Here is a 230686-nt window from a genome sequence, read left to right as displayed (position 1 = left end):
TCGTTTTCGACAATTCTGCGTGGGCGGGTACGAATGGTCGCGCGGCTTTCCCACGCATCGATGAACGACGTGTAGTCTTCTGCTCTCATGATGACTTCCTTCTAAGGGGTCAGAGTGTTGCAACCGAGCTGGCCTGCACCAGTGGTGCCTGCATGCTGATGCGCAGCGTGTCCCACAGCCGGACCCTGCTTTTCACGGCTGCGATAGCCGCCTGGTAAACCTCTTTTTCCCGTTGCGCGTCGTCGCCAACCAGGCGCGCCAGCAAGTGCTCTGCAGCAGGACCGTGGTCTTCGGAGTCCACTTCGATATGGCGCTCCAAGTAATAGCGAAAAGTCGGTGCCTGATCGACGGTGATGCCCCAGTCATCAAGAATGCTCTGGAACATCTGCGGGATAACGCTCTCGCGACCATGCAAAAATGCCGCAGCAACGCTGTGTGCGGGGGCGTGCAGGGCTGTTTCGAGCGTGTGTGTCACGAAGGCCGAGGCCGCCTGACCGGCATTGACCTGCTGCAGCGCCGTCGAGTAGTGGACGCCTTGCCGTTGCAGCTCGATGAAGCGCTCGATCTGCGCGGTGCTTGCGCCGATTTCGCGCATGGCGTCCAGATAGAGTTCGAAATGGCTGTAGTGGCCATGCCCCGGTTTGTCGTCGGACTCTTCTCCCAGCACGATCTCATTGATCAGACGGGCAGCGGAGGCGTCCATCGGTGGCAGCCAGGGCAGGCGCGTGCAGGTCAATTCCTGCTGCAGACGCTTGGTCAAAGACATGAAGTCCCACACCGCGAATACATGGGTCTCCATAAAACGCCTCAGCACAGGCAATGTGGTGATTTCTGCAAAGATCGGGTGACGGCTTAGTGCTGCTTTTTGATAAGCGAGTAGCGTTTTCTCACAAGACATGGCGATATCCTTTTGGTCATGTTAGTTGTTTGAAGTGGCGCAGTTTTTCTTTGGTGCGTGGCGGTTGGTGGTTATAAATAAGGCCGAAACTTACCGGCTGGCAGGCGAAAGACGTCCTGCTGTTCAAAGCATTAGTTCACAGTGGGCCCACAGTTCTGTGTGGGTTTTGTCGTCAGTTAAAGACGCTGCTGGGTTGCTGAAGGCCATGATGGCCTAGCGGTGCAGCAACAAGGTGGTTGGCTGCGTAGAAAACTTAAAACAAATTTAATCAGGCATGCAATCAATTTTTAATAATATTTAATTGATGCTTTTTTAAAGTAAAGCGGGTGGCTATAAAACATTCTTTCAATGTTTTATTTAGGCGCAGACAACCCTTCCGACTGAAGAGGGTCAGAATAATTACTAATGAGCGAATGCCTCGCTCAGCGTTGTCGTTAAGCCGTCTAATCAGAGTGATGGGTTTTTATGGGCGATCATTGGAAATGACTTCCAATAGGTGTGTGCCCCGTTCAGCAACTCCTTATCCATTGAGTTCAGATGAACAGAGAACTGCCCCGATGCTGCGCGGACAGCTCCAGCCGTCTCCATGGAATACCCTCCGGTTGGGTTCCCTGGGACCACGACCGAGTTTGCCTCATTCCAGTGTCAGGCCACCCGCGATCAGTAAAATAGATATGAAAGTGCCATGCCAGGTGCCGAGACTGCGAGGAGGAGGGGGCAGAGAAGGGCGGTCGGTCAATCTGCCAGCTATGTTTCAACGCCGGCAGATCAACGCTTCGCTTGTTCAGGCGGGTTTTTTCTTCGATGCGCGGGCAGGCTTTGCGTTGATAGCCTTGTTGCTGTTCAGGTATTCAGTTACCGCCTTGACGCCGCGGTTGAGATGCAGCTTCAAGGCTTCCACACAGGGCTCGACGGCCCTTTGCTCGGCCAGCCGCAGCAGCTCCCAGTGATCATCCTGAGAAAGCTTGCCCAGCCCCATGGCCGAAAGATTGAAGCGCAGAAAACGCTCTTCTTCGTTCAGGCCTTCTTCAACAAGGCGCATCAGGCGCTTGTTGCGTGTCTTGGCGTACAACGACAAGTGGAACAATCGATTGAGCTTGCCGATCTGGCCGAAGTCAGTCTCTACCTCAAGCTGTTCGATACAACGTGCGGCGACGGCCAGGTCCTCTGCATCCAGTAACGGAATGGACAGGCGCAACGCCTCGGACTCCAAGAGGATCCGCAGGGCATAGGCGTCTACAGCGTCTTCGGTGATCAATGGCGCTACCACCGCGCCCTTGTGCGTTTCGACGCGCAATAGAGACTGCGCCTCTAGTTGGCGTAATGCCTCACGCACAGGCATCCGGCTGACACCGAACAGCGTTGCCAGCTCCTGCTGACGCAAGGCCGTGCCGCTCGGCAAGCTGCCATCGATGATGGCGTTTCGCAGTTTTTCTTCAATAACTGATCGGGCAAGGTGCGCCGGAGGCTGCTCATTGCCCAGTACGGAGCCCAGAAAGGCTTCTCTATCTGATTTACGCATCGGCCTACTTCTTCATCAACCTGACTGGACAGGGTCCACTTAATCGCGGGGCTGCTGACAGACTAGCCAAGCCTTGCCTGCACGTCGCGAAAATAGAAACTTCATTGTGTGTTGTTGCATGATCCGGGGCGGCATTCCCAGCCTCCGGTGGTCAATAAATGCACACCTATCTTAACGCTCATCCGGCCTCAGCACCGAACGAGCGCTCAAAAGCACCAGGTTTCGACCTCGTTTTTTTGCGCCAAAGCACCTGGAACAGCCGTTTCAGCGCGCCATGCTGCTGCCCTTCGCGGCATAAGGCCGCAGGTGAGACGCGCCTCAGCGAACCAGGCGGCCGGACACAAAGTGCTGAACATCATTGAAACCGGGTGTGGAGGCATGTCCGGGTGTGACCAGCGAGTCGATGAAGGCCTCATCTTCAGGCGTGATCTTCACCGCCAGCGCTTTTGTGTAGCCGTCCCACTGCTGTTCGGTCCTGGGTCCGACAATCGCCGAAGTCACCGCCTGATTGTTGAGCACCCAGGCAATGGCAAACTCGACGATGCCGACACCTTTGTCCTGCACGTACTCCTGAACCCGCTGCGCGATACGCAACGACTCCACGCGCCATTCGGTTTCCAGCAGCCGCTTGTCCTGACGCCCGGCCCGGCTTTCGCTGTCCGGAGCGATGTCCGGGGCGTACTTGCCACTGAGCACTCCACGCGCCAGCGGGCTGAACGGCACCACACCCAGCCCGTGATAGGCCGCAGCAGTGATCTGCTCGACTTCGGCCTGACGGTTGACGATGTTGTACAACGGCTGGCTGATGACCGGCTTGTCGACACCCAGACGTTGCGCGACGTTGACGATTTCCGCGATACGCCAGCCGCGGAAGTTCGACACGCCCCAGTGGCGAATCTTGCCCTGACGGATCAGGTCGCCAATCGCCGAGACCGTTACTTCCAGCGGAGTGTTCTGATCTTCCTTGTGCAGGTAATAGATATCCACATAGTCGGTATCCAGTCGCCGCAAGCTGTTCTCGATGGCGTTGAAGATATGCTTGCGGTTCAGGCCTGCCCGGTTGGGCAGGCCGTCTGCAGGACCGATGGCGACTTTGGTGGCCAACACCCAGTCGCTGCGCTGCGCCGCAATGGCCCGGCCGACGATTTCTTCCGAGCGACCGCCGTTGTAGACATCCGCAGTGTCGATGAAATTGATGCCCTGATCCCTGGCCTTGTCGATGATACGCAGTGACTCTTCGGCACCGGTCTGCTCGCCGAACATCATCGAGCCGAGGGTCAATGTAGAAACCTTGAGGCCTGACTGGCCGAGGGTTCGATAATCCATGCTCATCATCTCCTTGTCATTCAATCGAGTTCAGGCAACCCCCACGCCTTGAGCGGGAAGTCGGCCAATGAGGCAAGCAGCAGATCTGCGTGCTCGTATTGCTCGACCGGCATGTGCGAGTCCGGCACTGCCACAGCGTACATGCCGGCAGCCTTGGCTGCGGTGACACCGAACGGCGAGTCTTCGAAGACCAGGCAATCTGCCGGGGCAACACCGAGACGGCGTGCGGCGACCAGAAAGATATCCGGCGCCGGTTTGGCCGCGCCCACTTCAGGGTCATCGGCGGTCACGACCGTGTCGAACAGCTCGAACCATGCGCGGTGCAGGGTCGTCTTGGCCTGGAAGTAATGCACCGACGAACTGGTGCCCACCGCAATGGGAATATTGTGGGCAGCCAGATGCCGCACCAGCGCCTCGGCGCCGGGCATTGCCGCAGCGCGTGGGAAACGCTCTTCGAGCATGGGCTCCCGAACCTCGAGAAACTCGTCTATCGACATCGGCAGTTCAAGCGCCTTGATCACGTAATCCGAGAAATCTCGTGCGCCACGGCCAATGGTGTGTTGTTTGACAGACCAGTCGAAGGTTCGGCCATGTCGGCTGGCAATCAGGTGCGTGACTTCCGTGTAGACACCCTCGGTGTCCAGCAACAGACCATCCATATCGAAGATGACGGCCTTGATCGGGCCTCGTTCGTTGTGCTGTTCGCTCATGTGATCCCGTCCGGTTTTCGAATTCGGTTTTCAGCCTAACGTTTCCATGAACACCGTGGCTACCCTGTGTTTCTGATAATCTTTCGCGGTTTTCGGGCTGTGCTACCGGTCCCGGTACGACTTCCCCATCATCAGAACGGATATCTTCAGGTCACTATGAATAAATCAGCAGGTATAGCGATTGGCGTCATTGTCGTAGCGGGCGCATTGGTTACGGGAGGTGCCTGGTACACAGGCAATCAGCTGGAGGGCGCGCTGAACGATTCCATCAGCAAGGCCAATCAGGAGCTTTCCAAATCATTCAACGGCACTGACACCAGCGTCAAACTGGAAATGGTCTCGCTGGAAAAGCACTTCTTCAGCAGCACGGCGCATTATCGTGTCGACATCCAGAACCTGTCCGATAGCACCCAGGGTGGCCAGTTCCTGTTTGTTGACCAGATCGAGCACGGCCCCATACCGCTGTCGCGCCTGAAAACCCTGAACCTGCTGCCGGTCATGGCCCTGAGCAATTTCCAGATGGAAAAAAGCCCTGACGCCGACAAATGGTTTGCGATGAGCAAGGGCGTCCCGCCGCTGAAAGGGCAGGCCAGCATCAGCTATGACCGCGCCACCCGGGGCACGCTGCAAATGGCTCCGCTGGAAATGACCGATGTGGACGGGACGTTCAGCTTCTCGGGGCTGGACCTGAACGTCGAGTCGTCCGCTGATGCCGAGAAATTCAGCCTCGCCGGCAACATGGATAACCTGCAACTCAACGTCGCGTCAGCTGAAGGTCCGGTGAGCATCGAAGTCAAGGGCATGACCTTCGACACTGGCGGCACCAAGGGCAAGTCCGGCTTCTATCTGGGCCACACCAACATGAAAGTCCAGAATGCGGGTTTCCAGTTGGTGGGCAAACCAAAGGTGCAGATCAAGGACTTCACCAACACCAACCTGGCGCAGGAAGACGCCGGTAATCTGGCCGCGCAGGTCAATTACGATGCGGGCATGATTTCCTATGGCGGCAAGGAAGTGGGTGCCGGGCACATGGGCTTCAAGATCGCCAATTTCGATGTGATGGCCACGCAGGCGCTGTATCAGTTGTATCAGGAAAAAATCCTGCCTCAACAACAAGCAGCAGCGCTGGAGAAGCGTCCTTTCCGTCTGGAGCTGAACGCTGCCGATCAAGAACTGATGAACACCCAGATGAAGAAGCTGCTGACTGCCAAGCCGCATATCGAGCTGGAAAAGCTGTCGCTCAAGACCAGCAACGGTGAAAGCCACATGCGCATCGCGGTGGACCTGACCGATCCAGGGGCGCTTGATCAGCCATCTGATGCGCTGCTCTTGAAAACCCTCGGCGAGGTCAACGCTAAAGTCGTCTTGTCCAGGCCGATGATTCGCGACCTTGCGACACAGCAGGCCATACGCGAAGGCCAGACCGACCTCAAGGTCATCGCAGAACAGGCCAAGGCTGCCAGCGACATGGCCAGCGTCATGGCCGAGATGATGCAACTGGCCAAGGTCGACGGCGACAACATCGTCTCCGACCTGCACTATGCCAACGAAATGGTCGACTTCAACGGCCAGAAAATGACCGTTCAACAGTTCATGAGCAACGTCATGGGCAAGGTCGGCGCACTGGGCGGCCAGTAAGCTGCGGCTGTTTGCTCGGGCTGCGCGATGCGTGTCCCCGAGCGCTTTCAAGCTGATGCGGGCATTTCCTGCATCAGCGTGCTAATCACGCCCAGCGCCCGACGAATGAACTTCGACTGGGGCTACTCAGTATATTGACTACGGAGTGCCTTCAATAGCGTTGGTAGCTGAATGGGCCGTGGACTACTGGTCGCATACGTTGAATTCATGTTCTGTTTTTTGGCACGTAGTCAAAGATACTTTGTAAGGTATTGAGCTTGGCAGTATCTTTGTCCGGGATGCTGAAGCCAAGCGCATCTTCTAGAGCCAAAAACGCGTCAGCGACATCCAGCTTTAAATCTTCGTAAAACCTGTCTGTCGGTTTTATGTCTTATTTTGATATGCCAAGTGCGTTGGCCCAAATTTCTGTCACTTTTTCTGTTATCTCGCTCGTGATCGCGCGCTCCTTTCATGCGGGTAAACGTGCTATGAGGGGAAATATTAGGCCGTAGCAGAAGAGCTGTCTGCTGGTAGAAATAACAAGTGTTCTCAAGATCATGGAGCACGATGCTTACAACTGCCGCACTCAGAGGTAATCCGAGAATATTACGGTCCGAACATGTCTGAGCTGCTACGGATTTTCATACCTTACAGGTAAATACCGTAGTACCTACGCTGGTGAATCAGGAGCAATCAGCATCTAGCCTTTTCGCTATAAGGCCTGACGAGAAATCGCTAGACTCGGCATCTTCCGATAATGACCCAAGGACCTGGCATGCCGCTCTCTTCTGACACCCTGCGCCGTACGCTGGTGGCGTGGTTATACGCCGTCGCCGGGGCTCACGTGCTGGGCAGTCTCGTGTTCACCTGGGCAGGCTTTGCCGGTTTGCTCGATGGCTACCTGACAACGCTCGAACAGGCGTTCTGGACCGATGCGGTTCCCGCTGCTGCGCGTACGCAACAGGTCTGGTGGATGGCGTTGTTCGGCGCCACGCTGCAAACCTATTCGGTGTACATGCTGGCGCTTGTGCATTTGGGCAATCGCCTGAAAAGCGCCATGCCTTGGGGTTGGCTGATCGCCGGTCTTCTGCTCTGGGCGCCTCAGGACATATGGATCTCCGTGCGCGGCGGTGTCTGGTCGCACGTATGGCTGGACATGGCGGCGCTGCTGGCATTGCTGCCGCCGCTGATCTGGCTCTATCGCCATGACCGGTGCGCTGCGGCTGCCGATGTGTCGAGAGGGCGTAGTCATGTCTGACTTGCCGCTCATGTACCTGCTGGCGGGCAACGGCAGCAGTGCCGAATGGTGGGACGATGTTCTTCCGCATTTTCAGCGCTATCGGGTTGTACCCCTGGAATTGCCCGGCTTCGGCAGTAACCCGCAGCCGCCGTGCGCTGACATTGCTGGCTACGCCGATGCGTTACTGGCGGCGACGGAGCGGGGCAGCGCAATCATGGCGGTGGGCGTCAACGCCCTGTTGGTCATGCACGCGCTACAGCGCCAGCCGGGGCATTTCTGCAGAAGCGTGCTGTTGGCACCCGTGGGCGCTTTCCTGTGGCAGCGGCGCTTGCCCGCATTGATGTCGCCGCTGCCCATTCGCAAGAGTATTCACTGGCTGCTGGCCAACAAGCCCACGCTGTTTGCGAAGAAGTTTTCCAGACAAACCTGGCCTGCGGCGCATTACCAACGCATGGGAGCTGGCTATGCTCGCTGCCGTGCCTTCGTGCCGTATTGGGACCTGGTGCGCGCCGACACCGCGTTGCCGCTACTGGAGTGGGTCCAGGACCCGATCGAACTGGTTTGGGGCGATCAGGACAAGGTGCTGGGTATCGAGCAGGCCGCCGCATGGTCGGCCATTCTGGCGCGTGCCGACCTGACCATCAGCCTCATACCGGGTTGGGGGCATTACCCGTGGATCGATTCGCCAGCCGAATTCGCCCACTGGCTGGAATCCGCTGAGCGCGGCTTCGTTGCACACACCAAGGGCGGGCGCCTGCGTCTGGCAGCCATCGCCGGCCAGCCAGTGCCAGCGGCGTTGTCACTTGAGCAGGGTAATGACTCGGCGTTGCCTGCGTTTCTGGCCAATCAGCCTGACGCTATCTGGGCAGTGCGCTCGTCCAGCTTCGGCGAGGATCAGGCCGATGCGGCAAATGCCGGTCTGAGCACCACCTTTCTTCGCGAGCCTGCCCATAACGTGCCTGCGCGCATTGCAGAGCTGCACAGCGCCGGGGTCGAAGAGGTTGTGGTGCAGCGCTTCATTACGCCGGTGCTTTCCGGTATCGCGTTTGTGCGTCACCTGTCGATCGAGCTGGAGTGGGTCGAAGGCCATCTGGAGTCGCTGGCCGATGGTCAGGCGAGCCCCGAGCGAGCGATCATCTCGCGCCTCGGCGACGCCTGGAGCAGCGGCAGCTTCAGGCCCATTCATGGATTGACTCAGGAGATGCTCTGGGACTTCCTGCAAGGTGTTCTGCGAGTTTTCCATTACGTGCCAGGCGACGTCGAGTGGGCTTGGGACGGCAGCCAGCTATGGCTGCTGCAGTATCGCCCCATCAGTGATTATGGCTGGCGCAGGCACCTGACCGCCGCCAACATTGCCGAGATCCTGCCGCCTCAGCCCAGCCGCTTTGTGGAATACGCTCAGCGACGAGCTGCAAGCAGCATCCCGGCAATCATGGCGCGCTGGGACCCACGCATATTGCAGGACAACGAGCCGTTCACGGCACTGTTCGGTGCGGCGTCCTACATCAACAACGACTTGTTTCTTGCGCGGCTGGCAGACTGGGGCATTGCGTCCAGCAGCTATGCCGGTGAAGTCGGCGGAGCGACCCCGCACCTGCCTTGGCGGCCACTGCGCGTGCTGCGGTCGCTGCCCTTGTTTCTGCGCATGCAGCGCATTGCACGTGGCCATCTGCTGACCCTGGAGCAGCAACTGCATCGGTTTGACCGGGAGCTGCATACGCTGACCGCCCAAGGCACAGACGGCAAACAACTCGCCGACTGGTTCACCCGTTTCTACGTATTCGTCGTGCAGGGCAACCTGTGCATCGCCACCTCGCTGGCGAGCAGCGGCGGTGATCTGCTGGGACGTCCGCCAACCGCGTACGACGACCTCGAACACTGCCCGCATCGGCTGCCCTGGGAAACCGACCCGGCGACGCCGCGCCCGGCTTCCACGGACCTGCCATTGCAGGCATTTCCGGCCTGGCCAGGTTTCATTCGCGTAGCACACCGCGCAGGTCTGCCGGGCATGCGCGGTTACTACCTGCAAGTGCGCGAGTGGTACCGCGACAACCTGATGCGTCTGTTCTTCCGCCTGCACCACGCCATGCCCATTGCGGATCGAGAGCACTGGTTTGCACCTCATCCAGACATTCGCAGCCGTGATGGCAGCTTCTGGCAGGACGGGCGCGAAGGCGCAGAACAGGCCACCGGTTTCATGATCTACCCAGGGCAGGTGCAGGGTATTCTGGGCGAGGACATTCTGCTGGAAGACACCCTTGATCCAGGACGCCACGCGCACTACCAGAACGCACGCGCCGTGATCGCGCGCATGGGCGGGCGGCTTTCCTACGGGTCTACTTTGCTGCGCGAACTGCGCAAGCCTTCTGCGGTGCTGCCGAACGTCGATATGGCGTGGGTGGGAAGGGAAGTGCGATACGCGGATGGGGAATTGAGATTGGTCGAGGGGCAATGACAACGCCTGGTGGCCACTTATCCACAGCGAACCCGCGACCTCATCGAGAGGTGCGGGTGCGCTATTGACTCACCTCCTGTGAGAGCGGCCCCAAGCGCATTCAGTTGGCTACATCTTCAGGTCAGAGACGCATGCCTTTGAACGGGTTCCAGCCTTGCTCGCCTTTTACTTCCTTGAGGTAGTAGGAGTAATTAGCCGTCAGGGAGTACATCAAGGAAAACACGATGTTCAAGCCTGTGCCCAATGCTTTTGGAACCTCCATTCCGAGGATCCCGAAAAGCACACTCAGCACGATGTTGACCACGATGATGATGCCGATCAGCGCCAGGTTTTTCTTCCACAACCCCAGCACGAAGAAATAAATCGGGCCGAAGAAAAACGCGATGATATTGGCGCAAACAAGCAGCTTCTTCTTGAAGTCAGGCAGCGCGTTTACCGCCGGCTTGAAGCGTGGGTCGTTCGGCGCACCGTAAGTCTCGAAAAAGTTGAAGCGCTCCTGCCACTTGGCGCTGTACTTGCCAGTGCTTTGAGTCTGATCTGCTGTGCTCATGGATCTACTCCTCATGTTCCGTTGGGATGACGTGTTCTTCCGGGAAATCCTGTGTTTCTGGCTTACTCTTTTACATCGTGCGCGGGCGATTGTATGGACTTTAATGACGGCTTACTACGCCGTTACCGTTTGTTTCTTGCCCCTGAGAAAGAACACGGTATAGCGAAAGGCTTACACGCGCTGGAGGAAGTCGGCTATATCCGAGACCACGCAAGGTCAGTAGCATTGGATCCATCAACTGGTGAACAGGAGTTCACCAGGGTCAAGGATGACCGACCATTGCCTGGGAGGCAGCCGACAGGGAGTCGGGATGGTCTTGGAAAAACCCGCTTCGGCGGGTTTTTTGTTGGGCGCGAGAAAGTCTCGAGAGAACCCTGATCATTTGCGGAGCGCTTTTCTCTTGCGCAGGTTTTCACGATGTTTCTCAAGATCCTTGCGGCGACGCATTTCCTGGCGAATCTCTTTGCGCTCGGCTCGAATAATTCTCCATTGCACGCGCAATTCCCGCCCGCGCTGGCTGTTGAGCGACAAAAGGCCCAGCAGCGGGAAAAGCAGCCCCAGTGCGTAAAACATCAGCTCAAAGCGCCGCCAATGCGCAGGCGCAGTCGGCAACACAGCCAAAAAGCAGCCCACCAGAATGGCCGCCAATATCCAAACCCCGCAGGCGTGCCCGCGACTCATCATGATGCCGCCGAAACTCAAGACCAGTGTCACCCCCATCAAGAGCATCACCGACTGGCCCGTTCGCTCCAGATCATTCGGAAAGTACGCATCCACCACAATGCCCGCGGTGATGGCGAGGGAGAATATGCCCATGAAGATCGGTGTCAGAAAGGACATCAGATAACGCGAGCGGAAAGCAGCGACGTGGCTGCGGTACATCGCCATGGGCTCCAGATAAGCCGGCTTGCTGCGAGATTGTTTACCCATTGTTCTTCCTTGGTGGGTTTGTGGTGGGGCGGTTGTCTTCTTGGTAGATGGGGTTGTCGCTTCACTTCGTTTGCGGAGTGATATTACCCGCCTTAGTAAACCTTGTTCCCTGTCTCGCCTTCCTTTCGATCCACATGGGCCAGCGGCGCGTAGCTGCCGGGTTCGTAGAGGTACAGGCTGCTCTGGCCGGGACTTTCTTCGCGCAGCATGCGCAGGCCTTGCCAGAGGAAGTGTTTGTGTTCGGTCTGGCGTTTGATCTCGGACTGTTTTCCTACGCGTCGGCCCAGGCTGTCGTACTGATAACTGCTTGTGCTTTCTACCTGCGTGTCAGCCATCGTCTCGGTTTTGACCAGGCGGTTTTCGCAGTCGTAGGTGAAGGTTTGCCAGCGCACGATGCCGACGGTTTTTTCAATCAGGTTGCCCCAGGCGTCGTACTTGTACTCCTGGTTCGCCCACTGTTTGAGGCGGTTGTCTTTGACGTGATCGAAGCGGCTGGTGTTGAAGTTGAGGCGGTTGGCCGCAGCGTCGTAGCGGAATTCTTCGCCATCGACGACTCGACCGGTGTTGCGCGCCAGCAATTGGCCATTGGCTTCGTATTCGTAACGGGTTTCGCCGCGCAGTTTGTCGAGGGTGCGGCTCAGTTCGCCTGCCGGGTCGTATTCGTAGCGGCGGTGAATCGGGTTGTAGGCGTGTTCGACGTAGCGCTCTGGTTTTATGAGCGGGTTCTGGATCTGTGACAGTTTCTCAGCGGGCAGGGTGGTCGCGTACTGCCACGCCTTGCGCCCCATGCTGTCGTAGCCGAAGCAACTGGTGAGCGTGCCCTGGGTGCGATAGATCTCGCGGTGCAGGTCGTCACGCTCCATGTCGCTGATCAGTTGGCCATCGAGGTTCAATTGGTGCAGGTGACCGCTGCCGTAATACAGGTGGTTCAGGTGCTGACCTGTGGGAAGAGTCAGCGTGGTCAGGTTACTGAGTGGATCGTACTCGTAGGCCAGTGCGCCCTGCGGGGTGGTCTCTTTGACGAGACGGCCTAGCAGGTCGTAGGCAAATTCGAGTTTCTCAGCGCTGACGCCGAGCTTTCTGCCGGTGTCCGTCGGCTTACGCTTGAGTAACAGTGTAGGTAGTGATCGTCATGCCGCTAATTTAAGAGTATGTATGTTGCCATGATGTCAAACTGGGAAGGAGATTGAGACGCTTTCAATCGCTCTCCTTCCAGAAAATAGCGAATAAGAAATTTTTAAAGAACTTTAACTGGTTCAGGTTGGTTGTACGGTTAGCTTCTGGGGTGAAGGTTGTATTAACGGTATGTCAAGAATTCTTATGGCTTTATAAGTCAGTCCAAGACGTTGAGTCCTTTCTCAAAACTTTCAAAGTCATCAAATACTTTCTGCATCTCATCTTCCTCCTGAAGCCAAAGATATATATTGCCATAGTCGTCGGGTCTTAGCGATAATAGGTAACTGTTGCCACCTTCATCAAATGCAAATGGGATTAATCCGGTAAATGATTCGTCATTTTCGACAAGGTCTAGATATGCAGTCTCGACTCCTGGGTTGCCACCCTTAATTGATTCAAACCCATGAATGCTGTAAACATATTCATCGCCGTACAGCTTTTTGTTTTCTATGTATCCTCCGTTATTTTCCAAGTAGAATTTTTTAAACGACTGAGGCAGTTTGCCTCCAGCCAGATTTTCTAGTTCAGGAAAATCCCCGAGATTAATTTTCACTCCAGAATCTTCAAGGCTTAACATGCATACCTCGTATTTTTTTAGATGAGTGGTTTGAGCGTCCAAGGTGTACAGCTTCCCAGTAGCGATTTTATACCGCAACACACCATCGACACGGGGGGTAAATGGCGCAAAGTCATAATTTTGACTTTTATGATTTTTTTGCTAGCTCTGCTCGATTTATTGCTATGGGTGTCCGGTCTAGCCTTTCTACTAAGTCTCTTCAATAAATTCTGGAGAGCCGCCTATGCACTTCAAGATTAAGTTATAAAACTCATCGAAACTTGAAGCAATAAAAAACAGATTCCCGCAGTCGTTGACTTCCACAATATCACAATTGTTTTTCATGTCGGACTCATGTAGGTGTGTGCGATCCCAATAGTAAATACCCTCACGACTTGCTTTGCTTTCTCCAATCATTACGTAAGGATTTCCTCCTCCATCTTCACCTATAATAATGGCGCCACTAAGGAAGTTAAGCTCGGAGGAGAACTCACTATTAAACTCGACTATATCATTGCATTCTTCTAACGGTATTAAACCAAAAAGTCGATCAAAGCTGACCGCGCCGTCATCAACCGCTGTTAGAGGTATTTGGACGTAGTCAGGCGCCGTTAGATAAAAACCATTCATTTTATTTAAGAAGGTTTTGTAATCTGAGGGCAAAACTCTGTTGAGACTTGATTCTATACGATTCAAGTCAGTTTTTTGAAGTCCTTTTTTATAAATAATTGGCATGTTGTATCCGTCTTAGCATGTGGATTTTATGTTTTTCACTCCGCCCGAGTGAGTGAATCTATTATGGATTTTCTTGGGGACTTCTTGCATTTTTATTTTATTTTCGTGGTGATGCCAAGTGTTTTTTGTATAGTCAGCTGGCCCCTTTGGAGCAAGTGCATCAGCTTTTCCAAAGTCGCCCCCCGGATTTTTTCCATGATTCCCTTTAAGATCTGGAACGTCCACCTGCTGACGTTCGAAGGGTGTGAAATCAGGGTGACCGTTAGGATATCTGACACTATTAGCTTCCCAATCGGTGTAAACCCATGTTCGGCCATCAATCTCGGAGTGAACAGATCCGCCCTTTTCCAACCATTTCGATATATCTGGAGAGTGAGAAGGTTTTGCACTCCATCCCCATGGATCAACCCATGCAACAGAGTTGGGCGCATATTGATATAAATTAAACCCACCCAGCAACCCAATCGGGTCCTGCGTAGTAAACCGCCCAATCTCCGGGTCATAATACCGAAACGTATTGTAGTGCAGCCCCGTCTCGACATCAAAATACTGCCCCTGAAACCTCAGGTTCTGTTCAACCTCGTTCACCACCAGCTTTTCAACCGCACCCCACGCCCGGTACTTCGCTTGCCAGACGATCTGCCCTTCAGCTTCGGTCATTTCCAGCGGTGTGCCGATCTGGTCGGTGTGGAAGTAGTAAACCTTGTTCTCGGCTTCGCCTTCCTTCTGATCCACGCGGGCCAGCGGCGCGTAGCTGCCGTGCTCGTAGAGGTACAGGCGCTCTGGCCGGGACTTTCTTCGCGCAGCATGCGCAGGCCTTGCCAGAGGAAGCGTTTGTGTTCGGTCTGGCCTTTGATCTCGGACTGTTTCCCTACGCGTCGGCCCAGGCTGTCGTACTGATAACTGCTGGTGCTTTCCACCTGCGTGTCAGCCATGGTCTCGGTCTTGACCAGGCGGTTTTCGCAGTCAGACTACCGATTAAAACAAGAGGGGCTGGTATATAGTTTACAGCCCCTCTTATCGACCAAAATTTTAAATAGCCTATATGGTTTAGAAAAATTTGGCGCCATCATGGCAAAAACGGAAACCAATGTTGTGGATGCTAAGCAAAGCCCCCAGCCAGTGTCTTTCCCTTTATCCCACCCCATGGATCATCCATAAGATATTTTGCATCAAATTCATCTGTAGAGGGCACAAAAGTAAACTTATAAAAAATTTCATCACCTTCACAAACTTCGTAGTAAAGAGCATATCGACGCTCTTCGACATCTAGAAAAACTTTGGCTTTTTCAGCCGCAGATGCAACCTCTAATTCGTTTCTTTTTGAAACAAAAAATGGTACCACTATGCAGCGTTGAGTTCGCGTGTCTAAATTAAATTCTGTGTCTAAAGTCAAGATTATGTTTGCACCAAATGCGACATCTGGCAGGGGGTCAAATATTACATAATCTTTATGTAATACAGCGCCTTGATCAATATTTAATTTCCCCCATTGGCTCAAGGCTTCGTCATACGGACGTGACCTCATCTGAATTTGACTATGAGATATGAGTAAATCTACTACTTGATTAGAATTTGCCATTAGAAAACCTCTACTTTAATCTTGGTCCCATTTGGAAGTTCGGAAAGCACATTACCAATACTAGATCCTGCTCCTCGATTGTCGCTAGGATTTATGTGTCTAACACTTGCACCGCTTCCTCCTTCTTTAAATATGGCCATAGGCCATTCATCGCGATCTTTTGACTTCATTGTTTTAACGTCTTTGAGGCTTGTCTTTCTATTTAATTTTGCTGCGTCTCTCTGGATGGTCACAATGTACGGTTGCCCGCCATTGATTGCGTCTTGTATGTGACCAAAGGTTTCGGGATATTCGGAACGTTTTAATTTTAAAATGTAGTCGTGATCAACCGCATCTGCCTTAATCAAGGTGCATCCGGCTAGACCCGTTGCGTCAATCCAGCGAATTGGATTTATATTGTACTGGTATAGGTTATAGCCCCCAGCCAACCCAACCGAATCCTGCGTGATGCCGTTACCATTGAACACCTCGGCGAGCTTGTTGTTGCTGTCGGTATTACAGTTTGATGTGGTGTAAGCGATAGCACATTACTACCTCAAGAGAAAGTGGCAGCTGACGGAGACACAGTTGGCAGTCATGCCGCAGCATACCTTATTAAAGAGCAATATGTGGGGTAGGTAGCAAATGCATCCTTACGACGCATAAATTATTTCTTACGCTTGCGATATCCGTGCCTTTCGAACTAATAACTAGCCATGCATAAAAATGCTGGCTAGATTATTTTGTTTTAGAGTTGTTTGTGGTTTTTCTAGATTTTAAAGATTTTAAATGCATCATTTTCATAGTAAAACTTAAACGCATCGAAGTAGTTCTCGACGCTTGGTTGAGATAATTGTTCATCAACATTTGATATTATATCTTCGATGATAGGCGTTTCTAGGGTCTCCTTCCAACCTTCACTTAATGCTTGCGGAGGTAAGTAGTCTGTGGAGTCGGGCGGGAAATCGCGACTATCTAGTGAAAATGCCCCTTTGGTATCCAATGTCCATGGGGTGTCAGGAAGATAAAACCATGAGTCTGGCATCTCTGATATGTTTAAGATAACTTCTCTAATGCTATAAGTTTTCATCTTCACCTCAACATGCTGAGCTTTGCAGCTTTTTAAATCCACCCTGCTGGTTAGGGTGGAGGCTGTTCTGTACGGGGCCTGGAGCCTTATGTTGCGCTCTAGGCATCAACTCAATATCTTTAGGGCTTTGAGCATTATGATGCCACGAATGGTTTGGAGGGCTTCTATCACTGAAACCTCCTCTAGGACCAGGTTGAATGTGCTCTACTACTTCTGGAGGAAGAGCTGATTTTAGTTCGGGATTTTTTAATGTTCTATTATATAACTCCTCGTTAGCGTACTTGAAGTGGGTGCTGCGCCCAGATCCGTGAATTTCTGTAGGCATTTCTACGCTACTCCATACGCTGTATTGACTACTTGAAAGAGGGCGGCCGCTTGCATCTAGCCCAGTCCATCCAAGCGGGTCAATCCATCCGTTGGTATTAGGGGCATACTGATAAAGATTAAACCCACCCAACAACCCAATCGGATCCTGCGTAGTAAACCGCCCAATCTCCGGGTCATAATACCGAAACGTGTTGTAGTGCAGCCCCGTTTCGGCATCAAAATACTGCCCCTGAAACCTCAGGTTCTGCTCAACCTCGTTCACCACCAGCTTTTCAACAGCACCCCACGCCCGGTACTTGGCCTGCCAGACGATTTGCCCTTCGGCGTCGGTCATTTCCAGTGGTGTGCCGATCTGGTCGGTGTGGAAGTAGTAAACCTTGTTCTCGGCTTCGCCTTCCTTCTGATCCACGCGGGCCAGCGGCGCGTAGCTGCCGTGCTCGTAGAGGTACAGGCTGCTCTGGCCGGGGCTTTCTTCGCGCAGCATGCGCAGGCCTTGCCAGAGGAAGTGTTTGTGTTCGGTCTGGCCTTTGATCTCGGACTGTTTCCCTACGCGTCGACCCAGGCTGTCGTACTGATAACTGCTGGTGCTTTCCACCTGCGTGTCAGCCATCGTCTCGGTTTTGACCAGGCGGTTTTCGCAGTCGTAGGTGAAGGTTTGCCAGCGCACGATGCCGACGGTTTTTTCAATCAGGTTGCCCCAGGCGTCGTACTTGTACTCCTGGTTCGCCCACTGTTTGAGGCGGTTGTCTTTGACGTGGTCGAAGCGGCTGGTGTTGAAGTTGAGGCGGTTGGCCGCAGCGTCGTAGCGGAACTCTTCGCCATCGACGACTCGACCGGTGTTGCGCGCCAGCAATTGGCCATTGGCTTCGTATTCGTAACGGGTTTCGCCGCGCAGTTTGTCGAGGGTGCGGCTCAGTTCGCCTGCCGGGTCGTATTCGTAGCGGCGGTGAATCGGGTTGTAGGCATGTTCGACGTAGCGCTCAGGCTTTATGAGCGGGTTCTGGATCTGTGACAGTTTCTCAGCGGGCAGGGTTGTGGCGTACTGCCAAGCCTTGCGCCCCATGCTGTCGTAGCCGAAGCAACTGGTGAGCGTGCCCTGGGTGCGATAGATCTCGCGGTGCAGGTCGTCACGCTCCATGTCGCTGATCAGTTGGCCATCAAGGTTCAACTGGTGCAGGTGACCGCTGCCGTAATACAGGTGGTTCAGGTGCTGGCCGGTGGGAAGCGTCAGCGTGGTCAGGTTACTGAGTGGATCGTACTCGTAGGCCAGTGCGCCCTGCGGGGTGGTCTCTTTGACGAGACGGCCTAGCAGGTCGTAGGCAAATTCGAGTTTCTCAGCGCTGACGCCGAGCTTTCTGCCGGTGTCCGTCGGCTTGCGCTCGATTGACAGCAGTCGGTCGCCGTCGTCGTATGCGTAGTCCTGACGCGCATCGTCGTTGAGTTTGGCCAGCAGGCGCCCAATCGGGTCGCGCTCCAGATGGGTACTGCGCCGTGGCTGTTCGCCTTTCTCGCCGTAGCCGATTTCCTCGACCTGTGTCAGGTGCCCGCCAAGGTTGTAGCTGAAACGGCGGGTGAGGTTGTCGATGCGCTTTTCTTCGATCAGGCGGTCTGCGTTGTCGTAGGCAAAGCGGTAGGTCGCATCGTTTTCGTTGGTCAGTGCGACAAGGCGGATGGCCTTGTCGTATTCGTAGGTGATGGTCTGGCCTTTGGCATCCTGTCGCCATTTGGGCAGGCCACGGCCGTTGCGCAGCAGTTGGGTGGTCTGGCCCTTGCCATCGGTGTGCGTCAGGACCTGGCCCAGTTCGTTGTAGGTAAAAGTCTCGCTGGTGCCATCCGGGTGGTTGATACGCAGCACTTCGCCGTCGGGTTTGCGTTCCAGCGTGGTGGTGTTGTTCAGGGCATCGGTGACGGCCACCAGGTGGTGGCGCTCGTCATAGCGGTAATAAGTGCTTTTGCCCGAACAGTCCTGAAAGCGCTGCACTTGCGCCAGACCATTCCACCACAGGTATATGTAGATTATAAACCGCATTAACTAGAAAGAGGCTAACAAATGTTAATAGCCTCCTCTGTCAGCTCGATTTTTAAAGAGCTTTAAACTATAAATGGGTATCAGGCTTCATGTTTTGATTTTTTATATCCGAACAGGGACTTTTATAAAATTATATTTGTCTGATGTCTGCTCAAAGTAAAGCTCTATTACATTTCCTGAGCGAGCAAACTTCATGCTGTAGTAGCCAGGGCGAAATTTAAGGTTTCTCCTTCTATTACATCAGACCCATCTGGTTCAAGGTCGCCTCCAGACGTGTCCTCTCCCGCCCCAACAAAAACGTTGCCTGATGGGAAGTGTAGATTTAGTGTGCCTGTTTCACCTTCAATAGCTTCCAACACTTTAATAGTATAGTCACCATCATCTCCTAAACCAAGAAAAGCGATGTTGCCCTTGTTTACTTCAAGGATCTCATCCTCCACGATGCTCCACCAGTCAAGAGAATCTGGAACTCTATGCTTAATCGCATCAATGTCAAATACTAAAATAGTTGCGGTATTAGTTAAAATAGAAAATTCTTTTAACATATATACCTAACTTGAATATGCATCTCTCGGCTCAATAATTATACATGGCTCCAATTTTTTCTATCGCTTTTTCTTGAGGAAAAGATTGGAAGGCGCAGTAAAAATAAAGTTTACTGCTTTTCCTGGCTTCTGATGAAGGTAGTGATAAGCTAGGAATTTAGAGCCCCCCTTTAAGGGGGGCAAATAGTAGGTGATGATGGTGTATAAGTTATAAGCCTAAAAGTTGGGATCGTTGTTAGTTGTTGTAGAGGTCATGCAGGTTGGCATCACCATTCAGTTTTGTCGTCATATTTCCTTCGTAGATAAGGGATAATTCCCCCTTACGTCCAGAATCTTCAATCGCGCGCACTCCATCTAATACGCAGAAGAAGCCGAAAACAGCTTCCTCTACTGATTTTTTTATTATTTCTTCAATATATTTTTTTTCAGCTGTACCTTGTTGATTGTAAAATTCGGAAATTTCTACCAGTTTTTTATCTGGTTTCCTTCCCGGAGGCGAAGATATGACATCTATAGTGTCAGATATAGCAGCATCACTAACAACAAGTCTAATAACGTCAACAAATTCTTGAGGAGTCATTTTATCAGTCCTACTTCAGGAAGGCTTCTGGGAACATCTCTTTATTCAGATCAATGAGTTTTCTAATCGCTGATGGAGGTGTGTTGGTATAGTTCCTAAGGTCCTGAACGTCTTTTGCCAACAAACTTCTTGGCGTGCCGGTAAACTCTCCTTTAATAGTTGGGATTAGTTTATGCTCTGCTCTAGGCAAAGCTATCGACGGAGCCGTTTTTGGATTGTAATCTGGAATCACTTGACTTGCTGGGTGCTTTTGTGCGGCGTGATGGATATCTAGACCATCACCTACCGAGGACTTTTTCTGTAACTTATCGAATGGGCCTACTTCGTATTTTTTTGTTGGCTGGCAACTGAGTCCCCACGAATCAATCCACCCGGTAGTGTTAGGCGCATACTGATAAAGATTCTCCCCACCCAACAACCCAATCGGGTCCTGCGTAGTAAACCGCCCAATCTCCGGGTCATAATACCGAAACGTGTTGTAGTGCAGCCCCGTCTCGACATCAAAATACTGCCCCTGAAACCTCAGGTTCTGCTCAATCTCGTTCACGACCAGCTTTTCAACAGCACCCCACGCCCGATACTTGGCCTGCCAGACGATTTGCCCTTCGGCATCTGTCATTTCCAGCGGCGTACCAATCTGGTCGGTGTGGTAGTAGTAAACCTTGTTCTCGGCTTCGCCTTCCTTCTGATCCACGCGGGCCAGCGGCGCGTAGCTGCCAGGTTCGTAGAGGTACAGGCTGTTCTGGCCGGGGCTTTCTTCGCGCAGCATGCGCAGGCCTTGCCAGAGGAAGTGTTTGTGTTCGGTCTGGCCTTTGATCTCGGACTGTTTCCCTACGCGTCGGCCCAGGCTGTCGTACTGATAACTGCTGGTGCTTTCCACCTGCGTGTCAGCCATGGTCTCGGTCTTGACCAAGCGGTTTTCGCAGTCGTAGGTGAAGGTTTGCCAGCGCACGATGCCGACGGTTTTTTCAATCAGGTTGCCCCAGGCGTCGTACTTGTACTCCTGGTTCGCCCACTGTTTGAGGCGGTTGTCTTTGACGTGATCGAAGCGGCTGGTGTTGAAGTTGAGGCGGTTGGCCGCAGCGTCGTAGCGGAATTCTTCGCCATCGACGACTCGACCGGTGTTGCGCGCCAGCAACTGGCCATTGGCTTCGTATTCGTAACGGGTTTCGCCGCGCAGTTTGTCGAGGGTGCGGCTCAGTTCGCCTGCCGGGTCGTATTCGTAGCGGCGGTGAATCGGGTTGTAGGCATGTTCGACGTAGCGCTCAGGCTTTATGAGCGGGTTCTGGATCTGTGACAGTTTCTCAGCGGGCAGGGTTGTGGCGTACTGCCAAGCCTTGCGCCCCATGCTGTCGTAGCCGAAGCAACTGGTGAGCGTGCCCTGGGTGCGATAGATCTCGCGGTGCAGGTCGTCACGCTCCATGTCGCTGATCAGTTGGCCATCAAGGTTCAACTGGTGCAGGTGACCGCTGCCGTAATACAGGTGGTTCAGGTGCTGGCCGGTGGGAAGCGTCAGCGTGGTCAGGTTACTGAGTGGATCGTACTCGTAGGCCAGTGCGCCCTGCGGGGTGGTCTCTTTGACGAGACGGCCTAGCAGGTCGTAGGCAAATTCCAGTTTCTCAGCGCTGACGCCGAGCTTTCTGCCGGTGTCCGTCGGCTTGCGCTCGATTGACAGCAGTCGGTCGCCGTCATCGTATGCGTAGTCCTGACGCGCATCGTCGTTGAGTTTGGCCAGCAGGCGCCCAATCGGATCGCGCTCCAGATGGGTGCTACGGCGTGGCTGTTCGCCTTTCTCGCCGTAGCCGATTTCCTCGACCTGTGTCAGGTGCCCGCCAAGGTTGTAGCTGAAACGGCGGGTGAGGTTGTCGATACGCTTTTCTTCGATCAGGCGGTCGGAGTTGTCGTAGGCAAAGGTGTAGGTGGCGTTGTTTTCGTTGGTCAGTGCTGTGAGACGGATGGCCTTGTCGTACTGATAGGCAACGGCTTCGCCTTTGGCGTCTTCGCGTCGGGTGGGCAGGCCACGCGCGTTGCGGGACAGCCGGGTGATCTGGCCTTTGCCATCGGTATGCGAAAGTACCTGACCGAGGGCGTTGTAGGTGAAGGACTCTACGCTGCCGTCTGGATGGGCGATGCGTAGCACTTCACCGTCGGGTTTTCGCTCTAGCGTTGTGGTGTTGTTCAGGGCATCCGAAACGGCGATCAGGTGGCCGCGGTCATCATAGCGATAGTAAGTATCTTTACCTGAGCAGTCCTGGAAGCGCACGACTTGAGCGAGGCTATTCCACCACATGTATTTGGACTTGTAGGTCGCATCAATAATGGTGTGCGGTAGGCCATCTTCGCTGTTGAGGTACTCGGTTTTTTGCCCCAGTGCGTCAATCTCGATCAGAAGATTGCCTCTGGAGTCGTAGCGGTTCTCCCACGTGCTGCCATCTGGGAAAGTCGTCTTGGTCACCAGCGTGGTCGCCAGATGATGTTTGTAGGTGATCTTGCGCCCTAGCGGGTCGGTCTCTTCAACCAGCCGCGAGAGGTGGTCGTATTTGAAGGTCAGCGTATTGTCATCGGGCAGTACGAGCCCTGTTATATTGCCGCTTTCGTCTATATCGATGGTGTAGTGTTCGCCACCGTAATCACGGCCGGAAGTGACGCGACGGTCTTCGTTGTAATGAACTTCCAGTTCACGGCCCAGCACATCGACGGCCCACGAGGTGCGCTGTTTAAAGTCATACCGGTAATGGAAATGCTCGCCATCGCTGGTCCAGTGCTCGACCACGCGAGGTTCGTCATCAATCGTTTCCCAACGGTAGTAGCAGTTCAGACCCAGTGCATTACTGTGGCGGGTCATCAGGCCGTCGGTGTAGGAGAAGCTGCGAATGGAATCGCCATTGCGGTTGTAGACGTCGCTGAGTTGGCCGTTGTCGTCATAGTGATAACGAGCGAGCGTTTCAACGGCTTCCCTATCGACAATCCGCTTAACCGAGGTCAACCGCCCTAGCGGGTGTTCGTACTGCAAATGCACATGAACATCACCGGGGGCGCTGATGTCGGTCAGAGTACCTTCCTTGGTACGGCTGAAATGCAGGTAATGACCCAATGCGTTTTCGATGCGTTGCAGCGGGACAGGTTTGTTGTCGTTCGGCACTTCCCCAAAGTAGAAGAAAATGTTGTCCCGAGTCTGCAGCAGGTAGTGGCCGCCTTGCGTGCGTACCAGGTGCATCTGCTCGTAAGGGTTGTAAATGCTTTGCCCGGGCTCGACATTGACGAAGGGCACACTACGGCCCTGATTGTCGATGAGGTAAACGAAACTGCCGTTTCTGCGCAGGCTCTGCTCCCACGGCAATACCCAGCCCTTGCCCAAGACGCCGTCAACGTTCAGGTCACTGGCGTAAAAGCGCGACCACTCGATGGGCATAAGTCCCGGCAGGGCAAAGTCGGTTTCATCCGATTCAAACAGCAATTTGCGACCGCTGGTGAGGTCAACGGGGTTGCCGCTGTAGCCACCTATAACTCCGCTTATTACAGGTCCAGCTACATAGTGGCCGAATAGATACGACCCCGCCACTGTGGCGGCAAACCCTAGAGCGCAAGGTGCAACTGCCTTGAGGCCACCGGCAAGCCCCTTTGCCAGCATAGGCAAGCCCGCACGCCCCATAGAGGCGACGATGATTGCGATATCAACGCCGACGCGAAGCGCTTCAGGGACTTCCTCGTTGACTTTCAAATAGCGCTTTGTGCCACCGCCAATAAAAACGTTGTCGGACCCGGTGCCAATTTTTGCACCACATGTGACCTTGTCGCCCTTGCGCGCAGCGGGATGACCATTGATGAAAACGTTGGCAGAGCCGTCTGCAATGAGAATAGGCGCAGGATGATTTTCGCACTTGGCGGTGCTTTGAGTGGCAAGAGCAGCATTACGGCCATTGATAAAGACGTTGGGCGAACATCCGGTCTGCATGATATCGCCTGCCGGCGTTGTTCGCGCTGTGCCCAAGCTTTCACCTATCGCCGGGGCGGCCCCCGCGCCGACTGACAACACAACGCCCAGAAGAATGGCACCGAGTCCTGCGGTGCAGACAAGCAGGGCCGCGCCAGCCACGGCCATCGCGATACCGATGACAGCGCCAGCCAGAAGCCCACCTAGTGCGCCAGTGTGCTCAATTCCATCGTGCAAACGTGCGGCTTCGAACATGGTTTATTCCTGTTCGGTGCGGGTAAGCTCAACGTCATTCAGACGTGGCTGAAAACTGGCCAGCAATTGCAACCAGTCTTCGTCCTGCGTGGCGCTGAAGTCAGTCTGACTGGTTGCCGAAAACACCAGTATACGTCCAGGGGTGATTTCAAAAGCCGCTTGGCGCTGGTAAACCGGTCTGCCTTCGTGCATGTAGTAGGCGTCTACCTGTATGCCAGACATTTGCTGCCCTGTAGACAGCAAGGCTGGTGTCTTGCCAACCAGGGTATAGCCGCGAAGCTGATTCGCGATGAGCTTTACCTGTCGGCTTATGTAAGTGCTCAGGTCTTCTGCGGGAAGCATGTCATCACGAGAAATCGTGATATTCAGAGGCGCAGGGACGCTGTTACCGAAAGCGAACATATTCACGGTCCGATCCTTGAACCCGTCCGGTAATGCGATTGATCCTTCGTGAAGCTGATAATCCATTGTGAATATCCTGAGAGGCGGAAAAGAGAAATCAGTGAGCGATAATTGCTTCAAGCACCGCATCGAAATCGATCAACCAATCTGCTAGCTCAGCCGTGTCGGGATCGATCATCGTGGAGATACAAAGCCATTGCTTGTCCCCGTTCTCGGCGGTAGTGATCGCGTTGATGGCACGGCCATGACGAAGGTCACGCCCGGCACTCAGTACGTAGTCCAGCACCACAGCAGCATTGCCCGCCAGCAGGCAATCTCGCTGGCGCAATATGTCGATATCAGGGTGAGCCTGACGCAGATTTGTCACATAGAGGTCTGCATAGCGATTCAACGCTAGATCATCCCGGACAGGCCGACGCTTTATGGAGAGCGTGACAGGATGCCCGTCTTTTTCGAGAGTAATACTGACTTCCTGAAAGTTTACCCGTTGCGGCATAACCAGTTTTAGCCCGGCAATCGTTATCTCGTTGCAGGTCAATTCAAGCGGCAAAACCGGCACGGGTTCAGGCTCGGGAATGATCGGCGGAGCATTTGCTACGCGCAACGCCTCCTCGCGCGCCAAAGCCTCGTCAGCCAGGCGCTTCGCCGAAATACGGTCGTAAAGACTGGGCCTGTTCATGTCAGGACTTCTCTATGTTGATATCGACACGGTCGCCTTCAACAAAGGTGTTTGTGCCGAGAATTTTTATCTCGTCGCCTTTGATCTCAATGCTTTTTGGCTTAAGGGTGATGCTGCTGGACCCTACCGTCAGTGTGATTTCAGTCATGGCGGAGATATTAACCAATTGCTTGTCGACGGTAATCTTCAGCGAGCCTTGCTCAATTTTGATTAACGTATCGCCTTGGATGATTTCCGTATTGGTACCGCCGACAGTCACCTTGCGGTTATTTCCGACCTGATGTGTTTCATCCAGCTCAACCTCGGTGTCCATGTTGCGTTCGGCATGCACGATCACTTGTTCGGCACCGGCCTTGTCTTCAAAGCGGAAGAAGTTGGCTGTGCCGCCATCGCCCTTGGCCGAACGTGTCAGGAAGCCACTCTGGGTCTTGTTGGCCGGCAGTGACCACGGCGGTGTGTTCTGGCTGTTGTACAGGCTGCCCATGACGAGCGGGCGGTCAGGGTTGCCATCAAGAAACACAACCACCACTTCGTCGCCGACGCGTGGGATCTGAATACTGCCAAAGCCGCCGCTGGCGCCGGACTGAGCGACACGGACCCAGCAGGAGCTCTTGTCGTCAAACTTGCCATAGCGGTCCCAGTGGAACTGTACTTTTACGCGGCCCATCTCGTCGGTGTAGATCTCTTCGCCTGGCGGGCCGACGACGATTGCGGTTTGGGGGCCGCCTATCAAAGCTCGTGGTGTGGTCAGCGGAGGCTTGAACGGAATTTTGCGGCGAATGCAAATAAACTGGTTCTGGTAAAACGCTTCTCCTGAGCCGGAGTAGTTGTTTCGGCCTGAATGTTTTACGCTTAACAATAGAAACTGCCGGTCTTCAACAGACCCATTGTCGTGATCATAGTGTTGAGTAAGTTCGAAATAATAGCCCGGCTGCATCGCACGACAGTTACTCCTACCTTGAAAGGTTTTGCCCAGAACTTCCATGGCTTCAAGCCGATTGCGAGCAATCTGTTGCCCATGCTGTGGATCTGAATAACCGTAAAGTCCCTCATATTCAAAAACTTCGTACTCTCCAATATCCCCCTGCTTGGCTAAGGTCTCAAGCTGTACCTGGTTGGAAAACCTAGGCTGTTTGTAGTCGAATGATTTTAACGATAGCCGTGTCGAGTGAAGGGCTCGCTGGGATGACCATTCAGTGATAGAGTCAGATTCTTCAGTTACCGATGCTGTATGATAACGTATTGACGGCTGCCCCGGCAGTGGCTCGAAATTCAGGCTATCGTCAAAGACAACTAATTTGTGCCCATCCTTACGATGCTCAAAATTGAAGAAGAGTCCTTCCTGTTGAAGAAGTCTGAGTACAAAATTAAGGTCCGACTCTTGGTATTGCGTACAATAGCTAATTGGCTTCAATGATCGACTTAGGCGAAACTCATAGTCGGCTAAAGAAAGGTAATAGGCAAATACTTCTCTGATTATATCTTCGACAGATTTGTCTTGAAAGATACGTGAGTCTCGTCGACGACTGAGTATCCACAACCAAGGTACTACGGTCGCTGCATAATTAGCGATCCCGCCATTGGCGCCAGCATGGTTGAAATGCGAGCAGTGTCCACTGATCACCTTCGTACCACCATCAGCCAAAGTTATTTCCATCGAGACTTTTTTGCCAATTAACTTTTTAAGCTCGATTTTCGCATCGCTGGATAGCAATTGAAGCTCATACTCGAACAGGATTGAAAGCCCTTCTTCGCCACTGAAGCTTTCAAGAACAAGCTCCTGCTCAGGAGGCAGAGGGGAGTCGAATGTGATGAGTCTATTATTCTGAGCTGTAAATTGCCCAATGAGATCCGAAATCACTAGCTGCCTCCTGCAAAATTGGCATTAAATCCAAGATGGAACCTGCTTGAAAGTCATTTGTCAAGTCACGTCATCCGATCAATGATGGCCTTATGCTCATTTGATTTTATTTTCCTCTCGGTGCACCCTCAGTGTCTGATGCTACCCCGGCGGGAGCTAACAGCCATAGATACAGGGAGTAAGCCATGAGCTTGAGTGATACCCAGCTCGATCAGCTAGGTCACGAGGTAGATCAAAATCAGCGTGAGATGGTTGTGTTAGGCATAGAGCACGCCAACATGCTGGTAATGGAGCGTAATGCTTCCTATGGCCTCGGCACGCAGCAACCACAGGTTTGCCCACGAACTCAGCCTAGTATGTTGGATGGCCTACGAGGGGGCACTCAGTCTATATACAATGCAACATTACATCCTTTAGTCAATACGACTTGGGCAGTGCCTTCCGCTCTGGGAGCGTATGATGCTTACAATATAACTCGCTTGCTAAGTGATATCGGCGGGTTTGGGACCAAGGTGCGCATTTCGGTAAAGAATGGAAAGGAATATGTCGTAATTACCGGTTATCCAGGCCTTAGAAGACGACTGAATGGAACACGCTACGGGATACGGAATGCTCAGCTTGTCGAGATGGGCATAGGTAGGTACGGCTTACAAAAAGGTGTAATCAAGGGGTTTAAAATATCTTGCTATGTAGCCGTTATTATTGAGGTACTAGAGTGGGTATTCAACGATGAGCGCGTATGGTCTGATTTGTTCGCCGGAGTCGGTGTCGAACTTATAAAGGCGGGTATAGCGACTGCGATAGGATATGCCGCTGGAGTGGCGGCCGGAGCCTTCTTCGTAACAGCAGCACTGCCCGTGGTAACGGTAGCCATAGTTGTATTGGTCGTTGGGATTGGCTTAAATGAATTGGATAACCGGTATAATATAAAAAGTAGTGTGAAGTCGGGGATGCGCTACGCAGTGGATAACGTAGCTGAGCTCCACGAGAAGCTCTCAAGAATAAGCGCGAAAGATTTGCAGGTTTATACAGAAGAGTTGGCGACGAGCATTATACAGAAATTGATGGATACGGCAGTCGACGAGACTAAATCGTGGATTCTAAAAAAAATTCAGCCTGGCGAGTTACCTCTTCCAAATTGGCCCAATGCTCCTGAATTGCCTAATTTTTCAAATTTCAAACTTCCAAGGTTTTAGAATTTTTATGAGTAATGATTTAAATGTGGAGGTGCGTTCTGTGTCACCTATTTTGTTCAGAGTGGGGGCGGCGATATTCGTTTTTTTTATGTCGTTGGTCGGTGTTTTTTCAATTTACTGGATTTGGGAACATGTGCTGCCTTTGTATGGGCGCCTATACAGAAATGCACCTGTCGTAGAAACTCCTTACCTTGCCTTTGCCCTGCTAATGGTTCCGCCGACCGTGTTGCTCATCACTGTCGGAGGCGCTATAGCAATATGGACAGGAAAGAAATTTGACCCTCCCAGCAACTCTTTCTTGCATCGATTTCAAAGCTTGATGCTCTACCTTTCTGTCAAGATAATAATCTATGTTGTGCCCGCTATAATTATACTAACCACGATCATGCTACTTGCTAAAGACTACACGCCTTGTCCTAAACTACTTATTTCTGGCTCGGCATGGCAATTGTTTTGGGTGAACGATGAGCGGGTTTGCTTCAAGCCTACGCGTTATATCAATGATCATTGGCCTTGCAAAATGGTTGGCGATCAAGAGTACTGTGTACAGGTGGATGGGCGGTAAAGTTTGAATTGTGGCGCGCTTTTAACTGGTGGTTAAATTATTTGGACTGGTTTACCTTCGGTGTTTGGTAAGCCCTGGTACCAAGCTTGGCTCGTTGGGATAATTGAAAGCTGGGTGAGTAATGAACGTCGATGCTTTAAAGTCAGCAGCAGAAAAGCTTCGGAAGCTAATTGAGTTTTACAGGGGTATTGATGCAGCGGCATCAATATTGCTGTCTGAGCTTGGCGGTCTGCTTGATCTCGCGGAACGCGGCCAAATTACAAAGCTTGTTGAGCCACGAGATATTCCAGGTTACAAGCTTTTCACTGAGACACGCTTACAGTCATATAAGGATCTAGAGGCTGCGTACACGGATTTCTATATAGAACTCATAGAGGGGCGAGAAACTGAAGCTTACAAGATGTTGGCGGCTAAGATGGCTAAGGACTGAAAGGCTTATCGGAAATATATTTTTTGTGTGCCAAGTTTTCGATCGGTTCAGATTGATTGGTATGGGGCGTTTATGAAGTTCGAAACTTCTATGGGGTTTATAGATCACGCTATCGCCCTAATCAAAGAGCGTACAGCCCGCTATCCTGCGTTTACAGTCTATGCGGCAGTTCTAAATCAGCTTCTCTATATAAAATCCGTTTTTGAGGGTGTTGAAAAGGACAAGTCCAGACTTCATAAGCTTTCCATCGGTGCCCTTGCAGCCAAGGAATTCGAAGGGACAGATGACGAGCTGGCGCGAGCTTTGATGGATGTTTATTACATCGCGAATCAGTCAGCAAATGGGCTGAAAATTCAGCTTCCTGAAGGTCTGTGGCGTCCTTGAACAATCGGGTCAGGATGCCTTTCATAAGCACTGATGACGTTGCGCGAGTCGCTCGCAAGGCGGCTACTGATTCAGGCTACGGAGCGCTTAGTATGGGGTCGACTGGCGGAGAGACTCCATTGCTTTGCCCTCTGAAAAAGGATTGGTCCATGTCAATACGGCACGCTGAAGACGATTTCAAGAGGTGGTATGAGATTTAACGACAGTTTCGTAAGTCGCGAGCTTAAGTTCTCTTTAGGTATCGAGGAACCCTCTGGCCATTTGTACATATCTTTCCCGGTGAGCAACAGAATGGTCGATTACGAGGAGTATTACGAAATCGACCAAGCCAGCTTTGATCTTTTCCATAGAGACCTCGATGCAGCGGAGGCATTTGTCATGGATTGCCGTAGAAGAGAGCGGGATGATCTTTTGATTGTGCAGCCAGGAACAAACCGTGGAACGGCTATTTAGTCGTTATCAAGCGGTATAGAATCGCCGAAAGGCAGCGACTTTTATCACGACTCTGCACTTTGAGAAATTACTCTGGAAGGACCCATGATTGACTTGAGAAGCTCCAACGATACTCTCCATCGATACGTTGAGCGCTACCGTCACTTGCTGCCGCCGCCCTCTGCGCGGTTGCCGATAGAAAGGTCCGACTGGATAGCCTCAAGGGCATGCGCCTTGACCGAAGGACAAGCGCTGGACCGTGCCAAAGGATGCTTGCTTGGACTGGCCATCGGTGATGCCGTGGGCACAACACTGGAATTTTTGCCTCGTGATCGTAGCCATGTCCATGACATGGTGGGTGGCGGCCCTTTCAATCTTAAAGCTGGTGAGTGGACAGATGATACGAGCCTGGCTCTGTGCTTGGCGGAAAGCTGCCTTACACGACCCACGTAGCGATGGTTGCCAACGAGTTGATCTTTGCCCATCGCGAAGAGTCCGTGGGTGCGTTTGAAGTCGCGCTGCCTGCTGCGTTGCTGCACGATGTGCTCGAAGACACGCCGGTAACTCAGGATGAGCTGGCCGAGGCATTCGGTGCCGAGGTGGCTTCAACGGTGGCGTGCCCGAGCAAGAACCTGATCGTGCCGTTTTCCGAAGCGCTTTACTTCGCAGGGATAGCCAGCCACTCCAAAGAAGCAGCGTCGGTCAAGTTGTGCGATCGCATCACCAATCTCCAGTCAGCGCCGTCTACCTGGGCGAAGACAAAACGAGCGTCGTATCTGGTTGAATCCGCACAGATCCTGGCAGCCTTGGGGCATGCGAACGGGTATCTGCGGCAGCGGCTCAGCGACACGATGGCACGTTACGAGGCGCTGTATGTAGAGGGGGTTGAAGGCTGAGTGATGAGTTCGCATCATTGCCGGATCGTGGACGGGGAACTCTGGATAGAGAATCGGCGTGTCTGTATGCCTTATCCAGTGGATACGTTTCTGCTGTCGGGCGGCAACGTATTAGTCCGACTTGAGCCTTCGGCGGGAACGATCTTCAACCGGAATATCTTCGCTGTGTCGAAGACTGGCGAGGTGCTCTGGCAAATCGATGAAAGCTCACACGGCACACAGGCTGACAAGCCGTTCATGAGTCTTTACCGCGATGAAAATGATCAGGTTGTCGTGGGCTGCTGGAATGGTGTGACCTACGCAGTGGATGTCGAGAATGGCGAAATCCGGGTTATCCACTTCGATAGATAGCGGCGTTGCCGGGTCGTCAGGTGGCGATCATCGAATATCAGGCACCTGACGATTTTCCCCAAGACGCGATCCACTTGAACAGCCTGCTCAGCCACCAGCGATTACGAGCCGCTCGAATCTCGTCGATTTGCATGAACGTGTAGGGGGTGGGCATGGTTTTTTGTTGAATGCGAAGCGTGCGCAGGCCTCTGATTATGTGACGTGCATGGAATAGCAACCCTATGGAAAAAGCCGTTAGCCCAAACATTGCAACCGCTCCAGCAGTAAGAGCCCCGGCTACTTTGATAAAAATACTGGCTGCCAACGTGGTTACGCCAGCCAGTAAAAGAGGGCTGTAGGCAGTGGATTTCTTTAGCTTTTTTTGCGGACGTGGCTGGACCTTGATTCCATCATATTCAAATGGATGAAATGATGGCTTTCCATTGACCAAAATCAGATACGTCAACGACGTCAGCACCGCTGGAACCAGCCCCGCCATGAGTGCAGCAGCACTTGCTTTGCCCCAGAATCTTGCGGCAACCAGATAGGCTGAGAGGGAAGCAACAAAACAGAAGAAGATCACTACTGCAACTAAGACTGAAATCGTATATAGAGTAAATCTTTCACACGCATAGACAAGATACAAAGTCCACATTAGTACGCACAGAAAAATGGTGATGTATACAGGTCCGTAATACCTAATGCTTGAAAGCCCCAAAGCCATTATGGAAACTAAAAAAACAAATAGAAACCAGGTAAATTTTTTCAGTTTGGTGGAGTCAATCATTACGGCCTCTCAATGTCGAGGAGTTCCCCGATCTTCTTGTCAATTCCGAATTCAGCCAGCGCCCACTGCACCGCTAGACCCGCGCGGGAGCTAACGCCTACGTCAACTCCTGACTTTGCTCGCTGAGGCGACCCGCTTGAACAGCCTGCCCAGCAGTCATGCCTCCGACCCCGGATTACTCAATTGGTCGTAGGCATTACGGAACAGGCTGCGATTGTCGCGCGGGTTTACATCGGGGTGCGACGCGTTTTCGTGGCGGTGAAGCCCGCGGTTGGCCAGCTCTGCATTTTTGGCGTCGCCTTTGTAATCGCCCGCCACTGGCAGGTCGTAACTGACGCCGTTACTCAGGTCAATCTTGTACTGGCTGGTGGTGACGTGATGGTCGATGGCGATCTGTCCCGTGGCGTCCATCACGCCTTTTTTGACTTCGGCGCCGTCGCCGAGAATGGTGTACGGCTGACCTGTCCACGCTGCATAGCCCGCCGCACTACTAAGCCCTGCATAGGCCGTAAGCTTCTGTTTGATCGCGTCGGTTGGCCACGCCGGGTTGTCCCGGTTGAGTTGCGCAGGGCCGTTGAAGGTCTTTTTCACGCCTTTTACATCAATGGTTCCGGGGGCATGAATTTCGATATTGCCGCCCTTGATGCGGATATACGCCGCGCCGCTGGTCAGCAGGATTTCTTCCTGTGCGGCGATCTCGATGGTGCGGGCCGTCGAGGTGATGCGCACGCTTTCCTTTGCGGTCAGCTCGATGCTGTCGTTCTGAGCCTGTATTTCAATCTTGCCCTTTGCTGCAAATAGCTTGGCGCCTGCCGACTGGGCGAACAGGCTGATGCTTTGCGCAACGCTCACCAACAGTGACTTGCCGCTGGCCAGGTTGGTGTCCTCGCCGGTCGAGAGGGTCAACTGTTTGCCGCTGTGAATGTGGGTATTTTGTGGCGTGACGGTCACGATGTCGGCGGGCGAGGAGGCGACCAGTAAGGGCTTTTTATAGCCCGAAGTCTGGCCCCGACCGCCGCTCATGATCGCCGCCTTGGTGTCACCGCCATTACGCTGTTGTGGGCCACTACTGACCTGGCTTTCGCCGCCACTGCCGTAATTGGCCTGTGTGTCGGCGTTGAGCTGCTCGAGGCTTGTGATACCGCCCGGCATCGGCAGCGCGTTGTGCTGCTCGGCAATATCCGACATCGCCTTGACCCGTGCCTGAGCGTTGCTCAGATGCTGCTGAGCTTCCTGCGTGTCGATCTGCCCGCCCAGCGCTTTGTTGCGCGGCCATGTGCTCAAGTACAGCCCCTGCTGAGCACGCAAGGCGCCGTAGGCGTCAGTGCGCAGTTCAAACCCGGCACCGCGCAGCGCACCTCGCGAATTGCCCTGCTGATCGATCAGGTAACCAAGGTTTAGCTGGCTGTGCCCATGACTGCTGTGGATCTGGGTCCTGACCTGGCCGGTGGAATCATCCATCACCCACTGGTTATAACCGCTCCCCTGAATCTCCTGACTTTTATAGCCACTCATCAAACCACTGGAATGCCACGCAGGCTTATGCCCGCCGTAGACCTGCCCCATGATCAGCGGACGGTCGATATCGTTATCAAGAAAGGTAACGACGACTTCTTCGCCTGCGCGCGGCACGTTGACGCTGCCCCAGTCCTGGCCGCTGCTCGACTGCATCATGCGCAACCAGCACGAGCCCAGCTCGCCGTCTTTCATCAGCCGATCCCAATGAAAGCGCACGCAAACCCGGTTCAGGTTGTCAGTGAAAACTTCATGCCCTGTGGGCGTCACGACAACGGCCGTCTGCGGGCCGGGATGGGCCGGTTTCTGGTGGGTGAACGCGCTGCGATAGGGGATATCCAGACGCTGTGTTTCAAAGCGATTCAGGTAGAAGCCTTCATCGCCAACCGGCAGCGATGAACGAGCCTGCACGGCGTCCAGCTGTGTTTTCAGACTGCCAGGCGGGCTTGGTCGCGTCTTGCCGATCGGCAGGTTGCTCTGCACAAAAAACTCTACGGCGACGATCAGAAACTGACGGTCCTTGAGCGTCTTGAGCTCGTAAAGCGGGTGTTGGGTCAGTTCAAACCCATGACCCGGCTGCATCTGCCGTACACCGCCCTGGCCCTGAATACGACGAGCTGCCGACTCATCCTGTTCGATCTGCACGCGGGCGAGCCATTCGCCCCGGCTGAGGTTCTGCCATGCGTACTGGCCACGGTATTGATAACGTTCAAGGTCTGGCGGCGCCGATGCGGCAGGCAATGCCATTGAGTGGGTAACCTGCGGCTGCGCATGACTGCGGTATTCGCTGCTGCTCCATTGCACCAGGCCATTGAGCAGGCGTGCACCGGGGCTCCACTGGGTGATGCTGTCGGTCAGGTCGGCGGCTTGCTGAGTGTGGAAACGCAGCTTCTCGGGAGTCAGGGTGGGCAGCGACATGATGTTGTCGGTGAACACGATGCAATGACTGTCGTCCTTGTGTTCCACGTACCAGAAAAGGCCTTCCTGCTCGCACCAGCGCTGTACGAAGTTGGCGTCAGTCTCGTTGAACTGTGTCACGTAGGACAGCAGCGGGTAATCGCGCTGCAGGTCGAAGCGGTAGTTGGCCTGGGCCTGGCTGTAGCGTTGAAACACCTGAGCAAGGATGTCCGGCAAGCTCATCTCCTGCCAGATCCGGCAATCAATGCGGTATTCCAGCAGGCTGAACCACGGCGCGAACACCAGTTGCCAGTCCTCAAGCCCGCCATCGCTGCCGAGATAACGCAAACTCTCGACCCAGCCATGCCGAGGGCTCAGGCTGCCGTCGTCGAGGCGGATGCTCAGTTGCACCGCCTGACCGATCAGTTTCTCCGGATCAAAGCTGTTGGTCTGATTGATCACATCGACCGTGTAGCGGGCCACGTGGCTCAGACGCTCCACGGCATGTGCACGCAGCGCAAACAGTTCCTGACCTTGTGGCGTCTTCAATTCCAGCAGGCGACCGGCCTGACTGAGCGGCCCGCTGAAAGCGTTCATGGCGGCGTCGAGTATCGAGTTCATAGGTGCATTCCTTTCTTACAATTCCTTGGGTGGTCAGCCGATCAGCCAGCCCTGAGTCTGATCCGCGCAACCACGGTCCAGTATCCATGCGGCACTGCCCGGTTCTGCGCTGGCAGCCAGCCACGCAAGCCCGATCTGCGTCCATTGTTCAGTAGCAGTCCCGACCCGGGCGCCCAGCGTGTTCAGGCGGATCTGGCGTTCCAGATCGAGATCAGGCAAAGAGGCCCGAGCGTAATGATGAAGCTGCTGCAAACGCTGCCCATCGAACGCGCCATCGCCGATCAACACCTTGATTCGGTTTGCGTCCAGGCCGGTTTGAGTGCCCAGCACGGCGATCAGGCTTTCCAGCACCGTCGTGTCGGTGCGGGTCTGTGAGTAGCGGCTGGCGTGGCGTTCAGTGATAGGCGCATACAGTTTAAGAGCGCTTTCGCGCAGCGGTTCAGGCGGGCTGGACTCGCGTTGCAGCAGGACCGCGCTGACCGCTTCCCCTGCCATTTCGTCGAGAGCACCGACTTTCATCTGCTCCTTGCAGGCCCAGGTGTCCAGGCTCAGGCACAACAGATAGGGCGCGCCATAGCTTTGCCCCAAGGCCTCGGGCAACCACTGCGCCACTGACTGCATGGTGACGTCAAACGCGTAATAAGGCAGTTGATCGCGAGGCCACAGCCGGCACACGGCGGCCAGCCAGTCCAGTTCACTGAGCGCCGTCGGTGTAAACAACATGACCTGAGTGTTCGACCAGTCAACCTGTGAACAAAACGCCTCATCCCACTGAGCAAACATCGCCTTGAGAATCTCGACAGCCCGCCCAGCCGCATTGACAGCGGGCGAGCGGACCTGCGGCGTATCCAGTCGGCGCAGGGGCCGTCGCAAACTGCGCGAGTCCACCAGGCGCGGGTCATGATCAAAATCCGCACGGCGCAGCGCAAGCTCATCAGCCGAGAGCGGTGTATCAAATACACCACAGGGCAACCACACCCAGGCATTCACCACCGCCACAGAGCCGGACGTGAAATTACCCTTCGGCAACTGCGCCTCAATGACGCGCTGCCGCTCAAGATCGGCCAGTCGCTTTTCAGACAGCCGATCGTAAATATTCCTGCGAGGAGGGAGCATTTCTTTTCCTTAAGAGAGAGAGCGAGGTTTTGAAGGTCGCGCTGTCGTGTATCAAGCAGGCATGACGCGCCTGATTGAACTGCATTCGGTTTATCCGGTGATGCGCAGCACGCCGCTTAACGGGCCTGATACTTTTGCATCAGACTTTTAAGGACTGGAAGCACTGTGAGTGCCAGCGCAATACACAGGCTTATTATGCTGGTAAGCTCCATTGTATCCAGTAACGAGCGCGAGTCATCTGGTACTCCAGACCCACTAACAGCACCGGCTCGCGCTGCAATATTGACAAACCCCAGCCCCACGCCAACAAGGAAAAAAGCGCCCGCTGTTTTGAACAGCCTACGAGCAGTGAACACCTTTGAGAACCCATCCCGCTTAACTGCCCTGGACAGTTTTGGATAAATGATGATCAGCAAGATTATTGCGATAATGCATGTTGTCATGGTGATGCTCCTGTACACGATAAAAAGAAATGCAGTCCCTCGCAGTGTTTTGCCAGCTAATCGGTCTGGCTATTTTTTGGTCAAAGGCATGCCTGTAGCAGGGTCAAGTTCTTTCGCCTGACTGAGCGTTCGGATCATGTCTTCCGAGGGCTTTTCAGCAGGGGGCGTGGACTCACGTTTTTTCAGCCATTCGAACGTGCCATCCCAATCCGGAAGTTTGGCCGGGGGGAGGGGGACGATTTGGTCGACGTCTGGGACTTTTGGTCCGAGGTATTGATTGTCTGTAAGGAATTTGCGTACTTTCTCCAGACGCTCCACACGTTCCTCATCTCGTTGCAAGGCCATGTAGTAAAGCTCTTCGGATGGTGGCGGGCCTTTAAACGCGCGTTCCAAGTTGCGTGCTGCATCGTAGTCACCGTTTCGAATTGCGGTGTGAAAGCCGGTAACCGCATCCGCATAACGGCCAACAACTTTTGAATAGCTTGCGTAATGAACGCCTGCTGGCCCATTACCTTGCTCCATCGCGCATTTGTACATTGATTGCATTACATCGGCTGTGTCAGGGATTTTGGAAAGTAGCCGGGCGACATAATATTGTGCATCGGGATTGCCTTGGTCGGCAGCTTTGCGAAAGTAGGCGTTGGCGCTACTCGTATCTCGCTTCACGCCATAGCCTATTTCCAGATAATGGCCCATATCATAATAGCCGCCCGGAATACCTCGTGCTATCAGATCCTTTACGATATCAATCACTTCCTTACTGCGACTGGCACTTTCAACAACGCCTTGAGCGATCAAGCCGTGCAGATTGGTTGCCGCTCTATAGTTACCTGCTGCATAAGCCAGACGGTAGTATCTGCCTATTTGCAGATAGTCTTTGGTGCCTTTTTTCGATTCCAGAAATAGGGCATAGCGATACAGCACCTGAGCATCCTCGCTTATCGCGGGCAAGTGGTCTGCTTCGTGAGTGCAGACAAACGAAAGCCTCTCCATGGCCTTGGCCATGTCTTCATCAGTAACGCTGTCATGGCCTTCCTTTTCGCAAGCGCAGAGGCTTGTGATAAGAATTGCCAGAAAAACCAGCCTCTTTAACATTTCCACTCCCTTGTGTGCCTATTTGCGGGGCAAGACTCCCGGAATTGGAGTCCTTTCCTTTGCGTATGCACCGGGTATGACCCCGCGCATGCCTTCTTCACTTCGATACAGGTAGCGGAATACCTGTTTTAGGATCGAGATTTTTTTCTGTCGCCATCCGTTGAATCAGCTCCTCGGACGGAGGTGCAGGTGGTGCGGAAGAGTCGCGATCACGCTTCCATTTGAACGTGCCGTCCCACTCCGGTAATGGTGCTGGTGGAAGTGGGACAATGTCATCCAGGTCAGGGATTTTAGCGCCTAAGTGTTCGTGATGAACTAAGAAGTCGCTGATTTTATCGTATCTTGCGGCTCGTACTTCATCTCTTTCTAGCGCTAAATAGTAAAGTCTGTCAGTAGGTATTCTATCTTCAAAACCGCGTGCCAGACGATGAGCACTAATGTTGTCGCCACCTTTAACTGAGAACTGGTAACCAGCTACGGCATCTTTGTAGTCGTGTATTGCTGAAGCATAGTTGGAATATTTTCTTGCCGCCTGCGAATGGCCTTGCTCCATTGCACATTTATACATTGACTGCATTATGTCCGCAGTGTTAGGGATCTCGCCTATCAACTGGGCTATATAATATTGCGCGTCCGGATTGCCTAAGTCAGCTGCTCTCCGAAGATAGGCGCGAGAGCCAGGTATGTCTTTCTTCACTCCGTAGCCTATCTCCAAATAGTGCCCCATATCATAGTAAGCCCCAGGCACGTTTTTAGATATGTAGTATTTTGCTAAATTGATGACTTCTTTTTGGGCTCCTACGGAGTTGACAAGACTGGTTGAAAGTAAATTTTGTAAGTTTGTAGCGGCCTTGTAATGGTCGTGTGCGGCGGCTATACGATAAAATATTACAGCTTGGTTGTACGCCTCCTTATTCTCTTGGTTCTCAAGAAAAAGCCCGTACTTATAAAGAATATCAGCGTCTTCATTTAGTTTTTGTAGAACGTCAGCTTCGTATGCGCACTGGAATTTTAACCGCTCATACGCGAAATCTATCTGTGACTGACTAGGCATCTCATCGTCCTTTTTAGAGCAGGCTGTTAATAGTAACAATATACATAAATTGATTATTGCTTTTTTCATTGTCAGTCCCAGTTTTTTCTGGATTTGGTTTCCTGTAAAAACTCAACTAATGAGGCGACTGGGCCTTGTAGTTTCACTGCGTCGTTTTTTTGCTTGTTTAATATTCTGTTCGTTTTGTTTGTTTCTATGATGGCTTGCCATTGCTGATAGATACTGGCTATGCCAGGCTCCGTTTTTGTCTCGCCGGTGTGTATGTCAAACAAATGTTCGCGCAGCGGCTTAGTCACTGTCGGATCTTCAACGCAAATGTTCAGCTCGGTATCAACCTGCATGCTTCTTGTATTAATATTAGCCGATCCAATAGTTGTAAATACGTCATCAATAATCATCAGTTTGCTGTGTATATAGACATCCATCCAGTCGTCTGGAGGAGAGTCAGGTGCTACTAACGTGCATATGTGCATCTTGAGCCCTCGGATTTCTGAAGGCGTTATAGGCTCTGCGTCTTTTCCAGGCATTTCCTGCTCCAGCCTTTCGACCTTTGCGCGAGCTTCTGCCAGCTTGGTTTTCAACGGTTCGTAAATGCGGGCGGCTCGCTCTGTATGATCAATCCCGTGGATCTGATTGAAAGCCGCAGCTTTCTGTGTGGCCAATAGCTCTTCCTGCTTAGCGGCATATAATTCATCCATCAGTTCGTCATGCCGCTCGGCCTGCGCGACTCCCGGCAGCAGCTCCGGGCGGCCCAAGTGCTTGAGCATGCGGAATGTGTTGACTGACCCGTCGCCCATTCCCTCTTCAGAAGAGTTCGTCACGACGAAGAGATAGATAGGCCCATGTTTTTTGAGGTCGCGACCACCGTCCAGAAGGTTTTGCACAACGCTTTTGATCTTTTCCGCTAGCGGTGGCCAGCGGAAATACTGATTTTCGATGTAGATGAACTGAGACGTATTGTTCACCGCTTTTAGGTAAAGCTTTTCAATATCCCTCACGTTGCTTTGGCTGTGGGTTCTGAGTATCTGCGCCATAAGTGGCGTGCCATATTCCCGGCGACCCTTTAGCTTATCTGCAATATGCTTGCGAGCTGTGAGCAGATCGACCTTGGTTTCTTTTTCCCAGGCTTCACAGAAATTCTGATTCAGATATTCAAGAATGGGGCCGGTGACACGGCTCGAAATATCCTGTCGAGGCGTCGTTCCGTTGCGGCCTTTTTGCGCGGTCTGGCGCTCATAGGCGTGGTCGTCCTTGTCCCAGTACGCATCCAGCGTGTTGTGCCCCATCACGAAGCCGACCGCAAGGTCAGGCTGTTCGTAATCCACCAGCACCATTTTCTGGTGGTGAGTCGGTGCGAGAAACATAGCCCCTGTACTCATCACTTTATTTTTTGTACTGCGATCTTGATCAAGCGCTTGCATCGCTAATCGCCATGCAGTTTCCACTCGGTCAGTGACAGAGAAGTCGCGTGTGACGAACTGTAATCTCGTGTCTTTGATGGATTCTTCGTCGCCCCATCCCATCACGCGAAAAAAGCGTTGACCTAATTCGATAACGCCGGTTTCAGCGCCTGTGTAGGCGAGGCGAACCTGGCGATACCACAACTTGTCGATCTCGATTTGGTCCTTGTCGCGATCCTGTGCGCCTTTAGCGCGAAACTCTTCAAGCTTTCTGGTAGTGCTATCAAAGCCTAACCCCTTTGAAATAGAGGTGGCGTGGAAAAAATCATCAAGGCCGGGAATCCAATTGCTGACGTTGTCGCCGGGCGTCGTGTTTTCCATAGCTTGGGCCATGTGAGTCGAATCAGACCAGCAGAGGACTTTGACTTGAACCCCTTCTTGGGCTTTAAGTGCCAGAAGCTCACCGATACACAATGAGCAGGTATCGCCACGCTTGAAATACATCGAGGGCTGAAACCCCCAGCAAGCGATTTCAACGCTGTGCTTGGCAGCCATGATCGCGTCGTACACGGCGCCGAATGCGCGCTCTCCGTTGACCAAAGGCTCAAAAGTAGCTTCGGCCGGGCAATACTCGGTGCCCTGCACAAACCAGGGAAGGTTGATGTTGCACGACATGTTCTTGCTGGTAGCGACCGGAGTGGTGATTGAAGGTGTGGTCATGGTCAAGCTCCCTGTGCGTGGATGCTGAGCGTTGTGTTCATCTCTGTTCCTTAGAGGTCCACGGTGTCCTGCTGCGTTGCCATCAGCCGCGCACCACAGGAGATAAAATCACCTTCCCGGGCAACCGGGCGGCCATCCACCAGCAGGGTTTCATCTCCGCTGACGATGGTCCCGATACCATGCGGGCAGGACACTCGGTCACCGACCCGTGCCACGGCCAAACCGTTTATGAACATGCTGGGCGATCCCTCAAGGACCTGACCTGCATCTGAGGTAGGATCGTTGACAACGATGATTGGACGCATACTGGCTTCCTTGTGAGTAATGGCTCCATGCCTGTCCAAATGAGAGGTGGGGTTTAAAAACGGCAGACTTCAAGTGAGTGAGGCGAACGCCAAGCAGCTACAAAAACCTATCAAGCCTTGAGCGTCCTCTGGTTTTAATCATTAGTATCGCCATCGTTATTGCCTGTAAAAAAAGATAGGCTGATAACCATAAAAACGTTTCGGTCTGGTCCGAATCAAGGAAGGCACCGACGAATGCATAGCCTGCCGCGGTTAATGATAAGCACGTCGACATGGCGTAAGAAAACCGTGAAACACGGTCAAGAGGATTGTCACGCCTAATCAACGAGGCAATGGTTTTAATCGGCGCGTAGACAGTAAAAAATCCCAGCGCTAAAAAGAACAGCAATACTGCTGTAATGGCCACAGGCTCAAACATTTAAATCTCCCTGAAATAGAATCCATGTGCTCGTATTACCAGCGCAACCCCTCAAACGGATTCCAACTCTGCTTGCCTTTCACTTCATTGAGGTAGTAGGCATAGTTTGTCAGCTGCCCGTAAAGCGCGTTAAACACAAATCCGAGTGCAGAGCTGGCCTCCCTGGCGTATCGAAACCCATACTTTTCCATCACGATGTCTGATGCGATAGACACCACTATCATAATCGCGATGAAGGACAGGTTCTTCTTCCACAAACCCATGATGAATAAATAAATAGGCCCAAAAAAGAACGCGAAGAAGTTGAAATTTATTTTCACTTTTTTCAGAAAAGGCAGTTGCTTAAGCGCGGGCTTGAACCCCGGAGCATTCGGTCCGCCGTGCGCTTCAAAAAAGGCGAAGCGTTCTTTCCATTTATCGCTGTATTGGTTTGATGCTTTTTCTGGTTCTGATGTGTTCATTCTCTTATCCGTGATGTGTGCGAATATTGCTCGTGCCCGAGGCGGAGCGTTTGGTGCGATCAAAAAGACAGGGCGGCCTGCGTGCGGCGATCTGCCAATTATCCAGATCAATAACGGCTATGTTAGTCATGCACGCAGACTCACCCTGTGGCGCCTTTCCGAAAGGTCTGTACGCACGTTCATACAGACCGATCCTACGAACTGCCCTTACTGCTTCGGCTCTTTCGTACCCAGCACATCGCGAATGCTGTCCACGACGTTGCTGTCTTTAATAACGTCGTTGAGCCAGCCTTCCAGCGGCATGTTGCCCCACTTGATGGCGCGCTCGATCAGGTATGGGACGGGGCTTTGCGGCTCGGTGTTTTTGAAGAACTGCGCGATGCCGGCGAGCATGGTGAAGGCTTCGTCGCGGGTGGTCGGTGTGGTGCGCAGTGGTGCGGAGGCGCTTTCCTGGGTGGTGTGGGTCATCGCGGCACCTGCGGATTGGTCGACGGCGATTTCGGGGGCGGCCTGCGTCGCGGCAGCGGGGGCCGGGCTCAGTTCTATGCCACGGTCCTTGAGCAGCTTTTCAGTCAGTTGCCCGGCGCGTTGCAGGATGTCGCTGAGGGTGACAAGGCTCGGCGCGTCGCGGCCGAACAGGGTGTCGGCGGTGGCCTGGAGCTGCTGGCAGGCGTACAGGCTGGCGGCGATTTCGCTGGCCTTGAGGCGCAGGTGGTCCGAGTCGGTCAGCACGACCGAGCGCTGGAAGATTTCGGCGTTGATCTTGCCTTCTTCAACAGCGGCGTGCATGGCCTTGGGGTTTTGCAGGGCGAGGTTTTCGACGTGGCGTGACTCGTCGTAGCGCAGCAGGCCAAAGTTCTGCCCCTGCGTGATCGGCAACCCGCCCACGACTTCGGTGAGTGTGGTTTTCAGCCAGGCCAGACGGGCGGCGCGTTCTTCCACGCCGTCTTCCAGAGACGGGTATAGGTCGTCCCAGAAATTTTGCAGGATCCGTTCGGCCACGGTCAGGCCGAAGGTGATGCCGACAAAGTGGTATTTGTGCGCCAGGGCTTCACTGAGCCAGGCGACGAGCATCAGGTCCTTGCTTTGTTCGGCGAGGCCCTGCGCGGCCAACGTGATGGTCTGATCCCAGTCAGAGGACTTGAGATCGGTTTGCCAGTCACCTTGGGTAAGGTAGTCGGGGTCTGCTCGACGAGCTTCCTTGACCTGATCGAACAGGGTGGAAAAGCTCAGGTCCTCGCCACTTCCCCCGTTGATGGGTGCCGTCAGATCGGCAAGCGAAAGGTCGTTGAGAAATTCAGACATAGTCAACTCTGATCAGAGGAGAAAAAAACACCGCGTCTGGACAGACACGGTGTTGAAGACGGGCCGCTTGCGCGACCCGATGTGTCACAGACTTATGCGAAGACTTTGTTCGCAGTGCGGTCCCAGCCGCCGGTTACGTTACCGCCACCCTGGCCATCGGAACGGCTCTGTTGGGTGTAGGTGGTCTTGATGCGAGCGAAGTTGAAGCTGATTTCTTCGATCGGCAGATCGCTGACGGCGTTGTCTTCGCCTTTCTGATTGCCACCTGCAACAGCCTTGACGGAAGACACGACCACTTCTTCCAGGTTGATGGTCAGGTAGGTCAGCTTGTCGCCGCCTGCACGGTTTACGTTCAGCTGGATCTTGGCGATGTGAGTGCCTTTGCAGCACGCTTCGAACAGCTTGGCAGAAGCCTTGTCCACAGATTTGCGGATGCTGAAGTCGCTCAGTGCAACGCGCTCGGACGAAGCACCGCCCGAGGAGCTGGCGGTAGCCGAGGTGGCTTGGGTAGCGCCGAACTCGTAACCCAGTACCTCGATCCAGTCCTTGTGCTTGTCGTCCAGAACTTCGCCCGGGATGCCGTCGATTTGGATATATGCGTCAAATGCCATTTTCTGCTTCTCCTTTCTCATTTAAAACCGTGACGTCCACGGACAGAACACGGTCCTTTTGATTAACCTTTCTGAAACAATCAAGAAAGGTTCTCTTGCCACGGCCCCGGTTTCGTATGGACAACCCGGGCTTCGGTTTACTTGCCGGCACGCACTCAGTTGAGTGCGCGTACTTCGATCTCTACGCGCCGGTTTGGCTCCAGGCACTGAATCAACTGAGCCCTGGGCTGCTGCATGTCGCATTTGACCAGAGGCTTCTCGCTGCCTTCACCCACCGCGTCCACCAGCTCGGCGGGTACACCTTTGCCGACCAGGTAAGTCTTGATGGTCTGCGCCCGCTGTTTGGACACCTGCATGTTGCTCTGCGGGTCACCCAACTGGTCCGCGTGACCTGCGATCACGATCTTGCCGATGTTCGGCGTGCTCAGCAGCTTGCCGGCAATCGCGCTCAACTGGTTTTGACCTTCGGTTTTCAGGCTCTGGAAATCCGCACGACCGAAGGCGAACAGCGTGTCCGACTCCAGCGTAATCGTCTCGATGGCCTTCAACGACTGCGTCAGCAGGCTATTGATGTAATTACGCGAACTGGATGTCAGAAATGCGTTGTCGAGAATCCGTGGCACATCCAGTTCGTGAATCTGATCGCTGTAGAAGTTGATCTGGCGGCTGGCGTACTCGTAATCCTGATTCGAGCCTGGCTCGGCATTCGTGTTGATGGTCTTGCCGGTCTGACGTGCGATGGCCGGGTACCAGTAATCAGGCATCTTCGCTTTCAGGAAAGCCGGGTCGGCCTTCTCGCGCTGTGCTCGCGACAGCATCACGTACGTGTCCAGCGTTGCCTTGCCGAAGGCCGCGATGGACTGCGCACGGTTGTCGGGCGGCAGGGCCTTGGGCTCGACACTGTCTACGCCAGTGACCGGCATCAGGTCCTTGGCATTGCGCTGGTAGACCTTGATGGTGGTCAGCAGGTACAGCGAGCGCGTCAGGTTGTCTGCGGTCGGCTTGAGCATCACCGTTTCCAGGCGATTGAAGTAGCGCGTGCGCAACAGCGGCTCGATGTCATAGCCCCTGTAGAGTCCCAGACGCATGCGCAATGGCACACCTTCATCGTGATGACGGCCGTAATAGAGCGCTGTCCAGAAGCGCATGCGATCCAGTGTCTGCCATTCGGTGTATTGCCCGGTGGCCTTGCTGTCATCCGCTACGGCTTGGGCCAGTTCATTGGAAATCGACTGAATGTTGTCCTTGTTGTTCCAGTACGACCAACCCCACAGGCTGCAGATCAACAGGGCAACCAGGCTGGCGCCGCCAATCCAGGCGGCCTTGCGACGCCGCTCGCGGTGGTTGGTGGTGTACAGCGCCACCAGGTGCTGGTCGGGGATGATCACTTTACGGAACAGGCTGTTGATGAACAGCGGGTGCGGTTGCGCATTGCCGTCCACCACATCCTGCTCGCTTTCCAGCTGGAATCGCTCAGTGACCTGGCGAGTGTGCCCACCCATTTCCGGCTGATCGGCGTCCAGTGCGCTGGTGAAGTAGAAACCGCGCAGCATCTCGGCGCTCTGATATGGGTTGGCGCGCAGCAGGGCATCAACGAACAGCCGCAAGCGCGGTTTCAGCGCTTCCAGCTCCAGCGGGAAGCGATACACCGCCGTGTCCTGGCGGGTGATCTGTATGTCCTGCAGTACCAACTGCTGATTCGCCACCTCTTTCCAGTAGCTGATCAGCTCGTCCATCGCCACGCCGAAGCGCTGGCCCCAGTCGGCCTGCTCGTAGCCTTTGTGCGGGAAGGTCTTGCCCATTACCTCGCCACGCGCCATGTCGTCCAGCTGACGGTAGAACGGCACAAAGCCCGGTACCAGATCGCACTTGGTGAACACCAGATACACCGGCAGGCGTACTTCCAGCAGGGCGTGAGTTTCCTGGATTCGTTCGCGCAGACGCTTGGCAATGCGCTCCTGATCCTCGACCGAAGCTTGCAGGATGTCGTGGATGCTGACCGTCACGATCAGGCCATTGAGCGGTCTGCGCTGGCGATGCTGACGCAGCAACTGCAAAAACGCCCGCCATTTGCCGGCTTCTTCCTGATCGTTCATGTAACGGCCAGCGGTGTCCAGCAGCACGGCTTCGGAGCTGAAAAACCAGTCGCAATTGCGCGTGCCGCCCAGCCCGGCGACACGTGCGCCTTCACGTTCGGCGTAAGGGAAGTTGAGACCCGACTGATACAGCATGGTGCTCTTGCCTGCTGCGGGCTGGCCGACGACCAGATACCAGGGCAGGGCATAGAGCGCGTCCTTGGCATTGGAGCCGTTCGGTTTGTTGCTCTGCAGGCGCTCGATGCTTTGCAGCAGACGCTCACGCAGCATGCTGACCTCTTCGCGATCTGCCGGGCTTGCGTTGAGCACGGCCTGATCGGCGTCGTCGCGCAACAGCCCCTCAAGGTTCTGATGCTGAGACACACCGCGATACAGCAGCAGAACATAAGCGGCTGACAGCAACAGGAACAGGCCGATACCGGTCAGCAGGCTATTCATCGAGCTGAAGCCAAGGGCTCGACCGATGCTCCAGACGATAAATATCGCCAGGAAAAAGCAGACCCCTAGTATGTAGGGCTGGTAGCGCAGGAAGTAATACTTGATTTTGTTCATACGGACTTCAAATCCAGCACATCGACAAAACGGTCGATAACGTCATAAAGAGGGCGGTTTATGTCTGGAAACACATGGCCTCGGTGGTGTTCGTCGAACGCGTCGAAAGGGGCCAGCACGTCATAGTTCTCCGAATGCTCACCCACGCCCGTCACCACGCGGTACACGCCTGTGGTATTGCGGGACGGAAAACAGAACAGCCTGGGGCGCATGAAGTCGTCCGCCAGAATGCTGATCTGTGGCACAGCGTTGTTTGCGTTGAGGCGCGACAACCAGTTGACCCAAAGATCTGCAGTCGGGTTCTTCAAGCCCCGTTCGGCAGGTAGCGGCAGGGAAATCCCGACCGGCGCCTTGTGTGACGGTCGGCTCAACGCTTGCAGCCTGGTGAGCACGGCATTGCTGATGAACTCGGGGTAAGAACTCTCCAGCGACTTGGCGATGTCACGCAGCGTGAAGTTCACCAGAAACTTTTCATGCACACGCCGGAACAGCTCGAAGTCCTGCCCTTGCAACGGGCGCAAGGCCCTTATGCGCTCGAACAGCACCGCAGTGCCTTCCGCCTGCGCCGCCATGTGCAACAACGGCTTGATCTGCCCGGCGAACAGTTCGCTCAGGGTGAACGGGTTCACAAACACGCCGGCATCGCTGGCCTTCACCGTTTGAAAGATGAAGAACGGATAACGTCGCGCACTGGAGTCCCGTGAGCTGATCAAACCGCCCACCAGCCAATTGCCGTTGCGTGCCCGGTAGCTGAAGAAACACACTGGCAACCGGTCGAAAAGCGTGCGCCAGTCTTCGCGGTGCTGCATGTCGGCCAGCGCGCCCTGCAGCCAGGCGTCGAACTCGCAGGCTTCTTCGCTGGCGCCATGCAGGCTGACGAAGTCTGCGCTCGCGGGCACTTTTCCGAAGCAGCCAATCATCTGCTGCCCTCCAGATCCGCCATGCTCATCCTCACTTGGTCCGTCCATCAGTTGCATTCAAGGCACTCAGCGCCTTGACGTTCGCCAGGTCGGTCAGTTTTACGCCGCCATAGTTGCGAACCACGAGGCTGACCGGACCTTTGGCGGTGTTCCAGCTGAAACGCTGCTGGATGCCGTCGAGGTCGGCAACATGCGCACTGTCGTTCATGCGCAGCAGGCCCCAACGCCCTGTGTAGTCGAACACGGTAATGCGTTCGCCCGACAGCGTCACTACGTCCAGGCGTGCGCCCGGTGCGGTGGTAGTGCCTGGCCAGGAGAAGCGGCTCCAGCTGGTTTTGCCGTTGCGGTAATGTTGTTCCTGGCCATCCAGCGTGAAGATGATGTCAGTGAAGTAGGCCGACGGCTCGAGCATGATCTCGAAGCCATTGTCGCGGTCCGACAGGCTGGCGATGACTTCGCCCAGCGAGCTGGCCTTGTCGATATTGCTGACCAGTTTCGGATTGACCAGCGGTGCCTTGCTGCCGCTGCTCATGCCCAGACCTTCTCCATCGGACAGGTTGCCGATTTCGTTGCGTTTGAAATTCGGCAGCAAGCCTGATTCCGGATCGACGAAGCGTTGCAGATCTTTCACCGATGCCTCGTTGCGGCTGTCGGGAGCGATCGGGTAACGATGCGCCATGACCTGGTCCCAAGGCTTGGCAACCTGTTTGGCCCAGGCTTTAGCGATTTGCTCGCCAGCCGGGTCACGCAGGGTTTCCCAGGCGAACTGGATCGGCAGGCTGAACAGGCTTTGCAGCGACGTGGAAAGCCCGCCCTGGCTGGTATCGACCGTGGTTTCAACGTAGTTGCGCACGTTGGTGACTTCGCTCGGCTGGCCTTCCAGGGTTTCACTGATCAACTGCTTGCTGCTTTTACCGACATCCTGCGAACGCTGGATATTGCTCATCCGGACCTTGAGCTTGCGCAACGCAGCAAGGTAGCGGTCCATGATTGTGCTGTCGGCGCCTTCGGCGTTCTGCGCTGCGAAGACCCGCGAAACAGGCTCGAAACGCTTGGCCAGGCTGCCGTCATCGACCGCGGGCAGTGGCGAGGTCAGCACACTGGCTGCAGCTTCCTTGTTGTCGAAGATACCGCCGACCTTGCCCCAGAAACCGTCATCGCGCTTGACCCCGGTCTGCTGTGCTTCACGCGGTGCAGGTACGTCCCACTGGGTGTTTTCGTTGACCGCCGACAGCAGAAGTTTTACTGGTGAGTTACGCACATCGCTGAGCAACGACAACTGTTGCGTGGCATTGGCCATATCGCTGAAGCGACGCACACCGATGCTGTCGATCATGGTGTACCAGACCTGCGTGTAGTCACGTTTGTAACGGGTCATGAACTCGCGGACGAAATTGGCTTTCTGTACGACGCTGTCACCGCCCTCGCCATCAAGTACCCAGTCCGTCTCGTTACGCAGATTGCCCGACACCAGTTTGATCAACTCGGGTTTGACGAACTCATCCCAGCCTTGGCGGGTGAAAATCGCAGGTACCGCTTCCGAGCCATACAGCAACTGGCGGCCGGGCATCGGCACCAGGTCATTCAGGCCGATGGCCGGGAACTGACGGCTCGATTCAAGTTGCAGGCGCAGGTATTCACGGTCCACCAGCGAGCTGGAAATCATGAAGAACTTAAGGCTCTTGCGAGTTTCATCGATCAACTGTTCATTGCGTGGCATGGCCGGCGCGTCGCCATTCTTGAGCAGTTGCACGTAAACCGGCGAGTTGTCCTCGATCACGTTGTCGCTGATCGGGTTGGCATCGCTGGAAATACCTGTCCAGGCCACCGGCAGCGCCACACCGACAAACTCGGTTTCCGGATGCGCGGTGGGCTGAGTCAGTATCAGATAAAGCTTGAGGGCGTTGTATGACTCGATGATGGACGCGACCTGCCGTTCATCGAGTCGGCCGAGCATTTCTTCCGACAACGACAAACCGCCTGTCGTCGCCGACAGCTCGGCCGCATCGTTGGCGGTCGCCGGATTGCGCAGAGCGGCAATCGCCTCGCTGCGTGTCTGGCTGGCTGTGCCACGGGCGGCGCCAGTCAGGCGATTGGCAACATCGCCTGTGCTGCGCGGGATACTGCCCAGGCTGGTCGGACGGCCTGCTGCGAGGTTGCGAGTGCCGCGGTCCAGCAGTTTCTGGCCCTGAGCGCGTGCCTTGCCTGTTTTGGTGCCAGAGCCAGCGGTTGCAGCGCCGAAGCCATACTGCGGGTCCATGGTTTTTGCGAACTCGTTGAATTCGCGCATCTGCAATTGCAGCTTCAGTGTGATTGGCTCCAGCGCCTGGGTACGCAACTGCTGCAAGTAAGCGGTCTGTGTGGCGAGATAGATATCACTACCGCGATACAGGCCACCACTGAGTTGCAGCGGTACGCCCTTGGTGCGGTATTTCTCGATGATCGCCAACTGATTGCGCAGCAATTCCAGCCCTTGGCCGGAAGCGAGGCGTTGCGCGCGGTCCGGGGATTGTTCCAGCTCGGTCAGTTGCTGGCTGATAGAAGCCAGCCACTGCCGGTTGTTCTGGAACGACAGGGTTTGCCAGCCGATGAAGGCCAGCCCGGCGAGCAGCGCCACCCCAATGGCAATCGGGCCGATTGATCTGTCCCGGCCGTGGCGTGACTGGTACAGCGTCAGGTCGCGGTCAGGGAAGATGACGCGGCGGAAGGTGTCGGTGATGAAATAGCTGCGATCACCGGTTTTGCGGTTTTGCTCCTGCTCCAGCGCAGCGGCTTCGGAGGCCGGCAGCAAGGCGAAAGACTCTGCAAGGTCATCTTCATAGACCGGCGTCAGCTGTTTTTCGGTTTGCAGAGCGCTGGTGAAGTACAGGCCGCGCAACAACAGCGGGTTACCGTTGACGTTACTGCGCGCAAAGTGCTGCAGAAACTCTTCGAGAACGGTCGACAGTTCAGCAAAGTAGCTGGGGAAGTTCAGCAGCGCACTGTTGGCGTTGGCACCCAGCGCGGTTATCTGCGAGTCGACGTGACGACTGACATGCGCCTGCAGATTTGCCAACTTGGTTTTGAGCACCGAGCGCAGGCTTTGGGTGTTGATCTCGTTCAGACCGAAGGTCATGCCCAGCGGCTGTTGGCGCTCGTGCAGGTCCAGACCTTCAAATGCCTGATTGAAGCCCGGCAACTGGTCGGTCTTGGTCAACATCAAGTAGATAGGCGGGTTGGCATCCAGGCAATCGGTGTATTCCTCGATGCGCGATACCAAGCGCGCGCCCATCTCGTTACGCTCTGCGGCAGAGGCAGCTAACAGTTCCGGCAGGCTGACCACCAGCACCAGGCCGTTGACAGCCGCTTTACTGCGTTGCTTCTTGAGCATGCGCAGGAACGCAGCGAACTCGCTGGCCGACTGGTCGTCGCGAAGGTAACGGCCAGCGGTATCGATCATCACCGCTTCAGGGCTGAAGTACCAATCGCAGTGCTGGGTGCCGCTTTCCGTGTCGTTGGCGCTGCTGGCAATACTGGCCGACAGGCCCGAGCGCGTCAGCAACGAGGTCTTGCCCGCCGCCGACATGCCGATGACCAGATACCACGGCAGGTCGTAGAGCGCCGATGAGCCGCCGCCACCCGCCGAACGATCGGTACGCAACATGGCGATGGCATGCTTGAGACGGTCGCGAAGCACTTGCTGATCGCGGAACTCGCCGGTCGATTTCAGCGAACGGTCAACTTCGATCTGGACCAGATTCTCGAGGTTGTGTTCGGTACGGATCCGCCGGTATTGACGCAGCACGATCAGCAGCAGATAGAAGGCGCTGATGATCGCCATCGCTTCGAGCATGTAGCCTTGCAGCCAGCTGATTCTGGGGGCGAAAAACCAGCACACGGCGAGGCTCGCCAGCCACAGTATCGGGACCAGAAACCAGAAACTTTTTAACAGACGCAATAATGTCTTCATGTCTTCCTGACTCGGTTACCTGAGCGGGGCTCAAGCATTGAACAGTTGGCTGATTTGTTCGGCCAACGCGGCCACGTCTTTGCCCAGCAACCAGTCGAGTGTCAGATAGACAGCCAGGCACACGAGCGCAATGAGCACCAGATAGAGCCAGACCGGCACTTCATGACGAAGCATCTGTGAAACCTGATCAGGCAACGCCCAGTCCGGCGACAGTGCCTTGGGCGTCTTGCGATGCCGCGCAATGTCCTGACCCAGGGTGTTGGCCAGATAGCGCAGCTGGTCTTTCTGGCCGAGGCCGAACTTGCCTTCGAAACCCAGCGCCAGACACAGGTGGTACACCTCGAGCACATCGAGGTTTTTCTTCACGTCGGCGCGCAGCAGCTCAATCTTCTCGAAGAAGCCCTCACCCGCGAGGTGAACCCCGAAATAACGGAACTGCAACGGCTCCATTTCGAAGTGGCGACGCATGTCGTTATCGCCTGAGCGCAGCACGCTTTCATCAAGGAATGCGCACAGTGCGTACTGGGCGTCCTTGACCTGTTCGACGCTGTAATTGGCGCTGCGCGCCTGGCGCTCGAGGTTAGCGAAAAAGGTATCGACGCTGGCTTCGAACGCAGTGACCGAGGTCGACTGGCGACCGCGACGCACGATCAGCGCCATGGTGATGAAGTCCCGTACCAGGTCTTTGAGCGTAGGCTTTTCGGTTGCGGCCGTAGCGGCACCTTGCATCACGGCATCATTCATTTAAGCACCGCCAACAGTTCAAGCTTGAGATTGGTAAACGCGCTGGGCGCGTAGAAGGAAATGGCCTGGGCTTCCATCATTCGCTCATACACCCGGCCATGCGGCTCGATGGAGAAATAATGGTTGTCCAGGCGCACCGGAATGGCGTTCGGCAGACGTGTCGAGTGGTTCAGTGTGACACCAGGCATGGCGCTGTTGACGACCACTTCGATGTCTTCCGGCGAGCCCACCTTGAACGCGCGCGGCACCAGTTCCAGTAGGCTGGAGCCAGGCATGTCGGCGTGTACCGAGATATAGAAGTCGGCTTCGGTGAGGCGCGGGTCCAGCAACTGGCCTTGCCAGTACGACGGTCTGACCTGGCTCAGGTTGATGACGATGCACTGGTTCGGGATCACGTTCTCGAGCAACAGACGAACCAGTTCGTCAAGCTTTACCAGCGAGGCGGCCGGGTCCTGATGATCGTAATCCGGAATGTCGGTGAGCTGGGTGTCCAGCGAGAAGGTCAGCAAACCGCCTGCCAGTTCGGCAAGAAACAGGTACAGACGCTCTGGATGCAGGCGTGGATGGGCCAGTAGGTGTGCCAGTTGCGGATAAGCCCGGTTGACGGTGTTCAGCAGCCAGAACAGCGTCACGTCGCTGGAACCAAACTCGGCGATCTGGTCCGCACGTTCGCGACGGCGACCGGAAAGCGCTTTGCTCTTGGCTTGCAACACGCTGATCAGGCGCCTGCCGAGGCCGATCAGTGTCTCGTGAGTGCCCACGTGCAGGGTCGGATGCACAAAGTGAGCATCAAGGTTGAAGCCACCGATGTTGTTGCGCGCCAGTCGGGCAATCGGGCAGTAGCTGTAACCGTCCAGACTGTCGCCATCGACCAGCATCACGACGTTCAGCCGCAGGCTGGTGATCTCGTTTTCCAGATCGCCTTCGTTGAGGTCCGGCAGCGTGTCGAACTGTTTGCGGAAACGCCGGGCACTCTTCTGTTCCTGACCGTCTTCGACGTAGTTCAGGCCAAACGGTTCAGGCAGTTTAAGCGCTGCGTAAACCTTGATTTCGCCACCTTTGATGAGGTTCTTCAGGTCGCGTGCAGCAGGCAGCGGATCGTGCTGTGGGGCGTCGTAAAGGCTGCCGTCCGGGAACACCAGCTTCAGGCGCTTCAGCTGCAGCGAGCCGGTCGCCAGTGCCTCTACATCGACCTCAAGGGTTTGCACACCCCAGTGGAAGGGGGTGTTGCGCAGGGTCGACTCAGCAAGCTGATGCTGATGAAACTCATCCTGGTATTGGAAATGTTGTGGCAAAAGGAACATGCCTTCCGACCACATCACGCGGCTTTGTTTGCTCATTTGGCGCCTTCCAACAAAGAATTGAATTGTGAGTCCGCCGCTTTTTTAGCGGAGCTGCTGGCAGAGTCCTGAACTTGCTGAACTGCCGCGTCCTGCGCACGATCGGTCAAGGTCTTTTCTGCAGGTTTTACCGGCAATGCATTGGATTTGTTGAACTGCTCTTCGGTCTTGAGTCTGTTCAGCACATCCACACCGCGGGCGGCGAGGATGTAGTTGTTGTCCACCAGCACGCGAACACCGTCGGACGAGAACCAGATACCGTCCTTGCGCAACGTATTGGCGTCGAACGCCACTTTCCAGCGGCTGTTCTCGTCAGTCCGAAAGAACGCCGCGATGCCCACGTACGAAGCGTTGGGGTTCAGCGGCCATTGATCGGTCTGGCCCATGCCCGGCAGCAGAATCAGCTCCTTGCTTTCGACCAGCGTGTTGCCCAACGCCTTTTGTGGATTATCCCAGAGGCTGTCGGCGTCGATGGACTCGAAGCGCTCCAGCGAGGACAGTTGATAAACGCGCACCACTACCGAGAGCGGCTTGCCGTACTCATCGGGGTTGAGCTGGTTGCCACCGTCGGTCGTCAGGATCACTTTCTCGTTGTCACCGAACATCATGTCGCCAGCCCAGGTGTCATCCATGCGCTTGGCGACACGGTCTGTCACGCCACAGGCGGACAGCGCCATCATCACTGCCAGAACAGCCAGGCACCTTGCCAAGGCTGGCTTCGAGGAACTTTTGCCTTGAAGTCTTTTATTCATCACGTGCTACCTATGGGTGATCGATCAGGTCAGGGTGTAGGCGAAATCGCCGTCGCTGCCCAGGTCGATGCTCAGACTTTGAATCGGTTTGTCCTGCGCCATCCGCTCGAGCACCCGCTGGGCGAGTTCCGGCATGAGGGTCTTGGACAGAATGTTGTCGATGTTACGTGCGCCGCTGTCCACTTCAGTGCAGCGCGAAGCGATGGCTTTGATCAGCGCCTGGTCGTAACTCAGCACCGCCTGATGATTGCGCTCGAAACGCTTGCGAATGCGCTCCAGCTTCAGTCCGACGATGCGCTCCAGGATGGCGTCCTGCACCGGGTAGTACGGCACGATAGTCAGACGACCCAGGAACGCAGGCTTGAACACTTGGTTCAGCTCGTCGCGCAGGCCTTCCACGATGTCATCGGGAGTCGGCTTCTGCTCGGTGTTCAGGCACCACTGCATGATGCGGTCGGTGCCTGTGTTGGACGTGAGGATAATCACGGTATTGCGGAAATTGATCTCGCGACCTTCGCCGTCGTCCAGAACACCCTTGTCGAATACCTGGAAAAACAGCTCGAGCACGTCCGGGTGGGCTTTCTCCACCTCGTCGAGCAACACCACGCTGTAGGGCTTGCGGCGCACGGCTTCGGTCAGCACGCCGCCTTCGCCGTAACCGACGTAGCCAGGCGGGGAGCCCTTGAGGCTGGAGACCGTGTGCGCTTCCTGGTATTCGGACATGTTGATGGTGATGACGTTACGCTCGCCGCCATACAGCGTGTCAGCCAGCGCCAGCGCGGTTTCGGTCTTGCCGACGCCGCTTGGACCCAGCAGCAGAAATACACCGATAGGCTTGTTCGGGTCTTCCATGCGCGCTCGGGAGATCTTGATGCGCTTGCCGATTTCTTCAAGCGCGTGATCCTGACCCAGTACGCGTTCACCCAGCAGCGCAGGCAGACTTTGCACGGTGTCGATCTCGTCGCGCAGCATCTTTCCCAGCGGGATGCCGGTCCAGCCGGAGATCACTTCGCCAATCGTGCCGCCGTCCACCAATGCATGGACCAGCGGCTGCTCGCCCTGAACGCTGGCCAGTTCGGCGCGAACTGCGGCAATTTGCTCGGCATCAGGCTCGCCGCGTTCCGGAACGCTGAGTGCGCCGAGTTTCTCGACCAGTTCCAGCTCGCGCTTCCACTGTTGTTCCAGCGACTCGCGGGTGGCCTGTTCGGCTTTTAGCTCTTCGTGCAGGGCGGTCAGGCGGCGTGCGTGATCACTGCCCTTGGCGGTTTCCTGCTCTAGCACAGCGATTTCTGCGTTGAGGTTATCGATGTGACGCTTGCAGTCTTCCAGTGCGCCTGGCTGCGCCGATTGACCCAGCGCGACGCGGGCGCAAGCGGTGTCGAGCACGCTGACCGCTTTGTCCGGCAGCTGGCGACCCGTGATGTAGCGGTTGGATAGTCGCACGGCCTGCACCAGCGCTTCGTCCATCACGGTGACCTTGTGGTGTTCCTGCATCTTCGCCAGCAGCCCGCGAAGCATATGGATGGCCTTGTCTTCGTCAGGCTCTTCGACTTTCACGACCTGGAAGCGACGCGCCAGCGCGGCATCTTTTTCGAAATACTTTTTATACTCCGCCCAAGTGGTAGCGGCGATAGTGCGCAGCTCACCACGAGCCAGCGCAGGTTTGAGCAGGTTGGCGGCATCGTTCTGCCCGGCCTGGCCGCCCGAACCGATCAACGTGTGAGCTTCGTCGATGAACAGAATGATCGGGTGCAGGCTGCGCTTGGTTTCTTCGATGACTGACTTGAGGCGGTTCTCGAACTCGCCCTTGACCCCGGCACCGGCTTGCAGCAAGCCCAGGTCCAACGTGTGAATGGCGACGTCTTTGAGCACCGATGGAACGTCACCCTGGACGATACGCAGCGCCAGACCTTCCACGACCGCTGTTTTACCCACGCCGGCTTCACCGGTCAGGATCGGGTTGTTCTGACGGCGGCGGGTCAGGATATCGACCATCTGCCGTACTTCGAATTCGCGTCCCAATACCGGGTCGATACGACCGTCGCGAGCGCTCTGGGTGAGGTTGACGGTGTACTGGTCCAGCGCCGGAGTCTTGCCGTTGCCCTTGGTGGTGGCGCCTGTGCTTGCGTCAGCGTTCGCCAGCGGCTTGCTCAGTTTGGTCTCGGGGCTGCCCTCGACCAGCGCGCTCAGGTTGAGACGCAGGTCGTCGGCGTTGATTTTTTCCAGTTCCGGGGCCGAACCGATGACCACGCGACGCAGTGCATCGTCGTCCAGCAGGGCCTGAATCAGGTGCCCGGTGCGAATCTGCGACTGACCGAACTCGATCGACGCCAGCACCCAGGCCTGTTCGATCATGCGGGTGATGTGCGGCGAGAGGGCCGGTGTACGTGTGTTGCCCTTCTTGAAGGTCCCCAGCGCCGTTACCAGCTGCGCTTGCAGGCGATCAGGCACCACATCGTAGTGACGCAGGATCACTGGCAGATCGTTCTCGTTGCTGTCGAGCAATTGCAAAAGCAAATGCTCGACCTCTACGTCGTAATGGTTCTCCGACAGGCACAGCGCTGCAGCGCTCTCAGTGGCGGTACGGCTCGTTTCGTTCAGCTTGGCGAACAGGGACTTCAGGTTCACAGGGAGACCCCATCAAAAGGAATGTGAAAAAGGGCGCAACGTGAAGGCTCCACGTCGACACCGGGGCGTTTGAGCCAGCCAAGCCAGCCCAGAGATACGTTGCCTTGGCGGCCCAGTCGGGCCACGGGTACAGCTTCGGGTTTGAGCTTCGGCGCAATCTGGAAGTCCAGTTCGGCACCGATATAAAAACGCACCAGTTCAACCAGCTTCTGGTAATCCACAGCGCCCGGCTGGAAACGCTGGTAATCGACCAGCTCCAGCGGACCCATTTCGATACGCACGCACGACTGGTAATCCCAGACGCGATTGCCGGCCACGGCGCTTTGCCCGAGCACGGCATTTTTGCGACCCAGTTGCGTGCACTGGCTGCTGTCGAGCTTCAGCCAGCGTCCGGCAAACTGCTGGACCTTGAACGGCAGCGAGAAATAAAAACTCAGCATGACCTCCAGGTTCAGGGCATTACGGGGCTTCTGGGCAAACATTCCCGAGAAATAACTAAACAGTTCGCGACGCAGTGGCGACTCGTCCTTGTCGAATTTGCGTTTCAGCGCCTCAGGACCGAAGCCCACAAGGTTGAGCAAATAACGATCAAAGTTCGATGTGCCGCTGCGCTCGTACTCGATGTAAAACTTGTACTTCTGCCAGGCTTCGTAAAACAGCGTGGTCATGCGGTGCGAAAAAACATCCAGAAACGCATGCGCAGCGTCATCCCGATACTGGATGTGCCGATCGATAAGCAGCTCGGTGTAAGGGCGCGGCAATACGCCAGACGGCCCGACCAGCCCCATGAACGTGACTTGCACCTCGGACAGCGGCAAACCTGCGGCCGATACCTTGCCCTCGCGTTCGAACTGCAGATCACTGACTTCACTGGCCGGGAAGTTGAGTGACAGCTGCGAACGAAAACGCAGGGGGTCTTCATGCGGCCTGGTTTCCAGGTCCATGCGCCCGTTTCTGCTGTAGTGCAGGCGAAGCAAACGCACCAACTGAAAAAATTCGAATCGGTGCGGCTCAGCCCTTGCCTGGTCAATCAGACCAGGGGTTGATCGCCTGTTCGCGGGGGCCATTGGACCACTCTCTTTTCGCGCTGCAAGGTGCGAAGGGTTAATTGGGTAAAGCTGTTCATCGAGCAGTACTGGCCGAAGAAGTGGTCAAGCACCATGCCGAACAGAAATACGCCGCTGCCGGTGTACTGGCTTTCATCGAATTTCAGCGTGATGCCGACGCCGCGAACAAAGTTCGGGCGTGGATGGCCGATACGCGCCACCACCGGTTCGCTGGTCACCGAAACAATGCCGTTGATCTGCTTGCGGATCGCCGACACGTTGCGGTAGTTGTAAAGCGACAGCAGCTCGAGCAGCACTTCGCGCCCCTTCGAAACCAGCGACATGTGGTTGAGCGACAGGTGGGAAATCAAACGCCAGATGACCCCGTTGCCCAGCGGTACTCGGACCGTCGCGGTGGGCTTGCGCAGGCAGCGAATGTCTTTGATCACCGAGTTGGACGGAATATTGAAATCTCCGCGCTCGCCGCCAAATGGCAGCATCAGCGGCAGGTCGCGGTTGCTGCACGTCAGGCGGATACTCAGCGTGTCGTTATTGGAGTCAAGCAGCTCCAGATCACGGTCCACAACCCGGATGAACATGTTCGAGCCATCGCTTTGCCGGCTTTGCGTAGGGCGCCGCCGGGCTATCCAAAAACTTTGCCCAGGGCCTTGATCACCGCGAGGCTCAAAGAACGGATGGCAGGTGCCGACCTGGTCGTTGCCGTTGATTTTCTTCACGCGGCGCACGCGGTCGATCGATACCACTTCGGCGGAGCTTTGCAGGCGCACGTCCGGCGTTACGGCGTATTCATGCTGCACGTGGGTCAGCTTGATCGGCTCGGCCTGTTGGCGGAACAGGTTGATTATCGGGGTGCAGTTGAGCTTGAAATTGTTACGGCCGATGTTCTGGGTCAGGCGTGCCAAGCGATCTGTCAGGTCGTAATCGGAAAAGTAGAAATTGATTTCGACTTTGGCGATCTCTTTGCCCGCCAGGATGCGCGCAAAGCCCGACAGGTCGAAGAACATGAACTTGTCCGGGAACGTGAAGTACTCGTGCAGCAGTCGATAACCCAGAAACGAGCGCTCCGAGTAATCTACCAGGCCTTCATCCAGGCCATAGCCCACGGACTTCAACGCACCAGCTGGCAGTACCACCTCGCGAATCCGTCCTTCGTCTTCGAACGACAATGTGGCCTTGGCCAGGTTGTTGAACAGCAGCTCGTACAACTGATGCATGAGCGTGCTTTCGCCATCGAGGAAAAAGCGCAGGCGGTCCAGTTCCATCTTGCCAAACAGGACATCGGAAGTAGCGGCCAGACCGATGCGCAGGCGTGCAATCAGGTCTGCACTGTGGCCGTTGAACGCCGAGCGCTCCATTTCAATGAAAGAAGCGCTTTGCACTGCAACCGGCCACATCTCGACCGGGTAGCACGTACGAAACTTGCACACGATGCCGTCCACCGCATTGGCGTGCAGCTCTGTGTGGCGGGCCACTCGATAGGACTCGGTGACCTTTTCCTGCTTGCCCATGTTGAACTCGACGATGGACATCGAGGGGGTAGGGCGCAGGTAATGCGGGTACAGCACCTCCAGAAACGACTCGACGATTTCCGGAAACTCGTCATCGAGTTTCTTGTGTACGCGCGCAGAAAGGAACGAGAACGCCTCGATCAGGCGCTCGGTGTGCGGGTCCTCGCAATTGTCGCCTTCGATCAGAAGCCGCGACGCGATCTTCGGATATTGAGCGGCGAATTCCTGGCCCAGAAAGCGCAGGTGCGAGAGTTCTTTCTCGTAGTAGGGCAGCAGATCGTCGAGCATCAGTTGAGGTTCTGCACTTTGTATTCCTGAGTGTTGACCTGCAGCACAGCGTCAAAAGAAACCTGACGCGAAATGTCCTGCAGGCGCAGTACTGCGTCCACACGAAAAGTCAGCATGCGTTGGCCGGTCTGTTGTGCAAGCAACTGGACTTTCACGCTACGAAAGCGTCGGTCGCCCACGGTGATCGCCTTTTCCAGCTGACGCTGGATCAGCAGACGATCCTGTGGGTCGAGCACGCTCCGACTGGTGAAGTCGGGCATACCGTAATCGAGAATGGTACCGCTCAGATTGGCGAAGCCTTCCAGCTCGCCAGCGACCAGAGACTGGCGAGTGTTCACCAGAATCTCCAGGTCCCGAACGATGCTGGCCTTGTAATCGGCCAGCGAGCAAAGACGTTGCGATGATGCTTCCATGGACTGATGCGGACGATCGTCGAGCAATCGATCCAGCAATGAAGGCAACAGCTTGTGTTGGCTACTCATGTTGCCTCCCTGGCCACGTAATGGATGTTGTTAGCCGCGAGTTGATTGCGGCAATTCGGCGACCAGACGCAACGAAGCTGTCAGTTCATCCAGTTGGTAATGCGGACGCAGGTAAGTCACAGCCTTGTAGACGCCCGGTTTGCCAGGCACTTCGAAGACTTCGGCCCGCGCTTCGCGCAACGGGAACTTGGCCTTGGCTTCCTGGCTGGCGGTATCGTCCAGCAACACATAGCTCGACAGCCACTTGTTGAGGAACAGCTCGACGTCCTTACGGGACGCAAAACTACCGATCTTGTCGCGCATGATCGCTTTCATGTAGTGAGCGATACGCGAGGTCGCGAAGATGTACTGCAGCTGCGCCGAAAGACGGGCGTTGGCGTTGGCGATATCGGTGTTGTACTGCTTCTGCTTCTGGGTCGACTGAGTGCCGAAGAACGCGGCGTAGTCAGTGCCTTTGCAATGCACCAGAGGGATGAACCCCAGGTCCGACAGCTCTTTCTCGCGACGGTCGGTGATAGCAATTTCAGTCGGGCATTTGAGCGCGATTTCGCCGTCATCGGTCTTGAAGGTGTGAGTCGGCAGGCCTTCGACCAGACCACCGCCTTCCACGCCACGGATCGCCACGCACCAGCCGTAGCGGGAGAATGCGTCGGTCACGCGAGTGCCCAGTGCGTAGGCAGCGTTCATCCACAGGTATTTGTTGTGGTCACGGCCATCGACGCTTTCGACAAAGTTGAATTCTTCGACTGGCGTGGTATCCGGGCCATACGGCAGGCGACCGAGCACGTGCGGCAGGGTCAGGCCGACGTAACGGGAGTCTTCGGAGGCGCGGAACGACTTCCACTTGGCGTATTCAACGGTGTCGAAGATTTTCGCCAGGTCGCGAGGACCGGCCATGTCGGTGAACGAGTCCCAGCCGAACAGCTCTGCCGAGGCTGCCGAAATGAACGGCGCGTGGGCAGCGGCCGCAACGTGGGAGATTTCTTCCAGCAGATACATGTCTTCCGGGCTGCGGTTGAACTCGTAGTCACCCAGCAACATGCCGAACGGCGCACCACCGAAGGTGCCGTACTCTTCTTCGTAGATCTTCTTGAACAGCGCGCTCTGGTCGAATTCGGAGGAAGCCTTGAGGTCACGGACCAGGTCTTTTTTCGATGCGTTGAGCAGATGAATCTTCAGCGTGGTGCTGGTCTCGGTCTGGTCAACCTGGTATTTCAGGCCGCGCCAGGAGGCTTCGAGCTGTTGGAACTCACGAGCATGCATAATCTCGTTCATCTGCTCGGAAAGCATCGAATCGATTTCAGCGATGCGTGCATCGAGCACGGCGATCAGGTCCTTGCTCGGCGTCATCTCGCCTTCCAGCACCTGGGCCACGAGTTCGCCGATCAGGTCGCGGGTACGGGAACGCTCGGTTTCGGAGCGTGCAACGCGGCTTTCGGAAATGATGCTGTCGAGCAAGGAAGATTGCGGGGCGAAGTTTTCAACTTCAACCAGAGCGCCGTCCTGCTGAGTCGCGGTTTGCTTATCGGTCATCGTCAGGCTCCTCCTTACTCTTTGCTATCGGTGGCTGGAACGGCTGCTTCGCGACCGAATTCCTTGCCCAGGGTTTTGAGCTTTTCAGTGTTCTGCAACACATCCATCAGCAGCTCTTCAAGCTTGTCGTTGCCACCCATCTTGTTGCGCAGGTCGGCCAGCTTGTTGCGTACTTCCAGCAGCTTGCGCAGCGGCTCGACCTGACGCACGACGTTCTGCGGCTCGAAGTCTTCAAGCGCATTGAAGTTCAACTCGACGCCGAGCTGAGTACCGTCTTTGGCCAGCGTATTGTCGACGCGATAGGCCAGGCGCGGCTTGATGCCCTTGAGAACGCCGTTGAAGTTGTCTCGATCAATGAAGATGAACTTGCGATCCTTCAGCTTGGGCAGCGGCTCCAGCGGGTTGCCGGAGAAATCCCCCAAAACGCCTACGACGAATGGCAGCTCTTTCTTTTCCTGAGCATCGCCGATATCGACGTCGTAGGTAATGTGGACCCGAGGCGCGCGAACGCGGTCAAGCTTGTGCTGGGTACTTTCCTTCTTCGCCATCGTCATCTCCTGTGCGAGCAACTCGCTGCAAGTCGTTTGCGTACCGGGCCTGCTGCAGGCCAGGCGCGATTAGAGTCCTTCAATCGTCAGCAAAAGGCGCTGACGGATTTCATCGTTCATTTCCAGAATATTTTCGTGCCCGACCAACTCTTCGAAGCTTGTATTACCTGCGATCTGCGTGCTGTTGCGGATGACCGATTCATCCGGCAGCTCGGAGCGCACAGGTGAACTGATCACACAAAACGGCAGATCGCCGAAGTCTTTCAAACGCTCGAAACTGACCGGAAAGCGCAGCCCTTCGAACAGGCGGCTCATGCCCGGCGACTTGCTCAGGCAATAGAACAGCACCAGATAATGCACAACGTAGCGATACAGCTCTGCGCTGCTGCGATTCGGGTCCTTGATCACTTTGCGAAACTGCGCCAGCTCGAACGAGTTGAAGCCCACCACCCAGCGAACCGGGCTGGTGATGCGAATGGTCTGCCCGCTTTGTGACAGCACCATGTCGTATTCAAGCGGGAACAGCTCAGGCGTCGTGCTGATCAGGTTCAGTGGCACTTCCAGTTCGTTGACCAGCTTGAACGGCTCTGCCGATGCAATGCGGTCATAGAGCTCCTTGAGCTCTTTGAAGTGGTGCTGTGTCTCGCGACCACTGCTACGTTGTGCGCCCTGCAGGTATTCACCGAAGAATGTCTGCGGGCGTATCAGCAACGCCAGGGTCGACAGATAGTCGGACGCCTGCACCTTGAGCGCGTCGGAAATAGCGCGCGTCTGTTTGCGCAGCTTGATCAATGCTTCTATATCGAACGTCTGAGTCATCGGTACATCGTCCTTGAACCCTTCACGACCGCTTCCCGGATCAGACCGGGGACGGGGAGGGGCTGCGAGTTTCTCGACTGCACACCTGCTCACGAAGTGGTTTTGAAATGAATCACTGCAAAACGCACGGACATAATGAGGAAGGATCTTGTACTGGCATATAGGAATCGTATAGCCAGCAATGTGGTCTATGGCAGTACTTTTGGTAGGAAAGTTCCTACAGACGGTAGATATTTTCTCGGTTTTGTTACACTAAGCAATGATGTCCATATGCTATCACGGTATTAGATTGCGCCCTGCATATAAGCTCAGGCTTTGATTTCAAAGGGTTTAGGCCGTGTGCTCGTATGCTTTTCCGGCGTCAAATTAAGCTTAAAAAGATGAACCGATTAAGCGACGAAGGATTAGTTTTCGGGGTTTAACGCTGACACGGTGAAAATCGAAATGAATTGTCGCGAAGAAAAATGATGGCACCTCGAGTCTTTTTTCGTCCCGAGCGTGACTCAGTGCACAGCCGTGAGAAGCGCGGTTGATCGGTTGCGCGACGTTGTTACATCTTCGCGTGGATCGCGGTATAACGCCGTCAGCGCAATCCCCTTCTGCAGTGATGCAAGGTAGATGCGCCTGTACGCATGCGCCAGTGGCGCTTTGTCTCATGGACCTGTGCTCGCCAAGGATAGCCAGCAGCGACGCACCTCTTGAGCCTGCCTCATGAAAATCTACAAGCTTATTGCTGTACTCATTTTGCTGCCCCTGGGCCTGAATCTGGTGGGCGTCTGGCAGTTACAGCGCAGTCTCGACAACACTCAGCGGCTGACCGAGATCCAGGCTGACCTGTTGCATGCTCGTCCCTCTCTCGAAAAACTTGCCAGATCGCCCAGCGCGCTTACCCGGACTATCGAGATAGACGGAGAAAATCTCAGTATCTCGATGGCGCTGTCTCGTCTCGAAGAGGCACAAGAGGGGCTCGGCACTGTGCTGGTGCTGGGCAACGTAACCACCTGGCTGGCCCGGGCTGTCATTGTCCTTGGCCTGCTGGCTGCTCTGGTCGGCGCTGTCGGGCTGGCAGGGCTTAAATGGGCCGGCTCGCGCGCACTCCATTCCCGCGAGCGATTGCTGCATACCTTCAGCCGGGTCAGTCGTGTTATGCCTTTTGTATTGGTGGGGCACATCGTTGCGATGGGCGCGGCAGTCTCTGCCATCCTCAGCTTTGAAGCCCTTGGGATGTGGCACTTGGGGCGTATGTCGGCGGGCGAGCTCAAATTGATCATCGTGGTAATGATGGTGGTCGCTGCGTGCCTGTATTCGATCTGGCACATGGGTAAGCAGCTGCGCGTCATGCTGCGCATGTTCGAACCTGTCGCGATGCAGGTTCTGGGGCGGCAAGTCACGGCCGACGAAGCGCCGGTACTTTGGACGTATGTTCGCGAACTGGCTGAGCGGCTCGGCGCGTTGTCGCCGGATCACATCGTGCTGGGCATGGCTGAAGGCTTTTACGTCACATCGAGCGACGTCTCTCTTCTTCCGTCCGAAGTGGTGCTCAAGGGGCGAACCCTGCATGTGCCAATCATGTACCTGGGGCTGCTCGATGCCGCCGAGACCAGTGCGGTGATTGGTCATGAGCTGGCACACTTTGCTGGCGAGGACACCGAGTACAGCCTGCGCTTTCTGCCGATTTACGACGGCATCGGTCGCAGCCTGGGCGTGATTGCAGAAACCATGCTGGTCAGCGATTTACTGCCGCGCACGCTTTTGCGGCCGGCATTCACGCTGGGCCTCTACTTGATGGAAAGCTTCGATCACGCCGTCAACCACTGGAGCCGCGTCCGCGAGCTGGCTGCCGATGCTGCGGGTGCGAGCCTGGCCGGTACTGCGCCAGCGGCCTCGGCGCTGGTGCGTATCTCGGCCATTGATCCGCTGTTGCAGGAGCGCATCTACGCGCACATTGCGCGTGCCACCAACCCCAGGCGCGGTGAAGTATTCACCAAGGATCTGCCAGACAGCGTGTTGCACGGGCTGGCCGACAAAGCATTCACGCTGCCTGACGAAGAAATGGCCGTACAGCTCCCGCATCCCTCGGACACGCACCCTTCAAACGGCGAGCGTATCGCCGCACTGCAGGTTGCTGCCGACGAGGCGATCCGCAACGGCACCCGGCCTGTCGTGGCAGCCCAGGCCCGCGCCGCAATGGACCATTACTTCACCAATCCTCAGGCACTGCGCACTCGTCTTACCGAGGACTTCATCAAGCATCATGTGGCAAATGATGCTGAGGTGGTGACCGAACTGCGTGCCCGAGCGAGCACTGTCACCGGTGACGTTGCTTTGCATGAAGGCGCGCTTCTGCGGGGTGCGCTTCTCAGCGTATTCCTTGGTTCTCTGCTGGTGCTGGGCATTTTTTTGATGGTCAAATCGCTGTCATTGCCAGAGACGATTACAGACAAACGAAATCATATGCTGATTGCCGGGGGCATCTTGACGCTGTTCATGCTCATTCTGCTGCCAGCCTTGCTGCGTCTGTGCCTGCGAGCCGACAAGACCGCCCTGGTGCTTACTCCTGATCACTTTGTGTTCGCGAACCTTAAGTCCCCCGTCCCGGTCCACCACATCGCTGATTTCGGTCTGCATGTCGCCTATGGGACCATTCTGACCCTTTATCTGGAAGACGATGCGCCCTTGCCCGAGCGCGCGTCACGTTCGTTCTCTATGCCGAATGCGAAAGTCCACGCGAAAAAGCGTCAGATCATTCTGATGCTGGCGCAGTTCTGCTGTGACGGCAAAAAGCTCAAGCCCGACGAGCTGGGCCAACTGCTCGCGGATTACGTCAACGCGGGTACTGCGCGACATTTGCTGCAGCAGCGCTTCAAGCAGGGCAAGCGATAAGCTGTGAGCGGGGTGACATAAAGCGCGGGGGCTTTTCTGCAGGCAATAAAAAACCCGCCGAAGCGGGTTTTTCCAAGACCATCCCGACTCCCTGTCGGCTGCCTCCGAGGCGATGGTCGATCATCCTTGATCGTGGTGAACTCCTGTTCACCACTTGATGGATCCAATATTACGAGGCTTGGGAAGGGTCGGAAATAGCCAACTTCCTCCAGCGCGTGTAAGCCTTTCGCTATACCTCGTCGGGTCGGCCTCAAGAGAGGGGACGAGAGGCAGGGCATTTGACGTCAGGAAAAATCTTTGCACATGCCGATCGTTCGCAGGCAAAAATCGCAGGCAATAAAAAACCCGCCGAAGCGGGTTTGTACCAAGACCATTCCAACTCCCTGTCGGCTGCCTTCCCGGCGATGGTCGATCGTCCCTGATCCTGGCGAACTCCTTGTTCACCAGTTGTTGGATCCAATCTTACGGTTCTGACAGCAGGTGTAAAATAGCCATTCGCTTCATTGCGTGTAAGCCTTTGGCTATACATGTGTACGTTTTTGCAGATTATCAGGTGCCCGGCCATCCACCGGAAATTAGCAAATACCGGCAAAACTACTGTGGCAGAGCGTCGCAGGCTTGTTTTTCAGGGTGAGAAAGTCGCAGTCACTTCACAATAGCGCTGCTGGGCTTTTTTACTGTCCTCGTCGCGATTTCTGACGGCGCGCTTGGTCCACTCGCGGCACTCTTCCCTGAAGTTGACCTCTGCCGCCTTGCGACACTCACGTCGTTCGAATGAACGAATGGCGAAGTTTTCGCAAACGCTGTCAGCATCTATCGTGTTGCCGTACACCCGCCACTGCGCGCGGTAGCGGTTTCTGCCGTCCGCTTCGCGAATGGAGGCCGTCGCTACGTTGTAAGGCCTGGACGAGCGCGTGGAATTGCGTGAAGCATCTGCCTTGAAATCGGCCATATAGCCTGCAGACACCATGCCTTTTGCCGGTTCTGCCTGAGCGGGGCGAGGAAGCTGGCCGAATCGACAGTTCGCCACCGCCTCATCGATGACGTTGCCGTTTTTCATGCAGTCATCCAGAGGTTGCACAGGGGCGGGGGGCGCCAAAGTGGCCGCGATTGGCACAAGCTCTGCGGTTTTTCGAATGTGCGAGGGCGCAGTATTGGCGGCCAAGGGCTGCGTCTCGGCCTCGGCTGTCTCGGTTTCAGGTATGGACTGCACCACAGGCGTTACTGCCAGCGCTTTTGGACTTCGCGTATGTGAGGCGACCAGGCCGGCGACGCAAGCGGCAGCTATAAAACACGCCAACCACAGGCCATAGGGGCGTGAACGGCGAGGCGTATCGACGCGCATGCGACGTGGATGGGAGCCCAGCACCACATCGACCTGACCGGGCACGAGGCGCTGAATGTGGATGATCCCATCGTCTTCGGGTTGTTGTAGGGAATCCATTCCTGCTCCTGATCAAGCGATGTTCGGTCGTGATATTACAATGATATCGGCCGGTGGGTAGAGTTTCTGCAACGTTTTGGCGCTATGTGCATCGAGCGCTGGCGCGCTAAGGTTGTGACCGTTTTGTTGACTGATGAAAGGACCACGAATGCGCCAGCGTCTTGAACAGGTTTTTGGGTACACCCAGTTCCGACCGGGGCAGGAGGCAGCCATTAGTGCAGTGCTGGCGGGGCGTTCGGCGGCGGCCATCTTTCCGACCGGCTCAGGCAAGTCGCTATGTTACCAATTGCCCGCGCTGATGTTGCCGCATTTGACGCTTGTGGTGTCGCCTTTGCTGGCGCTTATTCAGGATCAACTGGCCTTTTTGCATCGTCACGGCATTTCGGCAGCAAGTATCGATTCGGCGCAGAGTCGTGATGATGTCGCTGACGTGATGGCAAGGGCGCGTTCCGGGGAGCTGAAAATCCTGATGATTTCGGTCGAGCGCCTCAAGAATGAGCGCTTCCGGAATTTTATCGCTCAAGTGCCGATTTCCTTGCTGGTGGTCGACGAGGCGCATTGTATATCGGAATGGGGGCATAACTTCCGGCCCGACTACTTGAAACTGCCGGACTATCAGCGCGAATTCAATATCCCTCAGACCTTGTTGCTTACCGCGACTGCCACGCCGCAAGTCATTATCGATATGCAGGACAAATTCGCCATTGCCCCGGACGACGTGGTCACCACCGGCTTCTACCGCGCCAACCTGCATTTGTGGGTCAAGCCAGTCAGCGGGCGTGACAAAAGACGACGTCTGGTCGAATGGCTCAACGAGCGACAGGGGCAACCCACCATTGTTTACGTGACCCTGCAAAAGACCGCTGAGCACATCGCTGCACATCTTGAGCAGAACGGGCTACCCGCCAGCGCCTACCATGCCGGATTGCCCAACGATCAGCGCGAGTCGATCCAGAAACGCTTCATGGACGGCAGCCTCAACTGCATCGTGGCCACCATCGCGTTCGGGATGGGCATCGACAAAAGTGACATTCGCAATGTGGTGCATTTCGATCTGCCCAAATCCATCGAAAACTACAGCCAGGAAATCGGCCGGGCAGGGCGCGATGGTGCCGCGTCCGATTGTCTGGTGCTGGCTAATCGCGACAGCCTCAACGTGCTGGAAAACTTCGTGTATGGCGACACGCCAGAGCGTGAGGGTATTGCGCGTGTGCTGGAGGATCTACTCAATGCGCGCCAGGACGGCCAATGGGAATTTCTGCTCGGGCCGCTGGCAGATCTCAGCAACATTCGTCAGTTGCCGCTGAAGACACTGCTGGTACAACTTGAGCTGCGCGGGATCATCGCACCGCGATACGCGTACTTTGCGGAATACCGTTTCAAGTTCCTGCTACAACCCAATGACCTGATGGCGCGCTTCGAAGGGGAGCGGCAACAGTTCGTGCAGGCGCTGATCGACACATCCAGCAGGGCGCGGACCTGGGCCACGGTGAACTTTGACGCGATGTATCAGCAATACGGCGCCGAGCGCGCGCGTGTGGTCAAGGCATTGGACTACTTTCAGGAAAAGGGCTGGATCGAGCTTGAAAGCAAACAGATGACCGAGGTGTACAGCCTGCTGCGCAGCGATTTCGATCCGCAGGCGCTGAGCACCGAGCTTCACGACTATTTCGTCCATCACGAAGCCACCGAAGTGGCGCGCATTCACGCAATGCTTGATGTGTTCTCGAGCGATCAGTGCCTGACCCATCGACTGGCCCGCTATTTCGGCGACCACAAGGCACCTGAGCGCTGTGGGCATTGTTCGGTCTGCCACGGTGAAGTTGCCCACCTGCCCGAGCCGCCGGCATTGGAGCCGTTGCCGAACCGTGATTTTCAGCAACTGTGCGGAGATTTTATCCACAAGCACCAGGATTACACTGGCCACCCGCCGAGTACTGAATGCCTGACGCGTTTCCTCTGCGGTATCAGTGTGCCGCTGTTCACTAAGCTGAAAGCCCGCGCGACCGCAGGTTTTGCCGTGCTGGAAGATTACCCTTATGCGCAGGTAAGGGCGTGGGTGCAGACGACGGCTGAAAGCTGAGACCAGCCAGAACGACAACCGGCCGCTCGAGAGCGGCCGGTTGTTGATGCACCAACGTTCAGGCGATCAGGTCAGTCGCGATAGCGACCACGATGACCGTGGTGTTTGGGGCGATGACCATTACCACGGTATTCACGACGGTCGTCGCTGCGGCTTTTGTTGCCCATGTAGTTGCCCGCCATGGCACCGCCACCGCCACCTACCGCTGAACCGACCAGGCTGCCGGTACTGCCGCCGACGCTGCGGCCCAGAACGTTACCGCCTGCTGCGCCCAGACCACCGCCGATAGCGGCTTCTGTACGATTGCGACGGTCTGCGCCGACTGCGCCACCGGCTGCACCGCCAACGCCAGCGCCAATCGCTGAACCGGTGTTGCCGCCGAGCTGTTGACCGACGGCTGAACCGAGTACCCCACCCAATGCTCCGCCTACGCCTGACTCGAGATTGCCTGCAGAGGCTGCACCGCCGATCAGGGTAAGAGACAACAACAGTATCGAGGAATACTTCATGTGTGGAATCTCATAGGGATGACGGCGCGATATTGGTGTCAAGTGAAGAATGTAGCAATTCAAATCCGACGAGTAACACGTTTGCCACAAATAAGCCTAAGTTACTGTTTTAGTTAAGGAACTAAAATCAGAAAACGCAGTCTCAGGTTACTTGCAAAAGGCCCGTTTCAATTGAAACGGGCCTTTTTTGTGGGCGGATTCAAACGACCCTGTGCGTTAGATAATCCGTGCCGACTCTGCTGAACGCTCAAGTCGTATCGCGACAAACTTCGATGTCGGCGTGCTGCTGCCTTCACCGACGCTTTCCAGCGGCACCAATGGGTTGACCTCTGGGTAGTAAGCCGCAGCCTGACCGGCTGGAATGTCAAACGGCAACAGGGTGAAGCCTTTCACGCGGCGCTCGCGGTTGTCGCCCCAGATTGAGATCAGGTCGGCTTTCTGGCCTGGCTGGAAGCCCAGGCGAATAATGTCCGCCTCGTTGACGAACAGCACATCACGCTGACCTTTTACACCGCGATAACGGTCATCAAGGCCGTAGATCGTAGTGTTGTACTGATCGTGGGAACGCATCGACTGCATGATCAGGTCCGGAACCTCGCCGGTCGAACTGATGCCTTCATGGATCAGCTTCAACGGCAGGGCGTTGGGCTTGAAGTTGGCGCGGGTCGACGCAGTGTTCCAGCGGCGCGCACCGGCGGCGTTACCCAGGTAGAAGCCGCCCGGATGCTTGAGGCGCTCGTTGAAGTCCTTGAAACCCGGAATGGTGTCGGCAATCAGATCACGAATACGGTTGTAGTCCTGCACCAGCCACAGCCAGTCCACCGGCTTTTTGCCGAGTGTGGCGTGGGCGATGCCGGCAATGATCGCTGGCTCCGAACGCATCTGCTTCGACAGTGGCTGCAACTGACCGTTGGACGCATGCACCATGCTGAACGAGTCTTCCACTGTGACCGCTTGTGGGCCTTCGCCCTGCATGTCGATATCGGTTCGACCGAAGCATGGCAGGATCAGCGCGTCCTTGCCGTGGAACAGGTGGCTGCGGTTGAGCTTCGTGCTGATTTGCACCGTCAGGTCGCATTTGCTGAGTGCTTCGGCGGTGCGATGGCTGTCCGGGGTTGCCTGTGCGAAGTTGCCGCCCAGCGCGATGAACACCTTGGAGCGCCCTTCGGCCATGGCGTGAATCGCTTCGACGACGTTATGGCCGTTGTCGCGCGGTACCTGGAACTGGAAGCGTTTTTCCAGTGCATCAAGGAAGAACGCCGGTGGACGTTCGTTGATGCCCATAGTGCGGTCGCCCTGCACGTTGCTGTGGCCACGAACCGGGCACAGACCGGCACCCGGACGGCCAATGTTGCCGCGCAGCAGCATCAGGTTGGAAATTTCCTGGATGGTCGCGACCGAGTGGCGATGCTGGGTGATACCCATCGCCCAGCACATGATGACGTTCTTGCCTTTGGCGTACATGCGCGCCGACTGTTCGATGTCAGTCAGAGGCAGGCCGGACTGCTCGACGATCTCGTCCCATGACGTGTCATCAATAGCTGCCAGATAGTCCAGCACACCTTCGGTGTGTTCGTTGAGGAAGGCGTGGTCAAACACCGATGCCTCGTTTGCCAGCTGCGCTTCGCGCTCCCAGCTCAGCAGGAACTTGGCCATGCCGCGCAGCAATGCCATGTCGCCACCCAGTGCAGGACGGAAGTAAGCGGTGTTGGTTGGACGGTCACCGTTGGTGAGCATCTCGACCGGGTGCTGCGGATGCTGGAAACGCTCCAGACCGCGCTCCTTGAGGGGGTTGACACATACCACCTGAGCGCCGCGCTGTACTGCTTCACGCAGCGGTTCAAGCATGCGCGGGTGGTTGGTGCCAGGGTTCTGGCCGAGGACGAAAATGGCGTCGGCGTGTTCGAAGTCTTCGAACGTCACAGTGCCTTTGCCCACACCCACGCTTTGCGACAACGCAACGCCACTGGCTTCGTGGCACATGTTCGAGCAGTCAGGGAAGTTGTTGGTACCGAAGGCGCGCACGAACAGCTGGTACAGGTACGCGGCTTCGTTGCTGGCCCGGCCCGACGTGTAGAACTCGGCCATGTTCGGGCTGGGCAGGTTATTCAGGTGTTTGGCGATCAGCGAGAAGGCGTTGTCCCAGCTGACAGGCTTGTAACGGTCGGTTTCTGCGTCGTAAACCATCGGCTCGGTCAAACGGCCCTGATACTCAAGCCAGTAGTCGCTTTGCTCCATCAGGGAGCTGACGCTGTGACGGGCGAAGAAGGCCGGATCGACGCGGCGTTTGGTGGCCTCCCAGTTGACGGCCTTTGCGCCGTTCTCGCAGAACTTGACCATGCCGCTTTCCGGCGAATCGCCCCACGCGCAGCCCGGGCAGTCGAAACCGCCGTTCTGGTTGGTCTTGAGCATCATGCGCAGGTTCTTCAGCGCGTTGTCACTGCCCAGCCAGTGTTGCGTCACGCTGATCAGTGCGCCCCAACCGCCTGCCGCACCTTTGTATGGCTTGTAGCGGGGGATAGGAGTCTTGTCGGCTTGGTGATGAGTGCTCACGGTTGAATCTCCATCGCAGGGCTATAGACCCGCGGCGCACTGTGCTGCGGCAGGTGAATTAAATTGAGGTTGTGACGGCGAGCCCATTGCAGGGCAAGGCCGGTGGGCGACGACAGGCTGACCAGTGTCTGGATGCCGGCGCGCAATACTTTCTGAATCAGTTCCAGGCTGCAGCGGCTGGTCACGATGGCCACGCCGCCTTGCACAGGGATGTCCTGGCGGATGAGTGCGCCGATCAGCTTGTCCAGCGCATTGTGTCGGCCGATGTCTTCACGGCCCAGCAGCAACTGGCCGGCGCCGTCCATGAACACTGCCGCATGCACGGCACCGCAATGCCGGCCAAGGGGCTGGAACTCGCCGATACGCTGGCGCAGGCCTTCCAGCCATTCAATCGGCGGCAGAGGCGCACCGGGCAAGACGTTCAGTTCAGGCAGTGCCTGCTCGACCGCTTCGACGCCGCACAGCCCGCAACCGCTGGTGCCAGCCAGTTGCCTGCGCTGCTGCTTGAGTTCCCAGAAGGCGCGGCTGGATATCTCGACATCGGCCTGCATCGCCGAGCCGCATCCGCTGAGTTTGAAGTCGTAGATTTCATCACGCGCGGCAATGATCCCGCTGCCCAGGCTGAAACCGACGATGAAGTCTTCGAGGTCGGTCGGGCTGACCAGCATGACGGCCTGGCTGATGCCGTTGTAGGCGATGGCCAATGCCACTTCTTCGGCGAGCGCATTGCGTGCAGCGTCCCGCCCCTCGAGGTTCGAGTAGCTGTAGGTCTGACTTGCTTCAGGGGCTGGCGCAGCAACGGGCGCCGAGCTGGCCTTGCGCGTGACGTGCATGGGCTTAAGTACCGGCAGATTGACATCTGCAAGACTAGGCGTCTTATTGGCTATCGTCTAATCGCTAATGCCGATATGCCGATAGATGACGTCGATCAGCACGTCAGCGAGGGATTTCTGCTACCAGTGCAAAACAGGCTTCTGCCAGCGCCGAGCGCGGCGCACTGCGGCGCATGATCAGGCCCAGCCGGGCCAATGTCCGTGCGTCGGCAATCGGGTGCAGACGCAGGTGCTCGGTGAGCGTTTCCAGACCGCCATCCAGCGGCATGATTGCGCAGCAGAAGCCGCCATGTACCGCCTGAAGCAACTGATGAACGGCATCGGTCTGGATCAGCGGGTGAGGTTGCAGGTTGCGGCTGTGGAAGTTGTGGTCGATCGATTGCCGAAAATGCATGCCGCTGGTCAGCATGCCCAGTGGCAGCTCGACAAGGTCCGCCCAGCTCAGCGGATCTTCACCGAATGAAAAATGCCGACGGTCATACAGCAGGCCCATGTGCGTGTCGTCCAGGGTCAGCGAGTCGAAACGTTCACTGTCCAGTCGCTCCAGATAGGAGACGCCCAGATCGATACGATTGCTTGCCAGTTGTTCCAGCACCTGTTCGGAGCTGAGTGAAGACAATTCAAAACGCAGGTTGGGGTGCAGCTGATGCAATCGGTGCAACAAAGGCAGCGGATCGAAACTCGATAATGGCACCACGCCCAGGCGCAGCGTACCGACAAGATGCCCTCGACAGGCAGCGGCTTCGGCCTGCAAGCCATCGTAAGCGGCCAGCACCGTGCGCGCCCATGCCAGCACCCGTTCGCCAGGCGCTGTGAAACCTTCAAAACGCTGGCCCCGGTTGACCAGTGGCAAGCCAAGCTCTTCTTCCAGATTGCGCAGGCGCATCGACAAGGTCGGCTGGGTGATATTGCAGCGCGCAGCCGCTTGGCCGAAGTGCCTTGTTTCGTCGAGGGCGATCAGAAATTTAAGTTGCTTGATGTCCATGTTCCCTCCGGTGGGCAGTCCAGGCCGTCGATTCTACTCGCTCAGGCTGAGGGTTGGTCGAGCAACCTGGTTCGCAAGCCTGCAGCCCGCGAGTTGCGAGGGCTGAAGCTGTCGGCGTTATAACCCTTTGATCAGCTCCCGATAATCTTCCACGGCGGCAAATTCCTCAGTGTCTTTCGGCCCTTTATGGCTATTGGGCTGGCTGACGGCCAGCAACTGCGCAACGCCGAATTGGCGGGCGCTGCGCAGGACCGGCAGGGTGTCGTCGATGAACAGGCTGCGTGCCGGATCAAAGTCGGTCTCAGCCTGCAGGGCATCCCAGAATTGCTGGTTTTCTTTGGGAAAGCCGTAATCATGAGAGCTGATCATGCGTTCGAAATAGGGCGCCAGTTCGATGCGCTCCATCTTCAATGACAACGAATCACGATGTGCGTTGGTGATCATGATCACCCGCTTGCCGGCTTGCTTGATGGCCGCCAGAAAAGTCTCGGCATCCGGGCGAAGCGCAATCATGTGCGCAATTTCCCGTTTCAGGTCACGAACCGACAGCTTCAGTTCAGTACTCCAGAAATCCAGACAGTACCAGTTGAGCGTGCCGGCGTTATTCTCGAACAGCGGCTTCAGCTCGAGCCACGCCATGGCGAAACTGATACCGTGAAGTTCGGCGTAACGTTGTGGCAAATGCTGCATCCAGAAGTGTTCGTCGTAATGCAGGTCGAGCAACGTACCGTCCATATCCAGCAGGACGGTATCGATTTCGCTCCAGGGCATGGAAAGCATTCTGGCCTCGTCAGGGGTTGATATCGGTTAAGCATATCCGACACAGACATCGGGAAAAGCTCGGTATAGTACCTCGTTCATGTAAAGGAGCCTGTCATGCGTCAGAAACCTACCGTACTCGCCCGCGCAATCGTCGCCAGCAGTCGTCTGTTCCGCGTTGAAGAGCTGCAATTGCGCTTTGCCAATGGCGTCGAGCGGACTTACGAGCGTCTGGCCAGCAGGGGCACAGGCCCTGGCGCGGTGATGATCGTGGCAATGCTCGATGCCGACCACGCCGTATTGATCGAAGAGTATTGCGGCGGCACGGATGAATACGAGCTGTCCTTGCCCAAGGGTTTGATCGAGCCTGGCGAAGATGTGCTGGCGGCTGCCAACCGCGAGCTCAAGGAAGAAGCCGGGTTTGGTGCCCGACAACTGGAGCTGCTCACCGAACTGTCGTTGTCGCCTGGTTACATGAGCCAGAAGATTCAGGTGGTGCTGGCTACCGAGCTTTATGAAGAGCGGCTGGAGGGCGACGAGCCTGAGCCGATCCGGGTTGACCGGATCAACCTGCGGGAGCTGTCGAGCCTGGCGCAGAACGCGCAGTTCAGCGAAGGTCGTGCACTGGCCGCGTTGTACCTCACCCGTGACCTGTTGACCCAGCGTGGACTGTTCCAGCCATGACCGATTCGTTGCAAAAGCTGCCCCATCCATTGCTTGCTCCCGTAATAGAACTGGCTCGACTGGCGGGCGAGGTGATCCTGCCGTTCTGGCGTGCCAACGTCACCGTGACCACCAAAGCGGATGACTCACCGGTGACGGCCGCCGATATGGCCGCGCATCAGGTGCTGGTCGAGGGCTTGCAGGCGCTTGATCCGAGCATTCATGTGCTCTCCGAAGAGGACGCCGATATCCCACTCGGCGAACGGGAGAACTGGGAGCGCTGGTGGCTGGTCGATCCGCTGGACGGCACCAAGGAATTCATCTCCGGCAGTGAAGAGTTCACCGTCAATATCGCACTGATCGAGCGTGGCCAGGTGGTATTCGGTGTGGTCTCGATGCCCACCAACAACCGCTGTTATTTCGGTGGCGCCGGGCTCGGTGCATGGCGCAGCGATGACATCGATCACTGCGAGCCGATTGCCGTGCGCAACCAGCCTGGTGACGGACAGACCTTTACTGTGGTCGCCAGCCGCCGCCATTCCAGCCCTGAGCAGGAGCACTTGCTGGCCGGTCTGGCCAGCGGGCTTGGACCTTTGCAACTGACCAATATCGGCAGCTCGTTGAAATTCTGCCTGCTGGCCGAAGGCGCTGCCGATTGCTACCCCAGGCTGGCCCCGACTTCGCAATGGGACACCGCTGCGGCGCAAGGCGTGCTTGAGGGTGCCGGAGGCGCCGTGCTGCAGCTGGACGGCAAGCCGTTCAGCTACCCGCCCCGCGAATCGCTGCTCAACCCGTTCTTCCTGGCGCTACCCGCCAACGCCACATGGCGCGACAAGCTGCTGGTGCTGGCGCAGTCCTGAAGCCGGCGCGCTCTTGTGTGAGCGAGCCGAGCGACGCTTGGCTATCGTGCCAATGCGGAGCGTGGGGACGACTTTGATAAGCTCCCGCACACATCACCTGTGCAACACAAACTGTCCCACAAAACGCACCGCCTGTTCTTCGCTGTCCTGCTCTGTAATGCAGGTGTGCAGCGTCAGGCGAGCGCGGCCTCGGCGTTGGTAGGTGGCGATGAATCTGTCCCACTGCGCAGCGTCTGGCGCGTCGCAACGGGCGATGGCGTCGTTGCGTACCGGCAATGGGTAGCTGATTTGCCCATCCTGAATCACGATGTGCCCGTCGCCGATTCCCGCCTCGCGCAACCGCAGGTGCAGCCAGCCCCAGCCAGCCAGCACTGCACCGCAATACAGGCTGCCGCCGAACAGCGTGCTCTTGTGATTGACGTTGGGGGCCAGCGGCAGGTGCAGGCGTAGCGTGTGATGCTGCCAGTCAATCACCTGCATGCCCATTTCGCGGGTCAGCGGAATGTCGTGGTGCAGGACCTTTTCCAGCTCGCGGGCTGCACTTTCTTCAGGCTCAATCTGCGTCATCGGCGCCTCCGCTGTTATCGCCAAAATTCAGGCCGTGTTTGCGCAGTTTGTCGTGCAGGGTCTTGCGTGGCACACCCAGCGCTTCCGCCAGGCTGCGCACCGAGCTGTGTGGGCGGGCCAGTTCTGCGGCAATCAGGGCCCGCTCGAAGCTCTCTACCTGATCACTCAGGCCACCGCTCGGCGGGGGCGCCTGATCGGCATCACCGCCTTCCAGCTCCAGTTCCAGCCCAAGCGCGAAGCGTTCGGCGGCGTTCTGCAGCTCGCGGACATTACCCGGCCAGTTGTGGCGCAGCAGCAATGCTCTCTGCCCCGGCTTGAGCTCCTGCTTGGGAATGCCGTGGCGCATGCTGGCCGCGTCGGCGTAATGCTCGAACAGCAGCAGTGCGTCTTCGCCACGTTCGCGCAGCGGTGGTATCCGCAACGAGGCCACGTTCAGCCGATAATACAAGTCGGCCCGGAAACGGCCCTGATCGGCCGCCTGGCGCAGGTCTTCCTTGGTGGCGGCGATGATGCGGATGTCCAGCGGGATCTGTTGATTGCTGCCCATCCGTTCCACCACGCGCTCTTGCAACAGACGCAGCAGCTTGACCTGCACATCCAGGCTCATGCTTTCGATTTCATCGAGGAACAGCGTACCGCCGTTGGCAAACTCGAACTTGCCGATGCGTCGCTTTTGCGCGCCGGTAAATGCGCCGGATTCATGACCGAACAGCTCGCTTTCGACCACCGATTCAGCCAGCGCCCCAGCATTGATCGCCACGAACGGGCCGCTGCGGCGATTGGAAAGGTCGTGCAGGGCGCGGGCGACCACCTCTTTGCCGGCGCCTGTTTCGCCAAGAATCAACACGTCGGCACGCGTCCCGGCCAGTGCGCCTATCTGCTCGCGCAAGCGCAGAATCGGCGGTGACTGGCCAATCAGGCGCGTGCTCAATTGCTGACGGTCGCTCAGGGCCAGGCGCAGGCTGCGGTTGTCCAGCACTAGCCGACGCAGCGCCAGAGCGCGGCGCACGCTGTCGAGCATCGCATCACTGGCGAAGGGTTTTTCCAGAAAATCGTAAGCCCCGGCGCGCATGGCTTTGACCGCCAGAGGTACGTCGCCATGACCGGTGATGAGTAACACCGGCAGGTCAGGGTCCTGCTGGTGGAGTTGGTCGAGTAGTTCCAGGCCATCCATGCCCTGCATGCGGATGTCGCTGACCACCACGCCTGGCCAGTCACGCTCGATGCGCTCGGCAAGGCCCGAAGCCTGGGGCAGCGACAGAACATTCAGACCGGCCAGGTCCAGCGTCTGGCGCAGGGCCTGACGCAGGTGCGAGTCGTCGTCGATCAGCACCACCTGGATCTGGCTGTCGATGGCTGTGTCGGAACTCATGCGGAAAGGTCCTCTGGCGGTTGAAGGTTAGCCCCGGAAGCGCCGGCACACAGGCGCAGGGTAAGCACCGCGCCCCCGCTGGGATGGTTGGCGAACAACAGCTCTCCGCCCAGCGCGCGCATCAGCGTATCGCAAATTGCCAGCCCCAGCCCAAGGCCCTGAGTGCGGGTCTTGGTGGTAAAGAATGGCTCGCGCGCGCGCGCCAGCGCTTCCTCGGAAAAGCCGGGGCCGTTATCACGAATGTACAGATTGACGCCCTGAGCGGTTTGCTCGGCACTTATCCACAGCCTGCGCGGCGGGCCTTTTTCGGTAAGTGCGTCCAGCGCGTTGGCCAGCAGGTTGCCCAGCACTTGTCGCAAGCGGGTTTCGCCAGCCTGCACCCAAAGTGTCGCATCGGGCAGGTCGCGGATCAGCTCGACTTCCATAGCACGCCGACGTTTGGCCAGCAATGCGAGTGCATCATCCAGCGCCGGTTGCAGCGCAACACTTTCAGGTGCGTGGCGGTCGCGTCGGGCGAAGGCGCGCAGGTGAGCGATGATCGAGGCCATGCGCCCGGTCAGCTCGCTGATCAGCTTGAGGTTGCCGCGTGCCTCTTCAGTGCGCTGGTGATCAAGCAGCACTTCAGCGTTTTCCGCGTAGCTGCGGATGGCGGCCAAGGGCTGATTCAGTTCGTGACTGATGCTCGCCGACATGGTGCCCAGTGCCGTGAGCTTGCTGGTCTGGACTAGTTCGTCCTGAGCCTGCACCAGTTCCTGCTGCGCCTGTTCGCGCTCCAGCACTTCCTGACGCAGGCGGCTGTTGAGGCCTTCAAGGTCGCTGGTGCGCTCGATCACACGCATTTCCAGTTCGCGTCGCGCCTTGGCCTCGAAAGCGATGCGATCCAGGTAATGACGCCGACGCTGCATCATCAAGCCCAGCAACAGCATCAACACCAGAAGCGCAGCACCGCCAATCGCTACCACTGTGCGCACCTGCCGGTCGAGCAGCGCACGCGGGGCCAGAATATTCACGTTCCAGCCGGTCTCGTCGATGGCCTGGGTCTGGGTCAGCCAGGCGTTTTCATCAATCCTCAAAGGGCGCGGATCGCGGGTCGGGTAGGACTGGATCGACACGATGGCCTTTTTCTCGTCATCGGTCAGGTCGCGGGTTGCCCGAAAGCGCCACTCGGGGTTGGACGTCAGGATCACCACGCCGCTCTGATCGGTCAGCAGCAGTTGCTCAGGCGTCTTGCCCCACAGGGTTTCGGTGTGGTCCAGATCGACCTTGACCACCAGCACGCCGATGACTCGCTCGCCATCGCTTACCGGCCCCGCGAAGAAGTAGCCTCGCTTGGCCGACGTGGTCCCCAGGCCGAAGAAACGACCGGTTCTGCCTGCCAGTGCGTCAATGAAATATGGGCGGAACGAGAAGTTGCGACCAATGAAACTGTCTTTGTGCTCTGAGTTGGAGGCGGCCAGGGTCAGGCCGTTGGCGTCCATCAGGTACATCACGTCGGCGCCGGTCTGACGGGTAATGTCGCTCAGCAGATGGTTGGCTTTTTCCAGCGTGGCGGCATCTTTCGGATCCGCCAGTGCGCCGCGCAAGGCAGGCAGGTTGCCGAGAATCTGAGGCAGGGTTTCGTAGCGGTGCAAGGTGCCGAGCAGGTTGGCGACATAAAGGTCGAGGGTCTGGCGGTTCTGGTTGGCCAGTACATTGCGGTAATAGCGCTCGGCCAGATGCTCCAGCGGCCACAGCAACGGCGCCAGGCAGATCGCCAGAAGGGCAAGGCTGCGCCAGCGAGGGCGGGGCGGCAGAGCAGGGGTCATTGTCATCGATTGTGCGTCGCCGAGTGGTTGACGATGCCTGCGGGCAACATGGCCGCGACAGGCAACAGAAACACCCGGTCGATCCTGACATGGGCATCAGGCGCGTATTATGCCCGCCACCGACTTGTCAGGCACCCCGACAATTGGCCGGGCTGCCTTATGGCACAGGTTCAGGGGAACAGGTCGGCTTCTTTCAGGCTTTTGCCTTGCTGATCCTTGGCCGACAGGCTGGGTTGGCCGTCGAACTGCCAGTCAATGGCCAGGTCCGGGTCGTTCCAGGCAATGCAACGCTCGGCCGAAGGCGTGTAGTAATCGGTGGTCTTGTAGAGGAACTCGGCCTGCTCGCTGAGTACCACGAAGCCATGCGCGAAACCTTCCGGAACCCAAAGCTGGCAGGCGTTTTCGGCAGACAGCTCGACGGCGACCCATTGGCCGAAGTTCGGCGAGCTGCGGCGAATGTCCACTGCAACGTCCAGCACTTTGCCAGCGGTGACTCGCACCAGTTTGCCCTGCGCGTTTTCGATCTGGTAATGCAGGCCGCGCAGCACGCCTTGCTGCGAGCGCGAGTGGTTGTCCTGCACGAAATGCCGGGTCAGGCCGGTGGCTTCCTGAAAAGCCTGGGCGTTGAAGCTTTCATAGAAGAAGCCTCGTTCATCACCGAATACTCTGGGTTCCAGAATCACGACTTCCGGCAATTTTGTTGCGACTACGTTCACGTGGCTTCCCCTGCGATGTTCAATAAATGGTGGCGGCTCGACAATCTGCACTGCGGCGCGCCTGTCGAGAAGAGTAAGGCTCAGGCAATCAAGTCTCTGGGTTCAGTGAAACCCAGGCGCTCGCCCTGATAACTGCCGTCCTGAACCCGGCGGCACCAGTCCAGATTGTCCAGATACCACTGCACGGTCTTGCGTAGCCCGGACTCGAAGGTTTCTTCGGGTGTCCAGCCCAGTTCGTTGTCGATCTTGCTGGCATTGATTGCGTAACGCTGATCGTGGCCCGGCCGGTCGGTCACGTAGGTGATCAGGTCGCTGTACTGTTGCACACCGTCCGGATGCTGCGGCGCGAGTTCATCCAGCAGGGTGCAGATGCCACGCACGACGTCGATGTTCTTCTGCTCGTTGTGACCGCCGATGTTGTACGTCTCACCGACCTTACCTTCGGTCACGACCTTGAGCAGCGCCCGCGCGTGATCCTCGACATACAGCCAGTCCCGCACTTGCAGACCATTGCCGTACACCGGCAGCGGTTTGCCCGCCAAGGCATTGAGAATGACCAGCGGGATCAGCTTTTCGGGGAAGTGAAACGGCCCGTAGTTGTTTGAGCAGTTGGTCACCACCACCGGCAGGCCGTACGTGCGATGCCAGGCACGAACCAGATGATCGGACGCGGCCTTGCTCGCCGAATAGGGCGAGCTGGGCGCATAAGGCGTGGTTTCGGTGAACAGATCATCGACACCGTGCAGGTCGCCGTACACCTCGTCGGTGGAGATATGGTGAAAGCGGAACGCCTGACGCTCGGCTTCCGGCAGCTTCAGCCAGTAGGCGCGCGTGGCCTCCAGCAGGCTGTAAGTGCCGACGATGTTGGTCTGTACGAACTCGGCAGGGCCATCGATGGAGCGGTCTACGTGCGACTCGGCCGCCAGGTGCATAATTGCCTGGGGCGCAAACCGCTCCAGCACCGCGCTGACTCTGGACTGATCACAGATATCCGCTTGCACGAACTCATAGCGCGTGTCGGTGGCAATGGGCTGTAACGATTCGAGATTGCCTGCGTAGGTCAATTTGTCGAAGTTAAGCACGTCATGTGCGGTGTTGTTTATCAGATGACGGATCAGTGCAGAGCCGATGAAACCTGCGCCCCCGGTAACCAGAATTCGCATGAACTGACCTTCTTGTGTGTTTTGAAGTAATGCAGCATAGCGTCTCACCGCCTGAGACAGGACCCGGTCATCACACTTGAGTCGGGAATCGTGCAAAACGGCGCTCATCTCTTCGGGGTGCGGAGGCCGTTCGAAGGGGATGTGCGCCGATGCCCTATAGTGGGCTGGCTACCCTTGCACCTACAGCCCTTCAATACTCACAGGTTCTTACAGACATTGAGGTCATGATGCCGCTCGCCACGCTTATCCGCCGTTCCAGCCTGCCTTGCCCTGAGGTCAGTCTTGATCAGGCGCTTCAATTGCTCGAACGTCATTACGCTTTGAGCGGCACCTTGAAGGCGCTGGGCAGCCAGCAGGATCGCAACTTTCTGCTCGAAACAGGCACGCGTCGCTACGTGCTGAAAATTTGTCACGGCGCCTATTCTCCGGCAGAGCTGAACGCTCAGCATGCAGCGCTGGAGCATTTGGCCAGCCACCTTGCAGTCAGCGTACCGGGGGTGATCCGCACCAGTGACGGCCAGTCGTTGTTGTCCATCGAGATCGACGGCAAGGCGGTGCATGCCCGCCTGCTGGAGTTCATCGACGGGCAGTCCCTGGGCCACGTCGGTCATTTGAGCCACGAGGTGGTGACGGCGTTAGGTGAGCTGTGCGCCCACTTAGACCTGTCGCTGGCTGATTTCGAGCATCCCGGCCTGGAGCGCATTCTGCAATGGGACCCGCGCCACGCCCATGCGCTGATCAAGCACCTGCTGCCGGTGATCAAGGATGCCGACGCCCGCGCCTGTGTGGCCGAGGCGGGGGATAAGGCCCATCGCCGTCTTCTGCCATTGATCCCGGCTCTGCCGATACAGGCCGTGCACCTGGACATCACTGAGCACAATGTCGTCTGGCAGCACAATAGCCATCGTCAATGGCAAATGCAGGGGCTGATTGATTTCGGGGATCTGGTCAGGACCTGGCGGGTGGCCGACCTGTCGGTGACCTGCGCCGCCCTGCTACACCATGCCGAGGGCGATCCGTTGTACATCCTGCCGGCAATCCGCGCCTACCATGCGCTTAACCCGCTGAAGGCCGAGGAGTTGCAGGCGCTCTGGCCGTTGATTGTCGCGCGTTCTGCGGTGCTGGTGCTCAGCAGCGAGCAACAGGCCAGTGTCGAGCCAGGCAATGCGTACATTCAGGCCAACCTTGCGGGCGAATGGAATATCTTCGACGTCGCTACTTCGGTGCCGATGGCGCTGATGGAAGCGGCGATTCTGCAGGCAGTGGGCATGGATTTCCCCGCTGTCGATCAGCCAGTTTATCAGCCGCTGCTGCCCGCTCTGCAGGGGCTCAGGCCGACAGTGGTCGACTTGGGCGTGCTCAGTGAACATTTCGTCGCAGGCAACTGGGAGCAGAGCGGTATCGATGAATACCTGCTCTCGCAAGCGGCGGGTGACGATGGCCTGGCCGCCAGTCGTTTCGGCGAATACCGGCTGTCGCGCACCCTGCCTGACTGCGCGAAAGAGCCCGAGACTTTCGCCCTGCATGTCGAACTGCACGTGCCCGCCGACACCGCGCTGCATGCGCCATTCGATGCGACGTTGCGTCTGACCGCCGACGCTGCGTTGTTACTGATCGGGGATGGAATCAATCTGAAACTGTGGGGCGTGCTGCCAGCTGCGGCGCTGCCTGAGCGGGTTGAGGCTGGCGCATTGCTTGGGCGCGGCGCTGGCTCGCTGCTGGTGCAACTGTGTAGCGCCGCAGACCTTAACCCGCCGCTGTTCACCACGCCTTCCCGGGCGGCAGCCTGGCGCAGCTTCTGTCTATCGCCCTCGGCCTTGCTCGGTTTCGACTGCGACGCACCAGCGCTTCAGGACCCGACCGCATTGCTGGCGCGCCGTGACGCCAGCTTCGCCCGGTCGCAAAAACACTACTATCAGGCACCGCCCCAGATCGAGCGTGGCTGGCGCAATCACCTGATCGACATGCAGGGCCGCTCTTATCTGGACATGCTCAATAACGTCGCCGTCCTCGGCCACGGTCACCCGCGTATGGCGCATGAAGCCGCTCGACAGTGGTCGCTGCTCAACACCAACTCGCGTTTTCACTACGCGGCAATCGCCGAGTTTTCCGAGCGCCTGCTCAAGCTGGCCCCTAATGGCATGGATCGCGTATTTCTGGTCAACAGCGGCACCGAGGCCAATGACCTGGCGATCAGGCTGGCCTGGGCCTACAGTGGCGGGCGCGACATCCTCAGTGTGCTGGAGGCGTATCACGGCTGGTCGGTGGCGACCGATGCCATTTCAACGTCGATCGCCGACAACCCGCAGGCGCTCAGTACGCGACCGGACTGGGTGCATCCGATGACTGCACCCAACACCTACCGCGGGCCGTTTCGCGGCGCGGACAGCGCGCCCGAGTACGTGCGCAGCGTCGATCAGGCGCTGACCACGCTGGCTGAGCAGCAACGGCAGGTGGCAGGCTTTATCTGCGAGCCGGTGTATGGCAACGCAGGCGGGATCTCCTTGCCACCAGGTTATCTGCAGCAGGTGTATCAAAAGGTTCGCGCTGCGGGTGGCGTATGCATTGCCGATGAAGTGCAGGTGGGGTATGGCCGCCTGGGTCATTATTTCTGGGGGTTCGAAGAGCAGGGCGTGGTGCCGGACATCATCAGCATGGCCAAAGGCATGGGCAACGGTCACCCGCTGGGGGCAGTCATCACCCGCCGTGAGGTTGCCGAGGCGCTGGAGGCCGAAGGGTATTTCTTTTCGTCGTCCGGCGGCAGCCCGGTCAGTTGCCGGATCGGCATGGCGGTGCTGGACGTCATGGAAGAAGAACAACTCTGGGACAACGCGCGGGAGGTAGGCGACCACTTCAAGGTGCGGTTGCAGGCGCTTGCCGACCAGCACCCGCTGGTAGGCGCAGTGCATGGCATGGGCTTTTATCTGGGCGTGGAACTGGTCCGCGACCGCCAAACTCTGGAGCCCGCTACAGAAGAAACCACACAGCTCTGCGAACGCCTGCGCGAACTGGGCATCTTCATGCAGCCGACTGGCGACTACCTGAACATCCTGAAAATCAAACCCCCGATGTGCACCACCCGCCAGAGCGTGGATTTTTTTGTCGATAACGTGTCGAAAGTGCTGCACGAGCTCGAATAGAGGACGCAGAGCGTCCAGAACGGCATGCCCACGCGGAGCATGGGCACGATAGAGCTGGCCGGACGCTATCGTTCCGCACGCTCCAGCGTGGGAATGCCTTGGGTTAGGCTCCGCGTCACACCCGGCCCACGGAAATGAGCGTAGTTATGAGTGGTAAGCAGATTAATATCGGCAAAATGTAAAAATATATCCAAGATATTCCAATTTTACGCTTTTAATGCCGATTTGTATCCGTTATAAAGGCGTTCATAATCGTCATTGCTCGTCTGCTATGGTGTTAAGTCCTTTGCAACCGCCCCTGGAGATATTTTCATGAGCCGTATCGTTTCTGTCGCTGCTACCCAGATGGCCTGCTCCTGGGATCTGGAAGCCAACATCGAGACCGCTGAAAAGCTGGTGCGCGAAGCTGCCGCCAAGGGCGCCCAGATCATCCTGATTCAAGAGCTGTTCGAGACCCCGTACTTCTGCCAGAAGCCGAACCCGGACTACCTGCAGTTGGCGACTACTCTTGAGTCCAACGTCGCGATCAAGCATTTCCAGAAGATCGCCAAAGAACTGCAAGTCGTGCTGCCGATCAGCTTTTTCGAACTGGCGGGGCGTGCGCGTTTCAACAGCATTGCGATCATCGACGCAGACGGCACCAATCTGGGCATCTACCGCAAGAGCCACATTCCGGACGGCCCTGGGTATCACGAAAAGTACTACTTCAACCCAGGCGACACCGGCTTCAAGGTCTGGCAGACCCGCTACGCGAAAATCGGCGTCGGCATCTGCTGGGACCAGTGGTTCCCGGAGTGCGCGCGCAGCATGGCGTTGCAGGGTGCGGAAATCCTTTTCTATCCGACCGCCATCGGCAGCGAGCCGCATGACAAGACCATCAGCTCCCGCGACCACTGGCAGCGTGTGCAACAGGGCCATGCCGGCGCGAACCTGATGCCGCTGATCGCCAGCAACCGCATCGGCAACGAAGAGCAGGACGGCTACGACATCACCTTCTATGGCTCGTCGTTCATCGCCAACCAGTTCGGCGAGAAAGTCGCCGAGCTCAATGAAGCCGAAGAAGGCGTCTTGGTCCACAGTTTCGATCTGGACGAGCTGGAGCACATTCGCAGCGCCTGGGGCACCTTCCGTGATCGTCGTCCGAACCTGTACGGCGCGGTCAAGACCCTCGACGGTTCGCTGGAGTCCTGATCGCCATGACCACGCTCAATAGCACGCCACGCGCCGATGGTTTCCACATGCCGGCCGAATGGGCGCCGCAAACCCAGGTATGGATGGTCTGGCCCGAGCGCCCGGACAACTGGCGCTTGGGCGGCAAGCCCGCCCAGGCTGCACACGTTGCCGTCGCCAAGGCCATCGCCCGCTTCGAGCCGGTGACGGTCGCGGTGTCTGCAGGGCAGTACGACAATGCCCGTGCGCGTCTGGACATGCCGAACATTCGTGTCGTGGAAATGAGCAGCAACGACGCCTGGGTGCGCGACAGCGGTCCGACTTTCGTCATCAATGACCGCGGCGAAGTGCGTGGCGTGAATTGGGAGTTCAATGCCTGGGGCGGTTTCGACGGCGGGCTTTACGCGCCGTGGAATCTCGACTCGCAACTGGGCAGCAAGGTGCTGGAAATCGAGCGCTGCCCACGTTACGCCACCGAAGGCTTCGTGCTGGAAGGCGGTTCGATTCACGTCGATGGTGAAGGCACGCTGATCACCACCGAAGAATGCCTGCTCAATCGCAACCGCAATCCTCACCTGACTCGTGAACAGATCGAAGCGGTGCTGAGCGATTACTTGGCTGTGGATAAGACCATCTGGCTGCCCTATGGCCTTTTCAACGACGAAACCGATGGGCATGTGGATAACTTCTGCTGCTACATCCGTCCGGGTGAGGTGTTACTGGCCTGGACCGATGATCCCGAAGACCCCAACTACTCACGTTGTCACGCAGCGATGAGTATTTTTGAAAACACTCAGGATGCTCAGGGGCGTTCGTTTATCGTTCATAAAATGCCGATTCCCGGTCCACTGTTCGCTACAGAAGGAGAGTGTGCTGGCGTTGATCAGGTGCATGGTAGTCAGGAGCGCAACCCATCGGTGCGTCTGGCCGGGTCTTACGTGAACTTTCTGATCGTCAACGGCGGCATCATCGCGCCGAGTTTCGATGACCCTATGGATAAGAAGGCTCGTGACATCCTGCAAACGCTGTTTCCAGAGCATGAAATAGTCATGGTGCCGGGCCGGGAATTGCTGCTCGGTGGCGGCAATATTCACTGCCTGACGCAGCAGCAGCCTGCTCCTCGTCACGGGTAATACTTCGTAACTAGTTGTATCTGGCACTAACCAACTGGTCCCGATATTGCTCTACTAAGCCCATCATCTGATGGGCTTTTTTTTGCGTTACTTAGTAACGCTGCTCATCAGATTTATCGGCAGTGGCAGTAAATCCGGCTGGCGAAATACCGTTTTATTAGCTTGACTGTCACATGGCATCAGTAGCTTTAGCCCCTCACGAATCAAGAGGTTTTCGTTATGAACGCAGGTATTAACGCGCAGTACGCACGTGGTTTGTCTGCTTCCCCGAGTAACGAGGCCCGCCAGTTGCTGGCGGATTGGTTAAAGAGAACCAAGCCTGCCAAAGCCAGGCCTGACGTACGCGCAATGCTGTTGCAGCGCTACCCGGCAGGACTGTTGAACGACGCGGAATTTGAAGCACTTTTCCGCGTGCTGACGGATTAGCCAATACGCAGTACGAGCGCTCTGGCCCGGCCATCTGCGCGTTTGACACCTTCAGGCGTCGGGACTAGGATTCGCGCCCCACTGCCTGTGGCTTGACCCCTTCTACGTGCATCAGTAGTCCACTGCGATTCTCGCGCGGCTTTCTATACTGCTTGTTCTGAGGCTGGAAGCCAGGACGCCCACCGGGCGTCGTCACAGCGTGTGTCAATTCGCAGATAAGGAAGACAAAATGCTGACCAAACGTATGGGCGTGCTTGCCTTGGGCATCATCAGCGCCAGTCAGGCCATGGCCGAAGGGCAGGCAGATTCAAAAGGTTTCGTCGAAGACAGCGGGCTGACCGCCCACCTGCGTAACGCTTATATCAACCGCGATTACAGGAACGACCGGGAAGACAAGTCCGAATGGGGCCAGGCTTTCATGGGCAGTTTTGCGTCCGGTTTCACCCAAGGCACAGTCGGGGTGGGCGTCGACGCGTTTGCGCTGTACGGCATCCGCCTGGATGGCGGCAAAGGGCGCAGCGGCAATGGTGGCATCGACTTCTTCAAGCAGGGCGACAGCGGCGCTGCAGCCGATGACCTGTCGCGCGCAGGTGCTGCGGTCAAAGCACGCTTCTCCAATACCGTCATCAAATACGGCGACCAGATGCCGCAATTGCCGGTGCTGAGTTACGACAATTCCCGTCTGCTGCCAGAGAGCTACACCGGCACCCTGATCACCTCCAAAGAGATCGCCGGGCTTGAAGTGGTTGCAGGACGTTTCACTCAGGAAGCGCGCAAGAGCGCCGAAGCTCGTGACAGCGGTGATCTGAAAAGCATCAACGTCTACGGCGCCAGCTACAAATTCACCGATGAATTCAGTGCTGCGTTTTACGCCTCCGACAACGAAGACGTGCTCAAGAAACAGTACGTCAACCTGAACTACGTCTTTGCCCTGCCGCAGGATCAGTCCCTGACCTTCGACTTCAACGGCTACAAGACCAAGCTGGATAAAGACTTCACCACCAGCGACGCGCGTGACAACAAGATCTGGAGCCTGGCCGCGACCTGGGCCGTGGGCATCCACTCCTTCACCCTCGCGCACCAGCGCAGCACCGGTGACATGGGCTACGCCTACGGCGGTTATCGCAACGATGGTGGTTTTGGTGACGGCGGTAACACCATCTACCTCGCCAACTCCTACTGGTCCGACTTCAACGGCAAGGACGAGCGTTCGTGGCAAGCAGCCTATGGCGTCGACCTCTCCGGGCTGGTCCTGTCCGGCCTGAGCTACAAGGCTGCCTACGTGCGCGGTGACAACATTGACGACGGCACAGCGGGCAGCGGCGACGGCACCGAGCGCGAGATATTCAGTCAGTTGACCTACGTGGTACAGAGCGGCCCGGCCAAAGACCTGTCGATCCGCCTGCGCAACTCATTCCTGCGTGTCTCCGACGACGCACAGGCGTACAACAGCGAGGGCAATGAAACGCGTATTTTCGTGGATTACCCGATCAACGTTTTCTGATGTGAGGGCGGCGCCTGACTCAGTCCGCAACCAACTGCACGAACACCGCAAAACCACCGAGGAAGATCCAGAAAAAGCTGAACAGCCAAGGACTGCGCTTGGAGAATAGCAAGGACTTTTTCGGCCCGGTTTCGCTGGACTCCCAATCGCTGAACAGCGGCGAGTCGTCATAGGTCAGCCCGATGACCGGTTCGCTGAGCAGCAGTTGCGCCTGCTTGTGATGCCAGTGCTGGATGATGTCGCAAGCCGCCCTAATGCCTGGCCAGGCGAACAGTGTGCTGAGCAGACCCAGCAAGGCCAGCATGGCCGGCACCACCAGCGTGAACATCGCACCCCAGGCGGGGTTCATGTTTGCCATCGAGGATGCGTAAGCGATCACCAGAAAAGACTGGGCCGACAAATAGGCGTTGGTACGGTTGGACAGATTGGTGGTTTCGTAATGAATTTCGCGCCGATAAAAGTCTAGCCGTTCCTTGGGCGAGCCAAATAATTTGACCTGCTGCTCATCCACCACACTTTGGGGTGTCTGATCCGTAATGATTCTGGGCACTGGGGTTTCCGATGTGTGAAAGATGATGGGTAGACCTGCTTCGGCCTCAAGCAGTTCGACTTAAAACCCCTGCATAATGGACCGTTCATCCTGTGAACACTGCTCAACGGAAAGGGCCATCGTCATGACAATCACCCCCACGCTGCACACAGATCGCCTTCTGCTGACGCCGCTGCAACTGGCGGATGCGTCAGCCGTTCAGCAGCTTTTCCCGTTATGGGACATCGTGCGATACCTGAACAACCGCGTCCCTTGGCCTTACCCGCAAGACGGCGCGCTGCGTTACATCCAGGACGTTGCACTACCAGCCATTGCGCGCGGCACGGAGTGGCACTGGATGATCCGCCTGCAGACCGCGCCCGACCAGATCATCGGCAGCATTACCCTCATGACCCACGCCGGCAACAACCGCGGTTTCTGGTTACACCCGGACTGGCAAGGCAACGGCTACATGAAAGAGGCTTGCTGTGCAGTCAATTGGCATTGGTTCGACACATTGGGCATGCCCCTGATGCAGGTGCCCAAAGCTGCGCCCAACGAAGCCTCACGGCGTATTTCGATCAATGAGGGCATGCGCAAGGTGAGCACGCACGAGGGTGAGTTCGTCGGCGGGCGATTTGACGTGGAGGTCTGGGAGATGACGCGGGATGAGTGGCTGGCGCGGGCGCTGTAGGCAGGCACGTTTGAACACATGGCCCCGCAGTTTCCCGAAGGTCGGAGGTGTATGGACCTGTTGTTTAAAACCCTGGGCCTACGTGATATTTACCCTGTGAATGGAGCGAAACGAATGTCGCTGATCCGCAAGACCGAGCCCGACATCATCCTGACAACGGTTCATCCCGGAGACTTTGACGCCCTGGTCGCAATGCGTATCGAAGCCATGCGCGACAGCCTGGAGCGCATTGGCCGGTTCGATCCGGTGCGCGCCCGAGAGCGTTTTCGGGAAGGCTTTTCAGCGCCAGATACCCGCTATATCGAGGTCGCCGAGAGCAGGGTCGGCTTCGTCGTCGTCAAGGCGCTCGCCGACAGCCTGTTGCTGGATCACCTGTACATCAAGCCCGGTGCGCAAGGGCAGGGCATAGGCTCAGCGGTGCTTCGCCAAGTATTCGCTGAAGCAGACGCAATGGCGTCAGCATTACGAGTAGGCGCGCTGAAAGAAAGCGACTCAAACCGGTTCTACATCCGCCACGGTTTTCAGCTCGTCGGGAGCGGCGAGTTCGACAATTACTACGTCCGCCCGCAACGTCTGCCAAGCCGCTGAGCAGTTGTGATCAACCCGCTGTTCCAGCCTTTTCAGCTGCACGCGCAGCAAGCATGGCTGCTTCCGTTTCTTGAGTGTGCAGCACGCCTTTGTAGGCCAGTTGATTGAAGAACATGCCATCCGACTGTTCTTTCGACGGCGTGGACGTCTTGGGAATAAACAGCGCGCCCAGGTCCAGCGAATCTGCGAAGTTTTCCTTGGTCAGGTTATAGCGGCCCAGATAACTCCCGCTCCAGGGCGAGTCGGCATCGACCATATCAATGGCCGTCTGCCGATAAGTGGCCGCTGCCGCTTTCAGCCCACTTGAAGCGTTCAGCAGTGTGTTCAACTGCTTGGTGTCCGCCTCACTCAACTCACCCGAACTGTTGGTCGCTTTCAGGTTGCCGTTCGCCTCAATCGTAAAGCCAAACTTCTTGCTGGCCAGATCAGGATATACAGACGCCAGCGTCGATTTGAACGCTTCATACGAAGTCTTCAGCGCCTCAGTCGAAGTCCTGTGTTCCGCCGCCTTCTGCGGGAGATCAGGCGCCTGAGAACGGCCAACCCAAGTATCGATCGCCACCATCGGCTCAGTAGCCGGAGCTTCAGTGCTGGGGTGATAAACAACAGCAGGCGTGGTGACAGGCGTATTGGCTGCGGCGTTCTTCAGCGCTTCTTTCTGCGCGTCAGTGAGCGGCTGCGGAGTAAGCGTCACGCCAGAGTTGGGCAGGGTGACGGCTGGATAGGTGTTGTTGCCGGGGGTTAGTGAGATAACCATTTCATCGATCCATGATTGCGGGGTTGTATGGAGGGTATCGACGGAGGTGGGGGTAGCTTTAGTGGCTATCAACTGGACGACGCAATCAAGCGCAGCGTAGAGCGACAATTCCCTGAACTCACTGGCGTCTATTACTTGCAGCGCCTCGCCCAGCTCGCTGCACACACTCATGGACCAACGCCTGTGACCGCCAACGCAGTTGCGACCAAAGCAGCGTTACTGGCAGCGAAGCTCAAGCCAGTAACGCTCTGAAAGGGTCTATTGCTCTGTTTTGTTGCCCAGAGTGCGACCCCGTCCTTTACCAGCAAATAGAGCCATCGCTGGTGCAATCACGAGGTCTTTTGCCGTTGTTTCGTGCTTGTAAAGGAAGCGCCTTGGAGCTGACGGCTCGGTACTTGTCTGCTCCCTGGACGGCTGTAGAAAGCGCAGCGTGTTTTGCTTCTGTTGCAAACGCAGTGCCTTGAAGGGTGATGACTGCGAAAGTTGTCAGTGCTAGCGCTTTCAACGCTGATTTTTTTGTGACGCTGTTCATAGTATTTCCTCTGCAGGGCGGAAGGTAAGCATTCAGTACGACTATGTTGCGTGTGGTGAATGGCGACTCATATGTCGCATGAATAACCCTACGGAGGTTTTGATAGTAAGGCCATTAGATGAAAAGAATTTCACTTAGGCAGCTTATTAATAGGCTGCCACCTTTAGTTTTTGGCAAGTAGTCAGCTGCAAATCACCGGAACAACAGCAGGCGCTTGAAGGATCGATTCCGGGTCAATCTTGGAAAATCAACTCTTTAAGCCCTACCGCTAACAAGTATCCTGCATGCGGACCAGTCAACCAGCTTTCCAGCCAATTCGCGGGGTACAGCCTGGCCTCATCTCAATCAGGACTCGCTTAGCGTTTCCAGGCTTTGCAGGCGAAGTCGAAGGACAAGTCATAGCGGCCGTGGAGCTGTATCAGGCGCGTATTTCACCAAAATCCAAGGTTTTAGAGTCCCCTACGAAAGTCGGATAGGGTGGTGGAACCGAATGTACCCCAAGCGCCACTTACCGCCGTCGACATACTTCATCTTAAGAGGTTCTATATAAATGGGAAATATGTGTGTAACTCGATCCGGTATGGCTAATCAGGTACATTCTCCAGACCGAGCCAGTAGCAGCTCAGGTGGCAACAATGGCATAACACCCGATCAATTAATTAGCGCAAGACATGCACTGAGTGAAGTGGCAGGCCTGCCCAGAGATGTACACAGCTTCATTAGTAGCCACAGTGCACCTGCGGATCTAAGAGATCGCCATAATACCCTCTTTCGAAATACAAGAACGGTACTCGACGCAGTAGATATTCATGATAGGAGCGTGAGGGGAGACATATCAGCCATATCAGACACCACCTCAGATCAACTGATGAGTAGCATTCAAAGCCTGAGATCCAAATGGGATGGATTACGTGCGGAATTACAGCGGGCCATGCCAGCGCGTGCCTCCTCAGGACAATATCGCGTAGCGGTACAACCAGGCGGGGCAAGGCAATTGTCGTCACTTACCCCTAGCCCTTATAGAAATTAATTATAAATCGAAGCCGTGGCCATCGACCGTGCGCATACGATGCCGTCAAGGCCCCGGCCCCTCAAACGTCGACGGAATCATGCGGAGCACAGAAGCTCCAACCTAAACTACTAAAGCGCGTAGCTGCTGCTGAAGGCCATGATCCCTGTCTACGCCGTACCGAACGATCCCCTAAGGTCTCGCGCTTTTGTTCATAAACGTGGGCAGCTGCGATTGATCTCGACGTTGGGGGGCACGTAAGGCAGGCTCGTTTGCTGGCCTTGTTACGTGGCGTGTTACGTATTGCGGACAAACAAAAGGCCTGCATCGCTGCAAGCCTTTGTTTTGTATGGTGCCGGCACCAGGAGTCGAACCCGGGACCAGATGTCACGTAAATCATTGGTTTTTAGGAATAAAGCTGTTTGATTGTAGGAGAAGTTTGTAGGAGGGGAAATGGAAGCCATCTCCTGCGCTGCGTTGCGTCACGGATGTCATCAGAACTGGACCTCCTAGAAAGGGCCGAAGCCTGTGAAAGCATTGGACGCGTTGTTTGCCGGCTGCCAGCGCCAATCCTTACACATGAATAAATCTAGTCATTTTGCTGTGGGGTCCTGCTTGGCTAGGCACCGGGATCTTCATTAATAGGTTGATTGGAAATGTCATCTTTGGTATAAATTTCCTACTCAGTGCTCTATCGGCACCCACACGTTCGGGCACTGTTTCAAAGCTGTGGAGACGCAGCGGACCCTAGAAGCACGACGTAGGGGTCATCGGTGGAGATGCCCAAGGCAGCTGAGACCGAGTCGAGCGCAATGCCATTAGAAACCTGAGACGTCTTATATTGGTGATTGTGAAAGCTCAGCTACAGACGTCAGAGAAACTCTATACGGATGGCGATACCATTCGGTGGATCTGAAGGAAAACTCCCTAACCTGTTCGTCTGAACGGGGTTAGGGGGGATACAACCTTCTCTACCGGATGGCTCACTCAAATCAAAAGCTATACGTCAGAAACGTGTAGCTTTTTTCGTTTCTAGAGTGACAATTTTTGATGCCATCAAAGGCGACTGTAGCCCATGAAAAATAAGGGCTTCAGCCAAATCCGTGAGTCGTCTTTTGAAACGAAACGCTACCGTCACGCACAGGTTTTGAGGGTTTATTCGTTTCAGAATCAACTCCCCTCAAAAGTGCTAGCGAGATCGACCTTTAGCGGGTTTCAGCTTCCGCCAATGAACTGCTGATACCAGTCCCCAATTTCCTGAAACGTTCGGGCGACGCCATTTGGCGACTGGCATTTTTCTAAGATGCGCCAGCGCTTCTTCAAATGAGCCAAGCCGAAGCTCGGCAGATTTTTCGCCAACCCGAAATGAGCCGTCTCGCGGACTGGCTAGTCCCGGGTTGAAACAAGTTCCATCCTCGGCATAAGGGACCTCTACGGCGTCGTATGAAGTCGCTGGTTCAACGATCTCAAAAAGCGCGCCCGCATCTACCCCTAAGGCCTCCGCGAGCACCTGAATCGCGTCGAGAGAAGGGTTAGCCCCTCCGCGCTCAATGCGACTCATGTAGCTGCGTGCGATTGAGGCATGGTCAGCGAAAGCCTCTTGGCTCATTCCAGAAGCAATCCGGAGTTCTCTGACTCTCAATCCAAAACGTTTGCGCAGGGAAGTTTTCATCCCGCAGATTTGGCGGCGATGTAGACTGATAGGCCACGCTCTAATCGGAACTTTTCAAACCTAGCGGGGGCGTTGCCTGTCTTGGTTATGGCTAAGCAGGCGCTCAAAGGATGCAGTCGTGTTGCCGGTTAGGCAGTCAAAAATAGGGAGATGGGTTATGCAGTTCTTGATGAAGCTTGCTGGCATTGTTGGTTTTATCATTGTCGTAGGGAATTCGATAACGAGGTGTTCTGACGATGGGGACGTATCCAGGATTCCCGCCGCTGACGTGCCTGCTCCCGCCGTGAGTGACGCTCCGGTATACGCAGCTGTGTCGCCTGATATGACGGAAGCTTTGCCCGTGACCCCAGAGGAGGAGAACGATTGCTACACAGACGTATCTCCACCACTGAGAGCGTTAATAAACGATATTGGTGCTTGCGATTTGGAAACAGCTTTGCGTCGGCACAACAGTTCAGTGCTCTCGGTTATTCCAGCGAAAGGATTCAAGGAAGGGGTGGCAGGAGTATTTAAGAAGTATCACTTGCATGTGAATCAGAATGCGGATGTCGAATGCTCGGACTTGCCTTTGGTGAAAATCGAGCCAAGGCCCGGGTGCGTGATTCTTATCCATGTCAGTCGCGTGCGAGATTCGGGCAAATACTCCGAATTGGCTGGATGGTCCGCCTTGTGGTTCCGAGGCGTTGGTGATTCTGCATTTAAACCTATCAGCCCTTTCGCAGAGCACCTTTCGACCTCCAATGACTCGATGTTAAAGGTCGGCGGTTTCATGGAAGCATCTGATCGACCCTGACTCCCGCTATAGTCGCTCGTGAGACCCCGTATAACTTCGATAGGGCGCTAACACTGGCGCCCTTGCTCAGCGCGGCTGTGATTTCCGAACGTTGCTTAGGCGTCAGCTTAGGCGGTCTGCCAAGCACTCTCCCTTCTGACCGTGCCCGGGATAGTCCGGCTTGAGTCCGTTCAATCAGTAAGTCCCGTTCCATTTCCGCCACCGCTGCAAGCATTGACAGCAACAGCTTCCCAGCTGGTGAGGTTAAGTCAGTTGAGCCCAACTGATGGACCACTACCTTGATGTTTCTAGTCCCCAGATCTCTGACAGTTTGCAGCACATCTATTGCGTCCCGACCGAGTCGGTCCAGCTTTGCTACAAGCAAGGTCTCTCCGTCACGAATCTTGGAAAGCAAATCCTTGAACGCTGGCCGCTGACTGGACGCTGACTTACCGCTGATGGTGTCTGCAAACCAGTAGTCAATTGCCCAACCGGCACCGGCGAGCTCTAGTCGCTGGTTCTCTGAGTCCTGCGATGACGTTGAGACACGTCCGTAACCAAAAGTGGCCATCTGCCTATTTCTCCTGTAGGAATACGATGTCGAAAATAGGATGGCCTGTCAGAAAAGCCAAGGCTAATTTCCTGACAGGGAAGGGCGCCCCCCGTTAGACGTGCCGGAAAACGGTCGTTTTCTGTCGTTTGCGCGGAAGAGCACTCTAATTATGTAGTTGAATTTCTCGGAGCAGGGATGTGCTAAAACGAATATCAAAAATACAGAACGTAGGCCGTTTTCGAAACTGCACCTCTGGTCGAGTAGAGTTTAACAAAATCGCCATAATGTTTGGTTTGAATACATACGGTAAGTCTACGCTAAGCGATATATTTACCAGTCTGAAAGCTGGGCACTCAGGACCTATAAAGAAGAGGTTATCAATTCCTCTTGATCAGGCTGATCAGGAGGTTGCACTCAGCTTCCAAGAGGAGGGGCAAAGGGAAGTCGCTGTAATATACAAGAATGGTAACTGGCAGGCTCAGCTCCCTGCGTCGTTACGACTACATGTTTTTGATGATGGCTTTTATCATCAAAATCTATTTGCAGCCAGAGCGTTTACCCGACAAACAAAGGAGCAATTCAGTTCTTTTGTCCTCGGCGCGGAGGGCGTGGAGAAGGCTAACTTAATTGCTGAGAAAAATAAAGCAAAGGGGGAGGCGCTTAGAGCCAGAAACAAGCTCACAAAAGATGCGTTCAGTGATGTTGCTGACATACATAAATTCATTGCTCTCAAAGTGCATGAAGGCAAAGACCAGCTCGAGATTAATAGAGATCAACTGCGAGATGAATGGTCTTCCATATCGAAACAGAAAAAACAGATTGAACAAATTCTCGCACGGGAAATTTTAAAGCCATTGCGGAGTGACAATACTCTGAGTGTGAGCTTTGATGAACTGAATGATGTGCTTGTAAGGACTCACGAAGGTGTTCATGAGGAAGCTAAAAAAGCTGTATCTCATCACATCGAGAAATGCTTTAAGGAAGTGCAGGGAGCAGAGGCTTGGATACGCCAAGGGTTAAATCAGGCTCAAGGTGAAGAGTGTTTGTTTTGTGGGCAAGCGCTCGGTGATTCGGCAAATAATTTAATAGATTTTTACAGGCTTAGTTTTGATGCGGGCTTTAGGTCGCATCAAGAGTCTGTGTCGCGCATACTTGATCTTAATGGCGGAAAAATTAATAGCTTTGAGCTTTCCGGAATAAGGCTGCTCATTGAGCAAAATGCTAAGGTTAGATTGTCATATCCGGAATTGGCCGAGCAGCCGTTGTTTCAACAATACTCCGAAGCAGTTCGTCAAGAAGAGGAAAGTTTAAATTCCATTGTAGACGGTTGGGTAGAAGGTTACGCCCGCACTCTCTCATTGGTTAACAGCCTTATCGAACAGAAGAAGGCAGCTCCTCAATTAGCGCTCGAAATGGTGGATTTTGGTGATTGGAAAGAAACTCTTGAATCTCTAGGCTCAGCCGTAGAAAGATACAACTCATCGACGAAGCTTGTTCACGAGGTCATTCGTCAGTTCAGAGATGGACTAAGTCATGAGTCTCTTTCAGAAAAACTGACGAAGCTAAAAGCCTCCGGTGACGATGTTAACCTGAAAATAAAAAGACTGGAAAGAGTCGTGCAGTGTGATGAATGGCTGCGACTTAATAAGGAGGATAGCGATTTAGGGGAGGAGCTTCCCGAAGCTTCTTGAGCAGCTTAGACGCGAACAAAGCGACTTCATTGACTCATTCTTTGATCGAGTGGATAAGTGCTTTGTCGATTTTGGCAGTAAAGACTTTAAGTTAGTGAAAGGTATAGATAACAGAGGGAATACCCCTATCTACTTTCTTAAGGTTTTGTTTAAAAATAACTTGATCGCAGAATCTAATATTGACAGGGTCTTTAGTGAGTCAGACCGTAGAGCGCTTGCCTTATCGGTTTTTTGGGCTTCTTTGATAGGTCAGACCGATGCTGAGCTGGCCGGATCTATTGTAGTATTCGATGACCCTGTAACCTCTTTTGACTCCAATCGAGTTGGGTCAGTCCATCGAGGCATTATCAATCTTGCCACTGAAGTTCGGCAGGTAATAGTTCTGAGTCACTATGAGCAGGGAGTGGCAGACTTATTGGTTAAACATAAGAAAAATAAGCCGCTCAGTTTCTGTATGATTGAAAATATTGGGAGCGAGTCGTCAATATGCATAGCCGATATAGAAGATTTCATTAAAACGGATCATCAAAAGAAGCGAGACGAGATTTTTAGATTCATTGAGGCAATTGCACCTGGGTGCGGCTCAGGAGATTTGAGGGTGTTCTTGGAGTATGAGCTTGATCACCGGTTTGCTAAGCAAATGTCGGAATACAAACTAGGCATTCTTCCTCTCGGGGAGCGTATTGACGGTTTATTTGATCATGGATGTGTTTCATCTGATGTAAAGGATGCGTTACATGCTTGGCGAGAGGATCTAAACCCAGCTCACCACCTTTGGACTGGAAACAATATTGAAGATCAGAGAGAGGCAGCAAGCCGATTTATGACCTTTGTATATCATGGTCTAAACGGGCTGTAGTGTTAACTTCAGTTGGGAGCATACCCTGATTCCAGTATTTTATTGTTCTGACATAGCGAGCTGGCCTGTTCAGGGCTCAGCTCGAATCGATGTCCGGTCGCCTGGCACTGGTAAATATGCTGAAAGGTTTTTTCAGATCTTGGTAGAACTCTAGGTCAGTCAGCTCCCCTCTCTCGAGAGCCAACGCAGCTTGAAGAAAATACTACTGCCGTGACCACTAGATTCAGGTCTGCTGAATAGCGATTTTTTCTTTTATAAATAAAGCATCGCGAACAGCGTCAAGACCGTCCTGAACCACAAATTTTTTGATGGGTGGGAGCGCAAAAAATAACGGGTCTATATATTGTTTTAACTGATCAGCGTCCCGGTCTTTTCTATAGCGGTTTGCTGTTTCCGTTATTCCTCTTACATGGCCGGCGAGCTGAGCCTGAATAGTCGGCGGAGTATCGAGCTCGTCAAGCGCCGTAATGAATCCATGGCGGAAGCTATGGAAGCTAAGTTTTCCATCACGGGGGATTTTAAGCTTCTGTCCAAGAAAGCGCTCGTTGAACCGAGTGCCAGCAGGTTTCCCATAACCCTTGATTGCATTGTGGGCGAGTTCGGGAAATAGGCGGTCATAACCAGAGTCTTCAAGGGCAGCCACATATTTGGGCAAACCTAAATCTACAAGGTGAGGGTGCATGGGGACAGTCCGCTTCGAGTTTCTATTTTTAAGCATTTTGTCAGGCGTTTTTTTCTCAGCAGTAACGATGGTTTTTCCTTCAGAAACTTCCAGTGTTATATCGAAATAGTAAACACCGGAATCACTTATTTTAATATCATCTAAAGTAAGTTGTGCGATTTCATTGAGTCGAGCGCCAGTGTAAATTCCCAGCAGTGGTAGCCAATAATGATGCGGTCTAAAGTGATGGAACCGCCCCTGCTTGTTCCTTTCACCGGTGCCTGTTAAGAACCAACTGGCCGAAAATATTTTAGTAAGATGTTCTATCTCGAACCGTGAGCGTTGGTCTTGGTCCCGTATTACACTAGTCGGTCGTTCTAATATGTTCTTCGCGGGATTGTGGGTAAGAATCATTTCGTCCTTGGCCCAAGTAAACATGCTCGACAGCGACTTCATATAGTCGTTTACGCTTGTTAGCGATAGCCGGACTTCGTCGTTCTGCTCTGCCAATATTAGTAATTGGTTTGCGTCACTTGTGCCGTGGCGAATGCTAGCGGCGTTCCGGTCGGCGGGCATGTTTTTTAGCTTCCGCGTGTATTCCCGAACCAGCTCTCGGCTCAGCGCTCCCAGTAATGGATCTTTCATAAGTTCCACAAAAGTCCGGCAGTGGCCCGCCATCTTGTTCTGTTGCCCCAGCCCCCAGCGCACCTTCTTGGATTCTAGAAACATCGCCATCAATGACGACGTTGTTTGCATTGCCCTTTTTGGTCCGCAGCACTCGGGTGGCAGGCTCGCCGTAATTGCTGACTCTGACGCAGTAAAGCCAAGTGGTCGAGCGATGCCCCCAGTTGATTCTAGAGCCGCCGAAATTGGGCCAGTTATCAGTCTCTGTGCCTGCATCTTCGACATCAATACGTTGCTTGCGGTGAGGCGAATACCGGGGAGGTCAAAAAAAGCTGCTGCTCTACTTCGATTTGGTATACGGAAGACCTCTTCATCGCAGAAACCACTTTCGATAATGCCAAGAATCACCCGGCGAGCAGAAAACGGTCTCAGAAAGCGGTTGAAGGTGTGGACCTCCCCAATCTCCATTGCGTTGTCCAGAACAAAACCGCCGGTGTCAGCTTCTCGTTCGACTCCAAGAAAGTCATGAACAAGAAATCCTGGTTGTGAGTTCGCTGCATATGCGACTGGCAGGTTACTATTTAATATTTCCCTCAGCAGGAAACTAACCTCTAATCCTGATCCCGCGCTTAGCTCACTAATGCTGATCACTCCTTTGCCAGTCAGGAGAGTGCCGATGTCAACAAGCTTATGGTTATCCACTTCCAACTCGCTAAGGCAAGCGTGCCAATCACGCTGGAACCGGCATGCTACAGCCTTCGCCGCGCTCCGATCAGTAGCACGTGTAGAAATATGAATTTCGTTTTGCCCGATTTGCTCCCGGTAGCGAATCGGCACGATGATGCGAAGGACGTAGATGCCGCTTTGTCTGCGGTAAAGGTTGTCACGTTGAGACACGTCGTAGCCCTGTGTAGGACCTACGTGACCCAAAAACAAAAAATCACCGAAATCCGCAAGGAAATCAGTGATTTATGTAGTAATGGTGCCGGCACCAGGAGTCGAACCCGGGACCTACTGATTACAAGTCAGTTGCTCTACCAACTGAGCTATACCGGCGTAATGGGCTGCGAGTATATAGCTTCTGATGCGCTTGTAAACCCTAGCTGTCTGATTCAGTTGAAAAAAATCGACCATTGGTGCTTTGAGTGGGACTTGGGCGCAGCGCGACGCAGGACGTTTCCTTTGGTTTATGGGGATTGGTCTGTTTGGTGCGTGTGAGCGCTGTGGTATTGGGCGCGATTTTGTCGCTCTTTATTGAGGACTTCGGCGCTGACGGGTGGGGGATTTTAACCTGGCTGGGCAGACCGATGCGTGCGGCGCTGATGGCTATCTGGCGCATCAACAGATCATGATCAGGATTGCCCGTTTTCAGGCTGTTGCGCGGGATGGGGGCTTTGCATAGGCTTGTTCTCAACGGCCCGGGCTACTGAGTCAGTAGTGCAGGTCGTTGGCTTTTCAGCCAGCAGATAAAGGATTATCTGATGAGTGATGCGATGGATCGTAACCAGGCTTGGGGTGTTGTTTGCCACACGCGGGTCATTCGCTGAAGGGTTGTTGAAGGATATTTGTATCAGTGTCTGGCCCTTTCGGGCTGTGCGCAAGGTGGGGCTGAGGATGGGGGTCTGAATCGCATGAATGTGCGTCTGGATGCTCGCGAAGGCTCCATCAATGTCAGGGAATGCCCGGGTCCTGTGGATCCGGGTATTTTTCTGTGTGGTGCTTTCGTTTGTGGGGCGCGGGTGTGGCATTTTTGCTGGAGTTTGGGTTTTTGTGGCCGATACAGTTGTATCAAAAATGGCAGTCGGCCATGGACAGCAAGTGCAATGCAGAGAACGCCCACGCATTACGAGCTGCTGAGTGTTGCTCGCGATGCCTCTCCTGAGCAGATCAAGAAGGCTTATCGCAAGCTGGCGCAGAAGCTGCACCCGGACAGGAATTCCGATCCCTATGCCTCGGACATGATGGGCGTCGTCAATGCGTCCCATGATGTGCTATCGCATGCGGGCAAGCGTGCGGCGTATGACGCGCAGCTGGCTGCCGATGAGTACAAGGCTCGTGCTGACGCTGCTCGTCGCAGGCAGGCGCAGGCAGTCAAAGGGCAGACTGTGCATGTTTATGGCTCGGCGGCTGCGCATGGCTCTGTTGCGCCTCAGCGCACGGTTCAGCCTGGGGCGGCTGGCAAGGCTGCTCTTTCTTCTAAATCCCCCTCTAGTGGCAAGCGTCGCCGTCATGTGTTGCGTTGGGCCTTGCTGTTCGTGGTGTTTTGCGCAGGTGGGGCGTGGATGGGGTATGACCCTGATGCGGGCAAGTCATTTGCGCCGCCTGAGCCTGTGCCGGTTGCGCAGACGTGGGTCAAGCCTTTGCCTGCTGTTGCCGTTGAGCCATCTGTGGCCAGCCCGGTAAAGACGGTTGATCCTGTGGCCTCCGAATGTGAGTTACCTCGGCTGGATCCGATGGGCGAGCCTTGGCCGGACAAACCGGGGTATCTGAAGGGTATGCCGTTGCTCAAGGACAACGGCTGGTCGCAGATCACTGTGGATAACTCGGCCGGGGATTCGGCGGTGTATGCCAAGGTCACGGATGCGGTGGGGCGCAGGGCGTTTCGGCATGCGTATGTGCCTGCCGGGGCGGTGTTCAGTTTCGCCAAGATGGACCCTGGGCTGTACCTGCTCAAGTACCGGATGCTGAATACGGGCTGCGCGTTTGCGTCGGGGCGTATTTTGCTGGAGGAAACGCCGATGGGCAGCCAGATCAAGTCCAGTGCCTACAAGCTGACGTTGCGCAAGTTGCAGAACCGCAGTGTGCCGTTTACGCGTTTGAAGGATGATCAGTTTTAAAGGGCATTGCCCGTTCGGTGTCTGATGGACGCGGCTTGGTGCGTCTATTTACCTTACTGTCGGTTCCCGACAGATCGTGGACAAGTCCACTCCTGTTGCCTTCAGCCAGGATTCCGGGCGTTGTGTGCTGATGTCATCCGCTCAGTCTTCGTGAAGAAGTTCGCTCCCACAGCGTTTTGCGCACGTGGTCTGAGATCATCTTTTGCAATGCTTCAGGCGGGTTTTTGCAGGTTTGGTCTCTTTCTTTTGAAGGACATTTCCGAGAGAATCCCCGACCGCTTGCGCCTCTCGATCTGTGCTTCTACTCTCCGTCCGTCGCCGCACATCAGCGATCGGGTTTAGTCGCCCGGATTTGAGTTAAGGCGTATCGCGTCGCTGTCACGTACAGGTTTTCTTCCTGCACTCTATGGCGGCTGTGCGTAAGGGCGCCTTCGGGTGCGCCGGTCTTAGCTCCCGGTCGACTAACCTTCGTACAGCTGCCACCTCAATCGTTTAGTCGCGACCAAGTGGCAGTTTCCATTGAGGAGAGAGCTAAGCATGGTCAAAGTAACCCCCGATCCGCCCAACAGGCCGCTCAGTAATGCGCCTGTCATGGACAAAGCTGTCGTCAAGCGTGCCATGGCATGTTACCTGCCGACTTCCCGGCCAGCCAAAGAACCGCACGACGGCAAATTTGACTTTATAAGCCTGGAAGCGACATTGATTCATGCACTGGACTTTCTCCGATGTGCGTCGGCCACTGCTCACGAACTTGGCGATGAAATGGAAGGCTCGCAGCGGGATCTGGCGTTCGCCTCCGTGCACATGATGGAAATGGCCAAAGTCATGGTCGAGCGTTCGCTGGAGTGCGTGGAAGAGGCCTGACACATCCTGTCAAAATGATCGTGTGCAGGCTGCAACCTGTACACGATTCAGCCCTGCTACAAGCCTGTGCCAGAGCCTTTACCAAATCTTTATGCACAATTGGCCTATAAAGATTTGCGTGCGTGGCCAGATATGTGCAAGAGCATTGAAAGTGCCGCAAAGCACTGTTTTTGCGGGCATTGAGAAGTATGGCGAGAAAAAATCAGGGGCTTGATTAACTGGCGCGCCAAGCTTTAACGCGCTCATCCACATTTTCATCAACAGACTTATCCACAGGTTACTCGCGTGTTTTGCCTTACGATTTTCTTGCCAGAATCAGCAGGTTGCGAGGGGTAAGCTGGCTGTCACAGAAAGCGCCAACGCTGACGCTATAACCCTGTTCTTGCACATACATCGCCCTGTCCAGCACCAACCAGACTTCCAGTGGACGCCGAAACAGGTTTCGCAGCAGCTCCAGGTTGCGCACTTCGGCCAGTCTTTTCCAGCCAGCAGCTTCCAGGCAGGCCCAGTCCTGCTTGCCTGGGGTCGGCACATGCTTGAGCCTGGCCAAATGACCGCAATAATCAGCGTAAGACTCGTCCAGCCATGATGCAGGCAGCGACGGCGTGGGCAGGTACTCATCAACGCCACGCAAGCTGCGCTGTAGCAGGTCGAAGCCCAGGCGACGGGCCATCGATGTATCACGCTGGCGGCGCACGCGAGCGCCTGCCGTGACGGTTTCACTCAAGGGCAGGCCCAGTTCGTCTCGCGACAGTTTCAGCCCTGACGCCTTGCCCTCGCTGGACAGCGGCTGATAGTGCTCCTGCTGGGTGCGGTTGTAACAGCACGGCGCGATTGCGATATGCCGGCAACCGGTCTGGCTGGCCAGCTCCATCAATTGAATGTGCAGGTCACCGCAGGCGTGCAACGCGACTGGCGTGTGATGCGGTTGCAGGCAGCGCCAGGCGTCATCGGCCATCACGTCCTGCAACACATGACGCGCCTCGATGCCTTGTCGGGCGCTGAGGGCAAGGCCCGCCTTGATCAGCGCCGGGTCTTGCTCCAGGCAGGTCAGGCTCTGGCCGTGCCCAGTCAGGCGCCGGCCCAGATGGCCTTTGCCTGCGCACCAGTCCAGCCAATGGGTCGCGCTGTCGCGCATGTCGAGATGGCTGGCGAAGGCTTCGATCTGCTGCCATTTGCGCCCCGGCACATCGACGCTCATGCGCGCATCGACCGACGCCAGCGGGTAAACCGGTAGCTCGGCGACGTGGCTAAGCGCAACAGCTTCGCCAGCCAGTTGCGCGAACGGGAAGGGCGCGTCGAGCCGCTCCGGGTGATTGTGTGCGGCGTCGGCCTGTTCCAGTGTGCGTTGCCGCAGCCACTGCGCCAGCTTGGGGTATTTGCTTTCCCACGGGAGGCGCAGGTGGGTGAACGGCTTGGGTCGCCACAGGGCCTGATGCGCGAACAGGAAGCTGTCCAGCGCACCGAAGTGGCTGCCGAGGTGTTCATCCTGCAAGCTTGGGGTTGCTGGCATATCGATAGTTTCGCGTGACAAGGTGCTGGTTGGGTCAACGCCAGCACCTTTCATATCAGCGTCCCTGGGTTGCGTCTACGCGCAATAGCTTTTCCAGCAGGCGAAAGCCTTGCACCAGCACGAAGGTCATGACGAGGTAGAACATCCCGGCGGCGAAGAAAATCTCCACCGGCATGTAGGTGCGGGCGATGATGGTGCGCGCCATACCGGTCAGTTCCAGCAGCGTAACGGTGCTGGCCAGGGCGCTGGCCTTGAGCATCAGGATCACTTCGTTGCTGTAGGCGGGCAGGCCTATGCGGGTGGCGCGGGGCAGGACGATATAGAACAGCGCCTTCCATTTCGACATGCCCAGCGCTCGCGCGGCTTCGACTTCACCTACCGGCACGGCCTGAATGGCGCCGCGCAGGATTTCCGCGATGTAGGCGGCGGTGTGCAGGGTCATGGTGATCACGGCACACCAGAACGGGTCGCGCAGGTAAGGCCACAGCGGCCCCTGACGTACCACATCGAACTGTGCAAGGCCGTAATAGACCAGAAACAGCTGCACCAGCAGCGGGGTACCGCGGAAGAAAAAGATATAGGCGTAGGGCAGGGCGCGCACCGACCAGAGCCGGGACGCGCGGGCGATGCCCAGCGGGATGGCGAGAACAAGCCCGGCAATGACAGCAATGGCCACGAGCTCCAGGGTCAGGGTCGCGCCCTGCGCCAGCCGTGGCAGCCACTTGATGATGACTTCCCAGTTCATGTCGCACTCCTAAGAAAGCCGCGCCCGGCGCGTTTTTCAAGGAAGTACATACCGATCATGGCCAGTACGGTCAGGCACAGGTACATGACGGCGGCAACCATATAGAACGTGAATGCCTCTCTGGTAAAGCCGACGGCGATCTGTGCGTGACGCATGATTTCCTCAAGGCCGATCACCGAAACCAGCGCGGTGTCCTTCATCAGGATCATGAACAGGTTGCCGAGACCGGGCAGCGCAATGCGCCACATTTGCGGCAGGACCAGTTTGAACAGGATGCGCGAGCGTGACATGCCCAGCGCCAGTCCTGCTTCTCGGTGGCCTTTGGGTATCGCCAGAATCGCGCCGCGAAACACTTCGGTCGCGTAGGCGCCAAAGCATATGCCAAGGGCAATTACCCCGGCAGCGAAAGCGTTCAGGGCCAGGTCCGGTATGCCGAACAATTCGCCCAAGGCGCGCATGCCGTTGACGGTGCCGAAGTAAATCAGCAACACCCAGAGCAGTTCTGGAACGCCGCGTACTAGCGTGGAATAAGTACCGCCCAGCCATCGCAGCGACGCGTAGGGCGAAGTTTTGGCCAGGGCGCCGAGCAGCCCGAGTATCAGGCCCAGGCACAGGGCTGCGAGTGCAAGCTGGACAGTCAGCAGCGCGCCAGCCGCAAGGGCCGGGCCGAATCCGTGGAGATCAATGTTCATGGGCAGGCTTTATCGGGACCGGTCGCCGCGCTTCGGCTTGAAGCGGCGGCGACGCTGTCAGGTGAATCAGAGAATGCTGAAAGGGAAATACTTGTCGTTGATCTTTTTATAGGTGCCGTCAGCGATGATTTCTTTCAGGGCAACATTCAGACGCTCGCGCAACTCATCATTGCCCTTGCGCACGGCGATGCCGATTTTGTCGTTTTCCACAACAGGCTCGCCCTTGAACTCGAAGTTCTGACCGGCCTCGCTTTTCAGCCACTCGTAGCTGGCGTACTTGTCGGCCAGCATGGCGTCCATACGACCAGCCACCAGGTCAAAGAACGCGTTTTCCTGAGTGTCGTAAAGTTTGGCGTCCATGATGCCGAGCGTGTCTTCCAGCCATGTGCTGGCCAGTGTCGAGCGCTGTGCGCCCACTGATTTGCCGGTCAGGCTTTCCTTGGCTTTTTCAATGGACGAAACATCAATGGATGACGTCTTGGGGGCCACGAACTGCAGCTTGTTGGAGTAGTACGGGGTGGTGAAATCAACCATTTTCTCGCGCTCTTTGGTGATCGACAGCGACGAGATCAGGAAGTCGAACTTTTGGGCATTGAGGGCCGGAATGATGCCGTCCCAATCCGACGTCACGACCTCGCACTCGACCTTCATCTTGGCGCACAGGGCGTCACCGATCTCGCGATCAAAGCCGACAACTTGTCCGCTGGCGTCCTTGTTGTTGAAGGGCGGGTAAGCGCCTTCGATGCCCATTTTCATTTTTTCGGCGAGTACACTGCCGCTGAAGGCAAGAGTGGCTGCCGCGATCATCAAGATCTTTTTATACATCTGCATGGGGTGTTGCTCCGTTAGCAGTGACTCGACATGAATTGTTTGCACCGTGCCGACAGCGGGTTTTCGAACACTTGCTGTGGTGTGCCCTGTTCTTCGACCATTCCCTGATGCAAAAACACCACTTCACTTGATACCTGACGCGCAAAATTCATTTCATGGGTCACCAGCAGCATGGTCCGGCCTTCTTCAGCCAGTGCGCGAATGACGTTGAGCACTTCCTGAACCATCTCTGGATCGAGTGCCGAGGTCGGTTCATCGAACAGGATAACCTTTGGCTGCATGGCCAGTGTGCGTGCAATGGCAGCCCGTTGCTGCTGGCCCCCGGAGAGTTGAGCGGGGTAGACGTGACGCTTGTCGGCGATCCCGACCTTGGCCAGCAGCGCTTCTGCCACCTCGATGGCTTCGGCCTTGCTCTGACCGAGGACGCGACGCGGGGCTTCGATGATGTTATCGAGCACGCTCATGTGCGGCCACAGGTTGAAGTTCTGAAACACAAAACCGATCTGGCTGCGCAGGCGGTTGATCTGCCGGTTATCGGCAGCAACCAGTTGGCCATTGCGCGCTGGCTTGAGTTTCAGCTCTTCGCCCGCCACCAGAATCTGGCCCTGATGGGGGTTTTCCAGCAGATTGATGCAGCGCAGCAACGTGGACTTGCCGGAGCCGGAAGAGCCGAGGATCGAAATGACGTCGCCATCGCGTGCCGTCAGCGAGATGCCTTTAAGCACCTCAAGCTGATCGTAGCGCTTGTGCAGGTTGCGTATTTCCAGGGCGGGCGTGGCCTCGGCCATGTGGGGACCTCATTGAAGTGTGCGCTCTTGCTGCGCGCGAACGCCAAGCTAGCACAGCGGTTGAAGCGCAACCATCGGCATGTCATTGCCTTGGTGAAGGCATTCGCCGGGGTATCGCGTCGCAGCAGCAGACTGTCGAAAAGCGGCATGCACGATGCCGGGTTCAGGCGGTCGTGCGCGAAAAAGGCGCGATGTTGCCAGCTTTGGCCGGGGGTTGGAAGCAGCTTTTGCTTAGCGGCAACGCGCAGGCTGCACCATATGCGAGCCGTCGGTAGCGGGTGGCGCACTTTTAGTGCGCATATGTAGACGAATCTGAGGCAATCGGTAACAAATCCTACACACGGCGTATATAAGTCGTCTTCGGTTTCACTTGGCGGTTCACGCCACAGGCCGCATATTCTGTGAGCGACGTCGTTTTCGAAATATTTTGGCGCAATTCTTGCGTCAAATATAAAGAACGGCACCGTAGGTTTCTCTTTACGTAACGCTTCGGTGTGTCTCGCTCGTCTTGCACAGGTGGTTTTATGAGCAATCCCGCTAACTCTTCCGAGCTCGAACAAGGGCTGAAACCTCGACACATCACGATGCTGTCGATCGCTGGCGTGATAGGCGCCGGTTTGTTCGTAGGCTCCGGCCACGCGATTGCAGAAGCCGGGCCTGCCGTGCTGCTGGCGTATGCCGCGGCGGGTACGCTGGTGGTATTGGTGATGCGCATGCTGGCCGAAATGGCCGTGGCCTCGCCGGACACCGGTTCGTTTTCGACCTATGCCGATCGTGCCATCGGGCATTGGGCCGGTTTTACCATCGGCTGGCTGTACTGGTGGTTCTGGGTGCTGGTGATCCCGCTGGAGGCCAACGCTGCTGCAACTATTCTGCATGCATGGTTCCCGAACATCGCTATCTGGATGTTTACGCTGGTCATTACCCTGCTGCTGACCGCAACCAACCTGTTCAGTGTGAAAAACTACGGTGAATTCGAGTTCTGGTTCGCGCTGATCAAGGTCGTGGCGATCATCGCGTTCGTGGTGCTGGGTGTGGCGGCGATCTTCGGCCTGTTGCCAACCAGCAACGTCAGTGGCGTCAGCCATTTGTTCGACACCGGTGGCTTCCTGCCCAACGGTATGGGCGCGGTACTGGCGGCGATGCTGACCACCATGTTCTCGTTCATGGGCACCGAGATCGTGACCATCGCAGCGGCTGAGTCCAAAAACCCGGGCAAGCAGATCACCAAGGCCACCAACTCGGTGATCTGGCGGATCTTCCTGTTCTATCTGGTTTCGATCTTCATCGTTGTTTCGCTGGTGCCGTGGAACGATCCGCGTCTGGCTGAGGTGGGTTCGTACCAGACCGTACTTGATGCAATGGGTATTCCGAACGCCAAGCTGATTGTCGATCTTGTAGTACTGGTGGCAGTAACCAGTTGCCTGAACTCGGCGCTGTATACCGCCTCGCGCATGCTGTTTTCGTTGGGCAAACGCGGCGATGCACCGGCATTGTCAAAGCGTACCAGCAAGGGCGGCACGCCACACTGGGCGGTGATCATGTCGACGGCGGCGGCGTTCCTGACCGTATTCGCCAACTACATCGCACCGGCTGCCGTGTTCGACTTCCTGCTCGCCAGCTCCGGCGCCATCGCGCTGCTGGTGTATCTGGTGATCGCCGTCTCGCAACTGCGGATGCGTCAGAAGCGTATTGCGGCGGGTGAGGCCATCGACTTCAAGATGTGGCTGTTCCCGTGGCTGACCTGGTTGGTGATTGCGTTCATCGTTGCAGTGCTGACGATCATGCTGATCCAGGAAGAACACCGCATCGAAATCATCGCCACCGGTGTGCTTAGCCTGCTGGTGATCGGTGCCGGCCTGCTCGTCTCGCGCCGTCGCAAGGACGGACGTGTGGGCGCCGCTGCGCTAGGCTGATCAGGCGCTTTGCGAGCTGACTGTCGTGCTGACGCCATGCGTCGGCACGATCTCGATCAGCGTGCAGCTTTGGTATCTCTCTTCATCAGCAGGTCCGACGCCAGGGTGTAGTCCTTCTGGAAGGCCGGGCTTTCGATCCATTCGATTGCGGTGTCCTCGTCTTCATCGTGGTACATGGCGCGGTACACAATCAGCAAGCCCATCATGAAGTCCGTGGCCGGGTCTTCTTCCTCTTCGGAGACGACCAGTGCCAGCACCGGATACTGCAGGAAGACCACGCACAGCGCGAGTTGGCTGATGTCTTCGGCGGCTTTCATCGCCAGAAACAGGTCGTCATAGTCGGCCGGGTCGAAACCATTCTCGACGATGTCGCTGAAGTCGAAGGTATTGAGGTCGAGTTCAACGTCATCGAACGGCTGATTGACCAAGGCAGAAGCAAATACCGGGTGGACGAGGCTGGTTGTGCCCTTGCCCGAACGGTTCTGTTTGGCCTTGATCTTTGCGCGCTTGGCGCGTTTTTGCTGTTTGTCTGGCGAGGCCATGAACGTTCCTTTGGCTGGCTGTTAAGTGCAATGGCCGCTATTGAAGCGCAGACCGGCCCGATAACCAAGCTGCTGGCCAAACACAGTGCAGCCGCCAGGCAATAAAAAACCCGCCGAGCGCGGGTTTCTTATGGTTGGCGATTAACGATGCGTCATCGTTTGCCCGGCTCGGCGAACGCTTCAGCCTCGTCCATGCGATTGGCGAACATGTTCACGGCTTCGACCGCATCGCTCGCGCCGTCACGGATCTGGACGATGACCTGTCCGGCCTGGTCGGCCAGTGTCACACCTCGAATGGCACCTTCCTGAGTAGCGTCCATGCTCGCCACGGCGTCGCGCGTTTCGGCGAGGATCTTGCCGATCATTTCAGCGATCTCTGCGGTGGAGCCGCTGGTGCGGCCTGCCAGTTGCCTGACTTCGTCGGCGACTACGGCAAAGCCGCGACCCTGATCGCCGGCACGCGCTGCTTCGATTGCTGCGTTGAGCGCCAGCAGGTTGGTCTGATCGGCAATGCCCCGAATGGTGTTGACGATGGCGGTGATCTGCTCGGAGCGTTCCCCCAACTGGCTCACCAGCTTGGCCGACGCACCGATGTTTTCAGCGATCTGGCGCATTTCCCGGGCGGTTTCCTGAATGACCAGAGTTCCCTGTTCAGCCACTTTCTCGGTTTCTGCCGAGATATGGTAAGCGCGCGAGGCACCGTGGGCGTCGGCTTCCTGCTTTTCGACCCGGTGCGTGATGTCGCTGGCAAACTTGACGATCTTGTAGAGCTTGCCGTCTACATCGAAAACCGGGTTATAAGTTGCTTCAAGCCAGACGACCCGGCCATGTTTTCCGAGGCGCTTGAACTGGTCGCCGATGAACTCGCCGTGGTTCAACTTGCGCCAGAACTCGGAGTACTCGGGGCTGTTGGCCAATGTCGGTTCACAGAACGACCTGTGGTGTTTGCCTTTGATTTCCGCCAGCGCATAACCCATGACGTTAAGGAAGTTGTTGTTGGCAGTGATGACGTTGCCATTGGGCTCGAATTCGCAGATGGCCATGGCCCGGTCTACCGCTGCGAGCTTGCTGTTGGTTTCGTTCTCGAGCATTACGCGCTCTGTCACGTCCAGAGCGTACTTGACCACTTTGAACACATTGCCTTGCGCATCGACAACCGGGTTGTAGCTGGCTTCAAGCCAGACACTGTGGCCGTTCTTGTTGAGGCGTTTGAATGTCCCGGAGATAAACTTGCCGGCCTTCAAAGACGTCCATAGGTCAGTGTATTCGCGGCTGCGGAGCAGTGTCGGGTCGCAGAAGTCACGGTGTGTCTTGGTTATCAGCTCTTCAGCCCGATAGCCCATCGTCGCCAGAAATTTATCGTTGGCACGCAGCACCTTGCCGTCGAGGCCAAGCTCGACCACCGCCATTGATTTTTCCAGCGCATTTGTCAGTCCTTTGAGTCCATCTACCTCGGCCTTCATGGCTGTCAGTTCAGCTTTGTTCTTGTTCCCGAACATAACCTGCCCCTTGGTGTATTTGTGGACTTGCGTGAAAGGGTATCGACACAAAAGGTTGCGACATTAATCAGCCAAGGCGAGTCTTCAGGGGAAATATGGTGAGAAATTTTGGCGTCAAAAAAGACAGATGCGTTCGAGCGGTGAACGCTTCGCTTTACGAGGGATGGAAGGCCTCTGCCGAATGGCCATGCAGGCCTGCAATTGCCAAACGCCAGGCAAAGAAAAGCCCGCGATGGGGGAGCGGGCTTAAGGATTCACACTTGGGAGCAGCTCTACAATGACCTGTCGCCTGTGAAAAGTTTGTGAAGAGTTTTCACTGTTTTCACTTTTTTTCCGGCTGAATGGTGTTGGTCACTTCAGAGGTCGGCACGAAGGTCTTCGACTCTTCGGCGGCAGCTTCCTTGGACGCAGCTTTGTCCTTGGCAGCTTCGGTATTCTCTTTGGCAGCCTCGTTCACCTTGTCCTGAGCAGATTCCATCTTCTCCTGGGATTTTTCCTGATGGGCCTGAGCGTCTTGTGCTTTCTGCTCGGACTTGCTGTCGCAGGCAGCCAGACTCAGAGTGGCGGCGATGATGAGGGCAGAGGCAGTTAACTTGAGCACGTCGTGTTCCTTGTGAAAGCAAATGTATGGCTTCGAGGGCGGACGGGGAAAATTAGTTCAATGGGATGGAAGTGCTCACAGCTCTGGATGGCGCGTCTCGGTGCCGAATTTAGTCTCGATCAGAGGCCTAATGGCTGTTCGGAAAGCATGTGGATTCAAACGATGATGGTGTGAGGGTAGGCGTGCATGGCGCTCTCATGCGTGACCAGAGTAATACCCTCTGCAAGTGCCTGAGCAACCATAATTCGGTCAAATGGATCGCGATGATGGTTTGGCAGGCTGGCAACGGCCAGCCCGTGAGTAGAGGTGATGGGTAGCTCCAGATAACCTGCGTCTATAAGTTCTTTGCGCAGCAGTGCGGGGTTCACGCCTTTGCGCTCTGCACCTTTTATCGTCAGTTCCCATATGCTCGCTGCACTGAAATATAAGGTGTTGGCCTCATCGTCAATAAGTTGGGCGGCCGCCGCGGAGAGCTTGGTATTGCAGGTTGCAGCCCATATTAGAATGTGCGTATCGAGCAGCAGCTTCATTCCTTGCCCTTAAAAAGCTCTGTAATTTCTGCGTCCATGGCATCCGAGGCTTCTGCGTCAAACGTCACGTGGCTTAACATTCCTCTGCGCTTGGGTGCAGAGATGGGCACCAGCTTGGCAACCGGTATGCCTGCTTTGGCGATAATAATGGTTTCGCCACTCGCTGCTGCGTCGACCAGCTGCGAGAAGTGGGTTTTGGCTGCATGGATGTTATGGGTTTGCATGGTATAGCCTCCCGTTACGTAGGGGCTTATCTTGGTCCAGTAGGTGGACTAAGTGAAGAGCGTTACATCCGAAGGTTAGGCAATGCTTTATCGATTGGGGGCAGTCGCGTCAAAGAAGATTGCAGGGCTTAGCCCCAGACAGCAAAAAGCCCGCACGAGGCGGGCTTTTTGTGTGCTTTCAGGTGTGCTTGGCATCACCCGAAAACGGAAAGTGGTGCCCAGAGACGGAATCGAACCGCCGACACGGGGATTTTCAATCCCCTGCTCTACCGACTGAGCTATCTGGGCAACGGGGCGCATTAGACGTGTTTTTCAGGAGGTCGTCAAGCGTGTTTTTTAAAAAATTTGAATTATTACCGACGCTTACGACCTTCACTGGGTGAAACGCTTTATTTTTCGGGGGGTACGTAGCCTTCGGCCTGAGCGTATTCTTCGCCCGAGAGAAACTTGTCCATCTCGGTCTGGAGGAATTTGCGGTCTTCGGCGTTCATCATGTTCAGACGACGTTCGTTGATCAGCAGGGTCTGGTGTTTCTGCCAGTCGGCCCAGGCTTTCTGCGAGACGTGGTTGAAGATATCTTCGCCTTTGGCGCCTGGGTACGGGGCGCGCTCCAGGCCGGGCAATTCTTCTTTGTATTTGCGGCACATTACGGTACGGGTCATGACGACTCTCCTGCGTTCAATACGTCGGCTGCGCGTTTGAGCAGCTTTTTCACCGGGGCAGCAAGGCCCAGGCGTGGCGGGGTGGCGAGGTTATACCAGAGCCAGTCGGCCTCGGCCACGTGATGGGCCGACTCCTGGACATTGATCAGCCAAGGTTCGATGCTCAACTGGAAATGACTGAAGGTGTGGATCAGCTCCGGCAGTGCGTGATGTTCTCCCAGCTCCAGGGCGTGCTGCGTGGCCAGATGTTGCAGGTCGGCGAAGTCATCCAGCTCCGGCAGGCTCCACAGGCCGCCCCACAAGCCGCTGGAAGGGCGGCGATAGAGCAGAATCGCGCCGTCGCCATTGGCGAGCATCGGCATGAGCGTGCGTTTCTGCGGGACGGTCTTGCGCGGTTTGGGGATCGGGTAGCGGGTCTCCAGGCCGAGCATGTGCGCCTCGCAACTGCGCTCCAGCGGGCAGAGCAGGCAACTGGGCTTGCTGCGTGTACACAGCGTTGCGCCGAGGTCCATCATTGCCTGGGTGTAGTTGTTGACGCGGCTGTGCGGTGTAAAGCGTTCGGCGGTGGCCCAGAGCTGTTTGGCCACCTTGGGTTCGCCGGGGTAGCCCTCTTGCGCAGTGAAACGCGCCAGCACGCGTTTCACGTTGCCGTCGAGAATCGGCGCGCGTATACCCATGCTCAGGCTGGCGATGGCGCCTGCGGTGGACAAGCCGATACCCGGAAGCAGGATCAGTTTTTCAACGTCACGGGGGAACTCGCCCTCGTGATCGGCAACCACGATTTTTGCGGTCTTCTGCAGGTTACGGGCGCGGGTGTAATAGCCCAGCCCGGTCCACAGGTGCAGTACTTCGTCCTCGGGGGCTTCGGCCAGCGCCTGCACGGTCGGCAAGGCCTCCATGAAACGGTCGAAGTAGTTCAGGACGGTGCTGACCTGCGTCTGCTGCAGCATGATTTCCGATACCCATACCCGATAGGGCGTGATGCCTTGTTGCCAGGGCAGGTCATGCCGGCCATGGCGGTCGTACCAGTCCAGCACGGCGCTGGAGAATTGTTCGGGTTGCATGGCCGGGTTGGCTCTCGTTGTCGGGGTGTGAAGAGGGTTGCCAATGCAGCGGAGCGCCAGAGGATGGCGCTCCTGCACTGCTGGCTGTGGCTCAGCGTTTGAACAATCCCTTGAGCGCGTCCTTGAATTCCGGGCTGACCTTGTCGCCCAGTTTCTCGTTCAGCTTGTCTTCAAGCTTTTCGCTGATCCGGTCGCCGGCCAGTTTTGCGGCGATCTGGCCGACGCCGTCCTTGTCCAGTCGGCAAGCCTTGGCGCCTAGTTCCAGCGGGCCACGGCACTGCACCGGCCATTCGATGCCGACGAAGCGCGGGTTGATCTCGCAAGCGGGGTCCGGCATGTCGCTCTTGTCGCCTTCGACGATGATGCCGACGCGGTAGTTCATGCCCAGCACGCGCAGGTCCACATCGCCATTGCCGTTGACGGTCATGCCGGGAATCCGGACCTTGAGGTCAGGGTTGCTGGCCACGCCGTTGCGCACCACCAGATTGCCGTTCAGCTGCTGGAAGGGCGTGTCCTTGGCGCGCGGTTCGCCGGTCAGTGGCTTGCGATTCAGGGTCGAAATGCCCTTGCACAGCTGCTGCTCGAGGTTGGCATTGACCAGCACGCCATTGTGGAGGGCAAAGCTGGCGGTGCCGTTCAGGCTGTCGATCAGGGCTTTTTCACTGTTGCCCGTGCCGGTCAGGTTGCTGTCCAGGGTCAGCAGGCCGCGTACCGGCGGCGTCTGGCCCTGGCTTTCCAGTACCCGCTCGACCGGCACTTTGGCAATGTGCGTCTGCACACTGGCGACGGGAATGTCGGGCCGGGCGTCCAGGTTGCCTTTGACCTCGAAGTTGCCGTTGTAAAGATCGCCGCTCAACGTATCAAGCTTGATCACGCCACCGCTGGCCTGGGTCTTGAAAGCGGCGTTATCGATGGGCAGCTTGTTCAGCGTGAGCTTGCCGAAGCTCAGCTCAGCCTCGACGTCCAGCGTGCGCAAGCGCTCCAGTGGCAGCAGCTTTGTGGTGCTCCAGGCGGTCTTGGTCGGTTGCTCCGGCAGTGGCGAGTCGCCAGCTACGGCGGCAGCTTCGCCCGACTGGACTTCGGCTTTGCGGGCGGCCTTGGTGCCTTTGCTTTCTTCGCTTTCGGCGGGGCGATAGCGGTCGGCATTGAAGGTATCGCCCTTGAGCTGGACGCGCAGCGCCTGCTTGGCGAAGTCATCGACGGCGATGCGCCCGGTGAAGCTGCTGTCGTCTACTTTCAGGTTGAGGTTTTCCAGCGCAAGGCTGGTAGGCGTACCAGCGAGCCTGGTGACCATCTCGACCTTGCTCAGTGCGCCGTCGGTCATGGCCGGAAGCGGCTGGCCGATGCTGTCGAGGAAGGTGCGCAGATCAAGCTGGGCAATGGACAGGCCACCACTGATCTGTGGGGTTTTATCCAGATCGCGGGCGCGCAGTTCGCCCAGCGCGCGCAGCTGGTTGGCTGACACTTTCAGGCTGTTCCATTCGGCAATGTTCGCGGCGAGATCTACCAGCAACTGGCCTTGGGCAGAGAAGGTGACGGTTTTGCCTTGCAGCGGCTCGCCTGCAACTTCGCCGGAAAGGCGCATGTCTTCGAATTGATAACGTTTGAGCACGCGATCCATGCGCAGTTGGCCGACCAGTTCGGTCTTGGTGCGCACGACGGGCTGGTTGGTGCTGAGGAACGCGGTGAGTTTGATCGGTATATCAGAGGCTTCACGAATCGGGCCGGTGCTCAGCTGGATACTTTCAGCTGTGAAGGTGCGGCCTTTTCTGGCATCGCTGTAGTCCACGCGTGCGTTGTTGACCGTCAGGCTGTCGATGTCGAGCCTGATTGGCTGGGCAGGGCGATCCGTTTTAGGTGCGTCTGGTGCTGGCGCGGGTGTCGAGTCGTCAGATGCTGCGGTAGCCGCGACAGCGGGCTTGCCGATGTCTTCCCAGTTGCCATGACCGTTTTCATCACGGTGCAGCATCAGGTTCAGGCCTTCGACACGGATATCGCTCATCTGCACCTGGCGGCGAAGCAACGGCAGGACTCGGACCGACAGGCCGAGCATCTGCACATCGGCAAATGGCTGGTCGGGAGCGGTCAGGGTCGCTACATGGGCGTCGTTCAATTCCAGGCCGAGCCAGGGGAACAGGCTCCAGCCGATATCGCCATTGAGCGTCAGCTCGACGTTGGCCTTGTCGCGTGCCAGTTGTCGAATCTCGTCTTTATAGTCGTTGGGATCAAACAGGTGGGTCAGGGCGAAGCCGAGAGCCACGATGATCAGCAACAACCCGAGAATAAACAGCCCCAGGATTTTGCCGAACGCTTTCATGGGCGAGTCCTTGTGTCGATGTTCAAAAATTAGCCCGAGAGTATACCGCTCCGGGGAGCATCCCGGGCCCCGGATGCCGTTATTGCCCTTCAGCGCCCTGCTCGAAAAATGGCGCACCCTTGCTGCACGCACTGGGTGTACGGGAAAACCAAGAGGGCGGTGCCGCGTGATGGATCTGCCGGGTATTTTTCATGTATCGGGCAGATCGGCAAGTTAGTTGCCCCACTAACGTTTGAGCAGGCTATCTGTACCGGTTAATTGAGGGCATCTATGGGGTAATAGACTGCATGGATTAAGGTGCTGATATTGTTGATAAAAAGCATGTAAGAAGATGCTCTTTTGCCATCAGAGAGTGATAGTCTCCGTTTTTGTTGGGTTGGGTGCGTCTTTTTGTCACGTATCTGAATAACCTGCCGATAAAACAGACATGGCCGCTCGGCATGGAGTCTGTGGCGGACCAGCGGACCATCTGCGAGCTTCACACATTGGGGTAATTATAATGAGCACAAGCACAGCCTTGGGCGGCGAAGCCGTTCAGCCTGCGTTCTTGTCCAAAGAGCGCATTATCGCCAAGCCCGGGTTCAACCGTTGGCTTGTTCCACCAGCAGCACTGGCAATCCATCTTTGCATCGGTATGGCCTATGGCTTCTCGGTGTTCTGGTTGCCGCTGTCCAAAGCAGTCGGTGTTAGCGCACCTGTTGCCTGCACCCCGGACATGGGTTTCTTCGCGCAGATGTTTGCGTCGACCTGTGACTGGCAGATCTCCATGCTGGGCTGGATCTACACGCTGTTCTTTATCTTCCTGGGTTGCTCGGCTGCCATTTGGGGTGGCTGGCTTGAGCACGCAGGTCCACGCAAGGCCGGTGTTGTTTCGGCACTGTGCTGGTGTGGTGGTCTGCTGATTTCTGCGTTGGGTATTTACACGCACCAGATCTGGCTGATGTGGCTGGGGTCGGGTGTAATCGGCGGTATTGGTCTGGGGTTGGGTTATATCTCTCCGGTATCGACCCTGATCAAGTGGTTCCCGGACAAGCGTGGCATGGCTACCGGTATGGCGATCATGGGCTTTGGTGGTGGCGCGATGGTGGGCGCTCCTCTGGCCACTGCGCTGATGGGCCACTTTGCATCGGCTGAAAGTGTGGGCGTCTGGCAGAGCTTCGTGGTGATGGCGGCGATCTACTTTGTCTTCATGATCGGTGGCGCTCTGGGCTACCGCGTTCCGCCTACCGGCTGGAAACCAGAAGGCTGGACCGCTCCGGCCGCCAAGGCCAAGAACTCGATGATCACCAACCGTCACGTGCATGTCAGCGTGGCCTGGAAAACTCCGCAGTTCCGTCTGGTGTGGCTGGTGCTGTGCCTGAACGTATCGGCCGGTATCGGCATCCTGGGCATGGCTTCGCCGCTGTTGCAGGAAGTGTTCGCCGGTAAGCTGCTGGGCAACGATCTGACATTCAGCCAGCTCAATGCCGATCAACTGAAAGCCATTGCTGCGATTGCTGCGGGTTTCACTGGTCTGTTGAGTCTGTTCAACATTGGCGGTCGTTTCTTCTGGGCTTCGTGCTCGGACTACATCGGTCGCAAGGCAACTTACTTTGTGTTCTTCGCGCTGGGCTTCCTGCTTTACGCGTCGGTTCCGACCCTGGGTCATATGGGCAGCATCGCGCTGTTCGTTGCGGCTTTCTGTGTGGTGCTGTCGATGTACGGCGGCGGTTTCGCGACTGTTCCGGCGTATCTGGCTGACCTGTTTGGTACGCAGATGGTCGGCGCGATCCACGGGCGTCTGCTGACTGCATGGGCGGCGGCGGGCGTACTGGGTCCGGTATTGGTCAACTACCTGCGTGAGTACCAACTCAGCCACGGTGTTGCGCGTGCCGATGCTTACGACATCACGCTGTACATCCTCTCGGGTCTGCTGGTGATAGGCTTTATCTGCAACCTGCTGATTCGTCCGGTTGCCGACAAGTACTTCATGACCGACGCCGAACTGGCTGTTGAACAAGCCATCGGCCACGACAAGGGCGCCAACGCCAGCACTTCGCTGGAGTGGAAAGCATCCGACAGCAGCAAGCCACTGGTCATCGCGGCCTGGCTGGCCGTCGGTATCCCGTTGGCGTGGGGCGTCTGGATCACCCTGCAAAAGACCGCAGTGCTGTTCCACTAAAAGCCTGCCGGTAACAGAAAAGCGCTTGCACCTCGGTGCCGGCGCTTTTTTTTTTGCGGACGCAGAGCGTCCAGAACGGCATGCCCACGCGGAGCATGGGCACGATAGTGATCTGACTGACGACTCTCGTTCCGCACGTTCCAGCGTGGGAATGCCTTGCGTGACGCTCTGCGTCACCCATCTGCGGCTCAATGTGCTCGAAGCTCTGCCCGTTCCCTTGCAGACGCTGCTACATTAGCAACCCCTGATTTATTGCCTGAAGGAGTTGTTTGCATGCTAGCCCACGTGGAGTCATACGCCGGTGATCCGATCCTTTCGCTGATGGAAACCTTTGGCAAGGATTCGCGTGCGGACAAGGTCAATCTGAGCATCGGTCTGTATTACGACGCCCAGGGTCGTATCCCGCAGTTGGCATGTGTAGCAGCGGCGCAACAGCAACTGGCCCAAGGCGAGCAGGTGGCTTCGGTGTATCTGCCGATGGAAGGCCTGGCCGCTTATCGGCAGGCGGTGCAAACCCTGCTGTTTGGTGCTGATCACCCGCTGGTGCAGGCTGGCCGTGTGGCCACTATCCAGACCGTGGGTGGTTCGGGCGCGTTGAAGGTGGGGGCTGATTTCCTCAAGTATGCGTTCCCGAACTCTCAAGTCTGGGTCAGTGATCCGACCTGGGAAAACCACTTGGCGCTGTTCGGCGGGGCGGGCTTCAAGGTCAACACCTACCCGTACTTCGACGCGCAGACCGGCGGAGTCAGGTTCGAGGCCATGCTCGACACCGTGCAAAGCCTGCCCGCGCAGAGCATCCTGTTACTGCACCCTTGCTGCCACAACCCGACCGGCGCCGACCTGTCGGTTGCGCAGTGGGATCAGTTGATCGAAGTAGTCAAGGAGCGTCAGCTCATCGCGTTTCTGGACATCGCCTATCAGGGCTTCGGCAAGGGCATGGACGAAGACGCCTATGCGATCCGTGCAATGGCCGATGCGGGTGTCACCACGCTGGTCAGCAACTCGTTCTCGAAAATCTTTTCGCTGTATGGCGAGCGTGTCGGCGGGCTGTCGGTGGTCTGCGAAGACACCTCGTCGGCTGCCAACGTATTCGGCCAGCTCAAGGCGACTGTGCGCCGCAACTATTCCAGCCCGCCTGCACATGGCGCATTTCTGGCTTCCAAAGTGCTCAACACACCGCATTTGCGTGACCAATGGCTGAGCGAAGTCGAAGCCATGCGTCTGCGTATCATCGACATGCGCACGCGGCTGGTCTCGGCACTGGCGCAGAAAGTCCCCGGGCGTGATTTCAGCTTTATCCTCAGGCAGAGCGGGATGTTCAGCTACACCGGGTTGACACCGCAGCAGGTCGACGAGCTGAAAGACGTTCACGGCATTTACATGCTGCGCAGCGGCCGAGTGTGCATGGCGGGTCTGAATGAAGGCAATGTCGACAAGGTGTGTGACGCCATCGCGAGCCTGTTCACTCACTAAAATGCCCTGCTGGTCGTCTGTTTGCTTCATGGCGAGCGCTTCTGGGCCTATAATGCTCGCCTTTTTTCGCCCAATGATTTTGCGGAGCTGGTGATGGTCGAACGTAAGGCGTACGTCGAGCGCAATACTCTGGAAACCCAGATTAAAGCCTCGATCAACCTGGATGGCACCGGAAAGGCCCGATTCGATATCGGCGTGCCTTTTCTTGAGCACATGCTCGACCAGATCGCCCGGCACGGGCTGATCGACCTGGACATCGAGTGCAAGGGTGACCTGGCAATCGATGACCATCACACGGTCGAAGACGTCGGGATCACCGTGGGTCAGGCTTTCAGCCAGGCCATCGGCGACAAGAAGGGCATTCGTCGTTATGGCCACGCCTACGTGCCGCTCGATGAAGCGCTGTCGCGTGTGGTCATCGACTTTTCCGGGCGTCCGGGCCTGCAAATGCATGTGCCGTATACCCGCGCCACGGTTGGCGGCTTTGATGTGGACCTGTTTCAGGAGTTCTTCCAGGGCTTCGTGAACCATGCCAACGTGACGCTGCACATCGACAACCTGCGCGGCACCAACACCCATCACCAGATCGAAACCGTGTTCAAGGCCTTTGGCCGTGCGCTGCGCATGGCGGTCGAGCTGGATGAGCGTATGGCCGGGCAAATGCCATCCACCAAGGGTGTGCTCTGATGCAGACGGTTGCGGTCATCGATTACGGCATGGGCAACCTGCACTCTGTCGCCAAGGCGCTGGAGCATGTGGGTGCCGGTCGTGTGCTGATTACCAGTGACGCCCAAGTGATTCGTGAAGCCGACCGTGTCGTATTTCCGGGCGTCGGCGCGATTCGCGACTGCATGGCCGAGATCCGCCGTCTGGGCTTCGATTCTCTGGTCAGGGAAGTTAGCCAGGACCGCCCGTTTCTCGGTATCTGCGTAGGTATGCAGGCGTTGCTCGACAGAAGCGAAGAGAGTGGTGGCGTGGACTGCATCGGCCTGTTCCCCGGCCAGGTGAAGTTCTTCGGCAAGGACCTGCATGAAGAGGGCGAACACCTGAAAGTGCCGCACATGGGCTGGAACCAGGTGGCGCAAGCCGTGGATCACCCGCTGTGGCACGACATCCCGGACCTGGCGCGTTTCTACTTCGTACACAGTTTTTACATTGATGCCGCCAACCAGCGTCAAGTGGTCGGGCGCGGCCACTACGGTCTCGATTTCGCCGCAGCACTGGCCGATGGTTCGCGTTTCGCGGTGCAGTTCCACCCTGAGAAGAGCCATACCCACGGCCTGCAATTGCTGCAGAACTTCGCCGCCTGGGATGGTCGCTGGTAAGCGTATGAACAAAGCAAAGGGCAAGCCGCCGATCCTGACCCTGTCGCCTGAGCATGAGCAGCAGGCAATCGACAAGCTCAAGCGCCTGTTTGCCGATCGCTTCGAGCTGGAACTCGGCTCTTTTGAAGTGGCGGAAGTGCTTGAGCTGTTCACGCGCGAGATCGCTCCGCATTACTACAATCGCGCCATTTTCGATGTTCAGCAGCACCTTAAAGAGCGGTTCGAGAGCATCGAAAGTGATCTCTGGGCACTCGAAAAAAATTGAATAGAAGCGGCTTCGAGCTTCCCGCCCCAGGCCGCAAGAATCAATGAGTACGCATACTTGCAGCTAATCGCTTGCAGCTTGCCGCTCTTTTTGACCAAGGAAAAAGCATGCTGATTATCCCTGCTATCGACCTCAAAGATGGCGCCTGCGTACGTTTGCGTCAGGGCCGTATGGAAGATTCCACGGTCTTCTCTGATGACCCGGTGGCGATGGCTGCCAAGTGGGTCGACGGCGGCTGCCGCCGTCTGCATCTGGTCGACCTGAACGGTGCGTTCGAAGGTCAGCCGGTCAACGGCGATGTGGTTACTGCCATCGCCAGACGCTACCCGAACCTGCCGATCCAGATCGGCGGCGGTATTCGTTCGCTGGAAACCATCGAGCATTACATCAAGGCCGGCGTGAGCTACGTCATCATCGGCACCAAGGCCGTCAAAGAGCCCGAGTTCGTGGCCGAAGCCTGCCGTGCGTTCCCCGGCAAGGTGATTGTCGGTCTGGATGCCAAGGATGGTTTCGTCGCCACCGACGGCTGGGCTGAAGTCAGCACCGTGCAGGTCATCGACCTGGCCAAGCGCTTTGAGGCCAATGGTGTAGCGGCGATCGTGTACACCGACATCGCCAAAGACGGCATGATGCAGGGCTGCAATATCCCGTTCACTGCTGCATTGGCAGCCGCCACGAGAATCCCGGTCATCGCGTCGGGCGGCATTCACAACCTGGGCGACATCCAGGCGCTGCTGAACGCCAAGGCTCCGGGCATCATTGGTGCCATCACCGGTCGTGCGATTTACGAAGGCACGCTGGATGTGGCCGAAGCGCAAGCGCTCTGTGACCGCGAACAACGCTGAATAGCTGGAGATTGACCCTGTGGCCCTAGCCAAACGCATCATTCCTTGCCTGGACGTCGACAACGGTCGAGTGGTCAAGGGCGTCAAGTTCGAGAACATTCGCGACGCTGGTGACCCGGTGGAAATTGCTCGCCGTTATGACGAGCAGGGTGCTGACGAAATCACCTTTCTCGACATCACTGCCAGCGTCGATGGTCGTGACACCACGCTGCATACGGTCGAGCGCATGGCCAGTCAGGTGTTCATTCCGCTGACCGTGGGCGGTGGCGTGCGTACTGTGCAGGACATTCGCAACCTGCTCAATGCAGGCGCGGATAAAGTCTCCATCAATACCGCTGCCGTGTTCACGCCCGAATTTGTCGGTGAGGCCGCCGCGCGTTTCGGCTCGCAGTGCATCGTGGTTGCCATCGATGCCAAGAAGGTCTCCGGCCCGGGCGAAACTCCGCGCTGGGAAATCTTCACCCACGGCGGACGCAAGCCTACCGGGCTCGATGCCGTGCTTTGGGCGAAAAAGATGGAAGAGCTGGGCGCCGGCGAAATTCTGCTGACCAGCATGGATCAGGACGGCATGAAAAACGGCTTCGACTTGGGTGTTTCCCGCGCCATCAGCGACGCGCTGGGGATACCGGTCATCGCTTCGGGCGGTGTCGGCAACCTGGAGCATCTGGCTGCCGGTGTGATCGAAGGCCATGCCAGTGCAGTACTGGCTGCCAGTATTTTTCACTTCGGCGAATACACCGTTCCCGAGGCCAAGGCTTATATGGCCAGCCGCGGTATCGTCGTGCGGTAGGCAATTGCGGCCATAAAGCGAGCGTCGCGTGTTTCAGACCTGGTTTGAAAGATTCGGCGCTCGTTTCATTTCGGTCCTTTGCGGCGCGGGTTATTGCTTGCAAGCGACATCGCAGAGTACCGGGCTAGACAGTGCACCGGGTTACCGGCACTCTGCATGCGTCGTTCACGATCGAGTGCCGGAACATGTTCAAACGTCTATTTCTTGCCCTGATCGGGGTCGGCGCCTTGCTGAGTGAGGGGGCTCGGGCCGACCCGTCACCGCCTTATTCAATGGTGCTGCTGACCGAGAACTTTCCGCCATTCAACATGGCGATCGATGGCAAGAATTTCGCGCAGGAAAACAACATCGACGGTATCGCCGCCGAAGTGGTGCGCGAGATGTTCAAGCGCGCGAACATCGGTTACAGCATGACCCTGCGCTTCCCCTGGGATCGCGTTTACAAGCTTGCTCGCGATAAGCCGGGCTACGGCGTATTTTCCACCACTCGCCTGCCCGAGCGGGAGAAGCTGTTCAAATGGGTCGGCCCGGTGGGCTCCTACGACTGGATAATGCTTGCGCGTGGCGACAGCCCCATCACCCTGACTTCACTGGAGCAGGTCCGCGATTACAAAGTGGGTGCCTACAAGGGCGACGCCATTGGCGAGCGTCTGAACGCCATGGGCCTGAATCCGATCCTTATGCTGCGTGACCGGGACAACGTCAAGAAGCTGGCCAACGGGCAAATCGACCTGTGGGCGGTGGGCGATCCTGTAGGGCGCTATCTGGCGAAGCTCGAAGGCGTTACCGGGTTCAAGACGGCGTTGCGTTTCAACAGCGCCGAGTTGTACCTGGCCGTGAACAAAAGCACGCCTGACGAAATCGTCACTCGGCTGCAAAAGGCCCTCGATCAGATGCGCGCCGAAGGCTGGGTTAATGCCGTCAAGGCGCGCTATCAGTAACCGCTCAGCCTGCGGCAGGCACCAGATCTTCACGTAAAGCGGAAGGCTGTCTGTTGATGCCGTGGGCGTAGGTGCATATTTTCATCGGCAGCGACTTTGCGCGGAACGTCAGATTGCTTAGTTGGGTCTTTTAGCCCCTAGCCCTGACGCTCACGACAATCAGGAAAACGCACAGACGCGTTTCATGATTCGCAGAATCAGCGATACACCCCGTTCTTGCCATGCCCCGCACTTGCGTGATTGCCCCGTTCGCCGATCATGCTGCGCAGATCGATCCATTCCACGCCTTGGGCCTTGAGTTTGGGCAGCTCGCGCTCGAGTACGTCCAGCGTGACAGGGTAGGGGTGACCAATCACAACGACCGAGCCCTGTTTGTGAGCCAGTTCGATTGCCGTCTGTAATTGCCGGGTAATGGCTTCGGCCGTGCGCTCATCGTCCAGAAATACGTCGCGAGACACGCTGGCCAGACCGATACGCTGCGCTTCGGCGGCGGCCACTGTTTTTGCGCTGGTGCGGCTGTCCACAAAAAACAGATGACGCCGCTGCAACTCGGCCATCAACCAGGCCATGGCGACTGGTTCGGCGGTCATGCGGCTGCCCATGTGGTTATTGATGCCGGCAGCATAAGGCACCTTCAGCAGCGCCGCATTGAGACGGCTTTCCAGTTCGGGCAATGGCAGTTCCGGGTGCCAGGCATATGGCCCGGTGGCTGGGTCCATCGGCATGTGCAGCATCACCGTCTTGCCTGCGCGATGTACCTGGCGGGCAAAGTCAGTGGCGTGCGGCGTATCAGGCATGATCGCCAGCGTTACCGGGCCGGGAAGCGCCAGCGTCCTGCTGTCGCGATCTGCATTTTGTCCCAGGTCATCGATGATCAGGCTGAGGTACGCTTTTGAGGGTTTGTCAGCCTGCGCGACTGACGCTGCGTGGGCAGCGCCAGTGATCGAGAGTGCCAACAACAAAGAGCCGAGTAAGCGCATCCGTCAATTGCCGCGGGTGATGCTCAGCCCCTTCAGCAGGCTGAGCGCCTGGCTGAGCTGGAAGTCGTCATCCTGCGGACGCGCCTTGGCTGCTGCACTGCCTTTAACGGTCGGCTTGTCGGCGCCGCCATTGCCGTTGCCCAAGTGACCCATCAGGTCGGCTTCCTTGTAGTTCTCGCCGTCCGCTTCGCTGGTGACCTTGGCCCGACGTACCACGATGTCCGGGTTGATACCTTGAGCCTGAATCGAGCGGCCGTTCGGCGTGTAATACAGCGCCGTGGTGATTTTCAAGGCGCGGTCGTTGTTCAGCGGCAGCACGGTTTGCACCGAGCCTTTGCCGAACGTGTCGGTGCCCATCAGGATGCCGCGTTTCTGGTCTTGCAGGGCGCCGGCGACGATTTCCGATGCAGAGGCGCTGCCGCCGTTGATCAGCACCACCAGTGGCACGCCTTCGCTGGCGTCTGCCGGGTCTGCCGAGAAACGCAGCTCAGAGTTGGCGATGCGGCCTTTGGTGTAGACGATCAGACCTTTGGTGAGGAAGTGATCCGCCACTTGCACCGCCGACTGCAGCACGCCGCCCGGGTTATTGCGCAGGTCGAGAATCAGGCCGCTCATCTTCTTGCCATTGTCCTTGCGGAATTTGGCCAGCGCCTTGCCGACTTCGTCACCGGTCTTGACCTGGAACTGAGTGATGCGGATGTACCCGTAGCCGTTCTCCAGCATCTGCGCCTTGACGCTCTTGACCTGAATGGTCGCCCGCGCCAGCGTCACGTCAAACGGCGTGCCGCCGTCGCGCACCAGCGTCAGGGTGATCTTTTCGCCGATCTTGCCGCGCATCTTGTCGACCGCTTCCTGCATGTTCTGGCCTTGGGTCGGCGTGCCATTGATCTTCACGATCAGGTCGCCTGCCTCGATGCCAGCCTTGGAAGCAGGGGTATCGTCGATGGGCGAGACCACTTTGACGAGACCGTCCTCGACGCCCACTTCGATGCCCAGGCCGCCGAATTCGCCGCTGGTGCTTTCCTGCAGCTCCTGGAAATCTTCCGGGCCGAGGTAGGCAGAGTGCGGATCAAGGTTGCTGAGCATGCCCTTGATAGCGTTTTCCAGCAGTGTCTTGTCGTCCACCGGCTCGACATAGGCCGCCTTGACCCGGTCCATGACCTCCGCAAAGGTACGCAGCTCGTCCAGCGGCAGCGGCGGCTTGGCAGTGGCATTGGTTTTGGCGGGCGTGACTGCTGCAGGCGTGGCTGGCGCGGTCTTTTCGGCAGCTTGCGCCAGAGGCGCGCCGATAACGATGGCAATCGCCAGGGCCAGCGAGGTGAGGCGGGACAAATGCAGCATGTCTAACGAACTCCTACAGATATTGACGCCGACTTATCCTTGAGTGCGGCACCATTGGGCCGGATCGCTGGGGCGACCCTGCTGACGAATAGCAAAGTACAACGCTGCCGTGTCCTGACCGCCACTATTGCCGACCGTGGAAATCGCTTCACCGGCTTTTACAATGTCACCTGCCGACTTGAGCAGGCTCTGGTTGTGCCCGTATAGGGTCAAATAGCCATTGCCATGATCGAGAATGACCAGAAGCCCTGCGCCGCGCAACCAGTCAGCGAACACCACTCGTCCGCCGTGTACTGCATGCACCTGGCTTCCGGCTGTTGCGCTGATCATGACGCCGTCCCATTTGGTCCGTTCGTCATCACCGCGGGCTTCACCGAAGCGTGCCAGCAGTCGACCATTGACAGGCCATGGAAGTTTTCCACGGGCTTCGGCAAACGGGCCGCCGTAAGAAACACCTGCACTGGAAACGACTGCGCCGGGGGCTTTGACCGGGCGGCGCGGCGCGGGTTCATCATCGGTTTTGGTGCTGTCATTGCTTTTGCTGTTATTGCGGGCGACGGCTTGCGCTTCGCGCTGACGTTTTTCTTCGGCCTCGCGAGCAGCGACCAGTGCCTTCTGGCGGGCTTCTTCGGCTTCGCGGGCCTGACGTGCAAGGGTTTCTTCGATGGTCTTGAGGACTTTGGCGAGGTCGGCTTGATCCTGCTGGCGGGCCTGGAGCTTTTGATCGCGGGCCTTGTAATCCTGATTGAGCTTGGCCAGCGCTTGCTGGCGTTCCTGACGGACCTTGGCCAGTTCTTCGCTCTGGCTGTCCAGAGTGCTCTTCTGCACCAGCAGTTGGGCTTGTTGCAGGTCGATGTCTTTTTCGACATTGGCCAGTTGGCGCAGGGTTTCATTGAAGTTGCGTAACTGCGCCAGACGCGCCTGGCTCAGGTAATCGTAATAGGTGAGGGTGCGGGCGAACTTCTCGGGGTGCTGCTGATTGAGCAGCAGCTTCAGGTATTCCTGGCGGCCACTCTGGTAGGCGGCGCGGGCCTGGATAGCAATCAGGCGTTGCTGTTCAACGCGGGCGCTGTTTAATTTTTTTTTCTCACCGTCGAGCTTTTGCAGCTCGGTTTCCGTCTTTTTTAGTTCCTTTTGCAGGACCTCGACCTGCTTTTCCAACTTGCCCATTTCGGTTTCAGTGGTGCGCAGGTCCTTCTGGACGCCTGTACGTTCTTCCTGAAGCTTGCCCAGGACTTTTTGCAGCTCCGTCACATCCTGACGCGCAGCATCTATCTGTTTTTGGGTTTGCACACGCTCATCTTCGGCAAACGCCGGATTGAGCAGGCAGATCAGAGCAAGGGCAATCAAGGCGCGGAGCATGTGGGTGGGCGATACCGAGGAATTGTGAGAAAAAATGTCAGGCCTAGTATGCCCGCCATGCGCTGCAAAAAAAACGCCCCGCAGCCATTGCTTTAGGGCTTGAAACATAAAAACCCGGCCTGGCCTGATGGCTATAGGCCGGTTTTCAGCGGTTTACTCTGCCACAAGTATCGAGTGGCCAGTCATCTCTTGCGGTTTCTCCATGCCCAGCAGGTGCAGCATGGTCGGTGCCACATCAGCCAGAACGCCACCTTCGCGGACCTTCAGCGGACGTTTGCCAACGTACACAAAAGGCACCGGCTCGGATGTGTGAGCTGTATGTGCCTGGCCTGTGGAGTCATCAGTCATCTGCTCGACGTTGCCGTGGTCGGCCGTTATCAGTGCTTCGCCGCCGACTTTTTCCAGCGCTGCGGTAATACGGCCAACGCAGACATCCAGGCATTCCACAGCCTTGATCGCCGCTTCCATGATCCCGCTGTGGCCGACCATGTCACCGTTGGCGTAATTGACGACGATCACGTCATAACGCTGGTGCTCGATGGCATCCACGATCCTGTCGGTAACTTCCGGCGCGCTCATTTCAGGCTGCAGGTCGTAGGTGGCGACTTTTGGCGATGGAATCAGAATGCGCTCCTCACCCGGGAACGGTTCTTCACGACCACCGGAGAAGAAGAAGGTCACGTGCGCATATTTTTCGGTTTCGGCAATGCGCAATTGCGTCTTGCCATTGTCTGCCAGGTACTCACCCAGCACGTTTTTCAGGCTGCCAGCGGCAAATGCCGAGGGCGCCGGAATGCTCGCTGCGTACTGAGTCAGCATGACGTAATTGACCTTGGGCTGACGAGCGCGCTCGAAGTCCTTGAAGTCATCTTCGACGAATACGCGGGTCAGTTCACGGGCGCGGTCGGCGCGGAAGTTCATGAACACCACAGCGTCGCCATCTTCCACCCGGGCAGGTTCGCCAATACGCGTGGCTTTGACGAACTCGTCGTTCTCGTCGCGTGCATAGGCCGCTTCAAGGCCGGCAACGCCGCTGTCTGCGTGGAATTGAGCGGTGCTGTCGACGATCAGGTTATAGGCAGATGAGACCCGGTCCCAACGGTTGTCACGGTCCATGGCGAAATAGCGGCCGATGATCGTGGCCGTGCGGCCCTTGCCGAGGCGGGCAAAGGTCTGATCCATCAGCTCTAGGGATTTTTTCGCACTGCGTGGTGGCGTGTCGCGACCGTCGAGAAACGCATGCAGGTATATTTTTTCGGCGCCGCGTTTGACGGCCAGTTCGGCCATGGCGACCAGATGGTCCTGGTGGCTGTGAACGCCGCCATCCGACAGCAGGCCCATGATATGAACAGCCTTGCCGGCGCTCACGGCTTTATCTACCGCAGCGCAGATGGTCGGGTTTTCGAAAAACTCGCCGTCTCGAATCGCTTTGGTCACGCGAGTGAAGTCCTGATACACCACACGGCCAGCGCCGAGGTTCATGTGCCCGACTTCGGAATTGCCCATTTGCCCGTCCGGCAGACCGACATCCATGCCAGACCCTGAAATCAGGCCGTTGGGCATGGTCTGGTAGAGGCGATCCATGACGGGCATCTTCGCCGCCAGGATGGCATTGCCTTCGTGGCTTTCGCTGTGTCCGAAGCCATCCAGGATGATAAGAACCAGAGGTTTTGGCGTGGCAGTCATAGAACCCACTCGATGCTGGTTGGATAAAGTACAAGGGAACGGCATTTTAAGGACAAGTTCAAACGGCGTCACTGCCGTACGGACTTTGGCCGACCTTGGCTGCTGTGTATACTGGCCGACATTTTAACGCCCTGGAACCTACTGATGGTTGCTCACCTGCTTGAATTCGCCACTAACCACTATTTGATCACCGGCGCCTTCGTCATTCTGCTGGCACTGCTGATTGCCTACGAACTGAGCAAAGGCGGTGCCAGCCTGAGTACGCGCGAGCTGACTGCGATGGTCAACCGCGATGAGGCTGTGGTCATCGACGTGCGCTCGAAAAAGGACTTCACTGCAGGCCACATCGTTGGTTCCCTGAATTTTCCGCAGGACAAGGTGCTGACGCGCACCGCTGAACTGCAGAAATACAAGGACAAGACGTTGATCATCGTTGATGCAATGGGGCAGCATGCGGGCACTACCGCCCGTGAGCTGCTCAAATCCGGCTTCAAGGCCGCCAAATTGTCCGGCGGCATTTCCAGCTGGCGCGGCGAAAACCTTCCTTTGGTGAAGTAAAAATGGCTCAAGTCATCGTCTATTCCAGCGACTACTGCCCCTATTGCATACGTGCCAAACAGCTGTTGCAGAGCAAAAGCGTGGCCTTCGAGGAAATCAGGGTCGACGGCAAGCCGCAGCTTCGCGCCGAGATGACGAAGAAGGCCGGCCGCACATCTGTTCCGCAGATCTGGATCGGTTCGACCCACGTGGGCGGCTGCGATGAACTGTTTGCTCTGGAGCGTGCCGGCAAGCTTGATGCGCTGCTGGCCTGATTCCCTTTAATCTTTCAGCCCTATCTGACAAGGATCCGAGATGACCGATCAACCGAACACCGGCGCTGTTGAAAACGAAGAAAACGGCCCACAATTTTCTCTGCAGCGTATCTACGTCCGCGACCTGTCGTTCGAAGCGCCAAAAAGCCCGGCCATCTTCCGCCAGGAATGGACCCCGACCGTCAGCCTTGACCTCAACACCCGTCAAAAGCAGCTGGAAGGCGATTTCTACGAAGTCGTGTTGACCCTGTCCGTGACCGTCAACAACGGCGACGAAGTTGCGTTCATCGTTGAAGTGCAACAGGCCGGTATCTTCCTGATCAAGGGCCTGGACGACGGCGCGATGAGCCACACGCTGGGCGCGTTCTGCCCGAACATCCTGTTCCCGTATGCGCGCGAAGCCATCGATAACCTCGTGGTACGTGGCTCGTTCCCTGCGTTGATGCTTGCTCCGGTGAACTTCGATGCACTGTATGCGCAAGAGCTTCAGCGTATGCAGGAAGCTGGCGAAACGCCGACCGTTCAGTAAGCGTTATCGCAGCAAGCAAAAAGCGCCTTTCGGGGCGCTTTTTTGTGTTTGCCAAATCACCCGATGCAGGCGCGATCGTTATCAGGCAAACCCATGCTGGCGCCAGGCTTCGTAAACAGCGACGGCAACGGTGTTGGACAGGTTAAGGCTGCGGCAGCCTTCGCGCATGGGCAGTCGCAGGCGCTGGTCGCTGCTCAGCGAGTCGAGAATATCGGCGGGCAGGCCACGGCTTTCAGGGCCGAACAAAAACGCATCACCCGGCTCGAAGCTCGCATCGTGAAAAGGGCGCGAGCCTTTAGTGGTAAACGCGAATAGCCTGGGGTTGCCGATCTTCTCCAGGCAGGTTGCCAGGTCAGCGTGCGTCTGCAGCGTGGCATACTCGTGGTAATCGAGGCCGGCACGCCGCAGGCGCTTGTCGTCCAGCTCGAAACCCAAGGGTTCGATCAAGTGCAGGGTGCAGCCACTGTTGGCGCATAACCTGATGACGTTGCCGGTATTCGGCGGAATTTCTGGTTGAAAAAGGATGACGTGAAACATGCACGGCTCCGAACGAAAGGACGGGAGGCATTCTACCCCCGAAGAGGACCCGAGACCGAAGCTATGGCCGCGTGTTCTGGGTTCGATGGCGATTGTCGGCTTTACCGTGGGCACAATAATCGGTCGCTTGCAGCAACCGGACCCTGTCGAGCTCGAACAGATTGAAGAGTTGCCTGCGGGCCTTGCGCTCTGGTTCAACGAAGAACCTATGTATCAGGGCGCAACAGTCGATGGGGCGGTTGTGCTTAACGTCGCAGCGTCCGGACGACCATGGAACGGTCAGCTGAGGTTCGACAACAAGGTGGCGCGCTGGAAGGTGGAGCGAGGAGAGAGGGGCTTGGTGCTTACTCTCCTGGCAGCCCGTCCGCTTCATGGCGACTGGCGCACTGAGAAAGTGGACGGGCGCTGGAGACTGGAGGTCAGTCTCCGGGAGGAATAAAAGAGGGGAATCCCCGGCCTGCCTGTACCAAGGTCCCCAAAACTGGTGATGTAATACCTATTGCAGAGGGCATGCCAGTTTTGACAATTAAGAAAAAAGAACGCGTGTATTGAGCCATGTCGGATTAAATACTGCCTGTGTTCGGTCGGCTTTTGCTTCATAAGCTTTTGATTAATATTATTTTATTTTTCTCGACTATCTTTGCTCGCCTTTTTCAACGTCCCCCCGGCACTTCTGCTGTCACACCGCCTCCTCTCGGGGAGGGCAGTGTTCTCCCGATCTCCCAGCCTTGGTGGGTGCACTCAATTTGCGCACAGCGGCGATGCAAAACCCATACTGATGCATTTAATGGGCTGCCCGTGCCAGCGCAACGGTGTGGTTATGACGTCGGCCCCATTGTCGAAATTTGCGCCAGCACTGTTTGAGTCGGTAGCTTTCTTGTAGGCGTTATCCGCCTGTGCAGAACGAGGGCGACACCCGAATTGCACTTTTGTTCATATGGACTACAGTCAACGAGGCGTCATAACCCTTGAAAAAGGTTCTTAAAGCAGTCTGAAAGGCGATATTCCGAATTTTTTTCACGACCAGGGAGTGGTTGGCGTCAAAGTGGTGACAACTGTCACATTTAGTCACTAATCTCCCCGAAGTGCCCGTTTTACAAGGCTTTTGCTGGCAGGCTAATTGCGCGCTGTCGCGGGTGACTGTGATCGGTTGAGGGACATTTGATCGATCTGAGGCATTAAAACAACAGATCTGACGAACGGTACCAAAATAAATTTTGGGAAATGCTCAGTGAGGTCGATACACTCCGTGACGTCCGGGCTGACACGAGTTGTGACATATACCTGAATGTTCTGAAAAAGCTGCCGCATCGGGCTTTATGGATATTAAGGTTTCACACGGGTGCGGCCTACGACATGCGCGGTCTAGTCAAAGTCGGGGTAGACAGAATCCATTGACCTTCAGGTCGGGACTGTCGCCTTTCGCGAAATCCTTGGGTCAGAGCAACGCTCGGCACCAAGGACATAAAAAATTAGATTCACGAGGAGCGTAGTTAATGAAGAAGTCCACCCTGGCCTTGGCCGTAACCGTCGGTGTATTGGCCCAGCAGGCCGGTGCAGCTGGTTTCCTTGAAGACAGCAAAGCGTCCGTTAGTTCTCGTACTCTGTATTTCAACAACGATCTTCGTGAAGGCGTTCGCGCTTCCGACCAGCGTGAAACCGCTACCGGTCTGAAATTCGACTACCTCTCTGGCTTTACTCAGGGCACCGTCGGTTTCGGTCTTGATGCACAAGCCCTGATCGGGTTGCACTTGGGTGGCGGCATTGATCACCATAATGCCAACACAGCTAACACCGTTGTTCCGACCGACACCGATGGCTCTTCCGTCAGCGACTGGTCCCGTATCGGAGCCAACGCAAAGGTGCGCTTCTCCAAAACCGAATTGAAACTCGGTAACGCGTTGGCCCCGAACCTGCCGATTTTGGTCAGCAACGATGGTCGTTTGCTGCCTCAGGCGTTTGCAGGCGGCATCGTGACCTCGAAGGAACTGGATAACGTTACCTTTACCGCGGGTCAATTGAACAAATCTATCGGCCGTGCGTCGTCGGACTGGGGCGATCTCTCGGTCAATGGCGCAACCGAAGGCAGTGATCAATTCCGCTTTGGTGGTGCTGACTGGAAAGTCACCAAAGACCTGACCTTGCAGTACTACTACGCCAATCTGGAAGATTTCTACAAGCAGCACTTCCTTGGTCTGGTCCACGTTTATCAGATTGACGCTAACCAGTCCTTCAAGACTGACCTGCGTTACTTCAATAGCAGCTCTGACGGCAAGAACAGCAGCGGCGCTTCAGGTTATGCCTTCAACAACAACAGCGGCTATGCCAAGACGCCTGGTGAAGTTGACAACCAAACCTGGTCTGCCATGTTCACCTACTCTCTGGGCAGTCACGCCTTCATGGTCGGTCATCAGCAAGTTGGTGATGACGGTGGTTTCGTGAACTTGAACCAAGGCTCCTTGCGTAACGGTAACAATCGTCCAGAAGGCAACGGCGGCGCCAGCTTCTACTTGTTCACTGACTCGATGATCAACAGCTTCAACCGTGCTGGCGAGAACACCACGTTCGGTCAGTATTCATATGACTTCGCCAAGCTTGGCGTTCCAGGCCTGAAAACAGCTATTGCCTACCTGCATGCTGACGATATCAAGGGCGCACGTGGAACCACCTCGTTCGGTAAAGAGTATTCCGAGTGGGAACGCGACATGCGTGTTGACTACGTCGTTCAAAGCGGTGTGTTGAAAGGTTTCGGTACCAGCGTCCGCTACGGTACTTACCGTGCTGATGACGGTCTGAACAACTCTTCGAACGCCGACCAGGCTCGCGTGATCTTTAACTACACCTACAACTTCATGTAAGTGTACTGAAGCTCAAAGGAACCCCGCCCCGTGCGGGGTTTCTTTTGCCCGTTTTTTGATATTCCTGGCAGGTCTATGAGCCACATTATTTATTCTTTTTAACTTCTCCGGGCAGGGCGCACAGTACTGCCATACCAAGGCTTACCCGATACAGACAAGGAGTAACACCATGACTCTGCGACTTGGCGACATCGCCCCTGACTTCGAACAGGAATCCAGCGAGGGTCGTATCCGTTTTCATGAATGGCTCGGCGACAGCTGGGGTGTCTTATTTTCTCATCCGGCTGACTTCACGCCGGTGTGTACCACCGAGCTGGGTTTCACTGCCAAATTGAAAGACGAGTTTGCCAGGCGCGGCGTGAAGGCTATTGCGCTGTCGGTGGACCCGGTTGATTCGCACATCAAATGGATCGACGACATCAATACGACGCAAAACACGCTGGTCAACTTCCCGATCCTGGCCGACGCTGATCGTAAGGTCTCTGACCTGTATGACCTGATTCACCCCAATGCCAACGACACACTGACTGTGCGCTCGCTGTTCGTGATTGATCCGAACAAGAAGGTGCGTTTGACGATTACCTATCCGGCCAGTACCGGACGTAATTTCCACGAGATTCTGCGTGTTATCGACTCGCTGCAATTGACTGACAACTACAAGGTCGCCACGCCCGCCAACTGGGTGGACGGCGACGACGTAGTTATTGTGCCGTCAATAAAGGATGAAGCCGAAATCAAGGAGCGCTTTCCCAAGGGCTACAAAGCAGTCACGCCCTATCTACGCCTGACACCACAGCCAAACCGCTGATTTTCGATCTACCAAGCGTGGGGTTATTCGGGCCGATTTATCGGCCCTTTTTTATGCCCATAGCCACCTGCTCCGCCAACCGCTCCGGCGTCACAGGTCCGCGGCATGCAATCTACGAATCTTTACTTATATTCATTTATGGAATAACTAAATGAATAAATAAGATTTATGGATATAAAAAAGGGCTGTTAATGTCGTGCCTATTCCCACCTCGTTCCATCGTCACCGGTCGAGCATGGGGCCACCCCAATAGGTAAAGGAGCGCATATGCGCACTGTCATTTTGCGTCGAGGCCTTGTTGCGCTGGTTGCTGCTGTGGTTGCGCTCGGTGCCGCCATGCAGGCCCAGGCTGAAGACCTGCGCATCGGTTACCAGAAATACGGCACGCTGGTGCTGCTCAAAGCCAAGGGCTCGCTGGAAAAGCGTCTGGCCGAGCAGGGCGTGAAGGTTCAGTGGACTGAGTTCCCCGGTGGCCCGCAGTTGCTTGAAGGTTTGAACGTAGGCTCCATCGACTTTGGCGTCACCGGCGAAACGCCACCGGTCTTCGCGCAGGCAGCGGGCGCGGATCTTTTGTACGTGGCTTACGAGCCGCCAGCACCGACCAGTGAAGCTATCCTAGTGCCCAAGGATTCGCCGATCACGTCTGTAAAAGATCTGAAAGGTAAAAAAGTCGTCCTCAACAAGGGCTCAAACGTCCATTACCTGCTGGTCAAGGCGCTGGAAGATGCGGGCCTGAAATATACCGATATCCAGACAGTCTTCCTGCCCCCAGCCGATGCACGTGCTGCATTCGAGCGCGGCAGTGTGGATGCCTGGGTTATCTGGGACCCCTATCAGGCCGCGGCTGAAAAACAATTGCAGGCACGTACGCTGAGAGACGGAACCGGCATCGTCGACAATCACCAGTTCTATCTGGCAACCAAACCATATGCGAAGAAGAACCCGAAGGTGATTCAGGCTCTGATCGAAGAGGTCCGTGCGGTGGGCGAGTGGTCCAAGGCCCATCCCGATGAGGTGACCACGCAGGTCGCGCCGTTGCTGGGTCTGCCTGCCGACATCACGCTGACTTCGGTAAAACGCCAAGGCTACGGCGCACTGTTCATGACACCGCCGGTTGTTGCAGCGCAGCAAAAAATTGCTGACACCTTCTATCAGCTCAAACTGATTCCCAAGCCGCTCAGTATCGCTGATGTGGTCTGGACGCCTCCAGCAACTGTTGCTCAAGCACAGTGATCTTCAGGCCCTTCGAGGAGAACACTCCATGAGCCTCAGTGCTTCCCAACGCATCATTCACCGACTGGCGCCCTGGGCACTTCCAGTTTTGCTGCTGGCGGTCTGGCAACTGTCAGTCAGCGCTGGCTGGCTGTCCACACGCATCCTGCCAGCGCCCAGCGCAGTCATTGAAGCCGGGATCAATCTGGTCGCCAGTGGCGAGATATGGACTCACCTGGCCATCAGCGGCTGGCGCGCCGGAATCGGCTTTGCCATCGGTGGCGGCATTGGCCTGGCACTGGGTTTTATTACCGGCCTGAGCAAATGGGGCGAGCGCCTGCTGGACAGTTCGGTGCAGATGATCCGCAACGTTCCGCACCTGGCGCTTATTCCACTGGTCATCCTGTGGTTCGGCATCGACGAGACCGCGAAAATATTTTTGGTCGCGCTGGGCACGCTGTTCCCGATTTACCTGAACACCTACCACGGCATCCGTAACATCGATCCGGCACTGGTAGAAATGTCCCGCAGCTACGGCTTGTCCGGCTTCAGCCTGTTTCGTCATGTGATTCTGCCGGGCGCCATGCCTTCGATTCTGGTCGGCGTGCGATTCGCGCTGGGCTTCATGTGGCTGACGCTGATCGTGGCGGAAACCATTTCGGCCAGCTCCGGTATTGGCTACCTGGCAATGAATGCAAGGGAGTTTTTGCAAACCGACATCGTGGTACTGGCCATCGTCTTGTATGCGGTCCTCGGCAAGCTGGCCGATCTGGCAGCACGAGGCCTGGAACGCGTCTGCCTGCGCTGGCATCCGGCCTATCAAACGAGTAAAGGCGGTGCCGCATGACCAGTCTCAAACAACAGCAGCCTTCCCATTTACTGCGTGGTATCCCGCTGGCGGTGCAAAGCCTGAAAAAGGCCTTTGGCTCCCGCGAAGTGCTCAAGGACATCGACCTGCACGTCCCGGCCGGCCAGTTTGTCGCCATTGTCGGCCGTAGTGGCTGCGGCAAAAGCACCTTGCTGCGGCTGCTCGCCGGTCTCGACAAGCCGACGCAAGGCCAGCTTCTGGCGGGCTCTTCATCGCTGGACGATGCCCGCGAAGATACACGACTGATGTTCCAGGAAGCGCGCCTGCTGCCCTGGAAGAAAATCATCGACAATGTCGGTCTTGGTCTGAGTGGCGACTGGCGTGCGCAGGCACTTGAAGCGCTCGAGGCTGTGGGCCTTGCCGAGCGGGCCAACGAATGGCCGGCTGCTTTGTCCGGCGGCCAGAAGCAACGCGTTGCCCTGGCCCGCGCGCTGATTCACAAGCCGCGTCTGTTGCTGCTCGACGAGCCACTGGGGGCGCTGGATGCCCTGACCCGGATCGAAATGCAGCAACTGATCGAGAAACTGTGGGGCCAGTATGGCTTTACGGTTCTGCTGGTTACTCACGATGTCAGCGAGGCTGTTGCCATTGCTGACAGGGTGATTCTGATCGAAGAGGGGCAGATCGGCCTCGATCTGCTCATCGATCTGCCTCGCCCACGTGTCCGCGGCTCGCATCGTCTTGCCGCGCTGGAAGCTGAAGTCCTCAACCGCGTGCTGGCAATCCCCGGCTCGCCACCCGACCCTGAGCCTTTTTCGCCACTGCCTACGCAACTGCGCTGGGCAAATTAACCCTGATCCCCAAAGGAAGACACGCCATGACTATCAAAGCCATCAACGTTCGCAACCAGTTCAAAGGCACCATCAAGGAAATTGTCCACGGCGACGTACTGTCGGAAATCGACGTGCAGACCGCATCGGGCGTCGTAACTTCAGTCATCACCACCCGCTCTGTAAAAGAGCTGGAGCTGGTCGTCGGCAGCGAAGTTATTGCTTTCGTGAAGTCGACAGAAGTCTCCATTGCCAAGTTGTAAACAATGTACAAAAACACCCCGGACGGTTGCAGCCCTCCGGGGTGTTTTGCTTTTTTACCTAGCAGTTTTGCGAGGTAGGCAGCTTTCCGGTTTTGCCGGATGCTGAACGCTGGTTCCTTTTGATGCATCCAGCCATGACCTCTTCCACTAAAGCAGTGCTGTGCCGCTATCGCTATGACCCACTGGACCGACTGATATCCAGCACGCCAGCCGGCCAGGACGGTACTAAACGTTTCTATCAGAGAAACCGTCTGGCGACCGAGATCCAGGGTGCGGTACAACGTTCTGTCTTTCAACATGAAGACCTGTTGTTGGCTCAGCAGCGTCGGGTTGATGGAGTGGTGGATACAACACTATTGGCAACCAACCTGCAGCGCTCTGTACTGCAGCTTGTGGATAAGGCTGGAGCCGAGCCCGTGACATACAGCCCTTATGGCCATCATCCCGCAGAAAGTGGTCTGACCAGTCTATTGGGGTTCAATGGCGAACGACGCGATCCGGTGACCGGACATTATCTGCTGGGGAATGGGTATCGGGCTTATAACCCGGTGTTGATGCGGTTTAACAGCCCGGACAGTTTGAGCCCGTTTGGTGAGGGTGGGTTGAATGCGTATGGGTATGTGGGTGGGGATCCGGTTGGGTTTGGGGATGAGACGGGGCATATAAAGTTACGCATTATAGTTGATATTGCAAGGCGTAATTCAAACAGATCTCTGGAGCGTGTGATCAAGCGGACACCCATAATGAAAGGTCCGCCAAAACTCGTCGCATCAATGCCTTCAATTAGTGAACTTAGTTACACCCGCCCATTGCCCCCCGTTACGCGTGTACAGCCCTCTTTTGATAAATCAGGATCTGTTGGCTGGTCAGGCGGTGAAATAACCACTGCGTCAACATCTGGGGCAAGGCACGCGGTCCTTGATTCTTCGCCTTCAAAGCTTCTGAGTAATAAAGGGTTGGTTCACCATCGATATGTGCAAGGAAAACCTATACATATGTTCGATGAGCATGGGCTTCCTGTATCAGCGCAACGTATAAAAAATGCTTACAAGGAAAAATTTGAATCTGCGAGAGCTATGCAGGGTCATTATCAGATGAACTATAAAAAAAATGAGCGCATGCGTGACAAGTTTTTCAAATATACTGGACTGGCTGATGGGTACCAGCGTGAATATGATTCGTTAGCGGACTCCGTATTAATTGTCAGAGGCCCCGTGGGTGGATCTTGATAAGTTATAAATAACCCTCAATATTCCTTTTGAAATTTCTATCATGATTCCTTCAAATCAGACGGTATTTTGCAAGTATCGCTACGACCCACTGGACCGACTGGCTTCCAGCATGCCGACTGGCCAGGCGGACATTCTGCGTTTCTATCAGAAGAGCCGCCTGACGATCGAGATTCAGGGCGCGTTACGACGCACGGTCTTTCAGCATGACGACCTGTTATTGGCCCAGCAACGGCGTATTGAGGGTGTGATCGAAACCACGCTGCTGGCGACCGATCAGCAGCGTTCTGTTTTGCAGCTTGTGGACAAGGCTGGCACTCAGCCTATTGCTTACAGTCCCTACGGTCACCATCCGGCTGAAAGCGGCTTGACCAGTTTGCTGGGGTTCAATGGCGAGCGACGCGATCCGGTGACGGGGCATTATCTGCTGGGGAATGGGTATCGGGCTTATAACCCGGTGTTGATGCGGTTTAACCGCCCGGACAGTTTGAGCCCGTTTGGTGAGGGTGGGTTGAATGCGTATGGGTATGTGGGTGGGGATCCGGTCGGGTTTGGAGATGAGACGGGGCATATGCCGTTTGACCTCTCGAATAACCTACGAAAGTTCGCGACACACAATTCCACGGCCCGTGGAGGAAGTATTGAACTTTATAGATTTTGGAACGCTCCGATCATGCGCAACGTCAAGGCGCTCAATCGAAATACGCCAAGCCCATTAGTAAATGAGCTGGCAGCGACAACAGCACATACCTCAGCAGGCCCTGACTCTCCTATTGCTTCAACCTCAAGATACAGAGCGGGCGCAAGCTCTCCAAGGGGCGCGTCATTATCCGAACAGGAATTGAAGAAAACTCGGGCTAGACTGAGATATAGTCTGGTCGGTGGTGTGTCTGACAGTGAGCATACTGCAAAAAATACTTTAACAATTCATCAGAACAGAGTGGCGGATGCTAAAAAAATAAAAGAATATTACCGCGGCTCTGACATTAAAATTTTTAAGCGCTTCAAAGAGGTTTTAAAGCGCGAGAGGCATGATTTAAAAGCTTACAGCGAAGCTCTTTATGTCAGTCATCCCAATTTCATACGAAACCCTGACCCACCTGATTCGGGGTCAGCTACATAAGTACGATAGATCACGCTTTGGCGATGACCAGTCTCTTCCCCAAAAATACCGGCAAATACAACCCCAAGTAAGCATCAAACACTCGCATCCCTTCCTCAGCCATGCGCGGTGTAATCTCGTCATGCAACTGCACCGAACGCGCATACACCCGGTCGCCCAGTTCCATTGCCAAGGCAAACACGTCTACATCGTCTGGCAGCGCAGGCAGCTGGAAGTGGCGGTCAAAGACCTCAAGCATCAAGTGCCCCAGTTCAATGTCGTGCTGGCGGTCGGCCTGGTTGATTTCGGTCAGGCCGTGCTGGGCGAGGATCAACTGGCGGGCGGCGGCGTCGGCGTTGTAGATGGCCAGCATGCGCAGCTCGACGATGCGTGACAGGTCGCGCCATGTGATGAGCTGGTCGTGATCGATGGGCGCTTGCAGCGATGCGCGGAAGGCCGCGTGGATGTCGGCGGTCAGTGCTTCGAGCAGCGCCGGTACGCTGGCGAAGAAGTGATACACCGACGACGGCGGAATGCCAGCGCGCTCCGCAACGCTATAGATCGACAGGCTGGCCACACCTTGTTCGGCAAGCAACGTACGGGCGGCGACGAGAATCGAATCGATTCTGGCCTGGCTGCGTGCTTGAGGTTTGCGAGGGGCGGCGGCGCGTGTCATGGGCGTGGCTCTTGATTGGGCTGGCGGCATTGTAAGGGATTCTGACTGGAGGAATCGCTGTCGTCGCTCTTGAGCGTGCGCCCACACGTTTACGGCTCCCACGCTGGAGTGAGGAACGATAGATGTTCGGGAATGCACTCAAAACAAAAACGCCGCAAAGCTCAAGGCTTTGCGGCGTTGTGTGTTGCCCAGCCTCAATCAGACCGTATGCAGGTACCAGTTGTACTCAAGGTCGGAGATGGAGTGTTCGAATTCTTCCAGCTCGCTTTCCTTACAGGCGACAAAGATGTCGATGTATTTCGGATCGATGTACTTGGCCATGACCGGGTTGTCGTCCAGCTCGCGCAAGGCGTCACGCAGGTTGTTCGGCAGGCTCTGTTCATGCTGTTCGTAGGAGTTGCCTTCAACCGGGGCGCCCGGCTCGACCTTGTTGACGAGGCCGTGATGCACGCCCGCCAGAACAGAGGCCATCACCAGATACGGGTTGGCATCGGCACCGGCAACGCGGTGTTCGATACGTACGGCATCAGCCGACCCGGTCGGGACGCGAACCGCGACCGTGCGGTTATCAAGGCCCCAGGTCGGTGAATTGGGTACATAGAACTGGGCACCAAACCGGCGGTACGAGTTGACGTTCGGACACAGGAACGCCATTTGTGCCGGCAGGGTCTCGAGCACACCGCCGATCGCGTGACGCAATGCGGCGTTCTGCTCGGGATCCTCGCTAGTGAAGATGTTCTTGCCATCGCGATCCAGAATCGAGATGTGAACGTGCAGACCGTTACCTGCCTGACCCGGATAGGGCTTGGCCATGAAGGTGGTGTCCATCTCATGGTCGTAGGCGATGTTCTTGATCAGACGCTTGAGCAGAACGGCGTAGTCGCACGCCTTGATGGCATCGGCGACATGGTGCAGGTTGACTTCGAACTGCGCAGGGGCGCTTTCCTTGACGATGGCGTCAGCAGGAATGCCTTGCTCCTTGGCACCTTCAAGAATGTCCTGAAGGCAGTCGACGTATTCGTCGAGATCGTCGATCAGGTAGACCTGAGTCGAATGCGGGCGCTTGCCGGAGATCGGGGAGCGGGGCGGTTGCGGCCGACCGTTCACGTTTTCCTGATCGATCAGGTAGAACTCAAGCTCGAATGCGGCGCAGATGGTCAGGCCCATTTCATCGAATTTGGCGACTACCTGGCGCAGGACTTCACGCGGGTCGGCGAAAAACGGGTCGCCTTCGAGTTCGTGCATGGTCATCAGCAATTGCGCGGTAGGGCGCTTCTGCCAGGGCTCGTTGCACAGCGTGTCGGGGATGGGATAGCAGATTCGGTCAGCATCGCCGATGTCCAGGCCCAGGCCGGTGCTTTCCACCGTCGAGCCATTGATATCCAGAGCAAATAAAGAGGCCGGCAGGTTGATACCTTTCTCGTAAACCTTATGGAGGCTGGTGCGTTCGATGCGTTTGCCACGCACCACACCATTCATATCTGCAATCAGAAGGTCAACGTACAGAACCTCAGGATGTTCCTTAAGGAACGCGTTCGCTTCGTTAAGCTGAACGGCACGCGGGGGTACCGACATGATGCAACACCTTTGTTGTTAAAAATATCAATCATCAATGATTGCGGATCTCAGTCAATCCGAAAGCCATGATGAAGTCAATAGAGCCTTTTTTGCCCTAAAACTGCGCCAGATGGCCTTTTTTGCTGCTATTTAGGGCGTTTTATCGTGTTTCTGGCCAATGTCGAATATGGGCTAAAGCGGCCCTTCTTCTATATATGACGGGCTGTTGTATAAAAAAATGAACGAGGCTAAGCTCGATCGCAACCCATATGGAAACAGTAGCAGCGGGTGTTCAACGCCTCACCGCTTTTTGCCTGGCGTCCGTCAGTGAGCCTGCACGGTGGTCATCATGCCTGTGATATCGGTGTTCGTGGTGGATTGACGCACATTGCGCCATCCTCCGACGGCCATCAAGGCCCTACTGTCCTACGCTCAAGGCCGGACATTACCACTTTAACGGCGTCGCCAGTGTGACCGTCGCCGTCTGGAAATCCGGCTCTACAGGTGTCACCTTACCCCTAATCGGCGCCTGCCGAAACGAGTTGTACACCGTGACGCCGACGCGTCGAAAAAACGCCTGATCACGATCAGGACAAGAAAACCCTGAGGTATTTATGAGTACCAACCTCGACCAGCTCACCGATTGGTTGAAAGAACACAAGATTACCGAAGTCGAATGCATGGTATCCGACCTCACTGGTATCACCCGCGGCAAGATCTCGCCGACCAACAAGTTCATTGCCGAAAAAGGCATGCGTCTGCCCGAGAGCGTGTTGCTGCAGACAGTGACCGGCGACTACGTGGAGGATGACATCTACTACGAGCTGCTCGACCCGGCAGACATCGACATGATCTGCCGCCCCGACCAGAACGCGGTGTATCTGGTGCCTTGGGCCGTCGAGCCAACTGCGCAGGTGATCCACGACACCTACGACAAGCAGGGCAACCCCATCGAGCTGTCGCCGCGCAACGTGTTGAAGAAGGTGCTCAAGCTCTACGCCGATCAAGGCTGGCAGCCTATCGTGGCGCCTGAGATGGAGTTTTACCTGACCAAGCGCAGCGACGACCCGGATTACCCGCTGCAACCGCCAGTCGGTCGCTCCGGGCGTCCGGAGACCGGGCGTCAATCGTTCTCGATCGAGGCTGCCAACGAATTCGATCCGTTGTTCGAAGACGTCTATGACTGGTGCGAACTGCAGAATCTGGACCTGGATACGCTGATTCACGAAGACGGCACGGCACAGATGGAAATCAACTTCCGTCACGGCGATGCCCTGTCGCTGGCCGATCAGATTCTGGTGTTCAAGCGCACCATGCGCGAGGCGGCTCTCAAGCACGACGTTGCTGCCACCTTCATGGCCAAACCGATGACCGGCGAACCGGGCAGCGCCATGCACTTGCACCAGAGCATCATCGACATCGAGACCGGCAAGAACATCTTCTCCAACGACGACGGGACCATGAGCGAGCTGTTTCTGAACCACGTTGGTGGTCTGCAGAAGTTCATCCCCGAGCTGTTGCCGCTGTTCGCGCCCAACGTCAATTCATTCCGGCGTTTTCTGCCCGACACCTCGGCACCCGTTAACGTCGAATGGGGCGAAGAAAACCGCACTGTCGGCCTGCGCGTGCCGGATTCGGTGCCGCAGAACCGCCGCGTTGAAAACCGCTTGCCGGGTGCCGATGCCAACCCTTATCTGGCCATCGCCGCCAGCCTGTTGTGCGGCTTCATCGGTATGGTTGAAGTCATCAACCCGAGTGCGCCGGTGGTAGGACGCGGTTACGAGCGCCGCAATCTGCGCTTGCCGTTGACCATCGAAGACGCGCTGGAGCGTATGGAAAACAGCAAGACCATCGAGAAGTACCTGGGCAAGAAGTTCATCATCGGCTACGTCGCGGTCAAGCGTGCCGAGCATGAAAACTTCAAGCGCGTGATCAGCTCGTGGGAGCGGGAATTCCTGCTCTTTGCCGTCTGATTACGCAGAGCGCCGCCGCAGGTCGTTGCGCGGCGCTCTGATAACTGACCTTAATCAAGGAAGTGCTGCATGAGTGCCGACAAAAACCCGCAAACCCTCGAATGGCAGGCCTTGAGCAGCGAGCACCACCTGGCACCGTTCAGCGACTACAAGCAACTCAAGGAAAACGGCCCGCGCATCATTACTCGCGCCGAGGGCGTTTATCTGTGGGACAGCGAGGGCCATAAAATCCTCGATGGCATGTCCGGCCTGTGGTGTGTGGCTATTGGTTACGGGCGCGAAGAGCTGGCCGATGCTGCCAGCAAGCAGATGCGCGAGCTGCCTTACTACAACCTGTTCTTCCAGACCGCCCACCCGCCAGTACTGGAGTTGGCCAAGGTCATTGCCGAGATCGCTCCCCAAGGCATGAACCACGTGTTCTTCACCGGTTCAGGCTCTGAAGGCAATGACACGATGCTGCGCATGGTTCGTCATTACTGGGCACTGAAAGGCCAGCCGAACAAGAAAACCATCATCAGTCGCATCAACGGCTATCACGGCTCCACTGTGGCCGGCGCGAGCCTGGGCGGCATGACCTATATGCACGAGCAGGGTGACCTGCCGATTCCGGGTATTGCGCACATCCCGCAGCCTTACTGGTTTGGTGAAGGCGGCGACATGACGCCCGACGAATTCGGGGTGTGGGCTGCCGAGCAACTGGAAAAGAAGATTCTCGAACTGGGTGTCGAGAACGTCGGCGCTTTCATTGCCGAGCCGATCCAGGGTGCTGGTGGCGTGATTGTTCCGCCTGATTCCTACTGGCCGAAAATCAGGGAGATTCTGTCGCGCTACGACATCCTGTTCGCCGCCGATGAGGTGATCTGTGGTTTCGGGCGTACCGGTGAGTGGTTCGGTAGCGATTTCTATGGCCTCAAGCCCGACATGATGACCATCGCCAAAGGGCTGACTTCCGGTTACGTGCCGATGGGTGGCCTGATCGTGCGTGATGAAATTGTCGCTGTGCTCAATGAGGGCGGCGATTTCAATCACGGATTCACCTATTCCGGGCATCCCGTGGCTGCAGCGGTCGCGCTGGAGAATATTCGTATCCTGCGTCAGGAAAGAATCGTCGAACGGGTCCGGTCGGAAACGGCACCGTATTTGCAAAAGCGTCTGCGTGAGCTGAGTGACCATCCTCTGGTGGGCGAAGTCCGCGGTGTCGGGCTGCTGGGTGCCATTGAACTGGTGAAGGACAAGACCACCCGCGAGCGCTATACCGACAAGGGCGCGGGAATGATCTGTCGAACCTTCTGCTTCGAGAATGGCCTGATCATGCGTGCTGTAGGCGACACCATGATCATCGCGCCGCCGCTGGTCATCAGTTTTGCGGAAATCGACGAACTGATGAGCAAGGCTCGCAAATGCCTGGATCTGACGCTGGCTGCCTTGCAGGGCTGAATCCGCAAAAAAGCGCGGGATGTGCGTTGTTTAACAAGGGGCAGCTTGAAAGCCTGCCCTCGAACTTGCCAGACTAATGGCTACAAGCCGCTAACCGACGGTCAGTGATAAAAAAACACATTGGAGCTACGCATGAAAAAATTTGGCAAGACCCTTCTCGCGCTGTCCCTGATGGGCGTCGTGGCCACTGCTGCGCAGGCCGATGACAAAGTGCTGCACGTCTACAACTGGTCCGATTACATCGCGCCGGACACCGTTGCCAAGTTCGAGAAAGAATCGGGCATCAAGGTGGTCTACGACGTTTTTGACAGCAACGAGACGCTGGAAGCCAAATTGCTGGCCGGCAAGTCCGGTTATGACATCGTCGTACCGTCCAACAACTTCCTCGCCAAGCAGATCAAGGCTGGCGTCTATCAGGAACTGGACAAGTCCAAACTGCCGAACTGGAAGAACCTGAACGAATCGCTACTCAAGGCCGTGTCGGTCAGCGACCCGGAAAACAAGCACGCCTTCCCGTACATGTGGGGTTCGATCGGTATCGGCATCAACCCGGACAAGGTCAAGGCCGCGCTGGGTGCTGACGCGCCAGTCAACTCGTGGGACTTGCTGTTCAAGCCGGAAAACGCTGCCAAGCTGAAGTCGTGCGGTATCAGCTTCCTCGATTCGCCAACCGAGATGCTGCCAATTGCGCTGCATTACCTCGGTTACCCGACCGATTCTCAGGACAAGAAGCAGCTCGCCGAAGCCGAAGCGTTGTTCATGAAGATTCGTCCGTCGATTGGTTATTTCCACTCGTCCAAGTACATCTCGGACCTGGCCAACGGCAACATATGCGTCGCGGTCGGCTACTCGGGTGATATCTATCAGGCCAAGTCGCGCGCTGCCGAGGCCGGTGGCAAGGTCAAAGTGGCTTACAACATTCCCAAAGAAGGCGCTGGCAGCTTCTATGATATGGTCGCCATCCCCAAGGATGCCGAAAACGTCGAGGGTGCCTACAAGTTCATGACCTTCCTGATGAAGCCGGAAATCATGGCTGAAATCACCAATGCGGTGCGCTTCCCGAACGGTAACGCGGCGGCCACGGCGCTGGTCGACAAGGAAATCACCAGCGATCCTGGCGTTTACCCGCCAGCCGACGTACAGGCCAAGCTGTATGCCATTGCCGACTTGCCAGCGGCTACCCAGCGCATCATGACCCGCAGCTGGACCAAGATAAAGTCAGGTAAATAAGCCTGTCATGAAACCTGTGGATGCTGCGTAGCTTTGGCTGCGCAGCATCCAGCAGACAGGAATATTGTCTGACACTTTGCTGGTTTGGCTCATAGACGGTAAGTTGCGCGCCGGTTTTGTTTTCCGATCGCCCTCCGGCGCTCAGGCACCTCTGTTTAAAAGGATGCGTTCTTTGTCTATTTCTATCTTGTCCAAAGCCTTGCTGGTGGCTGTCGGGCTGACACTGACGGTCAGTGCTCAGGCTGAATCCACTGTGCATATTTATAACTGGTCCGATTACATCGGCAAGACCACCCTGGCGGACTTCGAAGCCGCCACCGGCATCAAGCCGATGTACGACGTGTTCGACTCCAATGAAACCCTCGAAGCCAAGCTGTTGGCAGGGCGTACCGGCTATGACGTGGTCGTGCCGTCCAATCACTTCCTCGGCAAGCAGATCAAGGCGGGTGCGTTCCAGAAGCTCGACAAGTCGCTGTTGCCCAACTACAAAAACCTCGACCCTGCTTTGCTCAAGCGTCTGGAGAAGAACGATCCGGGTAACCAGTACGCTGTGCCGTACCTGTGGGGCACCAACGGCATCGGTTACAACGTCGACAAGGTCAAGGCAGTGCTCGGCGTCGACAAGATCGACTCCTGGTCCGTGCTGTTCGAGCCCGAGAACATCAAGAAGCTGTCCAGCTGCGGCGTAGCGTTTCTCGACTCCGCCGATGAGATGCTGCCAGCCATGCTCAATTACCTCGGGCTGGACCCCAACAGCACCAAGGAAGCCGACTATAAGAAGGCCGAAGCCAAGCTGATGGCGATTCGTCCTTACGTGACCTATTTCCACTCGTCCAAATACATCACCGACCTGGCCAACGGCGATATCTGCGTTGCAGCCGGTTTCTCGGGGGATGTGTTCCAGGCCAAGGCGCGGGCCGAAGAGGCAGGCAAGGGCGTGAAACTCGCCTACAGCATTCCGAAGGAAGGCGGCAACCTGTGGTTCGACATGCTCGCTATCCCCGCGGACTCGCAGAACGTCAAGGCGGCCAGTGCCTTCATCAACTACATGCTCGACCCCAAGGTGATCGCCAAGGTCAGCGATGAAGTCGGCTATGCCAACCCCAATCCTGCCGCCGGCGAGTTCATGGATCAGAGTATCCGTACTGACGAAGCGGTCTATCCACCTCAGGAAGTGCTGGACCGGCTGTTCGTGAACAGCGAGTTGCCGCCCAAGGTGCAACGTCTCATGACCCGCAGCTGGACCAAGGTCAAGTCGGGCAAATAACTATTCAGCACCCGGTCGTTTTGGCCGGGTTGCCTACCTGTTGGGAGTTTCACCCATGGCAGTTGCCTCCGGCGCCTACAAGAAAGCCATCGAAGGCGGTCAGCAACCCAAAGAGGTGCTGGTCCGGATCGATCGGGTCACCAAGAAGTTCGACGAGACGATCGCAGTGGACGACGTGTCCCTGCAGATCAACAAGGGCGAGATCTTCGCCCTGCTCGGCGGCTCGGGCTCCGGCAAGTCCACGCTGCTGCGCATGCTGGCCGGTTTCGAGCGTCCGACCGAGGGGCGTATCTACCTCGATGGCGTCGACATCACCGACATGCCGCCGTATGAACGCCCGATCAACATGATGTTCCAGTCCTACGCGCTGTTCCCGCACATGACCGTGGCGGACAACATTGCCTTCGGCCTCAAGCAGGACAAGCTGGCCAAGCCGGAAGTCGAAGCTCGCGTGGCTGAAATGCTCAAACTGGTGCAGATGACCCAGTACGCCAAACGCAAGCCGCATCAGCTCTCGGGCGGGCAGCGCCAGCGTGTCGCTCTGGCCCGCTCGCTGGCCAAGAAACCCAAGTTGCTGCTGCTCGACGAACCGATGGGCGCGCTGGACAAGAAACTGCGCTCGCAGATGCAGCTGGAGCTGGTGGAAATCATCGAGCGCGTGGGCGTGACCTGCGTGATGGTGACTCACGATCAGGAAGAGGCCATGACCATGGCCGAGCGCATCGCCATCATGCACCTGGGCTGGATCGCGCAGATCGGCAGCCCGATCGACATCTATGAAACCCCGACCAGCCGCCTGGTCTGCGAATTCATCGGCAGCGTCAACCTGTTCGAAGGTGACGTGATCGAGGACATGGAAGCCCACGCGCTGATCCGCAGCCCCGAGCTGGAGCGCAATATTTATGTCGGCCACGGCGTCAGTACGTCGGTGGAAGACAAGCACATCACCTACGCGCTACGCCCGGAGAAACTGCTGATCACCACGGAACAGCCGGGTTTCGAATACAACTGGTCACGCGGCAAGGTTCACGACATCGCGTACCTGGGCGGCCATTCGGTTTTCTACGTCGAGCTGCCGGGCGGCAAGCTGGTGCAGTCGTTTGTCGCCAACGCCGAACGTCAGGGCGCGCGACCTACCTGGGGCGATGAAGTCTACGTCTGGTGGGAAGACGACAGCGGCGTGGTACTGCGCTCATGAAAATCCGCAAGATCAAGCGCGCTTTCGAGCGCATAAAGCCCAACGGGCGGCAGATGGTCATCGGCGTGCCGTTCCTCTGGCTGTTCCTGTTCTTCGCGCTGCCGTTCCTGATCGTGCTGAAGATCAGCTTCGCCGAAGCAGACGTTGCGATCCCGCCGTATACCGAGATTTTCAGCTACGCCGACGAAAAGCTGCAGATGGTCCTTAATTTCGCCAACTACACCTTGCTCAGTGGCGATGACCTGTACGTTTCAGCGTACCTTGGCTCGCTGAAAATGGCCTTCATCAGCACCTTGCTGTGCCTGCTGATCGGTTACCCGATGGCCTATGCCATTGCCAGCGCCCGCAAGGACCTGCAAACCGTGCTGTTACTGCTGATCATGATGCCGACCTGGACGGCGATCCTGATTCGCGTCTATGCCTGGATGGGTATTCTCAGCAACAACGGCCTGCTCAATGCCTTCCTGATGTGGCTGGGCCTGATCGACTCGCCGTTGCAGATTCTCAACACCAACCTGGCGGTGTACATCGGCGTGGTCTATTCCTACCTGCCGTTCATGATTTTGCCGCTGTATGCCAACCTCGTGAAGCATGACACCAGCCTGCTGGAGGCTGCGTCCGACCTGGGTTCCAGCACTTTCAACAGCTTCTGGAAAATCACCGTGCCGCTGTCCAAGAACGGTGTGATTGCCGGCTGCATGCTGGTGTTCATTCCGGTGGTGGGCGAATTCGTGATTCCCGAGCTGCTGGGTGGCCCGGAAACCTTGATGATCGGCCGTGTGCTGTGGCAGGAATTCTTCAACAACCGCGACTGGCCGGTGGCTTCGGCGCTGGCGGTCATCATGCTGCTGGTGCTCATCGTGCCGATTATCCTGTTCAACCGCAGTCAGGCCAAAGAACTGGAGGGCAAGGCATGAACCGCTTTCGATTCTCGAACCTGATGCTGGTCCTGGGTTTGCTGTTTATCTATGCGCCGATGGTGATTCTGGTCATCTACTCGTTCAACGCCTCGCAACTGGTGACGGTCTGGGGTGGCTGGTCGGTGAAATGGTACGCCGGCCTGCTGGACAACTCGCAACTGATGGGTTCAGTGATGCGCTCGCTGGAAATCGCCTGTTACACAGCTGTTGCAGCGGTGGCGCTGGGGACGATGGCTGCGTTTGTTCTGACCCGGATCAGCCGCTTCAAGGGCCGTACATTCTTCGGCGGGCTGGTTACCGCGCCATTGGTGATGCCGGAAGTGATCACCGGTCTGTCGCTGCTGCTGTTGTTCGTGGCGATGGCGCAGATGATCGGCTGGCCGCAGGAACGCGGCATCATGACCATCTGGATCGCCCACACGACGTTCTGCGCGGCCTACGTGGCGGTTGTGGTCTCGGCGCGGTTGCGTGAGCTGGACCTGTCGATCGAAGAAGCGGCGATGGACCTGGGCGCGCGTCCGTGGAAGGTGTTCTTGCTGATCACTATCCCGATGATCGCGCCGTCGCTGGCAGCCGGGGGCATGATGTCCTTTGCCCTGTCGCTGGACGATCTGGTACTCGCCAGCTTCGTCTCCGGGCCTGGTTCGACGACGCTGCCGATGGAAGTGTTCTCTGCTGTGCGTCTGGGTGTGAAGCCGGAAATAAATGCCGTCGCGAGCCTGATCCTATTGGCCGTTTCACTGGCGACGTTTCTGGTCTGGTTCTTTACCCGCCGCGCCGAAAACAACCGCAAGCGTGCGATTCAGCAGGCCATCGAAGAAAGCGCGGCAGACGCCTGGAAGCAACCCGACCCAAGGCGCGCGCCTGCAGCGTGAGGACCTTCGTGCGCGGTACGCAAGTCCGCTCTTGATTCTGCCCGCAGGGCGTGGGGGCGAGCTTGCTCGGTTTCACTGTTGGTTCCCGACAGTTCGCGTACAACTCCGCTCCCACGCCCTAAGGGCAGAAGCCTCATTTCCGGGTTCGGCGCAGAGGGTGATCGGATCGCTACTCCCCCGGTACTAGCCGTAAAACCCCTTCCGTATGCTCCGCCACATCGTCTTCGCTAAAACGCTGAGGCATGTATTCGCCCTTCACAAATGCCTTGGCCTGATCCGAATAATGCTTGTCGAACGGCACGCCGCTTTGTCCTACCGGGTTGATTCCCAGGCTGTGGGCAGGGTCGGCGAAGTCGATCAGGCGGCGGGTCGAGGGGCCATAGCCGACCGGCCACGGGGCAGGGCGGATGCTCGATGACAGGTTGTTCGGCACCTCATGGGTGCCTGGCGCTGCATACGGACCCACGTTGAAGATCCTGTCCAGCGGCGGCTGCGAGCCCAGCGGGTGACCCTGAGTCAGGGTGTGCGCCTTGCCCCATACCCATTCGTCCGGGTTGGTGCCGTACAGCGACCTCAAGTGTGAAACGCTGGCCCGCCAGGCCACCTTGACGGTGTTGGCGCGGCTCTCTTCGTGTGGCGAATTGCGGTTGTTCCACCACGGCGAATCCGCATCGGCAGCCAGTCGCGGCAGCGCGGAGTCCAGTGCGCGGGTCGATAGCAGCGTTTCAAACAGCGCATCGCCCAGCTCGTCGTGAAAGGTCTCTTCAGTCAAATCGAACAGGAACTGGTTGAACAGCGTGGCGCCGACCGAGTCGACCGGGTAATCACCCTTCCAGCTTGCCAGCCGTTCCACCAGCGCCAGCTCCTCGGGGTCGCTGATCACACTGCGCAATACCGGAATCAACGGCTTGAGAATGCTCGGTGCGTAATCGGTCTGCGTGCTCAATTGCAGTGCCTTGCTGGCCGTCAGGTCCCACTTGATGGTGGTATCGCTCAGTTGCCGGTTCAGTTCCTGGCCGCGCTCAGGTGGGTTGTAGTAGCCGGGAATCTGCATCCCGCTCGGCGACAGCGGCTGGAAGTTGGCCGACACAATGTAGCCACGGGCCGGGTTTTCTTCCTGAGGGTTGGCGCTGAACGGGTAGAAACCGAGTTTATCAGCCTGCGCGGTGCTGCCATCCAGAATGAAGGCCGGGTTGACACCTTCAGGACGGATCGGCAATTGCGCCGCTGCCCACCAGCCGATATCGCCCTTGGCATTGGCCCAGACAATATTGAGCCCCGGCGACTGGATCTTCTCGGCGGCGCTGCGCATTTTTTCCAGTGTGTCAGCGCGATTGGCCTCGTAGAAGCCATCCATCACCGGGTTGGCGGACACCAGAAAGGACCACCACATGGCAATCGGTGTCTGGCCGGCATTCTTGCCCATCACGTTATTGACGATGGGGCCGTGCGGCGATTCAAGCAGGGACAGGGTGACGGGCGGCTGACCTTTGACCGCAATTTGCTGTTCGGTGCGGGTCATGTCGACCCATTGTCCGTGGTACCAGACCTGATTCGGGTTGTCGGGGTTGGTCTTTTCCGCAATCAGGTCCACGTCGTCGTTCTGGAACATGGTCAGGCTCCAGCCGAAGTCCATGTTGTGCCCCAGGAACGCGAACGGATTGAGTGCCGGAAAATGGCCGTACAGCTCGAAACCGGGCGCTGACAGCTGCGCCTCGTACCATATGGAAGGCACCGAAAAACGAATGTGCGGATCGCCCGCCAACAGCGGCTTGCCGCTTTGCGTGCGGTTGCCGGAGATCACCCAGGCGTTGCTGCCCTCGAACTGCGGCAGGCCGGCGTCCTCAAGCGCCTTGTGGCTGATCTGGGCCAGCTCGCCCAGGCTTTTCCAGTCGGCGCTGGCGAGGGCAGGTTTAGAGTTCAGTACGCCGTCCGGGTGCCAATCCAGGTCGAAGACTTTCAAGTACTGCGGACCCAGCTGGTCGCGCACATACGTCAGCAGTGGCTCGGTCCTGAACGCTGCCGCGAAGCTGTAAGCCAGGTAGCCACCTATGCTCATCGTGTCTTCGGTAGTGAAGCGCCGTTTGGGGATGCCCAATACGTCGAACTCCATCGGCCTTGCGTGGCTGTCCTGATATTGGTTTATGCCATCAATGTAGGCTTCCAGCGCCTGCCACGTCGGCGTGTTCTTGTCCTGGTGAGCGACGTAGGCATCGGCATGTTCACGAATGCGCAGGCTGCGAAACAGTTTGTCGGTTTCGACGAGGTTCGGTCCCAGTATCTCCGCCAGCTCGCCACGCGCCAGGCGGCGCAGCATTTCCATCTGGAACAGCCGGTCCTGCGCGTGGGCGTATCCCAAGGCGCGGTACAGGTCTGCTTCGTTTTCGGCGTGAATATGCGGCACGCCGCGCTCGTCGTAACGCAGCGTGACGGGCGCTTGAAGACGGCTCATGGCGATCTCGCCATCCCGGACTGGCTGCTTGCTGTTTATGTACCAGCCAGCGCCGCCAGCAAGAATGGCAATAATGATGGCAAGAATGACGAGACTGCGTTTCATCCGGGTTCTCTGTAAATGGCGTTAGGCGTGGGTGAGGGTCAAGGTTGTGCAACAGGCAGCAGGCTGATACACAGCTCGACCGGACAGAGCACGAAAGCCTACCGTGATCGAGTGCAAAGCAGGCATCAAGATACTGGACGCCATCGTGCAGGCCCGTAGTGGCGTACTGATCTCATGCCTGAGGGCTGCGATTACAGCGGCACAGCTTGCCATGCCGAAGCATACAGAAGAATATCGTTACACAACTTTACGAGCCTTCCGCCGGAATCTAAATACATGTCCGTCACGTTCGACCCCGACAACCTGAGAGCCAGCCTGCTGCCGCTGAACGTCATTGATCCGCTTTCAATGCACGGCCAGGCCTATCAGCGCTTCTACGGCCTTGCCGGCCTGGGCGGTGAGCAGGGCGTGCGCAGCTGGCTGGGGCGTCTCGACGTCGACGGGTACGAGGTTGTCGGGCAGGTGTGGTTGCCGGAAAGTCCGGTGGCGACGCTGTTCCTGTTCCACGGTTTCTATGACCACATGGGGCTGTACCGACATGTGGTCGAGTGGGCGCTGGCCCAAGGGTTTGCGGTGATCTCCTGCGACTTGCCGGGGCACGGGTTGTCCAGTGGCAGTCGTGCCAGCATTCGTGATTTCTCCGAGTACCAGACCGTCTTGCAGCGCCTGCTGCTGGAAGCCGAGGGCCTGCGGCTGCCGCAGCCCTGGCACCTGTGCGGGCAAAGCATGGGCGGCGCAATTGTGATCGACCACCTGCTGCATCAGGGCGCTGACTCCCCGGCACAGGGCGAGGTCATTCTGCTGGCTCCGCTGGTTCGGCCGCGCGCCTGGGGCTGGTCGCGCCTGAGTTATCACGCACTCAGGCCGTTTGTGAAGGGTATCGCCCGGCGCTTCACGGAAAACTCCAACGCCCCGGCTTTTCTGCCTTTTCTGCTGGCAGACCCGTTGCAGCCCAATCGCCTGCCGACCGCATGGGTCGGTGCGCTGGCGAAGTGGATCACGCGCATCGAACGCGCGCCCCGCAGCCGACGCAGTCCGATCATCATTCAAGGCGAGGCAGACATGACCGTCGACTGGTCGCATAACCTGACGGTCCTGAAAGATAAATTCAGTCAGCCGCAAATCCTCATGCTCGGCCATGCCCGGCATCATTTGGCCAACGAAACGCCGGAAATGCGCGAGCGGTATCTGGACTTTCTTTCCGCGCGCATGGCTTAAGCTTTTTTAGCCGCGCCAGCCTGTAACGCCTTCACCTGGCGACGCAGGCGGAAATTGTCAGTGCATATCACGACTACCATCAGCGATCCGAGAACAACAAAAGCATCCGGCCCCAGAGTGCTCCAGAACAGCCAGGCGAAAACGCCATGACGACCGCAGTGACGAGCAGGGCGATAGAGTCTTTCATAAAGTGCGTCCATTCCTTTGGCCTCAGGCGCACGCTGGCCTGAGCCGGGTTCATTGTCCGGGGTTCAAACTCGACGCACTTTGCCCGACGGCCAGCCCTGCGCGAATCGCGTCCAGCGCAGCCTGATAGTAGGCTTTGCCTTCCGGCGACTCTGCGAAGGTCGAGAACTCTTCAAGCTCCGGGTCTGACAGGTCGCGGTAGACGTACAGCAGCGTGTTGTTCAAGTCGGCGCTGATCTGCGCCATCAGACGTTCGCGCTGGCCCTCCAGCATGCCCTGCGCCTGACCGCCGCCCAGCAGGCCGGGGATCATCTGGCTCAGGCTGTCGGCTGCAACGCCCGCGATGGCGAGGCTGACTTCGGCACCGGCCTGTTTGGCGGGCAGTGCCTGGGCGAGATGGCCGATCAGCAATTGACGTGTGGCGTCCGCCTGAATGTGAGGCAGGCCCTGCGCGTGTTTGGCCAACTGATCGGCGCGGGTTGCGGTCAGCTCGGCATTGACGATCTTGCGTCCCAGCGGCGATTGAAAGAATTGCAGCGCAGGGGCCGGGTCCTTGAGGCTTTCACGCAGACGTTTCGCGGCACGTTGATCCATGGCCTGTGGGGCGAAACGCTGATTGCTGTTATTCACCAGTGCTTGATAAACCGCAGGCGGCAGGTTGTTGCTGTAGCGCTGTTGCGCAGCCTTGAGGGCATCGTTGAAATGCGCGCGCTGGTCCGGCCAGCCTGCAGCCTTGTACAACTGATCGTAGTTGTCTGCCCAGGCAGGTATGGTGCAGAACATCAACAGCAAAACAAACAAACGACGCATTGGGGACTCCTGTCGGCAGGCCGCTATTCTCCGGGTGTTCGCGTGGATTTGTCGAGTTATGACTGCCCTCGGCGAATGAAATCTCACGCCTTTGATGGCATGCCTAAACGCCACTGTCGGATTTCAGGGCTTATGGATACTATGCACGCCATGCGCATACCCTCTGACCACCCATTGCTGTTGCGAATCGTCGACGACCTGGCCGCCAATGGCTGGTCGCAGCAGAATATTTTCCTGCCCGAAGCTCTGACCCTCGAGCTGGAGCAGGAGTGCCGCAAGCGCGCTGCCGAAGGCGAACTTGAGCCTGCCGGCGTCGGCAAGGGGCCGGCACTGGAAGTGCGCGAAGGTATCCGTGGTGATCGCATTCAGTGGCTGGAAGCCGGTCAGGTGCAGTGCTGCGACAGCTATCTGGAGTTGATGGACAGCTTGCGCGAGGCGCTCAACCGCGGGCTGTTTCTGGGGCTCGATGATTACGAAAGCCACTTTGCCTTATACCCGCCGGGGGCCTTCTATTTAAGGCATGTGGACCGCTTTCGCGACGATGACAAGCGCGTGGTGTCCGCAGTGCTTTACCTTAATAACGCCTGGCTGCCGGAGCATGGCGGTCAGTTGCGTATGTACCTCAAGGATGACCTGGCGTATGACGTCCAGCCCACGGGCGGCTGTCTGGTGGTCTTCCTGTCCGGCGATATCCCCCACGAAGTCATGCCTGCAACCCGCGACCGGCTTTCATTGACCGGCTGGTTCCGGCGTCGCGGTAACGAGCTGTTCCAGTAATGCCGTTATGCCTCATGAAAACTGTTTCATGAATGCAGTGAGCCATTGAGCCCTGCGGCGGTCTATCGTGAGCATTCCTGAGACGACGGATCGTCGTGTGCAGGGTCGGACTTACGTCAACTGGATCTGGAGCAATCATGAAATCCTTATTTTCTGGAACGGCAGTGGCGGGCCTGTTGCTGAGCGCATCCATGCTGGTCAGCGCCGCCGACATGCCGCGCACTGCATCACCCGAAGGTGCTGAGGTGTACATTATCTCGCCCAAGGATGGTGAAACCGTCACCTCTCCGTTTACCGTGCAATTCGGTCTCAAGGGCATGGGCGTTGCGCCTGCGGGTGTGGATGTTCCTGACACCGGTCACCATCATCTGCTGATCGACGTCAAAAACCAGCCTGCACTGGACGCTCCGTTGCCGGTCAGCGACAACGTACGTCACTTCGGCAAAGGCCAGACCGAAACCGAAATCAACCTGCCGCCAGGCCAGCACACCCTGCAATTGATGATGGGCGACAAAGGCCACATGCCTCTGAACCCGCCGGTCGAGTCGAAAAAGATCACCATCAATGTGAAGTAGGGCTGTCAGCGTAGGTATGACGCAGAGCGTCACGAACGGCGCTCTGGCCCGGCAACACTATCGTGCCCATGCTCCAGCGTGGGCATGCCGTTCTGGACGCTCTGCGTATGGTTTTGAGAGGGGATGTCACAGCCAGAAGGCGAGCCCACGCATGGCATGGGCTCGCTGATCAGCGCGATCGGATCAGAACAACACGCGGCTGCGGATGGTGCCTTTGATCTGTTGCAGCTTGGCCTGCGCCAGGTCGGAGTATTCGGCGTCGACGTCGATGACCACGTAACCGACTTTCTCGTTGGTCTGCAAAAACTGACCAGAAATGTTGATGCCGTTTTCGGCGAAGACCTTGTTGATCTCGCTGAGCACGCCCGGGATGTTTTCGTGAATGTGCAGCAGGCGGTGCTTGCCAGGATGGGCAGGCAGGGCTACTTCCGGGAAGTTGACCGAGGACACCGACGTACCGTTGTCGCTGTACTTGACCAGTTTTTCCGCAACTTCCAGACCGATGTTGGCCTGTGCTTCAGCCGTCGAGCCACCGATGTGCGGGGTCAGGATCACATTGTCCAGGCCACGCAGCGGGCTTTCGAAGATGTCGTCGTTTGAGCGCGGCTCGACCGGGAATACGTCGATGGCAGCGCCGATCAGGTGCTTGTCCTTGATCGCGTCGGCCAGGGCGTCCAGCTCGACGACTGTGCCGCGAGCGGCGTTGATCAGAATGCTGCCCTTTTTCATCGCGCGGATTTCTTTCTCGCCGATCATCCACTGGGTTTCTGTGGTTTCCGGAACGTGCAGGGTCACGATGTCGGACATGCCCAGCAGCTCGGTCAGGCTGGACACCTGAGTGGCGTTGCCTAGTGGCAGCTTGGTCAGCGTGTCGTAAAAGTAGACCTGCATGCCCAGGCCCTCAGCCAGTACCGACAGCTGGGTACCGATCGAGCCGTAGCCGATGATGCCCAGCTTCTTGCCGCGGATCTCGAAAGAGTTGGCCGCGCTCTTGATCCAGCCGCCTCGGTGGCAGGAGGCGTTCTTCTCGGGGATACCGCGCAGCAGCAGGATCGCCTCGGCCAGCACCAGTTCGGCGACCGAACGAGTATTGGAGTAGGGCGCGTTGAATACTGCGATACCGCGCTCGCGTGCTGCGTTCAGATCAACCTGGTTGGTGCCGATGCAGAAGCAGCCGACCGCGACCAGCTTCTTGGCGCAATCGAACAGCTCTTCGGTCAACTGGGTGCGGGAGCGGATACCGATGAAATGAGCGTCGGCGATCTTTTCCTTCAGTTCGGCTTCCGGCAGAGACTTGGTGTGGTACTCGATGCTGGTGTAGCCGGCTGCCTTGAGGACATCGACAGCGGATTGATGAACGCCTTCGAGAAGAAGGAACTTGATCTTGCTCTTGTCGAGGGAAGTCTTGCTCATCTGCGTAAACCTGTGTCCCGGAGAAAATGGCAGGGGGCCGGATCGGCGCTGGGCACGATTCGCGGGGGGCATATGCTAGCATACGAGCCCCGCTAAACCCCATTCCAGAACGTGAACCGTTCTCAGGATGCCCATGAATTGTTCGAGAGTTGAGTCCATGACCGATCCCGCTTTGATTGATGAGCTCAAGACCTTGGTCGACCCCGGCAAAGTGCTGACTGACAGCGGTTCTCTGGAAACCTACGGCAAGGACTGGACCAAGCAGTTTACCCCTGCGCCGCTGGCCATCGTGTTCCCCAAAACTACCGAACAGGTCCAAGCCATCGTGCGCTGGGCCAATGAGCGACGCGTGGCGTTGGTGCCGTCAGGTGGACGCACCGGGTTGTCTGCGGCAGCAGTGGCAGCCAATGGCGAAGTGGTGGTGTCATTCGATTACATGAATCAGGTGTTGGAGCTGAACCTCACTGACCGCACGGCAGTCTGCCAGCCAGGCGTGATCACGCGTCAGTTGCAGGCACTGGCCGAAGAAAGCGGCCTCTATTACCCGGTGGACTTCGCTTCGTCGGGGTCCAGTCAGATCGGCGGTAATATCGGCACCAATGCAGGCGGGATCAAGGTCATTCGCTACGGCATGACCCGCAATTGGGTGGCTGGCCTCAAGGTGGTCACTGGCAAGGGCGACCTGCTGGAACTCAACAAGGACCTGATCAAGAACGCCACCGGTTACGACCTGCGACAGCTGTTCATTGGCGCCGAGGGCACACTGGGCTTTGTGGTCGAGGCCACCATGCGTCTGGATCGGGCGCCGAAAAATCTTACCGCGATGGTGTTGGGCACCTCTGACTTCAACTCGATCATGCCCGTGCTGCACGCCTTCCACGGCAAGCTTGATCTGACCGCCTTCGAGTTTTTCTCCGACAAGTCCTTCGCCCGGGTCATGGCCCGAGGTGATGTGCCGTCACCTTTTGATACGCCATGCCCGTTCTATGTGCTGCTGGAGTTCGAAGCGACCACTGAAGACCTCGCTGATCAGGCGCTGGCAACCTTCGAACACTGCGTCGATCAGGGCTGGGTGCTTGACGGCGTGATGAGTCAGAGCGAGCAGCAGTTGCGCAACTTGTGGAAGTTGCGCGAATACATCTCCGAAACCATCTCGCACTTCACACCCTATAAAAACGACATCTCGGTCACGGTCTCGAAAGTGCCGGAGTTCCTGGCGGAAATCGACGCCATCGTAGCCGAGCATTACCCTGACTTCGAAGTGCTGTGGTACGGCCATATTGGCGACGGCAACCTGCACCTGAACATCCTCAAGCCCGAAAATCTCGACAAGGACGAGTTCTTCGTCAAGTGCGCGCGGGTCAACAAGTGGGTGTTCGAGACCGTAGAGAAGTACAACGGCTCGATTTCTGCCGAACACGGGGTAGGGATGACCAAGCGTGACTACCTGACGTACAGTCGTTCGCCGGTCGAAATCGAATACATGAAGGCGCTTAAGGCGGTCTTCGACCCGAACGGCATCATGAACCCCGGAAAAATATTCGCGGTCTGAGTTCCTGTCGTACCGTGCATCGCCACGCCAACACTGCCACGCCACACTAATCAGACTCAGGAGACGTCATGAGCTACCAGCACAAATATGTTGATGGAACGAGCATTCACTTTCCGCTGGGCAAAGTGGTATGCATCGGTCGCAACTACGCCGAGCATGCCAAGGAACTGGGCAACCCGGTGCCTGCCGAGCCGTTGCTGTTCATGAAACCGGGCAGTGCGGTGGTTGCGCTGGAAGGCGGGTTCGCTATACCGGCAGATCGCGGTTCAGTGCATTACGAGGCTGAAATCGTGGTACTGATCGGCAAGCCTCTGAGCAAGAATCCGTCCCGTGAAGAAGTGCTGGACGCAATCAGCGGTTTCGCACCGGGGCTGGACCTTACTCTGCGTGACGTCCAGTCGCGTCTGCGCGAGAAAGGTCTGCCTTGGGAACTGGCCAAGTGTTTCGACGGCGCCGCAGTGATTCCGCCATTCGTTCCGGCGGGCACCTTTACCGACCTCACCGATATCGGCATTCGCCTGACCATCAACGGCAAGGTCGTGCAGGATGGCAACAGCAGCCTGATGCTCAACCCTATCGTGCCGATGATCCAGCACATGGCGACCAACTTTTCGCTGCAGGCCGGTGACATCATCATGACAGGCACGCCTGCGGGTGTCGGCCCGTTTCAAGCCGGTGATGAAATCGTTCTGGAGCTGGTCGGGCAAGCGCCGTTCAGCAGCGTCGTTCGCTAAGCGAACAGCCGCCTGACGTTTCAGCCAACGCCACGCGGGGTCATTCCCGGGTGGCTTTTGTTTACCCGGTAGTTGATAGTTCCTGCGGTTTTGCGTTTTTTTCACGCCTGGTCTGGATAATCCCGCCGAGCTTCGCGGGCATGAACTCGCCGGCTCACAGTCGTCACGACATCTCATCTGCTCAGGAACACGTTAATGGCCATTCCTGCCCAAACGCCGCCTCGCGCCGAAAAACGCTTCGCTTTCGTTCGAAACATGCGCTGGTATTCATGGCTGTTGCTGGTTGCCCTGATGGGGTATGGCCTGGCATTTGCGATGCATTGGGATGACCGCGCGCTGCTCTGGTTTCAGGAGCGCTTCGAGACCAAGGCCGGCCGCCACGCCAGTATCTGGCTGCCGGACTATCACGTGGACATCGATGCCAAGGCGTTGCCGGGCATGGAAAAGGACGAAGCATCGGACCTGTCCTACAACCCGGTGAGCAAAACGCTGTTCGCAGTCATGGGCAAGAACGCATTTCTGGTCGAATTGACGCTCACAGGCGACGTTCTGCGCAAGATCCCGTTGGTGGGCTGGAGCAATCCGGAAGGTGTTGCGGTCATGAACGATGGCCTGATTGCCATCACCGATGAGCGCCAGCACAAGCTGACCGTCGTGAAGGTCTCGGCAGATACCAAGACCCTCAATATCGCGGATTTCCCTCAGTACGAGCTGGGCAAATCGGATAATCAGAACAAGGGTTTCGAGGGCATTGCCTGGGATCCGCTTCGTCAGCAATTGATATTGGGTGAAGAGCGGCCACCTGCCCTGTACACCTGGAAAAGTAACGGCAGTGATGTACTGCAAGGCGACAAGCAGAAGCTTCCCAGTCGTTCGCTGGACATGCGCAACTTGTCCTCGTTGAGCATCGACCCGCGTACCGGGCACATGCTGGCGCTTTCGGCAGACTCTCATTTGCTGCTGGAAGTGGACGAGCAAGGCGAGCAGGTGAGCTTCATGACCCTGCTGGGCGGCATGAATGGGCTCAAGGACACGATCCCCCGAGCAGAAGGGGTGGCCCTGGACGAGGCCGGGACGCTGTACATGGTGAGCGAGCCAAACCTGTTTTATTCGTTTCGCAAGCACTGAGCCAGGACGGCAGATAAAAGATGGCCGATATATGATCGGCAAACAAATAGCACCGTGCCATTAAGCTTGCTTTCAGAATGGCGTGGTATCAAGTCCGCCCGCTCAATCCGTCCGAGTCACCCGAATGCGCCGTTCTACCCGCTCTTTACTCCTGCTCCTCGCGCTTGTGCCGCTGGTTGCGATATTCATGCTCGCCAATCAACGGTATCGCTACGTAGAGAGCGCCCTGTTCGACTGGCAAATGTTCTGGCAATCCGAATCGCTTCAGGCCATTGGCCTTGATCAGTATCGCGTCGTGACAGAAGGGCAGGTTATTACAGGGCTGGAAGATGATGTTTCGGGTCTCAGTTACGACCCGGATCGCAAGAGCCTGTTCACAGTGACCAACCAGAATGCCGAGCTGGTCGAGCTGAGCCTCGATGGCCGCGTGCTGCGGCGCATTCCGTTGGTGGGCTTTGGCGATGCTGAAGCTGTTGAATACATCAGCCCCGGCCTGTATGTCATCAGCGACGAGCGTCGGCTGCGGCTGATTCAGATTCACGTCGATGACAACACAAAAAGCCTCAACGCCGCCGACGCCGAGCAACTGACGCTGGGGATCAACGCGGGCGGCAACAAAGGTTACGAGGGGCTAGCCTATGACTCGGTGGGCAAGCGCCTGTTCGTTGCCAGAGAACGCGACCCGGTGCAGATCATCGAGGTGCGCGGCTTTCCAAAGACCAACCACGACGCCCCCGGCGATCTCCAGGTAATTTCCAACAGCAAGCGCGATGGCCGGTTGTCCGTTCGTGATTTGTCCAGCCTGCAATTCGACGAGACCAGCGGCCACCTGCTGGCATTGTCCGATGAATCGAAGCGTATTCTGGAACTCGACACCAGTGGGCATCCGATTGGCAGCGGCTCGCTGGCAAAAGGCTCGATGGGGCTGAGCAAAGGTGTGCCGCAGGCAGAGGGTATGGCGATGGACGCGGAAGGGACGTTGTACCTGGTGAGCGAGCCGAACCTTTTTTACGTTTTTCGCAAGCCCTGAGCCGCTGCCGGCCATGCCCACCTTGCGTGGGCATGGCCGGGTGTATCAGCGCTTCAGAGTCTTCACGCCTTCATCGGTGCCCAGCAGCAATAAGTCTGCTGGACGGGCTGCGAACAGACCGTTGGTGACCACGCCGACGATGGCATTGATGCTGGCTTCCAGCTCCACCGGGTTGGTAATGCTCATGTTGTGGACGTCGATGATGATATTGCCATTGTCAGTCAGCACGCCTTCCCGGTAAACCGGATCACCGCCCAGTTTCACCAGTTGCCGAGCGACGTGGCTGCGGGCCATCGGAATGACTTCGACCGGCAGCGGGAATGCGCCCAGCACTGGCACCAGCTTGCTGCCATCGGCGATGCAGATGAAGGTTTTGGCCACCGCCGCGACAATTTTCTCGCGAGTCAGCGCCGCGCCGCCGCCCTTGATCAGGTTCAGATGCTCATCGCTCTCATCGGCACCGTCGACGTAGAACTCCAGATCACTCACAGTGTTCAGTTCATAAACCGGAATACCATGGCCCTTGAGGCGCGCAGCGGTAGCTTCCGAGCTCGCAACCGCGCCGTCGAACGCTGCCTTGTGCTTTGCCAGCGCATCGATGAAGCAGTTGGCCGTGGAGCCGGTGCCGACGCCCACGATACTTTTGTCGTCGAGCTTTGGAAGGATGAAATCGACAGCGGCTTGGGCGACTGCCTGTTTGAGTTGATCCTGGGTCATGCGGGCTCCACGATGCCTGATGTAAGTAGATAAGAGGTAGGGATGAGCAAAAAGGCCCGCATTATAGCGGTGACTGCGCTGTAAAGCCCCGTCATTCGTGTGGTCGTCCTCGGGTACGCAGGGTAGACTTCCCGGCCTTGCCCGCTTCGTCAGTGATGCCGCCCCGATGCTTGAACAGTACGTCAAGAAGATCCTCACCTCCCGCGTCTACGACGTTGCCATCGAAACGCCGCTGCAAGGCGCTCGCCAGCTGTCCGAGCGGCTGAACAATCAGGTGCTGCTCAAGCGCGAGGACCTGCAGCCAGTGTTCTCTTTCAAGATTCGTGGCGCGTACAACAAGCTGGCGCAACTGAGCGCAGAAGAAACGGCACGCGGCGTAGTCACGGCCTCGGCGGGCAACCATGCGCAAGGCCTTGCGCTGGCGGCACGCGAACTGGGCATTCTGGCAACCATTGTCATGCCGCGCACCACGCCGGAGATCAAGGTGGAAGGCGTGCGCTCGCGCGGGGCCACCGTCGTTTTGCATGGCGATTCATTTCCGGAGGCGCTGGCGTACTCGCTGAAACTGGTCGATGAACAAGGGTTTGTGTACATCCACCCGTACGACGACCCCGACACCATTGCCGGGCAAGGCACAGTGGCGATGGAGATTCTTCGCCAGCAACCGGGCCAGCTGGACGCGATTTTCGTGCCGGTGGGCGGCGGCGGTCTGATCGCGGGAATCGCGGCTTACGTGAAGTACCTGCGCCCGGAAATCAGGGTGATCGGCGTCGAGCCGGACGACTCCAACTGCCTGCAGGCGGCTATGGCGGCTGGCGAGCGCGTGGTGCTGAGCCAGGTCGGCTTGTTTGCCGATGGCGTGGCAGTCGCGCAGATCGGTTATCACACCTTTGAAGTGTGTCGTCATTATGTCGATGAAGTGATCACCGTCAGCACCGATGAGATATGCGCTGCGATCAAGGACATCTACGACGACACCCGCTCCATCACCGAGCCATCAGGCGCGCTGGGCGTGGCGGGGATCAAGAAGTACGTCGAACAACGCGGCGTGAAAGGGCAGACGCTGGTAGCGATCGATTCAGGCGCCAACGTAAACTTCGACCGCTTGCGCCATGTGGCCGAACGCGCCGAACTGGGCGAAGGCCGCGAGGCGATCATCGCCGTGACCATCCCCGAACAGCCAGGCAGCTTCAAGGCCTTCTGCGAAGCGATCGGCAAACGACAGATCACCGAATTCAACTACCGCTACCACACTGCCCGCGAAGCACACATCTTCGTAGGCGTGCAGACTCATCCGGAAAACGATCCGCGCAGCGCATTGATCGCCAGCCTCACCGGGCAGGGCTTTCCGGTGCTTGACCTGACTGACAACGAACTGGCCAAACTGCACATTCGGCATATGGTCGGCGGGCATGCCGAGCGCGTCGACGATGAAGTGGTGCTGCGCTTCGAATTCCCGGAACGGCCGGGCGCGTTGTTCAACTTCCTCAACCGCCTGGGCGGCCGCTGGACCATTTCGATGTTCCACTACCGCAACCACGGCGCGGCAGATGGCCGGGTGGTGGCTGGTTTGGTGGTGCCAGAAGAAGAACGGCATCTGGTAGGCGCGGCGCTGGACGAGATCGGCTACCCGTACTGGGACGAGAGCGAAAACCCGGCGTATCGGTTGTTTTTGGGCTGATGCCGTGGATATCTCTCGTTCCTCACGACGCTCTGCGTGCGATTTTGCGTGTGGTGCGGCGCAGATTTGCAACGCAGAGCGTCACCCAAGGCATTCCTTAGCTTGAACGTGAGGAACGATAGGTGTTTCAGGGCACGAATCCTGTGTCCGCGCTGCTAAACTCACTCAAGCCCGATTCCAGAGGAACACCGCGTCATGGAACCCATCACCACCCTCAATACCCTGCACATCGTTGCCCTGACGTTATTGCTGATCAGCGCGTTGGTATTGGCCAGCGGGGTCGTCAAGGTTCGTCTTGAAGGCGATACGACCATCCAGAATCGTCTGCTCAAGCGGCCTTTGGTGTTTTTCTGGCTGCTGATGGCCGCGTGTCTGGCGACGTTGCCGTTCAGTGGTTGGTGGTTGGTGCATCTGAAAGGGTTATCGCTGGGCCAGACATGGGTTCTGGGTAGCAGTCTGCTCTACACGCTGGGGCTGTGCAGCTGGATCTGGCTGGTTATCAGGCTCAACCGGCTGCGCCTCGGTGCCAAGGGTGCCAAACGAGGGTTTACCCTTGCGCTTACTGTGATCAGCGTCGTGTGCTTTGTGGCGATGGCCGGTCTGATGGGCTTCAAACCGGCCTGAGCCTCAGTGCGGCTTAGCTGCGCAAGGTAATGACAGGCCAGCCGCGCCGCTCGGCTTCCGCGCGCAAATTGGCGTCCGGGTCCACTGCAACCGGGTTGGCAACTTGCTCCAGCAGCGGCAGGTCGTTCATCGAATCGCTGTAGAAATAGCTGTCCTCTAGACTGAACGCGTTGTCCTCCAGCCACTGATTGAGTCGTGTCACCTTGCCCTCGCGGAAGCAGGGGATATCAGTCGTGCGGCCCGTGTAACGCCCATCGAGCATCTCGCACTCCGTCGCCAGCAGCGTATCGATACCCAGGCGCGCTACGATCGGCGCAGTCACAAAGCGATTGGTCGCGGTGATGACCACCAGTTTGTCGCCTGCCTCCCGATGCTTGCCGATAAGCTCAAGCGCTTTGGGCAGGATCATGGGCTCGATACAGTCACGCATGAACTCGCGGTGCCATTCCTCAAGCTGAGCCATGTCAGTGTTGCCCAGAATCTCCAGCGTAAAATTAAGGTACTCGGTCATGTTCAGGGTGCCAGCCAGGTAATCCTGATAAAACTCGTCGTTGCGGGTCTTGTAGGTGGCGGCATCAAGGATCCCGCGCTGGCACAGGTAATCGCCCCAGGCGTGATCGCTGTCACCGCCCAGAAGCGTGTTGTCGAGGTCGAATAAAGCCAGGCGCATAGGGTTACTCGCTGAAATAGTTGAAAAAAGAGCCCCAGAATACGAGGTTTTCACAAGTCTTCACATAAGGTGATAAGCCTCGTTGCTGGTTTGATCGCCTTTGTGGAACAATGCGGCGACATGCGTTTGCGAGGTTGTTGCCGTGATCGACCCCGATGGTTTCCGTCCTAATGTCGGGATTATTCTGACAAACGATGCTGGTCAGGTCCTATGGGCTCGGCGTATTAACCAGGATGCCTGGCAGTTTCCTCAGGGGGGTATCAACCCGCAGGAAACGCCGGAAGACGCGCTTTATCGTGAATTGAACGAAGAAGTCGGGCTTGAGCGACATGATGTGCAAATACTTGCCTGCACTCGGGGCTGGTTGCGCTATCGTCTGCCGCAACGTCTGGTCCGCACACACAGCCAGCCGCTGTGTATCGGCCAGAAGCAAAAATGGTTTCTCCTGCGCCTGATCTCCAACGAGCAGCGGGTGCGGATGGATTTGACCGGCAAACCGGAGTTCGATGGCTGGCGCTGGGTCAGCTATTGGTACCCGTTAGGCCAGGTGGTGACATTCAAGCGCGAGGTGTATCGACGCGCACTCAAAGAGCTTGCCCCGCGCCTGTTATCGCGCGACTGACACGGAGTTCGACCCCGAGCCATGCTCAATACGCTGCGCAAGATCGTCCAGGAAGTTAACTCCGCCAAGGATCTCAAGGCGGCGTTGGGCATTATTGTGTTGCGCGTGAAGGAGGCCATGGGCAGCCAGGTCTGCTCGGTCTACCTGCTTGATGCCGAAGTGAACCGTTTCGTTCTGATGGCCTCCGAAGGCCTCAACAAGCGCTCCATCGGCAAAGTCAGCATGGCCCCGAATGAAGGCCTCGTCGGTCTTGTCGGTACGCGCGAAGAACCACTTAACCTCGAAAACGCTGCAGGTCACCCTCGCTATCGCTACTTTGCCGAAACCGGTGAAGAGCGCTACGCCTCGTTTCTGGGCGCGCCGATCATCCACCATCGTCGGGTAGTCGGTGTACTGGTCATCCAGCAAAAGGAGCGCCGTCAGTTCGACGAGGGCGAAGAAGCCTTCCTTGTCACCATGAGTGCGCAACTGGCAGGCGTTATTGCGCATGCCGAGGCCACTGGCTCGATCCGCGGTCTGGGTCGCCAGGGCAAGGGCATCCAGGAAGCCAAGTTCGTCGGCGTTGCCGGTTCGCCGGGTGCGGCAGTCGGTGTAGCGGTGGTCATGCTCCCGCCTGCCGATCTTGAGGTGGTGCCGGACAAGACCGTCACTGATATCGCCGCCGAGCTGGCGCTGTTCCAGAATGCACTGGAAGGCGTGCGCAATGACATGCGCACCCTGTCCGCCAAACTCGCCACTCAATTACGCCCCGAAGAGCGCGCGCTGTTCGACGTCTACCTGATGATGCTCGACGATGCCTCGCTGGGCAGCGAGGTGACCGACGTCATCAAGACCGGCCAATGGGCGCAAGGCGCCTTGCGCTCGGTGGTCAGTGAGCACGTCAAACGTTTCGAGCTGATGGACGATGCTTACCTGCGTGAGCGCGCGTCGGACGTCAAGGACCTCGGCCGCCGGTTGCTGGCCTACCTTCAGGAAGCTCGGCAACAGGCGCTGGTCTACCCCGACAACACGATTCTGGTCAGCGAAGAGCTGACCCCGGCGATGCTCGGCGAAGTGCCGGAAGGCAAACTGGTCGGTCTGGTGTCGGTACAGGGCTCCGGCAACTCCCACGTTGCGATTCTGGCGCGGGCGATGGGCATCCCGACGGTCATGGGCCTGGTGGACTTCCCGTACTCCAAGGTCGATGGCATTGATCTGGTGGTCGACGGCTATCACGGCGAAGTCTTCACCAACCCCAGCGAAATCATGCGCAAGCAGTTCGGCAAGGTGGTGGAGGAGGAGCGTCAGCTTTCTCAAGGCCTGGATGCGTTACGCGAGCTGCCCTGCGTCACGCTCGACGGGCACCGCATGCCGCTGTGGGTCAATACCGGCCTGCTGGCTGATGTAGCCCGCGCCCAGCAGCGTGGTGCCGAAGGTGTCGGTCTGTATCGCACCGAAGTGCCGTTCATGATCAACCAGCGCTTTCCGAGTGAAAAGGAACAGCTGGCGATCTATCGCGAGCAGTTGGCTGCATTCCACCCGTTACCGGTGACCATGCGCAGCCTGGACATCGGCGGTGACAAGTCGCTGTCTTACTTCCCTATCAAGGAAGACAACCCGTTTCTCGGCTGGCGCGGTATTCGCGTCACCCTCGACCACCCGGAAATCTTCCTGGTACAGACCCGCGCCATGCTCAAGGCCAGCGAAGGTCTGAACAACCTGCGCATTCTGTTGCCGATGATTTCCAGCACCCATGAAGTTGAAGAGGCGCTGCACCTGATCCACCGTGCCTGGGGCGAAGTGCGCGACGAAGGCACCGATGTGCCTATGCCGCCTGTCGGCGTGATGATCGAAGTACCCGCTGCGGTTTACCAGACTCGTGACTTGGCGCGGCAGGTGGACTTCCTCTCGGTGGGCTCCAACGACCTTACCCAGTACCTGCTGGCAGTCGACCGCAACAACCCGCGTGTGGCCGATCTCTACGATTACCTGCACCCGGCGGTGCTTCAGGCGCTGCAAAGTGTGGTGCGTGATGCCCACGCCGAGGGCAAGCCGGTGAGCATCTGCGGCGAAATGGCCGGCGACCCGGCAGCGGCGGTGTTGCTGATGGCAATGGGCTTCGACAGCCTGTCGATGAACGCCACCAACCTGCCGAAAGTGAAGTGGATGCTGCGCCAGATCAATCTTAGTAAAGCCAAGGAACTGCTGGCGCAACTGATGACTAACGACAACCCGCAAGTCATCAGCAGCTCCCTGCAACTGGCGCTGAAAAACCTCGGCCTGTCGCGAATGATCAACCCGAGTTCGGTCAAAGGGCACTAAGCGCCACGACAGTCAGAGAATATCGTTCCTCACGCTCAAGCGTGGGAATGCCGTGGGCGACGCTCCGCATCAAAAATCTGCGCCGCGCCGCACATTCAGGGCCGGACGCAGAGTTTCCACAACTGCATGCCGATGTGGAGCGTCGCACGATAGTCGGGATTATCGCTCTGCCACGCAGACCGTGGGAGCGATAACCGCGCGGTCAGACACATCAGGTGCGCTTTTTTCACTTCGTTCAGCCAGCTTCCTTCGGTCGCCGCTAGAGCATCCCGCCGGGGTCCGGTAACATGCGCGCCTGATTCAGTCGCTCGCGAGGGCGTTCCAATTAAGGAGTCGCAATGCTGCCTTACCCGCAGATTGACCCGGTAGCCGTCGCTATCGGCCCGCTGCAAATTCACTGGTACGGTTTGATGTATTTGGTCGGTATCGGTGGTGCCTGGCTGCTTGCGTCGCGTCGCCTGAACAAGTTCGACCCGACCTGGACCAAGGAAAAACTCTCCGACCTGATTTTCTGGCTGGCCATGGGCGTGATCGTCGGCGGACGACTGGGCTATGTGCTGTTTTACGACCTGTCGGCCTACATCGCCAATCCTCTACTGATCTTCGAAGTCTGGAAGGGCGGCATGGCGTTCCATGGCGGCTTTGTCGGTGTGATGATCGCGGCCTGGTGGTTCGGCAAGCGTAACGGCAAAAGCTTCTTCCAGCTGATGGACTTTGTGGCCCCGCTGGTGCCAATCGGCCTGGGCGCCGGGCGGATCGGCAACTTCATCAACGCCGAGCTGTGGGGCAAACCGACTGATGTGCCGTGGGCAATGGTCTTCCCGCCGTTCAGCGACCCCGCGCAACTGGCGCGACATCCTTCGCAGCTGTATCAATTCGCACTGGAAGGCGTCGCGCTGTTCATCATCCTCAATCTATACGCTCGCAAGCCGCGCCCGACCATGGCTGTTTCCGGCATGTTTGCACTGTTCTACGGCATCTTCCGCTTTGTGGTCGAATTCGTCCGCGTTCCGGATGCCCAACTGGGCTATCTGGCGTGGGGCTGGGTCACCATGGGTCAAGTTCTCAGCCTGCCGATGATCATCGCCGGCCTGTTCCTGATCTGGCTGGCCTACAAGCGCGACCCGGCTGCCAGCAAGGCAGCGGCTTAATACCGAAACGCCGGGTGCCAGCGCCCGGCGCGTTCAACAACGCAGGTGATTTATGAAGCAATATCTGGAACTGGTCGCCCACGTGATCAAGCACGGCACCTTGCAAGCCAACCGTACCGGCGTGAACACCATCAGCTTTCCGGGTGCCATGCTGCGTTACGACTTGCAGGAAGGTTTTCCGGCGATCACCACACGGCGCATGGCGTTCAAATCGGCTATCGGCGAGATGGTCGGCTTTCTGCGTGGCGTGAGCAATGCCGCCGAATTCCGCGAGCTGGGTTGCAAGGTCTGGGACCAGAACGCCAACGAAAACGCCCAGTGGCTGAACAACCCGTTCCGCAAGGGCGAAGACGATCTGGGTGAAATCTACGGTGTGCAATGGCGCAAATGGCCAGCGTACAAGCGTATCGACACGGGCAACGTCGCCGCCATCGAACTGGCACTCGGTCAGGGTTATCGCCAGATTGCCGAATCGGAAGAAGACGGCCAGTCGTTCGTGGTGCTGTACAAGGCCATCGACCAGATCCGTCAGTGCGTCGACACCATCATTAATGACCCAGGCAGCCGCCGCATCCTGTTCCACGGCTGGAACTGCGCCCAGCTCGATGAAATGGCTCTGCCGCCGTGCCACCTGCTGTACCAGCTGCACCCGAACCCGCAGACCCGCGAAATTTCCCTGACGCTGTACATCCGCTCCAACGATCTGGGCCTCGGTACGCCGTTCAACCTTACCGAAGGCGCTGCGCTGCTCAGCCTGATCGGCCGCCTGACCGGCTACACGCCGCGCTGGTTCACCTACTTCATCGGCGATGCCCATGTGTATGAAAACCACTTGGACATGCTCAACGAGCAGATGACACGCGAGCCGTACCCGATGCCGAAACTGGTGATCTCCGACCGCGTGCCGGAATTCGCCAAAACCGGCGTCTACCAGCCTGAATGGCTGGAGCTGATCGAACCTTCGGATTTCACCCTGGAAGGCTATCAGCACCACCCGGCGATGACTGCGCCGATGGCGGTTTGAGCGCATATTCGCTTGTTCCGACGCTTATCTTTACAGGCAGCTTGTGAAGAATCTGGAAAACGCGCTACTGCCCGAAGGGCGTGGGAGCGAACTTGTTCGCGAAGACGGGCGCTCAGACAACGCTGAGCACCCCTGAATGGAAGCTCTATTAAACCCGCCTCAATGCCCGTGACTCCTCCCGACATGCGAGGCCTCGCCCTCTGGAGCTGATACAGCGCCCGTCACTTCTAGCCTCTCCAGTATCGCGCAGTGGTCCGCCACACCATCGCTGCAGCGGCGGCGCAGGTCGAGCAATTGCTCCTGAAGCGCTTGCAGACTCGCCACGCGGGCGTTGACGTGTTCGATGTGCTCGTCGATCAGGGCGTTGACGCTTTCGCACTGGTCCTGCGGGCTGTCGCGCAAGTTCAGCAGGTTGCGGATTTCTTCCAGGGTCATGTCCAGGCTGCGGCAATTGCGGATGAACGACAGGCGTTCCATATGTGCCTGGGTGTATAGCCTGTAGTTGCCGTCACTACGGGCGGGGGCCGGCAGCAGGCCTTCACGCTCGTAATAACGGATAGTTTCGACCTGAGTGTCGGTCAGTTTTGCCAGTTCGCCGATTTTCATGGGGACTCGTCTTGATTGAGCGCTTGACCCTATAGTGGCTACAGGGTGTTCACTTGGCAACAAGCAGAATCCTGGAGCACGCAGAATGGGCACGACGATCAAGACTTCCCCCGCACACGAGCATGATCACGACGATGATCACTCGCAACACAAGCACGAGCCTGCAGCGCATGCACACTCCTGCTGTGCCAGCGATGCACAGCCCGCTGTGGTGACATTCTCTGAAGCGTCGGCGTCCAGCAGTCGCCTGAGCAGTTTCCGTATCGAAGCGATGGACTGTCCGACCGAGCAGACTCTGATCCAGAACAAGCTCGGCAAACTCGCGGGTGTGCAGAAGCTTGAGTTCAACCTGATCAATCGAATGCTGGATGTCTGGCACGATCTGCCGTCCACTGATCCGATCCGCGAGGCCATCGGCGCGCTGGGTATGCAGGCCGAGCCGGTCGAAGAGGGCGCCGAGCCTGTAGCGTCGGCTGCAGCGCCTGCGAAACACTGGTGGCCATTGGCATTGTCCGGCGTGACTGCGCTGGGCGCCGAAGTGGTCCATTTGGCGTCGCTTGGCCCTACCTGGGTCGTTGCCGTTTTGGCCCTGGTGTCGATCTTCAGTTGCGGGCTGACTACCTACAAGAAGGGCTGGATAGCGCTCAAGAATTTCAACCTGAACATCAATGCCCTGATGAGCATTGCAGTGACCGGTGCGATCCTGATCGGTCAGTGGCCGGAAGCGGCGATGGTGATGTTTCTGTTCACCATTGCTGAATTGATCGAAGCCAAGTCTCTGGATCGTGCCCGCAATGCAATCAGTGGCCTGATGCAGCTGACGCCCGAACTTGCAACGGTCAGGCAGGCGGATGGCAGCTGGAAGGAGATTGAAGCCAAAAGCGTCGAACTGGACGCGATTGTCAGGATAAAGCCCGGCGAGCGCGTGGGCCTGGACGGTGAGGTGGTGTCCGGCAATTCGACCATCGATCAGGCATCCATTACCGGCGAAAGCCTGCCGATCGAGAAAACCGTTGGCGATAAAGTCTTCGCGGGCACGATCAATCAGTCAGGATCGCTGGAATACCGTGTCACCGCTGCTGCGAATAACTCCACTCTGGCGCGGATCATTCACGCGGTGGAAGCAGCGCAGGGCTCACGCGCGCCGACTCAACGCTTCGTCGACAGTTTCTCGCGCATCTATACGCCGGTCGTGTTCATTGTCGCTTTGGCGATGGCTCTGGTTGCGCCTCTGTTCTTTGACGGCGAATGGTATGACTGGATTTACCGGGCGCTGGTGCTGCTGGTAGTGGCGTGCCCGTGCGCGTTGGTCATCTCCACGCCGGTGACCATCGTCAGCGGTCTGGCGGCTGCTGCGCGCAAGGGCATCCTGATCAAGGGCGGCGTTTACCTGGAAATGGGCGAAAAGCTCGACTATCTGGCCCTCGACAAGACCGGCACGCTGACCCACGGCAAGCCTGTGCAGACCGACTACGTGCCGTTGAACGCGACCACCGCAGAGACTGCGCCTGCTATCGCCGCAAGCCTGGCCGGTCGCTCCGATCACCCGGTTTCTCAGGCTATTGCCAAAGCCGCTGATGAGGGTCTGATGCTGCATGAGGTGACTGCATTCGAAGCCTTGAGCGGACGGGGCGTGAAGGGTGAAGTGAACGGCCAGATGTATCACTTGGGCAACCATCGTCTGGTTGAAGAACTGGGTCTGTGCTCGCCCGCGCTGGAAGCGAAGCTGGATGCACTGGAAATGCAGGGCAAGACCGTGGTCTTGTTGCTGGATGCGTCGGGCCCGATTGCGCTGTTTGCGGTGGCCGATACCGTCAAGGAGACCAGCCGTGAGGCCATCGTTCAACTGCATGCGCTGGGTATCAAGACTGTCATGCTGACTGGCGACAATCCGCACACCGCCAAGGCGATTGCCGATCAGGTCGGGATTGATGAGGCGCAAGGCAATCTGCTGCCGGCCGACAAGCTGAGTGCTATCGAAGCGCTTTACGCTCGCGACCATCGAGTGGGCATGGTGGGCGACGGCATCAACGATGCACCGGCACTGGCTCGTGCCGAAATCGGTTTTGCGATGGCCGCTGCGGGTACGGATACGGCTATCGAAACGGCAGATGTCGCCCTGATGGACGATGATCTACGCAAGATTCCGACGTTTATCCGACTGTCCCGCCAGACTTCGGCGGTGCTCAAGCAGAACATTACATTGGCGATCGCGACCAAAGTGCTATTCATCGGCGTTACCTTTGCAGGCATGGCGACCATGTGGATGGCCGTGTTTGCCGACATGGGCGTGAGCCTGCTGGTGGTGTTCAACGGGCTGCGTTTGCTCAAGAAGTGATCAGGCACTTTGCATCAGGTCGAACGTTCTTCAACAAGATTGAGCGAAGCGTCTAACGTTTGTCAGGTGGTGAACGGTCGTGCGCACCCCGGTTGTTTTCCGGAACTGCACAGCTGTCGCCCCGACAGCGAGCACTGCCATCAGGATGAGGCAGCCACGCCAAATGCGGACGCCAGCGGCAAAACAGACGGTAAACAATATTAAGGAGCGGCCTGGCCCACCGCCATGATAACGGCGCAGCCCAGAAACCCAGGCCCGCCGCTCGCCAGCTCCAGAGCGTCGCGTCCAGGCCGGTTACCCATGTCCCATCGTCAAATTTCGCATGCAATGACGACTCCATCTGCGCCAGCGTGAACCCCACAGCTTCAGCATCAAAAGCTTTATCACTGATATCAACAAAACCAAGGCGATCAGGTGCGGCACGCGCACGTAGAATCTTGACTTCTCGAGCGCAGAGCGGGCATTCACCGTCAAAATAGAGCGTCAGTGGCCAATGTGTTTTCTGGTACATGTGTGAGCCCCCGTATCGACCTGACAAGATATGCCCAATGACCCAGGCCCACAATGGGGCGATCAGCCAAACCGCTTCTGCCCCCAGGCAATGAAGGTTTCCAGCAACGGTTTAAGTACGGCGCGGGTCGGTTCGGCCAGGTCCGGGCGATAGTGGAAGGGTACGAACTCGTCCATGTAAGTGCTTTGCGCCAGCTCCAGTTGCACGGCGTGGATGTTGTTGGCAGGGTCGCCGTAATGGCGGGTGATGTGACCACCCTTGAAGCGCCCGTTCAGCACATGGCTGTAATCCTTGGCCGCTGCGCAGACCTGCTCCATTCGGCTGGCCAGTTCCGGGTCGCAACTTGCGCCATTGAAAGTGCCCAGATTGAAATCCGGCAAGCGACCCTCGAACAGGTGCGGAATGTGCCCGCGAATCGAGTGGGCGTCGAACAGCAGCGCATAGCCAAACTCATCGCGCATCCGCTGCAGCTCCTGCTCCAGCGTCTGGTGATAGGGCGTCCAGATCTGCTGCAGATACCGAGCACGTTCTTCGGCACTCGGCGTCTGGCCTTCCTTGAACAGCGGCACGCCGTCAAACAGGATCGACGGGAACAAGCCGGTGGTTGCGCCCACGTACATCGGCTTGTCGTCTGATGGCCGATTGAGATCAATGACAAAACGCGAATACTCGGCGGCCAGGGTGCCCGCGCCCAGTTCGGCAGCAAAGTCATACAGGCGCGGGATGTGCCAGTCGGTGTCCGGCAGGCTAAGCGCCTCGTCCACCAGCGCCGCCTCGACGACCGGCGTCAGCTTCAGGCCGGCATGCGGCATGCTGATCAGCAACGGAATGCGACCGCGATTGAATGTCAGAACGTTGTCCACAGGGCTCTCCTTCAGATCGATGTTTCGACGCCGTGGCGCACGATGCGTTTGTCCAGATCGCCGCCCAGCCAGTAGGCCAGATCAGCCGGTCGTTCGATGTTCCACGCCACAAAGTCCGCCACCTTGCCGACTTCCAGCGAGCCATGTGTCGCGCTCATCCCCAGTGCCTTGGCGGCATTGAACGTGACTCCGGCCAGCGCTTCTTCGGGCGTCATGCGAAACAGCGTGCAGGCCATGTTGAGCATCAGGCGCAGCGAAAGCCCGGGTGAAGTGCCGGGGTTCAGGTCGGTGGCAATGGCAATCGGCACGCCATGCTTGCGCAGCGCGTCCATCGGCGGCAGTTGAGTTTCCCGCAGGAAATAAAACGCCCCCGGTAGCAGCACCGCGACGGTCCCGGCAGCGGCCATGACAATGGCGTCGTCTTCGGTCATGAACTCCAGATGATCTGCCGACAGCGCTTTGTAGCGCGCTGCCAGGCTCGAGCCGCCCAGCGAAGAAAGCTGCTCGGCATGCAATTTCACTGGCAGTGCCAATTGCCCTGCCGTGATGAAAACCTGCTCGACCTGCGCAGGCGAAAACGCCAGGTACTCACAGAAAGCATCCACCGCATCCACCAGACCTTCGGCAGCCAGCGTCGGAAGCATCTCGTTGCAGATGTGGTTGATGTAGTCGTCAGCGCGATCGGTGTATTCCGGTGGCAGCGCATGGGCGGCCAGGCAGGTGGCGCGCACGGTGACCGGCTGGGTATTGCCCAGACGGCGGATCACGCGGAGGATCTTGCGCTCGTTTTCCAGGTCCAGCCCGTAGCCTGATTTCATCTCGACGGTGGTGACGCCGTCCTTGAGCAAGTGCCGCAAACGCCGCTCGGCGCTGGCGTATAGTTCATCCTCGCTGGCGGCACGCGTGGCCCGTACCGTGCTGGCGATACCGCCGCCTGCTGCAGCAATCTCGGCATAGCTCACGCCCTGCAAACGCTGCTCGAATTCGCCACTGCGATTGCCGCCGAAGACCGTGTGTGTGTGGCAGTCGATCAGGCCGGGCGTCACCCACGCGCCGCCCAGATCGATGCAGTTGTCATGTTCTGACCCAGCCAGCTTGGCCTGAGGCCCGATCCACTCGATGAGTGCTCCGGAGGTCACGATGGCGGCATTTTCGATGATCGAGTATTTGCCGTGAGCCATGCTTGCGATGTGACAGTTTTTCCAGAGCATTTTCATTCCGGGCCTCTTTGATCAATGGGGGTTGTTGAGCGCCTTCGGCTTGACCCACACCGCGTAGGCGATGAGCAGCAGCACAATCCAGACTGCACCGACGATCAGGGCTGCACGGTTGTCCGGGAAATAGCCCAGAACGCCGAAGATGAACAGCATGAAGACGATGGCGGCGGCAGGCCCGTAAGGCCAGAACGGCACCGCAAACTTGAGCTGTGTGACCTCTTCGCGGCTCATCGAGCGACGCATGGCGACCTGAGTCAGCAGGATCATCAGCCAGACCCAGACCGTGGCGAAGGTTGCCAGCGACGCGATCAGCAGGAACACGTCTTTGGGGATCAGGTAGTTGAGCAGCACGCCACCGAGCAGCGTCACGCCCATCACCAGCACGGTCATCCACGGCACGCCCTGACGCGACAGGCGCGCAAAGCTCGCCGGCGCCTGACCGTCGCGGGCCAGGCCGTACATCATGCGGCCTGCGCCGAAGATGTCGCTGTTGATAGCTGACACCGCCGCCGAGATCACCACGATGTTGAGAATGGTCGCCGCCGAGGCAATGCCCAAATTGTCGAAAATCTGCACGAACGGGCTGCCTTGGGTGCCGATTTGCGGCCACGGATAAATACACATCAGCACAAACAGGGTCAGCACGTAGAACAGCAGAATACGCAGCGGCACCGCGTTGATTGCCTGCGGCAGGCTGCGTTGCGGGTCCTTTGCCTCACCGGCCGTGATGCCGATGATCTCGATGCCGCCGAACGCAAACATCACCACGGCAAACGAAGCGATCAGGCCAGCCACGCCGTTGGGCATGAAGCCGCCATGCGCCCACAGGTTGCTGATGCCGATTTCAGTGCCGCTGGTCGAGCTGCCGATGCCGAAGATCATGATGCCGAAGCCTGCAACGATCATCGCCACGATGGCGCTGACCTTGAGGATCGACAGCCAGAATTCGGTTTCGCCGAAAACTTTGACGTTGCACAGGTTGAGCGCGCCGATCAGGAACACGATGCCCAGCACCCAGATCCAGCGCGGCACTTCCGGAAACCAGAAGCCCATGTAAATGCCGAAGGCGGTCACGTCGGCCAGACAGACGATGATCATCTCGAACGCGTAGGTCCAGCCCAGCACGAAACCGGCCAGCGGCCCCATGTAGCGCGTGGCGTAATGGCTGAACGAACCGGGCACGGGGTCGTGAACGGCCATTTCGCCCAGTGCGCGCATCACCATGTACACCGCCGCGCCGCCAATCAGGTACGCCAGTAATACAGCGGGACCGGCCTGTTGAATCGCCGAGGCCGAGCCGTAGAACAACCCTGTGCCGATGGCAGAGCCCAAGGCCATGAAGCGGATGTGGCGGGCGGATAACCCGCGTTTCAAACCATCTTGTGACGTCATTTCAGGTCCATTTCATTACAGGTATGGCAAAAGCCGCGAGAACGCCTGCATCCGGCTTCCCGCAGCAATGACCAAAGCGAGCCCTGCCAGGCTCGCGGTGCATCACAGACTCGGTAGCAGACGTGCAGGAACCAGCGGGTTCAGGCAAGTGGAGGACAACAGCTGACTGGCAGCTTCGATGTCCGGTGCAAAAAAGCGGTCCTTTTCATAGAACGGGACCTTGCTGCGCAACAGGCTGCGGGCTTGCTCCAGCTTCGGAGAGGTTTTCAGGCCCTCGCGCAAGTCCAGCCCCTGGCAGGCAGCCAACCATTCTACGGCAAGAATCCCGCGAACGTTTTCCGCCATTTCCCATAACCGCTTGCCGGCGGCCGGGGCCATCGACACATGGTCTTCCTGATTGGCCGAAGTTGGCAGGCTGTCGACGCTGTGCGGATGGGCCAGCGCCTTGTTTTCACTGGCCAGCGCGGCGGCTGTGACCTGCGCGATCATGAAGCCGGAATTGACGCCGCCGTTGGCCACCAGGAAGGGCGGCAGTTGCGACATGTGCTTGTCCATCATCAGCGAAATGCGGCGCTCGCTGAGCGAGCCGATCTCGGCGATGGCCAGCGCCAGATTGTCCGCTGCCATCGCGACCGGCTCTGCGTGAAAATTGCCACCGGATATGACGTCGTTCTCGGCGGCGAACACCAGCGGGTTATCGGACACCGCATTCGATTCGATTTCCAGCACCTCGGCGGCCTGACGCAGCTGCGTCAGGCATGCGCCCATGACCTGTGGCTGGCAGCGCAGCGAGTAAGGGTCCTGAACCTTGTCGCAGTTGCGATGCGACTCCGACACACCGCTGCTTTCGCCCAGCAAATCGCGATAGCAGGCCGCCGCATCGATCTGCCCGTGCTGACCGCGCGCGGCATGAATACGTGCGTCGAACGGCGAGCGTGAGCCGAGTACCGCTTCGACCGTCAGCGAGCCGCAGGTGAGCGCGGCGGCGAACAGGTCTTCGCCCTCGAACAGCCCGCGCAGTGCGTAAGCGGTCGACACTTGAGTGCCGTTGAGCAGCGCCAGCCCTTCCTTGGCGGCCAGCGTCAGCGGCTGCAGGCCTGCGACAGCCAACGCATCGACAGCATTCAGCCATTCGCCCTTGTGACGTGCCTTGCCTTCGCCCAGCAGCACCAGCGACATATGCGCCAGCGGGGCCAGATCGCCGGAGGCACCGACCGAGCCCTTGAGCGGAATGTGCGGGTAGACCTCGGCATTGATCAGCGCGATCAACGCGTCGATCACCACCCGCCGAATGCCCGAGAAACCGCGGCTAAGGCTGTTGACCTTGAGCACCATGATCAGCCGTACCAGATCATCGCTGATCGGCTGGCCGACACCGGCCGCATGCGACAGCACCAGCGAACGCTGCAGGTTCTCCAGGTCCTCACTGGCGATTCGGGTCGAGGCCAGCAAGCCGAAACCGGTGTTGATGCCATAGGCGGTGCGGTTCTCGGCCAGAATGCGCTCGACACAGGCGACGCTGTCGTCGATCTGCTGGTTGGCGCTGCTGTCCAGCGTCAGGCTGACTGGCTGCTGATGAATGGCGCGCAATTGCGCCAGGGTCAGTTGGCCGGGGATCAGGTTCAGCGTCTTGGCAGATAAGGTGGTCACGATGCTGCTACTCCTTGATGGATGTCGGCAACGGCTGGTGGCCGTCAGCCGCCTCTACAGGTTTGCCGCATGATTGCGGCAGTGCCGGAAAACCCTTTCCAGCGATGTTTCGTCTTTGAGCAGGGCAGCGCTGCTGGCGATGTCAGGGGCCAGCCAGCGGTCTTCGTCGTAGGCCGCAACCTGTTCGCGCAGCAACCGCCAGGCCATGTCGGTACCGACGCCGAAGCGCTGCGTCTTGAGAAACTCGAATGCCTGCGCGGCGAGCAAATACTCGATGGCGAGAATCTGTGTGACATTGGCCAACACCTTGTGCAGCTTGAGTGCGGCGCTGGTGCCCAGGCTCAGGTGATCTTCCTGCAGGCCTGAGGTTACGTAGTTATCGACCACTGCCGGCTGTGCCAACTGGCGGTTTTCTGCGCACAGCGAAGCGGCGACGTACTGGACGATCATCATTCCCGAGTTGACTCCGGGCTGACTGACCAGAAAAGCCGGCAGGCCGCTGACCATCGGGTTGACCAGGCGGTCCAGTCGCCGCTCGGCAATGGAGCCCAGTTCGGCCATCGCCATGCACAGCAAATCCGCCGCCATCGCCACCGACTGGCCATGCGGGTTGGCTTGGGACACCACGCGCCAGGCGTCCGGCGTGCCGAGCAGCATCGGGTTATCGGTGACCGAGTTCAGTTCGGTCTCGATCTGGCGAATGGCATGGGCCAACTGGTCGCGGGTTGCGCCATGCACCTGAGGAATCGAGCGAATGCTCAGTGCATCCTGGGTACGAATGCCCTGGCTGCTGGCCAGCACTTCGCTGCCTGACAACAAGCTGCGCAGGTTCTTGCCTACCTGCTGCATGCCTGGGTGAGGCTTGAGAGCGAGAATGCTTTCATCGAACGCGTCCAGCTGGCCGCGCAGGGCCTCGAAGGTCATCGCCCCGATCACGTCGGCCCATTGGCTCAGACGCTCGGCATCGGCGATGGCCAGGCAGCTCAGGCCGGTCATGCACGGCGTACCGTTGACCAGGCACAAGCCGTCTTTGGCGCCGAGTATTACCGGTGCCAGACCTTCTTCGTCCAGCGCCTGCTGCGCAGCGACGATCTGCCCGCGATAACTGACCTGACCAGCGCCCAGCAGTGCAATGCCGACGTGCGCCATGTGGGTCAGATAACCCACTGAGCCCTGTGACGGTACTTGCGGCGTGATGCCTCGATTAAGCAACGCCAGCAGCGCCTCGACCACCTGACGATGGATGCCGGATTTGCCCTGACTGTAGTTGAGGATCGCGGCGCAGATGATTGCGCGAGTCTGTTCATCGGCCAATGGCGTGCCCACCCCGCACGCGTGGCTGAGCAGGGTATTGCGCGACAAACGACTGAGCTGTTCGCCTTGCAGCGATACATTGCACAGCGCGCCGAGCCCGGTATTCACGCCATACGCGCGCTCGCCGCTGACGACGATGCGTTGCACGATGGCCTGCGCATTATCGATCCGCGCCCAGGCGGCATCCGACAAGGCCAGTTGCGCGCCATGTCGGGCCACGGCGACTACATCCTGCCAGCCCACCGGGGCTTCACCGATGACGATCTGTTCTGCTCGCGACATCTGCAACAGTCCTTAAAGGGTGGCCACGCGACGCTGAACGAAACGGTCCACGTAATCGTCGGCAGGCGAATGAAGGATTTCTTTCGGCGTACCGACCTGAATCAATCGCCCGTCCTTAAGGATTGCGATGCGGTTGCCGATGCGCACGGCTTCGTCCAGATCGTGGGTGATGAACACGATGGTCTTGTGCAGGCTGGCTTGCAGCTCCAGCAACTGGTCCTGCATCTCGGCACGAATCAACGGGTCGAGGGCGCTGAACGCCTCGTCCATCAGGATGATGTCCGTGTCCGCTGCCAAGGCTCGCGCCAGGCCGACGCGCTGACGCATGCCGCCGGAAAGCTGGTGCGGGTATTTGTTCTCGTAGCCTTTCAGGCCAACTGTGGTGACCCAGTGCTGCGCGCGTTCCTGACACAGCGCCTTGCTCTCGCCGCGCACTTTCAGGCCGTACGCGACGTTGGCCAGCACGGTCTTGTGCGGCAACAGGCCGAAGCTCTGGAACACCATGCTGATCTTGTGCCGCCGAAACTCGCGCAGAGCCTCCATGTCGTAACGCAGTATGTCTTCGCCGTCGATCAGGATTTCGCCGCTGGTAGGGTCGATCAACCGGTTGAAGTGGCGCACCAGCGTCGATTTTCCCGAGCCGGACAGGCCCATGATGACGAATATTTCGCCGCTGCCGATCGACAGCGACAAGTCGTTGACCCCGACCACGCAACCGGTCTGCGCAAGCACCTGATCCTTGCTTTGGTTCTGCTTGATCAGCGCCAGGGCGTCTTTGGCGCGATTGCCGAAAATCTTGAACACGTTTTTGACAACGATCTTGTTCGGTTCCACGCTGCTCATTTGTTCGCCTCATGACGTGGGCGGCCATAGGCCTGCGTGATACGGTCGATGACGACCGCGAGGATGACAATGGCCAGGCCCGCTTCCAGCCCGCGCCCGACGTTGAGCGTCTGAATGCCCACCAGTACGTCTTCGCCCAGCCCGCGTGCGCCGATCATCGAGGCAATCACCACCATCGACAGCGCCATCATGGTGGTCTGGTTGATCCCGGCCATGATGCTCGGCATCGCCAGTGGCAGTTGCACGCCGAATAATTGTTGCCAGCGGTTGGCCCCGAAGGCGTTGATCGCTTCCATCACTTCGCCATCGACCTGACGAATGCCCAGATCAGTCAGACGAATCAGCGGTGGTGCGGCGTAGATAACCGTGGCGAAGATCGCCGGGACCTTGCCCAGGCCGAACAGCATCAGCACAGGGATCAGGTAAACGAAGCTGGGCATGGTCTGCATGATGTCCAGCAACGGCATCAGCACCGAGCGCAGACGATTGCTGCGCGCCGAGAGAATGCCCAGCGGAATGCCGATCAGCACTGCAATGATCGTGGCAACCAGCATCAGCGCCAAGGTCTGCATCAGCTTGTCCCACAACCCGACCGCGCCGACCAGAAACAGCAGGCCGACGATCACCAGCGTGGTGATGATTTTGCGCGTCGCGTGCCAGGCGATACCGCCGACGATGATCAGCATCAGCCACCACGGGGCCATGCGCAGCAGGCCTTCGAGGTTGACGATGGCCCACAGCAGGGTCTCGGAGATGTGCCGGAACACGTCGCCATACTGAGTCACCAGCGAGTCGACCCCGTCGTTGACCCAGTTGGCGATCGAGAAAGTGAAGCTTTCAGGAAACATAAGCGGCTCTCAAATGAGGTGTGTCGGGTCAACGGCCGGGCTGCCGAACCTTTCAGTCCGGCAGCCCGGTCGTTTACAGCGAAGCGTCCACCTTTTTCGCGGCGTCTTCACTGACCCATTTGTGCCAGATTTCAGGGTGCTCTTTCAGGAAAATCTTCGCCAGTTTCGGCGATTCGATGCGTTCCTTGGCCATGCGTCCCAGGTTCTGGTTAAGCAGGTCGATCGGCAGATTGACCTTCTCCAGCACCGCGACCAGTTCAGGGGCCTCGTCGTGGAACACTTTGGACACGCCGACCTTGATATCGATCGTCTTGTTGACGCCGGGTTTCTCTTCCAGTCGCACCAGGTCTACCTGGCCCATTAATGGCGTTGGCGACCAGTAGTAGGTGAGGATTGGCTCGCCACGTTTGTAGCTGGAGAGAATAGCCGCGTCCAGCGCCGGGCCGGTGCCAGGGCGGAAGTTGGTGTACTTGCCTTCCAGGCCGTAGCTCTTGAGCATTTCGCTGTTTTCCAGCTCACAGGTCCAGCCGGCCGGGCAGTTGTAGAAGCGGCCTTTGCCGGGCTCTTCCTGATCCTTGAACACTGCAGAATACTGAGCCAGATCGCTGATGGATTTGAGGTTGGGTGCCTTGGCTTCCAGCTTACGTTTGGCGTCGCCTTCGATCACATAGCGCGGTACGTACCAGCCTTCCACTGCGCCGACTATCGGCGCGCCGACACCGACGACTTTCCCCGCTGCGGCGGCCTTGTTCCAGACTTCACTACGGCCGACCCATTCTTCGGCAAAGATCTGTATGTCGTTGGTGCCAAGGGCGTTTTCCATGGCAATGGAGTTGCCGGGCAGGGCGTCCACAGTGCAGCCGTAGCCCTTGTCCAGCACGACCTGCAGGATGTCGGTCAGCAGCATCGCGCTTTCCCAGTTCAGCCCGGCGAACTTCACCGGTTTGCCTGATTCGCACCAGCCCGCAGCCTGACTTGCGCCTGCGCTGGCTAGAAGGCCAGCGGATACCAATGTGGTCAACAGGGCCTTTTTCATTTTCATTGTCGATGCTCCTAAGCCTGAAATGGATGACGGCAGCTTCAATCAGGCATCCGGCCCATGGGCATGCTCATGCCCGTTCCCCAAGTCTGTCGGTTCGATAACCGCAGGCTCTTAACGTCCAATCATCGGCAGGTTCAAGCCCTGCTCTTTGGCACAGTCGATGGCGATGTCATAACCTGCATCGGCATGGCGCATCACTCCGGTGGCCGGGTCGTTGTGCAGTACGCGGGCAATTCGCTCGGCGGCTTCATCGGTGCCGTCACAGACGATCACCATGCCGGAATGCTGCGAAAAGCCCATGCCGACGCCGCCGCCGTGGTGCAGCGATACCCAGGTCGCACCGCTGGCGGTGTTGAGCAGGGCGTTGAGCAGTGGCCAGTCGGAAACCGCATCCGAGCCGTCACGCATGGATTCGGTTTCACGGTTGGGGCTGGCGACCGAGCCGGAGTCCAGATGGTCGCGACCGATCACCACCGGTGCCGACAGTTCACCACTGCGGACCATCTCGTTGAATGCCAGACCCAACTTGGCGCGCTGGCCCAGACCAACCCAGCAGATACGCGCCGGCAGGCCCTGAAAGCTGATGCGCTCGCGGGCCATGTCCAGCCAGTTGTGCAGGTGGTCGTCGTCCGGGATCAGCTCTTTGACCTTGGCGTCAGTCTTGTAGATGTCCTGCGGGTCACCCGACAGCGCGGCCCAGCGGAACGGCCCGATGCCGCGGCAGAACAGAGGGCGGATATAGGCGGGGACAAAGCCTGGGAAATCGAAGGCATTGGCGACGCCGACTTCCTTGGCCATCTGGCGAATATTGTTGCCGTAGTCAAAGGTCGGAATGCCCGCTTGCTGAAACGCCAGCATGGCTTCGACGTGTTCGGCCATCGACTGCTTGGCAGCCTTGACCACATTGGCCGGCTCGCTAACCGAACGGGCGCGGTACTCGTCCCAGGTCCAGCCTTTGGGCAGGTAGCCATTGAGCGGGTCGTGGGCGCTGGTCTGGTCGGTGACCATGTCCGGACGCACACCGCGACGGACCATTTCCGGCAGAATATCTGCCGCGTTGCCGCACAGGGCGATGGAAATGGCCTTGCCTTCGGCGGTGTACTTGGCGATGCGCGCCAGTGCGTCATCCAGGTCAGCCGCTTGCTCGTCGACGTAGCGGGTCTTGATGCGAAAATCGATACGGCTTTGCTGGCATTCGATGTTCAGCGAGCAGGCCCCGGCCAGCGTGGCTGCCAGCGGCTGTGCGCCGCCCATGCCACCGAGCCCTGCGGTCAGCACCCAGCGGCCTTTGAGGTTGCCGTCATAGTGCTGGCGGCCGGCTTCGACGAAGGTTTCGTAAGTGCCCTGAACGATGCCCTGGCTGCCGATGTAGATCCAGCTGCCAGCTGTCATCTGGCCATACATCGCCAGACCCTTGGCATCCAGCTCGTTGAAATGCTCCCAACTGGCCCAGTGCGGCACTAGGTTAGAGTTGGCGATCAGTACGCGAGGGGCATTGCTGTGGGTCTTGAACACGCCGACCGGCTTGCCGGACTGCACCAGCAGGGTTTCGTCATCGTTGAGCTGGGTGAGGCTTTCGACGATCTTGTCGTAGCATTCCCAGTTGCGTGCCGCGCGACCAATGCCACCATAAACCACCAACTCATTGGGGTTTTCGGCGACTTCCGGGTCGAGGTTGTTCATCAACATGCGCAGCGGTGCTTCGGTCATCCAGCTTTTGGCAGTCAATCGAGTGCCGCGTGCAGCCCGTACCACGCCTTCGCGGTGGCGGGTCCAGTCCTGCTTCAGGTCTTGATTATTCTCGGTCACAAAAGAATCCTCGGCGATCAATCCAAACCAGCCCGATTAAAGGGCGAGCAGTGCCTGGCGAAGCAGGCTGATTCAGTCCAGTGGAGAGCAGAATGTGTAGCCTGTCTCTACTTGTACATACAAGCATATGCAATCAAAGGACCAACTTCGTCCGCACCCCGGCTAATTGATCGTTTGATGGGTATGCCATCCAGTGTTTTTGCGGGTTGGCAGCCTCTCTCACAGCGATTTGAGGCTTTGTGCAACGAGACCGACAGCGTTACCTGAAACGTGATTTGCGCGTTTTTGGGGCGGCAGGTAACAGAACGGTGCGTGAAATGTGTGCGAGGCCAGGCTCATGTTGGACAGTTGATCCATGTCTGCAAATACCTCCATCTGGAGGGCCTGAATTGCGTGGCTGGACGATTGGAACGATCCCGCCCGGGCGTGCGTCATACCGTGGCCTGAGCCAGCGCTTACCGGCCTGCGATTAGTATTTGCGGGTACTTTCATGTTTAAATTGAACGCTCGTTCAAGTTAAACCGGTGGTTCGCTGCCCGCTCACAACAGGAGGCTAACCCTTGCCGTATCCGTTTTTTGCAGTTGGTTTTATCAGTCCGGAGGCGTTCATACGATGAGTTCTCCGAGTACTTCTTCAAGCGGCATGGTCCGCATGAACGCCCCAGTGTTCTACTTCGCTGCGAGCTTCATCCTCATCTTCGGCATCATTGTCATCGCCTTCCCGCAAGCCAGCGGCGAATGGCTGCTGGCTGCGCAGAACTGGGCTGCCAATACGGTCGGCTGGTACTACATGATGGTCATGACTCTGTACCTGGTCTTCGTGGTGGTCACCGCCTTGTCGGGCTTTGGCAAGATCAAGCTCGGTGCCGACCACGACGAGCCCGAGTTCAGTTACCTGTCATGGGCCGGGATGCTGTTCGCTGCCGGGATCAGCATCACGTTGTTCTTCTTCTGTGTCTCGGAACCGCTGACGCACTTGCTGCAACCGCCACAGGGCGAGGGCGGCACCGCTGAGGCTGCACGTCAGGGCATGCAGTTGCTGTTTCTGCACTGGGGCCTGCATGGCTGGGGCGTCTTTGCTTTCGTCGGCATGGCGCTGGCCTACTTCGCCTATCGACACAATCTGCCGCTGGCCTTGCGTTCGGCGCTGTACCCGCTGATCGGCAAGCGCATCAATGGCCCTATCGGCTATGCCGTCGATGGTTTCGGCATCATCGCGACCATTTTCGGGCTGGGCGCAGACATGGGTTTTGGCGTGCTGCACCTTAACTCCGGTCTGGATTACCTGTTTGGTGTGGCGCATACCCACTGGATTCAGGTCGGTCTGATCACTCTGATGATGGGCGCAGCGATTCTGGTGGCGATTGCCGGTGTCGACAAAGGCGTGCGCCTCATGTCCGACATCAACATGCTACTGGCCTGTGCGCTGTTGCTGTTCGTGCTGTTTGCCGGCCCTACACAGCATTTGCTCAATACCCTGGTGCAGAACATCGGTGACTATCTGGGGGCGCTGCCAAGCAAGAGTTTCGATGTCTACGCCTACAACGAGCCGAGTGACTGGCTGGGCGGCTGGACCGTGTTTTATTGGGCCTGGTGGATTGCCTGGTCGCCGTTCGTGGGCCTGTTCATCGCACGTATTTCTCGTGGCCGGACCATCCGTGAATTCGTTTTCGGCGTGCTGCTGATTCCGCTTGGCTTCACCCTGGCGTGGATGTCGATCTTCGGCAACAGCGCCATCGACCAGGTGCTCAACCACGGCATGGTCGCGTTGGGCCAATCGGCTATCGATGATCCGTCGATGACCCTGTATCTGCTGCTGGAAACCTACCCGTGGAGCAAGACGGTCATCGCGGTGACGGTGTTCATCAGCTTCGTGTTCTTCGTCACTTCGGCCGATTCGGGCACGGTGGTGCTGTCGACGCTTTCCGCCAAAGGTGGCAACCCTGACGAAGACGGGCCGAAATGGCTGCGCGTCTTCTGGGGTGTCGCCACTGCGCTGATCACCAGCGGCCTGCTGTTTTCAGGCAGTATCGATGCGCTGAAGTCGGCGGTGGTCCTGACCTCGCTGCCGTTTTCGCTGATTCTGCTGCTGATGATGTGGGGCCTGCACAAGGCATTCGTCATGGAGTCACAGCGCAAGATCGCGCAACTGTACTCGCTGGCTCCTGTGTCCGGTTCACGACGCGGCGGCTGGCGTCAGCGCCTGAGTCAGGCCGTGCATTACCCGTCGCGGGATGAGGTGTATCGCTTCCTCGACCAGACCGTGCGCCCGGCGATTGATGAAGTAACGGCAGTATTCGTCGAGAAGGGCTTGAGCGTGGTCAACGTGCCTGACCCGTCCAACGACTCCGTGACCCTGGAAATCGGTCACGGCGAAGAGCGTCCATTCATCTACCAGGTGCAGATGAAAGGCTTCTTCACGCCTTCGTTTGCGCGCGGTGGCATGGGCTCCAAACAGTTGAACAACCGCCGCTATTACCGCGCCGAGGTTCACCTGAGCGAAGGCAGCCAGGACTATGACTTGGTGGGTTACACCAAGGAGCAGGTGATCAACGACGTGCTCGACCAGTACGAACGGCATATGCAGTTCCTGCATCTGGTGCGTTGATCAGGGCTTGGGAGCACCTATCGTTCCGCACGCTCCCGCATGGGCACGCGATTGCGTCGGGCTCAGGTACTCTCCCGCTCCACCAATTTGCACTCCAGCAGATTCAAACGCTGTATTTCCCCACGCACTGGCAGTACCCCGAGGCTTTCGAGCACCCGCGTCGCAGCCATTACGCCGATTTCCAGGGCCGGCGGTTTGATGGTGGTGAGGCTGGGTAGCATCATTTCTGCGAAGGCGTAATCGCCAAAGCCCATGACGGCGCAGTCCTGCGGAATGCTCAGGCCTGCGCGCTGGCTGGCGAGCAGGGCGCCTGCGGCCAGGTTGTCGTTGGCGAAGAAGACGGCGTCGGGGCGTGGCTGCTGGTTCATCAGCGTTTCCATCGCCTGTTTGCCTGCTTCGAATGGCGCTCTCCCGGCGTCCGGGACGAATACCCTCGGCGTGATGCCGAGCCCTTCCAGGGTTACGACATAACCGTCGCGGCGCTCCAGTGCGCTGAAGTCACCTGCAATGCTGTTCTGCACGAACGCAATGCGGCGATAGCCCTTGTCGTACAGATATCGAGCGGCAGTAACACCGACGTCATAGTGAGAAAAGCCGATCTGGATCGGGCTGCGTTCAGGCTGGTGGTCCCAGGTTTCGATCACCGGGATATCGGTCTGCTCGATCATCTTTTCAGTCGCGGGGCTGTGGAAGCGACTGGTCAGCACCAGTGCCGCCGGGGACCAGCCGAGAAACGCCCGCACGGCGCTTTCTTCCTGCCCGGCGGAAAAGTAGCTGGAAGCCAGCAGCAACTGAAAACCATGCCGGCTCAGCGTGTCACTGAAGCCTTGGATGGTGTTGGCAAATATGGGCCCGGAGATATTGGGAATCACCATCGCCACCACTTTGTTGCGCGCCGACGCCAGACCGCCGGCCACCAGATTAGGCACATAGCCCAGCGTATTGACCACAGCGGCAATGCGCTCGCGCAGTTCGTTCGACACTTGCTCCGGCTGGTTGAAATAGCGCGACACGGTGATGGCCGAAACTCCCGCCTGGCGTGCGACGGCGGTGATAGTCACTCGACCTGCGCCTCGGCGTTTGCGTGTCGCAGGTTTCTCGTCGGCCATGCTCTATCGCTTCGTATAAAAGTAAAAAGAATATAAAACTAATTTTTCAGTATTGGACGATCTATACGGTGTTTCCAGATACTGCCGATGTTAGCGCTAACAAAGATGGTTGTCTGCTACTCGTCACCGCGAATGCTCGGACCCGCTTTAGCCAGCAACGATAAGCGCCAGCGCGCATTGCACTGGCGTATCAGGGGCATATTTCAGGCAGGCACGCAGATGCACACAACACGCGGGGATGGGGTCAAACACACACTTCTGGCACAGGCCATTGGGCAGGTTCATGCGGGGCGGGGGCGTCAATACGGCTGGCTGTTGATGGGGCTTGCCGCCTTGCCGTGGGGAGCAGCCCTGGCTGATACCGAGGCCGCTGAGAATACGCAAACCATATCGCTGGAATCGGTCACTGTAACGGCCACGCGCCGCGAAGAATCGCTGCAAAAGGTGCCGGTCGCGGTGTCGGTGATTCAGGGCGAACAGCTGGAGCGGGACAACCGTACCGGCGTTGCCAGCATCGTGCAGCAAGTGCCGTCGCTGAATTTCCGCACCGGCGCTTCCAACAAGGACACCTCACTGTTCATTCGCGGTGTCGGCACCATTTCTACATCACCGGGCGTCGAGCCGACAGTGGCTACCGTGATCGATGGTGTGGTGTATGCGCGTCCGGGGCAGGCCACGCTGGACTTGCTCGATCTTGAACGCATCGAAGTGCTGCGCGGTCCGCAAGGTACGCTGTTCGGCAAAAATGCATCGGCTGGTGTGCTCAACGTCACCACCAAGGCGCCGACCGAAGAGACCCACGGTTATATCGATCAGTCGTACTACAGCGGCAACGAAAGCCGCACCCGTTTCGGCATTGGCGGCAGTCTGATTCCGCAGACCCTCAAGGGCTCGATCACCACGCTGTTCGGCAGCTACGACGGCAACGTCGACAACACGCTCAATGGTCATGAAGTCAACGGTTACAACCGCAAGGGCGGGCGCGGAAAGCTGGAGTTCACGCCCAACGACGAGATCACTTTCACCCTCGCCGCAGACTACATGCAGTCGCATGACGACGCGCCGAATGGCGTGGTGAGCAAGGCGCTGACGCCAGCGTTCGCCAGTGCGTTGTCACCGGTACGTGCCGACAGCAACAACCGCAACGTGGTCAGCGATTACCGCAGCCATGTCGAGGACGTCAATAAAGGCCTGTCCGGCCAGCTCGACTGGCAACTGGGCGATTACACCCTCACGTCCATTACTGCCTGGCGCGGCTGGGACAACACCCAGTATCAGGACGGCGACCGCCTGGGCACCGTCAGCGCTGCCTTTCCCGGTACCGAAGACAAGGGCGATCTGGAGTTCAACCAGTACTCGCAGGAGTTACGGTTGGCATCGCCCAAGGGGCAGTTCGTCGAGTACGTCGGCGGGTTGTTCTATATGCACGGCAAGAGCGACGAAACCTATAGGCGCACGCTGATCACGCCAACGACTCAGGATCGCGGCATCGCCGATTACAGCACCTCCACCGACAGCTACTCGGTGTTTGGCGAAACCACGTTCAATTTCACGCCGGACTTTCGCGCCATTGCGGGGGCGCGCTGGACCCACGACGATTTGGAATACGATCACCGCCGCCTCTCGACATCGGCTACCACGGTAAGCGGCATTCAGCCTGCGACCAGCAGTTCCGGGTCGGTGGACGAGGACGGCAAGTCGGGGCGTCTTGGCCTGCAGTACGACCTGAGCGACAGCGTGATGACGTATATCACTTACTCGCGCGGCTACAAAGGCCCGGCCTACAACGTGTTTTTCAACATGCAGCCGCGCGACACCGAAGCCCTCAAGCCAGAAACCTCCAACACCTGGGAAGTCGGCCTCAAGGCCACCACCTGGGACAATCGCCTGACCACCAATCTGGCGGTGTTCCACAGCGAGTACGACAACTATCAGGCGAACTTCTTCGACAGTGTTGCCGGGCAGGTCGTGACGCGCCTGATCAACGCCGGCACTGTCAGCTCTGAAGGCATCGAGTTGGATTACGCCCTGCAGGCCACTCAAAACCTGAAATTTTCCGGCGCGCTGTCCTATACCCGCGCGCGCATCGACAGTTTCGGCTGCCCAGCGGGCGCGGCGGCGTCGTGCGACGTCGATGGCAAGACCCTGCCGTACAGCCCGGACTGGAAAAGCTACGTTCGCGCTGATTACACCATCCCGCTGGACAACGGCCTGGATATCGAGCTGGGCACCGATTACAGCTGGCAGAGCGAAGTGCAGTACGACATCAGCCAGAACCCGGACACCAGGCAGGGCGCTTACGGCATCTGGAATGCCAGCGTGGCGCTGGCTGATTACAACAGTGGCTGGCGCGTGGCACTGCTCGGCAAGAACCTGGCAGACAAGTCTTATTCGCCGATGCTGGCCACTGGCGGCAACTACGTTTACCGATCCGTGCCGCGTGATGACGAACGTTATTTCGGCGTGCAATTGCGCAAGGATTTTTGAGCCGTCGCCCGCAGTCACACAGTAAGGAGAGAGAAATGAGCACGACTGCTCGACAGATGAAGCTGGGTGCGTTCCTGATGGCCACCGGGCATCACGTTGCTGCCTGGCGACACCCTGAAGTGCCTGCGGACGCAGGGCTTGATTTCAAGCACTACCGGCACTTGGCCCAAGTCGCGGAAGCGGCGAAATTCGATGCGCTGTTTGTGGCGGACAGTGTGGCTGCTGCGACTGGCGATATAGCCAGCCGCATGGCGCGCTCCGATCATTTCGAGCCACTGACGCTGCTCTCGGCGCTGAGCGCGGTAACTGATCACATCGGCCTGATTGCAACCGCAACCACCACCTACAACGAGCCCTATCACGTGGCCCGCAAGTTCGCCTCGCTGGATCATCTGTCTGGTGGGCGAGCAGGCTGGAATCTGGTGACCTCGGATGCCGCCGCCGAAGCGCAGAACTTCGGTCGCGCCGAACATGTCGCGCATGCCGAGCGTTACAGCCGCGCACGGGAGTTTCATCAGGTGGTTACCGGCCTGTGGGACAGCTGGGCAGACGACGCTTTTACCCGCGACAAGGCCAGCGGTGAATATTACGACCCGGCTAAGGTGCATGTGCTCAATCACGTGGGCGAGCACTTCAGCGTCAAAGGTCCACTGAACGTGGCGCGTTCGCCGCAGGGGCAGCCCGTGGTGGTGCAGGCCGGTTCCTCGGAGGTTGGTCGCGATCTGGCAGCGCAGACGGCGGAAGTGGTGTTTACCGCACAGACCTCGCTGGCCAGTGCCCAGGCCTTTTACGCGGACATCAAAGGGCGTTTGAGCGCTTACGGGCGTGGCGTAGATTCGCTGAAAGTAATGCCCGGCGTGTTCATCGTCGTGGCAGAAACCGAGGCGCTGGCGAACGCAAGATTCGAGTCGTTTCAGGCGCTGGTCGAGCCTCGGGTAGGCGTCGCCCTACTGGGGCGCATGCTGGGCAATTTCGACCTGTCGGGTTACCCGCTGGATGGTCCGCTACCGGAACTGCCGTTGACCGACAGCGGCCAGCGCAGCCGACAGAAACTGCTTACCGAACTGGCCGATCGGGAAAACCTGACGTTGGCGCAATTGGGTCGCCGGATTGCCGGCGGGCGAGGGCACTACAGCCTGATCGGCACACCTGAGCAGATCGCCGACGAGCTGCAAGTCTGGTTCGAGCAAGGCGCAGCGGATGGCTTCAACGTACTGGTGCCTCACCTGCCCGGTGGGCTTGAGGATGTCGCCCGGTTGCTGGTGCCGGAGCTACAGCGGCGTGGGCTGTTTCGTATTGAATACGAAGGCACGACCTTGCGCGAGAACCTTGGATTGCAGCGGCCTGCTTACAGGTTTTGAGTGTTTCCTCTTACTGGACGTTACATGCAAGTCCTGAAGAGCGCAGAAAACGGGGCTTCTGCTCGCAGGGCGTGGGAGCGAACTTGTTCGCGAAGACGTTCGATCCCACGGCCTCCGGCCAGAATCCAGGGCGGATTTTTATACAGAATTAAAGGATTACCCATGAAAAGATTCACCTTTATTGCCACCATCCTTGCCTTCAGCGGGTTGCTCAATACAGCCTCTGCCGACGAACCCGACACGCTGCGCATGGGCTACCAGAAAGGCTCGATCACGTTGGTGCTGGCCAAAGAGCACGGCCTGCTGGAGAAGCGCTTCCCGCAAACGCAGATCAAATGGATCGAATTCCCGGCTGGGCCGCAGATGCTGGAGGCGCTGAACATCGGCAGCCTGGACATCGCTTCGACCGGTGATATACCGCCGATCTTCGCTCAGGTCGCTGGTGCCGATCTGGTCTACATCGCCGCAGAACCGGCCAAGCCTCAAGCCGAAACCATACTGGTGCGCAACGAAAGCCCGCTGCACAGCGTTGCGGAGCTTAAAGGCCGCAAGGTCGCACTTCAGAAAGGCTCAAGCTCGCATAACCTGGTGCTGCGTTTGCTGAACAAGGCAGGCCTGACGTTCAAGGACATTCAGCCTGTTTACCTGACGCCGGCCGATGCACGCGCTGCCTTTGAAAACGGTAGCGTCGATGCATGGGCTACCTGGGACCCGTACTCCTCCATCGCCATTAACGAAGGCCATAGCCGGCTGCTGGCCAATGGCGAAGGGCTGGGTTTGGCCGGGTCGTTTTACACCGCACGCCGTGCGTTTGCCGAGAAAAATGGCGCGTTCGTGCAGCAGGTTCTCGACCAACTGACTGTCGCCGATGGCCTTTCCCGCACCCAGCGCGCCGAGAGCATCCAGATTCTGTCGCGCAGCATGGGGTTGTCCGAAGCGGTCATCACTCAGTATCTTGATCATCGACCTGAATCGCCCAGTCTGCCGATCACGCCGCAGATCGTAGGTGCGCAGCAAGCGACCGCCGATCTGTTTTACGACAACCACCTGATACCCAAGCGGGTCGATATTCAGCAGGTTGTCTGGCAAAAGCCATGATGCCTGCGTGGCGAGCAGACGTTTCAGGCTCGCGAGCGCATGGCAAGACGCCTCGAATATCCCCCAGACAAGAGAGGATTCAATGACCTACATCGCTGCCGAAAATCGTTACAACGACATGCCTTATCGCCGTACCGGTCGCAGCGGGCTGGTACTTCCGGCGCTGTCCCTGGGCTTGTGGCACAACTTCGGTGACAGCACGCCGATCGACACCCAGCGCGCCATGCTGCGTACCGCATTCGATCTGGGTATCAACCATTTCGACCTGGCCAACAACTATGGCCCGCCGTACGGCAGTGCCGAGATCAACTTTGGTCGTTTGCTGCGCGAAGACTTCAAGCACTACCGTGACGAGTTGATCATCTCCAGCAAGGCCGGTTGGGACATGTGGCCGGGGCCATACGGGCAGGGCGGTGGCTCACGTAAATACGTACTCGCCAGCCTTGATCAGAGCCTGCAACGCATGGGCCTCGATTACGTCGATATTTTCTATTCCCACCGCTTTGACCCCGACACTCCGCTGGAAGAAACCGCCAGCGCGCTGGCCACTGCGGTGCAGCAGGGCAAGGCGCTGTACATCGGTATCTCCTCGTATTCCGGCGCCAAGACCCGCGAAATCGCCGCGTTGCTGAAAGAGTGGAAAGTGCCGCTGCTGATTCATCAGCCGGCTTATAACCTGCTCAATCGCTGGGTCGAGAAAGACCTGCTGGACGCTACCGAAGAGCTGGGTGCCGGCGTGATCGCCTTCACTGCACTGGCTCAAGGGCTGTTGTCCGACAAGTACCTCAATGGCGTGCCCAAGGATGCTCGAGTCAATCGTCCGGGTGGCGGCTCGCTGCAGGCTTCGCACTTGTCCGAGCAGAACATTGCCCATGTGCGCGCCCTCAACGAAATCGCCCAGCGGCGCGGTCAGAGCCTGGCGCAAATGGCCCTGGCCTGGACCCTGCGTGACCCTCGCGTGACGTCCGCGCTGATCGGTGCCAGCCGTCCCGAGCAAATCATCGAAAACGTCGCTGCGCTGAAGAACCTGGCGTTCAGCCCCGAAGAGCTGACCGAGATCGACAGCTTCGCGGTGGAAGGTGGGATCAACTTGTGGGAAAAGCCATCGCTGGCCGAGTGATGTGCTGCCGCCCATGACTGAGTTCCCACGCTCGCGTGGGAACTCAGTTCCGCACTAGGGCTCGCCAGACTGAAGATTTGTGACGCAGAGCGTCACGAACTGCAGGCCAACGCGGAGCATTGGCACGATAATCGTTCTTGAGATGACTATCGTTCCCGCGCTCTGCGTCCTGCGTTGAGTGGTCGTTCATGCCAACGCAGGGCATGGCCGACCATCATATAACTACTCAGCCCTCATCGGCCTCGTCGTCATCTCCGCCATCGACCTTCATGCCCAGTTCCTTGATCTTGCGGGTCAAGGTGTTGCGGCCCCATCCCAACAGCACGGCAGCATCGCGGCGGCGTCCGGCGGTGTGTTTCAAGGCGGTTTCAATCATGATTCGTTCAAAGGTTGGCACCGCGCTGTCCAGCAGGCTGGACTGACCACGCGACAACGCCTGATCGGCCCACTGGCGCAACGCCTGCTCCCAGTTGGTAACCGGCGCGGCGTCCTGCGGCAGGCTCAGCAGTTCCGGCGGCAGGTCGCTGATGTGCACCTCACGGCCCGAGGCCATCACCGTGATCCAGCGGCAAGTGTTCTCCAGTTGACGAACGTTGCCCGGCCACGGCAGATGCTTGAGGTATTCCTCGGTCTCGGCCTTGAGCAGCTTTGGTTCCACGGAAAGCTCTTGCGCAGCGCGGCTCAGAAAGTGCCTGGCCAGGGTCGGAATGTCTTCGCGACGGTCCGACATGCGTGGGATATGGATACGGATCACGTTCAGGCGATGAAACAAGTCCTCACGGAACTTGCCGGCCTGCACCAGGGTTTCCAGGTTTTGGTGAGTGGCGGCAATGATCCGCACGTCGACCTTGACCGGCGTATGACCGCCCACCCTGTAAAACTCGCCATCCGCCAGCACGCGCAGCAGACGGGTCTGGGTGTCGGCGGGCATGTCACCGATTTCATCGAGGAACAACGTGCCGCCGTCAGCCTGCTCAAACCGACCGCGGCGCAGGTTGGCCGCACCGGTGAACGCGCCTTTTTCATGGCCGAACAGTTCTGATTCCATCAGATCCTTGGGAATCGCCGCCATGTTCAGCGCGATGAACGGCGAGGCCGAACGCGGGCTGTGGCGGTGCAAGGCGTGGGCAACCAGTTCCTTGCCGGTTCCCGACTCACCGTTGATCAACACGGTGATATTGGAGTGGCTCAAACGCCCGATGGCGCGAAACACTTCCTGCATGGCGGGCGCTTCGCCAATGATTTCAGGCGTACGGGTCAACGTCGGTGCGACGTCCAGGCCCTGTTGCTCCTGCGCGTGCTGGTTGGCGCGTTTGACCAGCGAGACGGCTTCGTCGACGTCGAATGGCTTGGGCAGGTACTCGAAAGCGCCGCCCTGGTAAGAGGCCACAGCGCTGTCCAGGTCTGAATGGGCGGTCATGATGATGACCGGCAGGCGAGGATGCTGTTCGCGAATCCGTGCCAGCAAATCCAGCCCGCTGGCACCGGGCATGCGGATGTCGGAAATGATCACGTCCGGTTGCTGACGGGCCAGACGGCTCATCACTCCGTCGGCGCTGTCGAAGCTTTGCGTGGTCATGCCTTCCTGTTGCAAGGCTTTTTCCAGTACCCAGCGGATGGAACGATCGTCGTCTACGATCCAGACAGTTTCACTACGGCTCATGTCGAAGCTGCTCCTTGTTCCAGCGGCAGGAAGATCGAGAACGTGGTGTGGCCGGGATGGCTGTCACACTCGATCAGGCCCTGGTGCTGGCTGATGATGTTCTGGGTAATGGCGAGACCGAGCCCTGTGCCGTCCGGGCGGCCACTGACCATCGGATAGAAAATGGTTTCCTGAAGCTCGGCCGGGATGCCTGGGCCGTTGTCGATGATTTCGATCTTGCTCACCAGTCGGTGGCGTACGTGCCCGATAGTGAACTGGCGCATGGCGCGGGTGCGCAGGGTGATCCGGCCCAGACGCAGTTCGTTCTGGCCGCTGATGGCTTGCATGGCGTTACGCACGATATTGAGCACTGCCTGAATCATCTGCTCACGGTCGATCAAAACGTCGGGAATGCTTGGGTCATAGTCACGCACCAAGGTGATGCAGCCCTGGCTCTCGGCCTCGACCAGGCTGCACACGCGCTCGAGCACTTCGTGCACGTTGGTCATGGCCAGCGACGGCAGCTTGTTGGAGCCCAGCATGCGGTCAACCAGATTACGCAGGCGGTCGGCCTCTTCGATGATGACGTTGGTGTAGTCCTTGAGGCTTTCTTCCGGCAGCTCGCGGGCCAGCAACTGTGCGGCCCCGCGAATCCCGCCCAGCGGGTTCTTTATTTCGTGGGCCAGGCCGCGCACCAGCATCTTGGTGGTTTCCTGCTTGGACAGCTGGGCTTCTTCCTTGGTAATACGCAGCAGCCGGTCACGGGGGTGTACTTCCAGCAGCAATAAGGTATCGCCCTTGCTGAGGATCGGCGTCACCGCGTAGTCGACGGTCAGGGTCTGGCCGGTCAGTGCGGTGAGCATCGCTTCGCGCTTGGTAAAAGGGTGTGCCTGCTCCACCGCCTGACGCAGTGAACTCAGGGCTTCAGTCGATTCGGTGAACAGTTCGCTGATGAATTGCCCATGGCTACGCTGCCCGCTGATGGCCAGCAGCATTTCCGCCGCCGGGTTCATGTACTCAAGTCGCAGGTCGGCGTTGAGCAGAATGGTGGCAGTCGTCAGGTTATCCAGTAACAGTCTGTGCAGCGCATCGCTTATAGTCATGAATCGTGTTGACCTCTTTTGGCACATTGCAGTCGCGCAATGCTGGTGCTGGTTGGTCTGCGCCAGCAGGAGCAAAGCCACCAATACGGTGCTGTGCAAGTGAAGTTGCAAAAAACAAACCAAGGCTCCGAAAAGAAGCGTTTTATCTGAAAAAGCGTGTCATTTTTTGCACACGTGCCCGCATACGGCGCCACTTGGGTAGCATTCCTGAACCAATCTGGGCTGTATTGTTGCGCTAGTGACTGATTTTCGCACCAAAAAGGTGCTTGTGTTTTGTCTGAGGTCAGAGGAAGGGGATGATGCTTTTCGGCTTGGGCTTATCTTTGAGCGGGCACTCCGGGCGCACGCCGAAATCATCGTCCTTGCAGGGCCGCGTCGCGCGCTTTTGCGCCAGCGACATACGTTGCAGGTGAAAGGGCTGGTTCGGCGTCTTTTCCAGGACCCGGCCAAGCTCGTCGAAAACCTCCACGGAAAGCTGATGGGTACCGCGGTCCACATTGCTCAGCGGGAAAACCGGACTGCGCCCCGGCTCACCCACGGGAACGCCGTCCAGCAACAACCGATAACTGTGGCCCGGCTGCAACGCGGGATCGCTGGTGACGGTAACAATCAGGTCTCCGCTGGGGATACTGAGCGACGCATCCGGTTCCGGAACCAGAATTCTCAATAGCTGATAATGGAACATCGGTTGCGCCACAGATTTGGCAGGGCGAGCTTTCAAAGTGCGGGTGGGCGGTGTGCCGGTCATGTTGTTGCTGGGCTGGATGTCTACGCGTTTCGCGTTCTTGTGCGGCTGATCGGTGAACACCCGGTTGCCCTGTGCATCGATGTAGGTGTAGACGTCTGCCATCACGGGCAGCGCCGACAGCCCCAGCAGGCAGATCAACAGGCCGTGCAGAGTGAGCCTGTTCATGGTCTGCCAAGGCTGACGCGTTGTACGGTCAGGGTGATCGTCTCGCTTTGCTGAATGATCCGCTCGCCATCCTTCACCACCACGGCAAAGCTGTGTTCGCCGCGATCGATATTGACCACCTGAAAGCGCGGCAGGTTGGTGTCTTGTCCATACAGGTTGCCGTCCAGCAGCAACTGCAGGCGATGGTTCTGTTGCAGCCGAGGCTGGATCTTCACGCCAATGATGAACGTACCGTTGTTGGCGCGTAACGCCTCATCGGCCGGCAGGTCGGTCAATTCCAGCACATCGTAGGCTGTCTGTGGCCTTTGCTGCGCAGGTGCCGAAGGCGACGAGGATTGCGGAGCGCTGTTTATCACGGGCCTCGGTGGCGCCTGGGTTTCGATGCTGTTGAGCGGCGGCAACTCGACCACTTCGGTTTTGGTACCGTTGGGTGGCTGATTGCTGAAGGCGGTGTTGCCGTTCGCATCGGTGTACTTATAAATCTGCGCCAAGGCAGGCAGGCTGATCAACAGCAGCAGGCAAATCAGGCTTTGACGCATGAGACTCTCGACGACAAGGGGCACGAATGGCCGTCAGCATAGAACACATCGTCCTGTGCTGCGCTATCCGCCTGATGTGTCAGAGCTTTGCCGAGCACAGATCCGCAGTGGCCATGATCAGCGCCTGATCATGAATCGGGTCGGTCTGGTAGCGCTTCAGCGCGGCGTCCAGCTGGAGCTTGCAGTTTTCACTCTTGCGCAGCGGCTGGAAGTCCGCGTAGGCCTGCAACAGTTGAGTCTGCAGCCGGTCGAGTTTCGGGCGGATGTCATCCACCAGGCTGAGCCTGACGGTGTCAGGGGCTTTGCCCGCTGCGTGCCACTGTGCGAGCAGGGCGTTCTGCACCTGTTTGTTGGCTTCTATCTGCGCGCGGAACAGGCGTTGAACGTCATTGGGGTCCAGCTTGAACTCCGCAGCGCGAGCCTGCGCGGCGCTGATCACTTGCAGCTCGCGGGGCGGGTCCTCGACAGCCTTGCCGCTGTCCCATTTGCTCAGGGCGACCTGATCGGCAATGGTCAGGCGTTCGCTGATGGCTTGCAGCAGCGGCTCGATGACAGAAGGTTTCTGCTCGGCGGCGAACGCAAAGCAGGAGGACATGCATGTCAGGGTCAGCAGGGAAGTGGCCAGAAGCAGGCGCATGGCGGTTCCATCTCGGGTCTATTGGGAAGACGCAGATTTAACTCCAGGTCGCTTACCAGAGCCAGCGTTACGGTGTGAACAAAAATTCACGCTGTGAATGTCAGGCAAAAAAAAGACCTCCCGAAGGAGGTCTTTTGTCACACCATCAATGCTGGCGTGGCTGGATCAGCAGCTGTAGTACAGCTCGTATTCCAGTGGGTGTACGAAGGTGCGAACGCGGATTTCTTCTTCGCTTTTCAGCTCGATGTAGGCATCGATGAAGTCGTCGCTGAACACGCCGCCCTTGGTCAAGAACGCACGGCCCTTGTCCAGTTCTTCGAGGGCTTCTTTCAGGCTGCCACAAACTTGCGGGATCTCTTTGGCCTCTTCAGGCGGCAGGTCATACAGGTTTTTGTCAGCGGCGTCGCCAGGGTGGATCTTGTTCTGGATGCCGTCCAGGCCAGCCATCAACAGTGCGGCGAACGCCAGGTACGGGTTGGCTGCCGGGTCCGGGAAGCGTGCTTCGATACGACGGCCGCGTGGGCTGGAGACGTAAGGAATACGGATCGATGCGGAGCGGTTACGGGCCGAGTAGGCCAGCATGACCGGAGCTTCGAAGCCCGGGACCAGACGCTTGTAGGAGTTGGTCGACGGGTTGGTGAAGCCGTTCAGGGCCTTGCCGTGCTTGATGATGCCGCCGATGAAGAACAGGGCAGTGTCGGACAGACCGGCATAGCCTTCGCCTGCGAAGGTGTTCTTGCCATCCTTGGAGATGGACATGTGTACGTGCATACCCGAACCGTTGTCACCGTACAGTGGCTTCGGCATGAAGGTAGCAGTACGACCGTAGGCGTCGGCCACGTTGTGTACGCAGTACTTGAGGGTCTGAACTTCGTCAGCCTTCTTGACCAGCGTATTGAATTTCACGCCGATTTCGTTCTGGCCGGCAGTGGCAACTTCGTGGTGGTGAACTTCCACGATCTGGCCCATTTCTTCCAGGGCGTTGCACATTGCGGTACGAATTTCGTGGTCGTGGTCGACCGGTGGCAGCGGGAAGTAGCCGCCTTTGACGCCAGGACGGTGGCCCTTGTTGCCGCCATCGACGTCGCCGTCAGTCATCCACGAAGCCTGTTCGGAGAAGATCTTGAACATCGAGCCGGAGATGTCGGACTTGAACTTTACTTCGTCGAATACGAAGAATTCTGGCTCGGGACCCACGAAAACGGTGTCGCCGATACCGGTGGACTTCAGGTATTCCTCGGCACGGTGAGCGATGGCGCGCGGGTCACGGTCATAGCCTTGCATGGTCGAAGGTTCGATGACGTCGCAGACCAGGATCAGGGTCGGCTCTTCGGTGAACGGGTCGAGAACGGCAGTTTCGTCATCCGGCAGCAGAATCATGTCGGAGGCTTCGATGCCTTTCCAGCCAGCAATGGAGGAACCGTCGAACATTTTGCCGACTTCGAAGAAGTCGTCTTCCAGTGCATCGCGCGCAGGCATCGTGACGTGCTGCTGCTTGCCCTTGGTGTCTGTGAAGCGCAGATCAATCCATTTAACGTCATGATCTTTGATGAGTTGAACCGACTTCGACATGGTGTCCTCCGGGTGGCTAGGGACCGACTTGGTAGAGTTGTGGCCCCTTGAAATGTGGTGGTGCCGGCGCGAATACTCTGCCAAGGCAACCTGCCTCACAAGGGAGCAATTTGCATGCCAGTGCCCCGTGTTGGGTTTTTTGCCTCAAGTGCAGCCTTTCAGGGGGCGAAAACGCGTCAGACGAGAAAAGTACGCACCTTAATGGCGCTTCAAAATGGTGCGGCGTCTCTTTTTGGTGCGCGAATGATCGGGTGTACGATAACTGGTTAAACGCTGAGCAATTTCCGCTATAATCCGCGCCCCCCTTTTTTGGTCGGCACCTCACCCACTGTTTCCATGAAACTAATCGTTAAAGTTTTTCCAGAAATCACCATCAAAAGCCCGCCGGTGCGCAAGAAATTCATCCGGCAGCTGGGCAAGAACATTCGTACCGTGCTCCGTGAACTGGACGCGGACATTGTCGTGGGTGGCGTATGGGACAACCTCGAGGTCGAAACCCGCCTGACCGACCCCAAAGTACTGCAGGGCATAAGGGATCGGCTGAGCTGCATGCCGGGTATCGCCAACTATCTGCAAGTGGCCGAGTACCCGCTGGGCGATCTGGATGACATCGTTGCCAAGTGCAAACTGCACTATGCCGACCTGCTGCCGGGCAAGATGTTTTCAGTGCGTTGCAAGCGTGCCGGAAAACACGATTTCAGCTCGATGGACGTCGAGAAATACGTCGGCAGCAAGCTGCGCATGCAGTGCGGCGCCGCCGGAATCGAGCTGAAAAAGCCTGATCTGGTCGTGCGGATGGAAATTCGCGACCAACGGTTGTTTGTGGTTCATGACCAGCATAAAGGCATGGGCGGCTACCCGCTCGGCGCGCTGGAGCAGACCCTGGTATTGATGTCCGGCGGTTTCGATTCGACCGTTGCGGCCTACCAGATCATGCGTCGCGGCCTGATGGCGCACTTCTGCTTCTTCAATCTGGGCGGACGTGCCCATGAACTGGGCGTGATGGAAGTTGCGCACTTTATCTGGAAAAAGTACGGCAGCTCGCAGCGCGTGCTGTTTGTCAGCGTACCGTTCGAGGAAGTTCTCGGAGAAATTCTGCAGAAAGTCGATAACAGTCATATGGGTGTAGTTTTGAAGCGTATGATGTTACGCGCTGCATCTGCCGTGGCTGATCGTCTTGAAATCGACGTGCTGGTCACCGGCGAAGCGATTTCCCAGGTTGCCAGCCAGACGCTGCCCAACCTGTCGCTGATTGACGCGGCGACCGACAAGCTGGTCCTGCGGCCGCTGGTTGCTACTCACAAGCAGGACATCGTGGACCTGGCGACTGAAATCGGCACCGCTGATTTTGCCCGGCACATGCCTGAGTATTGCGGGGTGATCTCGGTCAACCCCAAGACCAACGCCAAGCGTAACCGCGTTGAGTACGAAGAAAAACAGTTCGACATGGCGATCCTCGAGCAAGCGCTCGAGCGCGCGAAGCTGGTTTCGATCGATCGGGTCATCGACGATCTGAGCCGCAATGTCGACATTGAAGAAGTCAGCCAGGCGCTGGCCGGTCAGGTCATCATCGACATCCGTCACCCGGATGCCCAGGAAGACCAGCCGCTGCAAGTGCCCGGCGTGGAGATACAGACGTTGCCGTTCTACGCATTGAACAGCCGCTTCAAGGCACTGGATGACACACGCCAGTACCTGTTGTATTGCGACAAAGGCGTCATGAGTCGCCTGCATGCCCACCATTTGCTCAGTGAGGGGCATGCCAATGTGCGCGTTTATCGACCGAGCTAAGTGCCCGGGGCTGTTTGCCTGTGGCTTGCGTCACCGGCCCCCCGACACCAGTCGTCATGCCGTTACGGCTTTTGCCGGCTCGAAATAGTAATCGCTGTCCTTAACAGTCAGCAGACCGAATCCTCTGATCGAGATACACAAGTGATCGAAAATCTACGTAACATCGCCATCATTGCTCACGTTGACCATGGTAAGACCACCCTGGTAGACAAACTCCTGCGTCAATCCGGCACTCTGGAGCGCGGCGAGCTCAACGACGAGCGCGTGATGGACTCCAACGACCAGGAGAAAGAACGCGGTATTACCATTCTCGCGAAGAACACCGCGATCAACTGGAATGGCTACCACATCAACATCGTGGACACCCCGGGCCACGCCGACTTCGGTGGTGAAGTAGAGCGCGTGATGTCGATGGTCGACTCCGTGCTGCTGCTGGTCGATGCCCAGGACGGCCCTATGCCACAAACCCGCTTTGTGACCAAAAAGGCTTTCGAAGCCGGCCTGCGTCCAATCGTGGTCATCAACAAGGTCGACCGTCCAGGCGCGCGTCCGGACTGGGTTCTGGATCAGATCTTCGACCTGTTCGACAACCTGGGTGCCACCGAAGAACAGCTGGACTTCAAAGTCGTCTACGCCTCGGCCCTGAACGGCATTGCCGGTCTGGAACACACCGACATGGCTGAAGACATGACCCCGCTGTACCAGTCCATCGTCGACAACGTTCCGGCACCTGCCGTTGACCGTGACGGCCCGTTCCAGATGCAGATCTCGGCACTGGACTACAACAGCTTCCTCGGCATTATCGGCGTTGGCCGTATTGCTCGCGGCAAGGTCAAGCCAAACACCCAGGTTGTGGCTATCGACGCCAACGGCAAGCGCCGTAACGGTCGTATCCTGAAACTGATGGGTCACCACGGTCTGCACCGTGTAGACGTCGAAGAAGCAGCTGCCGGCGACATCGTCTGCATCAGCGGCTTCGAAGAGCTGTTCATCTCCGACACTCTGTGCGACCCACAGAACGTTGAGGCGATGAAGCCGCTGACCGTTGACGAACCTACCGTTTCGATGACGTTCCAGGTAAACGACTCGCCTTTCTGCGGTAAAGAAGGCAAGTTCGTCACCAGCCGTAACATCAAGGAGCGTCTGGACAAGGAACTGCTGTACAACGTTGCCCTGCGCGTTGAAGAAGGCGACACCGCTGACAAGTTCAAGGTCTCCGGCCGTGGTGAGCTGCACCTCTCGGTACTGATCGAAACCATGCGTCGCGAAGGCTTCGAAATGGGTGTCGGTCGTCCTGAAGTGATCATCCGCATGGTTGATGGCGTCAAGCACGAACCGTTCGAAAACGTCACCATCGACCTGCCGGAAGAATCCCAGGGTTCGATCATGGAACAGATCGGTATCCGTAAGGGCGACCTGACCAACATGGTTCCGGATGGCAAGGGCCGTGTTCGTCTCGAATACAACATCCCTGCTCGTGGCCTGATCGGTTTCCGTAACGAATTCCTGACCCTGACTTCCGGCGCAGGCATCCTCACCAGCATCTTCGACCGTTACGACGTGATGAAGTCTGGCGACATGTCCGGCCGTCAGAACGGCGTTCTGGTTTCGGTTGCTACCGGCAAGGCGCTGACCTACTCCCTGGAAACACTGCAAGCCCGTGGCAAGCTGTTCCTGGGTCATGGCGAAGACGTGTACGAAGGTCAGATCGTCGGCATCAACAGCCGCGACAACGACCTGGGTGTAAACCCAACCAAAGGCAAGAAGCTCGACAACATGCGTGCTTCCGGTAAAGACGAAACCATCGCTCTGGTTCCGCCTATCCGCTTCACTCTGGAACAAGCGCTGGAATTCGTACAAGAAGACGAACTCTGCGAAGTGACTCCAAAGTCGATCCGCCTGCGTAAGAAAATCCTTGGCGAAAGCGAGCGTACCCGCGCTGCCAAGAAGTCGGGCAACTGAGTGATCAGTTAGTCGGCTAGACACAAAAAACCCGGTCGCGAGACCGGGTTTTTTTATGCCTGCTATTTGTGCCATCCGGCATCAGCGTGCTTGTCGGCAAGCTATTTTGTGCGATTGCCCACTGGGGCCAGCAGCAGCTCGATGCGCTGTTTGCGAATGCCGTCGGCGGCGGCTTCGGCCAAGGCTGCGTCGGTAATGATGGTGTCGAACTGCTCGAGTCCAGCCACCTTGTACATGCCGAAAGTGCCGTATTTGGAGCTGGTGGCGATCAGCACGGTTTGCGACGCTGATTGCATCGCGGCCTGCTTGACCTCGACCTTCAGTGCCGAAGGCGTGGTGGTACCGCGTTGCAGGTCCCACGAACTGGTGGACATGAACGCCACGTCGGTTGCCAGTTGTCGCAACGTTGCGGCAGCCAGGCCGCCGACGCTGGAGCGATTCGGGTGATCGAGCAGCCCGCCGGTGTGGATTACATCCACATGCGCCGCATCAGCCAGTGCATTGACCACGCCGAAGTCATTGGTCACAACCGTCATGCCCGACAGGGCAACGATATGCGGCACGATTTCCAGCGTGCTGGTGCCCGCGTCCAGGTAGATCGTCATGTCGGGGTGCAGCAGGCCTGCCGCGAGTCGCGCCATGCCCTGCTTGTGCGGCAGTTCGATCACCGCCTTTGACTGGTGGCTGGGCTCGCTGTGTACCTGGCTGGCAATACGCACACCGCCAGTGACCGAGTAGGCGCGGCCTTCCTGTTCCAGCTGAGCGATATCACGACGGATGGTCATGTGCGAGCAATCGAACATCTCCATCAACTGATGAACGCTGAGCACCTGATGCTTGCGCAACTGGCGCAGCATCAGCTCCCGGCGCTGATCGGGAATCATAGGTGTACCGCCGGAAATGGCGATCTCCTCTTCAATGGACATTCGTGCTCCTGTGCATCAATGAGCCGCCTCGGCCAGCAGGCGGTCCGCGCATCTTAGCCAATCGCCTCGGCAATGGAAGCGGTGTCCGGGCTTTTTTGCGCAGTCCGGCTCATCGCTGCAACAGTCGGTGCTCAGCTCATCCAGTTGCCACCGTCGACGTTATAGGTCTGGGCGACCACGTAATCACTGTCCGGTGAAGCCAGAAAAATGGCCATGCCGGTCAGGTCCTCTGCCGTGCCCATCCGCCCGTAGGGCACCTGCTCGCCCACCAGTTTTTTCTTCTCGCCCAAAGGCCGGTTCTCGTAGCGGGCGAACATCGCATCGACGCCATCCCAGTGCTCGCCATCTACCACGCCCGGCGCGATGGCGTTCACGTTTATGCCGTGTTTGATGAGGTCCAGGCCGGCCGATTGCGTCAGGCTGATCACAGCGGCCTTGGTCGCGCAATACACCGCCACCAAGGCCTCGCCACGCCGTCCCGCCTGGCTGGCCATGTTGATGATCTTGCCGCCGTGACCCTGCGCAATCATCTGCTTTGCAGCAGCCTGCAAGGTGAACAGCGTGCCTGCGAGGTTGATCGAAAACAGTCGCTCGTAGCTTTCGCGGGTGATATCGACAATTGGCGCCAGGTCGAACAGCGCGGCGTTGTTGATCAGAATGTCCAGCTTGCCGGTCTGCACGACCACTGCAGCGATGGCATCATCGATGGACGCCTGATCCGTCACGTCCATGCTGACCGCATAGGCGTTCGGTCCCAGTTCAGTGGCCGTGGCCTGCGCGCGCTGCAGATCAATGTCGGCAATCGCCACGCTGGCTCCTTCGCGAATATATGCCTGCGCAAAAGTCCGCCCGATACCTCGCGCGGATCCGGTGATCAGCGCGCTTTTACCTTCAAGTCGTTTCATGGGTTCATCATCCGTCGAATACATGTGGGGGCTGCCGGTCTACTTCGGGTAACCGGCACGTTTCATCTCGCGCCCGGTGACAGCCTGTGCGGCGGTGAGCGCCTGCTCAGTAGTGGTCTGCCCGGTCACAGCGGCAGAGAACAGCTTGCCGACCGAGGTGCCGATGGCCTGAAATTCCGGAATGGTCACGTACTGGATGCCCACGTAAGGCACCGGCTTGGCCGAGGGGTGTGCAGGGTCAGCGTGCTGCATCATCTGCAACGTGACCTTGGCGAACGGCGCAGCCTTGAGGTAGGCCTCGCTGTAGGTGGAGGTCCGGGTGCCGGGCGGCACGTTGGAGATGCCATCGGTCCTGGCGACCAGGTCGATATACTCTTTAGAGGTCGCCCAGGTGATGAATGCCTTGGCTGCGTCCTTATGCTTGGAGGTGGCCGGTATCGCCAGCGACCAGGCATACAGCCATGACGACCCCTTGTCAGTGACCTCAACCGGCGCCGGCGCGAAGCCGACGCTGTCGACCACCTTGCTTTGCTCCTTGTCGGTAGTGAAGGAGCCGGCCACGCTGGCGTCCACCCACAACGCGCATTTACCGCTGTTGAACAACGCAAGTGTTTCGTTGAAACCGTTGCTCGACACGCCCGGCGGGCCGTAGTTTTTCAGGGTGTTGACGTAGAAGTTTGCGGCATTGGCCCATTCCGGGCTGTTTAATTCAGGCTTCCACTGCTCATCGAACCAGCGCGCGCCGAAGGCATTGGCCATGGTGCTGAGCAGCGCGATGTTCTCGCCCCAACCGGCCTTGCCACGCAGGCACATGCCGTATACACCCTTGTCAGGTTGATGCAGCTTTGCCGCGAACTCGCCCAACTGTGTCCAGGTCGGGTGCTCGGGCATGCTCAGGCCGGCCTGCCTGAACAGATCGGTGCGGTAATAGGTGATTGTGCTTTCGCCATAGAAGGGCAGGGCATAGAGGGTGTTGTTGACCGACAGCCCCTGACGCACCGACGGAAATATATCTTCCAAATCGTATTCCGCGGGAAGGGCCGTGACCGGTTCAAGCCACTGCTTGGCGCCCCACAGCGGGGTTTCGTAAGTGCCGATGGTCAACACGTCGAACTGGCCGCCTTGGGTGGCAATGTCGGTGGTCAGGCGTTGGCGCAACACGTTCTCTTCCAGCACCACCCAGTTGAGCTTGATCTCGGGGTGCTGCTGTTCAAAGGTTTTCGACAGGCGCTGCATGCGGATCATGTCGCCATTGTTCACCGTGGCGATGGTCACGGTTTCGGCCGCCTGAACGGCCGCGCCGAGAAGGGTGACAGACACGCCTGCGGACAGGAAAAGTGCTTTCTGAATATTCATCGTAGTGCTCTCCACTCCGCGCCTTGGGGCGGGAGTTATTGTTCTTGTTGTTGACCACGGCTGAGCGGCCTTAGTGGACGATTCGATTACAGCAGCCCGCGCGAGGTCGGACAAACGCATCGGGAGCCCCTGACTGATACTTTTTTAACCGAGCAGTGGCCGACCGTCCGAAAGCAAAAAAGTATCGGCGTCGACCTGAACCCGCGCTAGCACTGGTCGCGCGCAAGGGCGTATGTTTGGGTGTCCATAGAGCGTTCATAACGATAAAAAGGGGCATCCAGTGCCTGACAGCCGAGCCGCCTTGTTCGAGCATCGTCCTGCCGAGCTTGAGGTCATTCTCCCGCAACCCGACCACTGTTTTCGCTGGTACGAGCACGACTATCCCTACGCGTTAGCGCGCTGGAACCACCATCCGGAATTCGAAATCCATCTGATCCGTCAGGGCAGCGGCAAGCTGGTGGCCGGGGATTACATCGGTGAATTCAGTGCCGGGCACGTGGCACTGATGGGCCCGGATCTGCCCCACGACTGGATCGGTGACCTGGCCGCTGGAGAGCATCTAGCGGGGCGCGACGTGGTACTGCAGTTCGATGGCGCTGCGCTTCTGGCATTGCGCGGTACGCTGCCTGAAATGGGTGACCTGCAGCACCTGTTCGAGCGGGCACGTCGCGGGCTGGAGTTCTCCGGCGCTACCGCGAAGCAGGCTGCAGAGTTGCTGGAGAAAATCGGGCCCGCGCAAGGGCTGGAGCGGCTGATTCTGTTCCTACAACTGGTCAATACGCTGATGAAAGCGCCATCGCAGGAGGCTCGTCAGTTGGCCAGCGCCTGGTATGCCCCGACCCTGGATGCGCGCAGCTCGGAACGGATCAACAAGGCGTTTGATTACCTGCTCACGGAATTGACCAGCGATATTCGGCTGTCGGTCATCGCGCAGCGGCTGGACATGAGTGATCCGGGCTTCTCGCGCTTCTTCAAACGTACCACCGGCCACTGTTTCATTGACCTGATGCGCAAACTGCGGGTCCAGCGCGCGTGCCGGTTGCTGCTGCACAGCGAGATGTCGGTGTCGGACATCTGCTTTGAAGTCGGCTACGCCAACCTATCCAACTTCAACCGGCACTTCCGGGTGGAAATGCAGCAGACGCCCAGTGAATACCGACGCGCTGCTGCACTGGCCTGATCAGTGTTCTGCAGGGTCTTTCGCCTGCGGTGAACGGGTGACGGCATGCACCAGCTTGCCGATGGTCAGGCCCTGCAAAAGGATCGACAGCAACACCACGATGTAGGTGATGCTCAGCAGCAGGTCGCGTTCCGGCCCGGTGGGCAGCGCCAGTGCCAATGCCACCGAGACGCCGCCGCGCAAGCCGCCCCAGGTCAGAATGCGGATCGTGCCGTGCGGCACATTGCGCCAGCGACGCAGCAGCAGAATCGCCGGTGCCACGGTCACGAAGCGCGACAGCAGAATCGCCACGGCCAGCAGGCTGGCAGCAATCAGGTGCTGCCACGAGAACGGCAACAGCAACAACTCCATGCCGATCAGCGCGAACAGCAGCGCGTTGAGCATGTCATCCAGCAACTCCCAGAAACCGTCCATGTAACGACGGGTCATGTCGTTCATCGCCAGATTACGTCCCAGGTTGCCGATGATCAGCCCGGCCACGACCATCGCGATAGGGCCTGAAACATGCAGTTCGGAAGCCATCGCCGAGCCGCCGATGACCAGCGCCAGAGTCAGCATGACCTCGATCTGATACTGCTCGATGCTCTTGATCATCAGGTACACGGCGTAACCGATCAGGCCGCCAAACAGCACGCCGCCGACCGCTTCATGGACAAACAACAGCGCAGTTTCTCCGACCGTGGGCGTTTCCCCCAGTTGCGCAATGCCCAGCAATACGGTGAACACCACTACCGCCGTGCCGTCGTTGAACAGCGATTCACCGACGATAGTTGTCTTGAGCGGCTTGGACGCATTGGCAGTCCGCAACACGCCGAGCACCGCGATCGGGTCGGTGGGCGAGATCAATGCGCCAAACAGCAAGCAGTACAGCGGGCTGACGTGCCAGCCGAACAGGGCGAAGATCCAGTAGGCCAGTGCGCCGATCACGGTCGTGGCAATCAGCACGCCAAACGTCGCCAACAGGCCGATGGGCCAGCGGTAACTTCGCAAATCGCCAAGGTTGACGTGCAGTGCCCCGGCAAACAGCAGGAAGGACAGCATCCAGTTCATCAACAGGTCGCCGAAGTCAATCTGGCCGATCAGTTGCTGCACGCGATCTTCCAGGCCGGGATAGCCCAGAAAGCTCAACCCCTGCAGCAGCAACGAGAACATCAGCGCAGTCACCATCACGCCGATGGTGGGGGGCAGACCGATAAAGCGATAGTTCACATAGGTCAGCAGTGCAGTGAGGCAGATAAAACCAGCAGCGAGTTCAAGCATCCGTCATTCCAAAATCCGTGAGTGCAGTTTCTCGATCGCCATAACCGAGACTGTGTTGGATGGACCTGATCGTCTTCCAGACACATGGCGATACGACATACGGGTCTGCGTTGACCACTTAAAGACGGTGATGTTGCAAAAAAGGCAGGAATAAACAGTCAGGCGCGCTGTAGGAGGGGGCTTTGTGACGAGTGACAAATGCAAAAGAGTCAGCCCGGATGACGGTCCGGGCTGAGGGGGGATGCAGCGGTGGGTGGCCTCCCTGGCAGGTTCAGAATCATTGGCTGTTTCTGCACCCGCCCAGGACCTGATACTGCACGGTGTTCAGCTTGCCTTTGGAGTCCTCGTAGGTCATCAGCTTCGGCATAACCGCACACGTCTGCAGGTCCGGTGACTTGCGAATGAGCTTGGCGACGTCGAGCTTCATTCCGTATTTGTATTCCTTGATCTCCGGCATGGGTTTGTTATGGACGGCGGCATATTTCTCCACGCTCGCCTGGTGTTCCTTGATCACTGTGGTGGCTTTGACTTCATCAGTGGTGTAAGCAAAAGCACTCAGGGGTGAAAGAATAACCAGAGCAAGTAACAACGATTTGGCGGTGCGCATTTTCTTTTGTCTCCGTTTGAATGTGGCTCAACCTTAACAAGCGCACACTAACCAGAAAGTGGCTGAAACATTACAAATCGGTTATCTCGTAACTGTCAGTTTTCTAACAGTATTGTCATTGTTCGCTCACCTTCCTGTTAGCCAGTGCGGCGTAGCCTTGTTTCATCCCTGACGAGCACTGAGCTTTTAAGGAACTCCTTACACACCGAAAGAGGTAATGATGATGAAACTGATCAAGTCGATGGTTTTCGCGGTAGCTGCCCTGTCCGCCACCGCAGCCTTCGCCGACGACGGCAACGAATACGCCAGCCCGGCTGCCGACAAGATGCGCCTTGCACAGGAGCTGCGCTTCAAGGAACAGACCAGCAGCAACAAGGCCGAGCGCTACGTCAATGCAGACGACAACGCCAAGACCGAGCGGTCGACCAAGTCCGAGGGCTGATGCCGTTGATGCCTAAACCGCTGCACCCCCATTCGCCCTGCGGCAGCTCCCTGCTCCTTTGGTCGGGGCGAATCTTCAAGCGCCCTTCGGGGCGTTTTTTTATTCCCGCAAAAATGTCGACGAGAAGCGTTCTCTTTGTCACCTATCGTTCCGCACGCTCTGCTTGGGAATGCAGTTCTGGACGCTCTACGGCCTGTCTTGAATATCGGTTGACGTCTGCTCGTTCTGAACGTGTTGTAGTGAAGCCTGTCTCGACATCGAAATACTGACCCTGAAACCTCAGGTTCTGCTCGACCTCGTTCACCACCAGCTTATCGATCATCCCCCACGGCTTGTATTTGGCCTGCCAGACGATCTGCCCTTCGGCATCGGTCATCTCCAGCGGGGTGCCGATCTGGTCGGTGTGGAAGTAGTAAACCTTGTTTTCTGCCTCGCCTTCGCGTTGATCGACGCGGGCCAGCGGCGCGTAGCTGCCAGGCTCATAGAGGTAAAGGCTGCTCTGCTCCGGGCTTTCTTCGCGCAGCATGCGCAGCCCCTGCCAGAGAAAGCGTTTCTGGTCGGTCTGGCCTTTGATGTCTGAGTGTTTGGCGACGCGTCGACCCAAGCTGTCGTACTGGTAGCTGCTGGTGCTTTCTATCTGGCTGTCGGCCATGGTCTCGGTTTTGACCAGACGGTTTTCGCAGTTGTAGGTGAAGGTCTGCCAACGCACGATGCCGACGATTTTCTCGACCAGGTTGCCCCAGGCGTCGTATGTGTATTCGTGGTTGCTCCACTGCTTGAGCCGGTTGTCTTTGACGCGGTCGAAGCGGCTGGTGTTGAAGTTCAGGCGGTTGCCAGCTGCGTCATAGCGGAATGCTTCGCCCTCGAAGCGTTTTTCGGGGTTGTGCTCGAGCAGTCGGCCGTTGGCTTCGTATTCATAGCTGACTTCGCCGCGCAGCTTGTCGAGGGTGCGGCTCAGTTCGCCAGCCAGGTCATATTTGTAATTATTAGATGCTCTTTAAGTACTATCTGGTTTTTGTAGTCATCTTTATTGCTGCTAATTTTAGTTTAAATGTAAGTAGTTATCCATTTTCCCTCATCATTAAACTTACGGTTTTGGATCATCAGTTTGCCGTTAGCTTCGATAAGGTTTAAGCGATACTGCTCGAAGGATCCGGAGTTTTTTTCAAACACAATAGTGGCCGTATTTTTTTTTGTGATAGATACTTCAACCGATTTTTCGTTTATATGATATTCAGGATTTGCTCCGCAAACTAGGTTTTCTAGGCGATCGTAATTCCTGCCTTTATCTATCACATGCGCAGAAAAAATAGTCAGCAGATCAGCACGCCCTTTTTCGAGTAGCGTTGATCTACATCCATTACCATCTAGAGTTTCTAGCCTTTTTTTATAGAAATCCTTTTCCCAGTTGTACATTGCGGCTGCAAATGCAGAAAACATATTTCGGGCAGTCTCAGCCGTTAAGGCCGCTGTGGTTTTAGTTTGTGAATACTCGTCCATCGATTAATACCCCTTCTCTATAATAGTTATAAATAATGTCAGTTGGTCGTGTTCCGCCATTAGCATATTTGAAAGCTATGTCTATATTGACTGGTCCGTTGTCTCGTACATCTTTAGCGATGATTTTTTCATAGTTACGAAACAGCCCTCGGTTAACTTTTGATAACTGCGGAAACACCCCGTCCTTGCCTCCCGAGCCGCCTAGAAGCTTAGCGATTATGTGCCCAGCATCATCATTTGCATTACCAAGGCTTCTCGCCCAGCTTCGTGATGAAGCGTTTGTAGCAGTACCGCCTTTTTTGATGTCATCCTTAGTAATTGTGGCCGTCGCTCGCAACGGCTGTCCTGCAGGTCCTCGCGTAACACTCGCGTTGACGCACCAGCCTAACGGATCAACCCACCCATAAGGGTTAGGCGCATACAGGTAGAGATTATCCCCACCACTCAGCCCAATCGGATCTTGCGTTGCAAACCGGCCGATCTCTGGATCGTAATACCGAAATGTATTGTAGTGAAGCCCTGTCTCGACATCGAAATACTGACCCTGAAACCTCAGGTTCTGCTCGACCTCGTTCACCACCAGCTTCTCGATCATCCCCCACGGCTTGTATTTGGCCTGCCAGACGATCTGCCCTTCGGCATCGGTCATCTCCAGCGGGGTGCCGATCTGGTCGGTGTGGAAGTAGTAAACCTTGTTTTCTGCCTCGCCTTCGCGTTGATCGACGCGGGCCAGCGGCGCGTAGCTGCCAGGCTCATAGAGGTAAAGGCTGCTCTGCTCCGGGCTTTCTTCGCGCAGCATGCGCAGCCCCTGCCAGAGAAAGCGTTTCTGGTCGGTCTGGCCTTTGATGTCTGAGTGTTTGGCGACGCGTCGACCCAGGCTGTCGTACTGGTAGCTGCTGGTGCTTTCTATCTGGCTGTTGGCCATGGTCTCGGTTTTGACCAGACGGTTTTCGCAGTCGTAGGTGAAGGTCTGCCAACGCACGATGCCGACGATTTTCTCGACCAGGTTGCCCCAGGCGTCGTATGTGTATTCGTGGTTGCTCCACTGCTTGAGCCGGTTGTCTTTGACGCGGTCGAAGCGGCTGGTGTTGAAGTTCAGGCGGTTGCCGGCAGCGTCATAGCGGAATGCTTCGCCCTCGAAACGTTTTTCGGGGTTGTGCTCGAGCAGTCGGCCGTTAGCTTCGTATTCATAGCTGACTTCGCCGCGCAGCTTGTCGAGGGTGCGGCTTAGCTCGCCAGCCAGGTCATATTCGTAACGGCGGTGGATTGAGTTGTAGGCGTGTTCGACGTAGCGCTCTGGCTTTATGAGCGGGTTCTGGATCTGCGACAGTTTTTCGGCGGGCAGAGTGGTCGCGTACTGCCAGGCCTTGCGACCTAATGCGTCGTAGCCAAAGCAACTGGTGAGTTTGCCTTGGGTGCGGTAGATCTCGCGGTGCAGGTCGTCGCGCTCGATGTCGCTGATCAGTTGGCCGTCGAGGTTCAGTTGGTGCAGGTGGCCGCTTCCGTAATACAGGTGGTTCAGGTGTTGACCGGTCGGAAGTGTCAGCGTGGTCAGGTTGCCGAGCGGGTCGTACTCGTAGTCCAACGCACCCTGCGGTGAGGTTTCCTGCGTCAGGCGGCCCAGTATGTCGTAGGCAAATTCCAGTTTTTCAGCTGCGACCCCGAGTTTTCTGCCGCCATCGGTGGGCGTGCGTTGAATGGAGCGCAAGCGGTCGCTGTCGTCGTACTCGAAATCCTGACGTGCATCGTCGTTGAGTCTGGCCAGCAGACGGCCAATCGAATCGCGCTCGAACCAGGTACTGCGTTGTGGTCGTTCGCCTTTTTCGCTGTAGCCGGTTTCTTCAACCTGGGTCAGATGACCGCCAAGGTTATATCTGAAACGCCGGGTCAACTGGTCGATGCGCTTTTCTTCGATCAGCCGGTCGGCGCTGTCGTAGGCGAAGGTGTAGGTTGCATCGTTTTCATTGGTCAGTGCCACCAGGCGCAGGGCCTCGTCGTACTGGTATGCGACCATCAGACCCTTGGGGTCCTGACGGCGGATCGGCAGGCCGCGTGCGTTACGTGCCAGATGAGTGGTCTGATCCTTGCCATTGGTGTGCGTCAGTACCTGACCGTGGGCGTTATAGGTAAAGCTTTCGTGGCTGCCGTCCGGGTGGTGGATGCGCAGCACTTCGCCGCCGGGTTTGCGTTCCAGCGTTGTTGTGTTGTTCAGGGCATCCGTGACAGCGACCAGTTGCTGGTGCGCGTCATACCGGTAATACGTGCTCTTGCCTGAACAGTCCTGAAAGCGTTCGACCTGCGCCAGATTGTTCCACCACAGGTTTTTTGATTTATGGGTCGCGTCGATGATGGTGTGCGGCAGGCCGTCTTCGCCGTTGAGGTATTCGGTCTTATGGCCCAATGCGTCGATTTCAGCGACAAGGTTGCCCCTGTCGTCGTAATGAGCTTTCCAGATGGCCCCGTCCGGGTAGGTGACCTGTTTGACCAGTGTGGTCTTGTAGTGATGCCGATAGCGCGTGGTTCGGCCCAGCGGGTCGGTCTCTGCGGTGAGGCGCGACAGCTCGTCGTACTCAAAGCCCAACTGGTTGCCGTCGGGCAATGTCAGGCCGGTGATGTTGCCGGTGTCGTCCAGCGCGATGTGGTAGTGCTCGCCACCGAAGTCGGTGCTGGCTACCACGTGGCGATCCTTGTTGTAGGTCACTTCGGCATGGCGGCCCAATACATCCGTCACCCGCGTCTGATGCGCCACCAGATCGTAATCGAAATGGAAGTGCTCGCCGTCGCTGGTCCAGTGTTCGACCACCCGCGGTTTGTCGCCGATAACTTCCCAGCGATACTCGCAAGCAAGCCCCAGTGCGTTGGCGTGTCGGTTCATCAGCCCGTCGGTGTAACTGAAGTTGCGTACTGAATCGCCGTTGCGGTTGTACACGCTGTTCAACTGGCCGTTTTTGTCATAGCCGTAACGCACCAGCGTTTCGACTGCCTGATCGCCAACGATGCGTTTGACGGTGCTCAGGCGGTTGGTCACTTCGTCGTAATGCAGGTGTATGCGCTGCCCGCCGGTAGAGCAGATATCGGTCAGAACGCCGTCTTCGCTGCGCACAAAATGCAGAAAATGACCCAGTGCGTTTTCGATGCGTTGCAGGGGAACGGGCTGGTTGTCGTCGGGGACTTCGCCGAAGTAATAGAAGATGTTGTCCAGCGTTTGTAACAGGTAATGACCGCCGACAGTGCGTACCAGATACAGTTGTTCCTGTGCGTTGTAGATGCGCTCGTTGTAGCCCAGTGTCACAAACGGCACGCTGCGTCCCTGATTGTCGCTGACGTACAGGAAACTGCCCTTGCAGCGCAGGCTTTGTTCCCAGGGCAGCACCCAGCCCTTGCCCAGCACGCTGTCGACGTTGAGGTCGCTGGCGTAGAAGCGCGTCCACTCGATGGGCATAAGGCCCGGCAGGCTGAAGTCGGACTCATCGATCAGCAGTTTGCGCCCGGTGGTGGAGTCGACCGGGTTGCCGTGCAGGCCTCCCAGCACTTTTTCGGCCAGCGGGGCGACGCCGAAACGAACGATTGCGTCGCTGAGAAAGACACCGCCCATAAAGCGCAGTGCGCAAGGCCCTGCAGCTTTCAGGCCGGCCTGCAGGCCCAGCTTGGCAATGCTGCCGACCGCTTTAGCGCCGCCTGCCACCACCATCAGAATGTCCACGGTGTAGCGGACTATCGTCGGCACCTCATCATGGACTGCCAGGTAGCGATGGGTGCCGCCGCCGATGAAGACGTTGGGGGAGCCCGTGCCGATTTTTGCGCCGCAGGTCAGTTTGTCGCCTTTGCGCGCTGCCGGTTGACCGTTGATGAAGACGTTGCTGGAGCCTTCTGCAACCTTGACGATAGGCGAGTGCTTGTCACACACAGCTGTGCTTTCGATGGCAAATGCAGCCGGCCGACCATTGATGAACACGTTGGGCGAGGCAGAATCGATCTGCCCCGCCGGAGAGCTGAAGGCACTGCCTATGCTTTCCCCGATACTGGCAAGGGCGTTACCCGCCAGTCCGACAGCCAGGCCCAGTAAAATCGCGCCCAAGCCACATGTAGCGAAGGCGAACGATACATACGCCACCGCCGCGATGCCCACCACTGCTCCGAGCACAAAGCCGGTCAGCGCACCGGTGTGCTCGATTTCATCCATTAACCGGGCTGCCTCGAACATCGCCGTTATTCCTGCATGCAGCGGGCTGTGGAGGTCTGATCACCCGGAGAAGCGCTGACGCTCAGCAACTGATAGTCCATTAAACCTGTCCTGTTGGCAGTGGGTGCAGTCTAGCTGGATGCGAGACCTTCGAGCATGACGTCGAAGTCCAGCAGCCAGAGTTTTAGCGCCTGTTTTTCTGAGTCAATCACGCAACCTGCGCTCAGCCACTGACGTTGGTTATGATCGACGGCCGGCACCAAGGCGCCGATCAGGCGACCGTGGCGCTCTTCGAAACCTTCGCGAAAATGGAAGTCCAGCGCCAGTGCCGCATTGCCCGCCAGGACTGTTTCATAATGGCGAATGACCTGTATTGCTCCATGAAGCGGCTGTAGCGCTTTGACGGCTTCGGAGAATACTTCGGCGAGGGTTGCCTCTTCAGGTACATCGCGACGCTGAATAGAGACCACTACAGGCTCTCCGCCGACTTCGACGGTCGCCTCGATTGCGCTGCACCTGAACCCTTCCGGGAAGCTGAACTGGAACCCGCCGAAGTTGAAGCTGCACGGCGCATTGAGCAAGGGCTGTGGTACGGGAATGGCCACTTCGATGAGTTCCCGTTCCCGTTGCGCGGCAGCACGTACAGCTTCCTCACGCGCCAGCGCCTCGTCAGCCAGTCGGCGCTCGGAAATACGGTCGTAAAGACTGGTACGCCTCATATGCCATGAACCTTGTTCATCAACCTCTACATCTCCTTATGCAGGACGCTGCCCATCAATGCTTTGCCGGACAGCCCATTTGTGAGTAGACGATAAGCACTTTAAAGCGGCGAGGTTATAGCCAGTGGCCGACTGATGGCCCGGAAAAGCCTGAGAATCCTGTGGGACCGAGACTACGGATAACTTCTACTGGCAAAAGCGAAGGTCTCGACCTTCCTTTGAGTGAAAGTTCATTGCGGGCAAATGAAAGTGTCAGGACACTCTGTCTGGAGCCTCCTGACGCCGATGTGCCCACAGCACGGCCACATCTAACCAAGCGATGAAGCCCGCGCCAGCGGCTACCAACACATGAGTTATCACTGGGATTACTGGAAAATTACGATTCTGTTATCCAGCGAGAAGGGCGTTTCTTTTCAGTACACTGCACGGCATCGTCATTACCCGTTCATCAAACAGGAAGCCCCTTATGCGAATCCTTGTCGTAGAGGACGAGCCGAAAACTGCCGAGTATATGCATCAGGGTTTGACCGAAAGTGGCTATATCGTCGATATCGCTGCCACCGGGCTTGATGGGCTCTACCTCGCGCAGCATCAGGCTTACGATGTGGTGATACTGGATGTGAACCTGCCTGAGATGGACGGCTGGGAGGTGCTGACCCGCCTGAGGAAAACCGTCAACACGCGCATCATGATGGTCACTGCGCGCGGTCGTCTGGAGGAGAAGGTCAAAGGTCTGGAAATGGGCGCTGATGACTATCTGGTCAAGCCGTTCGAATTTCCCGAACTGCTCGCGCGGGTTCGGACCCTCATGCGCCGCAGCGAGCAGACCACCACGGCCAAGGTGTTGCAGGTCGGCGACCTGGAGCTCGATCAGGGTCGTCACCGCGCTTTTCGCGGCAAGCAACGCATTGACCTGACCACCAAAGAGTTCGCGCTTCTGCACCTGTTGATGCGTCATAGCGGCGAGGTCATGTCGCGTACTCAGATCATCTCACTGGTCTGGGACATGAACTTCGATTGCGACACCAACGTGGTGGAAGTATCGATCCGTCGCTTGCGGGCGAAGATCGACGACCCGTTCGAGACCAAGCTGATTCACACGTTGCGCGGCGTGGGCTATGTGCTGGAAGTGCGCGAATGATCCCGACACGTCTCTCGACGCGCCTGGGGCTGATGGTGACGGCGTTGATCGCCACTCTGGTACTGGTGATGGAAACGTTCGCGTACGCCGCCATTTCCCATCAGTTGGACTTGCGCGCCGAAGATGCTCTGAAAGACAGGTTCGCGCAGATCGAGCACAGCCTGAGCGAGGGGTTTCTGAGTGTCGAGGACATCGTTCAATACCCTCATACGCTGCGTGACCAGATCGTCGGGAATGACAGCTTCGCGCTGACCATTCTCGATTCGGGCAACCCTCGTCAGCAACTGATGAGTGTCGGCAATGAAGAGGGGCGCAATCTGCCGGTTCTGAATGCTGGTGACCCGCCGCAGGGTTTTCAGGAACTGGCTTCGGCCCAGGGCCACAAGATTCTGCTGAGCTACAAGAAAATACGCCTGAAGACGGATCAGGACATTGTGGTCAGGCTGTCGGTGGACAGAGAGAGCGATACCGAACTGCTGAACGCCTACATGAAGTCGACTTTTCTGATGCTGCCGGTAGTGCTGCTGCTGATTGGCGTCGGTGTCTGGTGGGCGGTGCGTCGTGGCCTCAGGCCGTTGAGTGCGTTTCGCAAAGTGACTGCGCTGATCTCGGCCCGCGATCTGTCACACCGCATGAAGGTCAATGGGCTGCCCGACGAGTTGCGGGATCTGGCTCATGCGGTCAATTTCATGCTTCACCGGCTGGATGGTGATGTGCAGCAGCTTGCGCAGTTTTCAGACGATCTGGCCCATGAATTGCGCTCGCCCATGAACAACCTGATGGGCAAGGCGCAGGTCACGCTGTCCAGGCCGCGCCCTTCGGAGGAATACAAGCAGGCGTTGGAATCCTGCACCGAGGAGCTGGAGCGAATGTCGCGGATGATCAGCCAGATGTTGTTTCTGGCCAGCGTGAGTCAGCCTGCTGCGCCGCTGCCGGTCGATGTGATTGATCTGCGTGAGGAGGCGGACAAGGTCGCCGAGCTGTTTTCGTCTTCGGCTGAAGAGCGCGACATCGCCCTGCAGGTTCAGGGCAGCGCAAAGGTCACGGGCGACAGGCTGATGATTCAGCGAGCGATTTCAAACCTGCTGTCCAACGCCATCCGCCACGGCCTTTCCGGCAGTGTCGTCACGATAACGCTCACTGTCCTCAAGGATGAAGTGGTGCTTGCCGTGCGCAATGCAGGCGATGGTATCGATGCCGAACATCTGCCACGCCTGTTCGACCGTTTTTATCGGGTCCACGTCAGCCGCGCGCGGCAGCAGGGCGGTACAGGGCTTGGGCTTGCGATCGTGCGTTCGATCATGAGCCTGCATGAAGGGCAGGTGACGGTACACAGCGAGCCGGAAAAATTCACCACGTTCAGTCTGATCTTTCCTAAACTTGTGTAGATGCGTCAGGTGTTGGTCGTTCTTCAAGAACCTTTCGCGGATCGCCTGGCTCATAGTGTGTGAGCGGGCCTGGCCCGAATGCTTCTGATGAAGCCAAAACGATAAGGATGGACGTATGACAGTTGCTTTCTGGTGCGTGCTGGTCGCGATATTGCTGCCGATTGTCTGTGCCGGCATTGCCAAGTTCGGCAGCGGCAAATTCGGCAGTGGTCACAACCATGATCCGCGTGCTTTTCTCGATAAGCTTGAAGGGTTTCCGCGACGTGCCCATGCTGCGCAGCTCAACAGTTTTGAGGTGACCCCGGCGTTCGCCGCTGCCGTCATCATTGCGCACATTGCCGGCAATGCTTCGTTGGTCACCATTGATGTGCTGGCGGTGCTGTTTATCACCAGTCGTCTGCTGTACATCATTTTCTATCTGGCCGACCTGGCCGCGCTGCGTTCGCTGGCGTGGCTGGTCGGCATGGGTCTGATCATCGCGCTGTTCGGCGTTTCGGCCTTTCCTGCTGCGGCCTGACGGTAGGAGTGCGACGCTGTCTGTGATGGACAGTGTCGCTGGCGCGTCGATCACTCGTCCGGCTGCACTTTCTCCAGATCGGTCTGGGCTTCCTGCAGCTCCTTGCGCGACTCGGCGAGTTTGTCCTTACGCTTGTTGATTTTCTCCGGGTCGCCTTTGTCCATTGCTTTGTTCAGCTCGGTCTGACGGCGGCTGACCTCGCGTTTGGCGTCCAGCACCTTTTGCTCGCGCTGTTTGAGCAGTGACGTTTCCGTGCAGTTCGCGTTGACCTCAGCGAGCGCTTTTTCCAGCCCGGTCTGCTCGGCCTTGTTGCCTTCGGTTTTGGCGTCCTGAACCTTGCTGCTGATTTCCTGGCTTTTGATCAGGCATTCTGAGGGGGCGGTCGCCTGTTCGTCCGCCAGCAATGCGGTTGCCAGCAGCGTGCAGCTGGTGAAAAGAATCAAGGGTGACAAAAACTTCATATGAACTCCGTTTGAAGATGACGATGTCCGGACGAGAAAATGAAAGTCCGCTGCTTAAAAACCTGAAATACCGTGCGCCTGCAATTGCTGGCTCATGGCTTTTACGTGCGGGTCCTGAAAAAAGGCCCTGAGTTTTGCCGACCGGCTCGCGCCGACACCCGGTTCAGCCTGCCATTGCTCGACGCTGCGTGTTGTCAGGTCGTGCCAGTTATCAGGCAGCTTCGCGTCACCTGTGGGCGGCATTCCGATGGCCTTGAGCCATGCCAGAAACGGCTTTGCACGGGCTGTTTGCAGGCTGTCGAGCAGTTTAGCGCTGCTGCGCTCGGCAAGGCCGGGAATGTTAGCAAGCTCAGCATGATTAAGCGTCATCCAATCGAGCAAGCCGCTGATCTGGCCACTTTCAATGAGCTTGTCCCAGGTTCCCGGACCGACGCCCGGCAGCGCGAGCCCCTTCTTGCCGCTGAGCCATATCAGCCTGGCGCGGAACTGACTTTCACAGCCCGGTGTTGCTTGCCAGCAGCTCAGTTCATGAAAATCACTGGCATGCGGGATGGTCATGCTCACTCGTTCGGCAGCGCGCGCAACTACGCCGTCTAGTCGAGGAATCGTCAGCCCGGCCAGACTCACGGCAATCTGATCGCCAGGCCTTATATCCAGAGTCTGCCAGCGCTGCAGTGAACCCGTGCTGATACGACTGACAGTGCGGTCGTCGAGGCGCACCGGTTTCAGCTCCAGCACCGGCGTGATCCTGCCACTGCGACCGATATTGAAATTGACCTTGCGCACTTCGGCCAGGGCTTGGGCATAGGGGTGCTTCCATGCTGCAATCCAGTAAGGCGCACTGGCCTGCCAGCGCTGTGCCGGTGGGCGCTGACCCTGGCGAATGATCACGCCGTCGGTGGCAAACGGCAGCGGGTTGCGATACCAGTGCTCACGCCACTGTGAGGCCTGAGCGTGGTTTTCCAGCCTATGCGTGTAAGTCGCGCTGTCTTCGAAGCCTTGTGCTTGCAGGCCTGCGAGCCTCTGAGGCATGTCGGCAGGCCCGTTCGGCCAATCCCAGACGAGCAGCCCGATGGCGTCGGCCTGTTGCGGGCTGATTGTCCGCCGGGCCAGCAGCCCCGCGACCTTGCTGCGGGCATTGATGCTGCCGGATATGGCCTGAATGTGATCGTCCAGTCGCCAGTAAAGCTCGCCTTGCAGGACGAGATATTCAGCGTGGGGCAACTGCTGAGGGATTGCCTTGATCAACCGGGCTTGCGGGGTCCAGTCCTTACCTTTTTTCCCGTCACCGCGACTGATCGCCTGCACCAGTCTGCCTCCCTCGTAGACCAGCGTGACCGCTACCCCATCGACCTTGGGTTGAATCCAGACGTCGGTGCGGCCCCTGAGCCAGGCTGTGACGCTTTTCTCGTCCGCGAGCTTGTTCACGCCGGTGTGCGGGATGGGGTGGGCAAGCGGACCGGTAGCGGTTTTAAGTGGGTTGTCTGCGACCGTCGAGACCCTGAAGCACGACCGCCAGACCTTCAGCTTCAGCCGGGACTGATCGTAAAGTTCGTCAGGGATCTGCGATACGCCTTGCCGGTGGTAACTGTCGTCCCATTCGGCGATTTGCTTTTGCAGTGCGGTTATTTCGTTGTTTGCCCTGGCGGCAGACCAGTCAGGGCACTGGCTGGCGTAGCCGAGGCCGGGAAGAAAAAAGACCAAAGCGAACGTCATCAGGCGGATGGTGGGCAACATCGAAGCATCCTTGCTTTAGGGATAGGCCCGATGAGGCTAGTTGCTGGTGTGCTTTACAGGGGAATGGTCTGGTTACCGGGTTTTTCCGGAGTTCCTCGCCGATAGTTCCAGAACAGTTTGAGGCGTATGTCCGCATACGTGAGGAGGGGACCGGTTCTGCCTCGATCGTTCGGGGAAAGACCTGTAGTTTCCCCCAAAGTGACTTATCGATCTCGCGTCCTCGCGGGCAAGTCCGCTCCCACAAAAGCCTGATTCTCTAGGTGCCTGCTACAAAAACGCGGTTTTCCGGGTGTCTTTTGAGAGCGGCCTGGACGATACGGTCATGGCCGAACTCATCGCGCAACTGTGTCTTGATCATTCATAAAATGAAGTCAGACTGGATAGCGATCTATTTTCAGGGACTGATGCCAATGGATATCTCGATGCTCGCTGTCTTCATCCCCGCCTGCTTTGCGCTGAACATGGCGCCGGGCCCGAACAATCTTCTGTCGATCAGCAACGCTACTCGCTATGGCTTCGTCCAGTCATGTGTGGGTGGTATTGGGCGCTTGCTGGCGTTTGTCATCATGATTACGTTGGCAGCGACCGGGCTCACGGTTGTGCTGCATACGTCTGAATGGATGTTTCATGTGATCAAGGTCATAGGCACGGCTTATTTGCTCTATCTCGCGGTGCAGCTATGGCGTGCCGACCCGAATGGACAGGATCAGGCATGCTTTGCGACAGCAAAAAAAGGCAGCTTGGCGCGTCAGGAGTTTCTGGTGGCTATTGGCAATCCGAAAGCGATCCTGCTGTTTACGGCTTTCCTTCCACAGTTTGTTGATCGCGAAGGTGATGTTTCGGTTCAGTTCGCAGTGTTGGGCGGTTTGTTTCTGGTGCTGGAGTGCGTAGCGATTGCGTTGTACGCCGCTATAGGTATCCATGCTCGTCGTCTGCTGGCCAAGCCCAGTGGCAAGCGGTTGTTCAACAGGCTATGCGCAGGGCTGTTGGCGGGGGCTGCGTCTGTGTTGCTGGTGTCGCGGCGGGCGTAAAAAGTGGCTGCTGAAGAGCTGTGCATGCAGGCGAAAAAAAGCCCCGAACGACTTGGTCGTCCGGGGCTTTTCTGCGGGTTTTTACAGACCGGCAGCGGCGCGCAGAGCGTCGGCGCGGTCGGTTTTTTCCCAGGTGAAGGCGGTAAAAGTGTCATCGCCAACGGTCATTTCGACCGGGGTACGACCGAAGTGGCCGTAGGCCGCAGTGGCCTGGTACATCGGGTGCAGCAGGTCGAGCATGGTGGTGATGGCGTATGGACGCAGGTCGAAGTTGTCGCGGACCAGCTTGATGATCTTGTCGTCGGACAGCTTGCCGGTGCCGAAGGTGTTCAGCGAGATCGACGTAGGCTGGGCGACGCCGATGGCGTAGGACACCTGAATTTCGCAGCGCTCGGCCAGGCCAGCAGCAACGATGTTCTTGGCAACGTAGCGGCCGGCGTAGGCAGCCGAACGGTCAACCTTCGATGGGTCTTTGCCGGAGAATGCACCACCACCGTGACGGGCCATGCCGCCGTAGGTGTCAACGATGATCTTGCGGCCGGTCAGGCCACAGTCACCCACCGGGCCACCGATGATGAAGTTGCCGGTAGGGTTGATGTGGAACTGGGTGTCCTTGTGCAGCAGGTGCGCAGGGATGACGTGCTTGACGATCAGCTCCATCACGCCTTCGCGCAGGTCTTTGTAGGACACGTCCGGGTTGTGCTGGGTCGACAGCACGATGGCGTCGACGCCGACCACTTTGCCATTCTCGTAACGGCAGGTGACCTGGGATTTGGCATCCGGGCGCAGCCACGGCAGCAGGCCGGACTTGCGGGCTTCGGCCTGACGATGCACCAACTGGTGCGAGAAGGTGATCGGTGCAGGCATCAGCACGTCGGTTTCGTTGCTGGCATAGCCGAACATCAGGCCTTGGTCGCCAGCGCCCTGATCTTCAGGCTTGCTGCGGTCAACGCCCTGGGCGATGTCTACCGACTGCTTGCCGATGATGTTCATCACGCCGCAGGTTGCGCCGTCGAAACCGACGTCGGAGCTGTTGTAGCCGATGTCGAGGATGACGTTACGCACGATGTCTTCCAGATCGACCCAGGCCGAAGTGGACACTTCGCCAGCGATGATCGCCACACCAGTCTTGACCAGTGTTTCGCACGCCACACGGGCGTATTTGTCTTCAGCGATGATGGCGTCCAGAACCGCGTCGGAAATCTGGTCGGCGATCTTGTCCGGATGTCCTTCGGACACGGACTCGGAGGTGAAAAGTGAGTATTCGCTCATCTCTACGGGTTTCCTTCATTTTACCGATGGTGAGTGTCGCCAGCCGGTCGCTGAAAATGGCGAACCTGGATCTGGAAACCATTACGTAAGCCTACATAAAGGCTTTCCCCGGGAACTAGCCCCGCAGCGATGGCCCAATGGGCCAGGTCTTCCTGCTCGAAACCTAACCAGAGATCGCCACAGGCCTCCCTGGCCCAGCTCTGGTCATGACTACACAATTCTGTTACCAGCAAGCTACCGCCGGGTTTTACGTGTTCGGCCAGTTGCCTCAAGGCGTCTGCCGGTGCAGCGAAGTGATGCAGCACCATGTTGAGGACGACACAGTCTGCGCTGACTTTACTGTCGGTCAGTGCATCGGCCAGTCTCAGCTCAACGTTAGCCAGCGCGCGGCGCTCGCAGACGCCACGTGCCAGGTCGAGCATGACCGGGCTGTTGTCCATTGCAATGACCTGGCCGAAGCGCCGGGACAGTTCTGGCAGGAAGCCGCCGTCACCGGGGCCTACTTCCAGCGCGGTTGCCTGCGTGCCGAAGCTCAGTTTGTCGAGCAGCGTCAGCAGGCTTTCGCTGTACTGCGCGAGGCCGGCGATCAGATCCTGCTGGGCGCGAAACTTTTCGGCAGTCCGGGCAAAAAAGTCCTGACTGGCCAATGCGCGCTGCCGATGGACCAGGCCGATGCGGCCCTGAACATCATCTGGCAAATCCAGCGTGTCGACCTCTTCAAGCAGTGCCGCGTGCAGCCTGCCGCCCGGCAATGCGGTATGGGGCAGGGCACGGCGATAGAAAATCGCGTTGCCTTCGCGGCGGGTCGCTACCAGATCGGCCTGCGCCAGCACCTTCAGGTGGTGGCTCATGCCTGACTGGCCAATCGCGAAAATCTGCGCCAGTTCGAGCACACCGAACGAGTCGTTGGTCAGTGCGCGTAATACATTCAGCCGTAACGGATCGCCGCCGGCCTTGCACAGGGCAGAGAGGTCGTCGCATGCGTCGTGGCGGATTGCTGGTACGCGCAGGTTCATAGGCATCGC

196 protein-coding genes, 2 tRNA genes and 9 pseudogenes (1 of these 207 running past the window's edge) are annotated in these 230686 nt (G+C 57.3%); 83 read left to right on the top strand and 124 right to left on the bottom strand.

Annotated elements, in window-relative coordinates:
* The 5 genes from POR16_RS24620 to POR16_RS24600 all read right to left on the bottom strand — a co-directional run.
* Positions 1-89: the 5' portion of a diiron oxygenase gene (locus POR16_RS24620; protein ID WP_005895843.1), read on the bottom strand. The gene continues 859 nt to the left of window position 1, outside the view; only the first 89 of its 948 coding nucleotides appear in the window; the start codon lies at positions 87-89; its stop codon lies beyond the left edge, outside the window.
* 20 nt (positions 90-109) lie between these two features.
* Complete coding sequence (locus tag POR16_RS24615; RefSeq protein WP_005895845.1) at positions 110-898, bottom strand: DUF3050 domain-containing protein; 789 nt, start codon at positions 896-898, stop codon at positions 110-112.
* 784 nt (positions 899-1682) lie between these two features.
* Positions 1683-2420 (bottom strand): GntR family transcriptional regulator, encoded by a 738-nt coding sequence (locus POR16_RS24610; protein WP_005895847.1) that lies wholly within the window; start codon positions 2418-2420, stop codon positions 1683-1685.
* A 318-nt stretch (positions 2421-2738) separates the two neighbouring features.
* A complete protein-coding gene (locus tag POR16_RS24605; protein ID WP_053932775.1) occupies positions 2739-3746 on the bottom strand; it encodes an aldo/keto reductase in 1008 nt (335 codons plus the stop codon).
* A 20-nt stretch (positions 3747-3766) separates the two neighbouring features.
* Positions 3767-4456, bottom strand: a complete 690-nt coding sequence (locus POR16_RS24600; RefSeq protein ID WP_005895854.1) for an HAD-IA family hydrolase — start codon at positions 4454-4456, stop codon at positions 3767-3769.
* A gap of 156 nt (positions 4457-4612) precedes the next feature.
* Here POR16_RS24600 and POR16_RS24595 point away from each other — a divergent pair, with 156 nt between their 5' ends.
* From POR16_RS24595 to POR16_RS24585, 3 genes are all read left to right on the top strand, one after another.
* On the top strand, positions 4613-6094 hold the full coding sequence (locus tag POR16_RS24595; protein WP_005895856.1) for a YdgA family protein: 1482 nt from the start codon (positions 4613-4615) through the stop codon (positions 6092-6094).
* Between the two features lie 754 nt (positions 6095-6848).
* A complete protein-coding gene (locus tag POR16_RS24590) occupies positions 6849-7331 on the top strand; it encodes a hypothetical protein (RefSeq protein ID WP_005895858.1) in 483 nt (160 codons plus the stop codon).
* Entirely contained in the window at positions 7324-9768 is a 2445-nt protein-coding gene (locus POR16_RS24585) for an alpha/beta hydrolase (protein WP_005895859.1), read from the top strand. Before POR16_RS24590 ends, POR16_RS24585 begins: the two co-directional genes overlap by 8 nt.
* Positions 9769-9889: 121 nt before the next feature.
* Here the strand turns inward: POR16_RS24585 and POR16_RS24580 are convergent, their stop codons facing one another.
* The 17 genes and pseudogenes from POR16_RS24580 to POR16_RS24500 form a co-directional block, all read right to left on the bottom strand.
* Complete coding sequence (locus POR16_RS24580) at positions 9890-10318, bottom strand: DUF2628 domain-containing protein (protein ID WP_005895861.1); 429 nt, start codon at positions 10316-10318, stop codon at positions 9890-9892.
* Positions 10319-10696: 378 nt separating this feature from the next.
* On the bottom strand, positions 10697-11248 hold the full coding sequence (locus POR16_RS24575) for a hypothetical protein (protein ID WP_005888883.1): 552 nt from the start codon (positions 11246-11248) through the stop codon (positions 10697-10699).
* 95 nt (positions 11249-11343) lie between these two features.
* Positions 11344-12363: pseudogene (locus tag POR16_RS24570) on the bottom strand (type IV secretion protein Rhs); the annotation flags it as partial.
* 218 nt (positions 12364-12581) lie between these two features.
* Positions 12582-13001, bottom strand: a complete 420-nt coding sequence (locus tag POR16_RS24565; RefSeq protein ID WP_042932924.1) for an SMI1/KNR4 family protein — start codon at positions 12999-13001, stop codon at positions 12582-12584.
* A gap of 189 nt (positions 13002-13190) precedes the next feature.
* Positions 13191-13715, bottom strand: a complete 525-nt coding sequence (locus POR16_RS24560) for an SMI1/KNR4 family protein (protein ID WP_005895865.1) — start codon at positions 13713-13715, stop codon at positions 13191-13193.
* Positions 13716-13727: 12 nt separating this feature from the next.
* Positions 13728-13832: pseudogene (locus tag POR16_RS26915) on the bottom strand (HNH endonuclease); the annotation flags it as partial.
* Between the two features lie 273 nt (positions 13833-14105).
* Positions 14106-14683: pseudogene (locus tag POR16_RS26210) on the bottom strand (RHS repeat domain-containing protein); the annotation flags it as partial.
* Positions 14684-14817: 134 nt separating this feature from the next.
* On the bottom strand, positions 14818-15297 hold the full coding sequence (comJ, locus tag POR16_RS24545) for a competence protein ComJ (RefSeq protein WP_081004403.1): 480 nt from the start codon (positions 15295-15297) through the stop codon (positions 14818-14820).
* Positions 15297-15764: a NucA/NucB deoxyribonuclease domain-containing protein gene (locus POR16_RS24540; protein WP_005895867.1), complete on the bottom strand. Its 468-nt coding sequence runs from the start codon at positions 15762-15764 to the stop codon at positions 15297-15299. Before POR16_RS24540 ends, comJ begins: the two co-directional genes overlap by 1 nt.
* Positions 15765-16045: 281 nt before the next feature.
* Complete coding sequence (locus POR16_RS24535; RefSeq protein ID WP_024671394.1) at positions 16046-16366, bottom strand: DUF7716 domain-containing protein; 321 nt, start codon at positions 16364-16366, stop codon at positions 16046-16048.
* Positions 16367-16757: 391 nt separating this feature from the next.
* Positions 16758-18701, bottom strand: a pseudogene (locus POR16_RS24530) (RHS repeat-associated core domain-containing protein); the annotation flags it as partial.
* A 212-nt stretch (positions 18702-18913) separates the two neighbouring features.
* The gene (locus POR16_RS24525; protein WP_005895870.1) at positions 18914-19267 is read right to left on the bottom strand and encodes a DUF6386 family protein; all 354 of its coding nucleotides are present in this window, start codon (positions 19265-19267) and stop codon (positions 18914-18916) included.
* A 235-nt stretch (positions 19268-19502) separates the two neighbouring features.
* The gene (locus POR16_RS24520) at positions 19503-19847 is read right to left on the bottom strand and encodes a hypothetical protein (protein WP_005895871.1); all 345 of its coding nucleotides are present in this window, start codon (positions 19845-19847) and stop codon (positions 19503-19505) included.
* Positions 19848-19857: 10 nt separating this feature from the next.
* Complete coding sequence (locus POR16_RS24515) at positions 19858-24036, bottom strand: RHS repeat-associated core domain-containing protein (protein ID WP_154897072.1); 4179 nt, start codon at positions 24034-24036, stop codon at positions 19858-19860.
* 3 nt (positions 24037-24039) lie between these two features.
* Positions 24040-24504, bottom strand: coding sequence for a DcrB-related protein (locus tag POR16_RS24510; RefSeq protein WP_005895878.1), 465 nt, complete (start codon positions 24502-24504; stop codon positions 24040-24042).
* A 31-nt stretch (positions 24505-24535) separates the two neighbouring features.
* Positions 24536-25117: a hypothetical protein gene (locus POR16_RS24505; RefSeq protein WP_005895880.1), complete on the bottom strand. Its 582-nt coding sequence runs from the start codon at positions 25115-25117 to the stop codon at positions 24536-24538.
* Position 25118: 1 nt separating this feature from the next.
* On the bottom strand, positions 25119-26978 hold the full coding sequence (locus POR16_RS24500) for a type VI secretion system Vgr family protein (protein ID WP_042932932.1): 1860 nt from the start codon (positions 26976-26978) through the stop codon (positions 25119-25121).
* Between the two features lie 185 nt (positions 26979-27163).
* Between POR16_RS24500 and POR16_RS24495 the strand changes: the two genes are divergently transcribed.
* The 8 genes and pseudogenes from POR16_RS24495 (at position 27164) to POR16_RS24460 (ending at position 31232) form a co-directional block, all read left to right on the top strand.
* Positions 27164-28174: a hypothetical protein gene (locus tag POR16_RS24495; protein WP_122381266.1), complete on the top strand. Its 1011-nt coding sequence runs from the start codon at positions 27164-27166 to the stop codon at positions 28172-28174.
* A gap of 7 nt (positions 28175-28181) precedes the next feature.
* Positions 28182-28739, top strand: a complete 558-nt coding sequence (locus tag POR16_RS24490; RefSeq protein ID WP_005895885.1) for a hypothetical protein — start codon at positions 28182-28184, stop codon at positions 28737-28739.
* Between the two features lie 121 nt (positions 28740-28860).
* The gene (locus POR16_RS24485) at positions 28861-29169 is read left to right on the top strand and encodes a hypothetical protein (RefSeq protein WP_005895887.1); all 309 of its coding nucleotides are present in this window, start codon (positions 28861-28863) and stop codon (positions 29167-29169) included.
* A 72-nt stretch (positions 29170-29241) separates the two neighbouring features.
* Positions 29242-29553, top strand: a complete 312-nt coding sequence (locus tag POR16_RS24480) for an immunity protein Tsi6 family protein (protein ID WP_005895889.1) — start codon at positions 29242-29244, stop codon at positions 29551-29553.
* 189 nt (positions 29554-29742) lie between these two features.
* Positions 29743-30006 (top strand): hypothetical protein, encoded by a 264-nt coding sequence (locus POR16_RS24475; protein WP_005895891.1) that lies wholly within the window; start codon positions 29743-29745, stop codon positions 30004-30006.
* Between the two features lie 84 nt (positions 30007-30090).
* Positions 30091-30423, top strand: a pseudogene (locus tag POR16_RS24470) (ADP-ribosylglycohydrolase family protein); the annotation flags it as partial.
* Positions 30408-30881, top strand: a pseudogene (locus POR16_RS24465) (HD domain-containing protein); the annotation flags it as partial. The pseudogenes POR16_RS24470 and POR16_RS24465, both read left to right, overlap by 16 nt.
* 3 nt (positions 30882-30884) lie before the next feature.
* Positions 30885-31232 (top strand): DUF7957 family protein, encoded by a 348-nt coding sequence (locus POR16_RS24460; protein ID WP_230855624.1) that lies wholly within the window; start codon positions 30885-30887, stop codon positions 31230-31232.
* A gap of 37 nt (positions 31233-31269) precedes the next feature.
* Here the strand turns inward: POR16_RS24460 and POR16_RS24455 are convergent, their stop codons facing one another.
* The 25 genes from POR16_RS24455 to POR16_RS24335 all read right to left on the bottom strand — a co-directional run bounded on the left by POR16_RS24455 (position 31270) and on the right by POR16_RS24335 (position 63185).
* On the bottom strand, positions 31270-31998 hold the full coding sequence (locus POR16_RS24455) for a hypothetical protein (RefSeq protein ID WP_005895898.1): 729 nt from the start codon (positions 31996-31998) through the stop codon (positions 31270-31272).
* 156 nt (positions 31999-32154) lie between these two features.
* A complete protein-coding gene (locus tag POR16_RS24450) occupies positions 32155-35031 on the bottom strand; it encodes a type VI secretion system Vgr family protein (RefSeq protein WP_122381267.1) in 2877 nt (958 codons plus the stop codon).
* Positions 35032-35064: 33 nt separating this feature from the next.
* Positions 35065-36147: a hypothetical protein gene (locus POR16_RS24445; RefSeq protein ID WP_005895904.1), complete on the bottom strand. Its 1083-nt coding sequence runs from the start codon at positions 36145-36147 to the stop codon at positions 35065-35067.
* 116 nt (positions 36148-36263) lie between these two features.
* Complete coding sequence (locus tag POR16_RS24440; RefSeq protein ID WP_005895905.1) at positions 36264-36590, bottom strand: hypothetical protein; 327 nt, start codon at positions 36588-36590, stop codon at positions 36264-36266.
* 69 nt (positions 36591-36659) lie between these two features.
* Complete coding sequence (locus POR16_RS24435; RefSeq protein WP_005895906.1) at positions 36660-37685, bottom strand: SEL1-like repeat protein; 1026 nt, start codon at positions 37683-37685, stop codon at positions 36660-36662.
* Between the two features lie 97 nt (positions 37686-37782).
* Positions 37783-38808 (bottom strand): SEL1-like repeat protein, encoded by a 1026-nt coding sequence (locus POR16_RS24430; protein WP_221033348.1) that lies wholly within the window; start codon positions 38806-38808, stop codon positions 37783-37785.
* A 2-nt stretch (positions 38809-38810) separates the two neighbouring features.
* Entirely contained in the window at positions 38811-40859 is a 2049-nt protein-coding gene (locus POR16_RS24425) for a phospholipase D-like domain-containing protein (protein WP_005895910.1), read from the bottom strand.
* A 50-nt stretch (positions 40860-40909) separates the two neighbouring features.
* Entirely contained in the window at positions 40910-41164 is a 255-nt protein-coding gene (locus tag POR16_RS24420; RefSeq protein WP_005895913.1) for a PAAR domain-containing protein, read from the bottom strand.
* A 97-nt stretch (positions 41165-41261) separates the two neighbouring features.
* Positions 41262-41582 carry a hypothetical protein gene (locus tag POR16_RS24415; RefSeq protein ID WP_005895914.1) on the bottom strand — a complete coding sequence of 107 codons (321 nt, stop codon included), beginning with the start codon at positions 41580-41582 and terminating at the stop codon, positions 41262-41264.
* Between the two features lie 35 nt (positions 41583-41617).
* Positions 41618-42043 carry a DUF2628 domain-containing protein gene (locus POR16_RS24410; RefSeq protein WP_005895916.1) on the bottom strand — a complete coding sequence of 142 codons (426 nt, stop codon included), beginning with the start codon at positions 42041-42043 and terminating at the stop codon, positions 41618-41620.
* A gap of 207 nt (positions 42044-42250) precedes the next feature.
* Positions 42251-43348: a type VI secretion system protein TssA gene (gene tssA / locus POR16_RS24405; RefSeq protein WP_005895919.1), complete on the bottom strand. Its 1098-nt coding sequence runs from the start codon at positions 43346-43348 to the stop codon at positions 42251-42253.
* A 92-nt stretch (positions 43349-43440) separates the two neighbouring features.
* Entirely contained in the window at positions 43441-43959 is a 519-nt protein-coding gene (locus POR16_RS24400; protein WP_002551414.1) for an Hcp family type VI secretion system effector, read from the bottom strand.
* Positions 43960-44114: 155 nt separating this feature from the next.
* Positions 44115-46607 (bottom strand): type VI secretion system membrane subunit TssM, encoded by a 2493-nt coding sequence (gene tssM / locus POR16_RS24395; protein ID WP_005895923.1) that lies wholly within the window; start codon positions 46605-46607, stop codon positions 44115-44117.
* Positions 46604-47527 carry a type VI secretion system-associated protein TagF gene (gene tagF / locus POR16_RS24390; RefSeq protein WP_005895928.1) on the bottom strand — a complete coding sequence of 308 codons (924 nt, stop codon included), beginning with the start codon at positions 47525-47527 and terminating at the stop codon, positions 46604-46606. The genes tssM and tagF overlap by 4 nt, the downstream gene beginning before the upstream one ends.
* Before the next feature lie 31 nt (positions 47528-47558).
* Positions 47559-51476, bottom strand: coding sequence for a type VI secretion protein IcmF/TssM N-terminal domain-containing protein (locus POR16_RS24385; RefSeq protein WP_005895931.1), 3918 nt, complete (start codon positions 51474-51476; stop codon positions 47559-47561).
* Between the two features lie 30 nt (positions 51477-51506).
* Positions 51507-52220 carry a type IVB secretion system protein IcmH/DotU gene (gene icmH, locus POR16_RS24380; RefSeq protein WP_005895934.1) on the bottom strand — a complete coding sequence of 238 codons (714 nt, stop codon included), beginning with the start codon at positions 52218-52220 and terminating at the stop codon, positions 51507-51509.
* The gene (gene tssK, locus POR16_RS24375; protein WP_005895938.1) at positions 52217-53560 is read right to left on the bottom strand and encodes a type VI secretion system baseplate subunit TssK; all 1344 of its coding nucleotides are present in this window, start codon (positions 53558-53560) and stop codon (positions 52217-52219) included. Before tssK ends, icmH begins: the two co-directional genes overlap by 4 nt.
* Positions 53557-54312, bottom strand: coding sequence for a type VI secretion system lipoprotein TssJ (gene tssJ, locus POR16_RS24370; protein ID WP_080267969.1), 756 nt, complete (start codon positions 54310-54312; stop codon positions 53557-53559). Before tssJ ends, tssK begins: the two co-directional genes overlap by 4 nt.
* A 24-nt stretch (positions 54313-54336) precedes the next feature.
* Positions 54337-56940 (bottom strand): type VI secretion system ATPase TssH, encoded by a 2604-nt coding sequence (gene tssH / locus POR16_RS24365; RefSeq protein WP_005895948.1) that lies wholly within the window; start codon positions 56938-56940, stop codon positions 54337-54339.
* A complete protein-coding gene (gene tssG / locus POR16_RS24360; RefSeq protein ID WP_005895951.1) occupies positions 56937-58007 on the bottom strand; it encodes a type VI secretion system baseplate subunit TssG in 1071 nt (356 codons plus the stop codon). Before tssG ends, tssH begins: the two co-directional genes overlap by 4 nt.
* Positions 57971-59803, bottom strand: coding sequence for a type VI secretion system baseplate subunit TssF (tssF, locus tag POR16_RS24355; protein ID WP_005895954.1), 1833 nt, complete (start codon positions 59801-59803; stop codon positions 57971-57973). Before tssF ends, tssG begins: the two co-directional genes overlap by 37 nt.
* A complete protein-coding gene (tssE, locus tag POR16_RS24350) occupies positions 59803-60285 on the bottom strand; it encodes a type VI secretion system baseplate subunit TssE (protein WP_005895957.1) in 483 nt (160 codons plus the stop codon). The genes tssF and tssE overlap by 1 nt, the downstream gene beginning before the upstream one ends.
* 30 nt (positions 60286-60315) lie before the next feature.
* Complete coding sequence (gene tssC / locus POR16_RS24345; RefSeq protein ID WP_005895961.1) at positions 60316-61818, bottom strand: type VI secretion system contractile sheath large subunit; 1503 nt, start codon at positions 61816-61818, stop codon at positions 60316-60318.
* A gap of 14 nt (positions 61819-61832) precedes the next feature.
* Positions 61833-62366, bottom strand: coding sequence for a type VI secretion system contractile sheath small subunit (tssB, locus tag POR16_RS24340; protein WP_003318241.1), 534 nt, complete (start codon positions 62364-62366; stop codon positions 61833-61835).
* A 69-nt stretch (positions 62367-62435) separates the two neighbouring features.
* Complete coding sequence (locus POR16_RS24335; RefSeq protein ID WP_005895970.1) at positions 62436-63185, bottom strand: hypothetical protein; 750 nt, start codon at positions 63183-63185, stop codon at positions 62436-62438.
* Between the two features lie 711 nt (positions 63186-63896).
* Here POR16_RS24335 and POR16_RS24330 point away from each other — a divergent pair.
* On the top strand, positions 63897-66068 hold the full coding sequence (locus POR16_RS24330; RefSeq protein WP_005895972.1) for a M48 family metallopeptidase: 2172 nt from the start codon (positions 63897-63899) through the stop codon (positions 66066-66068).
* A 625-nt stretch (positions 66069-66693) separates the two neighbouring features.
* On the opposite strand, the gene POR16_RS24325 is transcribed toward POR16_RS24330, so the two are convergent.
* Positions 66694-67512, bottom strand: coding sequence for a hypothetical protein (locus POR16_RS24325; RefSeq protein ID WP_005895978.1), 819 nt, complete (start codon positions 67510-67512; stop codon positions 66694-66696).
* Between the two features lie 148 nt (positions 67513-67660).
* Between POR16_RS24325 and POR16_RS24320 the strand changes: the two genes are divergently transcribed.
* Positions 67661-69595, top strand: a complete 1935-nt coding sequence (locus tag POR16_RS24320) for a RecQ family ATP-dependent DNA helicase (protein ID WP_005895980.1) — start codon at positions 67661-67663, stop codon at positions 69593-69595.
* Between the two features lie 71 nt (positions 69596-69666).
* Here POR16_RS24320 and POR16_RS24315 read toward each other — a convergent pair whose 3' ends face one another.
* The 5 genes from POR16_RS24315 to yrfG all read right to left on the bottom strand — a co-directional run bounded on the left by POR16_RS24315 (position 69667) and on the right by yrfG (position 75255).
* On the bottom strand, positions 69667-70104 hold the full coding sequence (locus tag POR16_RS24315) for a glycine zipper domain-containing protein (protein ID WP_005895984.1): 438 nt from the start codon (positions 70102-70104) through the stop codon (positions 69667-69669).
* A gap of 216 nt (positions 70105-70320) precedes the next feature.
* Positions 70321-72657 (bottom strand): FdhF/YdeP family oxidoreductase, encoded by a 2337-nt coding sequence (locus POR16_RS24310; RefSeq protein WP_053931984.1) that lies wholly within the window; start codon positions 72655-72657, stop codon positions 70321-70323.
* The gene (gene fdhD / locus POR16_RS24305) at positions 72654-73490 is read right to left on the bottom strand and encodes a formate dehydrogenase accessory sulfurtransferase FdhD (protein WP_005895988.1); all 837 of its coding nucleotides are present in this window, start codon (positions 73488-73490) and stop codon (positions 72654-72656) included. The genes POR16_RS24310 and fdhD overlap by 4 nt, the downstream gene beginning before the upstream one ends.
* A gap of 103 nt (positions 73491-73593) precedes the next feature.
* Complete coding sequence (locus POR16_RS24300) at positions 73594-74475, bottom strand: LysR family transcriptional regulator (protein WP_024670241.1); 882 nt, start codon at positions 74473-74475, stop codon at positions 73594-73596.
* A 117-nt stretch (positions 74476-74592) separates the two neighbouring features.
* Positions 74593-75255 (bottom strand): GMP/IMP nucleotidase, encoded by a 663-nt coding sequence (gene yrfG / locus POR16_RS24295; protein WP_005895989.1) that lies wholly within the window; start codon positions 75253-75255, stop codon positions 74593-74595.
* 96 nt (positions 75256-75351) lie between these two features.
* Between yrfG and nudE the strand changes: the two genes are divergently transcribed.
* Positions 75352-75918 carry an ADP compounds hydrolase NudE gene (gene nudE, locus POR16_RS24290; RefSeq protein ID WP_005895991.1) on the top strand — a complete coding sequence of 189 codons (567 nt, stop codon included), beginning with the start codon at positions 75352-75354 and terminating at the stop codon, positions 75916-75918.
* The gene (gene cysQ / locus POR16_RS24285; protein WP_005895993.1) at positions 75915-76757 is read left to right on the top strand and encodes a 3'(2'),5'-bisphosphate nucleotidase CysQ; all 843 of its coding nucleotides are present in this window, start codon (positions 75915-75917) and stop codon (positions 76755-76757) included. The genes nudE and cysQ overlap by 4 nt, the downstream gene beginning before the upstream one ends.
* A 93-nt stretch (positions 76758-76850) precedes the next feature.
* On the opposite strand, the gene POR16_RS24280 is transcribed toward cysQ, so the two are convergent.
* From POR16_RS24280 to rfbB, 5 genes are all read right to left on the bottom strand, one after another.
* Entirely contained in the window at positions 76851-77324 is a 474-nt protein-coding gene (locus tag POR16_RS24280) for a YiiD C-terminal domain-containing protein (protein WP_005895995.1), read from the bottom strand.
* Positions 77311-78696, bottom strand: coding sequence for a sigma-54-dependent transcriptional regulator (locus POR16_RS24275; RefSeq protein WP_005895997.1), 1386 nt, complete (start codon positions 78694-78696; stop codon positions 77311-77313). Before POR16_RS24275 ends, POR16_RS24280 begins: the two co-directional genes overlap by 14 nt.
* Positions 78693-80501 (bottom strand): sensor histidine kinase, encoded by a 1809-nt coding sequence (locus POR16_RS24270; RefSeq protein ID WP_032619206.1) that lies wholly within the window; start codon positions 80499-80501, stop codon positions 78693-78695. The genes POR16_RS24275 and POR16_RS24270 overlap by 4 nt, the downstream gene beginning before the upstream one ends.
* 170 nt (positions 80502-80671) lie before the next feature.
* Positions 80672-81217, bottom strand: a complete 546-nt coding sequence (gene rfbC, locus POR16_RS24265; RefSeq protein WP_005896002.1) for a dTDP-4-dehydrorhamnose 3,5-epimerase — start codon at positions 81215-81217, stop codon at positions 80672-80674.
* A gap of 80 nt (positions 81218-81297) precedes the next feature.
* A complete protein-coding gene (gene rfbB, locus POR16_RS24260; RefSeq protein WP_005896004.1) occupies positions 81298-82380 on the bottom strand; it encodes a dTDP-glucose 4,6-dehydratase in 1083 nt (360 codons plus the stop codon).
* A 227-nt stretch (positions 82381-82607) separates the two neighbouring features.
* Here rfbB and POR16_RS24255 point away from each other — a divergent pair, with 227 nt between their 5' ends.
* The 5 genes from POR16_RS24255 to POR16_RS24235 all read left to right on the top strand — a co-directional run bounded on the left by POR16_RS24255 (position 82608) and on the right by POR16_RS24235 (position 89753).
* Entirely contained in the window at positions 82608-85520 is a 2913-nt protein-coding gene (locus POR16_RS24255; RefSeq protein ID WP_122381268.1) for an aminotransferase, read from the top strand.
* Positions 85521-85832: 312 nt separating this feature from the next.
* On the top strand, positions 85833-86711 hold the full coding sequence (aguB, locus tag POR16_RS24250; protein ID WP_005896010.1) for an N-carbamoylputrescine amidase: 879 nt from the start codon (positions 85833-85835) through the stop codon (positions 86709-86711).
* Positions 86712-86716: 5 nt separating this feature from the next.
* Positions 86717-87823, top strand: a complete 1107-nt coding sequence (gene aguA, locus POR16_RS24245; protein ID WP_005896011.1) for an agmatine deiminase — start codon at positions 86717-86719, stop codon at positions 87821-87823.
* Between the two features lie 219 nt (positions 87824-88042).
* The gene (locus POR16_RS26385; RefSeq protein ID WP_005896013.1) at positions 88043-88249 is read left to right on the top strand and encodes a hypothetical protein; all 207 of its coding nucleotides are present in this window, start codon (positions 88043-88045) and stop codon (positions 88247-88249) included.
* A 229-nt stretch (positions 88250-88478) separates the two neighbouring features.
* Complete coding sequence (locus tag POR16_RS24235; protein ID WP_005896015.1) at positions 88479-89753, top strand: OprD family porin; 1275 nt, start codon at positions 88479-88481, stop codon at positions 89751-89753.
* A 19-nt stretch (positions 89754-89772) separates the two neighbouring features.
* On the opposite strand, the gene POR16_RS24230 is transcribed toward POR16_RS24235, so the two are convergent.
* A complete protein-coding gene (locus tag POR16_RS24230) occupies positions 89773-90267 on the bottom strand; it encodes a hypothetical protein (protein WP_024670252.1) in 495 nt (164 codons plus the stop codon).
* Positions 90268-90427: 160 nt separating this feature from the next.
* Between POR16_RS24230 and POR16_RS24225 the strand changes: the two genes are divergently transcribed.
* Both POR16_RS24225 and POR16_RS24220 read left to right on the top strand, forming a co-directional pair.
* Positions 90428-90976 carry a GNAT family N-acetyltransferase gene (locus POR16_RS24225; protein WP_005896021.1) on the top strand — a complete coding sequence of 183 codons (549 nt, stop codon included), beginning with the start codon at positions 90428-90430 and terminating at the stop codon, positions 90974-90976.
* Positions 90977-91090: 114 nt separating this feature from the next.
* A complete protein-coding gene (locus POR16_RS24220) occupies positions 91091-91564 on the top strand; it encodes a GNAT family N-acetyltransferase (protein ID WP_005896023.1) in 474 nt (157 codons plus the stop codon).
* 10 nt (positions 91565-91574) lie between these two features.
* On the opposite strand, the gene POR16_RS24215 is transcribed toward POR16_RS24220, so the two are convergent.
* A complete protein-coding gene (locus POR16_RS24215; protein WP_042932937.1) occupies positions 91575-92321 on the bottom strand; it encodes a hypothetical protein in 747 nt (248 codons plus the stop codon).
* A 298-nt stretch (positions 92322-92619) separates the two neighbouring features.
* Positions 92620-92853 (bottom strand): hypothetical protein, encoded by a 234-nt coding sequence (locus POR16_RS24210; protein ID WP_080268066.1) that lies wholly within the window; start codon positions 92851-92853, stop codon positions 92620-92622.
* A gap of 550 nt (positions 92854-93403) precedes the next feature.
* On the opposite strand from POR16_RS24210, the gene POR16_RS24205 reads away from it, so the two are divergent.
* Positions 93404-93883 carry a hypothetical protein gene (locus POR16_RS24205; protein ID WP_005896027.1) on the top strand — a complete coding sequence of 160 codons (480 nt, stop codon included), beginning with the start codon at positions 93404-93406 and terminating at the stop codon, positions 93881-93883.
* Positions 93884-95051: 1168 nt separating this feature from the next.
* On the opposite strand, the gene POR16_RS26910 is transcribed toward POR16_RS24205, so the two are convergent.
* Positions 95052-95534, bottom strand: a complete 483-nt coding sequence (locus POR16_RS26910; protein WP_005896029.1) for a helix-turn-helix domain-containing protein — start codon at positions 95532-95534, stop codon at positions 95052-95054.
* Positions 95535-95691: 157 nt separating this feature from the next.
* Here POR16_RS26910 and POR16_RS24195 point away from each other — a divergent pair, with 157 nt between their 5' ends.
* Positions 95692-96327: a hypothetical protein gene (locus POR16_RS24195; RefSeq protein WP_005896031.1), complete on the top strand. Its 636-nt coding sequence runs from the start codon at positions 95692-95694 to the stop codon at positions 96325-96327.
* Here the strand turns inward: POR16_RS24195 and POR16_RS24190 are convergent.
* Positions 96302-96877: a recombinase family protein gene (locus POR16_RS24190; protein WP_005896033.1), complete on the bottom strand. Its 576-nt coding sequence runs from the start codon at positions 96875-96877 to the stop codon at positions 96302-96304. The two genes, POR16_RS24195 and POR16_RS24190, sit on opposite strands and share 26 nt — an antisense overlap.
* A gap of 179 nt (positions 96878-97056) precedes the next feature.
* Between POR16_RS24190 and POR16_RS24185 the strand changes: the two genes are divergently transcribed.
* Positions 97057-98550 carry an AAA family ATPase gene (locus POR16_RS24185; RefSeq protein WP_147460289.1) on the top strand — a complete coding sequence of 498 codons (1494 nt, stop codon included), beginning with the start codon at positions 97057-97059 and terminating at the stop codon, positions 98548-98550.
* Positions 98551-98644: 94 nt separating this feature from the next.
* Positions 98645-99409, top strand: coding sequence for an AAA family ATPase (locus POR16_RS24180; protein WP_147460290.1), 765 nt, complete (start codon positions 98645-98647; stop codon positions 99407-99409).
* Positions 99410-99632: 223 nt separating this feature from the next.
* Here the strand turns inward: POR16_RS24180 and POR16_RS24175 are convergent, their stop codons facing one another.
* The gene (locus tag POR16_RS24175) at positions 99633-101591 is read right to left on the bottom strand and encodes a site-specific integrase (protein ID WP_042932943.1); all 1959 of its coding nucleotides are present in this window, start codon (positions 101589-101591) and stop codon (positions 99633-99635) included.
* A gap of 83 nt (positions 101592-101674) precedes the next feature.
* Positions 101675-101750: transfer RNA gene (locus POR16_RS24170), tRNA-Thr, on the bottom strand.
* Positions 101751-102517: 767 nt separating this feature from the next.
* Here POR16_RS24170 and POR16_RS24165 point away from each other — a divergent pair.
* Positions 102518-103531 carry a J domain-containing protein gene (locus POR16_RS24165; RefSeq protein WP_005896041.1) on the top strand — a complete coding sequence of 338 codons (1014 nt, stop codon included), beginning with the start codon at positions 102518-102520 and terminating at the stop codon, positions 103529-103531.
* Positions 103532-104068: 537 nt separating this feature from the next.
* A complete protein-coding gene (locus tag POR16_RS24160) occupies positions 104069-104395 on the top strand; it encodes a DUF6124 family protein (RefSeq protein ID WP_005896043.1) in 327 nt (108 codons plus the stop codon).
* A gap of 295 nt (positions 104396-104690) precedes the next feature.
* On the opposite strand, the gene POR16_RS24155 is transcribed toward POR16_RS24160, so the two are convergent.
* The 5 genes from POR16_RS24155 to POR16_RS24135 all read right to left on the bottom strand — a co-directional run bounded on the left by POR16_RS24155 (position 104691) and on the right by POR16_RS24135 (position 108964).
* On the bottom strand, positions 104691-105962 hold the full coding sequence (locus POR16_RS24155; RefSeq protein ID WP_005896045.1) for a methyltransferase: 1272 nt from the start codon (positions 105960-105962) through the stop codon (positions 104691-104693).
* Between the two features lies 1 nt (position 105963).
* On the bottom strand, positions 105964-106653 hold the full coding sequence (locus POR16_RS24150; RefSeq protein WP_005896047.1) for an ABC transporter permease: 690 nt from the start codon (positions 106651-106653) through the stop codon (positions 105964-105966).
* Complete coding sequence (locus tag POR16_RS24145) at positions 106650-107345, bottom strand: ABC transporter permease (RefSeq protein ID WP_005896049.1); 696 nt, start codon at positions 107343-107345, stop codon at positions 106650-106652. Before POR16_RS24145 ends, POR16_RS24150 begins: the two co-directional genes overlap by 4 nt.
* 66 nt (positions 107346-107411) lie before the next feature.
* A complete protein-coding gene (locus POR16_RS24140; protein WP_005896051.1) occupies positions 107412-108176 on the bottom strand; it encodes an ABC transporter substrate-binding protein in 765 nt (254 codons plus the stop codon).
* Between the two features lie 14 nt (positions 108177-108190).
* Entirely contained in the window at positions 108191-108964 is a 774-nt protein-coding gene (locus tag POR16_RS24135) for an ABC transporter ATP-binding protein (protein WP_053931972.1), read from the bottom strand.
* A 524-nt stretch (positions 108965-109488) separates the two neighbouring features.
* Here POR16_RS24135 and gabP point away from each other — a divergent pair.
* Positions 109489-110880, top strand: coding sequence for a GABA permease (gene gabP, locus POR16_RS24130; RefSeq protein ID WP_005896056.1), 1392 nt, complete (start codon positions 109489-109491; stop codon positions 110878-110880).
* A 56-nt stretch (positions 110881-110936) separates the two neighbouring features.
* On the opposite strand, the gene POR16_RS24125 is transcribed toward gabP, so the two are convergent.
* From POR16_RS24125 to POR16_RS24085, 9 genes are all read right to left on the bottom strand, one after another.
* On the bottom strand, positions 110937-111422 hold the full coding sequence (locus tag POR16_RS24125) for a hypothetical protein (RefSeq protein ID WP_005896058.1): 486 nt from the start codon (positions 111420-111422) through the stop codon (positions 110937-110939).
* Positions 111423-111574: 152 nt separating this feature from the next.
* Positions 111575-112921 carry a methyl-accepting chemotaxis protein gene (locus tag POR16_RS24120; RefSeq protein WP_122346817.1) on the bottom strand — a complete coding sequence of 449 codons (1347 nt, stop codon included), beginning with the start codon at positions 112919-112921 and terminating at the stop codon, positions 111575-111577.
* A gap of 322 nt (positions 112922-113243) precedes the next feature.
* On the bottom strand, positions 113244-113522 hold the full coding sequence (locus POR16_RS24115; protein ID WP_005896060.1) for a hypothetical protein: 279 nt from the start codon (positions 113520-113522) through the stop codon (positions 113244-113246).
* Positions 113523-113677: 155 nt separating this feature from the next.
* Complete coding sequence (locus tag POR16_RS24110) at positions 113678-114052, bottom strand: type II toxin-antitoxin system VapC family toxin (protein ID WP_005896062.1); 375 nt, start codon at positions 114050-114052, stop codon at positions 113678-113680.
* Positions 114049-114276, bottom strand: a complete 228-nt coding sequence (locus POR16_RS24105) for a type II toxin-antitoxin system Phd/YefM family antitoxin (RefSeq protein ID WP_005896064.1) — start codon at positions 114274-114276, stop codon at positions 114049-114051. The genes POR16_RS24110 and POR16_RS24105 overlap by 4 nt, the downstream gene beginning before the upstream one ends.
* Before the next feature lie 212 nt (positions 114277-114488).
* Positions 114489-114564, bottom strand: a tRNA-Phe gene (locus POR16_RS24100).
* 101 nt (positions 114565-114665) lie between these two features.
* Entirely contained in the window at positions 114666-114938 is a 273-nt protein-coding gene (locus POR16_RS24095; protein WP_002555777.1) for an oxidative damage protection protein, read from the bottom strand.
* The gene (mutY, locus tag POR16_RS24090; RefSeq protein WP_024690296.1) at positions 114935-116002 is read right to left on the bottom strand and encodes an A/G-specific adenine glycosylase; all 1068 of its coding nucleotides are present in this window, start codon (positions 116000-116002) and stop codon (positions 114935-114937) included. The genes POR16_RS24095 and mutY overlap by 4 nt, the downstream gene beginning before the upstream one ends.
* A 91-nt stretch (positions 116003-116093) precedes the next feature.
* Positions 116094-118319, bottom strand: a complete 2226-nt coding sequence (locus POR16_RS24085) for an AsmA family protein (protein WP_005896073.1) — start codon at positions 118317-118319, stop codon at positions 116094-116096.
* Between the two features lie 499 nt (positions 118320-118818).
* Here POR16_RS24085 and POR16_RS24080 point away from each other — a divergent pair, with 499 nt between their 5' ends.
* From POR16_RS24080 to POR16_RS24040, 8 genes are all read left to right on the top strand, one after another.
* Positions 118819-120480 carry an OFA family MFS transporter gene (locus POR16_RS24080; protein WP_005896075.1) on the top strand — a complete coding sequence of 554 codons (1662 nt, stop codon included), beginning with the start codon at positions 118819-118821 and terminating at the stop codon, positions 120478-120480.
* 273 nt (positions 120481-120753) lie between these two features.
* Positions 120754-121953, top strand: coding sequence for an amino acid aminotransferase (locus POR16_RS24070; protein WP_005896077.1), 1200 nt, complete (start codon positions 120754-120756; stop codon positions 121951-121953).
* Between the two features lie 93 nt (positions 121954-122046).
* Entirely contained in the window at positions 122047-122640 is a 594-nt protein-coding gene (hisB, locus tag POR16_RS24065; protein ID WP_005896079.1) for an imidazoleglycerol-phosphate dehydratase HisB, read from the top strand.
* The gene (gene hisH, locus POR16_RS24060; protein ID WP_005896081.1) at positions 122640-123278 is read left to right on the top strand and encodes an imidazole glycerol phosphate synthase subunit HisH; all 639 of its coding nucleotides are present in this window, start codon (positions 122640-122642) and stop codon (positions 123276-123278) included. Before hisB ends, hisH begins: the two co-directional genes overlap by 1 nt.
* A 4-nt stretch (positions 123279-123282) precedes the next feature.
* Positions 123283-123543: a DUF2164 domain-containing protein gene (locus POR16_RS24055; RefSeq protein WP_005896084.1), complete on the top strand. Its 261-nt coding sequence runs from the start codon at positions 123283-123285 to the stop codon at positions 123541-123543.
* 107 nt (positions 123544-123650) lie between these two features.
* Positions 123651-124388 (top strand): 1-(5-phosphoribosyl)-5-[(5-phosphoribosylamino)methylideneamino]imidazole-4-carboxamide isomerase, encoded by a 738-nt coding sequence (gene hisA / locus POR16_RS24050; RefSeq protein WP_005896086.1) that lies wholly within the window; start codon positions 123651-123653, stop codon positions 124386-124388.
* A 19-nt stretch (positions 124389-124407) separates the two neighbouring features.
* Positions 124408-125178, top strand: coding sequence for an imidazole glycerol phosphate synthase subunit HisF (gene hisF, locus POR16_RS24045; protein WP_005896088.1), 771 nt, complete (start codon positions 124408-124410; stop codon positions 125176-125178).
* Positions 125179-125363: 185 nt separating this feature from the next.
* The gene (locus POR16_RS24040) at positions 125364-126119 is read left to right on the top strand and encodes a substrate-binding periplasmic protein (RefSeq protein WP_005896090.1); all 756 of its coding nucleotides are present in this window, start codon (positions 125364-125366) and stop codon (positions 126117-126119) included.
* 4 nt (positions 126120-126123) lie between these two features.
* Here the strand turns inward: POR16_RS24040 and POR16_RS27185 are convergent.
* The 5 genes and pseudogenes from POR16_RS27185 to gpmI all read right to left on the bottom strand — a co-directional run.
* Positions 126124-126249 (bottom strand): annotated as a pseudogene (locus POR16_RS27185) (serine protease); the annotation flags it as partial.
* A 67-nt stretch (positions 126250-126316) separates the two neighbouring features.
* The gene (locus POR16_RS24035) at positions 126317-127099 is read right to left on the bottom strand and encodes a divergent polysaccharide deacetylase family protein (RefSeq protein ID WP_024670402.1); all 783 of its coding nucleotides are present in this window, start codon (positions 127097-127099) and stop codon (positions 126317-126319) included.
* A gap of 3 nt (positions 127100-127102) precedes the next feature.
* Positions 127103-128440 (bottom strand): S41 family peptidase, encoded by a 1338-nt coding sequence (locus tag POR16_RS24030; protein WP_005896096.1) that lies wholly within the window; start codon positions 128438-128440, stop codon positions 127103-127105.
* 33 nt (positions 128441-128473) lie between these two features.
* Entirely contained in the window at positions 128474-129802 is a 1329-nt protein-coding gene (locus POR16_RS24025) for a murein hydrolase activator EnvC family protein (protein WP_005896098.1), read from the bottom strand.
* 153 nt (positions 129803-129955) lie between these two features.
* The gene (gene gpmI, locus POR16_RS24020; RefSeq protein ID WP_005896100.1) at positions 129956-131488 is read right to left on the bottom strand and encodes a 2,3-bisphosphoglycerate-independent phosphoglycerate mutase; all 1533 of its coding nucleotides are present in this window, start codon (positions 131486-131488) and stop codon (positions 129956-129958) included.
* Between the two features lie 144 nt (positions 131489-131632).
* Here gpmI and POR16_RS24015 point away from each other — a divergent pair, with 144 nt between their 5' ends.
* From POR16_RS24015 to secB, 3 genes are read left to right on the top strand one after another with little or no spacing between them, the layout of a single operon-like run.
* Positions 131633-132046: a rhodanese-like domain-containing protein gene (locus POR16_RS24015; protein ID WP_005896103.1), complete on the top strand. Its 414-nt coding sequence runs from the start codon at positions 131633-131635 to the stop codon at positions 132044-132046.
* Positions 132047-132048: 2 nt separating this feature from the next.
* Positions 132049-132300, top strand: coding sequence for a glutaredoxin 3 (grxC, locus tag POR16_RS24010; RefSeq protein WP_005896105.1), 252 nt, complete (start codon positions 132049-132051; stop codon positions 132298-132300).
* 40 nt (positions 132301-132340) lie between these two features.
* On the top strand, positions 132341-132829 hold the full coding sequence (gene secB, locus POR16_RS24005; protein WP_005896108.1) for a protein-export chaperone SecB: 489 nt from the start codon (positions 132341-132343) through the stop codon (positions 132827-132829).
* An 81-nt stretch (positions 132830-132910) separates the two neighbouring features.
* Here the strand turns inward: secB and trmL are convergent, their stop codons facing one another.
* Positions 132911-133366: a tRNA (uridine(34)/cytosine(34)/5-carboxymethylaminomethyluridine(34)-2'-O)-methyltransferase TrmL gene (gene trmL, locus POR16_RS24000; RefSeq protein WP_005896110.1), complete on the bottom strand. Its 456-nt coding sequence runs from the start codon at positions 133364-133366 to the stop codon at positions 132911-132913.
* Between trmL and POR16_RS23995 the strand changes: the two genes are divergently transcribed.
* From POR16_RS23995 to POR16_RS23955, 9 genes are all read left to right on the top strand, one after another.
* Complete coding sequence (locus POR16_RS23995; RefSeq protein WP_122381269.1) at positions 133365-133805, top strand: hypothetical protein; 441 nt, start codon at positions 133365-133367, stop codon at positions 133803-133805. The genes trmL and POR16_RS23995 overlap by 2 nt on opposite strands.
* 1057 nt (positions 133806-134862) lie before the next feature.
* Positions 134863-136224, top strand: coding sequence for an OprD family outer membrane porin (locus tag POR16_RS23990; protein WP_005896112.1), 1362 nt, complete (start codon positions 134863-134865; stop codon positions 136222-136224).
* Between the two features lie 169 nt (positions 136225-136393).
* Entirely contained in the window at positions 136394-137032 is a 639-nt protein-coding gene (locus POR16_RS23985; RefSeq protein WP_005896114.1) for a peroxiredoxin, read from the top strand.
* A gap of 267 nt (positions 137033-137299) precedes the next feature.
* Positions 137300-138265, top strand: coding sequence for a sulfonate ABC transporter substrate-binding protein (locus POR16_RS23980; protein ID WP_005896117.1), 966 nt, complete (start codon positions 137300-137302; stop codon positions 138263-138265).
* A gap of 28 nt (positions 138266-138293) precedes the next feature.
* Positions 138294-139091 carry an aliphatic sulfonate ABC transporter permease SsuC gene (ssuC, locus tag POR16_RS23975; protein WP_005896119.1) on the top strand — a complete coding sequence of 266 codons (798 nt, stop codon included), beginning with the start codon at positions 138294-138296 and terminating at the stop codon, positions 139089-139091.
* Positions 139088-139903: an aliphatic sulfonates ABC transporter ATP-binding protein gene (gene ssuB / locus POR16_RS23970; protein ID WP_005896121.1), complete on the top strand. Its 816-nt coding sequence runs from the start codon at positions 139088-139090 to the stop codon at positions 139901-139903. The genes ssuC and ssuB overlap by 4 nt, the downstream gene beginning before the upstream one ends.
* Positions 139904-139929: 26 nt before the next feature.
* A complete protein-coding gene (locus POR16_RS23965) occupies positions 139930-140145 on the top strand; it encodes a TOBE domain-containing protein (protein WP_002555770.1) in 216 nt (71 codons plus the stop codon).
* A gap of 134 nt (positions 140146-140279) precedes the next feature.
* The gene (locus POR16_RS23960) at positions 140280-141374 is read left to right on the top strand and encodes an RHS repeat-associated core domain-containing protein (protein WP_032619026.1); all 1095 of its coding nucleotides are present in this window, start codon (positions 140280-140282) and stop codon (positions 141372-141374) included.
* 43 nt (positions 141375-141417) lie between these two features.
* A complete protein-coding gene (locus tag POR16_RS23955) occupies positions 141418-142497 on the top strand; it encodes an RHS repeat-associated core domain-containing protein (protein WP_024691077.1) in 1080 nt (359 codons plus the stop codon).
* Between the two features lie 10 nt (positions 142498-142507).
* Here the strand turns inward: POR16_RS23955 and POR16_RS23950 are convergent, their stop codons facing one another.
* Entirely contained in the window at positions 142508-143152 is a 645-nt protein-coding gene (locus tag POR16_RS23950; protein ID WP_005896127.1) for a TetR/AcrR family transcriptional regulator, read from the bottom strand.
* Positions 143153-143350: 198 nt separating this feature from the next.
* On the bottom strand, positions 143351-144727 hold the full coding sequence (locus POR16_RS23945) for a glutamine synthetase family protein (protein WP_005896129.1): 1377 nt from the start codon (positions 144725-144727) through the stop codon (positions 143351-143353).
* Positions 144728-145323: 596 nt separating this feature from the next.
* Between POR16_RS23945 and POR16_RS23940 the strand changes: the two genes are divergently transcribed.
* From POR16_RS23940 to POR16_RS23910, 7 genes are all read left to right on the top strand, one after another.
* On the top strand, positions 145324-146682 hold the full coding sequence (locus tag POR16_RS23940) for a glutamine synthetase family protein (RefSeq protein WP_005896131.1): 1359 nt from the start codon (positions 145324-145326) through the stop codon (positions 146680-146682).
* Positions 146683-146751: 69 nt separating this feature from the next.
* Positions 146752-148119, top strand: coding sequence for an aspartate aminotransferase family protein (locus tag POR16_RS23935; protein WP_005896133.1), 1368 nt, complete (start codon positions 146752-146754; stop codon positions 148117-148119).
* A gap of 132 nt (positions 148120-148251) precedes the next feature.
* A complete protein-coding gene (locus POR16_RS23930) occupies positions 148252-149349 on the top strand; it encodes a polyamine ABC transporter substrate-binding protein (protein ID WP_005896135.1) in 1098 nt (365 codons plus the stop codon).
* 172 nt (positions 149350-149521) lie between these two features.
* Positions 149522-150616 carry a polyamine ABC transporter substrate-binding protein gene (locus tag POR16_RS23925; protein WP_053479530.1) on the top strand — a complete coding sequence of 365 codons (1095 nt, stop codon included), beginning with the start codon at positions 149522-149524 and terminating at the stop codon, positions 150614-150616.
* A 55-nt stretch (positions 150617-150671) separates the two neighbouring features.
* Positions 150672-151814: a polyamine ABC transporter ATP-binding protein gene (gene potA / locus POR16_RS23920; RefSeq protein WP_005896140.1), complete on the top strand. Its 1143-nt coding sequence runs from the start codon at positions 150672-150674 to the stop codon at positions 151812-151814.
* Complete coding sequence (locus POR16_RS23915; protein WP_005896142.1) at positions 151811-152731, top strand: ABC transporter permease subunit; 921 nt, start codon at positions 151811-151813, stop codon at positions 152729-152731. Before potA ends, POR16_RS23915 begins: the two co-directional genes overlap by 4 nt.
* The gene (locus POR16_RS23910; protein ID WP_005896144.1) at positions 152728-153609 is read left to right on the top strand and encodes an ABC transporter permease subunit; all 882 of its coding nucleotides are present in this window, start codon (positions 152728-152730) and stop codon (positions 153607-153609) included. Before POR16_RS23915 ends, POR16_RS23910 begins: the two co-directional genes overlap by 4 nt.
* 169 nt (positions 153610-153778) lie before the next feature.
* Here POR16_RS23910 and POR16_RS23905 read toward each other — a convergent pair whose 3' ends face one another.
* Positions 153779-156166 carry a penicillin acylase family protein gene (locus POR16_RS23905; RefSeq protein ID WP_005896146.1) on the bottom strand — a complete coding sequence of 796 codons (2388 nt, stop codon included), beginning with the start codon at positions 156164-156166 and terminating at the stop codon, positions 153779-153781.
* A gap of 276 nt (positions 156167-156442) precedes the next feature.
* On the opposite strand from POR16_RS23905, the gene bipL reads away from it, so the two are divergent.
* Positions 156443-157384 (top strand): phospholipase BipL, encoded by a 942-nt coding sequence (bipL, locus tag POR16_RS23900; protein WP_005896147.1) that lies wholly within the window; start codon positions 156443-156445, stop codon positions 157382-157384.
* Here bipL and POR16_RS26725 read toward each other — a convergent pair.
* A pseudogene (locus POR16_RS26725) lies at positions 157381-157571 on the bottom strand (hypothetical protein). The gene bipL and the pseudogene POR16_RS26725 overlap by 4 nt on opposite strands.
* A gap of 50 nt (positions 157572-157621) precedes the next feature.
* A complete protein-coding gene (locus POR16_RS23895) occupies positions 157622-158380 on the bottom strand; it encodes a DUF2059 domain-containing protein (RefSeq protein ID WP_005896151.1) in 759 nt (252 codons plus the stop codon).
* Between the two features lie 141 nt (positions 158381-158521).
* On the opposite strand from POR16_RS23895, the gene POR16_RS23890 reads away from it, so the two are divergent.
* Both POR16_RS23890 and POR16_RS23885 read left to right on the top strand, forming a co-directional pair.
* Positions 158522-159157 (top strand): 2OG-Fe(II) oxygenase, encoded by a 636-nt coding sequence (locus POR16_RS23890; protein ID WP_024670418.1) that lies wholly within the window; start codon positions 158522-158524, stop codon positions 159155-159157.
* Positions 159158-159294: 137 nt separating this feature from the next.
* Complete coding sequence (locus POR16_RS23885; protein WP_005888892.1) at positions 159295-159732, top strand: DUF4399 domain-containing protein; 438 nt, start codon at positions 159295-159297, stop codon at positions 159730-159732.
* Positions 159733-159915: 183 nt separating this feature from the next.
* Here the strand turns inward: POR16_RS23885 and serA are convergent, their stop codons facing one another.
* Complete coding sequence (serA, locus tag POR16_RS23880) at positions 159916-161145, bottom strand: phosphoglycerate dehydrogenase (RefSeq protein ID WP_005896155.1); 1230 nt, start codon at positions 161143-161145, stop codon at positions 159916-159918.
* Between the two features lie 157 nt (positions 161146-161302).
* On the opposite strand from serA, the gene POR16_RS23875 reads away from it, so the two are divergent.
* From POR16_RS23875 to POR16_RS23860, 4 genes are all read left to right on the top strand, one after another.
* A complete protein-coding gene (locus POR16_RS23875; protein ID WP_005896157.1) occupies positions 161303-162697 on the top strand; it encodes an FAD-binding oxidoreductase in 1395 nt (464 codons plus the stop codon).
* A gap of 68 nt (positions 162698-162765) precedes the next feature.
* Complete coding sequence (locus POR16_RS23870; protein WP_005896159.1) at positions 162766-163431, top strand: fumarylacetoacetate hydrolase family protein; 666 nt, start codon at positions 162766-162768, stop codon at positions 163429-163431.
* Positions 163432-163626: 195 nt separating this feature from the next.
* Entirely contained in the window at positions 163627-164559 is a 933-nt protein-coding gene (locus POR16_RS23865) for an SdiA-regulated domain-containing protein (protein ID WP_005896161.1), read from the top strand.
* A gap of 124 nt (positions 164560-164683) precedes the next feature.
* Positions 164684-165589: an SdiA-regulated domain-containing protein gene (locus POR16_RS23860; protein WP_024670420.1), complete on the top strand. Its 906-nt coding sequence runs from the start codon at positions 164684-164686 to the stop codon at positions 165587-165589.
* Positions 165590-165634: 45 nt separating this feature from the next.
* Here the strand turns inward: POR16_RS23860 and rpiA are convergent, their stop codons facing one another.
* A complete protein-coding gene (rpiA, locus tag POR16_RS23855; RefSeq protein ID WP_005896165.1) occupies positions 165635-166306 on the bottom strand; it encodes a ribose-5-phosphate isomerase RpiA in 672 nt (223 codons plus the stop codon).
* 166 nt (positions 166307-166472) lie between these two features.
* Here rpiA and ilvA point away from each other — a divergent pair, with 166 nt between their 5' ends.
* A complete protein-coding gene (ilvA, locus tag POR16_RS23850; RefSeq protein ID WP_053486352.1) occupies positions 166473-167987 on the top strand; it encodes a threonine ammonia-lyase, biosynthetic in 1515 nt (504 codons plus the stop codon).
* A gap of 195 nt (positions 167988-168182) precedes the next feature.
* Entirely contained in the window at positions 168183-168611 is a 429-nt protein-coding gene (locus POR16_RS23845; RefSeq protein ID WP_005896169.1) for a DUF2269 family protein, read from the top strand.
* Between the two features lie 13 nt (positions 168612-168624).
* Here the strand turns inward: POR16_RS23845 and POR16_RS23840 are convergent, their stop codons facing one another.
* Positions 168625-169281 carry a histidinol-phosphatase gene (locus POR16_RS23840; RefSeq protein WP_005896172.1) on the bottom strand — a complete coding sequence of 219 codons (657 nt, stop codon included), beginning with the start codon at positions 169279-169281 and terminating at the stop codon, positions 168625-168627.
* A gap of 142 nt (positions 169282-169423) precedes the next feature.
* On the opposite strand from POR16_RS23840, the gene POR16_RS23835 reads away from it, so the two are divergent.
* The 4 genes from POR16_RS23835 (at position 169424) to POR16_RS23815 (ending at position 174379) form a co-directional block, all read left to right on the top strand.
* A complete protein-coding gene (locus POR16_RS23835) occupies positions 169424-169903 on the top strand; it encodes an RNA pyrophosphohydrolase (protein ID WP_002555745.1) in 480 nt (159 codons plus the stop codon).
* 21 nt (positions 169904-169924) lie between these two features.
* Positions 169925-172204 (top strand): phosphoenolpyruvate--protein phosphotransferase, encoded by a 2280-nt coding sequence (gene ptsP / locus POR16_RS23830; RefSeq protein WP_024668687.1) that lies wholly within the window; start codon positions 169925-169927, stop codon positions 172202-172204.
* A 338-nt stretch (positions 172205-172542) separates the two neighbouring features.
* On the top strand, positions 172543-173355 hold the full coding sequence (gene lgt, locus POR16_RS23820; RefSeq protein WP_005896178.1) for a prolipoprotein diacylglyceryl transferase: 813 nt from the start codon (positions 172543-172545) through the stop codon (positions 173353-173355).
* 52 nt (positions 173356-173407) lie between these two features.
* Positions 173408-174379, top strand: a complete 972-nt coding sequence (locus POR16_RS23815) for a thymidylate synthase (protein WP_005896180.1) — start codon at positions 173408-173410, stop codon at positions 174377-174379.
* Between the two features lie 159 nt (positions 174380-174538).
* Here the strand turns inward: POR16_RS23815 and cadR are convergent, their stop codons facing one another.
* Positions 174539-174985: a Cd(II)/Pb(II)-responsive transcriptional regulator gene (gene cadR / locus POR16_RS23810; RefSeq protein WP_005896182.1), complete on the bottom strand. Its 447-nt coding sequence runs from the start codon at positions 174983-174985 to the stop codon at positions 174539-174541.
* A gap of 85 nt (positions 174986-175070) precedes the next feature.
* On the opposite strand from cadR, the gene POR16_RS23805 reads away from it, so the two are divergent.
* Positions 175071-177323 (top strand): heavy metal translocating P-type ATPase, encoded by a 2253-nt coding sequence (locus POR16_RS23805; protein WP_005896183.1) that lies wholly within the window; start codon positions 175071-175073, stop codon positions 177321-177323.
* Between the two features lie 52 nt (positions 177324-177375).
* Here POR16_RS23805 and POR16_RS23800 read toward each other — a convergent pair whose 3' ends face one another.
* The 10 genes from POR16_RS23800 to hutU all read right to left on the bottom strand — a co-directional run bounded on the left by POR16_RS23800 (position 177376) and on the right by hutU (position 189094).
* Positions 177376-177834 (bottom strand): thiol-disulfide oxidoreductase DCC family protein, encoded by a 459-nt coding sequence (locus tag POR16_RS23800; protein ID WP_005896185.1) that lies wholly within the window; start codon positions 177832-177834, stop codon positions 177376-177378.
* 62 nt (positions 177835-177896) lie between these two features.
* A complete protein-coding gene (hutG, locus tag POR16_RS23795; protein ID WP_005896187.1) occupies positions 177897-178697 on the bottom strand; it encodes an N-formylglutamate deformylase in 801 nt (266 codons plus the stop codon).
* 11 nt (positions 178698-178708) lie between these two features.
* Complete coding sequence (gene hutI, locus POR16_RS23790; protein ID WP_005896188.1) at positions 178709-179914, bottom strand: imidazolonepropionase; 1206 nt, start codon at positions 179912-179914, stop codon at positions 178709-178711.
* Positions 179915-179929: 15 nt separating this feature from the next.
* Positions 179930-181306, bottom strand: coding sequence for an amino acid permease (locus POR16_RS23785; RefSeq protein ID WP_005896190.1), 1377 nt, complete (start codon positions 181304-181306; stop codon positions 179930-179932).
* 102 nt (positions 181307-181408) lie between these two features.
* On the bottom strand, positions 181409-182956 hold the full coding sequence (hutH, locus tag POR16_RS23780; protein ID WP_005896192.1) for a histidine ammonia-lyase: 1548 nt from the start codon (positions 182954-182956) through the stop codon (positions 181409-181411).
* 54 nt (positions 182957-183010) lie between these two features.
* The gene (locus POR16_RS23775) at positions 183011-184552 is read right to left on the bottom strand and encodes an HAL/PAL/TAL family ammonia-lyase (RefSeq protein WP_024670522.1); all 1542 of its coding nucleotides are present in this window, start codon (positions 184550-184552) and stop codon (positions 183011-183013) included.
* Between the two features lie 12 nt (positions 184553-184564).
* Positions 184565-185395, bottom strand: a complete 831-nt coding sequence (locus POR16_RS23770; protein ID WP_050586612.1) for a quaternary amine ABC transporter ATP-binding protein — start codon at positions 185393-185395, stop codon at positions 184565-184567.
* Positions 185392-186243, bottom strand: a complete 852-nt coding sequence (locus POR16_RS23765) for an ABC transporter permease (RefSeq protein ID WP_005896196.1) — start codon at positions 186241-186243, stop codon at positions 185392-185394. Before POR16_RS23765 ends, POR16_RS23770 begins: the two co-directional genes overlap by 4 nt.
* 73 nt (positions 186244-186316) lie before the next feature.
* A complete protein-coding gene (locus tag POR16_RS23760; protein WP_005896197.1) occupies positions 186317-187285 on the bottom strand; it encodes an ABC transporter substrate-binding protein in 969 nt (322 codons plus the stop codon).
* Between the two features lie 111 nt (positions 187286-187396).
* A complete protein-coding gene (hutU, locus tag POR16_RS23755; protein WP_005896198.1) occupies positions 187397-189094 on the bottom strand; it encodes a urocanate hydratase in 1698 nt (565 codons plus the stop codon).
* Positions 189095-189746: 652 nt separating this feature from the next.
* On the opposite strand from hutU, the gene betT reads away from it, so the two are divergent.
* Complete coding sequence (betT, locus tag POR16_RS23750) at positions 189747-191702, top strand: choline transporter BetT (protein ID WP_172678987.1); 1956 nt, start codon at positions 189747-189749, stop codon at positions 191700-191702.
* 62 nt (positions 191703-191764) lie between these two features.
* On the opposite strand, the gene POR16_RS23745 is transcribed toward betT, so the two are convergent.
* Entirely contained in the window at positions 191765-192811 is a 1047-nt protein-coding gene (locus tag POR16_RS23745; RefSeq protein ID WP_053481164.1) for a LacI family DNA-binding transcriptional regulator, read from the bottom strand.
* Positions 192812-193030: 219 nt separating this feature from the next.
* Here POR16_RS23745 and POR16_RS23740 point away from each other — a divergent pair, with 219 nt between their 5' ends.
* The 4 genes from POR16_RS23740 (at position 193031) to mgrA (ending at position 198877) form a co-directional block, all read left to right on the top strand.
* Positions 193031-195298: a TonB-dependent receptor gene (locus POR16_RS23740; protein ID WP_042932996.1), complete on the top strand. Its 2268-nt coding sequence runs from the start codon at positions 193031-193033 to the stop codon at positions 195296-195298.
* Positions 195299-195333: 35 nt separating this feature from the next.
* A complete protein-coding gene (locus POR16_RS23735; RefSeq protein WP_005896207.1) occupies positions 195334-196659 on the top strand; it encodes an LLM class flavin-dependent oxidoreductase in 1326 nt (441 codons plus the stop codon).
* Positions 196660-196821: 162 nt separating this feature from the next.
* On the top strand, positions 196822-197757 hold the full coding sequence (locus tag POR16_RS23730) for a sulfonate ABC transporter substrate-binding protein (protein WP_005896208.1): 936 nt from the start codon (positions 196822-196824) through the stop codon (positions 197755-197757).
* Positions 197758-197839: 82 nt separating this feature from the next.
* On the top strand, positions 197840-198877 hold the full coding sequence (gene mgrA / locus POR16_RS23725) for an L-glyceraldehyde 3-phosphate reductase (RefSeq protein WP_005896210.1): 1038 nt from the start codon (positions 197840-197842) through the stop codon (positions 198875-198877).
* A gap of 226 nt (positions 198878-199103) precedes the next feature.
* Here the strand turns inward: mgrA and ntrC are convergent, their stop codons facing one another.
* The 6 genes from ntrC to glnA all read right to left on the bottom strand — a co-directional run bounded on the left by ntrC (position 199104) and on the right by glnA (position 205283).
* On the bottom strand, positions 199104-200540 hold the full coding sequence (gene ntrC / locus POR16_RS23720; RefSeq protein WP_005896211.1) for a nitrogen regulation protein NR(I): 1437 nt from the start codon (positions 200538-200540) through the stop codon (positions 199104-199106).
* On the bottom strand, positions 200537-201622 hold the full coding sequence (gene glnL, locus POR16_RS23715; RefSeq protein WP_003420138.1) for a nitrogen regulation protein NR(II): 1086 nt from the start codon (positions 201620-201622) through the stop codon (positions 200537-200539). Before glnL ends, ntrC begins: the two co-directional genes overlap by 4 nt.
* 283 nt (positions 201623-201905) lie before the next feature.
* Positions 201906-202535 (bottom strand): DUF4124 domain-containing protein, encoded by a 630-nt coding sequence (locus POR16_RS23705; protein ID WP_005896217.1) that lies wholly within the window; start codon positions 202533-202535, stop codon positions 201906-201908.
* Entirely contained in the window at positions 202532-203074 is a 543-nt protein-coding gene (locus tag POR16_RS23700) for a DUF4124 domain-containing protein (RefSeq protein WP_005896219.1), read from the bottom strand. The genes POR16_RS23705 and POR16_RS23700 overlap by 4 nt, the downstream gene beginning before the upstream one ends.
* A gap of 79 nt (positions 203075-203153) precedes the next feature.
* The gene (locus POR16_RS23695; protein WP_005896221.1) at positions 203154-203711 is read right to left on the bottom strand and encodes a chorismate mutase; all 558 of its coding nucleotides are present in this window, start codon (positions 203709-203711) and stop codon (positions 203154-203156) included.
* 165 nt (positions 203712-203876) lie between these two features.
* A complete protein-coding gene (gene glnA, locus POR16_RS23690) occupies positions 203877-205283 on the bottom strand; it encodes a glutamate--ammonia ligase (RefSeq protein ID WP_005896223.1) in 1407 nt (468 codons plus the stop codon).
* A gap of 336 nt (positions 205284-205619) precedes the next feature.
* On the opposite strand from glnA, the gene thiI reads away from it, so the two are divergent.
* Complete coding sequence (gene thiI, locus POR16_RS23685; RefSeq protein WP_005896225.1) at positions 205620-207074, top strand: tRNA uracil 4-sulfurtransferase ThiI; 1455 nt, start codon at positions 205620-205622, stop codon at positions 207072-207074.
* A 141-nt stretch (positions 207075-207215) separates the two neighbouring features.
* A complete protein-coding gene (gene typA / locus POR16_RS23680; RefSeq protein WP_005896227.1) occupies positions 207216-209036 on the top strand; it encodes a translational GTPase TypA in 1821 nt (606 codons plus the stop codon).
* A 101-nt stretch (positions 209037-209137) separates the two neighbouring features.
* On the opposite strand, the gene POR16_RS23675 is transcribed toward typA, so the two are convergent.
* The 3 genes from POR16_RS23675 to POR16_RS23665 form a co-directional block, all read right to left on the bottom strand.
* Positions 209138-209962, bottom strand: coding sequence for a DeoR/GlpR family DNA-binding transcription regulator (locus tag POR16_RS23675; protein WP_005896229.1), 825 nt, complete (start codon positions 209960-209962; stop codon positions 209138-209140).
* Positions 209963-210093: 131 nt separating this feature from the next.
* Positions 210094-210867: an L-iditol 2-dehydrogenase gene (locus POR16_RS23670; protein ID WP_005896231.1), complete on the bottom strand. Its 774-nt coding sequence runs from the start codon at positions 210865-210867 to the stop codon at positions 210094-210096.
* A 39-nt stretch (positions 210868-210906) separates the two neighbouring features.
* Entirely contained in the window at positions 210907-212223 is a 1317-nt protein-coding gene (locus POR16_RS23665) for an ABC transporter substrate-binding protein (RefSeq protein WP_005896234.1), read from the bottom strand.
* Between the two features lie 280 nt (positions 212224-212503).
* Between POR16_RS23665 and POR16_RS23660 the strand changes: the two genes are divergently transcribed.
* The gene (locus POR16_RS23660) at positions 212504-213403 is read left to right on the top strand and encodes an AraC family transcriptional regulator (protein ID WP_005896235.1); all 900 of its coding nucleotides are present in this window, start codon (positions 212504-212506) and stop codon (positions 213401-213403) included.
* Here POR16_RS23660 and POR16_RS23655 read toward each other — a convergent pair whose 3' ends face one another.
* A complete protein-coding gene (locus tag POR16_RS23655; RefSeq protein WP_005896237.1) occupies positions 213404-214663 on the bottom strand; it encodes a cation:proton antiporter in 1260 nt (419 codons plus the stop codon).
* 277 nt (positions 214664-214940) lie between these two features.
* Positions 214941-215270, bottom strand: coding sequence for a DUF2790 domain-containing protein (locus POR16_RS23650; RefSeq protein ID WP_005896239.1), 330 nt, complete (start codon positions 215268-215270; stop codon positions 214941-214943).
* A 217-nt stretch (positions 215271-215487) separates the two neighbouring features.
* Between POR16_RS23650 and POR16_RS26205 the strand changes: the two genes are divergently transcribed.
* A complete protein-coding gene (locus POR16_RS26205; RefSeq protein WP_024670506.1) occupies positions 215488-215712 on the top strand; it encodes a hypothetical protein in 225 nt (74 codons plus the stop codon).
* A 224-nt stretch (positions 215713-215936) separates the two neighbouring features.
* Here the strand turns inward: POR16_RS26205 and POR16_RS26200 are convergent.
* The 4 genes and pseudogenes from POR16_RS26200 to POR16_RS23625 all read right to left on the bottom strand — a co-directional run.
* Positions 215937-216694 (bottom strand): annotated as a pseudogene (locus POR16_RS26200) (RHS repeat domain-containing protein); the annotation flags it as partial.
* A 65-nt stretch (positions 216695-216759) separates the two neighbouring features.
* Positions 216760-217212, bottom strand: coding sequence for an NTF2 fold immunity protein (locus POR16_RS23635; protein ID WP_005896245.1), 453 nt, complete (start codon positions 217210-217212; stop codon positions 216760-216762).
* Positions 217190-221416, bottom strand: coding sequence for an RHS repeat-associated core domain-containing protein (locus POR16_RS23630; protein ID WP_154897071.1), 4227 nt, complete (start codon positions 221414-221416; stop codon positions 217190-217192). The genes POR16_RS23635 and POR16_RS23630 overlap by 23 nt, the downstream gene beginning before the upstream one ends.
* A 110-nt stretch (positions 221417-221526) precedes the next feature.
* Positions 221527-222114, bottom strand: a complete 588-nt coding sequence (locus tag POR16_RS23625; RefSeq protein WP_055003626.1) for a hypothetical protein — start codon at positions 222112-222114, stop codon at positions 221527-221529.
* Positions 222115-222580: 466 nt separating this feature from the next.
* Between POR16_RS23625 and POR16_RS23620 the strand changes: the two genes are divergently transcribed.
* From POR16_RS23620 to POR16_RS23610, 3 genes are all read left to right on the top strand, one after another.
* Complete coding sequence (locus tag POR16_RS23620) at positions 222581-223255, top strand: heavy metal response regulator transcription factor (protein WP_005896254.1); 675 nt, start codon at positions 222581-222583, stop codon at positions 223253-223255.
* Complete coding sequence (locus tag POR16_RS23615) at positions 223252-224643, top strand: heavy metal sensor histidine kinase (protein WP_005896256.1); 1392 nt, start codon at positions 223252-223254, stop codon at positions 224641-224643. The genes POR16_RS23620 and POR16_RS23615 overlap by 4 nt, the downstream gene beginning before the upstream one ends.
* A 115-nt stretch (positions 224644-224758) precedes the next feature.
* A complete protein-coding gene (locus POR16_RS23610) occupies positions 224759-225160 on the top strand; it encodes an MAPEG family protein (RefSeq protein WP_005896257.1) in 402 nt (133 codons plus the stop codon).
* Between the two features lie 50 nt (positions 225161-225210).
* On the opposite strand, the gene POR16_RS23605 is transcribed toward POR16_RS23610, so the two are convergent.
* Together POR16_RS23605 and ligB are read right to left on the bottom strand one after the other, a co-directional pair.
* Complete coding sequence (locus POR16_RS23605) at positions 225211-225621, bottom strand: DUF1090 domain-containing protein (protein WP_005896260.1); 411 nt, start codon at positions 225619-225621, stop codon at positions 225211-225213.
* Between the two features lie 54 nt (positions 225622-225675).
* The gene (gene ligB / locus POR16_RS23600; protein WP_005896263.1) at positions 225676-227358 is read right to left on the bottom strand and encodes an NAD-dependent DNA ligase LigB; all 1683 of its coding nucleotides are present in this window, start codon (positions 227356-227358) and stop codon (positions 225676-225678) included.
* 410 nt (positions 227359-227768) lie between these two features.
* On the opposite strand from ligB, the gene POR16_RS23595 reads away from it, so the two are divergent.
* Positions 227769-228389 carry a LysE family translocator gene (locus POR16_RS23595; protein WP_005896266.1) on the top strand — a complete coding sequence of 207 codons (621 nt, stop codon included), beginning with the start codon at positions 227769-227771 and terminating at the stop codon, positions 228387-228389.
* Between the two features lie 81 nt (positions 228390-228470).
* Here the strand turns inward: POR16_RS23595 and metK are convergent, their stop codons facing one another.
* Positions 228471-229661, bottom strand: coding sequence for a methionine adenosyltransferase (gene metK, locus POR16_RS23590; RefSeq protein WP_005896268.1), 1191 nt, complete (start codon positions 229659-229661; stop codon positions 228471-228473).
* Positions 229662-229681: 20 nt separating this feature from the next.
* The gene (locus POR16_RS23585) at positions 229682-230677 is read right to left on the bottom strand and encodes an ArsR/SmtB family transcription factor (RefSeq protein WP_005896270.1); all 996 of its coding nucleotides are present in this window, start codon (positions 230675-230677) and stop codon (positions 229682-229684) included.
* Positions 230678-230686: the final 9 nt, after the last annotated feature.

This window comes from Pseudomonas coronafaciens pv. oryzae str. 1_6 (assembly GCF_000156995.2).
GTDB classification, from domain to species: domain Bacteria; phylum Pseudomonadota; class Gammaproteobacteria; order Pseudomonadales; family Pseudomonadaceae; genus Aquipseudomonas; species Aquipseudomonas tremae.
Note: the sequence above shows the minus strand (reverse complement) of the source record. Positions and strands in the feature narration are given on the sequence as shown.

What these genes read in the sequence shown, in the direction of transcription:
- POR16_RS24615 (WP_005895845.1), bottom strand. Translation starts at nt 898, where the DNA reads ATGTCTTGTGAGAAAACGCTACTCGCTTATCAAAAAGCAGCACTAAGC.
- POR16_RS24610 (WP_005895847.1), bottom strand. Translation starts at nt 2,420, where the DNA reads ATGCGTAAATCAGATAGAGAAGCCTTTCTGGGCTCCGTACTGGGCAAT.
- POR16_RS24605 (WP_053932775.1), bottom strand. Translation starts at nt 3,746, where the DNA reads ATGGATTATCGAACCCTCGGCCAGTCAGGCCTCAAGGTTTCTACATTG.
- POR16_RS24600 (WP_005895854.1), bottom strand. Translation starts at nt 4,456, where the DNA reads ATGAGCGAACAGCACAACGAACGAGGCCCGATCAAGGCCGTCATCTTC.
- POR16_RS24595 (WP_005895856.1), top strand. Translation starts at nt 4,613, where the DNA reads ATGAATAAATCAGCAGGTATAGCGATTGGCGTCATTGTCGTAGCGGGC.
- POR16_RS24590 (WP_005895858.1), top strand. Translation starts at nt 6,849, where the DNA reads ATGCCGCTCTCTTCTGACACCCTGCGCCGTACGCTGGTGGCGTGGTTA.
- POR16_RS24585 (WP_005895859.1), top strand. Translation starts at nt 7,324, where the DNA reads ATGTCTGACTTGCCGCTCATGTACCTGCTGGCGGGCAACGGCAGCAGT.
- POR16_RS24580 (WP_005895861.1), bottom strand. Translation starts at nt 10,318, where the DNA reads ATGAGCACAGCAGATCAGACTCAAAGCACTGGCAAGTACAGCGCCAAG.
- POR16_RS24575 (WP_005888883.1), bottom strand. Translation starts at nt 11,248, where the DNA reads ATGGGTAAACAATCTCGCAGCAAGCCGGCTTATCTGGAGCCCATGGCG.
- POR16_RS24565 (WP_042932924.1), bottom strand. Translation starts at nt 13,001, where the DNA reads ATGTTAAGCCTTGAAGATTCTGGAGTGAAAATTAATCTCGGGGATTTT.
- POR16_RS24560 (WP_005895865.1), bottom strand. Translation starts at nt 13,715, where the DNA reads ATGCCAATTATTTATAAAAAAGGACTTCAAAAAACTGACTTGAATCGT.
- comJ (WP_081004403.1), bottom strand. Translation starts at nt 15,297, where the DNA reads ATGGCAAATTCTAATCAAGTAGTAGATTTACTCATATCTCATAGTCAA.
- POR16_RS24535 (WP_024671394.1), bottom strand. Translation starts at nt 16,366, where the DNA reads ATGAAAACTTATAGCATTAGAGAAGTTATCTTAAACATATCAGAGATG.
- POR16_RS24525 (WP_005895870.1), bottom strand. Translation starts at nt 19,267, where the DNA reads ATGTTAAAAGAATTTTCTATTTTAACTAATACCGCAACTATTTTAGTA.
- POR16_RS24520 (WP_005895871.1), bottom strand. Translation starts at nt 19,847, where the DNA reads ATGACTCCTCAAGAATTTGTTGACGTTATTAGACTTGTTGTTAGTGAT.
- POR16_RS24515 (WP_154897072.1), bottom strand. Translation starts at nt 24,036, where the DNA reads ATGTTCGAAGCCGCACGTTTGCACGATGGAATTGAGCACACTGGCGCA.
- POR16_RS24510 (WP_005895878.1), bottom strand. Translation starts at nt 24,504, where the DNA reads ATGGATTATCAGCTTCACGAAGGATCAATCGCATTACCGGACGGGTTC.
- POR16_RS24505 (WP_005895880.1), bottom strand. Translation starts at nt 25,117, where the DNA reads ATGAACAGGCCCAGTCTTTACGACCGTATTTCGGCGAAGCGCCTGGCT.
- POR16_RS24495 (WP_122381266.1), top strand. Translation starts at nt 27,164, where the DNA reads ATGAGCTTGAGTGATACCCAGCTCGATCAGCTAGGTCACGAGGTAGAT.
- POR16_RS24490 (WP_005895885.1), top strand. Translation starts at nt 28,182, where the DNA reads ATGAGTAATGATTTAAATGTGGAGGTGCGTTCTGTGTCACCTATTTTG.
- POR16_RS24485 (WP_005895887.1), top strand. Translation starts at nt 28,861, where the DNA reads ATGAACGTCGATGCTTTAAAGTCAGCAGCAGAAAAGCTTCGGAAGCTA.
- POR16_RS24480 (WP_005895889.1), top strand. Translation starts at nt 29,242, where the DNA reads ATGAAGTTCGAAACTTCTATGGGGTTTATAGATCACGCTATCGCCCTA.
- POR16_RS24475 (WP_005895891.1), top strand. Translation starts at nt 29,743, where the DNA reads ATGAGATTTAACGACAGTTTCGTAAGTCGCGAGCTTAAGTTCTCTTTA.
- POR16_RS24460 (WP_230855624.1), top strand. Translation starts at nt 30,885, where the DNA reads ATGAGTTCGCATCATTGCCGGATCGTGGACGGGGAACTCTGGATAGAG.
- POR16_RS24455 (WP_005895898.1), bottom strand. Translation starts at nt 31,998, where the DNA reads ATGATTGACTCCACCAAACTGAAAAAATTTACCTGGTTTCTATTTGTT.
- POR16_RS24450 (WP_122381267.1), bottom strand. Translation starts at nt 35,031, where the DNA reads ATGAACTCGATACTCGACGCCGCCATGAACGCTTTCAGCGGGCCGCTC.
- POR16_RS24445 (WP_005895904.1), bottom strand. Translation starts at nt 36,147, where the DNA reads ATGCTCCCTCCTCGCAGGAATATTTACGATCGGCTGTCTGAAAAGCGA.
- POR16_RS24440 (WP_005895905.1), bottom strand. Translation starts at nt 36,590, where the DNA reads ATGACAACATGCATTATCGCAATAATCTTGCTGATCATCATTTATCCA.
- POR16_RS24435 (WP_005895906.1), bottom strand. Translation starts at nt 37,685, where the DNA reads ATGTTAAAGAGGCTGGTTTTTCTGGCAATTCTTATCACAAGCCTCTGC.
- POR16_RS24430 (WP_221033348.1), bottom strand. Translation starts at nt 38,808, where the DNA reads ATGAAAAAAGCAATAATCAATTTATGTATATTGTTACTATTAACAGCC.
- POR16_RS24425 (WP_005895910.1), bottom strand. Translation starts at nt 40,859, where the DNA reads ATGACCACACCTTCAATCACCACTCCGGTCGCTACCAGCAAGAACATG.
- POR16_RS24420 (WP_005895913.1), bottom strand. Translation starts at nt 41,164, where the DNA reads ATGCGTCCAATCATCGTTGTCAACGATCCTACCTCAGATGCAGGTCAG.
- POR16_RS24415 (WP_005895914.1), bottom strand. Translation starts at nt 41,582, where the DNA reads ATGTTTGAGCCTGTGGCCATTACAGCAGTATTGCTGTTCTTTTTAGCG.
- POR16_RS24410 (WP_005895916.1), bottom strand. Translation starts at nt 42,043, where the DNA reads ATGAACACATCAGAACCAGAAAAAGCATCAAACCAATACAGCGATAAA.
- tssA (WP_005895919.1), bottom strand. Translation starts at nt 43,348, where the DNA reads ATGTCTGAATTTCTCAACGACCTTTCGCTTGCCGATCTGACGGCACCC.
- POR16_RS24400 (WP_002551414.1), bottom strand. Translation starts at nt 43,959, where the DNA reads ATGGCATTTGACGCATATATCCAAATCGACGGCATCCCGGGCGAAGTT.
- tssM (WP_005895923.1), bottom strand. Translation starts at nt 46,607, where the DNA reads ATGAACAAAATCAAGTATTACTTCCTGCGCTACCAGCCCTACATACTA.
- tagF (WP_005895928.1), bottom strand. Translation starts at nt 47,527, where the DNA reads ATGATTGGCTGCTTCGGAAAAGTGCCCGCGAGCGCAGACTTCGTCAGC.
- POR16_RS24385 (WP_005895931.1), bottom strand. Translation starts at nt 51,476, where the DNA reads ATGAAGACATTATTGCGTCTGTTAAAAAGTTTCTGGTTTCTGGTCCCG.
- icmH (WP_005895934.1), bottom strand. Translation starts at nt 52,220, where the DNA reads ATGAATGATGCCGTGATGCAAGGTGCCGCTACGGCCGCAACCGAAAAG.
- tssK (WP_005895938.1), bottom strand. Translation starts at nt 53,560, where the DNA reads ATGAGCAAACAAAGCCGCGTGATGTGGTCGGAAGGCATGTTCCTTTTG.
- tssJ (WP_080267969.1), bottom strand. Translation starts at nt 54,312, where the DNA reads ATGAATAAAAGACTTCAAGGCAAAAGTTCCTCGAAGCCAGCCTTGGCA.
- tssG (WP_005895951.1), bottom strand. Translation starts at nt 58,007, where the DNA reads ATGGCCCCCGCGAACAGGCGATCAACCCCTGGTCTGATTGACCAGGCA.
- tssF (WP_005895954.1), bottom strand. Translation starts at nt 59,803, where the DNA reads ATGCTCGACGATCTGCTGCCCTACTACGAGAAAGAACTCTCGCACCTG.
- tssE (WP_005895957.1), bottom strand. Translation starts at nt 60,285, where the DNA reads ATGAGTAGCCAACACAAGCTGTTGCCTTCATTGCTGGATCGATTGCTC.
- tssC (WP_005895961.1), bottom strand. Translation starts at nt 61,818, where the DNA reads ATGACCGATAAGCAAACCGCGACTCAGCAGGACGGCGCTCTGGTTGAA.
- tssB (WP_003318241.1), bottom strand. Translation starts at nt 62,366, where the DNA reads ATGGCGAAGAAGGAAAGTACCCAGCACAAGCTTGACCGCGTTCGCGCG.
- POR16_RS24335 (WP_005895970.1), bottom strand. Translation starts at nt 63,185, where the DNA reads ATGACTCAGACGTTCGATATAGAAGCATTGATCAAGCTGCGCAAACAG.
- POR16_RS24330 (WP_005895972.1), top strand. Translation starts at nt 63,897, where the DNA reads ATGAAAATCTACAAGCTTATTGCTGTACTCATTTTGCTGCCCCTGGGC.
- POR16_RS24325 (WP_005895978.1), bottom strand. Translation starts at nt 67,512, where the DNA reads ATGGATTCCCTACAACAACCCGAAGACGATGGGATCATCCACATTCAG.
- POR16_RS24320 (WP_005895980.1), top strand. Translation starts at nt 67,661, where the DNA reads ATGCGCCAGCGTCTTGAACAGGTTTTTGGGTACACCCAGTTCCGACCG.
- POR16_RS24315 (WP_005895984.1), bottom strand. Translation starts at nt 70,104, where the DNA reads ATGAAGTATTCCTCGATACTGTTGTTGTCTCTTACCCTGATCGGCGGT.
- fdhD (WP_005895988.1), bottom strand. Translation starts at nt 73,490, where the DNA reads ATGCACGTCACGCGCAAGGCCAGCTCGGCGCCCGTTGCTGCGCCAGCC.
- POR16_RS24300 (WP_024670241.1), bottom strand. Translation starts at nt 74,475, where the DNA reads ATGGACATCAAGCAACTTAAATTTCTGATCGCCCTCGACGAAACAAGG.
- yrfG (WP_005895989.1), bottom strand. Translation starts at nt 75,255, where the DNA reads ATGCTTTCCATGCCCTGGAGCGAAATCGATACCGTCCTGCTGGATATG.
- nudE (WP_005895991.1), top strand. Translation starts at nt 75,352, where the DNA reads ATGCGTCAGAAACCTACCGTACTCGCCCGCGCAATCGTCGCCAGCAGT.
- cysQ (WP_005895993.1), top strand. Translation starts at nt 75,915, where the DNA reads ATGACCGATTCGTTGCAAAAGCTGCCCCATCCATTGCTTGCTCCCGTA.
- POR16_RS24280 (WP_005895995.1), bottom strand. Translation starts at nt 77,324, where the DNA reads ATGACGCAGATTGAGCCTGAAGAAAGTGCAGCCCGCGAGCTGGAAAAG.
- POR16_RS24275 (WP_005895997.1), bottom strand. Translation starts at nt 78,696, where the DNA reads ATGAGTTCCGACACAGCCATCGACAGCCAGATCCAGGTGGTGCTGATC.
- POR16_RS24270 (WP_032619206.1), bottom strand. Translation starts at nt 80,501, where the DNA reads ATGACCCCTGCTCTGCCGCCCCGCCCTCGCTGGCGCAGCCTTGCCCTT.
- rfbB (WP_005896004.1), bottom strand. Translation starts at nt 82,380, where the DNA reads ATGCGAATTCTGGTTACCGGGGGCGCAGGTTTCATCGGCTCTGCACTG.
- POR16_RS24255 (WP_122381268.1), top strand. Translation starts at nt 82,608, where the DNA reads ATGCCGCTCGCCACGCTTATCCGCCGTTCCAGCCTGCCTTGCCCTGAG.
- aguB (WP_005896010.1), top strand. Translation starts at nt 85,833, where the DNA reads ATGAGCCGTATCGTTTCTGTCGCTGCTACCCAGATGGCCTGCTCCTGG.
- aguA (WP_005896011.1), top strand. Translation starts at nt 86,717, where the DNA reads ATGACCACGCTCAATAGCACGCCACGCGCCGATGGTTTCCACATGCCG.
- POR16_RS26385 (WP_005896013.1), top strand. Translation starts at nt 88,043, where the DNA reads ATGAACGCAGGTATTAACGCGCAGTACGCACGTGGTTTGTCTGCTTCC.
- POR16_RS24235 (WP_005896015.1), top strand. Translation starts at nt 88,479, where the DNA reads ATGCTGACCAAACGTATGGGCGTGCTTGCCTTGGGCATCATCAGCGCC.
- POR16_RS24225 (WP_005896021.1), top strand. Translation starts at nt 90,428, where the DNA reads ATGACAATCACCCCCACGCTGCACACAGATCGCCTTCTGCTGACGCCG.
- POR16_RS24220 (WP_005896023.1), top strand. Translation starts at nt 91,091, where the DNA reads ATGTCGCTGATCCGCAAGACCGAGCCCGACATCATCCTGACAACGGTT.
- POR16_RS24215 (WP_042932937.1), bottom strand. Translation starts at nt 92,321, where the DNA reads ATGGTTATCTCACTAACCCCCGGCAACAACACCTATCCAGCCGTCACC.
- POR16_RS24210 (WP_080268066.1), bottom strand. Translation starts at nt 92,853, where the DNA reads ATGAACAGCGTCACAAAAAAATCAGCGTTGAAAGCGCTAGCACTGACA.
- POR16_RS24205 (WP_005896027.1), top strand. Translation starts at nt 93,404, where the DNA reads ATGGGAAATATGTGTGTAACTCGATCCGGTATGGCTAATCAGGTACAT.
- POR16_RS26910 (WP_005896029.1), bottom strand. Translation starts at nt 95,534, where the DNA reads ATGAAAACTTCCCTGCGCAAACGTTTTGGATTGAGAGTCAGAGAACTC.
- POR16_RS24195 (WP_005896031.1), top strand. Translation starts at nt 95,692, where the DNA reads ATGCAGTTCTTGATGAAGCTTGCTGGCATTGTTGGTTTTATCATTGTC.
- POR16_RS24190 (WP_005896033.1), bottom strand. Translation starts at nt 96,877, where the DNA reads ATGGCCACTTTTGGTTACGGACGTGTCTCAACGTCATCGCAGGACTCA.
- POR16_RS24165 (WP_005896041.1), top strand. Translation starts at nt 102,518, where the DNA reads ATGCAGAGAACGCCCACGCATTACGAGCTGCTGAGTGTTGCTCGCGAT.
- POR16_RS24160 (WP_005896043.1), top strand. Translation starts at nt 104,069, where the DNA reads ATGGTCAAAGTAACCCCCGATCCGCCCAACAGGCCGCTCAGTAATGCG.
- POR16_RS24155 (WP_005896045.1), bottom strand. Translation starts at nt 105,962, where the DNA reads ATGAAAGGTGCTGGCGTTGACCCAACCAGCACCTTGTCACGCGAAACT.
- POR16_RS24150 (WP_005896047.1), bottom strand. Translation starts at nt 106,653, where the DNA reads ATGAACTGGGAAGTCATCATCAAGTGGCTGCCACGGCTGGCGCAGGGC.
- POR16_RS24145 (WP_005896049.1), bottom strand. Translation starts at nt 107,345, where the DNA reads ATGAACATTGATCTCCACGGATTCGGCCCGGCCCTTGCGGCTGGCGCG.
- POR16_RS24140 (WP_005896051.1), bottom strand. Translation starts at nt 108,176, where the DNA reads ATGCAGATGTATAAAAAGATCTTGATGATCGCGGCAGCCACTCTTGCC.
- POR16_RS24135 (WP_053931972.1), bottom strand. Translation starts at nt 108,964, where the DNA reads ATGGCCGAGGCCACGCCCGCCCTGGAAATACGCAACCTGCACAAGCGC.
- gabP (WP_005896056.1), top strand. Translation starts at nt 109,489, where the DNA reads ATGAGCAATCCCGCTAACTCTTCCGAGCTCGAACAAGGGCTGAAACCT.
- POR16_RS24125 (WP_005896058.1), bottom strand. Translation starts at nt 111,422, where the DNA reads ATGGCCTCGCCAGACAAACAGCAAAAACGCGCCAAGCGCGCAAAGATC.
- POR16_RS24120 (WP_122346817.1), bottom strand. Translation starts at nt 112,921, where the DNA reads ATGTTCGGGAACAAGAACAAAGCTGAACTGACAGCCATGAAGGCCGAG.
- POR16_RS24110 (WP_005896062.1), bottom strand. Translation starts at nt 114,052, where the DNA reads ATGAAGCTGCTGCTCGATACGCACATTCTAATATGGGCTGCAACCTGC.
- POR16_RS24105 (WP_005896064.1), bottom strand. Translation starts at nt 114,276, where the DNA reads ATGCAAACCCATAACATCCATGCAGCCAAAACCCACTTCTCGCAGCTG.
- POR16_RS24095 (WP_002555777.1), bottom strand. Translation starts at nt 114,938, where the DNA reads ATGACCCGTACCGTAATGTGCCGCAAATACAAAGAAGAATTGCCCGGC.
- mutY (WP_024690296.1), bottom strand. Translation starts at nt 116,002, where the DNA reads ATGCAACCCGAACAATTCTCCAGCGCCGTGCTGGACTGGTACGACCGC.
- POR16_RS24085 (WP_005896073.1), bottom strand. Translation starts at nt 118,319, where the DNA reads ATGAAAGCGTTCGGCAAAATCCTGGGGCTGTTTATTCTCGGGTTGTTG.
- POR16_RS24080 (WP_005896075.1), top strand. Translation starts at nt 118,819, where the DNA reads ATGAGCACAAGCACAGCCTTGGGCGGCGAAGCCGTTCAGCCTGCGTTC.
- POR16_RS24070 (WP_005896077.1), top strand. Translation starts at nt 120,754, where the DNA reads ATGCTAGCCCACGTGGAGTCATACGCCGGTGATCCGATCCTTTCGCTG.
- hisB (WP_005896079.1), top strand. Translation starts at nt 122,047, where the DNA reads ATGGTCGAACGTAAGGCGTACGTCGAGCGCAATACTCTGGAAACCCAG.
- hisH (WP_005896081.1), top strand. Translation starts at nt 122,640, where the DNA reads ATGCAGACGGTTGCGGTCATCGATTACGGCATGGGCAACCTGCACTCT.
- POR16_RS24055 (WP_005896084.1), top strand. Translation starts at nt 123,283, where the DNA reads ATGAACAAAGCAAAGGGCAAGCCGCCGATCCTGACCCTGTCGCCTGAG.
- hisA (WP_005896086.1), top strand. Translation starts at nt 123,651, where the DNA reads ATGCTGATTATCCCTGCTATCGACCTCAAAGATGGCGCCTGCGTACGT.
- POR16_RS24040 (WP_005896090.1), top strand. Translation starts at nt 125,364, where the DNA reads ATGTTCAAACGTCTATTTCTTGCCCTGATCGGGGTCGGCGCCTTGCTG.
- POR16_RS24035 (WP_024670402.1), bottom strand. Translation starts at nt 127,099, where the DNA reads ATGCGCTTACTCGGCTCTTTGTTGTTGGCACTCTCGATCACTGGCGCT.
- POR16_RS24030 (WP_005896096.1), bottom strand. Translation starts at nt 128,440, where the DNA reads ATGCTGCATTTGTCCCGCCTCACCTCGCTGGCCCTGGCGATTGCCATC.
- POR16_RS24025 (WP_005896098.1), bottom strand. Translation starts at nt 129,802, where the DNA reads ATGCTCCGCGCCTTGATTGCCCTTGCTCTGATCTGCCTGCTCAATCCG.
- gpmI (WP_005896100.1), bottom strand. Translation starts at nt 131,488, where the DNA reads ATGACTGCCACGCCAAAACCTCTGGTTCTTATCATCCTGGATGGCTTC.
- POR16_RS24015 (WP_005896103.1), top strand. Translation starts at nt 131,633, where the DNA reads ATGGTTGCTCACCTGCTTGAATTCGCCACTAACCACTATTTGATCACC.
- grxC (WP_005896105.1), top strand. Translation starts at nt 132,049, where the DNA reads ATGGCTCAAGTCATCGTCTATTCCAGCGACTACTGCCCCTATTGCATA.
- secB (WP_005896108.1), top strand. Translation starts at nt 132,341, where the DNA reads ATGACCGATCAACCGAACACCGGCGCTGTTGAAAACGAAGAAAACGGC.
- POR16_RS23995 (WP_122381269.1), top strand. Translation starts at nt 133,365, where the DNA reads ATGCACGGCTCCGAACGAAAGGACGGGAGGCATTCTACCCCCGAAGAG.
- trmL (WP_005896110.1), bottom strand. Translation starts at nt 133,366, where the DNA reads ATGTTTCACGTCATCCTTTTTCAACCAGAAATTCCGCCGAATACCGGC.
- POR16_RS23990 (WP_005896112.1), top strand. Translation starts at nt 134,863, where the DNA reads ATGAAGAAGTCCACCCTGGCCTTGGCCGTAACCGTCGGTGTATTGGCC.
- POR16_RS23985 (WP_005896114.1), top strand. Translation starts at nt 136,394, where the DNA reads ATGACTCTGCGACTTGGCGACATCGCCCCTGACTTCGAACAGGAATCC.
- POR16_RS23980 (WP_005896117.1), top strand. Translation starts at nt 137,300, where the DNA reads ATGCGCACTGTCATTTTGCGTCGAGGCCTTGTTGCGCTGGTTGCTGCT.
- ssuC (WP_005896119.1), top strand. Translation starts at nt 138,294, where the DNA reads ATGAGCCTCAGTGCTTCCCAACGCATCATTCACCGACTGGCGCCCTGG.
- ssuB (WP_005896121.1), top strand. Translation starts at nt 139,088, where the DNA reads ATGACCAGTCTCAAACAACAGCAGCCTTCCCATTTACTGCGTGGTATC.
- POR16_RS23965 (WP_002555770.1), top strand. Translation starts at nt 139,930, where the DNA reads ATGACTATCAAAGCCATCAACGTTCGCAACCAGTTCAAAGGCACCATC.
- POR16_RS23960 (WP_032619026.1), top strand. Translation starts at nt 140,280, where the DNA reads ATGACCTCTTCCACTAAAGCAGTGCTGTGCCGCTATCGCTATGACCCA.
- POR16_RS23955 (WP_024691077.1), top strand. Translation starts at nt 141,418, where the DNA reads ATGATTCCTTCAAATCAGACGGTATTTTGCAAGTATCGCTACGACCCA.
- POR16_RS23950 (WP_005896127.1), bottom strand. Translation starts at nt 143,152, where the DNA reads ATGACACGCGCCGCCGCCCCTCGCAAACCTCAAGCACGCAGCCAGGCC.
- POR16_RS23945 (WP_005896129.1), bottom strand. Translation starts at nt 144,727, where the DNA reads ATGTCGGTACCCCCGCGTGCCGTTCAGCTTAACGAAGCGAACGCGTTC.
- POR16_RS23940 (WP_005896131.1), top strand. Translation starts at nt 145,324, where the DNA reads ATGAGTACCAACCTCGACCAGCTCACCGATTGGTTGAAAGAACACAAG.
- POR16_RS23935 (WP_005896133.1), top strand. Translation starts at nt 146,752, where the DNA reads ATGAGTGCCGACAAAAACCCGCAAACCCTCGAATGGCAGGCCTTGAGC.
- POR16_RS23930 (WP_005896135.1), top strand. Translation starts at nt 148,252, where the DNA reads ATGAAAAAATTTGGCAAGACCCTTCTCGCGCTGTCCCTGATGGGCGTC.
- potA (WP_005896140.1), top strand. Translation starts at nt 150,672, where the DNA reads ATGGCAGTTGCCTCCGGCGCCTACAAGAAAGCCATCGAAGGCGGTCAG.
- POR16_RS23915 (WP_005896142.1), top strand. Translation starts at nt 151,811, where the DNA reads ATGAAAATCCGCAAGATCAAGCGCGCTTTCGAGCGCATAAAGCCCAAC.
- POR16_RS23910 (WP_005896144.1), top strand. Translation starts at nt 152,728, where the DNA reads ATGAACCGCTTTCGATTCTCGAACCTGATGCTGGTCCTGGGTTTGCTG.
- POR16_RS23905 (WP_005896146.1), bottom strand. Translation starts at nt 156,166, where the DNA reads ATGAAACGCAGTCTCGTCATTCTTGCCATCATTATTGCCATTCTTGCT.
- bipL (WP_005896147.1), top strand. Translation starts at nt 156,443, where the DNA reads ATGTCCGTCACGTTCGACCCCGACAACCTGAGAGCCAGCCTGCTGCCG.
- POR16_RS23895 (WP_005896151.1), bottom strand. Translation starts at nt 158,380, where the DNA reads ATGCGTCGTTTGTTTGTTTTGCTGTTGATGTTCTGCACCATACCTGCC.
- POR16_RS23890 (WP_024670418.1), top strand. Translation starts at nt 158,522, where the DNA reads ATGCACGCCATGCGCATACCCTCTGACCACCCATTGCTGTTGCGAATC.
- POR16_RS23885 (WP_005888892.1), top strand. Translation starts at nt 159,295, where the DNA reads ATGAAATCCTTATTTTCTGGAACGGCAGTGGCGGGCCTGTTGCTGAGC.
- serA (WP_005896155.1), bottom strand. Translation starts at nt 161,145, where the DNA reads ATGAGCAAGACTTCCCTCGACAAGAGCAAGATCAAGTTCCTTCTTCTC.
- POR16_RS23875 (WP_005896157.1), top strand. Translation starts at nt 161,303, where the DNA reads ATGACCGATCCCGCTTTGATTGATGAGCTCAAGACCTTGGTCGACCCC.
- POR16_RS23870 (WP_005896159.1), top strand. Translation starts at nt 162,766, where the DNA reads ATGAGCTACCAGCACAAATATGTTGATGGAACGAGCATTCACTTTCCG.
- POR16_RS23865 (WP_005896161.1), top strand. Translation starts at nt 163,627, where the DNA reads ATGGCCATTCCTGCCCAAACGCCGCCTCGCGCCGAAAAACGCTTCGCT.
- POR16_RS23860 (WP_024670420.1), top strand. Translation starts at nt 164,684, where the DNA reads ATGCGCCGTTCTACCCGCTCTTTACTCCTGCTCCTCGCGCTTGTGCCG.
- rpiA (WP_005896165.1), bottom strand. Translation starts at nt 166,306, where the DNA reads ATGACCCAGGATCAACTCAAACAGGCAGTCGCCCAAGCCGCTGTCGAT.
- ilvA (WP_053486352.1), top strand. Translation starts at nt 166,473, where the DNA reads ATGCTTGAACAGTACGTCAAGAAGATCCTCACCTCCCGCGTCTACGAC.
- POR16_RS23845 (WP_005896169.1), top strand. Translation starts at nt 168,183, where the DNA reads ATGGAACCCATCACCACCCTCAATACCCTGCACATCGTTGCCCTGACG.
- POR16_RS23840 (WP_005896172.1), bottom strand. Translation starts at nt 169,281, where the DNA reads ATGCGCCTGGCTTTATTCGACCTCGACAACACGCTTCTGGGCGGTGAC.
- ptsP (WP_024668687.1), top strand. Translation starts at nt 169,925, where the DNA reads ATGCTCAATACGCTGCGCAAGATCGTCCAGGAAGTTAACTCCGCCAAG.
- lgt (WP_005896178.1), top strand. Translation starts at nt 172,543, where the DNA reads ATGCTGCCTTACCCGCAGATTGACCCGGTAGCCGTCGCTATCGGCCCG.
- POR16_RS23815 (WP_005896180.1), top strand. Translation starts at nt 173,408, where the DNA reads ATGAAGCAATATCTGGAACTGGTCGCCCACGTGATCAAGCACGGCACC.
- cadR (WP_005896182.1), bottom strand. Translation starts at nt 174,985, where the DNA reads ATGAAAATCGGCGAACTGGCAAAACTGACCGACACTCAGGTCGAAACT.
- POR16_RS23805 (WP_005896183.1), top strand. Translation starts at nt 175,071, where the DNA reads ATGGGCACGACGATCAAGACTTCCCCCGCACACGAGCATGATCACGAC.
- POR16_RS23800 (WP_005896185.1), bottom strand. Translation starts at nt 177,834, where the DNA reads ATGTACCAGAAAACACATTGGCCACTGACGCTCTATTTTGACGGTGAA.
- hutI (WP_005896188.1), bottom strand. Translation starts at nt 179,914, where the DNA reads ATGAAAATGCTCTGGAAAAACTGTCACATCGCAAGCATGGCTCACGGC.
- POR16_RS23785 (WP_005896190.1), bottom strand. Translation starts at nt 181,306, where the DNA reads ATGACGTCACAAGATGGTTTGAAACGCGGGTTATCCGCCCGCCACATC.
- POR16_RS23775 (WP_024670522.1), bottom strand. Translation starts at nt 184,552, where the DNA reads ATGTCGCGAGCAGAACAGATCGTCATCGGTGAAGCCCCGGTGGGCTGG.
- POR16_RS23770 (WP_050586612.1), bottom strand. Translation starts at nt 185,395, where the DNA reads ATGAGCAGCGTGGAACCGAACAAGATCGTTGTCAAAAACGTGTTCAAG.
- POR16_RS23765 (WP_005896196.1), bottom strand. Translation starts at nt 186,243, where the DNA reads ATGTTTCCTGAAAGCTTCACTTTCTCGATCGCCAACTGGGTCAACGAC.
- POR16_RS23760 (WP_005896197.1), bottom strand. Translation starts at nt 187,285, where the DNA reads ATGAAAATGAAAAAGGCCCTGTTGACCACATTGGTATCCGCTGGCCTT.
- betT (WP_172678987.1), top strand. Translation starts at nt 189,747, where the DNA reads ATGAACGCCCCAGTGTTCTACTTCGCTGCGAGCTTCATCCTCATCTTC.
- POR16_RS23745 (WP_053481164.1), bottom strand. Translation starts at nt 192,811, where the DNA reads ATGGCCGACGAGAAACCTGCGACACGCAAACGCCGAGGCGCAGGTCGA.
- POR16_RS23740 (WP_042932996.1), top strand. Translation starts at nt 193,031, where the DNA reads ATGCACACAACACGCGGGGATGGGGTCAAACACACACTTCTGGCACAG.
- POR16_RS23735 (WP_005896207.1), top strand. Translation starts at nt 195,334, where the DNA reads ATGAGCACGACTGCTCGACAGATGAAGCTGGGTGCGTTCCTGATGGCC.
- POR16_RS23730 (WP_005896208.1), top strand. Translation starts at nt 196,822, where the DNA reads ATGAAAAGATTCACCTTTATTGCCACCATCCTTGCCTTCAGCGGGTTG.
- mgrA (WP_005896210.1), top strand. Translation starts at nt 197,840, where the DNA reads ATGACCTACATCGCTGCCGAAAATCGTTACAACGACATGCCTTATCGC.
- ntrC (WP_005896211.1), bottom strand. Translation starts at nt 200,540, where the DNA reads ATGAGCCGTAGTGAAACTGTCTGGATCGTAGACGACGATCGTTCCATC.
- glnL (WP_003420138.1), bottom strand. Translation starts at nt 201,622, where the DNA reads ATGACTATAAGCGATGCGCTGCACAGACTGTTACTGGATAACCTGACG.
- POR16_RS23705 (WP_005896217.1), bottom strand. Translation starts at nt 202,535, where the DNA reads ATGAACAGGCTCACTCTGCACGGCCTGTTGATCTGCCTGCTGGGGCTG.
- POR16_RS23700 (WP_005896219.1), bottom strand. Translation starts at nt 203,074, where the DNA reads ATGCGTCAAAGCCTGATTTGCCTGCTGCTGTTGATCAGCCTGCCTGCC.
- POR16_RS23695 (WP_005896221.1), bottom strand. Translation starts at nt 203,711, where the DNA reads ATGCGCCTGCTTCTGGCCACTTCCCTGCTGACCCTGACATGCATGTCC.
- glnA (WP_005896223.1), bottom strand. Translation starts at nt 205,283, where the DNA reads ATGTCGAAGTCGGTTCAACTCATCAAAGATCATGACGTTAAATGGATT.
- thiI (WP_005896225.1), top strand. Translation starts at nt 205,620, where the DNA reads ATGAAACTAATCGTTAAAGTTTTTCCAGAAATCACCATCAAAAGCCCG.
- POR16_RS23675 (WP_005896229.1), bottom strand. Translation starts at nt 209,962, where the DNA reads ATGTCCATTGAAGAGGAGATCGCCATTTCCGGCGGTACACCTATGATT.
- POR16_RS23670 (WP_005896231.1), bottom strand. Translation starts at nt 210,867, where the DNA reads ATGAAACGACTTGAAGGTAAAAGCGCGCTGATCACCGGATCCGCGCGA.
- POR16_RS23665 (WP_005896234.1), bottom strand. Translation starts at nt 212,223, where the DNA reads ATGAATATTCAGAAAGCACTTTTCCTGTCCGCAGGCGTGTCTGTCACC.
- POR16_RS23655 (WP_005896237.1), bottom strand. Translation starts at nt 214,663, where the DNA reads ATGCTTGAACTCGCTGCTGGTTTTATCTGCCTCACTGCACTGCTGACC.
- POR16_RS23650 (WP_005896239.1), bottom strand. Translation starts at nt 215,270, where the DNA reads ATGCGCACCGCCAAATCGTTGTTACTTGCTCTGGTTATTCTTTCACCC.
- POR16_RS26205 (WP_024670506.1), top strand. Translation starts at nt 215,488, where the DNA reads ATGATGATGAAACTGATCAAGTCGATGGTTTTCGCGGTAGCTGCCCTG.
- POR16_RS23635 (WP_005896245.1), bottom strand. Translation starts at nt 217,212, where the DNA reads ATGGACGAGTATTCACAAACTAAAACCACAGCGGCCTTAACGGCTGAG.
- POR16_RS23630 (WP_154897071.1), bottom strand. Translation starts at nt 221,416, where the DNA reads ATGTTCGAGGCAGCCCGGTTAATGGATGAAATCGAGCACACCGGTGCG.
- POR16_RS23625 (WP_055003626.1), bottom strand. Translation starts at nt 222,114, where the DNA reads ATGAGGCGTACCAGTCTTTACGACCGTATTTCCGAGCGCCGACTGGCT.
- POR16_RS23620 (WP_005896254.1), top strand. Translation starts at nt 222,581, where the DNA reads ATGCGAATCCTTGTCGTAGAGGACGAGCCGAAAACTGCCGAGTATATG.
- POR16_RS23615 (WP_005896256.1), top strand. Translation starts at nt 223,252, where the DNA reads ATGATCCCGACACGTCTCTCGACGCGCCTGGGGCTGATGGTGACGGCG.
- POR16_RS23610 (WP_005896257.1), top strand. Translation starts at nt 224,759, where the DNA reads ATGACAGTTGCTTTCTGGTGCGTGCTGGTCGCGATATTGCTGCCGATT.
- POR16_RS23605 (WP_005896260.1), bottom strand. Translation starts at nt 225,621, where the DNA reads ATGAAGTTTTTGTCACCCTTGATTCTTTTCACCAGCTGCACGCTGCTG.
- ligB (WP_005896263.1), bottom strand. Translation starts at nt 227,358, where the DNA reads ATGTTGCCCACCATCCGCCTGATGACGTTCGCTTTGGTCTTTTTTCTT.
- POR16_RS23595 (WP_005896266.1), top strand. Translation starts at nt 227,769, where the DNA reads ATGGATATCTCGATGCTCGCTGTCTTCATCCCCGCCTGCTTTGCGCTG.
- metK (WP_005896268.1), bottom strand. Translation starts at nt 229,661, where the DNA reads ATGAGCGAATACTCACTTTTCACCTCCGAGTCCGTGTCCGAAGGACAT.
- POR16_RS23585 (WP_005896270.1), bottom strand. Translation starts at nt 230,677, where the DNA reads ATGAACCTGCGCGTACCAGCAATCCGCCACGACGCATGCGACGACCTC.